This is a genomic window from Rhodococcus qingshengii JCM 15477, assembly GCF_023221595.1.
Lineage (GTDB): Bacteria > Actinomycetota > Actinomycetes > Mycobacteriales > Mycobacteriaceae > Rhodococcus_F > Rhodococcus_F qingshengii.
This window is the reverse complement of record NZ_CP096563.1, coordinates 2,039,996-2,270,681: the sequence shown is the minus strand read 5'-3', so window position 1 is coordinate 2,270,681 and position 230,686 is coordinate 2,039,996. Positions and strand designations below refer to the sequence as shown.

Annotated in this window: 216 protein-coding genes, 1 pseudogene and 2 riboswitches (1 of these 219 only partly in view); of the genes and pseudogenes, 98 read left to right on the top strand and 119 right to left on the bottom strand. The window is 62.8% G+C overall.

Annotated elements, in window-relative coordinates:
- The 3 genes in view from M0639_RS10380 to M0639_RS10370 are tightly spaced (at most 7 nt apart) and all read left to right on the top strand, a layout consistent with a single transcriptional unit that may run on beyond the window.
- Positions 1-592 carry the 3' end of an 8-oxoguanine deaminase gene (locus M0639_RS10380; protein ID WP_231915147.1) on the top strand. 722 nt of this gene lie to the left of the window's left edge, so the window shows 592 of its 1,314 coding nt (coding positions 723-1,314); the start codon falls outside the window, past its left edge; it ends in the stop codon at positions 590-592.
- Between the two features lie 7 nt (positions 593-599).
- Positions 600-1,409: an FAD binding domain-containing protein gene (locus tag M0639_RS10375; RefSeq protein ID WP_030535037.1), complete on the top strand. Its 810-nt coding sequence runs from the start codon at positions 600-602 to the stop codon at positions 1,407-1,409.
- The gene (locus tag M0639_RS10370; RefSeq protein WP_064074933.1) at positions 1,406-4,114 is read left to right on the top strand and encodes a molybdopterin-dependent oxidoreductase; all 2,709 of its coding nucleotides are present in this window, start codon (positions 1,406-1,408) and stop codon (positions 4,112-4,114) included. The genes M0639_RS10375 and M0639_RS10370 overlap by 4 nt, the downstream gene beginning before the upstream one ends.
- Here M0639_RS10370 and lat read toward each other — a convergent pair.
- Together lat and M0639_RS10360 are read right to left on the bottom strand one after the other, a co-directional pair.
- Positions 4,111-5,439, bottom strand: a complete 1,329-nt coding sequence (gene lat / locus M0639_RS10365; protein ID WP_047271731.1) for an L-lysine 6-transaminase — start codon at positions 5,437-5,439, stop codon at positions 4,111-4,113. The genes M0639_RS10370 and lat overlap by 4 nt on opposite strands.
- Before the next feature lie 65 nt (positions 5,440-5,504).
- A complete protein-coding gene (locus tag M0639_RS10360) occupies positions 5,505-5,969 on the bottom strand; it encodes an Lrp/AsnC family transcriptional regulator (protein WP_003940830.1) in 465 nt (154 codons plus the stop codon).
- A gap of 30 nt (positions 5,970-5,999) precedes the next feature.
- Here M0639_RS10360 and hglS point away from each other — a divergent pair, with 30 nt between their 5' ends.
- Together hglS and amaB are read left to right on the top strand one after the other, a co-directional pair.
- Positions 6,000-7,295: a 2-oxoadipate dioxygenase/decarboxylase gene (gene hglS, locus M0639_RS10355; protein ID WP_064074932.1), complete on the top strand. Its 1,296-nt coding sequence runs from the start codon at positions 6,000-6,002 to the stop codon at positions 7,293-7,295.
- Complete coding sequence (gene amaB / locus M0639_RS10350; RefSeq protein WP_042922141.1) at positions 7,282-8,787, top strand: L-piperidine-6-carboxylate dehydrogenase; 1,506 nt, start codon at positions 7,282-7,284, stop codon at positions 8,785-8,787. The genes hglS and amaB overlap by 14 nt, the downstream gene beginning before the upstream one ends.
- Here amaB and M0639_RS10345 read toward each other — a convergent pair.
- From M0639_RS10345 to M0639_RS10335, 3 genes are read right to left on the bottom strand one after another with little or no spacing between them, the layout of a single operon-like run.
- On the bottom strand, positions 8,738-9,523 hold the full coding sequence (locus M0639_RS10345; RefSeq protein WP_064074931.1) for an alpha/beta fold hydrolase: 786 nt from the start codon (positions 9,521-9,523) through the stop codon (positions 8,738-8,740). The genes amaB and M0639_RS10345 overlap by 50 nt on opposite strands.
- The gene (locus M0639_RS10340) at positions 9,520-10,584 is read right to left on the bottom strand and encodes an isopenicillin N synthase family dioxygenase (RefSeq protein WP_042449601.1); all 1,065 of its coding nucleotides are present in this window, start codon (positions 10,582-10,584) and stop codon (positions 9,520-9,522) included. Before M0639_RS10340 ends, M0639_RS10345 begins: the two co-directional genes overlap by 4 nt.
- Positions 10,565-11,956, bottom strand: coding sequence for a uracil-xanthine permease family protein (locus tag M0639_RS10335; protein ID WP_007727244.1), 1,392 nt, complete (start codon positions 11,954-11,956; stop codon positions 10,565-10,567). Before M0639_RS10335 ends, M0639_RS10340 begins: the two co-directional genes overlap by 20 nt.
- Positions 11,957-12,090: 134 nt before the next feature.
- Here M0639_RS10335 and M0639_RS10330 point away from each other — a divergent pair, with 134 nt between their 5' ends.
- The 3 genes from M0639_RS10330 to M0639_RS10320 are packed head-to-tail and all read left to right on the top strand — an operon-like array spanning position 12,091 to position 14,839.
- Complete coding sequence (locus M0639_RS10330; protein ID WP_007727247.1) at positions 12,091-12,654, top strand: helix-turn-helix domain-containing protein; 564 nt, start codon at positions 12,091-12,093, stop codon at positions 12,652-12,654.
- 54 nt (positions 12,655-12,708) lie between these two features.
- Positions 12,709-13,713, top strand: coding sequence for an acyl-CoA dehydrogenase family protein (locus M0639_RS10325; protein WP_039972812.1), 1,005 nt, complete (start codon positions 12,709-12,711; stop codon positions 13,711-13,713).
- A 34-nt stretch (positions 13,714-13,747) separates the two neighbouring features.
- Complete coding sequence (locus tag M0639_RS10320) at positions 13,748-14,839, top strand: N-formylglutamate amidohydrolase (RefSeq protein ID WP_064074930.1); 1,092 nt, start codon at positions 13,748-13,750, stop codon at positions 14,837-14,839.
- A 38-nt stretch (positions 14,840-14,877) separates the two neighbouring features.
- On the opposite strand, the gene M0639_RS10315 is transcribed toward M0639_RS10320, so the two are convergent.
- Positions 14,878-16,209: an anaerobic C4-dicarboxylate transporter family protein gene (locus tag M0639_RS10315; protein ID WP_050654886.1), complete on the bottom strand. Its 1,332-nt coding sequence runs from the start codon at positions 16,207-16,209 to the stop codon at positions 14,878-14,880.
- A gap of 106 nt (positions 16,210-16,315) precedes the next feature.
- Here M0639_RS10315 and M0639_RS10310 point away from each other — a divergent pair, with 106 nt between their 5' ends.
- Both M0639_RS10310 and M0639_RS10305 read left to right on the top strand, forming a co-directional pair.
- On the top strand, positions 16,316-20,863 hold the full coding sequence (locus M0639_RS10310; protein ID WP_042449813.1) for an ATP-dependent helicase: 4,548 nt from the start codon (positions 16,316-16,318) through the stop codon (positions 20,861-20,863).
- A gap of 63 nt (positions 20,864-20,926) precedes the next feature.
- Positions 20,927-21,724, top strand: a complete 798-nt coding sequence (locus M0639_RS10305) for a DNA-formamidopyrimidine glycosylase family protein (protein WP_064074959.1) — start codon at positions 20,927-20,929, stop codon at positions 21,722-21,724.
- On the opposite strand, the gene M0639_RS10300 is transcribed toward M0639_RS10305, so the two are convergent.
- Positions 21,705-22,274: a TetR/AcrR family transcriptional regulator gene (locus tag M0639_RS10300; protein ID WP_064074929.1), complete on the bottom strand. Its 570-nt coding sequence runs from the start codon at positions 22,272-22,274 to the stop codon at positions 21,705-21,707. The two genes, M0639_RS10305 and M0639_RS10300, sit on opposite strands and share 20 nt — an antisense overlap.
- An 87-nt stretch (positions 22,275-22,361) precedes the next feature.
- Between M0639_RS10300 and M0639_RS10295 the strand changes: the two genes are divergently transcribed.
- The 3 genes from M0639_RS10295 to M0639_RS10285 all read left to right on the top strand — a co-directional run bounded on the left by M0639_RS10295 (position 22,362) and on the right by M0639_RS10285 (position 24,844).
- The gene (locus tag M0639_RS10295) at positions 22,362-23,303 is read left to right on the top strand and encodes an oxygenase MpaB family protein (protein WP_042449607.1); all 942 of its coding nucleotides are present in this window, start codon (positions 22,362-22,364) and stop codon (positions 23,301-23,303) included.
- Between the two features lie 17 nt (positions 23,304-23,320).
- Entirely contained in the window at positions 23,321-23,857 is a 537-nt protein-coding gene (locus tag M0639_RS10290; protein ID WP_003940745.1) for a hypothetical protein, read from the top strand.
- Positions 23,858-23,959: 102 nt separating this feature from the next.
- The gene (locus M0639_RS10285; protein ID WP_064074958.1) at positions 23,960-24,844 is read left to right on the top strand and encodes an aldo/keto reductase; all 885 of its coding nucleotides are present in this window, start codon (positions 23,960-23,962) and stop codon (positions 24,842-24,844) included.
- A gap of 36 nt (positions 24,845-24,880) precedes the next feature.
- Here the strand turns inward: M0639_RS10285 and M0639_RS10280 are convergent, their stop codons facing one another.
- Both M0639_RS10280 and M0639_RS10275 read right to left on the bottom strand, forming a co-directional pair.
- Positions 24,881-25,624, bottom strand: coding sequence for a 3-hydroxybutyrate dehydrogenase (locus M0639_RS10280; RefSeq protein ID WP_030535050.1), 744 nt, complete (start codon positions 25,622-25,624; stop codon positions 24,881-24,883).
- Positions 25,621-26,997 carry an MFS transporter gene (locus M0639_RS10275; RefSeq protein WP_003940819.1) on the bottom strand — a complete coding sequence of 459 codons (1,377 nt, stop codon included), beginning with the start codon at positions 26,995-26,997 and terminating at the stop codon, positions 25,621-25,623. Before M0639_RS10275 ends, M0639_RS10280 begins: the two co-directional genes overlap by 4 nt.
- A gap of 153 nt (positions 26,998-27,150) precedes the next feature.
- On the opposite strand from M0639_RS10275, the gene M0639_RS10270 reads away from it, so the two are divergent.
- Positions 27,151-28,098, top strand: a complete 948-nt coding sequence (locus M0639_RS10270) for a LysR family transcriptional regulator (RefSeq protein ID WP_064074928.1) — start codon at positions 27,151-27,153, stop codon at positions 28,096-28,098.
- Here M0639_RS10270 and M0639_RS10265 read toward each other — a convergent pair.
- The 3 genes from M0639_RS10265 to M0639_RS10255 all read right to left on the bottom strand — a co-directional run bounded on the left by M0639_RS10265 (position 28,067) and on the right by M0639_RS10255 (position 31,218).
- A complete protein-coding gene (locus tag M0639_RS10265; RefSeq protein ID WP_003940742.1) occupies positions 28,067-28,783 on the bottom strand; it encodes a GAF and ANTAR domain-containing protein in 717 nt (238 codons plus the stop codon). The genes M0639_RS10270 and M0639_RS10265 overlap by 32 nt on opposite strands.
- Positions 28,784-28,833: 50 nt before the next feature.
- Positions 28,834-29,376, bottom strand: coding sequence for a hypothetical protein (locus M0639_RS10260; protein ID WP_003940921.1), 543 nt, complete (start codon positions 29,374-29,376; stop codon positions 28,834-28,836).
- Between the two features lie 99 nt (positions 29,377-29,475).
- Positions 29,476-31,218 carry a glycerol-3-phosphate dehydrogenase/oxidase gene (locus tag M0639_RS10255; RefSeq protein ID WP_003940825.1) on the bottom strand — a complete coding sequence of 581 codons (1,743 nt, stop codon included), beginning with the start codon at positions 31,216-31,218 and terminating at the stop codon, positions 29,476-29,478.
- Positions 31,219-31,326: 108 nt separating this feature from the next.
- Between M0639_RS10255 and glpK the strand changes: the two genes are divergently transcribed.
- Both glpK and M0639_RS10245 read left to right on the top strand, forming a co-directional pair.
- Entirely contained in the window at positions 31,327-32,817 is a 1,491-nt protein-coding gene (gene glpK / locus M0639_RS10250; RefSeq protein WP_042449616.1) for a glycerol kinase GlpK, read from the top strand.
- A gap of 171 nt (positions 32,818-32,988) precedes the next feature.
- Positions 32,989-34,404: an MFS transporter gene (locus M0639_RS10245; protein WP_042449618.1), complete on the top strand. Its 1,416-nt coding sequence runs from the start codon at positions 32,989-32,991 to the stop codon at positions 34,402-34,404.
- Here the strand turns inward: M0639_RS10245 and M0639_RS10240 are convergent.
- The gene (locus M0639_RS10240; RefSeq protein ID WP_030535055.1) at positions 34,401-35,297 is read right to left on the bottom strand and encodes a LysR substrate-binding domain-containing protein; all 897 of its coding nucleotides are present in this window, start codon (positions 35,295-35,297) and stop codon (positions 34,401-34,403) included. The genes M0639_RS10245 and M0639_RS10240 overlap by 4 nt on opposite strands.
- An 83-nt stretch (positions 35,298-35,380) precedes the next feature.
- On the opposite strand from M0639_RS10240, the gene M0639_RS10235 reads away from it, so the two are divergent.
- Entirely contained in the window at positions 35,381-36,295 is a 915-nt protein-coding gene (locus M0639_RS10235) for a CoA transferase subunit A (RefSeq protein WP_231915041.1), read from the top strand.
- Positions 36,292-37,077 carry a CoA-transferase subunit beta gene (locus M0639_RS10230; protein WP_003940707.1) on the top strand — a complete coding sequence of 262 codons (786 nt, stop codon included), beginning with the start codon at positions 36,292-36,294 and terminating at the stop codon, positions 37,075-37,077. The genes M0639_RS10235 and M0639_RS10230 overlap by 4 nt, the downstream gene beginning before the upstream one ends.
- On the opposite strand, the gene M0639_RS10225 is transcribed toward M0639_RS10230, so the two are convergent.
- Together M0639_RS10225 and M0639_RS10220 are read right to left on the bottom strand one after the other, a co-directional pair.
- A complete protein-coding gene (locus tag M0639_RS10225; protein ID WP_007727308.1) occupies positions 37,058-38,239 on the bottom strand; it encodes an aminotransferase-like domain-containing protein in 1,182 nt (393 codons plus the stop codon). The genes M0639_RS10230 and M0639_RS10225 overlap by 20 nt on opposite strands.
- A gap of 181 nt (positions 38,240-38,420) precedes the next feature.
- The gene (locus M0639_RS10220; protein ID WP_003940987.1) at positions 38,421-39,824 is read right to left on the bottom strand and encodes an NAD(P)H-quinone dehydrogenase; all 1,404 of its coding nucleotides are present in this window, start codon (positions 39,822-39,824) and stop codon (positions 38,421-38,423) included.
- A 154-nt stretch (positions 39,825-39,978) separates the two neighbouring features.
- Here M0639_RS10220 and M0639_RS10215 point away from each other — a divergent pair, with 154 nt between their 5' ends.
- Positions 39,979-40,449: a gamma-glutamylcyclotransferase family protein gene (locus tag M0639_RS10215; RefSeq protein ID WP_003940753.1), complete on the top strand. Its 471-nt coding sequence runs from the start codon at positions 39,979-39,981 to the stop codon at positions 40,447-40,449.
- Between the two features lie 13 nt (positions 40,450-40,462).
- Here the strand turns inward: M0639_RS10215 and M0639_RS10210 are convergent, their stop codons facing one another.
- Genes M0639_RS10210 through M0639_RS10195 form a run of 4 tightly spaced genes read right to left on the bottom strand, consistent with a single transcriptional unit; the run spans position 40,463 to position 44,611 of the window.
- A complete protein-coding gene (locus M0639_RS10210) occupies positions 40,463-41,539 on the bottom strand; it encodes a hypothetical protein (RefSeq protein WP_030535059.1) in 1,077 nt (358 codons plus the stop codon).
- Between the two features lie 55 nt (positions 41,540-41,594).
- On the bottom strand, positions 41,595-42,743 hold the full coding sequence (locus M0639_RS10205; protein WP_003940741.1) for a M20 family metallopeptidase: 1,149 nt from the start codon (positions 42,741-42,743) through the stop codon (positions 41,595-41,597).
- Complete coding sequence (locus M0639_RS10200) at positions 42,740-43,900, bottom strand: M20 family metallopeptidase (RefSeq protein ID WP_003940688.1); 1,161 nt, start codon at positions 43,898-43,900, stop codon at positions 42,740-42,742. Before M0639_RS10200 ends, M0639_RS10205 begins: the two co-directional genes overlap by 4 nt.
- Before the next feature lie 12 nt (positions 43,901-43,912).
- Positions 43,913-44,611, bottom strand: a complete 699-nt coding sequence (locus M0639_RS10195) for an enoyl-CoA hydratase-related protein (protein WP_003940710.1) — start codon at positions 44,609-44,611, stop codon at positions 43,913-43,915.
- A gap of 67 nt (positions 44,612-44,678) precedes the next feature.
- Here M0639_RS10195 and M0639_RS10190 point away from each other — a divergent pair, with 67 nt between their 5' ends.
- The gene (locus M0639_RS10190; RefSeq protein ID WP_007727315.1) at positions 44,679-45,476 is read left to right on the top strand and encodes a purine-nucleoside phosphorylase; all 798 of its coding nucleotides are present in this window, start codon (positions 44,679-44,681) and stop codon (positions 45,474-45,476) included.
- On the top strand, positions 45,473-47,065 hold the full coding sequence (locus M0639_RS10185) for a phospho-sugar mutase (protein ID WP_064074927.1): 1,593 nt from the start codon (positions 45,473-45,475) through the stop codon (positions 47,063-47,065). The genes M0639_RS10190 and M0639_RS10185 overlap by 4 nt, the downstream gene beginning before the upstream one ends.
- Here the strand turns inward: M0639_RS10185 and upp are convergent.
- Entirely contained in the window at positions 47,062-47,685 is a 624-nt protein-coding gene (upp, locus tag M0639_RS10180; RefSeq protein ID WP_007727319.1) for a uracil phosphoribosyltransferase, read from the bottom strand. The two genes, M0639_RS10185 and upp, sit on opposite strands and share 4 nt — an antisense overlap.
- Positions 47,686-47,766: 81 nt before the next feature.
- Here upp and M0639_RS10175 point away from each other — a divergent pair, with 81 nt between their 5' ends.
- The 5 genes from M0639_RS10175 to M0639_RS10155 are packed head-to-tail and all read left to right on the top strand — an operon-like array spanning position 47,767 to position 51,003.
- Positions 47,767-48,081 carry a type VII secretion target gene (locus tag M0639_RS10175; protein WP_054800917.1) on the top strand — a complete coding sequence of 105 codons (315 nt, stop codon included), beginning with the start codon at positions 47,767-47,769 and terminating at the stop codon, positions 48,079-48,081.
- On the top strand, positions 48,078-49,070 hold the full coding sequence (locus tag M0639_RS10170) for a C40 family peptidase (RefSeq protein ID WP_064074926.1): 993 nt from the start codon (positions 48,078-48,080) through the stop codon (positions 49,068-49,070). Before M0639_RS10175 ends, M0639_RS10170 begins: the two co-directional genes overlap by 4 nt.
- A gap of 9 nt (positions 49,071-49,079) precedes the next feature.
- Positions 49,080-49,421 carry a hypothetical protein gene (locus M0639_RS10165; protein WP_050654874.1) on the top strand — a complete coding sequence of 114 codons (342 nt, stop codon included), beginning with the start codon at positions 49,080-49,082 and terminating at the stop codon, positions 49,419-49,421.
- Entirely contained in the window at positions 49,418-49,717 is a 300-nt protein-coding gene (locus M0639_RS10160) for a YbaB/EbfC family nucleoid-associated protein (protein WP_007727324.1), read from the top strand. Before M0639_RS10165 ends, M0639_RS10160 begins: the two co-directional genes overlap by 4 nt.
- A 47-nt stretch (positions 49,718-49,764) precedes the next feature.
- Positions 49,765-51,003: a hypothetical protein gene (locus M0639_RS10155; RefSeq protein WP_003940713.1), complete on the top strand. Its 1,239-nt coding sequence runs from the start codon at positions 49,765-49,767 to the stop codon at positions 51,001-51,003.
- Between the two features lie 15 nt (positions 51,004-51,018).
- On the opposite strand, the gene M0639_RS10150 is transcribed toward M0639_RS10155, so the two are convergent.
- From M0639_RS10150 to M0639_RS10140, 3 genes are read right to left on the bottom strand one after another with little or no spacing between them, the layout of a single operon-like run.
- Positions 51,019-52,104 carry an adenosine deaminase gene (locus M0639_RS10150; RefSeq protein ID WP_050654872.1) on the bottom strand — a complete coding sequence of 362 codons (1,086 nt, stop codon included), beginning with the start codon at positions 52,102-52,104 and terminating at the stop codon, positions 51,019-51,021.
- A gap of 9 nt (positions 52,105-52,113) precedes the next feature.
- Positions 52,114-53,409, bottom strand: coding sequence for a thymidine phosphorylase (locus M0639_RS10145; RefSeq protein WP_064074925.1), 1,296 nt, complete (start codon positions 53,407-53,409; stop codon positions 52,114-52,116).
- Positions 53,402-53,806, bottom strand: coding sequence for a cytidine deaminase (locus tag M0639_RS10140; protein WP_042923516.1), 405 nt, complete (start codon positions 53,804-53,806; stop codon positions 53,402-53,404). Before M0639_RS10140 ends, M0639_RS10145 begins: the two co-directional genes overlap by 8 nt.
- Positions 53,807-54,059: 253 nt before the next feature.
- Between M0639_RS10140 and sdhC the strand changes: the two genes are divergently transcribed.
- The 4 genes from sdhC to M0639_RS10120 are packed head-to-tail and all read left to right on the top strand — an operon-like array spanning position 54,060 to position 57,455.
- Complete coding sequence (sdhC, locus tag M0639_RS10135; RefSeq protein ID WP_020969155.1) at positions 54,060-54,464, top strand: succinate dehydrogenase, cytochrome b556 subunit; 405 nt, start codon at positions 54,060-54,062, stop codon at positions 54,462-54,464.
- A 1-nt stretch (position 54,465) separates the two neighbouring features.
- Entirely contained in the window at positions 54,466-54,921 is a 456-nt protein-coding gene (locus M0639_RS10130; protein ID WP_003940699.1) for a succinate dehydrogenase hydrophobic membrane anchor subunit, read from the top strand.
- Positions 54,922-54,936: 15 nt separating this feature from the next.
- Entirely contained in the window at positions 54,937-56,688 is a 1,752-nt protein-coding gene (gene sdhA / locus M0639_RS10125) for a succinate dehydrogenase flavoprotein subunit (RefSeq protein WP_003941011.1), read from the top strand.
- Positions 56,688-57,455 carry a succinate dehydrogenase iron-sulfur subunit gene (locus tag M0639_RS10120; protein ID WP_003940925.1) on the top strand — a complete coding sequence of 256 codons (768 nt, stop codon included), beginning with the start codon at positions 56,688-56,690 and terminating at the stop codon, positions 57,453-57,455. Before sdhA ends, M0639_RS10120 begins: the two co-directional genes overlap by 1 nt.
- 58 nt (positions 57,456-57,513) lie before the next feature.
- Here the strand turns inward: M0639_RS10120 and M0639_RS10115 are convergent, their stop codons facing one another.
- Positions 57,514-58,536: a LacI family DNA-binding transcriptional regulator gene (locus M0639_RS10115; protein ID WP_037129077.1), complete on the bottom strand. Its 1,023-nt coding sequence runs from the start codon at positions 58,534-58,536 to the stop codon at positions 57,514-57,516.
- A 75-nt stretch (positions 58,537-58,611) separates the two neighbouring features.
- Here M0639_RS10115 and M0639_RS10110 point away from each other — a divergent pair, with 75 nt between their 5' ends.
- Genes M0639_RS10110 through M0639_RS10095 form a run of 4 tightly spaced genes read left to right on the top strand, consistent with a single transcriptional unit; the run spans position 58,612 to position 62,304 of the window.
- Positions 58,612-59,403: an SDR family oxidoreductase gene (locus M0639_RS10110; RefSeq protein ID WP_003940964.1), complete on the top strand. Its 792-nt coding sequence runs from the start codon at positions 58,612-58,614 to the stop codon at positions 59,401-59,403.
- The gene (locus M0639_RS10105) at positions 59,403-60,443 is read left to right on the top strand and encodes a Gfo/Idh/MocA family protein (RefSeq protein WP_042449644.1); all 1,041 of its coding nucleotides are present in this window, start codon (positions 59,403-59,405) and stop codon (positions 60,441-60,443) included. The genes M0639_RS10110 and M0639_RS10105 overlap by 1 nt, the downstream gene beginning before the upstream one ends.
- Positions 60,440-61,306 (top strand): TIM barrel protein, encoded by an 867-nt coding sequence (locus tag M0639_RS10100; protein WP_064074924.1) that lies wholly within the window; start codon positions 60,440-60,442, stop codon positions 61,304-61,306. The genes M0639_RS10105 and M0639_RS10100 overlap by 4 nt, the downstream gene beginning before the upstream one ends.
- The gene (locus M0639_RS10095; protein ID WP_082893249.1) at positions 61,303-62,304 is read left to right on the top strand and encodes a Gfo/Idh/MocA family protein; all 1,002 of its coding nucleotides are present in this window, start codon (positions 61,303-61,305) and stop codon (positions 62,302-62,304) included. Before M0639_RS10100 ends, M0639_RS10095 begins: the two co-directional genes overlap by 4 nt.
- Before the next feature lie 58 nt (positions 62,305-62,362).
- Here the strand turns inward: M0639_RS10095 and M0639_RS10090 are convergent, their stop codons facing one another.
- From M0639_RS10090 to M0639_RS10075, 4 genes are all read right to left on the bottom strand, one after another.
- Positions 62,363-63,175 carry an ATP-binding cassette domain-containing protein gene (locus M0639_RS10090; protein ID WP_007727336.1) on the bottom strand — a complete coding sequence of 271 codons (813 nt, stop codon included), beginning with the start codon at positions 63,173-63,175 and terminating at the stop codon, positions 62,363-62,365.
- 3 nt (positions 63,176-63,178) lie between these two features.
- Positions 63,179-64,237: an ABC transporter permease gene (locus M0639_RS10085; RefSeq protein WP_003940759.1), complete on the bottom strand. Its 1,059-nt coding sequence runs from the start codon at positions 64,235-64,237 to the stop codon at positions 63,179-63,181.
- Positions 64,238-64,300: 63 nt separating this feature from the next.
- Complete coding sequence (locus M0639_RS10080) at positions 64,301-65,302, bottom strand: substrate-binding domain-containing protein (protein WP_007727338.1); 1,002 nt, start codon at positions 65,300-65,302, stop codon at positions 64,301-64,303.
- A gap of 160 nt (positions 65,303-65,462) precedes the next feature.
- On the bottom strand, positions 65,463-66,464 hold the full coding sequence (locus tag M0639_RS10075; RefSeq protein ID WP_064074923.1) for a LacI family DNA-binding transcriptional regulator: 1,002 nt from the start codon (positions 66,462-66,464) through the stop codon (positions 65,463-65,465).
- 116 nt (positions 66,465-66,580) lie between these two features.
- Here M0639_RS10075 and M0639_RS10070 point away from each other — a divergent pair, with 116 nt between their 5' ends.
- The 4 genes from M0639_RS10070 (at position 66,581) to M0639_RS10055 (ending at position 70,117) form a co-directional block, all read left to right on the top strand.
- Positions 66,581-67,606, top strand: a complete 1,026-nt coding sequence (locus tag M0639_RS10070; RefSeq protein WP_007727343.1) for a Gfo/Idh/MocA family oxidoreductase — start codon at positions 66,581-66,583, stop codon at positions 67,604-67,606.
- Positions 67,603-68,379 (top strand): TIM barrel protein, encoded by a 777-nt coding sequence (locus tag M0639_RS10065; protein ID WP_080726629.1) that lies wholly within the window; start codon positions 67,603-67,605, stop codon positions 68,377-68,379. Before M0639_RS10070 ends, M0639_RS10065 begins: the two co-directional genes overlap by 4 nt.
- Positions 68,380-68,552: 173 nt before the next feature.
- Positions 68,553-69,737 carry a phytanoyl-CoA dioxygenase family protein gene (locus M0639_RS10060; protein ID WP_064074922.1) on the top strand — a complete coding sequence of 395 codons (1,185 nt, stop codon included), beginning with the start codon at positions 68,553-68,555 and terminating at the stop codon, positions 69,735-69,737.
- 149 nt (positions 69,738-69,886) lie between these two features.
- On the top strand, positions 69,887-70,117 hold the full coding sequence (locus M0639_RS10055) for a hypothetical protein (protein ID WP_231915040.1): 231 nt from the start codon (positions 69,887-69,889) through the stop codon (positions 70,115-70,117).
- A 39-nt stretch (positions 70,118-70,156) separates the two neighbouring features.
- On the opposite strand, the gene M0639_RS10050 is transcribed toward M0639_RS10055, so the two are convergent.
- The 5 genes from M0639_RS10050 to M0639_RS10030 form a co-directional block, all read right to left on the bottom strand.
- Positions 70,157-70,582 carry a hypothetical protein gene (locus M0639_RS10050; RefSeq protein WP_231915039.1) on the bottom strand — a complete coding sequence of 142 codons (426 nt, stop codon included), beginning with the start codon at positions 70,580-70,582 and terminating at the stop codon, positions 70,157-70,159.
- Positions 70,583-70,587: 5 nt separating this feature from the next.
- Positions 70,588-72,081 (bottom strand): rifampin monooxygenase Iri, encoded by a 1,494-nt coding sequence (iri, locus tag M0639_RS10045; protein WP_064074921.1) that lies wholly within the window; start codon positions 72,079-72,081, stop codon positions 70,588-70,590.
- Positions 72,082-72,202: 121 nt separating this feature from the next.
- The gene (locus M0639_RS10040) at positions 72,203-73,585 is read right to left on the bottom strand and encodes an MFS transporter (protein ID WP_081305327.1); all 1,383 of its coding nucleotides are present in this window, start codon (positions 73,583-73,585) and stop codon (positions 72,203-72,205) included.
- Between the two features lie 30 nt (positions 73,586-73,615).
- Positions 73,616-74,764, bottom strand: a complete 1,149-nt coding sequence (locus M0639_RS10035; protein WP_021332507.1) for a Gfo/Idh/MocA family protein — start codon at positions 74,762-74,764, stop codon at positions 73,616-73,618.
- A gap of 106 nt (positions 74,765-74,870) precedes the next feature.
- On the bottom strand, positions 74,871-75,608 hold the full coding sequence (locus tag M0639_RS10030) for a GntR family transcriptional regulator (RefSeq protein ID WP_003941006.1): 738 nt from the start codon (positions 75,606-75,608) through the stop codon (positions 74,871-74,873).
- A 199-nt stretch (positions 75,609-75,807) separates the two neighbouring features.
- On the opposite strand from M0639_RS10030, the gene iolC reads away from it, so the two are divergent.
- From iolC to M0639_RS09990, 8 genes are read left to right on the top strand one after another with little or no spacing between them, the layout of a single operon-like run.
- Complete coding sequence (gene iolC / locus M0639_RS10025) at positions 75,808-76,812, top strand: 5-dehydro-2-deoxygluconokinase (protein WP_197486200.1); 1,005 nt, start codon at positions 75,808-75,810, stop codon at positions 76,810-76,812.
- Complete coding sequence (locus tag M0639_RS10020) at positions 76,805-77,704, top strand: Cgl0159 family (beta/alpha)8-fold protein (RefSeq protein ID WP_021332504.1); 900 nt, start codon at positions 76,805-76,807, stop codon at positions 77,702-77,704. The genes iolC and M0639_RS10020 overlap by 8 nt, the downstream gene beginning before the upstream one ends.
- 21 nt (positions 77,705-77,725) lie before the next feature.
- On the top strand, positions 77,726-78,598 hold the full coding sequence (gene iolB, locus M0639_RS10015; RefSeq protein WP_030535075.1) for a 5-deoxy-glucuronate isomerase: 873 nt from the start codon (positions 77,726-77,728) through the stop codon (positions 78,596-78,598).
- Between the two features lie 14 nt (positions 78,599-78,612).
- Positions 78,613-80,568, top strand: a complete 1,956-nt coding sequence (gene iolD, locus M0639_RS10010; protein WP_064074955.1) for a 3D-(3,5/4)-trihydroxycyclohexane-1,2-dione acylhydrolase (decyclizing) — start codon at positions 78,613-78,615, stop codon at positions 80,566-80,568.
- Between the two features lie 52 nt (positions 80,569-80,620).
- Positions 80,621-81,526, top strand: a complete 906-nt coding sequence (locus tag M0639_RS10005) for a sugar phosphate isomerase/epimerase family protein (protein WP_007727370.1) — start codon at positions 80,621-80,623, stop codon at positions 81,524-81,526.
- Between the two features lie 26 nt (positions 81,527-81,552).
- Positions 81,553-82,593 (top strand): Gfo/Idh/MocA family protein, encoded by a 1,041-nt coding sequence (locus M0639_RS10000; RefSeq protein WP_007727372.1) that lies wholly within the window; start codon positions 81,553-81,555, stop codon positions 82,591-82,593.
- Between the two features lie 2 nt (positions 82,594-82,595).
- Positions 82,596-83,480: a sugar phosphate isomerase/epimerase family protein gene (locus M0639_RS09995; RefSeq protein ID WP_064074920.1), complete on the top strand. Its 885-nt coding sequence runs from the start codon at positions 82,596-82,598 to the stop codon at positions 83,478-83,480.
- A 24-nt stretch (positions 83,481-83,504) separates the two neighbouring features.
- A complete protein-coding gene (locus M0639_RS09990; protein WP_003941032.1) occupies positions 83,505-85,010 on the top strand; it encodes a CoA-acylating methylmalonate-semialdehyde dehydrogenase in 1,506 nt (501 codons plus the stop codon).
- Positions 85,011-85,072: 62 nt separating this feature from the next.
- Here the strand turns inward: M0639_RS09990 and M0639_RS09985 are convergent, their stop codons facing one another.
- Complete coding sequence (locus M0639_RS09985; RefSeq protein WP_054800914.1) at positions 85,073-85,645, bottom strand: dihydrofolate reductase family protein; 573 nt, start codon at positions 85,643-85,645, stop codon at positions 85,073-85,075.
- A 198-nt stretch (positions 85,646-85,843) separates the two neighbouring features.
- Here M0639_RS09985 and M0639_RS09980 point away from each other — a divergent pair, with 198 nt between their 5' ends.
- Positions 85,844-87,154 (top strand): D-alanyl-D-alanine carboxypeptidase family protein, encoded by a 1,311-nt coding sequence (locus tag M0639_RS09980; protein WP_030535079.1) that lies wholly within the window; start codon positions 85,844-85,846, stop codon positions 87,152-87,154.
- On the opposite strand, the gene yhjD is transcribed toward M0639_RS09980, so the two are convergent.
- The 7 genes from yhjD to M0639_RS09945 form a co-directional block, all read right to left on the bottom strand.
- Entirely contained in the window at positions 87,151-88,185 is a 1,035-nt protein-coding gene (gene yhjD / locus M0639_RS09975; RefSeq protein ID WP_042449663.1) for an inner membrane protein YhjD, read from the bottom strand. The two genes, M0639_RS09980 and yhjD, sit on opposite strands and share 4 nt — an antisense overlap.
- Before the next feature lie 51 nt (positions 88,186-88,236).
- On the bottom strand, positions 88,237-89,271 hold the full coding sequence (trpS, locus tag M0639_RS09970) for a tryptophan--tRNA ligase (RefSeq protein WP_003941025.1): 1,035 nt from the start codon (positions 89,269-89,271) through the stop codon (positions 88,237-88,239).
- Positions 89,272-89,297: 26 nt separating this feature from the next.
- Positions 89,298-89,792 carry a barstar family protein gene (locus M0639_RS09965; protein ID WP_064074919.1) on the bottom strand — a complete coding sequence of 165 codons (495 nt, stop codon included), beginning with the start codon at positions 89,790-89,792 and terminating at the stop codon, positions 89,298-89,300.
- Complete coding sequence (locus M0639_RS09960; protein ID WP_054800923.1) at positions 89,792-90,310, bottom strand: guanyl-specific ribonuclease; 519 nt, start codon at positions 90,308-90,310, stop codon at positions 89,792-89,794. Before M0639_RS09960 ends, M0639_RS09965 begins: the two co-directional genes overlap by 1 nt.
- Before the next feature lie 26 nt (positions 90,311-90,336).
- Positions 90,337-91,182, bottom strand: coding sequence for an exodeoxyribonuclease III (locus tag M0639_RS09955; RefSeq protein WP_080726638.1), 846 nt, complete (start codon positions 91,180-91,182; stop codon positions 90,337-90,339).
- A 36-nt stretch (positions 91,183-91,218) separates the two neighbouring features.
- Positions 91,219-92,427: an MFS transporter gene (locus tag M0639_RS09950; RefSeq protein WP_371714359.1), complete on the bottom strand. Its 1,209-nt coding sequence runs from the start codon at positions 92,425-92,427 to the stop codon at positions 91,219-91,221.
- Between the two features lie 130 nt (positions 92,428-92,557).
- Positions 92,558-93,781, bottom strand: coding sequence for an NADP-dependent isocitrate dehydrogenase (locus tag M0639_RS09945; protein WP_003940772.1), 1,224 nt, complete (start codon positions 93,779-93,781; stop codon positions 92,558-92,560).
- 305 nt (positions 93,782-94,086) lie between these two features.
- Positions 94,087-94,227: riboswitch (SAM riboswitch) on the top strand.
- Between the two features lie 143 nt (positions 94,228-94,370).
- Between M0639_RS09945 and M0639_RS09940 the strand changes: the two genes are divergently transcribed.
- The 4 genes from M0639_RS09940 to M0639_RS09925 all read left to right on the top strand — a co-directional run bounded on the left by M0639_RS09940 (position 94,371) and on the right by M0639_RS09925 (position 99,352).
- The gene (locus M0639_RS09940; protein ID WP_007727392.1) at positions 94,371-95,696 is read left to right on the top strand and encodes a bifunctional o-acetylhomoserine/o-acetylserine sulfhydrylase; all 1,326 of its coding nucleotides are present in this window, start codon (positions 94,371-94,373) and stop codon (positions 95,694-95,696) included.
- Entirely contained in the window at positions 95,693-96,829 is a 1,137-nt protein-coding gene (metX, locus tag M0639_RS09935) for a homoserine O-acetyltransferase MetX (protein WP_007727395.1), read from the top strand. Before M0639_RS09940 ends, metX begins: the two co-directional genes overlap by 4 nt.
- Before the next feature lie 118 nt (positions 96,830-96,947).
- Positions 96,948-98,777, top strand: a complete 1,830-nt coding sequence (locus M0639_RS09930; RefSeq protein WP_231915038.1) for a DEAD/DEAH box helicase — start codon at positions 96,948-96,950, stop codon at positions 98,775-98,777.
- Complete coding sequence (locus tag M0639_RS09925) at positions 98,777-99,352, top strand: SWIM zinc finger family protein (RefSeq protein ID WP_050654857.1); 576 nt, start codon at positions 98,777-98,779, stop codon at positions 99,350-99,352. The genes M0639_RS09930 and M0639_RS09925 overlap by 1 nt, the downstream gene beginning before the upstream one ends.
- Before the next feature lie 5 nt (positions 99,353-99,357).
- Here M0639_RS09925 and M0639_RS09920 read toward each other — a convergent pair whose 3' ends face one another.
- Together M0639_RS09920 and M0639_RS09915 are read right to left on the bottom strand one after the other, a co-directional pair.
- Positions 99,358-99,642, bottom strand: a complete 285-nt coding sequence (locus M0639_RS09920) for a DUF3017 domain-containing protein (protein ID WP_003940740.1) — start codon at positions 99,640-99,642, stop codon at positions 99,358-99,360.
- Positions 99,643-99,647: 5 nt separating this feature from the next.
- Positions 99,648-100,505 (bottom strand): bifunctional methylenetetrahydrofolate dehydrogenase/methenyltetrahydrofolate cyclohydrolase, encoded by an 858-nt coding sequence (locus M0639_RS09915; protein ID WP_007727401.1) that lies wholly within the window; start codon positions 100,503-100,505, stop codon positions 99,648-99,650.
- Positions 100,506-100,536: 31 nt separating this feature from the next.
- Here M0639_RS09915 and M0639_RS09910 point away from each other — a divergent pair, with 31 nt between their 5' ends.
- Positions 100,537-101,049: a GNAT family N-acetyltransferase gene (locus M0639_RS09910; protein ID WP_063836256.1), complete on the top strand. Its 513-nt coding sequence runs from the start codon at positions 100,537-100,539 to the stop codon at positions 101,047-101,049.
- A 32-nt stretch (positions 101,050-101,081) separates the two neighbouring features.
- Complete coding sequence (locus M0639_RS09905) at positions 101,082-101,357, top strand: DUF1905 domain-containing protein (protein ID WP_064074917.1); 276 nt, start codon at positions 101,082-101,084, stop codon at positions 101,355-101,357.
- 6 nt (positions 101,358-101,363) lie between these two features.
- Here M0639_RS09905 and M0639_RS09900 read toward each other — a convergent pair whose 3' ends face one another.
- Both M0639_RS09900 and M0639_RS09895 read right to left on the bottom strand, forming a co-directional pair.
- The gene (locus M0639_RS09900) at positions 101,364-101,984 is read right to left on the bottom strand and encodes a pentapeptide repeat-containing protein (RefSeq protein ID WP_003940770.1); all 621 of its coding nucleotides are present in this window, start codon (positions 101,982-101,984) and stop codon (positions 101,364-101,366) included.
- 33 nt (positions 101,985-102,017) lie between these two features.
- Positions 102,018-102,698: an excalibur calcium-binding domain-containing protein gene (locus tag M0639_RS09895; protein WP_064074916.1), complete on the bottom strand. Its 681-nt coding sequence runs from the start codon at positions 102,696-102,698 to the stop codon at positions 102,018-102,020.
- A 136-nt stretch (positions 102,699-102,834) separates the two neighbouring features.
- On the opposite strand from M0639_RS09895, the gene M0639_RS09890 reads away from it, so the two are divergent.
- On the top strand, positions 102,835-103,299 hold the full coding sequence (locus tag M0639_RS09890) for a tRNA (cytidine(34)-2'-O)-methyltransferase (protein WP_007727408.1): 465 nt from the start codon (positions 102,835-102,837) through the stop codon (positions 103,297-103,299).
- Between the two features lie 6 nt (positions 103,300-103,305).
- On the opposite strand, the pseudogene M0639_RS09885 reads toward M0639_RS09890, so the two are convergent.
- From M0639_RS09885 to M0639_RS09875, 3 genes and pseudogenes are all read right to left on the bottom strand, one after another.
- Positions 103,306-107,495: pseudogene (locus tag M0639_RS09885) on the bottom strand (bifunctional nitrate reductase/sulfite reductase flavoprotein subunit alpha).
- A 180-nt stretch (positions 107,496-107,675) separates the two neighbouring features.
- Positions 107,676-108,509, bottom strand: coding sequence for a DUF3626 domain-containing protein (locus M0639_RS09880; protein ID WP_064074915.1), 834 nt, complete (start codon positions 108,507-108,509; stop codon positions 107,676-107,678).
- A gap of 7 nt (positions 108,510-108,516) precedes the next feature.
- On the bottom strand, positions 108,517-109,653 hold the full coding sequence (locus M0639_RS09875; RefSeq protein WP_007727411.1) for an FAD-dependent oxidoreductase: 1,137 nt from the start codon (positions 109,651-109,653) through the stop codon (positions 108,517-108,519).
- 74 nt (positions 109,654-109,727) lie between these two features.
- Here M0639_RS09875 and M0639_RS09870 point away from each other — a divergent pair, with 74 nt between their 5' ends.
- Positions 109,728-110,408 carry a TetR/AcrR family transcriptional regulator gene (locus M0639_RS09870; protein ID WP_007727412.1) on the top strand — a complete coding sequence of 227 codons (681 nt, stop codon included), beginning with the start codon at positions 109,728-109,730 and terminating at the stop codon, positions 110,406-110,408.
- 12 nt (positions 110,409-110,420) lie between these two features.
- Here M0639_RS09870 and M0639_RS09865 read toward each other — a convergent pair whose 3' ends face one another.
- A complete protein-coding gene (locus M0639_RS09865) occupies positions 110,421-111,332 on the bottom strand; it encodes a LysR family transcriptional regulator (protein WP_030535095.1) in 912 nt (303 codons plus the stop codon).
- Between the two features lie 91 nt (positions 111,333-111,423).
- Here M0639_RS09865 and M0639_RS09860 point away from each other — a divergent pair, with 91 nt between their 5' ends.
- Positions 111,424-112,509 (top strand): TDT family transporter, encoded by a 1,086-nt coding sequence (locus tag M0639_RS09860; protein WP_042449826.1) that lies wholly within the window; start codon positions 111,424-111,426, stop codon positions 112,507-112,509.
- Between the two features lie 74 nt (positions 112,510-112,583).
- Entirely contained in the window at positions 112,584-113,225 is a 642-nt protein-coding gene (locus tag M0639_RS09855; RefSeq protein WP_003940771.1) for a dihydrofolate reductase family protein, read from the top strand.
- 47 nt (positions 113,226-113,272) lie between these two features.
- Here M0639_RS09855 and M0639_RS09850 read toward each other — a convergent pair whose 3' ends face one another.
- Positions 113,273-113,581, bottom strand: coding sequence for a rhodanese-like domain-containing protein (locus M0639_RS09850; protein ID WP_003940684.1), 309 nt, complete (start codon positions 113,579-113,581; stop codon positions 113,273-113,275).
- Positions 113,582-113,666: 85 nt separating this feature from the next.
- On the opposite strand from M0639_RS09850, the gene M0639_RS09845 reads away from it, so the two are divergent.
- Both M0639_RS09845 and M0639_RS09840 read left to right on the top strand, forming a co-directional pair.
- The gene (locus tag M0639_RS09845) at positions 113,667-114,506 is read left to right on the top strand and encodes a CPBP family intramembrane glutamic endopeptidase (protein ID WP_064074953.1); all 840 of its coding nucleotides are present in this window, start codon (positions 113,667-113,669) and stop codon (positions 114,504-114,506) included.
- A 33-nt stretch (positions 114,507-114,539) separates the two neighbouring features.
- Positions 114,540-115,430 (top strand): dienelactone hydrolase family protein, encoded by an 891-nt coding sequence (locus tag M0639_RS09840; protein WP_007727417.1) that lies wholly within the window; start codon positions 114,540-114,542, stop codon positions 115,428-115,430.
- On the opposite strand, the gene M0639_RS09835 is transcribed toward M0639_RS09840, so the two are convergent.
- From M0639_RS09835 to M0639_RS09820, 4 genes are all read right to left on the bottom strand, one after another.
- Positions 115,417-116,424: a zinc-dependent alcohol dehydrogenase family protein gene (locus M0639_RS09835; RefSeq protein ID WP_007727420.1), complete on the bottom strand. Its 1,008-nt coding sequence runs from the start codon at positions 116,422-116,424 to the stop codon at positions 115,417-115,419. The two genes, M0639_RS09840 and M0639_RS09835, sit on opposite strands and share 14 nt — an antisense overlap.
- Positions 116,425-116,480: 56 nt before the next feature.
- Positions 116,481-117,251 carry a glucose 1-dehydrogenase gene (locus M0639_RS09830; RefSeq protein WP_003940866.1) on the bottom strand — a complete coding sequence of 257 codons (771 nt, stop codon included), beginning with the start codon at positions 117,249-117,251 and terminating at the stop codon, positions 116,481-116,483.
- 14 nt (positions 117,252-117,265) lie between these two features.
- Positions 117,266-117,613 carry a hypothetical protein gene (locus M0639_RS09825; RefSeq protein ID WP_007727425.1) on the bottom strand — a complete coding sequence of 116 codons (348 nt, stop codon included), beginning with the start codon at positions 117,611-117,613 and terminating at the stop codon, positions 117,266-117,268.
- Positions 117,614-117,847: 234 nt separating this feature from the next.
- Positions 117,848-121,135 (bottom strand): error-prone DNA polymerase, encoded by a 3,288-nt coding sequence (locus tag M0639_RS09820; RefSeq protein WP_058039040.1) that lies wholly within the window; start codon positions 121,133-121,135, stop codon positions 117,848-117,850.
- Between the two features lie 268 nt (positions 121,136-121,403).
- Between M0639_RS09820 and phoA the strand changes: the two genes are divergently transcribed.
- Positions 121,404-122,936: an alkaline phosphatase gene (phoA, locus tag M0639_RS09815; RefSeq protein ID WP_003940796.1), complete on the top strand. Its 1,533-nt coding sequence runs from the start codon at positions 121,404-121,406 to the stop codon at positions 122,934-122,936.
- Between the two features lie 31 nt (positions 122,937-122,967).
- Here phoA and M0639_RS09810 read toward each other — a convergent pair whose 3' ends face one another.
- The 4 genes from M0639_RS09810 to M0639_RS09795 all read right to left on the bottom strand — a co-directional run bounded on the left by M0639_RS09810 (position 122,968) and on the right by M0639_RS09795 (position 126,633).
- The gene (locus M0639_RS09810; RefSeq protein ID WP_003940787.1) at positions 122,968-123,738 is read right to left on the bottom strand and encodes a (2Fe-2S)-binding protein; all 771 of its coding nucleotides are present in this window, start codon (positions 123,736-123,738) and stop codon (positions 122,968-122,970) included.
- The gene (locus M0639_RS09805; protein WP_081305329.1) at positions 123,735-124,532 is read right to left on the bottom strand and encodes an ABC transporter ATP-binding protein; all 798 of its coding nucleotides are present in this window, start codon (positions 124,530-124,532) and stop codon (positions 123,735-123,737) included. Before M0639_RS09805 ends, M0639_RS09810 begins: the two co-directional genes overlap by 4 nt.
- Positions 124,533-124,600: 68 nt before the next feature.
- Positions 124,601-125,641 (bottom strand): FecCD family ABC transporter permease, encoded by a 1,041-nt coding sequence (locus tag M0639_RS09800; protein ID WP_050654847.1) that lies wholly within the window; start codon positions 125,639-125,641, stop codon positions 124,601-124,603.
- Positions 125,638-126,633, bottom strand: coding sequence for an ABC transporter substrate-binding protein (locus M0639_RS09795; RefSeq protein WP_029254958.1), 996 nt, complete (start codon positions 126,631-126,633; stop codon positions 125,638-125,640). Before M0639_RS09795 ends, M0639_RS09800 begins: the two co-directional genes overlap by 4 nt.
- 116 nt (positions 126,634-126,749) lie before the next feature.
- Positions 126,750-126,895, bottom strand: a riboswitch (cobalamin riboswitch).
- A 71-nt stretch (positions 126,896-126,966) separates the two neighbouring features.
- On the opposite strand from M0639_RS09795, the gene M0639_RS09790 reads away from it, so the two are divergent.
- The 4 genes from M0639_RS09790 (at position 126,967) to M0639_RS09780 (ending at position 132,074) form a co-directional block, all read left to right on the top strand.
- Complete coding sequence (locus M0639_RS09790; RefSeq protein WP_064074914.1) at positions 126,967-129,087, top strand: MMPL family transporter; 2,121 nt, start codon at positions 126,967-126,969, stop codon at positions 129,085-129,087.
- A 67-nt stretch (positions 129,088-129,154) separates the two neighbouring features.
- Positions 129,155-129,622 (top strand): hypothetical protein, encoded by a 468-nt coding sequence (locus tag M0639_RS09785; protein ID WP_231915037.1) that lies wholly within the window; start codon positions 129,155-129,157, stop codon positions 129,620-129,622.
- Positions 129,623-129,906: 284 nt separating this feature from the next.
- Complete coding sequence (locus tag M0639_RS34940; protein WP_003940840.1) at positions 129,907-130,029, top strand: hypothetical protein; 123 nt, start codon at positions 129,907-129,909, stop codon at positions 130,027-130,029.
- Positions 130,030-130,079: 50 nt separating this feature from the next.
- Entirely contained in the window at positions 130,080-132,074 is a 1,995-nt protein-coding gene (locus tag M0639_RS09780; RefSeq protein ID WP_064074913.1) for an SDR family oxidoreductase, read from the top strand.
- A 96-nt stretch (positions 132,075-132,170) separates the two neighbouring features.
- On the opposite strand, the gene M0639_RS09775 is transcribed toward M0639_RS09780, so the two are convergent.
- Both M0639_RS09775 and M0639_RS09770 read right to left on the bottom strand, forming a co-directional pair.
- Positions 132,171-132,899 carry a response regulator transcription factor gene (locus tag M0639_RS09775; protein ID WP_007727444.1) on the bottom strand — a complete coding sequence of 243 codons (729 nt, stop codon included), beginning with the start codon at positions 132,897-132,899 and terminating at the stop codon, positions 132,171-132,173.
- Complete coding sequence (locus M0639_RS09770) at positions 132,896-134,035, bottom strand: sensor histidine kinase (protein WP_082893251.1); 1,140 nt, start codon at positions 134,033-134,035, stop codon at positions 132,896-132,898. The genes M0639_RS09775 and M0639_RS09770 overlap by 4 nt, the downstream gene beginning before the upstream one ends.
- Positions 134,036-134,366: 331 nt before the next feature.
- Here M0639_RS09770 and M0639_RS09765 point away from each other — a divergent pair, with 331 nt between their 5' ends.
- The 4 genes from M0639_RS09765 to M0639_RS09750 all read left to right on the top strand — a co-directional run bounded on the left by M0639_RS09765 (position 134,367) and on the right by M0639_RS09750 (position 139,599).
- Positions 134,367-135,452 (top strand): serine hydrolase domain-containing protein, encoded by a 1,086-nt coding sequence (locus M0639_RS09765; RefSeq protein WP_230359678.1) that lies wholly within the window; start codon positions 134,367-134,369, stop codon positions 135,450-135,452.
- A gap of 228 nt (positions 135,453-135,680) precedes the next feature.
- Positions 135,681-136,865 carry a serine hydrolase domain-containing protein gene (locus tag M0639_RS09760; RefSeq protein WP_064075845.1) on the top strand — a complete coding sequence of 395 codons (1,185 nt, stop codon included), beginning with the start codon at positions 135,681-135,683 and terminating at the stop codon, positions 136,863-136,865.
- Between the two features lie 99 nt (positions 136,866-136,964).
- Positions 136,965-138,161: a serine hydrolase domain-containing protein gene (locus tag M0639_RS09755; RefSeq protein ID WP_230359677.1), complete on the top strand. Its 1,197-nt coding sequence runs from the start codon at positions 136,965-136,967 to the stop codon at positions 138,159-138,161.
- 286 nt (positions 138,162-138,447) lie between these two features.
- Positions 138,448-139,599: an MFS transporter gene (locus M0639_RS09750; protein ID WP_223304655.1), complete on the top strand. Its 1,152-nt coding sequence runs from the start codon at positions 138,448-138,450 to the stop codon at positions 139,597-139,599.
- Positions 139,600-139,692: 93 nt separating this feature from the next.
- On the opposite strand, the gene M0639_RS09745 is transcribed toward M0639_RS09750, so the two are convergent.
- Complete coding sequence (locus tag M0639_RS09745) at positions 139,693-141,318, bottom strand: N-acyl-D-amino-acid deacylase family protein (RefSeq protein ID WP_064073915.1); 1,626 nt, start codon at positions 141,316-141,318, stop codon at positions 139,693-139,695.
- 153 nt (positions 141,319-141,471) lie between these two features.
- Complete coding sequence (locus M0639_RS09740; protein ID WP_007727455.1) at positions 141,472-142,461, bottom strand: threonine ammonia-lyase; 990 nt, start codon at positions 142,459-142,461, stop codon at positions 141,472-141,474.
- An 81-nt stretch (positions 142,462-142,542) separates the two neighbouring features.
- Here M0639_RS09740 and M0639_RS09735 point away from each other — a divergent pair, with 81 nt between their 5' ends.
- On the top strand, positions 142,543-143,466 hold the full coding sequence (locus M0639_RS09735) for a LysR family transcriptional regulator (RefSeq protein WP_064073916.1): 924 nt from the start codon (positions 142,543-142,545) through the stop codon (positions 143,464-143,466).
- 2 nt (positions 143,467-143,468) lie between these two features.
- On the opposite strand, the gene M0639_RS09730 is transcribed toward M0639_RS09735, so the two are convergent.
- Positions 143,469-144,044 carry a TetR/AcrR family transcriptional regulator gene (locus tag M0639_RS09730; protein WP_054828062.1) on the bottom strand — a complete coding sequence of 192 codons (576 nt, stop codon included), beginning with the start codon at positions 144,042-144,044 and terminating at the stop codon, positions 143,469-143,471.
- 76 nt (positions 144,045-144,120) lie between these two features.
- On the opposite strand from M0639_RS09730, the gene M0639_RS09725 reads away from it, so the two are divergent.
- A complete protein-coding gene (locus M0639_RS09725; RefSeq protein ID WP_042923456.1) occupies positions 144,121-144,735 on the top strand; it encodes an NAD(P)H-dependent oxidoreductase in 615 nt (204 codons plus the stop codon).
- A gap of 13 nt (positions 144,736-144,748) precedes the next feature.
- Here the strand turns inward: M0639_RS09725 and M0639_RS09720 are convergent, their stop codons facing one another.
- Entirely contained in the window at positions 144,749-145,330 is a 582-nt protein-coding gene (locus M0639_RS09720; RefSeq protein WP_050656866.1) for a GNAT family N-acetyltransferase, read from the bottom strand.
- A 76-nt stretch (positions 145,331-145,406) separates the two neighbouring features.
- Between M0639_RS09720 and M0639_RS09715 the strand changes: the two genes are divergently transcribed.
- A complete protein-coding gene (locus tag M0639_RS09715) occupies positions 145,407-145,832 on the top strand; it encodes a hypothetical protein (protein WP_231915133.1) in 426 nt (141 codons plus the stop codon).
- 203 nt (positions 145,833-146,035) lie between these two features.
- Positions 146,036-146,389, top strand: coding sequence for a hypothetical protein (locus M0639_RS09710; RefSeq protein ID WP_231915132.1), 354 nt, complete (start codon positions 146,036-146,038; stop codon positions 146,387-146,389).
- A gap of 54 nt (positions 146,390-146,443) precedes the next feature.
- Here the strand turns inward: M0639_RS09710 and M0639_RS09705 are convergent, their stop codons facing one another.
- From M0639_RS09705 to M0639_RS09695, 3 genes are read right to left on the bottom strand one after another with little or no spacing between them, the layout of a single operon-like run.
- Positions 146,444-147,334 carry a ferredoxin family protein gene (locus tag M0639_RS09705; protein WP_003940919.1) on the bottom strand — a complete coding sequence of 297 codons (891 nt, stop codon included), beginning with the start codon at positions 147,332-147,334 and terminating at the stop codon, positions 146,444-146,446.
- Between the two features lie 58 nt (positions 147,335-147,392).
- On the bottom strand, positions 147,393-147,965 hold the full coding sequence (locus M0639_RS09700) for a YdeI/OmpD-associated family protein (protein WP_064073917.1): 573 nt from the start codon (positions 147,963-147,965) through the stop codon (positions 147,393-147,395).
- A 9-nt stretch (positions 147,966-147,974) separates the two neighbouring features.
- On the bottom strand, positions 147,975-148,478 hold the full coding sequence (locus M0639_RS09695) for a hypothetical protein (RefSeq protein WP_064073918.1): 504 nt from the start codon (positions 148,476-148,478) through the stop codon (positions 147,975-147,977).
- Positions 148,479-148,606: 128 nt separating this feature from the next.
- Here M0639_RS09695 and M0639_RS09690 point away from each other — a divergent pair, with 128 nt between their 5' ends.
- Positions 148,607-149,452: an alpha/beta hydrolase gene (locus M0639_RS09690; RefSeq protein ID WP_064073919.1), complete on the top strand. Its 846-nt coding sequence runs from the start codon at positions 148,607-148,609 to the stop codon at positions 149,450-149,452.
- On the opposite strand, the gene M0639_RS09685 is transcribed toward M0639_RS09690, so the two are convergent.
- Positions 149,437-150,393, bottom strand: coding sequence for a GlxA family transcriptional regulator (locus M0639_RS09685; protein ID WP_064073920.1), 957 nt, complete (start codon positions 150,391-150,393; stop codon positions 149,437-149,439). The two genes, M0639_RS09690 and M0639_RS09685, sit on opposite strands and share 16 nt — an antisense overlap.
- A 125-nt stretch (positions 150,394-150,518) precedes the next feature.
- Here M0639_RS09685 and M0639_RS09680 point away from each other — a divergent pair, with 125 nt between their 5' ends.
- A complete protein-coding gene (locus M0639_RS09680; protein ID WP_064073921.1) occupies positions 150,519-151,157 on the top strand; it encodes an HD domain-containing protein in 639 nt (212 codons plus the stop codon).
- 9 nt (positions 151,158-151,166) lie between these two features.
- On the opposite strand, the gene M0639_RS09675 is transcribed toward M0639_RS09680, so the two are convergent.
- The 7 genes from M0639_RS09675 to M0639_RS09645 all read right to left on the bottom strand — a co-directional run bounded on the left by M0639_RS09675 (position 151,167) and on the right by M0639_RS09645 (position 158,463).
- Positions 151,167-152,123, bottom strand: a complete 957-nt coding sequence (locus tag M0639_RS09675) for a R2-like ligand-binding oxidase (RefSeq protein WP_003940790.1) — start codon at positions 152,121-152,123, stop codon at positions 151,167-151,169.
- Between the two features lie 87 nt (positions 152,124-152,210).
- Positions 152,211-153,848 carry a sulfatase family protein gene (locus M0639_RS09670; RefSeq protein WP_064073922.1) on the bottom strand — a complete coding sequence of 546 codons (1,638 nt, stop codon included), beginning with the start codon at positions 153,846-153,848 and terminating at the stop codon, positions 152,211-152,213.
- A gap of 45 nt (positions 153,849-153,893) precedes the next feature.
- A complete protein-coding gene (locus M0639_RS09665; protein ID WP_064073923.1) occupies positions 153,894-154,232 on the bottom strand; it encodes a DUF6292 family protein in 339 nt (112 codons plus the stop codon).
- Between the two features lie 67 nt (positions 154,233-154,299).
- Positions 154,300-155,055 carry an alpha/beta fold hydrolase gene (locus M0639_RS09660; RefSeq protein WP_030535116.1) on the bottom strand — a complete coding sequence of 252 codons (756 nt, stop codon included), beginning with the start codon at positions 155,053-155,055 and terminating at the stop codon, positions 154,300-154,302.
- Entirely contained in the window at positions 155,042-155,887 is an 846-nt protein-coding gene (locus M0639_RS09655) for an alpha/beta hydrolase (protein ID WP_064073942.1), read from the bottom strand. Before M0639_RS09655 ends, M0639_RS09660 begins: the two co-directional genes overlap by 14 nt.
- 165 nt (positions 155,888-156,052) lie before the next feature.
- Positions 156,053-157,606 carry a DNA polymerase Y family protein gene (locus M0639_RS09650; protein ID WP_047270190.1) on the bottom strand — a complete coding sequence of 518 codons (1,554 nt, stop codon included), beginning with the start codon at positions 157,604-157,606 and terminating at the stop codon, positions 156,053-156,055.
- Positions 157,603-158,463, bottom strand: coding sequence for a hypothetical protein (locus M0639_RS09645; RefSeq protein WP_007727491.1), 861 nt, complete (start codon positions 158,461-158,463; stop codon positions 157,603-157,605). The genes M0639_RS09650 and M0639_RS09645 overlap by 4 nt, the downstream gene beginning before the upstream one ends.
- 227 nt (positions 158,464-158,690) lie before the next feature.
- Here M0639_RS09645 and M0639_RS09640 point away from each other — a divergent pair, with 227 nt between their 5' ends.
- Positions 158,691-159,890, top strand: coding sequence for a serine/threonine-protein kinase (locus M0639_RS09640; RefSeq protein ID WP_003940952.1), 1,200 nt, complete (start codon positions 158,691-158,693; stop codon positions 159,888-159,890).
- 9 nt (positions 159,891-159,899) lie between these two features.
- On the opposite strand, the gene M0639_RS09635 is transcribed toward M0639_RS09640, so the two are convergent.
- Positions 159,900-161,291, bottom strand: coding sequence for an FAD-binding oxidoreductase (locus tag M0639_RS09635; RefSeq protein WP_003940869.1), 1,392 nt, complete (start codon positions 161,289-161,291; stop codon positions 159,900-159,902).
- Positions 161,288-162,124, bottom strand: a complete 837-nt coding sequence (locus M0639_RS09630) for a class I SAM-dependent methyltransferase (RefSeq protein ID WP_054827674.1) — start codon at positions 162,122-162,124, stop codon at positions 161,288-161,290. The genes M0639_RS09635 and M0639_RS09630 overlap by 4 nt, the downstream gene beginning before the upstream one ends.
- Positions 162,125-162,259: 135 nt before the next feature.
- On the opposite strand from M0639_RS09630, the gene M0639_RS09625 reads away from it, so the two are divergent.
- From M0639_RS09625 to M0639_RS09600, 6 genes are all read left to right on the top strand, one after another.
- A complete protein-coding gene (locus tag M0639_RS09625) occupies positions 162,260-162,937 on the top strand; it encodes a winged helix-turn-helix transcriptional regulator (RefSeq protein ID WP_003940889.1) in 678 nt (225 codons plus the stop codon).
- 110 nt (positions 162,938-163,047) lie between these two features.
- Positions 163,048-163,632 carry a M15 family metallopeptidase gene (locus M0639_RS09620; RefSeq protein WP_003940687.1) on the top strand — a complete coding sequence of 195 codons (585 nt, stop codon included), beginning with the start codon at positions 163,048-163,050 and terminating at the stop codon, positions 163,630-163,632.
- A 2-nt stretch (positions 163,633-163,634) separates the two neighbouring features.
- Positions 163,635-164,276 carry a phosphatase PAP2 family protein gene (locus M0639_RS09615; RefSeq protein WP_047270193.1) on the top strand — a complete coding sequence of 214 codons (642 nt, stop codon included), beginning with the start codon at positions 163,635-163,637 and terminating at the stop codon, positions 164,274-164,276.
- Positions 164,277-164,351: 75 nt separating this feature from the next.
- Positions 164,352-165,050 carry a response regulator transcription factor gene (locus M0639_RS09610; protein WP_058039028.1) on the top strand — a complete coding sequence of 233 codons (699 nt, stop codon included), beginning with the start codon at positions 164,352-164,354 and terminating at the stop codon, positions 165,048-165,050.
- Complete coding sequence (locus M0639_RS09605) at positions 165,047-166,441, top strand: sensor histidine kinase (protein ID WP_064073924.1); 1,395 nt, start codon at positions 165,047-165,049, stop codon at positions 166,439-166,441. The genes M0639_RS09610 and M0639_RS09605 overlap by 4 nt, the downstream gene beginning before the upstream one ends.
- Positions 166,442-166,629: 188 nt before the next feature.
- Positions 166,630-167,838 (top strand): MFS transporter, encoded by a 1,209-nt coding sequence (locus M0639_RS09600; protein WP_064073925.1) that lies wholly within the window; start codon positions 166,630-166,632, stop codon positions 167,836-167,838.
- On the opposite strand, the gene M0639_RS09595 is transcribed toward M0639_RS09600, so the two are convergent.
- From M0639_RS09595 to M0639_RS09585, 3 genes are read right to left on the bottom strand one after another with little or no spacing between them, the layout of a single operon-like run.
- Entirely contained in the window at positions 167,835-169,289 is a 1,455-nt protein-coding gene (locus M0639_RS09595) for an MFS transporter (protein ID WP_064073926.1), read from the bottom strand. The genes M0639_RS09600 and M0639_RS09595 overlap by 4 nt on opposite strands.
- A 49-nt stretch (positions 169,290-169,338) precedes the next feature.
- A complete protein-coding gene (locus M0639_RS09590; protein ID WP_003940972.1) occupies positions 169,339-169,998 on the bottom strand; it encodes a response regulator in 660 nt (219 codons plus the stop codon).
- Positions 169,995-171,275: an ATP-binding protein gene (locus M0639_RS09585; RefSeq protein WP_037125680.1), complete on the bottom strand. Its 1,281-nt coding sequence runs from the start codon at positions 171,273-171,275 to the stop codon at positions 169,995-169,997. The genes M0639_RS09590 and M0639_RS09585 overlap by 4 nt, the downstream gene beginning before the upstream one ends.
- A 236-nt stretch (positions 171,276-171,511) precedes the next feature.
- Between M0639_RS09585 and M0639_RS09580 the strand changes: the two genes are divergently transcribed.
- Positions 171,512-172,897: a PspC domain-containing protein gene (locus M0639_RS09580; protein WP_064073927.1), complete on the top strand. Its 1,386-nt coding sequence runs from the start codon at positions 171,512-171,514 to the stop codon at positions 172,895-172,897.
- On the top strand, positions 172,894-173,127 hold the full coding sequence (locus M0639_RS09575) for a hypothetical protein (RefSeq protein ID WP_003940832.1): 234 nt from the start codon (positions 172,894-172,896) through the stop codon (positions 173,125-173,127). The genes M0639_RS09580 and M0639_RS09575 overlap by 4 nt, the downstream gene beginning before the upstream one ends.
- A gap of 55 nt (positions 173,128-173,182) precedes the next feature.
- On the opposite strand, the gene guaA is transcribed toward M0639_RS09575, so the two are convergent.
- Positions 173,183-174,754: a glutamine-hydrolyzing GMP synthase gene (gene guaA / locus M0639_RS09570; RefSeq protein WP_007727510.1), complete on the bottom strand. Its 1,572-nt coding sequence runs from the start codon at positions 174,752-174,754 to the stop codon at positions 173,183-173,185.
- Between the two features lie 367 nt (positions 174,755-175,121).
- Between guaA and M0639_RS09565 the strand changes: the two genes are divergently transcribed.
- Together M0639_RS09565 and M0639_RS09560 are read left to right on the top strand one after the other, a co-directional pair.
- Positions 175,122-176,891, top strand: a complete 1,770-nt coding sequence (locus M0639_RS09565; RefSeq protein ID WP_003940887.1) for an Ig-like domain-containing protein — start codon at positions 175,122-175,124, stop codon at positions 176,889-176,891.
- 51 nt (positions 176,892-176,942) lie between these two features.
- Positions 176,943-178,700 (top strand): Ig-like domain-containing protein, encoded by a 1,758-nt coding sequence (locus M0639_RS09560; protein ID WP_003940813.1) that lies wholly within the window; start codon positions 176,943-176,945, stop codon positions 178,698-178,700.
- A 69-nt stretch (positions 178,701-178,769) separates the two neighbouring features.
- Here the strand turns inward: M0639_RS09560 and M0639_RS09555 are convergent, their stop codons facing one another.
- From M0639_RS09555 to guaB, 3 genes are all read right to left on the bottom strand, one after another.
- Positions 178,770-180,524, bottom strand: a complete 1,755-nt coding sequence (locus M0639_RS09555; protein ID WP_003940689.1) for a GMC oxidoreductase — start codon at positions 180,522-180,524, stop codon at positions 178,770-178,772.
- 173 nt (positions 180,525-180,697) lie between these two features.
- A complete protein-coding gene (locus M0639_RS09550; protein WP_003940976.1) occupies positions 180,698-181,837 on the bottom strand; it encodes a GuaB3 family IMP dehydrogenase-related protein in 1,140 nt (379 codons plus the stop codon).
- Positions 181,838-181,864: 27 nt separating this feature from the next.
- Positions 181,865-183,388 carry an IMP dehydrogenase gene (gene guaB, locus M0639_RS09545; RefSeq protein ID WP_003940903.1) on the bottom strand — a complete coding sequence of 508 codons (1,524 nt, stop codon included), beginning with the start codon at positions 183,386-183,388 and terminating at the stop codon, positions 181,865-181,867.
- A gap of 243 nt (positions 183,389-183,631) precedes the next feature.
- On the opposite strand from guaB, the gene M0639_RS09540 reads away from it, so the two are divergent.
- Entirely contained in the window at positions 183,632-184,036 is a 405-nt protein-coding gene (locus M0639_RS09540; RefSeq protein WP_003940777.1) for a DUF5319 domain-containing protein, read from the top strand.
- Between the two features lie 89 nt (positions 184,037-184,125).
- Here the strand turns inward: M0639_RS09540 and M0639_RS09535 are convergent, their stop codons facing one another.
- The 3 genes from M0639_RS09535 to M0639_RS09525 all read right to left on the bottom strand — a co-directional run bounded on the left by M0639_RS09535 (position 184,126) and on the right by M0639_RS09525 (position 186,500).
- Positions 184,126-185,064, bottom strand: a complete 939-nt coding sequence (locus M0639_RS09535) for an anti-sigma-D factor RsdA (RefSeq protein ID WP_228402069.1) — start codon at positions 185,062-185,064, stop codon at positions 184,126-184,128.
- Positions 185,048-185,626: a sigma-70 family RNA polymerase sigma factor gene (locus tag M0639_RS09530; RefSeq protein WP_003940953.1), complete on the bottom strand. Its 579-nt coding sequence runs from the start codon at positions 185,624-185,626 to the stop codon at positions 185,048-185,050. The genes M0639_RS09535 and M0639_RS09530 overlap by 17 nt, the downstream gene beginning before the upstream one ends.
- A 175-nt stretch (positions 185,627-185,801) precedes the next feature.
- Positions 185,802-186,500, bottom strand: coding sequence for a hypothetical protein (locus tag M0639_RS09525; RefSeq protein WP_082893138.1), 699 nt, complete (start codon positions 186,498-186,500; stop codon positions 185,802-185,804).
- Positions 186,501-187,268: 768 nt separating this feature from the next.
- Here M0639_RS09525 and M0639_RS09520 point away from each other — a divergent pair.
- The 4 genes from M0639_RS09520 (at position 187,269) to M0639_RS09505 (ending at position 189,892) form a co-directional block, all read left to right on the top strand.
- A complete protein-coding gene (locus M0639_RS09520; RefSeq protein ID WP_003940939.1) occupies positions 187,269-187,565 on the top strand; it encodes a WhiB family transcriptional regulator in 297 nt (98 codons plus the stop codon).
- Between the two features lie 165 nt (positions 187,566-187,730).
- Entirely contained in the window at positions 187,731-188,396 is a 666-nt protein-coding gene (locus M0639_RS09515; RefSeq protein ID WP_050656361.1) for a fasciclin domain-containing protein, read from the top strand.
- An 88-nt stretch (positions 188,397-188,484) separates the two neighbouring features.
- Positions 188,485-189,153, top strand: coding sequence for a sigma-70 family RNA polymerase sigma factor (locus M0639_RS09510; protein WP_007728615.1), 669 nt, complete (start codon positions 188,485-188,487; stop codon positions 189,151-189,153).
- A gap of 1 nt (position 189,154) precedes the next feature.
- Positions 189,155-189,892 (top strand): anti-sigma factor, encoded by a 738-nt coding sequence (locus M0639_RS09505; RefSeq protein ID WP_054188123.1) that lies wholly within the window; start codon positions 189,155-189,157, stop codon positions 189,890-189,892.
- A 74-nt stretch (positions 189,893-189,966) separates the two neighbouring features.
- Here the strand turns inward: M0639_RS09505 and groL are convergent, their stop codons facing one another.
- Both groL and groES read right to left on the bottom strand, forming a co-directional pair.
- Entirely contained in the window at positions 189,967-191,577 is a 1,611-nt protein-coding gene (gene groL / locus M0639_RS09500) for a chaperonin GroEL (protein WP_003940715.1), read from the bottom strand.
- A gap of 86 nt (positions 191,578-191,663) precedes the next feature.
- Positions 191,664-191,963, bottom strand: coding sequence for a co-chaperone GroES (gene groES, locus M0639_RS09495; protein WP_003940763.1), 300 nt, complete (start codon positions 191,961-191,963; stop codon positions 191,664-191,666).
- 233 nt (positions 191,964-192,196) lie between these two features.
- On the opposite strand from groES, the gene M0639_RS09490 reads away from it, so the two are divergent.
- Positions 192,197-193,912: a TIGR03767 family metallophosphoesterase gene (locus M0639_RS09490; RefSeq protein ID WP_007728613.1), complete on the top strand. Its 1,716-nt coding sequence runs from the start codon at positions 192,197-192,199 to the stop codon at positions 193,910-193,912.
- Positions 193,913-193,931: 19 nt separating this feature from the next.
- Here the strand turns inward: M0639_RS09490 and M0639_RS09485 are convergent, their stop codons facing one another.
- Positions 193,932-194,492, bottom strand: a complete 561-nt coding sequence (locus tag M0639_RS09485) for a potassium channel family protein (protein WP_007728612.1) — start codon at positions 194,490-194,492, stop codon at positions 193,932-193,934.
- 161 nt (positions 194,493-194,653) lie between these two features.
- Between M0639_RS09485 and M0639_RS09480 the strand changes: the two genes are divergently transcribed.
- Positions 194,654-196,243, top strand: a complete 1,590-nt coding sequence (locus tag M0639_RS09480) for an Hsp70 family protein (RefSeq protein WP_064073929.1) — start codon at positions 194,654-194,656, stop codon at positions 196,241-196,243.
- An 18-nt stretch (positions 196,244-196,261) separates the two neighbouring features.
- Here M0639_RS09480 and tsaD read toward each other — a convergent pair whose 3' ends face one another.
- Genes tsaD through M0639_RS09445 form a run of 7 tightly spaced genes read right to left on the bottom strand, consistent with a single transcriptional unit; the run spans position 196,262 to position 202,755 of the window.
- Entirely contained in the window at positions 196,262-197,299 is a 1,038-nt protein-coding gene (tsaD, locus tag M0639_RS09475; RefSeq protein ID WP_007728610.1) for a tRNA (adenosine(37)-N6)-threonylcarbamoyltransferase complex transferase subunit TsaD, read from the bottom strand.
- On the bottom strand, positions 197,296-197,790 hold the full coding sequence (gene rimI / locus M0639_RS09470) for a ribosomal protein S18-alanine N-acetyltransferase (RefSeq protein ID WP_054831463.1): 495 nt from the start codon (positions 197,788-197,790) through the stop codon (positions 197,296-197,298). The genes tsaD and rimI overlap by 4 nt, the downstream gene beginning before the upstream one ends.
- Positions 197,791-197,800: 10 nt before the next feature.
- Entirely contained in the window at positions 197,801-198,484 is a 684-nt protein-coding gene (gene tsaB, locus M0639_RS09465) for a tRNA (adenosine(37)-N6)-threonylcarbamoyltransferase complex dimerization subunit type 1 TsaB (RefSeq protein WP_054188122.1), read from the bottom strand.
- A 49-nt stretch (positions 198,485-198,533) separates the two neighbouring features.
- Complete coding sequence (gene tsaE, locus M0639_RS09460) at positions 198,534-199,025, bottom strand: tRNA (adenosine(37)-N6)-threonylcarbamoyltransferase complex ATPase subunit type 1 TsaE (protein ID WP_064073930.1); 492 nt, start codon at positions 199,023-199,025, stop codon at positions 198,534-198,536.
- Positions 199,015-200,067 carry an alpha/beta fold hydrolase gene (locus M0639_RS09455; protein WP_003940782.1) on the bottom strand — a complete coding sequence of 351 codons (1,053 nt, stop codon included), beginning with the start codon at positions 200,065-200,067 and terminating at the stop codon, positions 199,015-199,017. Before M0639_RS09455 ends, tsaE begins: the two co-directional genes overlap by 11 nt.
- Positions 200,064-201,266 carry an alanine racemase gene (gene alr, locus M0639_RS09450; RefSeq protein ID WP_007728606.1) on the bottom strand — a complete coding sequence of 401 codons (1,203 nt, stop codon included), beginning with the start codon at positions 201,264-201,266 and terminating at the stop codon, positions 200,064-200,066. The genes M0639_RS09455 and alr overlap by 4 nt, the downstream gene beginning before the upstream one ends.
- A gap of 55 nt (positions 201,267-201,321) precedes the next feature.
- Positions 201,322-202,755: an NAD(P)H-hydrate dehydratase gene (locus tag M0639_RS09445; protein WP_042922489.1), complete on the bottom strand. Its 1,434-nt coding sequence runs from the start codon at positions 202,753-202,755 to the stop codon at positions 201,322-201,324.
- 38 nt (positions 202,756-202,793) lie between these two features.
- Here M0639_RS09445 and M0639_RS09440 point away from each other — a divergent pair, with 38 nt between their 5' ends.
- Positions 202,794-203,165: a plastocyanin/azurin family copper-binding protein gene (locus M0639_RS09440; RefSeq protein ID WP_003940908.1), complete on the top strand. Its 372-nt coding sequence runs from the start codon at positions 202,794-202,796 to the stop codon at positions 203,163-203,165.
- Between the two features lie 53 nt (positions 203,166-203,218).
- Here M0639_RS09440 and glmS read toward each other — a convergent pair whose 3' ends face one another.
- Positions 203,219-205,081, bottom strand: coding sequence for a glutamine--fructose-6-phosphate transaminase (isomerizing) (glmS, locus tag M0639_RS09435; protein WP_003940837.1), 1,863 nt, complete (start codon positions 205,079-205,081; stop codon positions 203,219-203,221).
- Between the two features lie 112 nt (positions 205,082-205,193).
- On the opposite strand from glmS, the gene M0639_RS09430 reads away from it, so the two are divergent.
- Positions 205,194-206,033, top strand: coding sequence for a poly(ethylene terephthalate) hydrolase family protein (locus M0639_RS09430; RefSeq protein ID WP_003941000.1), 840 nt, complete (start codon positions 205,194-205,196; stop codon positions 206,031-206,033).
- Here the strand turns inward: M0639_RS09430 and M0639_RS09425 are convergent.
- The 10 genes from M0639_RS09425 to eccCa all read right to left on the bottom strand — a co-directional run bounded on the left by M0639_RS09425 (position 205,994) and on the right by eccCa (position 216,955).
- The gene (locus M0639_RS09425) at positions 205,994-206,278 is read right to left on the bottom strand and encodes a hypothetical protein (RefSeq protein ID WP_042922488.1); all 285 of its coding nucleotides are present in this window, start codon (positions 206,276-206,278) and stop codon (positions 205,994-205,996) included. The two genes, M0639_RS09430 and M0639_RS09425, sit on opposite strands and share 40 nt — an antisense overlap.
- Positions 206,275-207,423 (bottom strand): hypothetical protein, encoded by a 1,149-nt coding sequence (locus tag M0639_RS09420; protein ID WP_064073931.1) that lies wholly within the window; start codon positions 207,421-207,423, stop codon positions 206,275-206,277. Before M0639_RS09420 ends, M0639_RS09425 begins: the two co-directional genes overlap by 4 nt.
- The gene (locus M0639_RS09415; RefSeq protein ID WP_064073932.1) at positions 207,420-207,725 is read right to left on the bottom strand and encodes a hypothetical protein; all 306 of its coding nucleotides are present in this window, start codon (positions 207,723-207,725) and stop codon (positions 207,420-207,422) included. The genes M0639_RS09420 and M0639_RS09415 overlap by 4 nt, the downstream gene beginning before the upstream one ends.
- Before the next feature lie 110 nt (positions 207,726-207,835).
- Positions 207,836-209,173, bottom strand: a complete 1,338-nt coding sequence (gene glmM, locus M0639_RS09410) for a phosphoglucosamine mutase (RefSeq protein WP_064073933.1) — start codon at positions 209,171-209,173, stop codon at positions 207,836-207,838.
- A 154-nt stretch (positions 209,174-209,327) separates the two neighbouring features.
- Entirely contained in the window at positions 209,328-209,837 is a 510-nt protein-coding gene (rpsI, locus tag M0639_RS09405) for a 30S ribosomal protein S9 (protein ID WP_007728596.1), read from the bottom strand.
- Complete coding sequence (gene rplM, locus M0639_RS09400; RefSeq protein WP_003940842.1) at positions 209,834-210,277, bottom strand: 50S ribosomal protein L13; 444 nt, start codon at positions 210,275-210,277, stop codon at positions 209,834-209,836. The genes rpsI and rplM overlap by 4 nt, the downstream gene beginning before the upstream one ends.
- A gap of 290 nt (positions 210,278-210,567) precedes the next feature.
- The gene (locus M0639_RS09395; RefSeq protein ID WP_042449746.1) at positions 210,568-210,861 is read right to left on the bottom strand and encodes a WXG100 family type VII secretion target; all 294 of its coding nucleotides are present in this window, start codon (positions 210,859-210,861) and stop codon (positions 210,568-210,570) included.
- A gap of 100 nt (positions 210,862-210,961) precedes the next feature.
- On the bottom strand, positions 210,962-211,267 hold the full coding sequence (locus M0639_RS09390) for a WXG100 family type VII secretion target (RefSeq protein WP_003940986.1): 306 nt from the start codon (positions 211,265-211,267) through the stop codon (positions 210,962-210,964).
- Between the two features lie 184 nt (positions 211,268-211,451).
- Positions 211,452-212,954 carry a type VII secretion-associated protein gene (locus M0639_RS09385; protein WP_064073944.1) on the bottom strand — a complete coding sequence of 501 codons (1,503 nt, stop codon included), beginning with the start codon at positions 212,952-212,954 and terminating at the stop codon, positions 211,452-211,454.
- The gene (gene eccCa / locus M0639_RS09380; protein WP_064073943.1) at positions 212,951-216,955 is read right to left on the bottom strand and encodes a type VII secretion protein EccCa; all 4,005 of its coding nucleotides are present in this window, start codon (positions 216,953-216,955) and stop codon (positions 212,951-212,953) included. Before eccCa ends, M0639_RS09385 begins: the two co-directional genes overlap by 4 nt.
- A 235-nt stretch (positions 216,956-217,190) precedes the next feature.
- Between eccCa and eccD the strand changes: the two genes are divergently transcribed.
- Positions 217,191-218,657, top strand: coding sequence for a type VII secretion integral membrane protein EccD (gene eccD, locus M0639_RS09375; protein WP_064073945.1), 1,467 nt, complete (start codon positions 217,191-217,193; stop codon positions 218,655-218,657).
- A gap of 14 nt (positions 218,658-218,671) precedes the next feature.
- The gene (gene mycP, locus M0639_RS09370) at positions 218,672-220,084 is read left to right on the top strand and encodes a type VII secretion-associated serine protease mycosin (RefSeq protein WP_064073934.1); all 1,413 of its coding nucleotides are present in this window, start codon (positions 218,672-218,674) and stop codon (positions 220,082-220,084) included.
- 14 nt (positions 220,085-220,098) lie between these two features.
- Here the strand turns inward: mycP and eccB are convergent, their stop codons facing one another.
- Positions 220,099-221,565, bottom strand: coding sequence for a type VII secretion protein EccB (eccB, locus tag M0639_RS09365; protein WP_082893135.1), 1,467 nt, complete (start codon positions 221,563-221,565; stop codon positions 220,099-220,101).
- Positions 221,566-221,662: 97 nt separating this feature from the next.
- On the opposite strand from eccB, the gene eccE reads away from it, so the two are divergent.
- Entirely contained in the window at positions 221,663-223,303 is a 1,641-nt protein-coding gene (eccE, locus tag M0639_RS09360) for a type VII secretion protein EccE (RefSeq protein ID WP_064073935.1), read from the top strand.
- A 16-nt stretch (positions 223,304-223,319) separates the two neighbouring features.
- Here the strand turns inward: eccE and M0639_RS09355 are convergent, their stop codons facing one another.
- Both M0639_RS09355 and M0639_RS09350 read right to left on the bottom strand, forming a co-directional pair.
- Positions 223,320-223,877, bottom strand: coding sequence for an NADPH-dependent FMN reductase (locus tag M0639_RS09355; RefSeq protein WP_003940967.1), 558 nt, complete (start codon positions 223,875-223,877; stop codon positions 223,320-223,322).
- Between the two features lie 22 nt (positions 223,878-223,899).
- Positions 223,900-224,478: a TetR/AcrR family transcriptional regulator gene (locus M0639_RS09350; RefSeq protein ID WP_003940885.1), complete on the bottom strand. Its 579-nt coding sequence runs from the start codon at positions 224,476-224,478 to the stop codon at positions 223,900-223,902.
- 57 nt (positions 224,479-224,535) lie between these two features.
- Between M0639_RS09350 and M0639_RS09345 the strand changes: the two genes are divergently transcribed.
- Positions 224,536-225,678, top strand: coding sequence for an acyl-CoA dehydrogenase family protein (locus M0639_RS09345; RefSeq protein ID WP_019747558.1), 1,143 nt, complete (start codon positions 224,536-224,538; stop codon positions 225,676-225,678).
- Between the two features lie 57 nt (positions 225,679-225,735).
- Here the strand turns inward: M0639_RS09345 and truA are convergent, their stop codons facing one another.
- The 8 genes from truA to infA form a co-directional block, all read right to left on the bottom strand.
- A complete protein-coding gene (truA, locus tag M0639_RS09340) occupies positions 225,736-226,620 on the bottom strand; it encodes a tRNA pseudouridine(38-40) synthase TruA (RefSeq protein WP_064073936.1) in 885 nt (294 codons plus the stop codon).
- A gap of 6 nt (positions 226,621-226,626) precedes the next feature.
- Positions 226,627-227,184 (bottom strand): 50S ribosomal protein L17, encoded by a 558-nt coding sequence (rplQ, locus tag M0639_RS09335; protein WP_003940748.1) that lies wholly within the window; start codon positions 227,182-227,184, stop codon positions 226,627-226,629.
- A gap of 29 nt (positions 227,185-227,213) precedes the next feature.
- Positions 227,214-228,275, bottom strand: coding sequence for a DNA-directed RNA polymerase subunit alpha (locus tag M0639_RS09330; RefSeq protein WP_003941016.1), 1,062 nt, complete (start codon positions 228,273-228,275; stop codon positions 227,214-227,216).
- 120 nt (positions 228,276-228,395) lie between these two features.
- Complete coding sequence (gene rpsD, locus M0639_RS09325; protein WP_003940769.1) at positions 228,396-229,001, bottom strand: 30S ribosomal protein S4; 606 nt, start codon at positions 228,999-229,001, stop codon at positions 228,396-228,398.
- Between the two features lie 22 nt (positions 229,002-229,023).
- Positions 229,024-229,437 carry a 30S ribosomal protein S11 gene (rpsK, locus tag M0639_RS09320; RefSeq protein WP_003940683.1) on the bottom strand — a complete coding sequence of 138 codons (414 nt, stop codon included), beginning with the start codon at positions 229,435-229,437 and terminating at the stop codon, positions 229,024-229,026.
- Positions 229,437-229,811, bottom strand: coding sequence for a 30S ribosomal protein S13 (rpsM, locus tag M0639_RS09315; protein WP_003940834.1), 375 nt, complete (start codon positions 229,809-229,811; stop codon positions 229,437-229,439). The genes rpsK and rpsM overlap by 1 nt, the downstream gene beginning before the upstream one ends.
- 250 nt (positions 229,812-230,061) lie before the next feature.
- Complete coding sequence (rpmJ, locus tag M0639_RS09310) at positions 230,062-230,175, bottom strand: 50S ribosomal protein L36 (protein WP_003938068.1); 114 nt, start codon at positions 230,173-230,175, stop codon at positions 230,062-230,064.
- A 90-nt stretch (positions 230,176-230,265) separates the two neighbouring features.
- Entirely contained in the window at positions 230,266-230,487 is a 222-nt protein-coding gene (infA, locus tag M0639_RS09305) for a translation initiation factor IF-1 (RefSeq protein WP_003418601.1), read from the bottom strand.
- Between the last annotated feature and the right edge of the window lie 199 nt (positions 230,488-230,686).

Genomic DNA, 230,686 nt, shown 5'->3' with positions numbered 1-230,686 from the left:
GGAACGAGTCGGCTGGGTGGGCCCGGACGTCTGGTACGCCCACGCAGTCCATCTCGACGACGCCGGTATCGAGACGATGGCGCGAACCGGAACTGCGGCGGCGCACTGCCCGACCTCCAACGCGCGCCTGGGAGCCGGTATCGCCCGTGCCGCCGATCTGGTGAACGGCGGGGTCACCGTGGGGCTCGGCGTGGACGGCGCGGCGAGCAATGAAGCTTGCAGCCTGATCGAGGAGTCTCGTCATGCACTTCTGTTTGCTCGCGCGAAGGGCGGACCGCAGACGATGACGGTGCGAAAAGCCTTGGAATTGGGAACGATCGCCGGCGCACGAGTTCTGGGCCGCGAGGGCGAAATCGGATCGATCGAGGTCGGAAAACTTGCCGACCTGGCGGTGTGGAAACTCGACACCGTCGCGCATGCCGGCATCACCGATCCGGTGGCGGCGCTCGTACTCGGCTCGACTCCCCCGCTGAAGTTACTGCTCGTCAACGGGCGAATCGTAGTTGCCGACGGACGAGTCACCACCGTCGACGAGGACGTCGTGGCCTCGGATGTCGCACGCGCACACCGCGATCTACTCGGAAAGGCTTGAGGTCGCGATGGACCTGCACAGCGTCGACGAAGTTCTGGTGCCGCGGACCCGCGCCGAACTCCCCTGTGCGTCACCCGGCATCGGGTTCATCGGTGGCGGCACCTGGCTGTACTCGGAACCGCAGCCGCACCTGACCACCCTTGTCGACCTTGCGGGCTTCGACTGGGAAGCTGTGGCGGTCGGTGATCTCGGTCTCGAGATCGCGGCCACCTGCACCATCGAGGAACTGTGCCGCGCCGAACTTCCCGCATCCTGGCGCGCCGCAGCGCTGTTCCAACACTGCGCTGACGCACTACTCGCATCGTGGAAGGTGTTGCGATACGCGACAGTCGGCGGCAACATCGCGCTCTCCTTCCCGGCCGGAGCGATGACGACTCTGTGTACCGCTCTCGATGCCGAACTGACGATCTGGCGTCCGGACGGTACCGAATACTCGTTCCCCGTAGTCGATTTCGTTATCGACGATTCTCGAAACGTACTCAGGTCCGGCGAGATCATCCGCAGTATCCGGATTCCCGTGCATGCATTGACTGCACGTACCGCGATGCGAAAGCTGGCTCAGACGTCACTCGGGCGATCGGCCGTAGCCGTGGCCGGACGCTGCGGCGCCGACGGTTTCACGCTGGCGATCACCGCCGCGACCCGCCGTCCGTACGCTCTGAAATTCGACGAACTCCCCGACGCCACAGCACTTGCGGATGCGTTGCGCAGCAGGATTCCGGAAGACGCCTACTTCACCGATGTCCATGGAACTGCGCCGTGGCGGAAGGCGATGACCGAGCTTCTTGCCGAAGAAATCCGAGGTGAACTGGAATGAAGTACTCGGTGGACGGAGTTCCGCGCGACGACCAGGCCCGCCCAGGACAGTGCCTGCGAACCTTCCTCCGCGAGCACGGAGCGAACTCCGTCAAGAAGGGGTGCGATGCCGGAGACTGCGGCGCCTGCTCGGTGCTGGTCGACGGACACCCCACCCATTCGTGCATATTTCCCGCCCATCGCATCGACGGCCGCGACGTCGTCACCGCCTCCGGTCTCGGAACCCCGGAGAAACTTCACCCCATTCAACAGGCATTCGTGGACGCGGGCGGATTCCAATGTGGTTTCTGTACAGCCGGAATGGTAGTCACCGCATCAGCGTTGTCGGTCGAGCAAAAATCCGATCTCGCGTGCTCGATGAAAGGTAACCTGTGCCGCTGCACCGGTTATCGGTCCATTCGTGACGCTCTCGCCGGTACATCCAATACAGAGACCGCCAAAATAGGCGGGGCACAAGGGCGTTCGATCGCAGCACCGGCGTCCGCGCGCATCGTCACGGGAACCGAGCAGTACACCATGGACTTCTCCCCGGGTGAGAAGCCGGTCGACCTGCTTCACGTCGCAGTACTCGGCAGTCCGCACGCACACGCACACATAAGCCGGATAGACACGGCAGCAGCCGAAGCGGCGCCGGGCGTCACCGCGGTCCTCACTTTTCATGACAGTCCGGACGTGCTGTTCTCGACCGCCCGGCACGAGGACCGCAACGACGATCCGGACGACACGCGTGTGTTCGACAGCACCCTCCGTTTCCGCGGCCAGCGCGTAGCCGCGGTCATCGCCGAAACCCCGACGCAGGCGGAACGTGCACTCTCGCTGATCGAAGTCGACTATGAGGTACGCGACGCGGTATTCGAACCAGATCTGGCGCGTTCCCCCGGCGCTCCACTCCTGCACGGCGACAAGGACGAGAGCTCGCGGATCGCCGAGGCCCCCCGCAACGTGGTTGCCGCGCTTCACGATGGCGTCGGCGATCTGGACCGTGCGCTCGCAGATGCGACTGCAGTCGTCGAAGGTACGTGGAAAACTGCGCGAGTCCAGCACGTGGCCTTGGAAACTCACGGCGCAGTGGGGTGGCTCGACGAGGAGGGCCGTCTCGTCATCAGAAGCAGCACACAGGTGCCGTTTCTGGTTCGGGACGAATTGGCCCACATCTTCGATCTCGATCGCAGCCGAATCCGGGTGTTCGCAAAACGGGTAGGCGGGGGTTTCGGCGGGAAGCAGGAATTACTCACCGAGGATCTGGTCGCACTGGCCGTCTTGAAGACCGGCAAGCCCGTAGCCTACGAGTTCAGCCGAAGCGATCAGTTCACCATCGCACCGTCACGGCATCCGATGCGAGTATCGGTGCGTGCGGGAGCCGACGCCGACGGCACTCTCACTGCGCTCGCTATCGACGTGCTTTCCGACGCGGGGGCGTACGGGAACCATTCGATCGGAGTCATGTTCCATGGGTGCGCCGAATCCATGGCGGTCTATCGCGCTGCGACCAAACGCGTCGACGCCGAAGCGGTCTACACGAACAACGTTCCCTCCGGGGCCTTTCGTGGTTACGGGCTCGGCCAGATCATCTTCGCCGTCGAGTCGGCCATGGATCAGCTCGCGGATCGTCTCGGCATGGACCCCTTCGAGTTTCGGCGGCGCAACGTCGTCGTTCCCGGAGACGATTTTGTCGACTGGCACGTCGAGGACGGTGATCTCGAGTTCGGCAGCTACGGGCTGGACCAGTGCATCGACCTCGTCGACAGTGCACTGTCAAGCGGACGCGGAGAGGCTGCACCGACTGGGTCGCGTTGGCGGATCGGTCGGGGCATGGCAATTGCCATGATCGCGACGATCCCGCCGCGTGGTCACTTCTCCGACACCACCGTCGCGCTCGAGGCCGACGGTCGGTACGTCGTGAACATCGGCACCGCTGAGTTCGGCAACGGAACCACTACGATTCACCAACAGATCGCGGCCACCGAATTGCGGACGACAGTCGATCGCATCACGATTGTTCAATCCGACACCGATGCCGGCGGATACGACACCGGAGCGTTCGGGTCGACGGGAACGGTGGTCGCCGGAAAGGCGCTCCTGATCGCCTGCGAGCGCCTTCGCGAGCGGATACTGACCCGTGCGGTGCGATCGAGCGGTCGCGGCGCGCAGATCGACGACCTTTCGCCGGACGGTGTCGAAACATCCCACGGTTGCCTCGATTTCGCGACGCTACTCGAAGGTGGCCCGCTCGCCGCTGACGGTCGCCACGACGGTACACCGCGCTCGGTCTCGTTCAACGTTCACGGTTTTCGCGTTGCCGTCGACACGAACACCGGCCGGGTGAAGATCCTGCAGTCGGTTCAGGCCGCCGATGCCGGCACCGTCATGAACCCGGCACAACTGCGAGGGCAGGTGGAAGGCGGTGTGGGACAAGCGCTCGGCGCTGCGCTGTCGGAGGAGATCGTCATCGAAGAAGGTCGGGTGATCAATCCGCAGTTGCGCAATTATCACGTTCCCCAGATCGGGGATCTGCCGATCACCGAAGTACTGTTTGCCGACACGTACGACAAGCTCGGGCCTTTCGGCGCGAAATCGATGAGTGAGGCCCCCTTCAATCCTGTAGCACCGGCGTTGGCAAACGCGATTGCCAACGCGTGTGGAGTGCGTATGTACTCCACACCGATGACACCGGATCGAGTGTGGGAACAGCTACAGAGGCCCTAGGTCTCGCGTGCGAGCACGCGCTCGACCGCGTCGACCGCGTCGTCCAGCTCACTGGTGGTCACCGTCAGCGCGGGCCGGAATCTGATTCCCCTCTTCCCGGTGGGCAGTATCATCACGTGCTCGTCTTCACGCAGTCGCTGTACGACGCGATCGCGAAGGTCACTGTCTTCCAGAGTGATCGCGCACATGAGGCCACGACCGCGCGGCTCGGTTGCCGCCGCGTACCGCCCGCAGACTTCGGTCAACCGGGCAAGGAGATGCGCACCCGTGAATCGCACGCGGTCGATCAGTCGGTCCTGCTCGACGACTTCGAGTATCCGCCGGGCACGAACCATGTCGGTGAGGTTGCCACCCCACGTCGAATTGATCCGAGAACTGACGTGAAACACGTTGTCATGCACTTCATCCACGCGCCCGCCGGCCATGATTCCGCACACCTGCGTTTTCTTGCCGAACGCCACCACATCCGGACTCAGACCCAATTGTTGGTAGGCCCAGGCAGTTCCGGTGATTCCGCAACCGGTCTGTACTTCGTCGAGAATGAAGAGGGCGTCGTTTTCGTGGCACAACTCCTGCATCGCCTGCAGAAATTCCGGCCTGAGGTGATGGTCGCCGCCCTCGCCCTGGATCGGCTCGGCGATGAAACAGGCAATGTCGTCGGGGTTGTCGGCGAAAGCTCGGCGCGCTTGATCGAGAGCTTGCCTCTCCGCAGCTTCGACATCGCGGCCGTCTGCCAGGTACGGCGAGTCGATACGTGGCCAGTCGAACTTGGGGAATCGCGCGACCTTGCCCGGTTCGGTGTTGGTGAGCGACATCGTGTAACCACTGCGGCCGTGAAAAGCCTCGGTCAGGTGCAGGACCTTTGTCCCCAGATCTGCTGACAACCCGCGGCTTTCGTTCCACCGACTCTTCCAGTCGAAGGCAACCTTGAGTGCATTTTCCACCGCCAGGGCTCCGCCGTCGACGAAGAACAAGTGTGGGAGTGCCGAATCCCCCAGTACCCGAGCGAAAGCCGCAACGAAGCGCGCCATGGGTTCGGTGTAGATGTCGGAGTTACTCGGCTTGTTGGAGGCCACGACAGCCAACTCCTGTTGAAACTCCTCGTCGCCTGCGATCGCAGGGTGATTCATACCCAGGGCCGAAGAGCCGAAGAAACCGAACATGTCCAGATACTCGGTTCCGTCTCGCAGGTCACGGAGATAGGAACCCCGCGACCCTTCGACGTCGAGAATCAGATCGAATCCGTCGACGAGGATGCTGGCCTTCAACACGTCGTAGACCGGAAAGAGCGCACTGTCACCGAAGTCTCGCATCGCAGTACTCATACGCGAAGGCTATGTCAATTTTCCGGGAGTGTCGATAGAGGACCGTAAAAGTTATTGAACAAGCGTCATTCGTCGTAAAAAGTTTGTAGGATGATGGTGCTTCGTGTGTTGACGTTGGCTGCCGTACGAATCTCCTGCAGCAATCGCTCCAACGCCCGAGGTGACGCCACCCGGACCAGGAGGACGTAGCTTTCGCTCCCGGCTACCGAGTGACACGAGACGACCGCCGGCAGATGACGCAAGCGGGCAGGCGCATCGTCGGGCTGCGAGGGATCGAGAGGAGTGATGGCGACAAATGCGGACAGATTGTGACCGAGTGCCTCCGGATCGATCTTCGCGGAGTACCCACGGATCACCTTGCGAGATTCCAAACGACGCACTCGCGACTGGACTGCGGAGATCGAGAGTCCAGCCTTCTCAGCAAGACTCGCGAGAGTGGCACGGCCGTCCAAGACCAATTCACGCATCAAAAGTCGATCGGTTTCGTCGACCGGAACACCGGCAACGTCACTGGTTTCTGTTTCTCGCACCTGCGCAGGCTAACGCAATCGGACATTCGTATGGTTGAAACCTGGGAGCTACGTGCACGGTTCGCAGCGGCCCTCGCCAAGATGTATGGCGACGAGGTCCCCGCTTACAACACCTTGGTAGATGTAACGATGCAGGTGAACCGTGATTTTGCCGCCGAACATCCGGATTCTGCGGAGCGCCTGGGCAGCCTGGCGAGAGTCAGCGCCGAGCGTCACGGCGCCATCAGACTGGGGACTCTCGACGAACTACGTGACGTAGCCACCGTCTTCGGCGGATTCGGTATGTTTCCGGTCGGCTATTACGACCTCCGGCTCACCGACTCCCCCATTCCCGTTGTCTCGACGGCATTTCGCCCCACCGATCCCGCCGAACTCGCCCGGAACCCGTTCCGCGTTTTCACCTCGGTGCTGACCAGTTCCGATTCCAGGTTCTTCGACACCGACCTCGAGCGTCGGATCACCGGGTTTCTGCGTCGCCGGACCCTGTTCTCTCCCGAACTTCTGCAGTGGGCACGTCAATCGAGTCGCGAGGGCGGCCTGACGGAGCCCGAGGCGACACAGTTCGTCGATGCAGCGACCTCGGCGTTTCGGCTCGGCACCGATCCCATCGACGCGGGCTGGTACCGCGAACTCGCCGCAATCTCGCCTGTCGCTGCAGACATTGCGGGGCAGGGCTCGACCCACGTCAATCACCTCACCCCGCGAGTGCTCGACATCGACGAGTTGTACCGCCGCATGACCGAGCGCGGTATCACCATGATCGACCGCATCCAAGGCCCGCCGAGATGGAGCGGACCACCACTACTTCTGCGGCAGACGTCGTTTCGTGCATTGGCCGAAGACAGACTCTTCCGTCAGCACGACGGATCGGTCACCACTGAGCCCGTCCGCGTCAGATTCGGCGAGGTGGAGGCACGCGGAATCGCGTTGACCCGCAGCGGGCGAGCGATCTACGACCGACTGATCGCCACGCCCGAGGACGCCGACTGGGACAGCGAATTTCCGCACTCCGAAAGCGAACTCGATGCCGCGGGGTTGGCGTACTTCACGTACCGAAACGAAGGAACTGTTGTCGTCCGCGACCCGATCGTCTACGAGGACTTCCTACCTGCCTCCGCGGCCGGGATCTTCGCATCCAATCTCGATTCCGTGACCGGATTCGTTTCCGATGCGCCCGGCGCCGAATACGGGCAGGATCGATTGGAGGGCGCCATCGACCGCACCATCGAAGATCCGTTCGAGCTGTACCGCGCACAACAAGAGGCGTCACGTGCCGTGCTGCCTCCCGCCCACAACAACAGAGGACTCCCCAGTGAACCTGCCTGATTCTTCGAGCCTCGCCGATCGCGCCGAAAGCGCCCTTGCCGCGTGCGGTGTCGAGTGGCCCGCCGGCGACCTGAGCGCACGAACCCCCATCACCGGTACGCAACTGCGTACCGTTCGGCAGCACTCCGGCCGAGAGGTCGACGACGCCGTCGACGCGGCGCATCGCGCGTTCCTCACCTGGCGCACCGTCCCCGCTCCGGCGCGCGGCGCGGTCGTGCGCCGGCTGGGCAGCCTACTGACCGAACACAAGGATGACCTCGCGGAAATCGTGACGTTGGAGGCCGGGAAGGTCACCTCGGAGGCTCTCGGCGAGGTACAGGAGATGATCGACATCTGCGAGTTCGCCGTCGGTCTCTCCCGGCAGCTCTACGGACGCACCATGCCGTCCGAGCGTCCCGGACACCGGTTGACGGAAACGTGGCACCCTCTCGGCGTTGTCGGAGTCATCTCCGCGTTCAACTTTCCCGTCGCGGTGTGGTCGTGGAATACCGCCATTGCTCTCGTGTGCGGCGACGCCGTCGTCTGGAAGCCTTCGGAAACCACTCCGTTGACCGCGCTGGCATGTGACGCGCTCCTGCGACGCGCGCTCGCGGATTGTCAAGCACCGATCGACGTTCACCAGTTGGTCGTCGGCGGACGTGACGTCGGTGAGGCTCTCGTGGACAACCCACTCGTGGCCTTGGTCAGCGCCACCGGTTCCGTGAGGATGGGCCGCGCCGTGGCTCCGCGGGTCGCCGAGCGCTTCGGACGAAGTCTCCTGGAACTGGGTGGAAACAACGCCGCAGTCGTCACGCCGTCGGCGGATCTCGAGCTTGCCGTGCGCGGAATTGTCTTCTCCGCCGCTGGAACTGCCGGGCAGCGCTGCACCTCACTGCGCCGGCTCATCGTTCACGAGTCGATCGCCGACAACGTCGTCGACCGCGTTGCGTCCGCGTACGCGCAACTCCAGGTCGGTAGTCCCTTCGATTCCGGTGTTCTGGTCGGGCCGCTGATCAACGAAGCCGCGTTCGAGACGATGCAGAAATCGCTCTCGGCCGCACGCGCGGACGGCGGAACTGTGGTGTGTGGCGGGGACCGCGTCGGCGATTCCGGGTTCTACGTGACACCTGCCCTCGTTCGTATGCCCGCACAGACCGAGGTGGTGCGGGCGGAGACTTTTGCACCCATCCTCTACGTCTTGACCTACACCGACTTCGACGACGCCATTGCGCTGCACAACGGCGTACCTCAAGGACTTTCGTCCTCGATCTTCACACTCGACCAGCGAGAAGCAGAGCGCTTCCTCGCCGCCGACGGCTCCGATTGCGGCATCGCGAACGTGAACATCGGAACGTCCGGTGCGGAGATCGGCGGCGCATTCGGCGGGGAGAAGGAGACTGGCGGCGGACGCGAATCGGGTTCGGATTCGTGGAAGGCATACATGCGCCGAGCCACCAATACCGTCAATTACTCGGACCAGCTTCCGCTGGCTCAAGGGGTCGAGTTCGGCTGAACACCTGCCGGGCGAAATCGGTGATCGCGTCGATCAACTCCGGGAGCGCCGACAACTGCGGTGCATGGTCGGTGCCCAGGCTGACCACCTGGGCACCGGGGACAAGTCTCTGCATGGCGCGTTGAGCCTCGATCGGCACGGTTCGATCCAGCGTGCATTCGACATACAACCTCGGCACGGTTCCGAATCGCTCTTCCGTCCAGACCGGTGCCATCAGGCGGGCTGACTCCAGTTGTGGAACGAGCATGCGCGCGGCGAAGATCGCATCAGCCACCGGCGCTTCGTGGAAGAACACAGCGGCGCCGGCTTCGGGCGGTATCACCGTCGCATCCCCGTCGTCGGCGGGGACCAACCAACGTGAGATCCCGACCGGACTTTCCAGACCGAGTTCGATGCAGAGCATCCCGAAGTCCGTCTGCGATGGAAGCATCATCCCTGCGACGTACACAAGACCCGTTACCCGCGAAGGCAGCAACTCAGCCACCTGTGAGGCCACGATGCCACCGCCGGAGTGACCAACGAGGGCGCACTGCCCGTCCAAGGACTCGACAACTGCCACAACATGTTCGGCAACGACATCGAGATCGATCACGTCGTCTGAGTTCCAACTTCCCGAGCCGGGAAGCTCCACCACAACAGGATTGAAGCCGGCCGATTTCAGTGGGCCACACACACGATCCCAGACCCAACCGCCGGCCCATGCTCCGTGGATCAGGACGATGTTCCGTGCACTCACTGCTTGACCTCGAGCTCCGCAGCCGAAAGTACCCGAGCCGCCTCACGACCTGCGGCGGCGTTGGACTTCCCCTGCCTCGACCCGGCCAATTTGGCCTTGATGTGATCGCGAACGGTAATGGGTTCGTACTCCAAGCCGGAGTCGTCCTGAAAACTCGGCAAGGTCGCAATCACCGCGTCGACGTTTCCGTCATGGAAGAAGGCCGCCGATCGCCGGCGCTTGATGGTGCCGTTCACCACCGGAGGCGCAACTCGGTGCAGCGTGGACATCCACCTGTCGTTGGTCAGTCGCGCGGTGAGATCCCCGAGGTTGACCAGTAGCGCGCCGTCGTGCGGCCAGACATCGTGCCAGCGTCGGTCGCTCCCGAGTACTTGCAAACCTTCGACCTGATCCGCCCACAGCACGGTGACCAGCCCGAAATCGGTATGTTCGCCCATCCCCTTCAACTCACCGTCCAACGTCACCGTCCCTTCGGGTAACGCGTAGTTGTTCATCCGCAGTACGTCGATGGAGTGGTCGGTGATCGACTCGAAGAATCCTGGGGTCAGCCCGAGCGCGTCTTCGAAAATGGTGGTCAGTGTGCGTGCCACCCGCTCGCCATGGGCGTAGTAATTCTCCACCCGCTCCGTGAAACCAGACACTGCGGGCCACAGGTTGATTCCGTAATCGTCCTCCGACAGTTCGAGTTCGGTGAATGATCGGGCTTCGGTTCCGACGTTGAAGGCCTCGAAAAAGTCGTTCATTCTGGTCGCGGATTCGACGCCGAGGCTCAGGCTCAGCGACTCACTCTTGGGCGGGCTGTACCCACGATTCGCGCCCTCGATTCGGTAGCCCGACTTCGTCTCCATCGGCAGCCCGAAGAAGTCGTCCATCGCTTCGGCGAGGCCGGAAGAAACAGCGGCCGGAACACCGTGGCCCCGAATCTGCATGAAACCTACAGTCCGACAAGCATGGTCGACTTCGGCAGCCACTCGCGCCTTGTCCTGGTCGGCACCACCGAGCACGTAAGGCGAGATGTCGACGACGGGCACTTCGAAGGGATCAGACTGGGACTGTGACACTGGCGTCTCCTGCAGAGCTGGTGGCGGGTTCAGATTTTGCAGTGGCATGGAGGCTCTCTCGCGATCGCCTCGCGAGTTCACCGAGTCGGGTGTGATTGAACAGCAGATTGAGCGAAAAGGCCGAGGCCGCAGCCAAGGTGATGCCGCTACCGAGGAGGATCTGAGCCGAGGAGGGGAATCGCTCGAACATCCCTTCCGCAAATTCCGGAAGAATACCGATCCCCACCGATACAGCGGCGATCGTGGTGTTGATCGGGTCGCTGAGATCGACCTTGCGCAGCGTGTTGATTCCGACCACGGCGACAGTGGAGAACAAGATGATTCCGACGCCGCCGACCACCGGATCAGGCAGGGCTGCAACCACTTCACCCATTCGCGGGATGAGGCCGAGGACGATCAGAATGGCACCGCTGGTAGCGGTCACGTACCGGCTGTACACCCGGGTCGTGGCAACGGCGCCGACATTCTGCGAGAAAACGGTGTCGACAAAGGCATTGAAGATTCCGCCCAGAACTCCCGACATCCCGTCGGCCACCAGCCCTCGTGCGAGATCTGCTTTCTTCAAAGGCTTTCCGGTGATCTCGCTGACCGCCAGCATGCTCGCCGTCGATTCTGCGAAGACGACTGCCATGACGATACTCATCGCCACCACGGCGGTGACGGGAAACTCCGGAGCGCCGAAGTGGAACGGCATCGGGAAGCCCACCCAGGCCGAGCCGCCGACGCCACTCAGATCGATCAGGCCCATCGGGATGGCGATCACGGTGCCGATCACCAGCGCCATCAGTACACCGAGCTGCGTCCACATCCCGCGGCCGAGGCAGATGAAGGCCACCGCGACCACAACGACTGCGGCAGCCAGCGCCAGATTCTTCGGGTCGGCGAACGACGGGGAGGTGGGGTCGTTTCCGACGATCAGTCCTCCTGCGACACCGATCAACGAGATGCCGATGACTGTGAGGACGACGCCGGTAACCAGGGGTGGGAAGTATCGGACGATCTTGGCGAACGGCACGGCCAAGGCAATGCCGACTACGCCACCGACCAGCATGGACCCGTACACCGCCTGCAGGCCGTACTCCTTGGCGATCAGAATCATCGGCGTCAGCCCGGCGAAGGTCGCCCCGCAGACGATCGGCAGCCGGACACCGGCGACCTTCCCGACGCCCAGGCTCTGAATGATCGTGATGATGCCTGCAACGAGCAAGTCCGCGCTGATCAGCATCGCGACTGTGCTGCGGTCCAGCCCTACGGCGGCACCGAAAACCAGCGGAACCGTGATGCAGCCGGTGTACATGATGAGGACGTGCTGAAGAGCAAAAGCAGACTGGCGGGCAAATGGGAGCCGCTGGTCGACAGGATGGATGGCCATGCGCCGATCTCCGTCCGAAGCTGGAAGTGTTTCGTGTACGGGACTATTCAGCACGTCGATAATTTCTTACCGTGGTCGAATTTGTTTCGTCTGTGTAATCAAAACTTTCACCAGAGCACTGCTATCTTCGGCACATGGACGACGACCAGAAGGCGATAGCGACCGCAATCGGGGCTGCCGTGCGGACGGCGCGAAAAGAAGCCGGACTGACGTTGCGCGAGGTTGCCGTGAAGTCGGGCTTGTCGCAGCCCTTCCTGAGCCAGACCGAAAACGGCCACGCAGTACCCAGTGTCATGAACCTTCATCGCCTCGCGCAATCGCTCGGCACCACGGCGCACGCACTCTTGGCACAGGGTGAGCGAACTCCGTCCAGCCTCGTCCGCGCCGGCGAGGGGCGAACCTTCGAACTGGCACACGATTCGGTGATTCGATTCTGCTCCACCGGCTCACGGACCATGGAACCCAACGAGATCACGGCAGCACCTCATTCCGAGGCAGGTGAGCACACCGAGCACGCCGGCGAAGAGTTCATTCATGTTCTCGAAGGATCTGTCGAGGTCGAGGTGGGACTGGACGAGCATCACGTTCTTCACGTAGGCGACACCCTCCTCTACACCTCGACCATCCCGCACCGGTGGTTCAATCGCACCGACGCGGTGGCGAGATTCCTCATCGTGAGTTCGCCGCCCTCGTTCTAGATGCTCGGTTTCGGTTCCACACCACAACCCCCGCTCACGGCTTACCCTGACAGCGTGACCAAGTGGCCGGAACTTGCGCGTGAGATCGCCGATACCGTTCTGTTTCCCGTCGCCGACAGCGTCGACGCCGACGGAGAAATCCCCAGCAGCCATTTCGACGCGCTCGCCGCTGACGGCTTCTACGGCATCGCCGCCCTCGGTGACGGCGGCCCCGGCAGCGAAGAACTGGTCGAGGTCCTCGAAACCTTGTGCGGCGGTTGCCTCGCGACGACGTTCACCTGGATGCAGCATCACGGCGTCGTCGGAGCCCTGGCGGCGAGTCCCAATGCACCTCTGCGCGAGCAATACTGGGACGGTCTGGTTTCCGGCACGATTCGCGGTGGGGTTGCCTATGCCGGCGCCATCCCCCGCCCACCGCTCCTGTGGGCGAAGCGGGTGAACGACGGCTACGTCCTCGACGGGATCGCACCCTTCGTCACCGGTTGGGGCATCGTCGATGTTCTCTTGGTGTCGGCGCGCGACGAGTTCGACAATTCCATCGTTCATTCCGTCGTACCGGTAGGCGAGGCCCCGGGTCTGACGATCGAGGAGCTTCCACTGATCGCGGCGCGCGGGAGCAACACCGTCCGAATCGTGTTCGACGCTTTCGAAATTCCCGATACCGACGTCTGTGCTGTCGTCAGCGACGAACAATTCCAGAGCACCCAGCTCCCCGGCTTGTGGCTCAACGGCGCGATGGCCATGGGCATCACCCGCCGTGCTGTCACCGAACTCGCGGATCTGGGAGTCGACACCGACGCGTTCGAGGAACAAGCCACCCGGGCGCGCGCCGATCTCGATGCAGCACTGCGCGACGGCGGCGACATGTCGGCCGCCCGCGCCCGAGCGTCGGAACTTGCGATACGCGCGTCGGCCGCACTCGTGACTGCGACCGGAAGCCGCGCTCTGGTCGGCAGCAACACCCCCGAGCGGCTCATGCGTGAAGCCACCTTCACTCTTGTCGCGGCTGGTCGCCCGGAGATCAAAACGGCTCTCGTGGAACGACTCACCGGATACTGAGTACGCAAGGTTGTACTCGATTACGCTGGGATTCATGACCAGTGGAGAACCAGTACTCATCCCGGCCGGAACCGTGTTCACGGCGGAGGACCTGACGTTCTATGCCGATCGTGACTCCCGCAGTCTCGACGACGCCATCGCCGACGCCGACCTTCTTGTCAGTTGCCCACACTCGGGTTCCGCGATTCCAGCAGAACTCTCACGTTTTCTCGCACCCGAGTTCACACAGCGGCTGCAATTCGACTTCACCGACATGTCCACCAGTCCCATCGTGCGCCGTTGGGCCGAAATCGATTCGCGCATCGTATACGTGGAGAATCCGCACCCTCGCATGATTCGCGATCCCAACCGTGCGAAGCCCGAAAACCTGGAAGCGTCACTGCGCGAAGCATTCGCCCGCGTCCACAAGGCCGGTGCAGGCAACAAAGCAGACCTCACCGGCGTCGACGCAGTTCGCCCTGTCACCTTCTCGTTCTACCCCTTGCTGCTCGAGCCGACCGACGACGCGGGCTGGAAGAACCTCGCCGAGACCTTCACCGAGACAGCCGAACACGGTTTGGGTGTCTACGAAAGAACTCGCGACACACTGATCGAAGCCATGGTGGAGAAGAGCTTCGAACTCGGTCGATCGTTCACGACGTTGTCGTTCCACGACACGATGAACCACACCACCCGGCGGGACGGCGCCGTCAATGTCGAACGGCCGGAAGCAGATCGACTCCCCGACGTCGTCGCACTCTCCAATCGTGGCGATCACGACGGTAATCGACGCGGCGACAATCCCGTGACGATGGATCCGGAGCTCATTCGCACACTTGCGGTCTCACATCGCAAGGGATTTCAGGTCGACGATCCGGATGCGGTCGCTCTCAATCAGCCGTACCTCGGCAGTTTCGAAATCATCCGAGCCGGAGCGAGATTCGCCGAATTGAGCGCCCGCGCCGCCGAAGCCGGGATCACGTTGAGCGCGGTTCAGGCCGAATTCAAACGAGAATTCCTACTGGGAGACGAACTGGCCGCCTACATCATGGAACCCGGCGTCGACTGGCCTACACCCGACGCCGAACGGGTGGACCAGCTCGCTCACGCGTGCAAGGCGAGCTGGGACCACTACCGCAACAGCTGACTCAGCGCTGTCACTCAGGGCTGACTCAGCCGCAATACTCAACCGAGCACCACTCCGAACAACGCGCCGGCCGCAATCGTCGTGACGGCCAAGATGATGGTCGGCAGGAAGAACGAGTGGTCGACGAGCTTGGAACCGAGCTTCGTGCTGCCCGAGAGGTCGAAGTTCGCAGCCGCGATCTGCGAACCGTTTGTCGGCAACAGATAGACGCCGGCAAACGCTCCGGCCCACATTCCGCTCACCAGACCGGGTGCAATCCCGGCAGCGAGACCGATCGGCACGATGGTCCTCGTAGCGGTCGACTGACTGGTCGTCAGTACACAGACCAGGAAGACACCGAGCGCGAAGATCCACGGCGCGGCGTTGACCCAGTCGCCGACGGTGCTCGTGATCAGCTCGGAATGGGCGCTGATGAACGTGTCCGTCAGCCATGCCAGACCGAACAGCGCGATGGCCGAGACCATACCGGCACGGAACACCGTCGACGACGGCACGTCGGCGACATTCGGGCGGCACACCAGCAGGATCAACGTACCCACGACGAACATCAGCATTTCGATGATCGGTGTCATCCCCATCGGAGTACCGTCGGCAGCTTCGGGACGAATCCCCTTGAACAGGCCGAAGATCACGATAGCCAGGACGCCGGCGAGGAAGATCAGTGCCGCGTTTCGTCCGGTCTTCGTCGAGACGAGTTCGGTCTTGGAGGCTGCACCAGGTCCGGCCAATTCGCCCGACTTCATCTTCGCCTGTATCTCCGGGTCGTCGTCGAGATCTTTGCCGAGTCGGTTGACCGCGATGGAGGAAAGGATGATGCCGACAACAGCAGCCGGGAAGGTGATCTTGATGATGTCGATGAGTTCGAAATCGTAAGGCGGCACGTCGGTCAGCGTGACCATTGCCGCCATTGCCGCGGACACCGGACTACACGCCAGCGCCACACCGGTCGAGACAACTGACAGCGACAGCGGTCGTGACGGCCGCACACCGTTCTTGTACGAGACGTCGTAGATGACGGGGAGCAGTGGGTAGAGGATGTTGGACGTGCCGGCACCGACCGAGAACAGGAATGACACCAACGGCGCGATCAGCGTGATCTGTTTCGGGCGAGATTCGATCAACTTGGCCGCGATGGTGACCATCCAGTCGATACCACCGGCCGCCTGCATCATCGACGACGCGAGGACGACGGACAGGACGATGAGGAGAGCGTCGACCGGCGGACTGCCGACGTCCTCTCCGAAGACGAACACGAGGACGGCAACACCTGCGCCGCCCCACAGACCGAGAGCGACACCGCTCGATCTGGTACCCATGACAATCGCCCCGAGCACTACCGCCAGCTCGAGGACAATCTTGACTGCTTCCATCAGGCACTCGCCTTCTCGATAACAAGAGAATCGCTATAACAGGGCAAATAGTATGCTCTGCGCTTCGGCTGCAGGCACGAACACGCTGTCGGTGGGAAGGGGCAATATGGTGGTCGTGACCAACGTCCTCGGTAGGTTCTCGCCCGCCACACGCGAGTGGTTCGGCGGCGCTTTCAGCGCTCCGACTGCTGCGCAGCTCGGCGCCTGGGAATCCATCGCGAGTGGCTCTCACACACTTGTCGTCGCGCCCACCGGCTCCGGCAAGACATTGTCGGCGTTCCTGTGGGCCCTCGATCAACTCGCCGCCAAGGACGAAGGCGAACGCGCCACCAAAGTCCTCTACATTTCGCCGCTCAAAGCGCTGGGTGTGGACGTCGAGCGGAACCTTCGCGCGCCGCTGGTCGGCATCACGCAGACGGCGAAGCGTCTAGGCCTCACTCCGCCCGAGATCACCGTCGGTGTCCGTTCCGGTGATACGTCCCAGGCCGATCGGCGCTCGTTGATCAAACGACCCCCGGACATCCTGATCACCACGCCTGAGTCGTTGTTCCTGATGCTCACCTCCGCTGCCCGGGAAACACTGGTCGGTGTCGACACCGTGATCGTCGACGAGGTTCACGCGGTGGCGGGCACCAAGCGCGGCTCTCACCTCGCGCTCTCACTGGAACGCCTGGACGGCTTGCTCGAGCGTCCGGCGCAACGCATCGGATTGTCGGCCACTGTCCGTCCGCACGAGGAGATCGGGCGGTTCCTCGCCGGTTCGGCACCGATCCGAATCGTGGCTCCGCCTGCCGCCAAGACCTTCGACCTCACGGTCCGTGTTCCCGTCGAGGACATGACCGAACTGGGGATCGCGACGCCGGACGACGGTTCCGAATCTCCCACCCCGCAAGCCGGTTCGATCTGGCCCCACGTCGAGGAACAGATCGTCGACCTCGTTCTCGACCACCGATCGTCCATCGTGTTCGCCAACTCTCGCCGCCTCGCCGAACGATTGACAGCCAGGCTCAACGAGATTCATGCAGAACGCATCGGTCTGGCCGTCGAGAAAACATCTCGCCCGCCCGCGCAGATCGGGGCTCCCACCGAGGTCAACTACGGCGCAGAACCCCTCCTTGCTCGCGCCCACCACGGATCGGTCAGCAAAGACCAGCGAGCCCTCATCGAAGACGACCTCAAATCGGGTCGATTGCGATGCGTCGTCGCCACCAGCAGTCTCGAACTCGGAATCGACATGGGCGCCGTCGACTTGGTCATCCAGGTGGAGGCACCGCCTTCTGTTGCCAGCGGCCTGCAACGTGTCGGTCGCGCCGGCCACCAGGTCGGCGAGATATCGCGAGGCGTCGTCTTCCCCAAGCATCGCACCGACCTGATTCATTGCGCGGTGACCGTCGAGCGCATGGTCGAAGGCAAGATCGAAGCGATGGCCGTTCCGGCCAATCCCCTCGACATCCTCGCTCAGCAAACTGTTGCGGCCACCGCTCTCGAACCGATCGACGTCGACGACTGGTTCGAGACGGTGCGCCGAAGCGGTTCCTTTGCAACGCTTCCCCGTTCGGCGTACGAATCGACTCTGGACTTGCTGGCGGGGCGGTACCCCTCGGACGAGTTCGCCGAGTTACGTCCTCGCCTTGTCTGGGATCGTGAGTCCAACACGCTCACGGGCCGCCCGGGTTCGCAGCGTTTGGCCGTCACTTCCGGCGGCGCAATCCCCGACCGCGGCCTCTTCACCGTCTACATGGTTGGCGAGAAAGCGTCCCGCGTCGGCGAACTCGACGAGGAAATGGTCTACGAATCCCGGGTCGGCGACGTCTTTGCGCTCGGCGCCACCAGTTGGCGGATCGAGGAGATCACCTTCGATCGGGTTCTGGTCAGCCCCGCCTACGGCATGCCGGGTCGTTTGCCCTTCTGGCACGGCGACGGACTCGGTCGCCCCGCCGAACTCGGACAGGCGTTGGGACAATTCGTTCGAGAGACCGCGCTGGGTAACGAAGCCGACGTCGTCGAGCGTTGTCGCGTGGGCGGGCTCGATCACAACGCCACAACCAATCTGATCCAACTCGTCGGTGAGCAGAAAAATGCCACCGGGCAGGTGCCGTCGGATCGAACCCTGGTGGTCGAACGCTTCCGCGACGAACTCGGCGACTGGCGTCTGGTGCTGCATTCCCCGTACGGCCAACGGGTTCACGCACCGTGGGCCCTCGCCATCGGGGCGCGCCTGCAGGAACGATACGGCGTCGATTCCAGCCCGACGGCCTCCGACGACGGCATCATCATCCGACTCCCCGACACCGAGAACGAACCTCCCGGCGCCGAACTGTTCACCTTCGACGTCGAGGACATCGAAGATCTGGTCACCCAAGAGGTGGGCGGCTCCGCGCTCTTCGCTTCCCGATTCCGCGAATGTGCCGCCCGCGCACTGCTTCTCCCCCGCCGCAATCCCGGAAAACGTGCACCACTGTGGCAGCAGCGTCAGCGGTCGGCGCAACTGCTGGACGTCGCCCGCAAGTTCCCGACCTTCCCGATCCTGCTCGAGACCGTACGCGAGTGCTTGCAGGACGTTTACGACCTGCCTGCACTGAAGGAATTGTTCGGCAAGATCGAGAAAAGGCAGATTCGAATCGTCGAGGTGGAGACGGCCTCTCCGTCTCCGTTCGCCAGTGCGCTCCTGTTCAACTACGTGGGTGCGTTCATGTACGAGGGCGACAGCCCCCTCGCCGAGCGACGCGCCGCCGCTTTGTCCTTGGACTCCACGCTGTTGGCCGAACTCCTCGGCCGCGTCGAACTACGCGAGCTCCTCGACGCCGGAGTGATCGAGCAGGCCGAACGTGAACTGCAACGGCTCGTCCCTGACCGAAAGGCCAAGGACCTCGAGGGTGTTGCCGACCTCCTCCGCATGCTCGGCCCGCTGACCACCGAAGAAGTCACCGAACGCTGTCTCGAGGACCCGGTCTCATGGCTCGAGAAGTTGGTTACGGACAAACGCGCCCTCCACGTCTCGTATGCGGGCGAGAGCTGGTGGACCGTCGTCGAAGATGCAGCGCGGCTTCGCGATGGACTCGGCGTTCCCCTACCCATCGGCGTTCCGGCCGCGTTCATCGAGCCGGTCGATCAACCACTCGACGACCTCTTGAGCCGGTACGCCCGCACCCACGGTCCCTTCACTCTCGCCGACGCGGCTGCACGCTTCGGTCTCGGAGTATCAGTCGCGCGTGACGTTCTCGGTCGGCTCGCGCTCGAAAAGCGGGTCCTGGAAGGTGAATTCCGCCCGTCTGCAACCGGGAGCGAATGGTGCGACGCCGAGGTCCTGCGTCGCTTGCGGCGACGCTCGCTCGCCGCGGCACGGCAGGAGGTCGAGCCGGTCAGCACCGCGACCCTCGGGCGATTCCTTCCCAGTTGGCAGCACGTGGGCGGCACGCTGCGAGGAATCGACGGTGTTGCAACGGTGGTCGATCAACTTGCCGGCGTCCCGATTCCGGCGTCCGCTCTCGAATCGTTGATCCTGCCGAGCCGAGTTGCCGACTACTCTCCCGCGATGTTGGACGAACTCACGTCGACGGGTGAAGTCCTGTGGTCCGGATCGGGAGCTATCTCGGGCAAGGACGGGTGGGTAGTGCTGCACCCCGCCGACCTGGCACCGATCACGCTCAATTCACCCGCCGACACCGACGTCTCGGAACTGCAGAAGCGCATCCTCGACCTGCTGTCCGGCGGCGGTGCCTACTTCTTCCGCCAGTTGGTCGACGCGTTGCGAACTACGGAGTCGGCTGCGGACACGGTCGACAGTGCGGTGACGACGGCGCTGTGGGAGTTGGTGTGGCTCGGACACATCGGTAACGACACCGTTGCACCGCTGCGCGCACTTCTCTCCGACACCACCAGAACAACAACCAGTCACCGATCACCTCGCCGTGTTCCGCGGGCCCGTCCGTACCGCGGAATGGCCCGCGCTTCCACGCCCGCGCGCACGGGACCGGCAACCGCCTCCGGTCGGTGGTTCCAGCTGCCAGGTATCGAACCTGACCCCACTATCCGGGCACACGCCACGGCTGATCTGCTGCTCGAACGATACGGCGTCGTCACCCGCGGTTCGGTGATGAGCGAGAACGTGCCGGGCGGTTTCGCGTTGATCTACAAGGTACTGAGCACGTTCGAGGACAATGGGCGCGCTCGACGCGGATACTTCGTGGACACCCTGGGCGGCGCTCAATTCTCCACGCCTCCCGTGGTGGACCGCTTGCGGACGTTCGGTGATTCCATCGAGGGGCGCCACACCTCCTCGGCTGCAGTCACTCTCGCGGCGTGCGACCCGGCAAACCCGTACGGCGCGGCGCTGCCGTGGCCGGCGTCGGGGGGCGAAGAGTCACCAGGACACCGACCCGGACGAAAAGCCGGCGCACTGGTAGTTCTGGTGGAGGGTGAGTTGGTTCTGTTCGTCGAGCGCGGCGGTCGCACGATCCTGACATTCACCGACGACGGCGGAACGTTGCGCCTGGCAGCACTGTCACTTGCTCAGAAGGTGACTTCTCGCGCCATCGACAAGTTGGTAGTTGAGAAGGTCGACGGAGAGACCATCCACGGCAACGATTTTGCTCCGGTCCTGGTCGAAGCCGGCTTCGCGGCCACCCCTCGCGGATTCCGGTTGCGGTCATGAGGATTGGGGTCATGATGATTGAGATCGTGGAAGTTGAGATCCTGAAGTGTGGGTGCGGCGACCATGCCTGAGGGCGATACCGTGTGGCGGGCCGCCAATGAACTGCGCGCTGCCCTGGCCGAGAAGGTACTCACCACCTGCGACGTCCGCGTTCCTCGTTACGCCACGGTTGATCTGTCGGGCCATCGCGTGGATTCCGTCGCCAGCCGCGGAAAACATCTCCTGATCCGAGTGGGCGAAGCGTCCATTCACACGCATCTGAAGATGGAAGGTCAGTGGCAGATTTATCGCCCCGGCGAGCGCTGGCGCCGACCCGCCCATCAAGCGCGCATCATCTTGGCCACCGAAGACTCTGTAGCAGTTGGCTTTTCACTGGGAATCACCGAGATCCTCGAACTCGGGCAGGAACAGGAGGCCGTCGGACATCTCGGACCGGATCTGCTCGGGACCGATTGGGACAGTTCCGTGGCCGCCCGAAATCTTCGGGCCGCCGACTCCGTACCGATCGGAATCGCGCTCCTGGATCAGCGCGTGATGGCCGGACTGGGCAACGTGTACCGAAACGAGATCTGCTTCCTACGAGGTATTCACCCGAAAACGCCGACACATCTCGCGGGGAATCTCGACGCGATAGTGGATCTGTCTTTTCGCACCATCAACGTCAACAAGTCGCGTCGCATCCGGGTCACGACCGGCGACACCCGTCCAGGTAGGCAGACATGGGTGTACGGCAGGCGCGGAAAACCGTGCCGCCGATGCGGAACCCGCATCAGAGAAGACACCCTCGGACCGGATCAGCTCACCGAGCGAAATATCTTCTTCTGCCCGGCCTGCCAGCCCTTCACGCCTGATTGGCGTTGATCAGCAGCCTGACACAGTGGCGGACAAATCGATCACGGTCCACGACGATCGTGCCGTCCAGATAACCGATGAACAGTGTGAACAACGCCCCGACCAGTCCGACTGCCACCAGTTGCTTGTCCACGGGATCAGCGATCTCGGACAACTGGTCGTACACGAGGTCCACGAACGCCGGCATCGATTCGATACCGCGGCCGCTCAGGACGGGTTCCGAGAGCGGGGCGATCAGGAGCACTCTCCCCATCGCCGGATCGTCGACCATCAGCTTGACGAAAGCGTCGACCGCAGCGGTGGCGACGGCCTCGGATGTCGTCTCCGACTCCACTGCCGACGCAAGCGCCGACTGCGCACGCTCGGCGACAAACGTGTGGACCGCGACAACGTACTGATCGCGATCGGTGAAGCTTTCGTAGAAGTACCGCTCGGTCAAACCGGCGGCCTTGCAGACCGCACGCACATTGACGGACGGACCGTCGACGGCACCGAGCAGTGTCACTCCGACGTCGAACAACGTCGCCTTTCGAGTGGCCCTGCGTTCTTCGATGCTCACAACTTCCCCACTTCGCCGACACTTGTTCTTCAATGCACCCGGTATTCGATCCTTGACTACCGCTGTTGTCGATCCTAATCTGACAACATGCGTAGTCAACTTGACGACAGCAGCACCCCGGTTCCCCTCGGTCCGGATTCCCTGACCTGGAAGTATTTCGGCGACTGGCGCGGGATGCTCCAAGGTGTCTGGGCAGGTTCGATGCAAAACATGCACCCTGGTCTCGGCGCCGGGGTCGAGGAGCACTCGCAGTTCTTCGACGAGCGCTGGGAACGGCTGTACCGCTCGCTGTATCCCATTGCAGGCGTGGTCTTCGACGGCGATCGCGCGCAGCAGACAGCCGAAGAAGTCCGCGGCTATCACACACGAATCAAGGGCGTCGACAAGTTGGGGCGTCGGTATCACGCACTTGATCCCGACACTTTCTACTGGGCGCACGCAACATTCTTCATGGGCACCATCGTCACTGCCGAGAACTTCTCCGGTGGCTTGACCGAGGCCCAGAAACGTCAGCTCTTCACCGAGCACATTCAGTGGTACCGCCTGTACGGGATGAGCATGCGCCCTGTTCCCGAGACCTGGGAAGCATTTCAGGAGTACTGGGACCACATGTGCCGCAACGTACTCGAAGACAACAAGGCGACCCGCGACGTCCTCGACCTGTCGGGACTCGGCAAGCCCCCGTACATGACGTGGCTACCCGATCCGTTGTGGCGGCTCGCCCGAATCCCCCTCGCCCGCGGATTCGTGTGGCTGACGGTCGGAATGTACGACCAACCGGTTCGAGACCTACTCGGCTACTCGTGGACCAGTCGCGATCAGAAAATTCACAACGCTGTCGGCCGCACCGTCAACGCCGTCTTCCGTCTGGTGCCGTGGCGATACCGGTATCAGCCACGTGCTCGCGCGGGATGGGATCGAGCTGACGGCCGAATCCCCGCCGATGCACCACTGGTCCACACACCGGCGCGCAACCTGCCCCCGCTCGAGCAGCGAGATAACCCGATGCACTACAGCCCCAGGGTCTGATCTGCCATGCTCTGAACATGGAGTGGGACCTGCGAACCCTGCTGAACCGTCCGATCACGTCTCACGGTGCGCCGCTGGGACAAGAACGTGTGGCGGCGAGGACCACCGCGTACATCTACGGCAACATTCTTGTCCTCGCCGCACTCATACCGGTGACGAAATCTCAGGAATCGCTCGGCGCCGCGATTGTGGTCGGCACGGCATTGTCGACATACATCGCCCACACATTTGCCGAGGGAGTCGGCGAGAGCATTCGCAACGATCGCCGACTGACGACCGCGGAGAGAATCGACTCTCTTCGCGATTCCGTCCCGATCCTCACCTCTGCGGTTGTTCCTGTCGTCATTCTCGCGACGGCGTGGTTCAACTTCCTGGAACCACGGACGGCGCAGTTGATCGCGGAAATCGTCTTGATCCTGCGGATCGGTTCCACCAGTTACGTGATCAGCCGACTGCACGGCGAGAAAGTCAGTACGAACACCCATCTGGCAGCGTTCGGCCTCGCTGCCGTCGCCACCCTCATAGTCGGGTTGAAGATAGTGCTCACTCATTGACGAGTCCCCCGATCGCGAAGCCCCAGGCCTGAAGGGGTACTGCCGTTACCCGGCTGAGCAGTCACTCCCGCCGAACCCCCGGCCGCCGCTACCGTGGACGACATGAGAATCCCGAGTCTGAAACTGAACAACGGCGTCGACATCCCCGCGCTTGGCTTCGGCGTGTACCAGACGCCGCCGGACGAAACACTCGCCGCCGTCGAGTCCGCGCTGTCGACGGGTTATCGCCATATCGACACTGCCGCGGCCTACGGCAACGAGAAGGGCGTCGGTGAGGCGATCCGGCGATCCGGACTCGATCGCGCGGACATCTTCGTCGAGTCGAAGGTCTGGATCACCGACTACGGATACGACGAGACTCTGCATGCCCTCGACAAGAGCGCAGGCAAACTCGGTGTCGAACAACTCGACCTCCTGATCCTCCATCAGGCGTTGCCGAGCGAGTTCGAGCGCACGATCGACGCGTACAGGGCATTGGAAACGCTTCTGGCCGACGGCAAGGTCCGCGCCATCGGAGTCAGTAACTTCATGCCGGATCACCTCACCCGACTCCTGGACGCAACGTCCGTGGTGCCGGCGGTCAACCAGATCGAGGTTCATCCGTACTTCAGGCAGTCGACTTTGCTCGAGGCCGACGCCGATCACGGGATTCTGTCTCAGGCATGGTCACCGATCGGCGGAATCACGTTCTACCGCGACGGCTCCCACGGCTCGACCCTCGAGGACGCCACCATCGGCGCCATCGCGACCGCTCACGGCAAGTCGCCTGCACAGGTGATGCTGCGCTGGCACCTCCAGCAGGGCCGCCAGGTGATCCCCAAGTCGGTGACTCCCTCGCGGATCGCGGAGAACTTCGACGTGTTCGACTTCGAACTCACCGCCGAAGAACTCTCCGCAATCGACGCACTCGACACCGGAGTTCGCGGCGGTCCCGAACCCGAGGTCATCACCCGCGAGAAGTTCGGAATCGAGATTCCCGAAGCCTGAACCCGGCAGCTTGAACAACACAGCAGCCCCAGTGATCTAGCTGGCGCTCCACCCGCCGTCGATGGTGTACGAAGCCCCCGTCACCATCGACGCCTCGGGCGATGCCAGCCACCCCACCAGCGATGCCACTTCTGCGGGCTCGACCATCCGTTTGATCGCGCTCTCGGTGAGCATCACCTTCTCGACAACCTCGGATTCACTGATTCCGTGAACCTTTGCCTGGTCGGAGATCTGGGATCGCACGAGTGGTGTCAGGACGTAGCCCGGATTGACACAGTTACTGGTGACACCGTGTGGGGCACCTTCGAGCGCAACAACTTTCGACAGCCCTTCGAGTCCGTGCTTTGCCGTGACGTACGCACTCTTGAATGCCGAAGCGCGGAGCCCGTGGACCGAGGAAATGTTGACGATGCGCCCGAATCCTTTGCGGTACATGTACGGCAGGGCCGCTCTGACCAGGAGGAACGGCGCTTCGACCATGAGGCGTTGAATCTTCCGGAAGTCCTCGACGTCGAAATCCTCGATGGGACTGACCCGTTGAATGCCGGCGTTGTTGACAAGTACGTCCGTCTCGAGTGCCAGATCCACGAGTTGGTCGGTGTCGAGGAGATCGACGGCCCACGCAGTGCCGTCGATCTCGTCGGCCAGCGCCTTCGCGGCGACGTCGTCGAGATCAGCGACGGTGACGTGGGCGCCGCGGGCGGCAAGGAGTCGAGCACACGCCTCGCCGATACCGCTGGCACCACCGGTGACCAGTGCCGTTTTGCCGGAGAGCGTCATGCGGAAACACCGGCCCGCTCGTCGGCGAGCACTCGTGCGTCGGCGGCATCGACGGACTCGAGCGAGATTCCCTTGGTCTCCCGCGCGAAAACGACTGCGACGATAGTGACCAGGGATGCCAGCAGGAGATAGATCGCGATGGGGACCGAGGAGTCGAACTTGCTCAGCAGTCCGGTCGCGATGATCGGAGCCAGTGAACCTGCCACGATCGACGTGACCTGATATCCCAGGGAGACACCGGAATAGCGCATCCGGGTCGGGAACATCTCGGCCATGATCGCGGGTTGGCCGGCGTACATGAACGCGTGGAACACAAGCCCGATGATGATTGCCGACAAGATGACTGCATTGTGCCCGCTGTTCATCATCGGAAAGGCGAAGAATCCCCATGTTCCGGCGGTGACGGCGCCGATCATGTACACCGGGCGTCGACCGATCGTGTCGGACAGTTTGCCTACCAACGGAATCACTGCGAAGTGCACGGCATGTGCCATCAGCATCCACCAGAGGATGTGCGCCGTGTCCGCATGAACGACGACCTTGAGGTAGGTGATCGAGAATGTCACCACAAGGTAGTACATGACGTTTTCGGCGAAACGCAGGCCCATCGCGGTCAACACTCCGCGCGGGTAACGCTTGACCACCTCGAAAACGCTGTACGAGGTTGCCTTGACCAGTTCTGCTTCCTTCTGCGCCGCAATGAAAATGGGAGCGTCGGTGACCTTGGTCCGAACGTAGTACCCGACCAGAACGATCACCGCGGAGAGCCAGAAGGCAACGCGCCAGCCCCAACTCATGAAGGATTCGTCCGAGAGCGTCGACGTCAGGATCAACAGCACGACAGTGGCCACCAGGTTGCCCATCGGTACGCCGGCCTGAGGCCAGGACGACCAGAACCCGCGAGATCGATTCGGGCTGTGCTCGGCGACAAGGAGTACCGCCCCACCCCATTCGCCGCCGACAGCAAATCCTTGGATGAAGCGCAGCGTGACCAGCAGTGCCGGCGCCCAGTAGCCGATCTGACCGTATGTCGGTAGACAGCCCATCAGGAAGGTCGCGGCACCGACCAGCAGCAAACTGAACTGCAACAACTGCTTCCGGCCGAACTTGTCTCCGAAATATCCGAAGACGATTCCGCCGAGTGGCCGGGCGGCGAATCCGACGGCGTAGGTGATGAAAGCCGCGATGATCGCATCCAGCTCGTTGCCGCCGCCAGGAAAGAAGACTTTGCTGAAGACCAGCGTGGCCGCCGTGCCGTACAGAAAGAACTCGTACCACTCGACCACGGTGCCCGCCATCGAGGCGCCGACCACCTTCTTCAGCCCCGATGGTGGGGCTTGGCTCTCGGGTTTCGGCATGTTGTCGACGCTCATCGTGGACTCCCTCGTCTTCAGTTCGCGATTCGCCTGATCTTCACGATCAGGAATGTGACCGCTCGCACATTTTTTGTGACTCGATGAGTATCGGTGCAGATTCTTGGCACGACAATGACAAATCTCGCACCATATAGGTGCAAAAATGCAGATATGACACTCGGACTGAGCCCGGACGACCTACTGGTGCTTCTCGCGGTCGGTCGCACCGGCCGCTTCAACACCGCCGCCGACGACCTGGGCCTCAACCACACCACCATTTCGCGCCGCATCGCCTCGCTCGAGAAGAACCTCGGCGGCCGTGTACTGGCCCGCTCGTCCGGCGGCTGGGAGTTGACCGACCTGGGCAGACAAGCTCTCAGCGCGGCCGAGCGCATCGAGGCCGCGGTGAACGAACTGGCGCTCGACTCCACCGGTCAGCAGCAACTCGACGGCGTCGTGCGGGTCTCGGCCACCGACGGCTTCAGCGCATACATCGCGGCCCCCGCCGGCGCAGCGGTTCGCAGACGCCATCCTCGCGTGAGCGTGGAGATAGTCGTCGCGACCAGAAAGGCGTCGCAGATACGCTCGGGGCTCGACATCGAGGTTGTTGTCGGCAAACCTCAAGTTCACCGCGCCGAGGCCGTCCATCTGGCCGACTACGCGCTGGGTTTGTACGCCTCCCGAGAGTATCTACGTCAGAATGCAGTGCCCGAAAGTGCCGAAGAGCTGGCCGAACACTCGCTCGTGTATTTCATCGACTCGATGCTGCAGGTCGACGAACTCGATCTGGCCCGCAAGCTCACGGTTTCCATGCGCGAGGCCGTCACGTCCACCAACGTGTTCGTCCACATCGAGGCAACGCGCGCGGGTGCCGGCATCGGCCTGCTCCCCTGCTTCATGGCCGAGCAGCACGACGATCTGATTCGCGTGCTGCCGGCTCACATCGAAGTCAGACTTTCGTACTGGTTGGTGGCTCGTTCTGAATCCTTGCGCCGACCGGAAGTCGCAGCGGTGGTGACGGCACTTCGAGAGACGGTGGATCGCAAGCGATCTCAACTCCTCGGCTCTCCCGGGGCGAACGAAGCCCTCAGTCCAGAGTCGAACGATGCTGGACGATGACCTTGCGCGCCAACTCGGCGATCTTGACGTTCATGTTCTGCGAGGTTCGCACCAGAATGTCGAAGGCCTCGTCGTCGGACACCCGATGCAATGCCATCAGCAGACCGACGGCCTGACCGATTTCGCGACTGCTCGCCAGGCCTCGCCGCAGCGAGTCGGCATCCTCTCCTCGGTTCAGTGCGGTGACGGCCACGGATGCAAACGATGCCAACATGATCGCGTGGTCGGCAACAGTTTCCGTGAATGCTCCCGGAGTGTCGGAGAAGAGGTTGAGGGCACCGAACTTCTGACGATCGACCATCAGTCGGAACCCCATCGAGCCACGAATGGGTGTCTCTGCCACTACTTTCCGAGCGAACTCGGGCCACTGATTCGGAGTGCGAAGATCTGACTCGAGCTGCGGCGCCTCCGTGTCGAGGGCGTCGATGCACGGCCCCTCACCAGTCGCACGTTCAAGATCGTCTGCATGCTCGGCGATCTCATCGCTTGCCGCTACCGTGACGTTGGTGTTTCCCCGTCGCAGCATCAGGCTTGCGTGATCGCAACCGGGAATCAACTCGACAGCCGCCGAACAGATCGCGGAGTACACCTCGGCGCTGTCTGCGGCGGAGTAGAGGATCTCCGCCAACGCCGCGAACACTGCCGTGGGTTCTGTCAGTGCTTGGTCGCGCTCAGCCATCTCCATACACCTCGGGGTCTACCGTTCATCGAATTCTTCACCGAACGGTACAAACCTTACTTACTCGAGCGGATGGGGTCGCCGCCGCTCGCCGATTCCCGCCCGTCCGTCCCCTGAAAAGCTTCCGTAGCCGCGCGGTGATGCAGAGCCGTGACGGTGGTGATCTGCTTGGACACCAGGTCGTTGAGCTCGCGGTACTGCTCCTCCGTCTCCCCGGCCGGAATGTCTCTCAGGACCTCCCACATCGCACTCTTGCCGCACAGAGCGGTCCGCATGATCTCGAGAGTTGCCAGCTTCACGAGACGGTTGCGCCAGATGGCGTCGACATGGACGAGGCGCCTGATCCGATTGACCGTCGCGTCGATCTTGGAGTACCGCGGCAGAGATATGCCCTGGGTGTCCTCGATCAGTTGCAGCAGCTGCTCGATCTCGTACTCGAGCTCACCCGGCAACGAGTCCAGCTCACCGTCGGCCCACGCGCCGTACGAGTCCGAGAGTGACCGCGAGAGTTGCAGCCCTACCATCGCTCCGCACAGGTGAGTGACCAGATAAGCAGTGGCTATGTGTTCCTCAGCAGATCTCGACCGACTACCGAACATTGGGATCCTCCTGGGCGACGCTCGACCGGTCTGTGCTGACACGGGTGGTGATTCGACATCCGCCTACCCGCGACAGACCGAGAACAAACGACGGGCGACTCAGACCCGATCCGGCACCACGACGACGGGTTCGAGGATCTCGGCCCGAGACTCCGGCGCTGCGGCGCGCAAGGCGTCGGCCGACTCGTCGTCCGGCTGGGTCTGCGACTCGATCTCCGCTTCGACGCGCGCTCGGTACGTGTCGACCTCGCGCTCGACGGTGGCGGCATCCCAACCGAGAATCGGGGCAACCAATCCGGCAACCTGTTGCGCACAGTTGACACCACGATGCGGGTACTCGATTGCGATGCGCATGCGGCGAGCCAGGATGTCGTCGAGGTGCAATGCACCCTCGGCCGCGGCGGCGTACACAGCCTCGACCTGAAGGTAATCGGGGGCATCTGTGATGGGCTGCAACAACTCCGGCGTCTGTCGGCCGAGTTCGAGGACCTCCGTGATGAGTGAACCGTAGCGGTCGAGCAAGTGCTTGACGCGATACGGATGCAAGCCGTACTGCTCGCCCAGTTGCACAGTCTGATTGATCAACGCGAAGTATCCGTCGGCGCCGACGAGCGGCACCTTCTCCGTGATCGACGACGCCACTCGCGCCGGAATGTCTTCTGCTGCGACATCGACGGCGTCTTCCGCCATGACCCGATACGTCGTGTACTTTCCACCGGCGATGGCGACCAGGCCTGGAGCCACACGGGCAACGGCGTGCTCGCGCGAGAGCTTCGACGTCTCGTCGCTCTCACCGGCGAGCAGCGGACGCAGGCCTGCGTACACACCGTCGATGTCGGCGTGCGTCAGCGGCGTGACCAGAACGGAGTTCACGTGGCCGAGGATGTAGTCGATATCTGCTTTGGTTGCCGCTGGGTGAGCGAGATCCAAGTTCCAGTCGGTGTCCGTGGTGCCGATGATCCAGTGACTGCCCCACGGAATGACGAACAGCACCGATTTCTCGGTACGCAGGATGATGGCGGCTTCACTGACGATGCGATCGCGCGGGACGACGATGTGTACGCCCTTCGACGCTCGCACCCGGAACCGTCCGCGCTGACGTGAGAGGGCCTGGATTTCGTCCGTCCAGACACCGGTTGCATTGATGACGACGTGACCCTTGACCTCCGCGGTACGGCCGTCTTCGCAGTCGCGAACACGAACTCCCGAGACCCGGTCCGCTTCACGCAGAAATCCCACGACCTGCGTCGACGTTCGGACAACCGCGCCGTAGTGGGCGGCGGTCCGTGCAACGGTCATGGTGTGCCGAGCGTCGTCGACGACGGTGTCGTAGTACTGGATGCCACCGGTCAGTGAACTGCGCTTGAGGCTCGGCGACATGCGCAGTGCGCCCGCCCGCGTCAAGTGCTTCTGGGAGGGGACCGATTTGGCGCCGCCCATCCGGTCGTAGAGGAAGATTCCCGCGGCCATGTACGGGCGTTCCCACACTCGGTGAGCCAAGGGGAACAGAAACTTCAGCGGCTTGACCAGGTGCGGAGCGAGCGTGGTCAGCGAGAGTTCGCGCTCACGCAACGCCTCACGAACGAGGCCGAATTCTAGTTGCTCGAGATAGCGGAGACCGCCGTGGAACATCTTCGACGAGCGACTGGACGTACCGGATGCGTAGTCACGGGCCTCGACCAACGCAACCTTCAGCCCGCGGGTGGCCGCATCGAGGGCCGCTCCGACACCGACGACACCACCGCCCACCACGACGACGTCGAATTGCTCGGTCTGAAGTTGTTCCCAAGCAGCTTCGCGCTGCTGCGGGCCGAGAAACTGCGCACCTTGCTGCTTACTCAACCCGGTCTCCTGTAAGTCGACGACGAATCCGTTTACAGGCTAGTAGCTTGATCCACATACTGCGACAGCGCACGGATTACTGCGAACACGCCCGAACCTAGGAGCACAGTGAATCAATACATCGCCGCCATCGACCAAGGCACGACGTCGAGCCGCTGCATGATCTTCGATCACGACGGCGCCGTGGTGAGCGTTGCGCAGAAAGAACACGAGCAGATTTTCCCGCGAGCAGGTTGGGTCGAGCACGATCCGGTGGCGCTGTGGATCAACACTCGGGAGGTGGTGGCCGGCGCTCTCGCGAAGGTCGATCTCACGCGGGCCGACATCGCTGCCGTCGGAATCACGAATCAGCGTGAGACGACCGTCGTTTGGGAACGTTCGACGGGTAAGCCGATCTACAACGCGATCGTGTGGCAGGACACGCGCACGGATCAACTGTGTGTCGAACTGGGCGGCGACGAGGGTCCGGACAAGTATCGAGACAAGACCGGACTACCACTCTCGACCTACTTCGCCGGGCCGAAGATCCGCTGGATTCTCGACAACGTCGACGGTGCGAAAGCAAAAGCGGAGGCCGGCGAATTGTGCTTCGGCACTGTCGACACGTGGATCGTGTGGAACCTGACCGAGGGCGTCCACGTGACAGATGTCACCAATGCGTCACGCACGATGCTGATGGATCTCGAGACCCTCCAGTGGGACGAATCGATCTGTGCGGACTTCGGAATCCCGATGTCGATGCTCCCGGAAATCCGTAGTTCCTCAGAGGTCTACGGCACAGGACGTCCACGCGGCAATCTCGCCGGTGTGCCGGTCGCCGGAATCCTCGGTGACCAGCAGGCAGCCACATTCGGCCAGGCCTGCCTCTCCGAGGGTGAAGCCAAGAACACCTACGGCACCGGCAATTTCATGCTTCTCAATACTGGCACGAAGCCGGTGCACAGCAAGCACGGACTACTGACGACCGTCTGCTACAAACTCGGCGAAGCCCCTGCCGTGTACGCACTCGAAGGTTCCGTCGCCGTGACGGGTTCCTTGGTCCAGTGGCTTCGAGACAATCTCGGAATCATTCAGAACGCCAAGGACATCGAGCCGCTCGCCGCAAGTGTCGACGACAACGGCGGCGCCTACTTCGTGCCCGCGTTCTCCGGGCTGTTCGCACCTCGGTGGCGACCGGATGCCCGGGGTGTCATCGTCGGTCTGACGCGCTTCGTCAACAAGGGACACCTGGCCCGCGCAGCGCTCGAGGCGACGGCATACCAGACCCGCGAGGTCATCGACGCCATGCGAGCGGATTCGGGAGTCGAACTGTCCGCACTGAAGGTCGACGGCGGCATGGTGGTCAACGAAACCCTGATGCAGTTCCAGTCGGACATCCTCGGAGTTCCCGTCATCCGCCCGGTGGTCAACGAAACGACAGCTCTCGGTGCTGCATACGCAGCGGGCCTCGCCATCGGTTATTGGGCCGACACCGAAGACATCCGCAACAACTGGGCCGTCGGCCAAACCTGGGAACCGGCGATGGACGAGTCCGAAAGGTCACGGCTGTACGCGGAGTGGAACAAGGCCGTCGAGCGGACGTACAACTGGTCCGAGTAATCACCCCGATCCTTCCATACCGGAAGAGCTGATCATGGTCGCCCATTGATACTCCTGAGGTATCAATAGGCGACCAAGTTGGTATTGGACGTGACCTACACCACTCTGCGAATCTCATTCAGGCACGCCACGTTTCGGCGCCGCGAATGTTGCAGAGAAAGGTCGCCACGCATGAGTTCACCCACTCGCAGTTCCGAGGAGATCAACGCCAAGGCGCGAAGAGCCGGTATCGCTTCGTTCATCGGAACCACTATCGAGTGGTACGACTTCTACATCTACGGCACTGCCGCTGCCCTGGTATTCGGCGACATCTTCTTCTCCGACACTCTCCCGAACGGAGTCGGAACTCTCCTCGCCTTCATCACACTCTGGGCAGGCTTCCTCGCCAGGCCGATCGGCGGGATCATCTTCGGTCACCTCGGCGACCGGATCGGACGCAAGAACACTCTCGTCATCACCTTGATGATGATGGGTGTCGCCACGGTAGGCATCGGACTCCTCCCCACCTACGCACAGGTCGGGATCTGGGCGCCGATCGGTCTGGTCACCCTTCGCGTCATCCAAGGAGTCGCGGTCGGTGGCGAGTGGGGCGGCGCAGTGCTCATTGCCAGCGAGAATGCACCGAAGGGCAAGAGCATCCTCTACTCCGCGTTCGCCCAACAGGGCTCACCCGCCGGAAATCTGTTGGCCACCATCGCGTTCTTCCTTCTGTCCTCGATGCCGACGCCGTCGTTCCTCCTGTACGGATGGCGCATCCCGTTCATCATCTCGGCGGTGCTGGTCATTCTCGGGATGATCATTCGCCTCAAACTCGAAGAGTCGGACGAGATGAAGGCCGTTCTCGCACGCAAGAAGGTCGTCAAGCTTCCGCTCGCCGAAGTCTTGCGCAAGCACTGGGTACTGGTTCTCCTCGGCGCCGGCGCACTCCCCCTCGCCCAGGTCACCTATTTCAAGAACACCTTCGCATTGTCCTGGGCTACAAAAGAACTCGGATACGATCGAGGAACCTTCCTGGCCGCCATCGCGATCGCGCTCGTCGTGCAGTTCATCGTCCAACCTTTCGGTGCCGTCCTGGTCTCCAAGATCGACATGCGAAAAGCCATGTGCCTGATGGTGATACCGGAGTTCGTCCTCATGCCCGCCATGTTCTTCGCGATCCGAACCGGGAACTTCACCATCGCAGTCGTCGCGATGTGTCTGGCCACGATCCCGCACTCGATGTTCTACGGCGCCATCGCCGGCGTTCTCGCTCGGGCCTTCCCCGCCAACATCCGTTACACCGGTCTGTCGACGGCGTACCAATTGTGTTCCCTTGTCGTCGGCGGCGGAACTCCCGTACTGGCGCAGTGGATGCTCAACACGTCAGGCAATATCGTCGGGGTCGCGATCGTATCCGGGCTGTACGCCCTTGTCTCGCTGATCTGCACCCTGCTCCTGCTCCGACGTACCGGCTACAACGCGGGCGAACTCTCGACGGCCGAACAAGCGGACTACGACGAACTCGAACTCGAAAACACTCTTGTCGATATTGCGAACTCGCCGAAGTCCGAAGCGGGTGAGATTCCTACCGGTCGGGCAACCGTCTAGGCCAGGGACGGCAGCGCCTGCTCGGACAATTTCAACACTTCGAGAAGTGCAGGTCTGTCGTCTCCCTCTCGCCAGGCGATACGCAGTTGAAGAGGAGGAGGTGGGTCCATGACCGGAACAAAGACAACATCAGGATTCACGATGCTCTGGGCCACCGAGGAAATGGTCAACGAGCATCCGATTTCCGCGGACACCAGCGCGATCAACGACATCGAATCCGGTGCCGTCTGCACGATGCGAGCCAGGAACCCTGCGTTCTTCGAGGCAGTGAGCAGAGACTCCCGCAGAATCGAACCTGGCTCCGCCGGAAGCGTCACCCAATTCTCGGACTCCAATTCGATCAACCGAACCGAGTCCCTCGACGCCAACGGGTGGTCTTTGGACATGGCCACCAGAAAGTTCTCCTCGGCGATCAATCTCGACGTGATCCCGAGCGGCGGTACGGTCCACCGCACCATCCCGATGTCGAGTCGTCGATCGAGCAGCATCAACAACGCCTCGTTCGCGAAAGCAGAACTGTCGAGCACGAATTCGATACCGGGATTGGTCTTTCTCACCAATTTCGCCCACCGCCCGACGAGCAGATGCGAAGAAGTCCCCGCGAAACCCAGGCGAACGCGACCTGTCGTTCCCTTGCCTGCCGCAGACACCGCGATCTCGGCCATCCGGCACGCGTCCAGAATCTCGCGCGCCGGAAGCAGCAGCGCTTCACCGGCAGCAGTGAGCCGCACAGTTCGAGTGCTCCGATCGAACAACGGCGAACCGAGCTGTTTCTCGAATTGCCTGATCGTTCGACTCAGCGGCGGTTGCGCAATCCGAAGCCGCTGCGCCGCACGGCCGAAATGTAGCTCCTCAGCCACCGCGAGAAAAGCGTTGATCTGATGAATTTCCACCCGACATTGTTGCGCCACACCGGCCGAACATGTCAAGTTCCGAAACCGACCGAGTGCGCGAAAGAACAAGAAGAGGTACACACGTGGACAAGACCCTCTCGATGAAAGAGGCCGTCGGCCGATACGTCGAAGACGGGATGACCGTTGCGCTGGAGGGATTTTCGCATCTCATTCCTTTTGCCGCGGCACACGAGATCATCCGGCAGGGCAGAAGGGACCTCACCCTCTGCCGGATGACGCCGGACATCGTTTCCGATCAACTCGTCGCCGCCGGCTGCGTCCGAAAGCTGGTTGCCTCGTTCTTCGCCAGCGGCTCCGCAGGTTCTCTGTACGAGTTACGCAGACGCATCGAGAACCAGGACCCGCTCCCCCTCGAAGTCGAGGAATACAGCCATTACGGCATGGTGTGCCGGTATCAGGCGGGAGCGGCCAGACTTCCCTTCTTCCCGCTGCGGTCGTACGCAGGTAGTGATCTACCCGCACTCAACCCACAACTGAGACTCGTCGAGGATCCGTACGGAGGCGGGAGCGTCTACGTTGTGCCGCCGTTGAATCCGGATGTGACGATCATCGGCGCACAGCGAGCGGACACGTCCGGGAACGCACAGATCTGGGGCATCGCCGGGGTGCAGCAAGAAGCCGTGTACGCCGCGAAGAAGGCGATCGTCGTTGTGGAAGAGCTTGTCGACGACGAGGTCATCAGGTCAGATCCGAGCCGAACTCTGATTCCCTCGCACGCCGTCGACGCGGTTGTCGTCTGCCCGCGCGGCGCGCACCCGTCGTACGCACAGGGATACTACGACCGCGATTGCGGCTTCTACCGACGCTGGACCGAGATTTCCAAAGACCCTTCGTTGCTGAGAAATTGGCTCGACGAGTGGGTGTACACACTCGGCGATCACGACGAATATCTCGCCAAGCTCGGAGCTGACTACTGGTCGGATCTCGAGGTCGGATCAAAACTCTCCACACCTGTCGACTACGGGAGCAGACTGTGACCACCACGATTGTCAGCGGTAACACCACCTCCACCGAAACGATCGTCGCCGTCGCGGCACGCGAGTTGGCGGGTAAGCGCCGGGTCTTCGCCGGAGTCGGGCTCCCCACGCTCGCAGTCGATCTCGCGCGCCACACGTCGAATCCGGACGTAGAACTGATCTACGAATCCGGAGTGTGCGGCGCGCATCCGTCGGCGATGGCCGAAGGTATCGCCGACTCCGTCGTGGTCTCCGGCGCCGAATCCGTGCTCAGTATGGCCGCACTCTTCGGTTATGTCCTGCAAGGTGGCAACGTCGACGTCGGTTTTCTCGGGGCCGCTCAAATCGATCGAACGGGAAGCCTGAACACAAGTTTCATCGGTGACTGGAAGAACCCGACGGTCAGACTGCCCGGAGCAGGCGGGGCCGTCGAGATCATCGCGAACGCGGCCGAGATCTTCGTCGTGATGCGTCGCCACGACCTCAGTTCCTTTCCGGCCGCGCTCGACTTCTGCACCTCACCCAGCCCCGCCCGCGCCCACGCCAGCGGAAAGGGCATCATGCCGGCAGGTGCAGGAGTGACAAAGGTGTTCACCAACCTCGGTGTCCTGACACACCAGGGCCCCGGCGGCGAGTTGGAGCTGACCAGTGTCCACGAAGGCATCTCGGTCGATCAGGTGCGAGAGGCGACGGGATGGGATCTGGCCGTCGCCGACCACGTCACCGTCACCACCCCGCCGTCCGGTACGGAGATCGATCTGCTCCGCAACACTATCGACAAAGTCAGGCTGTACCTGCGGTGACACTGTCCCGGAGCCTGCCGACGGCGTCGACCAGCACCGCTTCGGGATACGTCGCGAAACACAGTCGAGCGCTTCGACCAAGGTCCGCTTCGACCGCGAAGGCCGAACCTGGGACAAATGCCACGCCATGCGCGAGCGCGGCACCCAGGAGTTCGGTGGTGTCGACGTCGTCGAGGAAATCCATCCAACAGAACATCCCGCCGCGGACCTCGGAAAAGCGTGCACGCCCACTCAATTCCGTCTCGGCGGCCGTGACCAACGCCTTCGCCCTCGCGCCGTACCCCGCTCGAAGCACGTCGAGATGCGCGTCGAACCATTCGACGTCGGAGAAGAGGTCTGCGGCGATCTGCTGTGTGAGCGAAGACCCGCACAGGTCAGCGCCTTGCTTGATCAGTTCGACCGCCTCGCAGACCTTTCGGTCGCCGTGCAGCCAGCCGACGCGCAGCGCCGGTGCCAACACTTTGGACGCACTGGACAGCCGAATCACCCTGTCCGACAACGCCGCCAGCGGTGCGGGCGGTTTCTCGCCGAAGTACAGTTCGCCGTACGGGTCGTCCTCGAGAACCCAGAACCCGTATCGGTCCGCCAGTGCCGCCAAGTGCGCTCGCCGCTGCGCCGAAAGCACCGCGCCGCGCGGGTTGTGGAAATTGCTCACGGTGTGAACAACTTTGGGCCGAAGACCGGCGTCGAGTTTCGCTTCGAGCGCGTCGGTGTCCATTCCGTCCTCGTCGAGCTGGACGGGAACGAGACGGGCCTGCGCCGTTCGAAAGACCTGCAGCGCACCGGTATATGCCGGTTCCTCCACGACCACGACGTCACCGGCGTCGAGGAGGACCTGCGCGAGCAAGCTCAAACCTTGCTGAGAACCGTGGGTGATCACGACTTCGGACACGTCGAGTGTCCGCCCGATCTTGGATGATTCGCGCTCGGCGATCACCTCACGGAGGCGCAGCAGGCCGGAGGTCTCGCCGTACTGAACGGACGAGGGGTCACCGAGTGCGTCGTGGGCTGCCTTCGAGATTCGCTCCCGCGGAATGAAATCGGGATCGGGCAGTCCGCCGGCCAAGCTGATGACGTCGGGCCGGGCAGTCAGGGTGAGCAGATCGCGAATTGCAGAACTACGGAGTCCGTCCATGCGAGCGGACAGCGCGGCGTGTGTCATATGAAGCTCCCAGGCACGCAGAATGAAGGTCAGAGGAAAAACACCCTGAGCCGTCCTGGGTCAACGGGGCGGGAGAGCGCCGAGATACCGACCCTTGATTCGGTCGGTATCTCGACTATCCCACCAATACTTCAGTATGTGAAACAGAGTTCCCACATTGTAAGAAGACTCTGGTCGGTTGTCAGTCCAGGTCGTCGTGACGCATGAGCTGACGAGCAGCCTCGGTGATCGATCCGGTCAGCGACGGGTACACCGAGAACGTCTGCGCCAGGTCGTTGACCGTCAGGTTGTTCTGTACGGCGATCGCGATCGGCAGGATCAATTCCGAAGCAGTGGGTGCGACCACAACACCGCCGATGACCACGCCGGTAGCCGGGCGGCAGAAAATCTTCACGAATCCGCGACGCAAACCGGACATCTTGGCGCGCGGGTTGGTGTTGAGCGGCAACATGACGGTGCGCGCAGGCACCTCTCCGTTGTCGATCGCTGCCTGCGAAACACCCACCGTTGCAATTTCGGGGCGTGTGAAGACGGCCGACGCGACGGTCTTCAACTTGATCGGGCTGACGCCTTCACCCAGTGCGTGGTACATCGCGATACGTCCCTGCATCGCAGCCACCGACGCGAGCGGGAGCAGTCCGGTGCAGTCACCGGCGGCGTAGATACCGGAAACCGTGGTGCGCGAGACCCGGTCGACACGCAGGTATCCACCCTTGTCCAACTCGATGCCGACCCGCTCCAGGCCGAGACCGTTGGTGTTGGGGACGGAACCGACGGTCATCAGAGCGTGGCTTCCTTCGACCGTGCGGCCGTCGGAGAGCTTGACGACGATGCCCTTCTCGGTGCGCTCGACGGCGTCCGCGCGGGCGTGCTTGACGAGGGTGACACCGCGCTCGGCGAGGGCGTCCTCGAGCACGAGCGCCGCATCGGCATCCTCGCCGGGCAGAACACGGTCGCGACTGGACACGAGCGTGACCTTGACGCCCATCTCGGTGTACGCGGAGACGAACTCGGCACCGGTGACACCGGAACCGACCACGACCAGGTGCTCGGGAAGCTCGTCCAAGTCGTAGAGCTGGCGCCACGTCATGATTCGCTCACCGTCGGGCTCGGCTCCCGGGATGATGCGGGGGCTGGCGCCGGTGGCGATCAACACGACGTCTGCGTCGATGGTCTTCTGCTCGCCGCTTCCGAGCGTCGCGCGAACCTGGTGTGCTGCCATACCGAGGAGTGGATCGGTCAGTTCGGCGGTGCCGGAGAGAACCTCGACGCCTACCGTCTGCAACCGTGCGCGAATGTCCGAGGACTGGGACAACGCGAGACTCTTGACTCGGGAGTGGATCTTCGGCAGTGACACCGAAGCCTGCTCCGGATCCAGAGTGATGCCGAGGTCGGATGCACGACGCATGTCGGTGCGGATTCCGGTGGACGCGATGAACGTCTTCGACGGGACACAGTCGAACAGCACACACGCACCGCCGACGCCGTCCGAATCGACCAGGGTGACCGTGGCCCCGTGCTGCGCGGCTACCAGTGCCGCCTCGTAGCCGGCGGGTCCGCCACCGATGATCACGATCCGGGTCATGTGTCCTCCAAGTCCTCGCGTGGCCGGCAGGGGTCTCCCGTCGACCAGTGTCACGCTATTCGAGCACCACGTGTCGCGCAGTGCTTGTACCAGATTACTTGCGTCCGGTGGTCCGCTTCGCCACACCCTCGGACCACGGTTTAGGCTTGCGCCCGTGTCGATTTATGCCGCCTACGGTTCCAACATGCATCCCGAGCAGATGTTGTTGCGCTGCCCACACTCCCCCATGTCCGGGACAGGGTGGCTGCGAGGCTGGCGCCTGACCTTCAGCGGCGAGGACCTCGGCTGGGAGGGTGCTCTCGCCACCGTGGTCGAAGATCCCGATTCCAGTGTTTTCGTGGTGCTCTACGACGTCCCGGAAGAGGACGAAGTGAGTCTGGACCGCTGGGAAGGTGCCGAACTGGGTCTGCACCGCAAGATCCGCGTGCGGGTCGACACCGCCGGCGACGCGGTACTTGCGTGGCTCTACGTCATGGATGCGTACGAAGGCGGGCTGCCGTCGGCCCGCTACATCGGTGTGATGGCCGACGCTGCCGAGATTGCCGGAGCGCCGGCCGAGTACGTACGAGAGTTGCGGACGAGAAACAGCCGCAATGTCGGTCCGGGTAACGGTGTTACCGATTAGATAGCTGTCCTGCTCAAAGCAGCAGGAAATACGCGAGCACTGCCAGTGCTGCGAGCACCACCACAACCGTCACGCCGATGAGCACACGCTTGGAACCGCGCGACTCCGATTCGCCTGCGACAACTGCAGTTTCCGGCTCGGCGGTCGCCACCCCGGCAGCGGTTTCTGCCGCCACCTTCTCGCGTCCCAGGGTGTCGAACACCTCGGTCACGTCGTGTGAAGGCGGCAATCCGATCGGCACGATAGTGTGCGACGTCGAGGTGAATCCGGCAGCCAGAATTGCGGCTCCCAGCGCAGCCGACTGCTCAGGTCCGGGACCGAGTTCACATCTGACACCGAGCTTTTCGGCAATCCCGGCCGCTATGGACATCATGGCCGCTTTGTCTGTCGCCGGTTCGCCGTCACCGGTGACGACTACGGCGTCCAGGTTCTCCGGCATCCAACCGAACGCACCCAGAGCCGTCGCGAGGCGTGAACTCGGCGAACTCCCGTCGCCGGCAAAGCCGAATGCACGGCCGGCCGCGACACCAGAACGCACGAGGGTGACCGCTGCCCCGGTGTCGTCCACGTGATAGATGCCGATGAGCGTGCCGGCGAGTGCCGCGATTTCCGACTCGAACCACGCCGACACGGCCTCGGCATCCGAGACGAGTGTGACTCGTTCGAGGCCCGCGTAGACCAGCGAATCCTGCATGAGGGCCGCTGTCGACGAGTCCCAGCGTGACGGGTAGGTCGCGACGATGTCGGGCGCTCCCCCGCTTCGACCACCACGATCGGGCAGCGGCTCGCATTCCTGCAACAGACAGCGAATCGAGGTCGCCACCAAATCCTCGGCGCGGTAACGAGTATCGGCAGTTCCCGCGACGCCACTCGGGTCCCCGACGCGACCGACAAAGCCCGACCAGCTCTCGGCGAACTCACGGCCGGCCCCCAGTTGCTCGGTGCCACCGAGCACCGTCGTTCCGTCCTTGCGTTGATTGAGGATCGTGTCCCGAACCAATACCACCGGATCGGCCGAACCCGGATCGTTCGACGCAACGACAGCCGTCGACACCAATGTGCCGATTCGCACTCCCACACCTATGGACATGCCCGTACCTTCACTCGAACGACACGAAAAACGGTACCCCCGACGGGAACCGGAACTATCCCAGAACCAGGCTCGTCAGAACCTTCACACCGACGCCGAGTGCTCGCTCGTCGAGATCGAAAGTGGGTTGGTGGATGTCGAGCTGATCGCCCTCACCCGACCACACGCCGAGCCGCGCCATGGCACCCGGCACGGTTTCGAGGTACCACGAAAAGTCTTCGCCACCACCGGATTGCGGGGTGTCCGCCAAAGCATCTTGTCCGACGGTCGCGATGGCGTCCTCGAACATCCGAGTGGACACCTCGTCGTTGACGACCGGAGGCACTCCGCGACGATAGTTGAGTTGGTAGCGAACTCCGGTGGGTGCGAGCAGTCCGTGGACGATTTCTTCCACGAGCGGTTCGAGCAACTCCCAGGTGTCGTGATCGCCGGTACGTACCGTGCCCGTCATCATGCCGGTCTGCGGAATCGCGTTGGGCGCCTGACCTGCGCTGACCGCGCCCCACACCATGACGGTTCCGGTACGCGGATCGATACGACGGCTGAGCATTCCTGGCAGCCCGGTCACGACGGTGCCGAGCGCGTAGATCAGATCCGTGGTCAAATGCGGCCGCGACGTGTGCCCACCCGGAGAGTCGAGGACGACCTCGATCGTGTCGGCAGCAGAGGTGATCGCGCCCAGGCGCATTCCGACCTGGCCTGCCTCGAGTCGCGGATCGCAGTGCAGAGCAAAGATTCTGGACACACCGTCGAGCGCGCCCGCGGCGATGACGTCGAGTGCTCCGCCAGGCATGACTTCCTCGGCGGGCTGGAATATCAGCCGAACCCCGACGGGAAGTTCGGGCAGCGTGGCCAGAGCCAGTCCGGCGCCGAGCAAGATGGTGGTGTGGGCGTCGTGGCCGCACGCATGGGACACACCGGGGACTGTGGACGAGTACGTCGCTCCGGTCGCCTCCTGCATCGGCAAAGCGTCCATGTCGGCGCGCAGTGCGATTCGTGGACCCTCCGGTCCGATATCGCACGTGAGACCGGTGCCACCGGGAAGGATCTTCGGCGACAATCCAGCGGCAGTGAGGCGGGTGGCGACGAATTCGGTGGTCGCGTATTCGCGGCGAGCCAACTCCGGGTTGGCATGGATGTGTCGACGCCACGCGACGAGGTCGTCGGTGTGCGCGTGAATCCACGTGTCGATTGCCGCGTTCACCGGCGATCTACCCCTTCCAACAGACGGGCGCGTTGTTCTGGATCGGACGCTACCCGGACAGCAGTGCGGGCCAACGCAATTGCACCGTCGACTACCGCTCGATCTGCGGAGGTGGTGATACACGCAGCCGCGAACTCCGGCTGATGTGTCACCGCCCCCGATGAATCCAAGCCTATGACCGGGTGAATTCCCGGAATCACATTGGTCACATTACCCATATCCGTACTACCCAGTGGACGGGAGCGCTCCCATTCCGCTGCCAGTGGCACCCGCCCGAGATCGACGATCTGTTCACGGTACGCCGCCGCCAGCCACGGATCGGGGGTCAGCTCGGTGTAAGTAGGCGATACCGTGCGGATTTCGTGGGTGCACCCAGTGCCGAGTGCACCCGAGGCGAAGCACGCGTCGGCACGCTCGGACAGATTGGCCAACGACGCGGCCGTTTCGGCACGCAGGTAGTAGAGCAATTCGGACCGAGCCGGAACGATGTTGGGAGCCGTGCCGCCGTCACTGACGATTCCGTGAATCTGCTGACCTGGCTGCAGGTGCTGACGCAACAGTCCGACCGCCACCTGAGCGAGCGTCGCTGCGTCGGCGGCGTTACGACCGAACTCCGGCGCAGCAGACGCATGCGCCTCGCGACCGTGATAACTCACGGCGATGTCCGCCAAGGCCAGCGAGGTCGCACCGATGATGTCGATCGGCCCTGGATGAACCATCATGGCCGCGCCGACGCCGTCGAATGCACCACGCTCGAGCATCAGAACTTTGCCGCCACCGGTTTCCTCCGCGGGAGTACCGATCACTCGGACGGTGATCCCCAGTTCGTCGGCCACGGTAGCCAACGCGATGCCGGCCCCGACCGCGGCGGCGGCAATGATGTTGTGCCCACAGGCATGACCGATCTCGGGCAGCGCGTCGTACTCGGCGCAGATCGCGATGACCAACTCTCCGCTGCCGTAGGTGGCATCGAAAGCCGTCGGCAGATCGACGATCCCGTGAGTGACCGCGAAACCGTGCTGCGCCAGCAGGTCCGACACTTTGGCAGCGCTGCGGAACTCCTCGAAGGCGAGTTCCGGGTCGCTGTGAATCGAATGCGACAGCGCAATCAGATCGGCCTCTACGGACCTGACTGCGCTGTCGACATTCTGGTTCACGCGATCATTGTCTCACCCGAAGGAGAAGTTGCTCTTGTCAGTCACCTGAGCGAGGTCTGCAAGAGCATCGCGGTGGATGCCTGCCTTGATTCCCGCCAAGTTCTTGCCGTGAGTCGACGTCAGTGCCGACGCCTTGGCCACAGCAGCGGCGAGCACTCCGTCGCCGTCGACCGTTTCCTGCACGATGCCCGCAGCAAGTGCGTCGGCACCGCCGAAGCGACGCCCCGTCGTCATGGCATCGACTGCCGTCTGCTTGGGCAGACGACTGTTCAGCAGTGCAGACATCCCGACAGTGAACGGCATGTTCAGTCCCACCTCGGGCAGGCAGTAGAAGCCGCGGTCCGCGCGCATGATCTGGAAATCGTGCGAGGACGCGAGCATGGCGCCGGCGCCGAACGCGTGCCCCTGCACGGCCGCGACCGTGGCCATCGGGAAGGTCAGCAAACGGCTGTAGATGGTGTGGACCTTGTCCAGGTAGCCGGGCAGACCGTCGAGATTGCCGAAGATCCACGTCGTGTCCAGACCGTTCGTGTAGAACTTGCCCGTCGCGGTGGTCACCAGGGCTGCGGGACCCTCGTGCGCTTCGACCTCGTCCAACTTGCTGTGAACAGCGTCGATCCACTCGGGGCCGAAGCGGTTCTCGTTGTCCGTTTCGCCCTCGTTGCCGAGGTACAGGATGAATACGTCGCCGTCGCGTTCGAGATAAGGCATGGATGGGAGAGTAACGCCCGCCAACTCACCCGGCGAACCGACCCGACTCCTCAGTAGGGTTGCTCACATGGGAACGATCGCCGAGGCCGCCGCCGCTGCTCTGTCCGCCATGACTGGCTCTTCGTCACCGTCAGTCGCCATCGTGCTCGGGTCGGGGTGGACCGATGCCGCAGACGTGTTCGGCGACGCCGGTGCGGACGTGACAGCCGAAGTCTCGATGGCGGATCTTCCTGGCTTCGCCCCACCGTCCGCTCTCGGCCATGCGGGCACCATTCGTTCGGTGCGCGTCGGAAACACCGAAGTCCTGCTGCTGCTCGGGCGCGCGCACGCATACGAGGGCCACGATCTCGGTACCGTCGTCCACCCGGTCCGGACAGCCATTGCTGCCGGCGCCGACACCGTCATCCTCACCAATGCGGCCGGCGGTATCCGCGAGGACTACGCAGTGGGACAACCAGTGCTGATCAGTGACCACCTGAACCTGACGGCCCGCTCTCCCCTCGTCGGCGCAGAGTTCGTCGACCTGGTCGACGCCTACTCGCCGGAACTGCGGGCGCTGGCTCGCTCGATCGACCCGGACCTTGCCGAGGGTGTTTACGCCGGGCTTCCCGGTCCGCATTACGAGACTCCGGCCGAGATTCGAATGCTTCGTACACTCGGCGCCGATCTGGTCGGCATGTCGACAGTTCACGAGACCATCGCGGCCCGCGCGCTCGGCGCCCGCGTTCTCGGCATCTCCATGGTCACCAATCTGGCCGCCGGAATCACGGGCGCCCCACTGGACCATCAGGAGGTGCTGGCGGCAGGCAAAGCTTCGGCGGCCCGGATGGGAGTGCTGCTGCGCCAACTGGTCGAGCAGCTGTGACACCGCTGAACGTCAACGAGTGGATCGACGCCGATCCGGACCCAGTTACCCGCGCAGAATTAGCCGCCCTTTCCGAACATGAACTGGCCGAACGCTTTTCCTCACCGCTGACGTTCGGCACTGCTGGGCTTCGCGGGCCGGTACGCGGCGGACCCAACGGCATGAACCTCGCGGTCGTCATCCGGACCACGGCCGGTCTGGCGGCCTGGCTGACAGCTCGCTGCCAGGGCGGGTCCCGCGTTGTGGTCGGCCGCGACGCCCGGCTCGGTTCAGAGGCATTTGCTCTGGCCGCCGCCGAGGTCATGGCAGCGGCCGGGTTCGAGGTGGCCCTGCTCCCCCGCCCACTGCCGACACCGCTGGTGGCGTTCGCGGTGCGCAGGCTCGGGGCAGCGGCAGGTATCCAGATCACCGCCTCCCACAATCCTGCCGCCGACAACGGTTACAAGGTGTATCTCTCGGGCGGAGCGCAACTCGTCTCCCCCGCCGATCGTGAAATCGAGAGCGAGATCGCTCGCATCGGTAGTGCCGCCGACGTCGCGCGAGCATCGGTGATTCCGGCCGACGATTCTCTGGTCGAGGAGTACATCGCCCGCATCGCGACCCTCCCGCACGGCGACGCCCGCTCGATCCGGATTGCGCTCACGGCAATGCACGGCGTCGGGGGTGAGACTGCGACCGCGGCTCTGCGAGCAGCAGGATTCGAGGACCTGCACGTCGTGGCGGAGCAGTTCGATCCCGACCCCACGTTTCCGACCGTCGAGTTCCCCAATCCCGAAGAGCCCGGCGCCGCAGACCGCCTGCTCGCCCTTGCCCGAAGTGTCGACGCGGATCTGGCGATCGCACTCGACCCGGATGCCGACCGCTGCGCCGTCGGAGTTCGCGACGGTGATCAGTGGCGCATGTTGCGCGGCGACGAAACCGGGGTGCTCCTGGCCGACCACGTACTGAGCACGGCGCCCGAAGATTCGTTGGTGGCGACGACGATCGTCTCCTCGACCCTGCTCTCGAAGTTGGCGAGAGCCCGCGGAGCCAGGTTTGCGCAGACACTCACCGGTTTCAAGTGGCTCACGCGCGCCGGCGACGGACTCGTCTACGCCTACGAGGAAGCGATCGGGCACTGCGTCGATCCGGATGTGGTGCGGGACAAGGACGGAATCTCGGCTGCCGTTCTGGTGGCCGACTTGGCTGCCACCCTCGCGGGCAGCAACAGAACCCTGTTGGACGTTCTGGGCGACTATGCCGTCGAATTCGGACTGCACCGCGGGGACCAAGTATCCCGCCGCGTCGAGGACTCGAGTGACATCGCGGAAATGATGAAACGGCTACGCGCCGATCCGCCTGGCCAACTCGCGGGTGAGCCGGTCACGACCGAGGACTTGTCCCTGGTTCGCGGTGGTATGCGCACTGACGCAGTGATATTCGACGGGCCGTCGATCCGCGTGGTGGTGCGACCGTCCGGAACCGAGCCCAAGCTCAAGTGCTATCTCGAAGTTGTCGTCCCGGTGGCGAACCGCGCCGACCTCGCGAACGCAGTAGAGCAGGCGAAGGCCCGGCTGGCCGAACTCCGAACCTTCGCCCTTTCGCTCTAGCGGGGTCCGAACTGCCGATCGCCGGCGTCACCGAGACCGGGGACGATGAAAGCGTTCTCGTCGAGTCCGTCGTCGATGCTCGCGATGACCAGACGAACCGGGTGGCCGGACGCTGCCAGCGCGTCGACGCCGGCCGGAGCGGCCACGACGCACACTGCCGTGACATCCGTCGCGCCACGCGCAACCAGCAAGTCGATGGTGTGCACCATCGAACCACCGGTGGCGAGCATCGGATCGAGCACGAACACCGGGATCCCGGACAGATCCGCCGGCAGGGATTCGAGGTACGGAACCGGCTGATGAGTCTCTTCGTCACGTGCCATTCCGACAAAGCCGACGCCGGCCGACGGAATCAGCGCACTCGCCTGTTCGACCATGCCCAGACCGGCCCGCAGCACCGGTACCAACAACGGCGGCTTCGCGAGCCGGATGCCCGTCGTCGCTGCTACCGGGGTGTCGACCGGAAATTCCTCGACCTCCGCGTCACGCATGGCCTCGTAGACCAGCATGTGCGTGAGCCTGCGAAGTGCGGAACGAAAAGTCGCGTTCTCACTGCGTGCATCACGCATTGTCGTCAAGAGGGCCGCCGCGAGCGGATGGTCGACTACGTGCGTTTGCATGACCATCAGAATAGTTCCTCGGGAACCGGAGCACCCCGCGCGGCGTCCAAGAGGGAGTAAGCGCAACGGGGGGAAGACAAGTTGACAAATCTGGATCTGGACACTGAAAGCATCGCGGAGTTCGCCACGCAGTTGGGCACTGTTGCCGACAACGTCGCGCAAGCTCGACAGGACGCGGCGGGTGGCGATCACTTGGCTCTGTCCACTGTGCTGGGGCTGATCGGCGGCGACTTCGTCGATGTCGCGAGCCGAGCACAGCAAGCGCACATCGACGACATCGATCGACTGTCCGCTGTGATCTCCAGCGTCCAGTCAGCCACCCGCGACGCTCACGCCGTCTATCTCGACTCCGAGGAATCGGTACGAAGGACTCTCGCTGAAGCCGCACGCTCATGATCGACGTCGACGCACTCGCACGACCGATCATCGACCTGGTCGACACTGTCGGGACTGGTGTCCCCAGCGCAAGTGGACCCGACGTCGGCATCCGAATCGCCACGGACGCCCTCGAGATCGCCTACCAACTGGGAAGCGCGGCACTGAGCGAACTGGCGTCCTCTCAGAGTTCGTCGACTGCTCTCACTGCTGCGGTGACCAAAACCGAGCAGACGCAGACGTCGACGCGAAACCTCGCCGATCGCGGAAACGACATCGCCGGCGTCGTGGACGAAGCGACAACGTCCGTGTACGCGGGAATGACCGAACTCGGTGAGATTCTCCAGTCGTTTCTGACACTCGCGATCAAGGCCGGGCCGACGCTGATGACACCGACGGGCCAATTGATGTTGTTGTCGGCCGCGTTGGAGCACCTCGGACGCGCGGTATCGGTTATCGAGCGGGTACGCGGTGAGCTGGCCGGGTCGACCGACAAGATGTCCGCACTCGTCCCGTCCGTCCCGATACCCGATCCCGCACCTGGGGTCTCCGAGTCGGCGGGTGGTTCCGGTTCCGTCGGTGGTTCCGGTTCCGCAAGTGGTTCCGGTTCCGTCGGTGGCGTTGAGGTCGAACTTCCCGACGGCTCGATTGCCACCGCACCGAACGCCGAGGCCGCTGCTGCCGTACGCAACGCGCTCACTCAACAGGGTGTCCCGTACGCCTGGGGAGGCACGACACCCGGAGTCGGTCTGGACTGCAGTGGTCTGACGCAATGGGCGTACGGCCAGGCCGGAGTCGATATTCCGAGGTTGGCTCAGGAACAGGGAATCGGGAACCAGGTCGATCAGAACAATCTGATGCCGGGCGACCTCGCGGTCTGGGACGGACACGTCGCCATGGTGATCGGCAACGGTCAGATGGTCGAAGCCGGCGATCCTGTCGAGATCAGCGCCATCCGAACCACGAACAGCGGCATGGGCTTTCACGGCTTCTACCGTCCGACGGAATGACAGGGAATCATGCCCGAGAACAAGCGCGAATCACCGCCGATCATCACAGCCGTAGCCGTCAACCGCAACGGAACCATCGCGGTCCGCGCCACGGAGCACGCCGTGCCCGTGGACCTGAGGATCAGCCAGGACGAACTGCGGTACGGCGGGCAGCGGTTGGCGCAGCAGATACTCACGCTGTGCTCACATGCAGCAATCGAAGCCGGCGCCCGCCATCGTGTGGAGCTCGAGGAGACCGGAGTCCCGGCAGCGATCCTCGATCGGCTCGGTCTCCCGACCCGAGACGAACTGGCCGATGTCGACGCCGCCGAGGGCCAGAACCTTCCGTCGAGCTGGATGCGTTCGATATGAGCGAGATTGATCGAATCATGGAGCTGGCGAAACACCGGACGGGACTCTTGCAGGACGCCGTCGACGGGGTCGGCGCTCTTCGGGTAGTCGTCTCGAGCGAGGGTGGGATAGTCACGGCGACTGTCGACGGGCTGGGCGCTCTGGTCGACCTACGGATCACCGACGCAATCACCGCGATGAATTCTCAGACGGTGGCCGCATTGACGGTGGCCACGATTCACCAGGCAGTTCAACAGTCCAACGACGAACGCGAGCGACTGGTCAGTGAGCTCCGAGTAGCCCTAAAACAAACGTGACGAACCCCCGCTATGCCTTTCGCGCTGCGGTGGATAGGCTTCCGCCCATGGCTGGAGACATCGTCCCTATCGAAATCGGACTCACCGACGGAGACCTCGTCACTTTGTGGGCACCTCGCTGGCGCGAGGGCGACGACGAGTGGGAAGCGTTTCTCGGCCATGAGGAAGACCTCTACGGGTTCTCCTCCGTCGCGGAACTCGCGGCCTTCATCCGAACGGACTCCGACAACGACCTGGTCGAGCATCCGGCGTGGGCCGTCGTCTCCGGACTGTCGGCAGCCGAGTTGGAACCGGAAGAGAACTTCACGTTCGACTTCGTCGGCGTGCCGGAACTGGCCGCAGGTGACCCTGAGGCACTGGTGGTCTCGGAACTCGAAGACACCCTGAACATGGCTCGCAACATCGGTGAGGTGTGCGAACTCGACGCGGTCATCCGCTTCTTCAGCGGCCATCCGGTACTCGGCGCGCTTGCCACCGGCGCCGGCACCTTCGAAGGCCGCGAAGGCCTGGAGCTGTGGGACCAGGTCGGCGCTGCGATCGTCAAGGACTGGGACGCCGTTCTCGACGCCATCGACAAGGTGGTCACCTCCCCGAAGGTCGATGCAGCTGCTGTGGCGGTCGCCGAAGCTGAACTGCTCGCTGCCGCCGAGAACACCGTCGACGCCGACGATGTCGCCGAGGAGGGCGAGGACGAGGAATTCGACGAAGACGACCTCGAAGAGGACGAAGACGAAGTCGAGACCTTCTGGGGCGAGGTCGGTGTCGACCCGATCCGCATCATCACCTCGGCCGAGACGTTCTACACTCTGCGCTGCTACATGGGAGATCAGGCGATCTTCCTCGGCAAGGACGGACTGATCACCGTCTTCCGTAGCGAGCGCGCACTCGCTCGCTACCTCGCCGACAACCACGAACACGATCTCTCGCAGGTCAGTACGTACGGCGAAATTCAGAATGCGGCCGTCGACGGTTCACTCGAAATCGAGGTCACGGACGAGAACGTCTACGTTCTGCCCGGTATCGCCGACGACCTCGCCCAGGGCCCGGACGTCGTAGATGCCGAGCAGCTGGAACTCGCCGTCGAATTGTTCACCGATGCAGCAGATTTCGCCGACGACGACTCCACCGAGGAGGCTCTGTCCGCGTCGAACGAGCTGGGTTGGTACGTCTCGTACCTCCTCAACCCCGATCCGTCGCGGATGGCTCCGAGTGCGCCGTTCACCAAGGAATCCGAGGCCTGGCGCGAACTCGAGCGCGAGTTCGAGGCCCGGCTTCGATCTGAGTAGTCGGGCGCACGTCATCTAGCCGATGAGCACGGCGTAGCCCGGCTTGATGACGTCGTCGATCAACGCGAGGCGCTCGTCGAACGGGATGAAGGCCGACTTCATCGCGTTGATGGTGAAGCGTTCGAGATCGGTCCATCCGTAACCGAAGGTCTCGACCAACGCGGCCATTTCCCGGCTCATGGTGGTGTCGCTCATCAGCCTGTTGTCGGTGTTGACGGTCACTCGGAAGCGCAAGTCCGCCAAGAGTCCGAACGGATGGTCCGCCAGGGCGGCTACGGCTCCGGTCTGCACGTTCGAACTCGGGCACAGTTCCAGGGGAATGCGCATGTCACGGACGTAGTTCGCGAGCCGACCCAACTCTGCCCCACCTTGCACTCCTACGTCGATGTCGTCCACGATCCGCACGCCGTGGCCCAACCGATCCGCTCCGCAGAAGGCGATGGCTTCGTGGATCGACGGCAACCCGAAAGCCTCACCCGCGTGGATCGTGAAGTGAGCGTTCGCATCACGCATGTACTCGAACGCGTCGAGGTGCCGGCTCGGTGGGTTTCCGGCCTCGGCGCCGGCGATGTCGAACCCGACCACTCCGCGGTCCCGGAATCGCACCGCGAGTTCGGCGATCTCCCGCGACCGGGCGGCATGCCTCATCGCCGTCAGGAGACAGCCGATGCGGATCTCCCGTCCCGCGACCCTGGCAGCGGATTCGCCGGCCCGGAAACCTTCGAGAACGTGCTCGACGACCTCGTCCAAACTCAGGCCTTGTTCCAGGTGCTGCTCGGGCGCAAAACGGACCTCGGCATAGACGACGTTGTCGTCGGCCAGATCCTCGGCACACTCACGTGCCACCCGTGCAAGCCCTTCGGGGGTCTGCATCACGGCGACTGTGTGCGCGAACGTTTCGAGGTAGAGCTCGAGCGATCCACTGTCAGCGGCAGTTCGGAACCATTGCGCCAGTTCGGATGCCGTATTCGCCGGCAGCTCGTCGTAGCCACATTGCTCGGCCAGTTCGAGAACGGTCTCGGGTCGGAGTCCTCCGTCGAGATGATCGTGGAGAAGAACTTTGGGTGCGCTGCGGATCGTGGTCAACTCCGGTGCGTTCATTCGCCAACGCTAACGCGAATCACCCACAATTCGCTCGATGAGCAACGGTCGCGAAACGGTGTCGGAATCGGTCCCGATCGACCATCCACCGCCGAGGCTTCGTCGCGCTGCATCAAATCTCTCGGGAGTGTCGGTGTGCAATGTCATCAGCGTCTGCCCGGCACGGACCACGTCGCCAGGCTTTGCATGCATCTCGATGCCGGCACCGGCCTGAACGGCTTCGCCCTGCCGTTCGCGTCCGGCTCCCAGTTTCCAGGCCGCGATGCCCACCGCCATGGCGTCGAGTCGGGTCAGTACGCCGTCTCGGTCCGCGGTGACGACGTCGCTGTGCCGGGCCACCGGCAGCGTCGCGTGTGGGTCCCCACCTTGGGCGGCGATCATCGCGCGCCACCGGTCCATGGCTGTGCCGTCGGCCAGTTTGTCGGCGGGGTCGATACCGTCGATCCCGGCCGCTGACAGCATCTCCCGCGCCAGGACCAGGGTCAGCTCGACGACGTCCGACGGCCCGCCGCCTGCCAGCACCTCGACGGATTCACGTACCTCGAGGGCGTTGCCCGCCGTCAATCCGAGCGGGGTGTCCATCCCGGTGATGAGAGCGCTTGTACGCACGCCGGCGTCGTTGCCAAGCTCGACCATCGTGCGTGCCAACTCTCGCGCGTCGCCGAGGTCCTTCATGAACGCTCCGGAACCGACCTTGACGTCGAGCACCAGGGCGCCGGTTCCCTCGGCAATCTTCTTGCTCATGATCGAACTTGCGATCAGCGGAATGGATTCCACCGTTCCGGTCACGTCGCGCAGCGCGTAGAGCTTCTTGTCCGCGGGGGCCAGATTCGCTCCGGCAGCGCAGATCACCGCGCCGATTTTCGGATCCGAGAGAATGTCGACCATCTCCGTCGCCGTGAGCTCGGCTCGCCAACCTGGAATGGCCTCGAGCTTGTCGAGAGTTCCACCGGTGTGGCCGAGTCCGCGGCCCGACAACTGCGGGACTGCAAGACCACAGGCAGCGACGAGGGGTGCGAGCGGAAGGGTGATCTTGTCCCCCACTCCACCGGTCGAATGCTTGTCGACGATGGGCAGCGGCAAGTCCGAAAAGTCCATCCTCCCGCCGGATTCGATCATCGCCTCGGTCCATCGACCCGTCTCTGCTCGCGACATTCCGCGGAAGTAGATCGCCATCGCGAGCGCCGACATCTGCTCGTCGCCGACGATCCCCTGTGTGAACGCCTGAACTATCCAGTCGATCTCGGTTCCCGACAGCTCGCGGCCGTCACGCTTGGCGCCGATGATGGAAACTGCGTCAAACATGGCGGAGCCCCTCTGCTTGTTCCGGCCCGAAAGCATCAGGCAACAGCTCGCTCAGCGGCTTGAACCCACTGCTCGTGTCGACAAGCATCTCACCCCCGCCGTGCTCGAGGAGAAGCTGTCTGCACCGGCCGCACGGCATCAGAATCGAGCCCTTCGCGTCGCAGCACGTGAAGGCAAGCAGCCGGCCACCCCCGGTGGCGGCCAAGTTACCGACGAGTCCACATTCGGCACACAGGCTCAAACCGTATGAGACATTTTCCACATTGCATCCTGAGACGATCCGACCATCGTCTACCAGGGCCGCTGCACCCACCGCGTACCCCGAGTACGGCGCATAGGCGTGCCGCATGACCACTTGCGCGTTGTGCCGCAACAACTTCCAGTCGATGTCACCCATGGTTCGTTATCCAATCACGCCGACTGAATGGATGCAGAAACCACGCCGAAACCGTCTCGGCGAGATTGGAAAGGCAAACCTTACAAAGAGTTTGGTACGCGTACGAATCCCGCATCTGATTAGTTCCCGGTTTCACATAGGTTTAGAGTCTGAGTCAAGTCGGTTCAGGATCCCGTCGAGCCCGGGCTGAGGTACATCGAAGCTCTCTGCAGGCTCGACGCGTCCACCAATGACGTTGGAGGCACAGCACTCGATGAGTACTACGACTGAAGCCGCTCCTCAGAAGGAGCGCACGAGGTCGCTTTACCGGGGCGACCCCGGAATGTGGTCCTGGGTTCTACACCGGATCACAGGCGTCGCTACTTTCTTCTTCCTATTCGTACACGTTCTCGATACGGCACTCGTTCGGGTCAATCCCGATACGTACGACGCCGTCATCGACACGTACAAGAACCCCCTCGTCGGCCTCATGGAGATCGGCCTCGTCGGCGTAGTCCTCTACCACGCCCTCAACGGCGTGCGCGTGATGTTGGTGGACTTCTGGTCGAAGGGCCCGAAGTACCAGCGCGTCATGCTCTGGACCATTCTGACGATCTGGTTCCTGGTGATGATCCCAGGCGCCGGACGCATCCTCATCAACATGTTTGCGGAGCACTGACATGGCGACTACTCACGGACCCGAAGCCAAGAGCCTGGGCACCTCATACGACCGTCCCGCAAGCCTGGACAACCCGCGGTCCCCGCGCGCGAAGGCTCGGAACAATTTCGAGTTGTACGCATGGCTCTTCATGCGCTTCTCCGGCGTCGCCCTGATCGTTCTGGTCCTGGGCCACATGTTCATCATGCTGATGCTCGACGGTGGCGTTCACCGTCTGAACTTCGCGTTCGTCGCAGGTCGCTGGTCCAGCCCGTTCTGGCAGTTCTGGGATCTGACGATGTTGTGGCTGGCACAGCTGCACGGCGGTAACGGTCTGCGCACGGTCATCGCGGACTACTCCCGCAAGGACTCCACGCGCTTCTGGCTGACCACGATCCTCGTTCTCTCGATGATCCTGATCATGGGCCTGGGCACGTACGTCATCTTCACCTTCGACCCCAATATCTCGGCGAGCTAGGGGAGCACAGACTTCATGCAGGAACATCGTTATGACGTGGTCATCGTCGGCGCCGGTGGCGCAGGCATGCGTGCGGCAATCGAAGCTGGCCCCCGTGCCCGCACGGCCGTACTGACCAAGCTCTACCCCACCCGCAGCCACACCGGCGCGGCCCAGGGCGGCATGTGTGCCGCACTGGCGAACGTGGAGGAAGACAACTGGGAGTGGCACACCTTCGACACCGTCAAGGGCGGCGACTACCTCGCCGACCAGGACGCCGTCGAGATCATGGCCAAGGAGGCCATCGATGCGGTGCTCGACCTCGAGAAGATGGGTCTGCCGTTCAACCGCACGCCCGAAGGCAAGATCGACCAGCGTCGATTCGGTGGCCACACACGCGACCACGGCAAGGCACCCGTCCGCCGTGCGTGTTACGCCGCCGACCGCACCGGTCACATGATCCTGCAGACGCTCTACCAGAACTGCGTCAAGCACGACGTCGAGTTCTTCAACGAGTTCTACGCGCTCGACATCGCCATCACCGAGACCGAGGACGGCCCGGTTGCCACCGGTGTCATCTGCTACGAGCTCTCGACCGGCGAGCTGCACATCTTCCACGCCAAGTCGATCGTCTTCGCGACCGGCGGCTCGGGACGCATGTACAAGACGACGTCCAACGCGCACACCCTCACCGGTGACGGCATGGGCATCATCTTCCGCAAGGGCCTGCCCCTCGAGGACATGGAGTTCCACCAGTTCCACCCGACAGGACTCGCCGGTCTCGGCATCCTGATCTCGGAAGCCGTCCGCGGTGAAGGTGGCATTCTCCGTAATGCCGACGGTGAACGCTTCATGGAGCGTTACGCACCCACCATCAAGGACCTCGCTCCGCGTGACATCGTGGCTCGTTCGATGGTCCTCGAGGTTCTCGAAGGCCGCGGCGCCGGCCCGAACAAGGACTACGTCTACATCGACGTGACGCACATCCCCGAGGAAGTTCTCGACGAAAAGCTCCCCGACATCATGGAGTTCTCGCGCACCTACCTCGGCGTGGACCCCGTCAAGGAGCCCGTGCCCGTCTACCCGACGTGCCACTACGTCATGGGCGGTATCCCCACCAAGATCAACGGTGAGGTGCTGCGCAACAACGACGAGATCGTCAAGGGTCTGTACGCGGCCGGCGAATGCGCCTGTGTCTCCGTACACGGTGCAAACCGTCTCGGTACCAACTCGCTCCTCGACATCAACGTGTTCGGCCGTCGCGCCGGCATCGCTGCGGCCGAGTACGCGAACTCCACCGAGTTCGTCGACATGCCGGAAACCCCCGCCGCGATGGTCGAAGACTGGGTCGGCGTCATCCTGTCCGATCACGGCCACGAGCGCGTTGCGGACATCCGCACCGAGCTGCAGCAGTCGATGGACAACAACGCCTCCGTCTTCCGCACCGAAGAGCGCCTCACCCAGGCTCTCAAGGATGTGCGTGCTCTCAAGGAGCGCTACAACCACATCACGGTCCAGGACAAGGGCAAGCGCTACAACAGCGACCTGCTGGAGGCCATCGAGCTGGGCTTCCTCCTCGAAATGGCAGAGGTCACCGTCGTCGGCGCCCTCAACCGCAAGGAATCGCGCGGCGGCCACGCTCGCGAGGACTTCCCGGACCGCAACGACGCCGAGTACATGAAGCACACGATGGCGTACAAGGAGGGTGACGGCCTGCTCTCCGACATCCGTCTGGACTACAAGCCGGTGATCCAGACCCGCTACGAGCCGATGGAGCGTAAGTACTGATGTCTGCGCCTGCTGTAGATGCACCCAAACTCCCCGCTGTCCCCGAGGGGGCCGTCATGGTCACTCTCAAGATCGCGCGGATGAATCCCGAATCGGGCGAGGGCCAGCACTGGGACAGTTTCCAGGTCCCGGCACTGCCCACCGACCGTCTGCTCAACCTGCTGCTGTACGTAAAGGGTTACCTCGACGGCACCCTCACGTTCCGTCGCAGCTGCGCACACGGTGTCTGTGGATCGGACGCCATGCGGATCAACGGTGTGAACCGTCTGGCCTGCAAGCTGCTGATGAAGGACATGCTGCCCAAGGACGGCAAGCCGGTCACCATCACGGTCGAGCCCATCAAGGGCTTGCCCGTCGAGAAGGACCTGGTTGTCGACATGGAGCCCTTCTTCGACGCATTCCGCGCCGTGAAGCCGTTCCTCATCACCAGTGGCAACGAGCCCACTCGTGAGCGCATCCAGAGCCAGCACGACCGTGCTCGTTTCGACGACACCACCAAGTGCATCCTCTGCGCATGCTGCACCACGTCGTGCCCCGTGTACTGGAGCGACGGCAGCTACTTCGGTCCCGCTGCCATCGTGAACGCACACCGGTTCATCTTCGACAGCCGTGACGAGGCCGCTTCCGAGCGTCTCGACATCCTGAACGACAAGGACGGCGTGTGGCGTTGCCGCACCACGTTCAACTGCACCGACGCGTGCCCCCGCGGCATCCAGGTGACAAAGGCTATTCAGGAAGTCAAGCGAGCACTGCTCTTCGCTCGATAGTCAGGCCTTCGGCCCTGTGCGCGGTTAGGGAGTCTCCGGACTCCTTGACCGCGCACAGCTATGTCGGGGGCATGTTGAGCGGTGTCACGACTTGAACCGGTGACGTCGTAAAGCCGAAGTGAGCGCCCATGGCGCCGTGTTCTTTCATGACCACCTGACAGGCAGTGCGAACATCCGCCCGCAGATCGTGGTGGAGCACCGCTGATATTCGCCTCTCCCCCAGCAACTTTCGATTGTCACCGTCGAGATCGTGAGCGATGAAGACACTGCACTCCCGGTTCAGTTCTTCGAACGCGTCGACAGTGGCCAGGTTGCCACCACCGATCGAATACACGGCACGGATCTGCGGATCGGATTCGAGTGCCGCTCGCACCAATTTCCTACTCGTCTGATCCAGACCGTCACTGTTCGGAATGTCGATCAAACGGCGATGCGGAGCCGAGACGCGCATAGCGGAGCGAAATCCCATCTCCCGTTCTTCCTCCCCGCGGAAGAACCCACTGCTCATGCTGACCAGCACGTTGCCTTCCCGATCCCCCAGCCACTGATCTATCAAGTACGCGGCGGTGGCTCCAGCGGCTCGGTTGTCGATGCCGATGTAGGCGGCTCGCCTGCTGCCGGCAACGTCGGTCACCAACGTGACGACCGGAATCCTTGCCGCCACCAACCGGTCGATCGCCGCCACGACTTCCGGAGTGTCGGGAGCCTTGACGATGACTCCGTGGGAGCCACGCCGGCGAATCTTGTCGAGCGTCGACGTCATCGCTTCTACCGAACCGGTCTCACGAAAGTGAAACCTGGAACGAACTACAGCGGGTGCAAGGGTGGGCAGTTCGGCCTCGAGCGCGTCACGGACGGCGTCGGAAAACCTTGCAGGAGTTTGCAACACGACGTCGACGATGAATGTGCGACCGACCAGTTTCAGTTGCGAGCGTTGACGTTCCAGGTCCGTGATCGCCTGGCGAACCTCCGATCGTGTGCCGTCGCGAACTCCAGGACGGTCGTTGAGCACCCGGTCGACGGTGGCCTCACTCAGGCCCGACTGCTGAGCGATCTCCCGTACTTTGAATCGATGCGCCACAACTACCTCACGATGATGGATATTTGATGGTTTTTTGCTGTTGCTCGAGGTCTTCGTCACAGCCAGACTAAACCCATGACTTCTACGCCGGGCGTAACCAGGCCCGCACTCCTGGCCGACACCGTCTTACTGGTCAGTGGCGGCTCGCAAGGCGTCGGCGCCGGAATCGTACGCGCCGCAGTCCGTGAGGGCGCTCAGGTGGCTTTCACCGGCCGACGCCCGGACGTCGGAAAGGCTCTCGAGACAGAACTTCCGGGAACTCACTTCATCGAAGCCGATGTGGCACAAACGGATTCCGCGCTCGACAGCGTGGCCGAGACGATCTCTCACTTCGGCCGCGTGGATGCTCTGGTCAATTCCGCCGGGCTCACTTCACGCGGAACGCTGCTCGACACCACCGAAGAACTCTTCGACCAGCACATCGCGGTGAACCTTCGCGGTCCGTTCTTCACGATGCAGGCAGCAGTCAAAGACATGCGCGAGCGTGCGGTCCCCGGGTCCATCGTCAACATCATCTCCACGTCCGAACTCGGCGGGCAGCCGTATCTCGCGCCGTACGTGGCAGCGAAGGCCGGGCTGGCGGGGCTGACCCGCAACGCCGCCCATGCGCATCGCTGGGATCGTATCCGGATCAACGGTCTCGACATCGGGTGGACACAGACCGAGGGTGAAGACCTCACGCAGAGAGCTTTTCACGACGCTGGTGACGACTGGCAGGAACGCGCGGGCAGCACCCTCCCCATGGGCAAGCTCGGACAGGTCGACGAAATCGCCGACTTCGTCGTCTTCCTGCTCTCCGATCGCAGCGGAGTCGTGACGGGTTCGATCATCGACTGGGACCAGAACGTCTTCGGAGGGCTGGACTGATGGGCGCTCGCATCGGAGTCGTCGGCCTCGGACGAATCGGCAGCTACCACGCCCGAAATCTACTGACGCTAAACGGCGTCGACGCACTGGTTGTCACCGATGTCGACGCACGTCGAACCTCGGACGTGGCAAGCGAACTCGACGTGGAGTCCGCTGCCGATCCCGACGCGCTTCTAGCGTCAGGCATCGACGGCGTTCTGATCGCCGCGCCGTCGAGTTCACATGCCGAATTGATCGAAGCCGCTGTTCGCCTGGACATCCCGACGTTCTGCGAAAAGCCGGTAGCCGACTCCATCGAATCCTCCGTTCGTGTACTCGCGACTGCCGAGCAGACGTCGGTACCAGTCCAGATCGGATTTCAGCGCCGATTCGACCCGTCATTTGTGGCGGCGTACGACGCGGTTCGATCTGGAGAACTCGGTTGGATCCACACTCTCCGATCGACCACCCTCGACCCCGCTCCCCCGCCGATCTCGTACATCGAACACTCAGGCGGCATCTTCCGCGACTGCTCGATCCACGACTTCGACATCGTACGGTGGATCAGCGGCCGCGAAGTCACCACTGTTTTTGCCACCGGCTCGAATCAGGGTGATCGCGGGATCGCCGATGCCGGTGACGTCGACACCGCCGCAACGGTTCTCACTTTCGAAGGCGGAACCATCGCGGTCGTGTCGAATACCCGCTACAACGGCCGCGGCTACGACTGCCGACTCGAGGTACTCGGCTCGGCGGACTCCGTCGTTGCCGGGCTGGACGACCGCTTGCCACTCCGCTCTCTCGACCCCGAAACATCGTTCCCCTCGAAGGAGCCGTACACGTTCTTCATGGACCGCTTCACGTCCGCCTACCGTGCGGAACTCGAAGCATTCCTCGGCGTTGTCGCCGGGCGTCGGGAATCACCGTGCACGCCCGCAGATGCGGTCGAGTCGGCCTGGATCTCCGAAGCTGCAACGCACTCTCTGCGCGAGGGTCGGCCCGTCACGATCACCGAAGTCAAAGATCTGTTCCTTCACGACAAGAATGAGGCACACACATGAGCACTCCTCGCATCGCCGGCGCACCGATCTCCTGGGGCGTGTGCGAAGTCCCGGGCTGGGGCTACCAGCTCGACCCTGCGCAAGTCCTCCGGGAAATGCGCGAAGTCGGTCTGGCGGCAACGGAAATCGGACCGGAGGGCTTTCTGCCGACTGCACCCGCCGAAATGGCCAAGGTGCTCGCGGATCACGATCTGAGCGCAGTCGGCGGGTTCGCACCGGTACTGCTGCATGATCGCGATCATGATCCGGTTCCCGGCATCTCCCCCATCCTCGATGGTTTCGTCGCCTCGGGTGCCGAAGTTTTGGTCCTGGCCGCCGCGACGGGTTCCGACGGCTACGATTCACGTCCGGAACTGGACGAGCAGAGTTGGAAAACCCTGCTACACAATCTCGATCGCCTCACCGACGCCGCGGCCGAGCGCGGAATCAGGGCAGTTGTCCACCCTCACGTCGGAACGATGATCGAGCAGCGCGACGAGGTCCTGCGAGTGCTCGACGGCTCGGCCATCCCCCTGTGCCTGGACACCGGCCACCTGTTGATCGGCGGCACCGATCCGGTCGACCTGGCGCGTCAGGCTCCCGAGCGCATCACCCACGTGCATCTCAAGGACGTCGACGATGCCCTCGCATCACGCGTTCGCAGTGGTGAGCTCACCTACACCGACGGCGTGAAGGCGGGAATGTACCGTCCACTCGGTGGCGGCGACGTCGACATCGCCGGTGTCACAGCCATATTGCAGCGCCACGGTTTCGACGGGTGGTACGTGCTCGAGCAGGACACCATTCTGGCCGAAGCGCCGTCGGACGAGGGACCGGTGCGCGATGTGCGAGCGAGCGTCGAGTATCTGCGGTCGGTTCTGTGACACCTACCCCGCTGCGGATAGGCATTCTGGGAGCCTCACGCATCGCCGAGAACGCGATGATCAAACCTGCAACGGCCACCGGGCACCGCCTGGTGGCCGTTGCCGCACGCGACCCCGAGCGGGCCAGAGCCTATGCGGCCCAGCATGGGATCGAACGGGTGGTCGGTTCGTACGCCGAGCTGATCTCGGATCCGGAGGTGGACGTCGTCTACAACGCGCTGCCCAACAGCCTGCACGGTCCGTGGAATCTCGCCGCCGTTCGGGCCGGCAAGCACGTGCTGACTGAGAAACCGTTTTCGAGCAACGCGGTGGAAGCGCGTGCTGTAGCCGAGGCAGCGCGCGTGAGCGGAGTGACGCTGCTCGAGGGGTTCCACTACCTCTTTCATCCGGTGAACCGGCGCCTGCTGGATGTGGTTCGGAGCGGCACAGTCGGCGCGGTCACTCGGGTGGAAACCGTACTGCGGATGCCCACACCATCCGAGAACGACCCGCGGTGGGAGCTCGCATTGGCAGGCGGGTCACTGATGGACCTGGGCTGCTACGGGTTACATGCTTCCCGGACGCTGAGTGACGTCTGTGGCGGTGCGCCAGTGGTGACCGGGACCCGCCACGAGGAATACGCTCCGGGGGTCGATTCGTGGTTCGACATCGAACTCGAATACCCCAGCGGCGCCACGGCATCCGTGGTGACCACGATGTTGGACGAGCGGTATCACTTCACCTTCCGAGTATTCGGCACTGAAGGAGACGTCCTGGTGCACAACTTCCTGCAGCCGGACATCGACGACCGTGTCTCCGTCACGGCCGGTGGGCGCACGAGCGTCGAGCATCTGGGCACGAAGTCGTCGTACACCTATCAACTCGAAGCGTTCGCCGATCATCTGTCCGGGGTCTCGGCGCTGCCGATCGGGCCGGGCGACGCGGTAGCCAACATGACGATGATCGACGAGGCGTACATGCATTCCGGTCTCGGGGTTCGGCCGACGACCATCCTGTGACGAAACGACTACAGCCTCGGTTCGATTCGAACCGAGGCTGTAGTCGCGAGGTTTTGATCTAGCGGCGAAGCTCGTGGGTCAGCGTCTCGAGCTCGTCACCGCCCGCCATCTCCTTGGTCAGTTCTTCGAGTGAGATGTCGTCGTACTTGGCGTCGAGCTTCTGCCTGCCTCGGTTGAGGAGCACGAAGTGATCGCCGACCATGTACGCGTGGTGCGGATTGTGCGTGATGAAGATGACGCCGAATCCCTGTTCCTTGGCAGCGGTGATGTAGCGCAACACCATTCCCGACTGTTTGACGCCGAGCGCTGCTGTCGGCTCGTCGAGAATCAGCACGCGCGCGCCGAAGAAGATGGCGCGGGCGATGGCAACACACTGACGCTGACCGCCCGAGAGACTACCGATCGGTGCGTCGACGTCAGGTAGTTCGATGCCCATCTTCGACAGTTCCGAAAGAGTCGTCGCGCGCATGGCGTTGGCGTCGAGCGACTTGATCAGACCGCCCTTGCGCAGTTCCTGCCCGAGGAAGAAGTTGCGCCACACCGGCATCAACGCAACGACGGCGAGGTCCTGATAGACCGTCGCGATGCCTTTGCCGAGAGCTTCTTTCGGCGAGTGGAACGTTGTCGGTTCACCGTCGACGAGTAGTTCACCTTCGCTCTGTTGGTGCAGACCGGCGATGATCTTGATCAGCGTGGACTTGCCTGCGCCGTTGTCACCGAGCACGCCTGTTACTTCACCCGCACCGACGCGCAGGTTGATTCCCTTGAGCGCGATGATGTTTCCGTATTGCTTACCGACGTCCTTGAGCTCGATCAGTGGCACGTTGCCGCCCGAGTTCGAGAGAGCGGGAACTTCAGCTGTGGTACTCATGTGTCACCTTTTCGCAGCGTAGTTGCGGAATGCGTTGTTGGCGATGACCGCGAAGAGCAGCATGGCGCCGAGGAAGAACTTGAACCAGTCCGGGTTCCAGCCTGCGTAGACGATGCCCTGGTTGGTCATACCGAAGATGAATGCACCGATCGCAGCGCCGATCGCGGTTCCGTAACCACCGGTGAGCAGGCAACCGCCGATGACTGCGGCGATGATGTACAGGAACTCGTTACCGACACCCTGACCGGACTGAACGGTGTTGAACGAGAACAGCAGATGCATGCCCACGAACCAGGCAGCAAAGCCGACGGTCATGAACAAACCGATCTTGACTGCGGTCACCGGCACACCGATCGCGCGGGCACTGTCCTGATTGCCGCCGACCGCGAAGATCCAGTTGCCGATCTTGGTCTTGAACAAAACAAATGTTGCAATCGCGGTGAACAGCAGCCACCACACGACCGTGATCTTGACGGACACCCCGAAGACCGAGAACGACGACGCGAATACCTTTTTGGCGGAATCGAATCCAGCCATGTCGGAGACGCTGGGTGTGGCCACCTGACCACTCACGAGCTTGGTGACGGCCAGGTTGATACCGGTCAACATCAGGAAAGAACTCAAGGTGATGAGGAAGCTGGGAATCTTCGTCTTCATGACGAGGTAGCCGTTGAAGAATCCGACGGCGAGCGAGACGACCAGCGCCAGAATCGCGCCCACCCACAGGTTGAGGTGCAGGTTGTAGGCGATCATCGACGCGGCGAGCGAGGACGTGGTGACTGCGACGCCGGCGGAGAGGTCGAACTCGCCGCCGATCATGAGCAGGGCGACCGCGCAAGCCATGATGCCGATCGTGGAGCTGGAGTAGAGCACTGTCGCAAGCGCTTCCGGCGTACGGAACGGTGCCGCGACGATACAGAAGAAGATGAAGATGGCGATGGCGCCGACAAGTGAACCCATCTCCGGGCGGAGCAGCAGACGCTGAATGCGCTTTTGCTCCTTCACCCGTTCATCGGTCACGACTTTATGGGCGGCAAGGTCGAGATCTGCCTGAGTGGACATGATTTCCCTTCCGTGCTGGACAGGCGCACGGAGGGCGGACTCTCAGCCCTCCGTGCGCCCGGATCAGCGAGTTCCGTTCTTGGCGTACTCGGCGACCGAGTCGATGTTGGTGTTGTCGATGAACGCGGGTCCGGTCAGGGTGGGCAAGCCACCACCGATCACGTTGCCGTTGTTGAGGTAAAGCCACAGCGAATCGATGGCGAGGTAGCCCTGCAGGAAGGGTTGCTGGTCCACTGCCCACTGCACGTCACCGGATTTGATAGCGTCGACGAGCGCCGCGTTGGTGTCGAAGGTGACGACCTTCGCCTTGCTGCCCGCATTGCCGACCGACGTCACGGACGTCAATGCGAACGGCGCACCGAGCGCGAGAACTCGATCGATTGCCGGGTCCTGTTGAAGTTTCGCGGTGATGGTCGACTCCACCGACGGCATGTCCTTGCCGTTGACGTTGAGAATCTCCGTCGTTCCCTTGAACGACTTCTTCACACCGGCGCACCGTGATTCGAGGCTCACGTTGCCCTGCTCCTGAATCACGCACAGCACCTTGGTGGCACCTTCGGTGTTGAGTCGCTCGCCGGCAGCTTCACCGGCAATCGACTCGTCCTGACCGAAGTACTCCTTGACGCCCATGTCCTTCCAGGTTTCGAGGCCCGAGTTGAGGGCGACCACCGGAATGCCCGCGGCGGTGGCACTTTGGACCGCTGCAACCATGGCGTCGGGCTTCGCGAGCGTGACGGCGATCCCGTCGACCTTGCTGTCGATCGCACTCTGAACCAAGTTGGCCTGGTTCGGTGCCTCGGGATCGGCGGAGTACCGAAGTTCGATGTTGTCCTTGGCCGCTGCGGTTTCGGCGCCCTTGCGCACCAGATCCCAGAACGTGTCACCGGGAACTTCATGGGTGATCATCGCAATGGTGGCGCGGGGCGTGTCCGCCGTACCCGCGCCCATTCCGGATCCGGAAGAATCCGGCTTACCGCCGGTGCTGGAACAGGCGGCCAGACCCAAGACCACGACTGAGGCTCCGGCCAGTACGGCAACGCTCTTGCGTCCCGTGAGAAACGACATGTGAACTCCCTCTCGACATCAACCAACGGCCCGCGAACGGATGGTGCTCGGTTGTATGTGAAAGATGTAATACCCGTCACAGTCGAATGTCAATAGTTTGTTCTGACATTAGGACTGCTTATCAAAGACCGGACAACCTAGTTTAGGTCGAAACGCCAGGTCAACGCCCTACGAGTCCAGTTGAACCTCGAACTACAAGTTGTGGTTGCGCGACTATGTCCCTGCCCAAGAGTCCACTTCCGGCGTCGAGACGTTCGGAGATTCGCTCCACCGCGGCGCCACCCAGAAACGCCGTGTCCTGCCCGACACTGGTCAGATCGATGTGCGCCAAACCTGCCAATGCACTGTTGTCGAATCCGATCACGGAGACGTCGCCGGGCACCGAGACTCCCGCACGCAAGAAGACGTCCAGGACTCCTAGCGCGCAACGATCGTTGAAAGCGAAGACCGCACCGGGAATCCCTTGTTCGACCATCGACCGCGCGGCGTCCGCGCCGAACTCCTCCGTGAGGCCGCCGGGAAGTATCCGCGATTCCAGTCCGGCCGCCCGCATGGCCTTCCGGTAGCCCTGACGCCTCTCCTGGGCGCCCGGACCGCGTCCGCCGTCGACATGGACAATCGAGCGGTGCCCGAGTCCGACGAGATGATTCACGGCCATCACGGCGCCCGCCTCGTCGTCCGTGCGGACAACGTCCACATGTACTGAGGGCATCTTCCGGGCGAGCACGACGACGGGAACCTTGGCCGCCAGGTCGACGATCTCCGATTCCGGCGCCTGCGAACCCAACAGCAAGATCGCCTCGCATCGGTCGTCGAGCAGGGTGCACACGGCGCGCGAGCCGGGCCTGCGGTCCGAGACGGCACTGAGAACGACGTCGTAGCGCAAGCGTTCGGCTGCGTCGTAGATCTCGTCGAGCAGCTCCGCGTGAAAGGTTTGCGCGGCAACATAACTGACACCGATCAGGCGGCTGCGATGCTGGCGCAGCAGTCGCGCCGCGTTGTCGGGTCGATAGCCGAGTTCGTCCGCGGCCGCCTTGACCCGTACCCGCGTCGCATCGCTGGCACCCGGGACATCGCGAATGACGATGGACACCAGTGCGCGTGACACACCGGCCAGGTCTGCTACGTCTTGCAAGGTGGGGCGTCGACTGTTCACCTCCACAGACTAGATCGTTCCAGCGAATACACGCCGAAACGTTGACGCACGAGGCAACCAGCGCTTTACTGGCATGGACTAGAACGATCTAGTTCCTCATCCTCACTCCGAACGGAGCCCCCATGTCTGCCTCTGTTGCAGTCGGTCTGATCGGCGCTGGATGGATCGGCCGTTTCCACGGCGAGTCCGTCGCGCTGCGTATCCCCGGCACCCGTCTCGTCGCCGTCGCCGATCCTGCGCCCGGCGCTGCGGCGTCGTTGATCGAACGTGTCAGTCCCGACGCCCGCGCGTACACCGACGCCCTTGAGCTGATTGCCGATCCGACCGTCGAAGCGGTGCTCATCAGTACGCCCGCATCAACTCACACCGATCTCGTGGTAGCAGCAGCGGAGGCAGGCAAGCATGTCTTCTGCGAAAAGCCGATGGCATTGACGCTCGAGGACGCCGATCGCGCAATCGGCGCATGCGCCGCGAACAATGTTGCGCTGCAGGTCGGTTTCAACCGGCGCTTCGCCGCCGACTTCGCCGCGGCACACGACGTGATCACCTCCGGTGGGATCGGGACACCGCAGCTACTTCGCTCTCTGACTCGCGATCCGGGAATCACCGCCGACGTCGCCTCTCGAGTCAAGCCGTGGACCATCTTCAACGAGACACTGATTCACGACTTCGACGCCCTGCTCTGGCTCAACCCGGGGGCACGCGTCGTCGAGGTGTTCGCGCAGGCCGATGCTCTCGTCCATCCGCAGTACAAGGAGCAGGGGTACCTCGATACGTCGATGGTTCAGTTGCGGTTCGACAACGGCGCCTTCGCGTCGGCCGAGGCCAACTTCCAGGCCACCTACGGTTACGACGTTCGCGGCGAGGTTTTCGGTTCCGGTGGAATGGTGAGTGCAGGCGAGGTCACGCGGACCGCGATGCGTCATTACAGCTCACCGGGCGTTCGGGCCGACACACCTCGGGTGAACATCGAACTGTTTCACGACGCCTATGTTGCCCAGCTGGCGCACTTCGCAGACTGCATCCGCTCCGGCAGCGCGCCGTCGGTCGACGGTCTCGATGCTCGCAACGCCCTGGAAATCGCACTGGCTGCAAAAGAATCCGTGGAAACCGGACTGCCCGTATCGCTGCTGTCGGTGCCGCAGTGAGCCCCTTCGATTTGGCGGTCTCTGCCGAGATGACGTTCACCGAACTCCCTGTCGTCGAACGCATTCGGCGGATCTCGGAGGCGGGGTTCGCAGCCGAGATCTGGAGTTGGCAAGACAAGGACCTCGATGCCCTGGTCGCCACCGGGGCTCGGTTCTCCTCGATGACCGGCTATCTTCACGGCGATTTGTTCGACGAAGCGGGCAGCGCCGAACTCGTACGTACAGCGGCGCTATGCCTCACGCCGGCAGCGAAACTCGGCGTTCCTCGGCTGAACTTCCATACCGGCGAGCTGATCGACGGACAGGCCGCGCGCCCGCAGTATCGAACTACGGGAGCGATGTGGCTGACGGCCCAACGCGCTCTCGAGAAGATCGCGCGACTGGGTGAAGACGCCGGAGTCGTCTTCTGCCTCGAGAATCTCAATACGATCGTCGATCACCCTGGCGTACCGATGGCCCGAGCCAAAGACACTCTGGCACTGGTGGAATCCGTCTCACACCCCAATCTCAAGATGATGCTCGACCTCTACCACGCACAGATCGGCGAAGGAAACCTCATCGAACTCGTGCGGCGTTGTGGTGACAACATCGGGGAGATTCAGGTGGCCGACGTACCCGGCCGATGCGAACCCGGAACCGGCGAGATCAACTACCCAGCCATCGCACGCGTTCTCGCCGAGCAGGGTTACACCGGCACGATCGGATTGGAGGGCTGGGCATCCGGAGACAGTGACACCGCACTCACTGCTTTCCGGAACGCCTTCACTCTCTAACTCTCACCCAGGAACGTGATCCCGTCGTAGCGCGCAGATTTTCCGTCACCGGTCGAGTCCACGGGGAGCGCCTCCTGAGGTCTTTTTGATGGATTTCAGGGGTAGTTTCGATGGCTTTTCCTTGGCAGTCTTTGAGTCACAGCACATCGTGAACTCCGCAGGAAGGCCCCCGAATGACTCCAGCACTGACCGACCACACCGTGCCGTTCGCGGGTAGGTTGCACCGAGAAGATTGCAACATCGAAGACTTCGCCGCTCTGGTCGCACACGAGACAGACCCCGTCGATTACCCGTACGCCCATTCGGTGGCCGACGGCGTTCTTCTCTACCGCTCGGATGCTCTGGTCGACAAATTGTCGAATCCTAAAATCCGGGCGGAGATTCAGGACGAGATCGCCCGCGCGTTACTCACCGGTCCAGGCATCACGGTCTTCCAAGGCGCGTTCGACGCGGAGGTATTGGATCGCGCCAGTGCGGTCTTCCGTGAACTCATTGCGCGCCAACACGAATCCGGCGCGACGTCCGGGGATCACTTCGCCAAACCCGGAGCCAATGACCGGATCTGGGGAGCACAACTGAAGTTGGCGCTCGAAGATCCCAAGGCTTACGTCGACTACTACGCAAACAGCATTGTCGCATTAGCTTCGGAAGCCTGGCTCGGCCCCATGTATCAGGTGACGTCGGACGTCAACGTCGTCAATCCCGGTGGCGCCGCACAGAATCCACATCGCGACTACCACCTCGGTTTCATGTCGAGCGACGTCGCTGCGAAGTTCCGAGCGCACGTTCATCGCTTGACCCCTGCCCTCACCTTGCAAGGTGCAGTCGCCCATGTGGACATGCCGGTCGAGACGGGCCCGACGAAATATCTGCCGTACTCCCAACAATTCGAATCCGGATACCTCGCGTTCGAGCGTCCCGAGTTCAAGGAGTTCTTCGAGGCCAATTACGTCCAATTACCTTTGGAGAAGGGAGATGCCGTCTTCTTCAACCCTGCACTGTTCCACGCCGCCGGCCACAACAAATCCGCCGACGTCCTGCGCATGGCAAATCTTCTTCAGGTGTCGTCAGCCTTCGGTCGCGCCCTCGGAACCATTGACCGGGACGCGCTCGTCAACGCGATCTATCCGGCACTGCTCGCCCTCAGCGAAGCAGGTTCCGACGAGTCCGTTCGCTGTGCCGTCGCCGCCTCGGCCGAGGGCTACGCCTTCCCGACCAATCTGGACCGAGACCAACCGATCGACGGCCTCGCGCCTCAGACGCAGGCCGAACTAGTGATGGAGGCGGTTCGCGAGCGGATCTCGCCTGACCTTCTGGCCGAGTTGCTGAAGGCACAGTCCGAGAGACGAATGGCCTGAGGGACGACAGCGCTGACGAGACTTGGACCGCCCAATGCCGGTCAGTCGGTACGCTCGTGGCATGGGGTGGGACTTGTTAGTGCTGTTCGCCATGATCGGCCCGTTGGCGGTGTTCGGGTGGGCGGCTGTTCGGGCAAGGCGCCGCGGGCTTGGGCGGGTCGTTCGTCGGGCCGTTTCAGGAGATGTTCGATCCCGGTGCGGCGCGAGCACAGACTGTCGTCGAACAGATCGCGGAACTTCCGGATCCTGCGGACTCCGGCGACCCGGACAACGACGACGATGTGCCGTACACAGTCGCCTACGAGGGTGTTCGGCTCCACATCAACCCCGGTAAGGCTCGACAGCGCGGAGGCGACGGGACCACCAAGCGAGCTCAGTGAAAGTCGGACCGGATACAACGCGAGGGAGAACTGGTTCAGTCAGGGCCGGCGAAGTTGATAGGTGACACCGTTCTCCAACTCATCTGAGCTGAAGGACTCCGGAGAGAAGTGGCCCAAGCTCACCTCATAGTTTCTCTGGTTTGCGGGGACGGCATCAAAATGTGCGGAGTAGGAGCAGGTGCTCATTCCGTCGGGAAGTTGATCGATTGCCTCGACCTCGAGTGCCGACCTTGTGGATGCAGCGCCGCTGCCCCCGAAAATCTGAATCTGGTCGTTCGGAGCAACACGAATCATGTCGATCACGCACTCTCCAGAGACCGTCTCGGCCTGCTCTGCCTGACCGGTCACCGTTATCGTGGCGGCAAAGGTTTTCGGTACATCGACATTGGTCGTGCAGCTTGTCAGCATCAGCGCTCCCACAGAGCCCGCTGCCGCAGCCGCAACCTGTGCTGACCTTCGCCTCATAGTCGTCAACGGTAGTGCGTCCGAGTCGCCACGGTGCTCGGTTGCCGAATCCGAAGAGTCACACGGGGCCCGTCGCCGGCCGGCCGGCCGAACCACGTGGACAGCTGAGTATCCAACTCCGCCTGCGAATCCCCGACCCATGCCACATGACCGTCCGGCCGAAGCAGGACAGCCGGAGCGTTCAATTCAGTGCTTGTGTCAACGATGTGGTCGGCGCGATCGCTCCAACCATCGACGGACAGTTGGCCACCCTGGTCGAGAAGAAGTCCGCGGCCGGATCGCATCAGGTCGTACAGGTTGCCGCGCGTCAACGCGATGTTCCGCAGCCGCCGACCGAGTAGGTCGTCACCTTCGCCGAAGTCGTAGCGAATCGAGATCGCAGTGATCTTCTCGGTCAGATAGCGCTTGACGTCTTCGAATTCCATCAGCTCGGAGATCAAGCGCCGCAAGGCTTGTGGACCGGCAGCGGTGGAGATCAGCTCCGCCTGCGCGCGCGTGTTGTCGAGAACGTCGGCAGCCACCGGACGCCGTTCCGATTCGTACGTGTCGAGCAGGCCGTCCGGTGCCCAGCCGTTGAACTCGGCGGCGAGCTTCCAGCCGAGGTTGAAGGCATCTTGGACACCGAGATTGAGGCCTTGTCCGCCCATCGGTGGGTGGATGTGTGCGGCATCGCCGGCGAGGAACACCCGGTCGCGCCGGTAGTGCTCCGCCAGACGGGTGGCGTCACCGAAGCGCGAGAGCCACCGCGGTGAGTGCACACCGAAGTCGGTGCCCGCAATGGCCAGTAGCTGTTGCTTGATGTCGTCGAGGGTGGTGGGAACCGCGCGACCGTCGGCAACTTCGGCCGCAGGTACCACGACGCGAAAAGCACCATTGCCGGTGGGACCAACTCCGAATCGTTTGTGCGTTTCCCGGATTTCGGCGACAACGGCGGCCAGTTCACCAGCCGGCATGGTCACGTCCATTTCGCCGATCAACGTGTCGGCGCTCGACGGCTCGCCGGGAAACCCGACGTCGATCAGCTTCCGAACAGTGCTGCGGCCGCCGTCGCAGCCCACGAGATAACGCGCGTGAAGTGTTGTGCCGTCGGACAATTCCGCTGTGACGCTATCGGTATCTTGACGGATCGCGACGACGCGCTTCCCTCGCTGAATGTCCGCACCGACTTCGGTGGCATGTTCGGCAAGAATCCTGTCGATCTCGGGCTGAGGAATGCCCAGTACGTACCCGTGCGCAGTATCGAGGTGCGCCGGTGCCGGTTTGCTGATCCCCGCGAAGAATCCACCGAGCGGATACTTGCGGCCGTGCGCGAGGAACTTGTCCAGCAACCCGCGCTGCTCCATGATTTCGATGCTGCGCACATGGATGCCGAGGGCACGGACGAACTGAGTCGGCTCCTCGTCCTTGTCCACGACGACGACATCGACGCCCTGCAGCCGGAGCTCACCTGCCAGCATCAATCCAGTTGGTCCAGCACCGACAATGATGACGTCACTCATGCGATCCCCTCCTTCGGGCAAGGCTTTTGCTTGCTCGCAGCAGACGAGTGTGCACCATCACCGGGGCCTTGCCGCAAGCCCCGGGTCCCGCGTTATGATGAAGGTGGCGGAAGACGCTTCATCAGCGCACCAACACCACAGCACCCGTATCGCGTGGGAGCCGCCAACTCTCGATCACCGTCGGCACCAGCATGGCCCCGAGAACACCCAGCGTCAGAGAAAACGGCACTCCGCCGCTCAGATCCTCCGACTCCGCCAACGGTGTACAGAGCGTGATCACCAAAGCGGACAGTGCAATACCCAGACCGGACGCCAACTCTTGCAGCGTTGCATGCAGAGTATTGGCATCGGTCAGCTCACCCGAGTCGACGTCGGCGAACGCCAAGCTGTTGTACGCGGTGAACCCGATGGATCGCAACGCGCCACTGACAAACAGTGCGACAGCGATTACGACGTCCGGTGTCGTCGACGAGATCAGTACCAGCGCACCGAAGCACACCACCGACAGAACTCCGTTTCCCACCAGAACTAGTCTGATCCCGAATCTGCGCATGAGCGGAGTGGTGAGCGGTTTGATCGCGATATTCCCCGCGAACAGGGCCATCACCAGCAGACCGGCCTTGAACGCCGACATTTCGAATCCCACTTGGAACAACAACGGCAGCACAAACGGCACGCCCATGATCACGAGCCGGTACAGCGAGCCGCTCGACGCGACGAGCCGAAACGATCGAAGTCGGAGGACGCCGAGCGCGATGAGCGGATGATCCGACCGGACGAGGTGAATGACGGCCAAGCTCAACAAGATCAGAGCCGCAACGATCCCGAGGCCCACTCGTAGCCAGTCGGTTCCGGCACTGTGCACGTTGTCGAGCGCCACGACAAGCACTGCGACGCCTGCTCCGATCACCACCAATCCCAGCCAGTCGAGGCTCCGTTTCTGCGCCTCCCGAATGTCGGGCACCATGCGCAATGCCAGCAGAAACCCGACGATCCCGATCGGAACGTTGATCAGAAAGATCCAGCGCCACGAAGCGATCGACACGATGGCTCCACCCACAGCGGGCGCAAGAACCGGCGCTGTGAGCGCCGGCCACGTCAAGTAGGCGATAGCCCGTACGAGTTCCGCCTTCGACGTCACCCGCAATACTGCGAGCCGCCCCACCGGCACCATCATGGCGCCGCCTACCCCTTGTAAAGCACGCATTCCCACCAGCATCGGGAGGGAGGTGCTCAGTGCACATCCCACCGACGCCACCGTGAAAACGGCTATGGCAGAGATGAAGACACGTCGCGTTCCGAATCTGTCGGCCATCCATCCGCTCGCCGGGATCAGGACGGCCAACACCAGGAGGTACGAAGAAACGGCGACATTGACGTCGACGGCATCAACTCCGAAAGATTGGGCGATCGACGGCAGTGCCGTTGCGAGAATCGTCGCGTCCAGCATCTCCATGAACAGCGCTGCTGCCACGAGCAGCGCCAGTCCGCGGGGAAATGTCACTGCACCAGAGCCTTTCGGAGGAGCTGTCGATCAGCCGAGAGAAATCCAGCTGCCGGAGGTCACCGAGGCGACCATCGCGTCCAGAGCCTGTGCGGACGCGACTGCATCAGCGATGGTCGCGCCCTGCGGCGCTCCGTCCACGATCGAGGCGATGAAATTGCGGGCCTCGATCACTTTCAGGTCGTCGTAGCCCATCGCGTTGGCCGCGCCAGGCTGGAAGCGGCCGAACTCACCGGACTCGGGGCCGACCAGAACCGTCGTGACGGATTGGTCCTGGTACTTCGAGCCGAGGCTGGTGCCCAGTTCACCCATCCGGCGGTAGTCCCAGAACACGGCACCTTTCGTGCCGTGAATCTCGAATCCGTAATTGTTCTGCTCTCCCACGGCGACGCGGCATGCTTCGAGGGTGCACCGGCCACCCGACCCGAGGCGCAGCAGTGCGCTGACGAAGTCTTCGTTCTCGACAGCCCCCATCTCCCCACCGCTGGCCCGCGCATGTCCACTGGTAGCGGCGGACGGACGCGCACGCTCCGGGATGAAGATCGCAGTATCCGCAACGAGAGCGTCGACGTCACCGAGAAGATGACGAATCAGATCGATGCCGTGCGAAGCCAAGTCGCCCAGGACGCCGGCGCCGCCGCGCTCACGCTCGTATCGCCAACTCAAAGCACCTTCAGGGTGGGCCGCATAGTCGCTGAGGAAACGAAAACGCGAGTGCGTGATCGTGCCCAACTCCCCTGAGTCGATCAGGCTCTTTGCCAGGGCCACAGCCGGCGCGTTTCGGTAGTTGAAGCCGACGGTCGACTGCACACCGGCCTTCGAGACTGCTACGGCAACAGCTTTGGCGTCTTCCGTGGACAAGCCGACGGGCTTCTCGATCCAGATGTGTTTGCCGGCCTCTGCCATTGCGACGCCGATTTCACGGTGCAAGAAGTTCGGGGCCGTGATGCTCACCGCGTCGATGGCCGGATCGGCTGCGATATCGCGCCAATCCTGGGTGAAAGCTTCGAAACCGAACTGGTCCGCTGCTTCCTCCCCTCTGCCAGGCACCTCGTCGGCGACGGCGGCCAGGCGGATCACGGGAAGCTGCGGATAGTGCTGCCGCAGACGCAGATACGCCTGCGTGTGGACGCGGCCCATCCATCCGAATCCGGCAACTGCTACTGAAATGCCTGTCATGAGGCTCCGTTCGGGTCAAATGATCGAAGGATCGCAGAAATGCTGGGATCACAAATCACCCCCACTGACTCGGTCAGGCGGGTACTCGTGTCACCGGGATCGAGATCTAGCGGTCGACCACGGTGGTGTCGAAGTAGTAACGCGACGCTCGGTAGCAGTGGCTGCCGTACTCGACGGCGCTACCTGAATCGTCAAATGCAGTGCGGCTCATGGTCAAGAGGGCAGCACCCACTTTCTCGTCGAGCAATCCTGCTTCTTCGCGAGTCGCCGCCCGAGCGCCGATTCGCTGCCGCGCCACACGGATGTGAACGCCGCGAGTTCGCAAGGTTTGGTACAGCCCCTGCGTCTCCAACTCCTCGGGATCGGGTGCGATGTCCACCGGAATGTAATTGGTCATCACGGCAAGCGGTTCGCCGTTGGTGCTTCGCAGACGCCTGATGGTGGCCACTTCGGCGTCAGGTTCGAGGTTGAGTTCCGCGGCAACGTCCTCGGCGGGAACTCCCACCGTGAACTCGAGCAGCTTGGTCGTCGGCGCCTGGCCGGCCCTCGCAAGGTCGTCGAACAGGCTGGTGAGCTCGACCGGGCGGTGCACCGGACTTTGCACCACCTGAGTTCCGACTCCCCGCTTACGAACAAGTAGTCCCTTGTCCACCAGCTCCTGGATCGCGCGTCGAGTGGTCGGTCGTGAGAGATTGAGCCGTTTGGCCAACGCCAGTTCATTCTCGAAGCGATCACCTGGGGCAAGTTCGCCACCGAGAATAGCGCCCTCGATTGCCTGTGCCAGCTGAAAATACAGCGGCACCGGGCTCGAGCGGTCCAACTCGACGGCGAGTGCTGCGACCACGGCCAACTCCGATCTGTCTTGGGAAGGCGCCGTATCGACGCTACTTCTCTCGGCAGTGTATGCGAACACTAACATTCACTTGACCGCAAGTCATAATGTCCAGACAAACTATTGACAATCGCTGTGTCGCGGCGCACAGTTTCAGTCATACATCGGTGCCCTGCGTGGGCAACCCACCACGAACTCTCGGGAGTCAGTTTTGACAAGCATCAACACTCACCAGAGCGGGTCACACATCCCTGACACACCCTTCGACGTGCTTGCCATCGGCCGATCGGGTGTGGACATCTACCCACTTCAGACCGGTGTCGGACTCGAGGACGTCGAGACGTTCGGCAAGTTCCTCGGCGGCAGCGCAGCCAATGTCTCGGTGGCGGCCGCGCGCCTCGGTCGGCGAGCAGCACTGATCTCCGGCGTAGGCAGCGATCCTTTCGGGAAGTTCGTCACACGCGAGTTGGCACGTCTGGGCGTCGACAACAGGTTTGTCGTCACCAATTCCGAGTACCCGACACCGGTGACGTTCTGCGAGATCTTCCCTCCTGACGACTTTCCGCTGTACTTCTACCGCAAGCCGCATGCGCCCGATCTTCGGATCACCCCGGAAGACATCGACCTCGACGCCGTTCGAACAGCGTCCCTCTACTGGTCGACTGTGACGGGGCTGTCCGAAGAACCGAGTCGCAGTGCACACTTCGCGGCCTGGGAAGCCCGCGAACGACGCCCGCTGACGGTCCTCGATCTGGACTACCGCCCGATGTTCTGGTCGACGCCCCAGGAAGCAACCACTCAGGTGCAGCGCGCTCTGGCGCACGTGACAGTAGCCGTCGGAAACCGCGAAGAGTGCGAGATCGCGGTCGGTGAGACCAATCCGAACAAGGCCGCCGACGCGCTTCTCGACCTCGGCGTCGAACTGGCCATCGTGAAGCAGGGCCCGAAGGGCGTACTCGGCAAAACGCGAAAGCAGTCGATCACCGTGCCGCCCAACGCCGTCGACGTGGTCAACGGGCTGGGAGCAGGCGACAGCTTCGGCGGATCACTGTGCCACGGACTGTTGGCCGGGTGGCCGCTGGAGAAGGTACTGCGGTACGCCAACGCGGCCGGCGCGATAGTCGCAGCTCGGCTCGAATGCTCCACTGCGATGCCGACCGCCGAAGAAGTCCACGATCTCGCCGAAGCCACAGCCACGGAGGCAGTCAATGTCTGACAAGCTCGCCGCCCGCCCCCTCGCCACCACCTACGCCGAAGTGACGGAACTGCGTGCGAGCGATCCGCAGATCATCGAAAAGGCCTGGGCAGCGCGAACTCCTCGCGCCACTGTTCGAGGCAATGGTCGACTGATGATCGTCGCTGCCGATCACCCGGCCCGTGGGGCACTGTCTGTCGGTGGCAAGCCGACAGCGATGAACAGTCGTACAGATCTGCTCGACAGATTACGCACTGCGCTCGACAACCCCGGAGTCGACGGCGTTCTCGGCACCGCGGACATTCTCGACGATCTGCTCCTCCTCGGCGCCCTCGACGACAAGGTCGTCTTCTCGTCGATGAACCGCGGCGGCCTGGCAGGCGCAAGCTTCGAACTCGACGACCGCATGACGGGATACACCGCGGCGGGCACCGCGAAGTTCGGAATGAACGGCGGAAAGATGCTGCTACGCATCGCACTCGACGACGCGGGCACACTGCCCACCATGACGGCATGTGCCGAAGCCGTGGACGAACTGGCCGCGGCCGGACTGATCGCGATGCTCGAGCCGTTTCTCTCCAGTCGCGTAAACGGCAAGGTGGTCAACGATCTCAGCCCTGACGCCGTCATCAAATCCATCCACATCTCCCAAGGTCTCGGCTCCACCTCGGCGTACACGTGGATGAAACTGCCGGTCGTCGACGAGATGGAACGCGTCATGGATGCGACCACCCTCCCGACGCTCCTGTTGGGCGGCGATCCGCAGATCGCGCCGGAAGAAACGTACGCAAAGTGGGACGCTGCACTTCAGCTGCCGTCCGTGCGCGGACTGATCGTCGGACGCGCGCTGCTCTACCCACCCGACGGCGACGTCACCGCGGCCGTCGACACCGCAGTCAAGCTCGTCCACTAGAAGCGACCTGGCAGGAGCAAGATGTTCAGCAAGTACTACGTCCCCGCCGGATCGTCCGCCGACGGTGATTTCACGACAGTGGTCACGCCGGAGTCCGCCGGGTGGACCGAATCCAGCTTGTGGACACTCGAACTCGCCCCTGGCGCTGACGTCCACCTGCAGTCCGGCGATAACGAGATCATCGTCGTTCCACTGGCGGGTTCGGCCGTGGTTGTTGCCGAGGGGACGGAGATTCCCCTCACTGGCCGCGCATCGGTTTTCGACGGCCCGAGCGATTTCGCGTACGTCGGTCGCGACGCCGACTACTCGGTCAGCAGCGCTGACGGGGGCCGCTTCGCTCTGTGCGGAGCACGCGCCGGCGCAAAGCTCCCCCATCGATACGGTCCCGCATCAGGAGTTGCGGTCGAGCTCCGCGGTGCCGGGAACTGCAGCCGACAGGTTCACAACTTCGCCACCGCAGACACCTTCGAGGCCGACTCCATCATCGCGTGTGAGGTCATCACCCCCGGCGGGAACTGGTCGTCGTATCCCAGCCACAAGCACGACGAGAACAGCGACGTCGAATCGGCCCTGGAAGAGATCTACTACTTCGAGATCGACAGAAGCCCCACCGGGACCGAAGGTTTCGGCTACCACCGCGTGTACGGAACCGCCGAGAGACCTATCGAAGTGCTCGAGGAAGTCCGCTCGGGCGACGTCGTTCTCGTGCCGCACGGCTATCACGGCCCGTCCATCGCAGCGCCGGGCCACCACATGTACTACCTCAATGTCATGGCAGGTTCGGGCGAGATCCGGGCGTGGAACATCTGTGACGATCCGCAACACACCTGGCTACGTGGAAGCTGGGATCACCAGGACATCGACCCTCGACTGCCGTTGCAGTCCCACAACTGACGGAAGTGAAAGCTGTGGCACCCACCAATAACGCAACCGGCAATCGTCCACCTCGCGACGAGCCGACCGTATACCTCACCGTTTCTCAAGCTGTCGTCCGCTTCCTCGCCAACCAGTACACCGAACGCGACGGCCAGCGCACCAAGCTGTTCGCCGGCTGCTTCGGAATCTTCGGGCACGGCAACGTCGCCGGACTGGGGCAGGCACTCTTGCAGGCCGAGATCCAGGATCTCGACGCCGGCCGTGAGCCGACACTCCCCTACGTGCTCGGCCGCAATGAACAGGCGATGGTGCACTCGGCTGTCGCGCACGCCCGCATGAAGGACCGCCTGCAGACGTGGGCGGTCTCGTCCAGCGTCGGCCCCGGTGCCACCAATATGATCACCGGCGCGGCACTGGCCACCATCAATCGTCTACCTGTATTACTCCTTCCCGCAGACACTTTCGCGACCCGCGCCAGCGCCCCCGTCTTACAGGAACTCGAACTCCCGTCGAGCGGCGACGTCACAGTCAACGACGCTTTCAAACCGGTCTCACGATACTTCGATCGGGTATGGCGCCCGGAGCAGTTGCCGAGCGCTCTGCTCGCCGGGATGCGCGTTCTCACTGATCCCGTCGAGACCGGCGCAGTCACCATCGCCATCCCGCAGGACGTGCAGGCCGAGGCTTTCGACTGGCCCGAGTCCTTCTTCGCCGAGCGAGTCTGGCACGTGGCCCGCCCGCTCCCCGAACGATCGGTGATCGAACGCGCCGCCGCGATCATCCGCTCGGCTCGCAAGCCACTGATCGTCGCCGGCGGCGGCGTGATCTACAGCCAGGCCAGCGACTCTCTATCAGCGTTCTGTGCGCAAACCGGAATCCCCGTGGGGCAGAGCCAGGCGGGGAAGGGTTCATTGGTCTACGACCATCCACAATCCGTCGGGGCGGTGGGGTCCACCGGCACTACGGCTGCAAACGCACTGGCCACCGAGGCTGACGTCGTCATCGGTATCGGCACGCGGTACAGCGATTTCACGAGCGCGTCCCGCACCGCGTTCACCAATCCCGACGTTCGCTTCGTCAACATCAACGTCGCATCACTGGACTCCGTGAAGCAGGGCGGAGTCAGCGTTGTCGCCGACGCACGTGAGGCACTCGACGCGCTGGCACTTGCACTGAACGACTACCGGGTGGACGACGAATACGCGTCCAGGATCGGTGACCTCGCTCGCGATTGGGATGCGATCGTCGAATCCGTCTACAACCCAGCCGAACCCGCTGCCGACGGGTCACTGAATCAGAATCAGGTGATCGGCCTGGTCAACACACTGTCCGATCCACGTGACGTCGTGGTGTGCGCTGCCGGGTCCATGCCGGGTGACCTCCACAAGCTGTGGCGAACCCGTGATTCCAAGGGGTATCACGTCGAATACGGGTACTCGTGCATGGGATACGAAGTTGCCGGCGGTCTAGGCGTCCGCATGGCGTGCCCCGATCGCGACGTGTTCGTGATGGTCGGAGACGGTTCCTATCTGATGATGGCCACCGAATTGGTCACCGCCGTACAGGAACGCCTCAAGGTCATCGTCGTCCTGGTGCAGAATCACGGATTTGCCTCCATCGGTTCACTGTCCGAGTCGCTGGGTTCCCAGCGCTTCGGCACGCAGTACCGCTACCGCTCGAATGACGGACGTCTCGACGGAGGGGTTCTCCCGGTCGATCTGGCCGCGAACGCTGCCAGCCTCGGTGTCGACGTCATCCGCGCCAACACCGCTGCCGAGTTCGCCGACGCGATCAAGGTTGCCAAAGCAAGCGACACCAGCACCGTCATCCACGTCGAAACCGATCCGCTGATCGGCGCCCCGGACAGCGAATCCTGGTGGGATGTACCGGTATCGGCCACCTCCGAACTGGAGTCCACCAAGAAGGCACGGACAACTTACGAGTCCTGGAAGAAGATCCAGCGACCGTACCTCCGTCCATCCGAATGAAAATTCCGCACAACCACACCCCATAAAGCTTGCCCGCGAAAGGAATCTAGACATGAGCGCAATTCGCGTCGGATCAGCCCCCGACTCCTGGGGCGTGTGGTTTCCGGACGATCCACAGCAGACCCCTTACACACGATTCCTCGACGAGGTATCCGCGTCGGGATACGAATGGATCGAACTCGGCCCGTTCGGATACCTTCCGACCGATCCAGCCAAGTTGACGGACGAACTCGGCGCCCGCGGCCTGAAGCTTTCGGCCGGTACCGTTTTCGAACACCTGCACCAGGACGATTCCTGGGATGCCGTCTGGAATCAGATCAAGGACGTCGCCAAGTTGACCGCAGCCGTCGGCGGCAAGCACGTGGTGGTCATCCCTGAGATGTGGCGCGACCCTTCCACCGGAGCGGTACTCGAAGACCGCAATCTGACGCCCGAGCAGTGGCGTAAGAAAACCGACGGCATGAACGCTCTCGGGAAGGCAATGCTCGAGGAGTACGGCGTCATGGCGCAGTACCATCCTCATGCCGACAGTCACGTCGACATCGAAGACAACGTCTACAAGTTCCTCGAAGGGACCGACGAGCGTTTCGTGAATCTGTGTCTCGACACCGGCCACATCAGCTACTGCGGCGGCGACAATCTCGCAATTATCAACAAACATCCGGAGCGCATCGGGTACCTACACCTCAAACAGGTGGATCCGGCGATAGTCGCCAAGGTTGAGGCGGAGGACCTGCCGTTCGGTGAGGCCGTCAAACTCGGTGCCATGATCGAACCGCCGCGCGGAATCCCCGACATGCCGCCGCTTCTGGAGGCCATCGAGAAGCTCGGCATCGACGTGTTCGCGATCGTCGAGCAGGACATGTATCCCTGCCATCCCGACACACCGCTGCCCATCGCAGCGCGCACTCAGAAATACCTGTCCACCTGTGGCGTCCCCGCCGTCCGTTTCAACTGAGCAACACAATCGAGGAGTACCACCGCATGTCTGACAACCAGGATCTCCGGATCGCAGTGCTCGGCGTCGGCATCATGGGGGCCGATCACGTCGACCGCATCACCAACAAAATCGGCGGTGCCCGCGTCACCGTCGTCAACGACTACTCTCTCGCCCGCGCCGAGGAAATCGCAGCACTGACGCCAGGGGCGCGCGTCGTCGTCGATCCGTTCGATGCCATCGCAGCCGAGGACGTCGACGCCGTTGTTCTCGCAACCCCGGGCCCGACCCATGAGAAGCAGGTTCTTGCCTGCCTCGAAGCGGGCAAGCCTGTTCTCTGCGAAAAGCCGCTGACCACCGACGCGGACAGTTCGCTCACGATCGTCAAAGCCGAAGCAGCGCTGGGAAAAAGACTGATCCAGGTTGGTTTCATGCGCCGGTTCGACCACGAATACACCCAGCTCAAGGATTTGATCGACAGCGGCGATCTCGGTCGCCCTCTCGTTGTGCACTGCGCTCACCGCAATCCTGCGGTTCCGAACGGCTTCGACAGTGCGATGATCGTCAAGGACTCACTCGTCCACGAGGTCGACGTGACACGATTCCTGCTCGACGAAGAGATCACCTCGGTGCAGATCATCCGACCGGCCGCGAATTCGCTTGCTCCCGAGGGCATTCAAGACCCACAGATCGCGATATTCGAGACCGAGTCCGGCAGACACGTCGACGCCGAGGTGTTTGTCACCACCGGAGTTGCCTACGAGGTGCGCACCGAAGTTGTCGGCGAACTCGGAAGCGCGATGATCGGACTCGACGTGGGACTGATCCGAAAGACCAAGCCCGGCAACTGGGGTGGGCAGATCACCCCAGGATTCCGCGAACGCTTCGGGCAGGCCTACGACACCGAGTTCGCCCGGTGGATCAAGGCAGTGAAGACGGGCGCCGGCACCGGCAACTACATCGACGGACCAGGTGCTTGGGACGGGTACGCCGCGGCCGCTGTCTGCGCCGCCGGTGTGAAGTCTCTGGAGACGGGTCAGCGCGTCGTCGTGGACATGGTTGCGCGCGACTCTGTGGCCGGAGCTTAGCGATGAAGGTCGCACTCGACCCCACACCTTTCCATCACGATTACTCACTACTCGAGCTACCCCGAGTTGTTGCCGATCTCGGGTACGAGTACCTGCAGCTCACACCGCACGTCGACATGATCCCGTTCTTCAATCACCCGAAAGCCGACGACGCGCTCGTCACCGAGTTCCGGAAGGCCTGCGCGAGTGCGGGAGTCGGCATCGCGTCGGTGCTCCCGGTCCTTCGGTGGTCCGGCCCGGACGAGGACGCTCGCGAAGCAGCCGTGCGCTACTGGAAGCGGGCCATCCAGATCACGGTCGATCTCGGTGTCAACGTCATGAACACCGAATTCTCCGGCCGCCCCGAAAAGGCCGAAGAGTCCGAGCGTGCGTTCTATCGTTCGATGGAGGAACTGGTTCCGATCATCGAACGCGAGGGAATCGACGTCCTGATCGACCCCCACCCGGACGATTTTGTCGAAGACGGACTAGCCGCGATCCGCACGATCCGTGGTGTGAACTCCAAGAACCTCGGCATGGTGATCGTGGCGTGCCACCAATTCCACATGGGTGGGGACCTTCCCGCCATCATGGAGGCCGCCGGCGACATGGTCCGACTCGTTCACGTGGCGGACACCATGGATCATCACCGTTCCCACGGACTGCGCTACATCACCAACCCGCCAGGCAATGCCGTTCGAGTGCATCAGCATCTCAAAATCGGTGACGGAGACGTCAACTGGGACGAATTCTTCGGCGGTCTCGGCAAACTCGGCTTCCACGAACGTGAGAACACCGTGATGGTGTCGAGCGTCTTCGCCGAGAACGAAAACGCGCACGAGGTTTCCCGGTACCAGCGCGAGACGATGAACGACTACGTCGCCAAGTACACCTCCCCGAACTCCTGAGTCACCAGACCACTAGGAAATACCATGACCAGCACTGATACTCGCGTCATCGCGCACTGGCTGGACGGCAAGCCGTTCGCCGGAACGTCCGAGGACACCGCCACCGTCACCAACCCCGCCACCGGACAGATCACCGGCCGACTGGCCCTGGCGAACCTCGAGGACGCCCGCGCTGTCATCGACGCGGCTGCCGCAGCCTTCCCCGCCTGGCGTGACACCTCACTGGCCCGGCGCACACAGGTACTGTTTAGCTTCCGCGAACTCCTCAATGCTCGAAAAGGTGAACTCGCCGAGATCATCACAGCCGAGCACGGCAAGGTTCTCTCCGACGCCCTCGGCGAAATCAGCCGCGGGCAGGAAGTTGTCGAATTCGCTTGCGGAATACCGCATCTCCTCAAGGGCGGATACACCGAGAATGCATCGACCAAGGTCGACGTCTACTCCATCCGCCAACCCCTCGGCCCCGTCGGCATCATCTCGCCCTTCAACTTTCCCGCGATGGTCCCCATGTGGTTCTTCCCGGTCGCCATCGCCGCCGGGAACACCGTGATTCTCAAGCCCTCGGAGAAGGACCCCACCGCGGCGATCTGGCTCGCCGAACTCTGGGCCGAAGCCGGTCTGCCCCCCGGCGTCTTCAACGTCCTCCAAGGTGACAAGCTCGCCGTCGACGAACTTCTGGAAAACAAAGCAGTCAAAGCGATTTCGTTTGTCGGATCCACCCCCATCGCCCAGTACGTCTATGCCACCGGCACCGCCAACGGCAAACGCGTGCAAGCACTCGGCGGCGCCAAGAACCACGCCATCGTTCTGCCGGACGCCGACCTCGACCTCGCCGCCGACGCAATGGTCAACGCGGGATTCGGCTCCGCGGGCGAACGATGCATGGCGATCTCCGCCCTGGTTGCAGTCGGCGACATCGCCGACGAACTGGTCGCCAAGATCGTCGAACGCACCACTCCCCTCGTCACCGGTGACGGCACCAAGAACTCCGACATGGGTCCGCTCGTCACCAAGGCCCATCGCGACAAGGTCGCGTCCTATGTCGATGCCGGGGAGAAGGACGGCGCCACCATCGTGGTCGACGGACGCACAGTTCAGGCCGACGGTGGACCGGACGGCTTCTGGCTCGGGCCCACCCTCATCGACCACGTCACCACCGACATGTCGATCTACACCGACGAAATCTTCGGACCTGTCCTCTCCGTCGTGCGTGTCGATACCTACGACCAAGCCCTCGAACTGATCAACAACAACCCGTACGGAAACGGCACCGCCATCTTCACCAACGACGGCGGCGCTGCCCGACGCTTCCAGAACGAGGTGGAGGTCGGCATGATCGGCATCAACGTCCCCATCCCGGTTCCCATGGCCTACTACAGCTTCGGCGGCTGGAAGAACAGCCTCTTCGGTGACACCCACGCTCACGGGACAGAAGGTGTTCATTTCTTCACGCGAGGTAAAGCCGTCACCAGTCGCTGGCTCGACCCCAGCCACGGCGGCATCAACCTCGGCTTCCCCGAAAACAGTTAGCCGACAAGACATCCGTGGCCGAGCCTCTCGAAGAGTCTCGGCCACAGATGTTTTCGAGAGGTCTACGCGACCGTGGGGTGGTACGTCAGTACCTGAACTCCGGATTCGTACCGACGATCGTCCTTCAACTCGAGGACGATCTTGTCGGCCGATTCGGGGAACACTCTCCCGCCGGACCCGAGAATGACCGGGAAGACCATCAGACGAAGCTCGTCGACCAGACCGGCCAGCAACAACGCGTGGACGAGCGTCCGACTTCCCGCGACCAAGATCTCGCCGTCGATCTGCTCCTTGAGCTTCGGGACAGATTCCTCGATGGGACCGTCGAGCGCCGTCGAGTTGTTCCATTCGAGCGGTTCGGTCGAACTCGTGACGACGTACTTGGGCATCTCGTTCATCTTGTCCGCAAAGCCTTGGTCGTCCTCGCGCTCGGGCCAGGCACCGGCGAAGCTCTCGTAGGTCCGCCGCCCGAGCAGAAGGACGTCCGCGGCGAGGGTTTCGTCGAGTTTGAACTTCATCTGATCGCCCTCCTGGTACGGAAAGACCCATCCAGTGTGCGCATAACCCGGTTCGCCACCGGGAGCTTCCATCACCATGTCCAAGGACACGAATTCTGTCACCACGATCTTGCCCATACCGATCCCCTGTCGTCAGTGCGTGTGCGCCATTCGAGTAGCCGACTACCCCACTGTTACAGACTCTGCGTGGTGGTGGAACTCATCGGCGGCGATCGTCCACTATGACCGATGTACAAACCGAATCGCCTGTTTTCGATCCCTCTGCTTGCGTGGCGATTCGGACGTTCCCTCAGGTTCGCATACCCTCGTATATCGATGATGTGGCGTCGAAAGTGTGCAGTGGCAGTAGCCGGAACAGTGCTCTCAGGGAGCATTGCGTTTACCGGTGTCGTAGGGACCTCGGGAGTGGCCGGCGCCCAACCGGCCCCGCCGCCGCCCACCACCACCGAAGCGCCGTTCACAACACCCAACACCGACAGCTGCCCTTTCACGAGTAGCCCGGCACCGGCGATCGATCTCTCCGAAGCACCCGCGCCCGGATCTACGGCCCCGACTGCTGTCCCGATTCCGGAAAGCCCTGTCGGTGGAGACAAGCTCGGCGAGTGCGGTGTTGTACTCCCTGACGGCGCTCCCCCGCTCCCGGCGGATATCGCGGCATCCGGATGGGTACTCGCGGACGCCGAAACCGGTGAGGTCCTCGCCGCGAAAGATCCGCACGGTCGCTACCGACCGGCCAGCACCATCAAGATGCTCTTGGCTCTTGTCGCGCTCGACGAACTCGATCTCGACACCGAAATCACCGCAACGGCCGAAGACGCGGACGCTGAAGGTAGCGCTGTCGGCATCGGCAAGGGCGGCAAGTACACCAACCGGCAACTGATGCAGGGCCTGGTCATGGCATCGGGAAATGATGCCGCGCACGCTCTTGCCCGCCAACTCGGCGGTGACGCTGCAGCCGTGTCGAAAATGAACGCGCTCGCGGCCGAACTCGGCGCCCTCGACACCCGCACGGCAACTCCATCCGGACTCGACGGCCCGGGGATGAGCAGCTCGCCGTACGACCTGGCCGTGATTTTCCATACCGCCCTGCAGAATCCGACGTTTGCCGGTCTGATCCATACCGAGACCGTCGAATTTCCCGGCTTCCCCAAAGATCCGACGATTCCCGACGATCAGGACCGCCCCGGATTCACTCTCGCCAACGACAATCAACTGCTCTACAACTACGACGGCGCATTGGGCGGCAAGACCGGCTTCACCGACGACGCCCGCCACACGTATGTGGGTGGCGCGGAGCGTAACGGCCGGAAACTACTGGTGACATTGATGGGCGGCGAAGCCAAGCCGATCCGTCCGTGGGAACAAGCTGCCCGTCTACTCGACTACGGATATGCACTCCCCGCGAGCACAACCGTCGGCTCGTTGACGGACCGATCCACCGACGATGCCTCGCCCGATGTCACTCGCACACCGTCTGCCGCTGCACCAGGCTCGATCTCGGCTGCACCCACCGCTACCGACGCCGAATCCGACACCACTGACCGCATACTCATCGGTGCTGTCGGTGGAGTAGTGGTGATCGCGCTGGTGGCGGGAGCCGTTGCCCTCAACCGTCGGAGGCGCTAGCGCGGCCGACGACGCATGAAGCCCGAAAGACCCAGGCCGGCAACCGCACCCGTGGCGATCAGCGCAGCCACGCGAGACGGTGAAGCACCGTCACTGACAACGATTCGCGGCGAGATCACTGCGGGATCCGGCGGCGGAACGAACGCCAGGGCCATACTTTCCTTGGTCGTCGCCGCCCACGCCGTGCAGAACAGCAGCATCCTTGACGCCGTGAACACGAACACGAGCAAACCGATGATCGGACCGAATGCCACGCCCGCTGGTCCGTTGGTGACGGCAGCGAGGTAGATCGCACCCACCTGCTTGAAGATCTCGAACACAATCGCGGCGATAACCGCTGCCTGCGCAGCGCTACGCAGCGTGACAGGCTCGCGCGGCAGCCGGGCGATCACCCACAGGAACACCGCCCACGTCGCCAGGAGTGAGAGCAACAGTGAAGCAACTCTGAGCCCCACGCCGACACCGGTGATGTTCTCGAGGTTGAGCCATTTCACGATCTGAGTCGCAACCGGCCCACTGCTCAGCGCCGACATTCCCAGTGAGACGACCATGGCGAGAGCCAGACCGACGAGGGCCCCTGCGTCACCAAGTTTGGTACGTACGAAACCCTTCGGCTCGCGCTTGCTCTCCCACATCGCCGTCAGCGCGTCTCGAACGTTTGCCATCCAACCGAGACCCGCGTACGCAGCACCCAGGAGGCCGAAGATTCCGACGCTCGCGCGCGAGTCGATGGCCGAATCGATCAGCGTGTTGATGGTGTCACCCAAGCTGCCCGGAATGCTCTTGGTGATCTGCTCCTGAATCGACTCCAGGTACTCGGGATGCCCGGCCAATACGAAACCGGCCACTGCAAACGCGACCATCATGATCGGAATCAACGCGAGAACGCTGAAGTACGTGATACCAGCAGCGTAATAGTCGCCTTTTTGCTCTTGAAACCGTCCGGCCGCGCGAACCAGATGATCGAGCCAGGGTCGCGCTGCCCGTTGCTTCTCGAGGAAGCTCGGTGCGTCGTCGTCCGTGTCAGCCATTGCCGTCCCCCTCATGTTCGGTCAGGCGTCGTGAGTCCGAATTCGCGTAAGTCAGCCCTTCGGTGCCAGGAATCCGACCTTGTCATAGACAGCGGCGAGAGTGCGTGAAGACACCTCACGGGCGCGGTGCGCTCCAGCCGCGATGATGCGATCCAGCTCTGCCTCGTCGGCAAGGTAACCGTCGACCTTCGCCTTGAGTGGGGTGACGAACTCGGTCAGCACGTCAGCGGTATCGGTCTTGAGGTCGCCGTACCCCTTGCCCTCGTAACCGGCCACCAGAGTCTCGATCGGTACTCCCGAGAGAGCCGACTGAATGGTGAGCAGATTGCTGACGCCCGGCTTGGCCTGCGGGTCGAAACGAATCTCGCGCTCGTTGTCGGTGACGGCCGACTTGATCTTCTTTGCCGACACCTTCGGATCGTCGAGCAGATTGATCAGTCCGGCCGCACTGGCGGCGGACTTGCTCATCTTGGCGGTCGGATCCTGCAGGTCGTAGATCTTTGCCGTGCCCTTGATGATCTGCGGCTCGGGAACGACGAACGCCTTGCCGTAGCGGGTGTTGAACCGGCCGGCCAGATCGCGTGCGAGTTCGAGGTGCTGACGCTGATCCTCACCCACCGGAACTCGCTGCGGGCGGTACAGAAGGATGTCCGCGGCCATCAGAACCGGATACGTGAACAAACCGACACTGGCGTTGTCGCTGCCTTGCTTGGCGGACTTGTCCTTGAACTGCGTCATACGGCTGGCTTCACCGAAACCGGTGATGCAGTTCAGGACCCACGCCAACTGTGCGTGCTCGGGAACCTGACTCTGCACGAACAGCGTCGCCCGATCCGGATCGATCCCCACCGCAAGGAGCTGAGCGACCGCAACCTTGGTGCGACGACGCAATTCCTTCGGGTCCTGCGTCACCGTGATGGCGTGAAGATCCGGAATGAAGTAGAAAGCGTCGAAATCGTCCTGCAACGGAACCCACTGCTGCAGCGCACCCAGGTAGTTGCCGAGGTGGAAAGAATCCGACGTCGGCTGGATTCCGGAAAGCACGCGAGGCTTTGCGGTGGGCTTCTGTTCTGCAGGGGTCGACATGGTTCCGATCTTTTCACGAGTGGAAATCAGTGCAGTGGCGTGGTGCCCGGGTAGTCGAGTTCGACGAGGTCTTCACCGTGGGCGGTGAGGTCCTCCGCACCGAACTGGTAGACGGTCCGGAAAACGACGGGTTCCCATTCTTCGGCGTAGAAGTCCATCGTTTCGCGGAACCACTCCAACTGATCCTGTTGCTCGGACAGTAGAGAACCCGCACCTCGGACCACAACTACATATCCGGCGCCGAGTCCGAGGACGTCGTCGAGATCGCGCATGACATCGTCGAAAGCGTCTTTGTTTCGCCCGAAGTGGGACGGAAACTGGAAGGCTGCCGCAAACTCGTCGAAGACCTGCGCCGTTGTCCGCATGTTCTCGCCGCGAACCACCCGAACGACGAAATTCTCGCCACGGAGTTCACGTGCAAGATCATCTGCGACGGCCGGGTCGCTCTGCAGGGCCACCGAAGCCACATCCGAAGACGGATCCAGCCACTGCGCCACGCTGACCGTAGACGAGTCGGACATCAGCGAATCCTCACAAACGTGTCGTAGTGATCGAGGGTGTACCACGCCGAACCGTCGTTGCCGGTGACGATTCGCTCGGCGTCGCGTCCTTGGCCGTTCTTCTTCGGGTTCACGTCCCATTCCTGATAGACGACACGTCCGCCACCGGCACCGACAGCGGGTAGGCGGCCTTCGCTGTTGCGGAAGGTGATGCCGCCCTTGGTGCCCGGCGCATTGGCGGAATCCGGCCACCTCCCGGCGTCGATCTCGACCAGCGTGGCGAGCACTCGCGCCGGCGCATCGGTGCTTGTCTGCTGCGTTGGCTTGGCAGCGGAATTCGAGGGCGCGGAACTCGACGGCGCAGCCTTGGTGGTGGCGCCGGGCTTGGCTTGAACACTCGAGGACTGAACGCTCGAGGACTTCGTACCCGACGACGCCGAACTGTCGGAGTCACGTGAAGAAAGGGTGACCGCCAGTACGAGCGCAACCACCGCCACCACGACGGTGATGATGGCGTTGCGCGTCTTTGCGCTCGGCATTTTCAGACCTTCAGACATACGCGTCTCTATCGGTACGAGACGGTGACAGGCGCATGATCCGACCAACGGAGGTCGTAGGACTCAGCGCGTTCCACGAGCGCGACCTTGGCCCGCTCGGCGTATCCGCGAGTGGCAACCTGGTAATCGATACGCCAACCCGAATCGTTGTCGAATGCCTTTCCGCGGTACGACCACCACGAGTACGGGCCGTCGACACCCGGATGGAGGGTGCGGAAGACGTCCACCCACGCGGAATCTTCGGCGAACAGCAGATCCATCCAGGCGCGCTCCTCGGGGAGGAATCCCGAAGACTTCTTGTTGGTCTTCCAGTTCTTGAGGTCGAGTTCGGTGTGCGCGATGTTCCAATCGCCGCTGACCACCACGTGACGATCGGCAGCCTCGGCCGCCGCAGCGGTGGTAGCGAGGTGAACTGCGAAGGACGCCATGAACCGCTCCTTCTCCTCCTGCTTCGGCGTGAGCGCCTCACCGGAGGGCAGGTACAGGCTCGCGACGGTCAGATCCGCGAAGTCGGCTTCGATGTATCGACCGGCGTCGAGAAACTCGTCGTCCCCGTGACCGATCCGCACCGCGTCAGGTTCCGTGCGTGAGAGCACCGCGACTCCGTTGCGTCCCTTCGCGGACGGCTCGGCGGAGACGAGGAACCATCCGTTGCCGAGCGCTGGTTCGAGAGTCTCGCGAAGCTGATCGTCCGACGCACGCGTTTCCTGAAGGCAGATGAAATCCGCCGACGTCTTCTCCAGCCAGTCGAGCATGCCCTTGCGGGCAGCTGCTCGAACGCCGTTGACGTTCACGGACGTGATGGTGTGGGGCGCAAGAATGTGGGAGTCAGCAGTTTGTGGCACGGCAAGCACCGTAGCCGATTCCACCGACGCGGATGGGCGCCCAGGTCAGCGCGCGGCCCTACGCTGCAGAATCACCGCTACCGCCAGCACGACGAGACCCGCGACGGCCAGCAACGACCCCACCGCTGCCGGCGCGGTGTACCCGTAACCGGCTGCGATGACGACGCCGCCGATCCACGCTCCGAAGGCGTTGGCGATGTTGAGTGCGGCGTGATTGAGAGACGCGGCCAAGGTCTGAGCATCCTCGGCGACATCCATCAACCGTGTCTGGAGGCCAGGCACCATCGACGACCCGGCGAGCCCGATGAGGAAGACGAAGATCAGTGCCGTGTACGGATTGCGCACGGCGATCACGAAGACCGCGAGGATCACAACGAGGGATCCCATCGACAGGAACAAGCCCTTCATCAGTGCGCGATCCGCGAGGTATCCACCGACGAAGTTGCCGGCCACCATACCCAGTCCGTACAGCATGAGTGCGAGGGGAATGAACGAAGCGCCAAGCCCGGACACGTCGGTGAGAGTCGTACTGATGTAGGTGTAGACGGCAAACATCCCGCCGAATCCGACCATGCCCACGATCAAGGTCATCCACACCTGAACGCGGCCCAGTGCCCCGAGTTCGGTGATCGGATTCGTCACCGGCATACCGTCCAACCGCGGAATCCAGACGAACAGCGAAGCAACCGTTGCCACTCCGATCACCGCAACCAAGGCGAAGGCGCTGCGCCAGCCGAGTGCCTGGCCGATCCAGGCCGCGACCGGCACACCGATCACGTTGGCCACGGAAAGACCCATCATCACCATAGCGACGGCCTTCGCGCGTTTTCCCGGTTCGGCCAGGTGAGCTGCGACCAGTGCGGCGACTCCGAAATACGCGCCGTGCGGCAATCCGGCGACGAAGCGGGCCATCATCAGCGTCGTGTACGAGGGCGCGAAAACCGAGGCGGCATTGCCGACGGTGAACGCGACCATGAGTGCGATCAACAGGGTGCGGCGCGGTACTCGTGCGGTGAGTGCAGCGATCAGCGGAGCGCCGACGACAACCCCGAGCGCGTACGCCGAGATCACGTGACCCGCGACGGGTTCCGAGACGCCGAGTCCGGATGCCATTTCCGGGAGCAACCCCATGGCGACGAACTCGGTGGTGCCGATACCGAAACCGCCGAGAGCGAGAGCGAGCATCGCCGGACCTCTGGCGGAACGAACCCCGGGTGTCGAGGTGTCAGAACGGGAGAGGGTAGACGAAGTCACTGACCAATTGTGGTCTCACACCTGGTTGAACTTCCAAGTGAGAGCGGGTGAGTTCACTCACGTGAGACCGCGAACACAAATGGGACGCCCGGTTTCCCAGACGTCCCATTTGACAGGTGAAGCGGTGAATCTACTTCGCGGCCATGGCCTTCTGCAGGTTCACGTCGAGCGCGCCGAGGAACTCCTCGGTGGTCAGGTAGCCCTGATCGCCGCCGACCAGCATCGAGAGGTCCTTGGTCATCTGGCCGCTTTCGACGGTCTTGATGACAACGTCTTCGAGCGCCTGCGCGAAGCCGATGACCTCAGGGGTGCTGTCGAGCTTGCCACGATGCTCGAGCCCGCGGGTCCACGCGAAGATGGACGCGATCGGGTTGGTCGAGGTGGGCTTGCCCTGCTGGTGCTGACGGTAGTGACGCGTCACGGTGCCGTGAGCAGCCTCTGCCTCACAGGTCTTTCCGTCCGGTGTCAGCAGAACCGACGTCATGAGGCCGAGCGAACCGAAGCCCTGGGCCACGGTGTCGGACTGGACGTCGCCGTCGTAGTTCTTGCATGCCCAGACGTATCCGCCCTCCCACTTGAGTGCGGAAGCGACCATGTCGTCGATGAGGCGGTGCTCGTAGGTCAGACCTGCAGCATCGAACTCAGCCTTGAACTCGGTCTCGTAGACGTGCTGGAAGATGTCCTTGAAGGCACCGTCGTACGCCTTGAGAATGGTGTTCTTGGTGGACAGGTACACCGGGTAGTTCTGCTGCAGTCCGTAGGTGAGCGACGCGCGAGCGAAGTCACGGATGGACGTGGTGAAGTTGTACTGCCCCTGGACGACGCCGCCCTCTTCGGGGAAGTTGACCAGTTCGTGCTCGATCGGTGCGCTGCCGTCCTCAGGCGTGTAGGTGATCATCACCTTGCCGGGGCCGGGGACCTTGAAGTCTGTGGCGCGGTACTGGTCGCCGAATGCGTGACGGCCGATGATGATCGGCTTGGTCCAGCCCGGAACGAGTCGCGGAACGTTGGAGATGATGATCGGTGCGCGGAAGATCGTGCCGCCGAGAATGTTGCGGATCGTTCCGTTCGGGGAACGCCACATCTTCTTGAGACCGAATTCCTCGACACGTGCCTCGTCCGGCGTGATCGTGGCGCATTTGACGCCGACGCCGTGCTTCTGGATCGCGTGCGCTGCGTCGATGGTGACCTGATCGTCGGTCTCGTCGCGGTACTCGATACCGAGGTCGTAGTACTCGAGGTTCACATCGAGATACGGATGGATCAACTTGTCTTTGATGAACTGCCAGATAATGCGCGTCATCTCATCGCCGTCGAGTTCGACGACGGTGCCCTCAACCTTGATTTTGGACATGGGTGCTTCGCGTCCTCCTAGGAAGTTTCCCTGGTTACACGGTTGCGGTCACACTTTGTGAGTGGGTCCGCGAACGGTTCGATTATCAAACCTAGACGGTGTGGACTGATCTCGGGAGATGAGTCCCAAACAAGACAAGCGTACTGCTAACCCGTGAGGCCGCAACCGGCAGGTCCACTCATCGGTCTCTACTCGCGAGTAACTTTTGCCTGCTAGTGGGCTGCGTCGCTCTGCCTCGCGTGCGGTTGCGGCTCACATTTCGCCCCGTGTCAGGACTGCGCTCACTTCCCGGTAGAATCCGACTTGGTCATGAGTGCCAGCGTCAAGCCCCGGCTCGCTGGACGGCAACCCTCCAACCGCGGTGGGGTGCCCCGGGTGATGACCAGGTTTCCCGACGTGGATCTGCTCGCGCAGTTCCACCGCAATTCGGGTGACAAGCGCGGGTCCGACAGGGACGGACCCCAGACCGGGCCGAGCCCCACGGAGGTATTTCAGTATGTGTCGCACTTGTAGATAGACCCCAGCACGGGGCGGCGATCATTCGCCCCCGTCCGACATCTATCCGTCAGACCACTGGAGTGAACAAATCATGACCGACAACACAGCCGACGCCGCAGCAACTTCGGATCCGACCGCGAACTGGTCGTTCGAGACCAAGCAGGTGCACGCCGGACAAACAGCGGACACCGCCACCAATGCGCGCGCTCTGCCGATCTACCAGACCACCAGCTACGTCTTCGACAGCACCGATCACGCTGCGGCACTGTTCGGCCTCGCCGAGCCGGGCAACATCTACACGCGGATCATGAATCCCACACAGGACGCCGTCGAGCAGCGCATCGCTGCCCTCGAAGGCGGAGTCGCCGCACTCCTCCTCTCCTCGGGTCAGGCCGCCGAGACCATCGCGATCCTCAACATCGCCGAGGCCGGCGACCACATCGTCTCCAGCCCGTACCTGTACGGCGGCACGTACAACCTCCTGCACTACACCCTTCGCAAGCTGGGTATCGAAGTCACGTTCGTCGAGGATCCCGACAATCTCGAGCAGTGGCGCGAAGCCATTCGCCCGAATACGAAGGCGTTCTACGGCGAAACGATCGCCAATCCGAAGAACCACATCCTCGACCTACCCGGTATCTCGTCACTGGCCCACGAGAACGGTCTTCCGTTGATCGTGGACAACACAGTCGCGACGCCGTACCTGCTTCGCCCACTCGAACACGGCGCCGACATCGTCGTTCACTCCGCCACCAAATACCTTGGTGGACACGGCACCGCGATCGCCGGCGTCATCGTCGACGGTGGCACTTTCGACTGGACGCAGGGTCGCCACACGAACTTCACGACGCCTGATCCCAGCTACCACGGCGTCACCTTCGCGGACCTCGGCGCGCCGGCGTTCGCACTCAAGGCCCGCGTCCAACTGCTGCGCGATCTCGGCTCCGCCGTGGCGCCGTTCAACGCGTTCCTCATCGCGCAGGGTATCGAAACCTTGAGCCTGCGCATCGAGCGCCACGTATCCAATGCACAGAAGGTCGCCGAATTCCTCGACGGTCACGTCGAGGTGGCCTCCGTTTCCTACGCGGGACTTCCCTCCTCGCCATGGTTCGAACGTGGAAAGCAGCTGACGCCCAAGGGAACCGGCGCCATCGTCACCTTCGAGCTGCCCGGCGGTATCGATGCGGGCAAGACGTTCGTCAACGCCCTGACGCTGCACAGCCACGTCGCCAACATCGGTGACGTTCGCTCACTCGTCATCCACCCCGCGTCGACGACACACTCGCAGCTCACCCCCGAAGAGCAGCTCGCCTCCGGTGTCACACCCGGGCTCGTCCGCCTCGCGGTCGGCATCGAAGGAATCGACGACATCCTCGCCGATCTCACCGTCGGCCTGGCAGCGGTGGCAAACTCGTGACCGTGAACGAATTGGAGCCCAGGATCGACCTCCTGCCCCCACCCGACGGCCAGGTGGGGTTCGTCGACATCGGTGCCTTGGAACTCGAGAGCGGCGCGGTGCTCCCATCGGTTTCGCTCGCCGTTCAGCGGTGGGGTGAGCTTTCCCCGAACCGCGACAACGTCGTACTCGTCGAGCACGCACTGACCGGAGACTCACACGTCACCGGACCGATCTCCGCGAATCAGCCCTCCCCCGGCTGGTGGAACGGGATGGTCGGCCCCGGCGAACCGATCGACACCGGCGAATGGTGCGTCATCGCAACCAATGTCCTCGGTGGTTGTCGCGGCACGACCGGTCCCAGTTCGCCGGCCGACGACGGCAAGCCGTGGGGCAGCAGGTTCCCGGAGATCTCCATCCGGGATCAGATCGCGGCGGAGAAGAAGCTCGTCGATCTCCTCGGGATCGACCAGTTGGCCTCGGTAGTCGGCGGATCCATGGGGGGCATGCGCACCCTCGAATGGGCAGTTACCTACCCGGACGGCATTCGCTCCGCGTTGGTTCTCGCAACCGGTTCACGGGCCACTGCAGATCAGATCGGCACCCAGACGACGCAGATCGCTGCCATCGTCTCCGATCCGGATTGGCAGGGCGGTGACTACCACGGAACGGGGCGGGCACCTCGCACCGGACTCGGCATCGCCCGTCGCATCGCGCACCTGACGTACCGCACCGAGTCCGAACTGGACGCACGCTTCGAGAACTCCGCTCAGAACGACGAAAATCCTTGGAACGGTGGACGATACGCCGTACAGAGTTACCTGGAACATCAGGCAGACAAGCTGGTCGACCGCTTCGACCCGAGCACGTACGTCCTCCTGACCGAGGCCATGAACCGGCACGACATCGGTCGTGGACGCGGCGGTGTTGCGGCGGCGTTGGCATCGATCACGGCACCGGTCGTGGTGGGCGGCGTCGACTCGGATCGGCTGTATCCCCTTCGCTTGCAGGAGGAGATCGCCGACGGAATTTCCACGTGCAGCGGCCTCGAGATTCTCAAGTCCAAGGACGGCCACGACGGCTTCCTGACGGAGGCGGACGCCGTCGCCGGACTGCTTCGCCGAACGATGGAGTTCGCACGTACGGCTCGCTGATTCGGCACAGAGCCACGTTTTCAGGATTCGTCAATGTCGGGAAAACCACAGCTGATCTGCGGGTTTTCCCGACATTCTCATTGGCGAACGTGAGCCGGCGCGGCTAGCATCGGCGAACGTGAATCAGCCATGCTCGACGCGCCTGCAGGCTACGTACATTCCCGAGCACATGTCCTTCGCGTTCTGGGGTGACGCAGACCCGGCAGCGCGGCTGTCGGCACTGGGGATGCCGACCGGGTCGCCGGGCGTGTGCAGGCTTGCGATCCCGGTCGACGAGTCGATCACAGCAACCGACGTCGAAGCGCAACTGCTCGACCTCACCACCGCGATCGACGCCTTCCACAACCTCGATGCTGGTCGCGGCGACCTCGGATCGTCGCTGCTCGCATGGAAGCGCGTCATCGACACCGGCGCACATGACATTCCGACCGCAGCGCATGCCGCGATCGAGCGCGACGACACGAAGATCCGAAGCGCCGCGTCCACGGTGCGGTTGTTCACGGAAGCGCGCGCGGCCATCGAGAGTCTTCGCCGAGCAAAGATTCAGGCGACTCTGCGCCCGTATCAAATGCAGGGAGTTGCCTGGCTGACGGCTCTGTCGGGTTCGGGTGGTGGGATCTTGGCCGACGAGATGGGTTTGGGTAAGACACTGCAAGCGATTTCGATGATCGCGATCCGCGCCGACGACGGTCCGCATCTGGTTGTGTGTCCCACCTCGGTGATAGGAAACTGGCGCCGCGAGATCGAGCGATTCGCTCCGCATCTGCCACTGCACGTTCATCACGGGGCCGCCCGTGCACTTCCCACTCGTATCCCCGCCGGCACTACGGTTCTGACCAGCTACAGCGTCTTGCGTTCCGACGCAGCCCAATTGGCCCCGGTTCATTGGAGTTCAGTGGTCTTCGACGAGGCGCAACAGATCAAGAACCCCGCTTCCCTCGCCGCGAAAGCAGCAATGCAGTTGTCGGCGGACGTCAAGGTAGCGATGACCGGCACGCCGGTGGAGAACCGCCTCGAAGAATTGTGGTCACTCTTTCGCGTCGCCAACCCCGACGTCCTCGGAACTCGCGCACGGTTTCGTCAACGCTTTGCCGTCCCGATCGAATCCGGTCGATCGGCCACCGCGGCGACCAGACTTGCCGCGGTGATCGATCCTTTCATTCTGCGCAGAACCAAAGACATAGTGGCCAAGGATCTTCCGCCCAAACAGTTCTCCACGGTCTCGTGCACTCTGACGTCGGAACAGGCGCGCATCTACCGGTCGGCAGTTGCCGATGCGTTCGACTCCGGATTGGGCGCGGGAATTGCCCGGCGTGGCAACATCCTTGCGCTTCTGACCACTCTCAAGCAGGTATGCAATCACCCGGCGCAGGTCACCGGCGATACGGACGACCTCTACGGAAGATCCGGAAAGCTCGACCGCGCAACGGAAATGATCGCCGAGATCGTCGACGACGGCGATCGCGCGCTGATATTCACGCAGTACCGGACGATGGGCGAGATGCTCTCGCGACACCTGGGAGCCGAACTGGGAATCGGCGCCGTGCCTTTCCTCCACGGCGGCCTGAACACCGACAAACGAGACGCGATGGTCGACGCGTTCCAGAACGAGACGGATTCACCACCGGTTCTGATTCTGAGCTTGCGCGCCGCCGGCTTCGGCCTCAACCTCACGCGCGCAAGTCATGTCGTGCACTACGACCGGTGGTGGAACCCAGCCGTCGAGGATCAAGCAACCGACCGGGCACACCGCATCGGCCAGAAACGCACCGTCAACGTCCACACCTTGGTGACGGGCGGTACCGTGGAGGATCACATAGCAGCGATGCACGAGTCCAAACGAGTTGTGGCCGATGCTGTCTCCGGGAACGTCGAGGCCGCGCTGGCCGATCTCCCCGACACCGAACTGCGTGAACTTCTCGAACTCGACGGCGCGGTGATCATCTGATGGCCAACGAATTCGGCGTCACCGCTTGGGGTCGAGCGTGGCTGCGCACGGTGGAGCGGACCGCGGCGTCCGGTCCGAACCCGTCCCTGCCGACGGCTCGCACCCTGGCACGCAACGGTTCCGTGGAGTTCACCGTCGTCTCGTCGGGGACCGTCGTCGCCGAGGTGAGCACCAAGGCAAAAACTTCGTCAGTGACGATTGGTGTCCCGCTCTGGACCAAATCCGAGATCGCTGCAGTGAAGAGCCTTCTCCGTTCGGCTGGAAAGGCGAACAGATCCGTCTCCACCGGCGAACTGCCGGACAGCATCGTCACCGAACTGCAGGCTCGAAATATCGCAGTAGCCGTTGATCTTTCGGAGTGCACTGCCAGCTGCGACTGCTCAGGTAGACGCTCGCCGTGCGTTCACCATCTCGCCGCGATCTACGCCCTCGCCGGGCGAATCGACGAGGAACCTGCACTTGCGGTGACGTTACGGAGTGCACCGGTCAAGGCTGGAAAGAAGTCGACATCCGCACATTCACCGGAGTGGATCCCTTTGAGTGATATCGATATTCGCTCGTTCTACGGGGGCTGATCTTCTCAGTCGGTACCGAGCGGATCGATGGTCAGGGCGAGCGTCGCGATCAGCACACCCATAACGCCCATCGCCGCGGTGTCGAAGACCCTTCCACGCACCGCGAGCAACCCCACACGGTTCTCGGGAACGAACCACCGAGCGGCAGCTCCGATGATGACGGCAACACCGAAGACGAGGGCGCCGCGGCGCCACCGGTCGGCCAGCACGAGAACCACGGCCGCCGCAATCACGGCGAGGACCGCGAGCATGGGCAGATTCTTCTTCGCGAGGCCGACCAGTGAGGACATCGGACTCAGACTCCGGCCAGAACCCGCTCGGCGCGCTCGACCACGTTGGTGATCAGGAACGCGCGGGTCAGCGGTCCGACACCACCGGGATTGGGTGAGACGAAGCCGGCGACCTCGTTGACGTCGGCTGCGACGTCGCCGCGCAGGCCGTCGTCGGTGCGACTGACGCCGACGTCGAGGACCGCTGCCCCGGGCTTGACCATGTCTGCGGTGATGAGGCCGGGAACGCCTGCGGCAGCGACGATGATGTCGGCGCGGCGAACCTCGGCCGCGAGATCGCGGGTACCGGTGTGGCAGAGCGTGACCGTCGCGTTCTCGCTACGACGAGTCAGCAGCAATCCGATCGGGCGACCGACTGTGACGCCTCGTCCGACTACCACCACGTGTGCGCCTGCAATAGGGACCTCGTAGCGGCGCAGGAGATGCAGGATTCCACGCGGGGTGCACGGCAGCGGGGCTTCCTTGCCCAACACCAGTCGACCGAGGTTGACCGGGTGCAAGCCGTCGGCGTCCTTGTCGGGGTCGATGCGCTCGAGGGCTGCGTTCTCGTCAAGGTGCTTGGGAAGCGGCAACTGCACGATGTAGCCGGTGCACTCGGGATTGGCATTGAGCTCGTCGATCGTCGCGTTGAGCTGCTCCTGCGTGATGTCGGCAGGCAGGTCGCGTCGCAAAGAATTGATACCGACCTTGGCGCAGTCGTTGTGCTTGCCGCGCACGTAAGCCGCGGATCCGGGGTCGTCGCCCACCAGGATGGTGCCCAAGCCGGGTGTGATGCCCTCTGCCTTCAGAGCGCTCACCCGCACCTTCAGGTCTTCGAAGATTTCGTCGCGGGTAGCTTTGCCGTCGAGGATCGTTGCAGTCACGGCGACCATTGTTCCAGGTTAGGGTCGATGAGTGACAACGGCTCCGGAACTACGCGGCCCGAGGGTGCTCCTCTCCCCCGTCGCGCCCGATCATCACGCCCGTCTGCGAGCAATTCACCTGCACCCGGACGTCGTGCACTGGTGGCAAAATCCCGACGACGACTGGCCTGCAGCGCCGGAGGCTGGCACCACGCGCTACAGCATCTTCCACGGCGACCACCTGATCGGCTTCATCCAGTGGTATGAGGCGGAGGACAACCCCGACTTCCGCCACGCCGGGCTCGACTTGTTCCTCGATCCCGACTTCCACGGCCGAGGGTTCGGTCGCGAATCGATTCGCGTGCTGTGTGCCCACCTGATCGACGACCTCGCATTCCACCGTCTGGTCATCGACCCGGAAGTCGACAACTCCGTCGCCATCGCGTGCTACCGATCGGTGGGGTTCAAAGACGTCGGGGTGATGCGCGAGTATTCGCGAGATCGCCATGGTGTGTGGAAGGACGGGCTGCTGATGGATCTGCTCGCACGGGAATTCATCCGCTGATCGACTGGGACGAGTTCGAAAGGACCGACATCATGTTGCTGGACAAGGAATTCACGGCCTCCCTGCAGAAGAGCGACGCCAAGGGCGGGTGGACTTATGTGATCTGGCCGGAGTCCGCCGAGTTCTTCGGCACCCGCGGCCTGGTCAAGGTACGCGGGACGATCGACGGACATCCGTTCCAGAGTTCGTTCATGGCGTTGGGAGACGGTAACCACAAGCTGCCGGTCAAAGCCGATCTTCGCAAAGCCATCGGCAAGGAGACCGGCGAGCTGGTGACGGTGCGCCTCGAGGAGCGCTTGGAGAGCTAGGCGCTGCTACTTCATGTCGACGACAAGACCGTGCGCCGACGCGTACGCCACCGCCTGCATCAACTCGATCTGCGCGTTTCCGACGGACGCGGACGTCCACAGGCTCGGATCGATCCGTGCACCGCGCAGGTCTGCACCTTCGAGTTTGAGTCCACCCGTACGAGCACCGGACAGATCCGCCGACGCCAGCACCGCGCCCCGCATGTCGGCCCGAACCAGGTTCGCTTCACGGAAGCGGCATGAGGTGAAGTCGATCTTTCTCAGGTCCGCCCCGCCGAGTGAGGTCAACGAGAAGTCGACTTCGTCGAGCGTCAACGGCCGGATGCGGCAACCGTCGAACGTCGACCCGAGCAGACTGCAGTTTCGGAACGTGCTGTGCCACAGGCTGGTCCGGGCAAAATTGCACGAGCGGAACGCAGTTCCCGTGTGCACGGACTCCCCCAGATCGGTGCCGGTGAAATCACAATCCGTGAACACCACCGACTCCGTCGTGAGTCCGGTGAGGTCGGCGTCTCGGAAATTGCAGTTGGTGAAAGTGCGCTGACGCCACTTCTGCCCGGCCAGCCGCGCGTCTGAATAGTCTTCGCCGACGACATCGTCGGATTCTTCGGGGAGCATGCCGTCCATACTGCCCCGCCGCACCGACACCGGTTCGATCGCCTAGGTCTCGCAGGCCACGCCGTCACCGTCACGATCAAGCTTGGACGAATAGCCGGGATCGCCGCGGTAGATCGGGGCAGCACCGGCCGCTCGCACGGCTGCACAGTTGGCGTAATACACCCCCGCGTCGGGCACCTTGGCCGGCGGCGGAACGTACGCCGGTTCCGTTGTCTTCGGCGGTGTGTACGCCGGAGCGGGCGGAACATACGGCGTAGTCGTGGTCTCCGGGACCTGCGGAACCAGCGGCACTATTGCCACGGTGGTTGTCGTCGGTGGCGGCACGATCGTTGTCGTCGTCGGCAAGAGGGACGAAGTCGTGGTCTTCGTCGTCGACGGGACCGTGCTTTTGGTTGTCGTCGCCGCCGCTGTCGTAGAAGTGGTCACAGCAGGCGTCGTCGATTCTTCCGACTTGCCCGCGCCCGTCGCCGCGGCGATGGCAACCAGCCCCACGACTGCCGCGCCGGCGATCCACGGCCACTTACGCCGCGTCTTGCCTTCCTCGGCGCTAGTGTCCGGCACCGCCGATCCGGGTGCGCCGAAGACCTGCGTGGGAGTGCCGAAAGCCTGAGTGGGTGCGTCGACGCCCTTGGGCCGTGTCTGCGCGGTCCACTGCTGACCGTCCCAGTAACGGTCGATCGTGGGGTCGAAGGGGTCGGGGTTCCAACCGGCGGGAGGGTTCATCAAAATGTCCGTTCTGCGAAGAGTGCCGGAAATAGATTCGCACGGACTGGCCGGTTTGTTACCAATTCGCCCACACTTCCCGACCGGTCTTCTCACGGACGTGGGCACCGATACGTCGCCCGGTACAGTTCCTCGAGTGTTCCGAGTGATGTTCCACGAGCCCCGCATCCCGCCCAACACCGGAAACGCGATCCGCATGGTCGCGGGCACCGGTTGCGAACTCCACCTGGTCGGCCCTCTCGGGTTCGACTTGTCGGAGCCGAAGCTCAAGCGCGCAGGCTTGGACTACCACGACCTGGCGACTGTCACGGTCCACGAAAACCTGACCGCTGCCTGGGAAGCCGTCACCCCCGCTCGCGTATTCGCCTTCACCGCGCACGCGACCACGTCGTATGCCGATATCGCCTACCAACCCGGCGACGTCCTGCTGTTCGGACCCGAACCCACCGGACTGTCCGAAGAAGTATTGGCGGATGAACACGTCACCGAGCGCCTGCGTATCCCGATGCTGCCCGGACGCCGGTCCCTCAACCTGTCCAACGCTGCCGCCCTCGTGACGTACGAGGCCTGGCGTCAGCACGGGTTCAAGGGCGCTGTCTGATCGACGTCAGTAGACGTCCCGGACATAGCGCTTCTCCGCCGAAAGAGCCTTCACGTATGCCTCGGCACTGCGAGGAGCCAGTTTTCCGTGTTGAGCGACCACCCCGTTGAGGGCACTGTCGACGTCCTTGGCCATCCGGTTGGCATCGCCGCAGACGTAGAAGTGCGCTCCCTTCTGCAACCACTCCCACAGCAGCGCACCCCGCTCACGCATCCGGTCCTGCACGTAGACCTTGTCGGCTTGATCCCGGGAAAACGCGAGGTCGAGTTCGGTGAGGAATCCGTCTTTCCGCAATTCTTCGATTTCTTCGCGGTAGTAGAAGTCGGTCGCGGCGTGCTGTTCTCCGAAGAACAGCCAGTTCGGGCCCGTGTGCCCCAATGCCCGCCGCTCATGCAGGAAGGCACGGAACGGTGCAATGCCGGTCCCCGGACCGACCATGATCATCGGGGTCTCGGGATCGGAAGGTGGCCGGAAGTGGGTCGACTTCTGCACGTAGATACCGATGTCGTCATCGTGAGCGTGGTCGGCGAGGTAAGTCGAGCACACTCCACGCCGTGGGACACCCGCAACGTTGTATCGCACCGCGGACACCGTCAACTGCACTTCGCGTGGGTTCTCCTTCGGACTGGAAGATATCGAATACAGCCGCGGCTGAATCGGTTTGAGCAGCGAGAGCCATTCGTCTGTCGAGGCACGAACGGGCGACTGCGCGAGAATGTCGACGGACTGTCGTCCCCACGACCAGTCTTTGAACGTGGAGACATTCTCCGGCTTCAACAACTCGGCCAGGTCCGAATCGCGGGTTCGTTGATGCACGAATCGAATCATGTCGGTCGAGATTCGAGTGATCTCCAAGCGCTCGGTGAGCGCGGTACGCAGCGAAGCGTCATTTCCCCGTACTGCCCCAGTTCGACGGTCTCGTCACCGTCGAGGCCAGTAAGGGTGAGCCACTCGTCGACAAACGGAGAGCTGTTTCGGGGCCAGACTCCGAGAGCGTCGCCGGCTTCGTAACTGACCGTGTCACCTGGAAGGTGAAAGCCCAACTGCCGCACGTCTTTGGAAGAACCCGGACGGTTGAGCACGACATTGCGCGTCAAGGCTGTGGTCAGTGGCGCCTTCTTGTTGTATCGCAGCGGCGGCGACATCGCCGGTGAAATCGGCTCGGCTGCAACGGTTGTCCCAGAATTCTTCTTTGCAACGAGAACGTCGGTCGTCTCGCCGGCCACCGAGCTCCGAAGCTCAGCCGTGACCGCCTCCAGCCATCCAGCAGCGGTGTCCTCGAAATCGGGCTCGCAGTCGGCGCGATCGACGATACGACTGGCTCCCAGTTCGGCAAGGCGGGCGTCGAGCTTTCGTCCGTGTCCACAGAAGTCGGCATAGTTCGAGTCGCCGAAAGCGATTACTGCATAACGTGTCTCGGACATGCGGGGCGCCGTGTCAGCAGACAACGCATCCCAGAAACCGCTGCCGTTGTCCGGAGATTCGCCGTCACCGGAGGTACTGGTGATCAGCAGGACCTCTCTGGTAGCTGCCAAGTCGGCGGCGGGAAACTCGTCCATCGCGTGCATCACCACGGGCAAGCCGATTCCCCCGAGACGAGTGGCGCACTCAGCAGCGAATTCTTCCGCGTTTCCGGTCTGGGATGCCCAGAGCACCACGATCGGCGCGCGCTCGGATCCAATACTCGGACTCGATGACAACGCAGGCCCGTCGGTGTCAGGAAGTGAGATCCGCGAGTACAGGCCGGCCAGAACACCGTCGACCCACATCCGCTTTTCGGCATCGAACGGTGCCGTCGACGGCAAGGTAGGTACCCCGGCAGTGCGATCGGCGTCCGCACGCAACGCAGCGAGAAGGCCGGCCAGGTAGCTCTGCTGGAGCGCATCGAATACCACTGCAGGTGTTCCTGTTTGACCGAGGACATCTGCGAGGACATCGGTTCGCGACAAAGCCCGATCAGCTGGCGCGGGAGCCACCAGCGCCGCCTCGGCGAGCACTGTTTCAGGTGTGTTCACGGCGACCTTCGTCATAGTGACAGCGCAGGCTTTGAACTCCGGTTGCTGCGAGGCAGGGTCGATGGCGTCGTTGGTGACGGCGTTGATGGACAGATATTCACCGAAGGCGTCGTTCCAGTGAAATGGGGCAAAGCAGTTCCCCGGACGCACTCGGTCGGTGACAACAGCCGGAAGCACAGCGCGACCGCGGCGTGAGGCAACCTCGATCGCATCCTGGTCGACGATGCCGAGCCTGGCGGCGTCGTCGGGATGGATCTCGACGAAGGGACCTGGGTTGAGCTTGTTCAACTTGGCCACCTTGCCGGTCTTGGTCATGGTGTGCCACTGGTGCGCGAGACGACCGGTGTTGAGCAGGAAGGGGTAGTCGTCGTCGGGCATTTCGGCGGGAAGCATGTGCGGCCGTGCGAAGAACATCGCACGGCCAGTGGCGGTGGGAAATGCGAGCCTCGGAGTGCTGCCGTCCTCGCGGATCAGGAGCCCTTGACTGACACCGTCATTGACGTATCGGATGGGATGACGGTCCTGATCACTGTCTGGCGGGCATGGCCACTGGATCGATGTCTTGCGGAGGCGCTCGTAGGTGACGCCGCGTAAGTCGTAGCCGGTCTTCGGATTCCAGAACTGCTTGATCTCTTCGAACACCTCTTCGGCACAGGTGTAGGTGAACGCTTCGGCGTACCCCATCTCGCAGGCGATCCGGGCGATGATCTGCCAATCAGGCAGCGCTTGCCCAACCGGATCCAGTGCCTGCTGAAAGAGCGTCAGGTTGCGTTCGGAATTGATCATCACTCCGTCGGACTCTGTCCACAGCGAAGCAGGCAGCAGAACATCGGCGTATTCGTTGGTCTCGGTGCCCAGGAAAGCATCCTGGGTGATGACGAGGTCGGCCTTCTCCAAGCCGTCGATGACGGTCTTGCGGTTGGCTACCGTCGCAACGGGATTGGTGCAGATGATCCAGCACGCTTTGATGTCGCCCGCCGCCATTCGGGAGAACATGTCAATGGTGCCACCGCCGATGTCGGTGCGCAGCGAGCCCTGCGGGATCCCCCATCGGTCCTCGACGAAGTCGCGATCGGCGTCGACCATCACGGCACGCTGGCCGGGCAAACCTGGCCCCATGTAGCCCATTTCACGCCCACCCATGGCGTTCGGCTGACCGGTCAACGAGAACGGACCGCTGCCGGGCTTGCAGATCGCACCGGTCGCAAGGTGAAGGTTGCAGATGGCGTTGGTGTTCCACGTGCCGTGGGTGCTCTGGTTCAAACCCATTGTCCAACAGCTCATCCAGTTTGCAGCCTCACCGATCCACTGCGCTGCAGTGCGGATGTCGGCCTCGGGGATACCGGTGATCTCGCTGACCTTCGCAGGCGTGTACTCCGCGAGGAAACTGGGCATGACCTCCCAGCCTTCGGTGAAGTCGGCGATGAAGTCCGGATCTGTGTGGCCGTTCACGACGAGCAGGTGGAGTAGTCCGTTGAGTAGCGCGAGATCGGTGCCGGGAGCGATCTGCAGGAACAAGTTCGCCTTGTCGGCGGTGGCGGTGCGTCGAGGATCGACGACGATCAGCTTCGCGCCTGCCTTGATCCGCTCCTGCACCCGCAGAAAAAGGATCGGATGGCAGTCCGCCATGTTCGCGCCGGTCACGAAGAACACGTCGGCGTGTTCGAAGTCCTGATAGGAACCGGGCGGTCCGTCGGCCCCGAGTGACTGCTTGTAGCCGGTGCCGGCACTCGCCATGCACAAACGGGAATTCGATTCGATCTGATTGGTCCCGATGAAGCCCTTGGCCAGTTTGTTCGACAGGTACTGAGCTTCGAGTGACATCTGCCCGGACACGTACAACGCAAACGCGTCGGGACCGTGCTCGTCGATTATTGCCCGCAGGCGCTGGGCGGTGTCAGTGATGACTGCGGCCATGTCCGCCGCTTCGATCGCATCACCTCGGCGCGGACGGCGATATGCAGATTCCATGCGCCCCGGGCCGGCGAGCATGTCTGCGGTCGTGGTGCCTTTGGTGCACAGACGCCCGAAGTTGGTGGGATGTGTCTTCAGACCGGAAGACTTCGCAGCCTTCCGACGACCCGTCTCGGGATCGGTGATGATGTCGAGGACAAGACCACAGCCCACCCCGCAGTATGCGCAGAGTGTGTCGACACTGGTGGTGGTGAGTTGAGCGCCCATCGATTCATGCATCCCTTCGACCGAGGATCAAGGTCGACTTCTATCTTCGGATGCAGTTGTTTCGGGAGTTCATGCTCGATGTTGCGTATCAATCACTCTTTCCTCACCGCGCCCTTCGGACCGATGTGCGGTCCCGGGACCGGCGGTCGTCGACGGGCAGCTGTACGCGAATGCCCAGTTCTACGCTCTGCCGCCGAATCGAGCGATGTAGTGCCAAACCTTCTTGACGTCCTGCGGATCGAAGGATGCACCCCGTGCGAGCCCCAGTACGGCAGGCGTCAGCCGCCTGCCGTGCGCAATTTCTCGGGCAAGGTCGATCACGGCCGCTCCCCGGTATTCGGGATGTTCGGCTATCTCGTCGACATCGACCGCGTATCCCTCGTGCCACAGCACCGGGCACGTGAGCGAGTGGGCGATCTCTTCGATCAGTGTGCCCCGGTAACTCGGATCCAGAACGAGCGCCTCGACGTCCGTTCCGATGTCGACGGCGCCGTGGACGTGCGCCTCGATGTAGTGGTCGAGCGGATCGTCGAGCTCGGCAGCCCGTGCGGCGTCGACCAAGCTCATCGCTTCGGCCGTTCCGAAGAGATCAGGCTCGAAGACGCTGTCCGGAAAGCAGAAGGTGGTGCGGTCGAGTGTGTGCTCGGCAAGCCGGAAGTAGGACGAGCCGAACCGAGGGGATGCCCCGTAGGGATCGGCGGAGAAGTTCAACGATCCGTACTTCGGCCGTTCCGAGGGCTCTCGCTCGTCGTAGGCTCCGCCGAATATCCGACTCTCCCAACGCCAACGATCGCCGCCGTGATGCGCCGTCAGTCCGCCGTTGCTCGTTCGAGTCTCGAACTGGGTCACATAGGTGCCTTGACGTGCGATCGAGGCCAGTGTCAGACCACGTTCAGACGGGAGGTCCGGATGAAAGTGCAACGTCACCCGGCGATTTCGATCCAACGGGCCGCCCTTCGAGAGACCGCTCACGTGCGCAATCGCGGCAGACCAAGGAGTGGAATCAACAGGCATTCGCCCATTATCCGGATATGGAAGCAGCGCCGGTGAAGAAATCGACCAGTGAATACGGTGTGCCTTCACCGAGGCAGAGATCAAGGATCACGTGCGAGTCCGCGGCCTCGGATGCGCTGCGCACGAACATCGCTTCTTCGTACTCGGCGAGTGCCCCTTCGATGTCGTCGGGGTGCGTGGCGATCGCCTTTCCCAGTTCGGCGCCGTCGAACATCGCCAAGTTCGCACCCTCACCGGACGGGGACATCAGGTGCGCCGCGTCACCGAGGAGCGTCACCCCAGGCACGCGATCCCATCGGTGCTCGTCGGGAAGTGCATGGATCGCGCGCGGAATCGGAGCGGTTTCGCCATCGGTGATCAGCGCCGTGAGTTCCGGTGCCCAACCGTCGAACTCGGCCGCGACCCGCGCTGTCGCAGCGGCGGCGTCGGTGAAATCGATACCGGCAAACCACTCCGCCGGACGGTTCAGCTGAACGTAGGTGTGCACGATGTCTCCCGCCTCTCGATGCGCGGCGATCGCTTTTCCTGGTGCGGGCGCGTACATCGCCCCGTCCCCGACGGCTTCGGCTGCAGCCGAATGCTTCTCGTCGACGTCGTAGAGGTAGGTCTCGACGAACGTGGTGCCGACGTATTCCGGCTTCGCATCGGAGAGCAGCGGCCGGACCTTCGACCAGGCACCGTCTGCACCGACGAGAAAGTCGGTGGTCACTGTCGAACCGTCGACGAAGGTCAACTCGTGGCGATCATCTCCGAGCGAGCGCACAGTGTCGACTTTGCGTCCCCATTCGATCGTGTAGTCCGGAAGGGAATCAATCAGGATTCGACGGAGGTCGCCGCGCAGCACCTCGGGACGTGCTCCCGTGCCGTCGTCGGGTTCGTCGAGGAGCACGGCGGCGTGTTGATCGAGTACGCGCGACGCGGCGCCGCCCGCGTGGATGATCGCGCGGAACTCGTCGGTAAGGCCGGCAGCGTCGAGCGCGGCCTGACCGTTGTGTTCGTGGATGTCGAGTTGACCGCCCTGCGTGCGAGCTTCTGCCGACAGTTCCGCCTCGTAGATCTTCGACCGAATTCCATGAACGTGAAGGACACGCGCGAGGGTCAGACCGCCGAGGCCCGCCCCGATGATCGTTATCGAGTTGCTCATGTTTGTTCCCTTTCAGGCTTCGATTGGAACGTCGTTCCAATGACATCTTGGAACGGCGTTCCAGATATGTCAAGATGGTTCGCATGGCGACCAGGAATCAGCGGACCGAACGACGTACGGATGCGCTCTCGAAGGAGCGAATCGTCGAGGCTGCGATCGAGATCCTCGACGACGAGGGCGAAGCCGCGCTGACATTTCGCGCACTCTCCGCACGCCTGGCAACAGGTAGCGGGGCGATTTACTGGCACGTTGCCAACAAGAGCGAACTGCTCGCCGCGGCGACCGACGACGTCATCGCCCGCGTGACAACCGGTGCAACCGAAGGCGCAGCCCCACGGGAGGCGATCCGGACCATCACCCTCGGCGTGTTCGACGCGATCGACGCCCACCCCTGGGTCGGCACCCAACTCTCACGTGAACCGTGGCAATCAGCGGTGATGCAGATCTTCGAAAGTCTCGGCGAGCAACTCCAGGCGCTCGGCGTTCCCGAATCGGCACAGTTCGACTGCGCGTCCGCGCTCCTGAACTACGTGCTCGGTCTCGCCGGACAGTACGCCGCGGGCGCCCGTCTGCTCCCCCGTGAGACAGATCGGTCCGCTTTCCTCGCGGGCGTCGCCACGCGATGGGAAGAACTCGACTCTGCGAAGTACCCGTTCCTCAATCAGGTGACGGCGCAGTTGCGCGACCACGACGACCGAGAACAGTTTCTGGCAGGCATCGAGCTCATCCTCGCGGGGATCGACACCGTCCGATAGCGGCCGTAGCCGTCAGCGTGAATGAACAGCGGTGTTGGATCCGAGCGCTATATCGAGGAAATCTCTTGCCGCACCGCGCAATCCGCGATCGGGATCCCAGACGGCTTGGAGTCGACGCGGCATCCGCAAGCCGTCGACGTTGACCGCGACCAGTCGGCCGTCCGTCAGGTCGGCGGCAACTGCCAGCGACGACAGAACAGCCGGGGCGTTGCCTGCCACCACCGCAGCCTTGACAGCGGTACACGAGGTGAGCTCGAGCAGCGGCGGCACACAATCGGGAACAGCATTCTCGAGCGTCAGGCGCGTACCGGACCCTGACTCGCGCTGAATCAGCGGTGTGCGTGCGAGTTCCTCGACCGGAACGGGCACACCATTCGCCCAGTCGTGTCCCGGCGGCACAACCACGACGAGGTGATCACGCGCTACTTCGCACGACGCGAGCGCCGACGGCACATCCGGCCCTTCGACAAATCCGATATCGGCCTGGCCGGCCTGAACTTGAGCAGAGACGTCCGAGGAATTGTGCAAGCTCACCGACGCCACGACGTTGGGGAACTTGTGCCGCATCGCGACCGTCCATCCGGGAACCAGATACTCGGCGATGGTCATGCTGGCGGCAACCGTGACGGCAGCATCACGTTCACCGCGAAGTGCGGCAACTCCCGATGCCATTTCCTCGGCACTGACGAGGATGTGACTTGCCCACTCGAGAATCAGACCGCCCTCGGCGGTGGGACGAACACCGGTCGCCGCTCGATCGAACACCTTGATTCCGAGTTGGCGTTCGACCGAACGCACCCGGGCGCTGACCGCCTGCTGACTGAGTCCGTGCTCCCGGCCGGCAGCACCCATGCTGCCCAGACGCCCTACGGAAAGGAGGACGTCGAGGGCACTGAGTTCCGGCACCCGAGGAGACAACGACATAGTCCCAAGATTAGACCCACAAGGCGAGTTTGTGGGCATTCAAGAACAACCGGTCTACCGGTACGGACCGGATGAGACGACAGTGAAATACATGACCACCACAACGAGTTCCACCTTCGCCCACATCACTCCGAACTGGTTCGCGGCAGCGATGGGAACGGGAATCGTGTCGGTGGCCGCCGCTTCGCTCGAACCGGAGATCGAGGGCTTGAAACTGGTCTCCGAGATCTTCTGGGTTCTGGCGGTTCTCGTACTGTGCGCCTTGATCGGAGCATTTGCCACCCATTGGTCACAACATCGATGTCAGGCCCTCGCCTACCTGCACAGCCCCGCGATGTTCCCCTTCTACGGCGCCGTCGCAATGGCACTCCTGACCGTGGGATCCGCAACCGGCATCACCGGCCCGGACTTCCTCGGCCACGACGTGGCGATCACCGTGTCGCTGACACTGTGGACACTCGGCACGGCACTCGGCCTGGTCACCTACGTCGTGATGATGATTCGACTCGTTCGAGATGCCGGGATGGCGACGGCAATGCCGTTCTGGCTCATGCCCGTCGTACCTCCGATGGTCTCGGCCACCACCGGCGCAGCGGTCAGCACCCACATGCCCGAAGGCGCTCCACGCATCGCGGTACTGGTTTTCTGCTACATCCTGTTCGCTCTGGCGCTGACCGCCGCCATCGGCATTCTGGTAGCCGTCGCCAGGCAGTTCGCACGCAACCGTTCGGCCGGCGTCGACGTGATCCCGTTCAATGCCATTCCCTCACTGTGGATTCCGTTGGGCGTGATCGGACAGTCGATCGCGGCATCCAACCTGTTGGCCGCCGCCTCACGGCATGCACTCAGCCCCGAGCATGCCGACACCCTGCACGAATTCGGGATCGCCTACGGAACCGTCGTCGGAATCATCGGCGTGATCGCGTTTGTCACCGTCACCGTCGTCACCATCCACGCACTGCGCCGCGGCTTGGACTTCTCGCTCGGCTGGTGGAGCTTCACCTTCCCCATCGGAGCATGTGCCGTCGGAGCGAATGCCTTCGGAGTCGCCACCGGTTCCACCCTGATCCTGGGAATCGCACTTGCCCTGCTGACCGTACTGATCCCCATCTGGGCAACCGTCGCGGTCAGGACCGTCCGGTCGATCCGCAGTGGAGTTCTACCGGCGGCTGCATGAATTCGCACCGATGAGTTTTGGCTCGCCGTACGGTCTGTACTCACGTAGACCATTGTCGAGAGCAGGAGTACACGGTGAGTCAGTTATTGCGAGTGCAGAATTTCGGCGTTTCGAGTGACGGAATAGCCTGCGGTCCGGACCAGAGCTTCGAGAGCCCGTTCGGCCTGGACCACGGTGAAATGTTTGCGTGGGCAGGAGCTACGGCCAGCTGGCCCAATCGCACCGATCCCGGCGGCAGCCGAGGCCTCGACGACTATTTCACGCGGGACTTCTCCAACAACATCGGCGCCGAAATCATGGGCCGCAACAAATTCTCACCCTACCGCGGCCCTTGGGAGAATCTCGAGTGGCAGGGCTGGTGGGGCGACGAGCCACCGTTCCACACCCCGGTTTTTGTCTTGACCCACCACGTGCGGCCGTCGTTCACGCTATCGGACACGACATTCCACTTCGTCGACGCCGACCCCGCGACGGCCCTCGCGCAGGCACGTGAGGCAGCGCAGGGCAAGGACGTTCGACTCGGCGGCGGAGTCAGCACTATCCGTGAATTCCTCGACGCCGATCTGGTCGACACGATGCACATCGCTGTCTCCCCGATCGAATTCGGATCCGGTCTACGACTGTGGGAGACACCTGACGAGTTACTCGACCGCTTCAACCTCGACGTTGTGCCGAGCCCGAGCGGCGTGACGCACCACCTGTTCTGGCGGAAGTGACGTGTTGGGGCAGCTCCGTAAACGGGAGCTGCCCCAACAGTTACGCACTATTCGCCGGTCTCGACCTGGCGCCCCGACTGGTACCACGCCATCGTTCCACCGGCCACCGAAACGGCATTGATGCCGCGAGCCTGCAGATACTCAGCGGCTTGCAAGCTCCGACCACCGACGGCGCAGATGATGTACACCGTTTCCGCGTCCGGAATTTCACCCACGCGAGAGACGAATTCGCTGAGCGGAATGAGCGTCGCACCGGGAACTCGGACCTGAGCGAACTCGTCGGCCTCACGGACGTCGATCAACGGCTCACCCGCTGCCAAAGCCGTGTCCAGTGCATTCAAATCGACTTCCAACATTTCTTCTGCGCCTGCCTTCGTGTTCGCCGCTGTCCGAATAGACGGTACCCGCGCGTTTTCGTGCAGCTCCCTTTACGATCTGACAATGACCAATACGGTTCCCGAAGAGTCCGGTTTTTGGAGTCGCCCCACCGTATGGAAAGTGCTCCTGCTGATCGTCGTCTACCTGGCGTTCTATCTTGCTGTCGGGCAGGTTACCTCCAGGGTTTTTGCAGACCAGATCGACACGGACAATGTCGTGGCAAGCGCCTCCAGCATCCTCCTCGGCGTCGCATTGCCCATCGCGATCGGCGGGATCGCCCTGCTGGTTTTCACGACAAAGGTCGGCTGGCTGCGCGGCGTCTTCGGCCCACAACCCATTCGTGGGCGCGGTTGGATGTGGATCGGTCCGATCATCGTGGTCGCCGCCATTGTTGCGCATCTGGCGGGAACCGATTGGAGCGCTTGGACCACCGGCGAGGTAATCGCCCTGCTGGTGCTCGGTGCGGGCGTCGGCCTGACCGAGGAATTGGCCACCCGTGGCCTGGCAGTGAAGATGTTGCGCGACGCCGGCCACCGGGAACGCTTTGTCGCCGTCGTGTCGTCCCTGGTGTTTGCACTCATGCACACCGTCAACCTCATCGCCGGGATGAAGGCGTCAACCGTTCTGGTCACCGTGGTCTACACCTTCGGTTTCGGTATGTGCATGTACCTGACAATGCGTGTGACGGGCACGATCTGGGCCGCAATCGTGTTACACGGCCTCACCGACCCCACCACAATTCTCTCGACCGGCGGGCTGGACACTTCGGTGACCACGGAAGTGAGCGGCGCCGCCGCCATCACCTCTCTACTGACGGTCCTCTTGGTCGTCTTCGGGGTGATCGCCGTCTTCCTCATCCGAGATCGAATCGGCGAAGAACGGCACACACCCGTCTCGGCCTGACCGACCGCGACCGTACAAGACATACTTGTGCCCATGCCTTCTCGAACCACGTACTCGTTCGCCGTCGTGACTGCATCGTGTCTGCTGGCACTCTCCGGTGCCGTCACTCATGCCACCGCGGGGGTTCCGACAACTCCCGAAGTCGCGACCACCGAATCCATCGCGTCGGAATCGATCAGCGATCTGTATGCAGCCAAGGGTGCGCATGAAGTGGCTGCCGATTCAGTTCCCGGGTACCAACTGTTCTACCCAGCCGGCTTGTCGTCTGATGGCAATCGGCATCCCGTCGTCACCTTCGGCAACGGCAGCTATGCGACTTACGAAGAGTACGAAGCGCTCCTGCAGCATCTCGCTTCTTGGGGTTTTGTCGTTGTGGTGGCCGACAGCAGCGTCACCGGCGACGGGACGGAGATCTTGGGGGCTGCCCAGTACGTCGTCGATCAGAACACCAACGCTGAGAGCATTTTTCACCAGCGGATCGACACCGACAACATTGCCTCGGTCGGACACTCCCAGGGCGCCGGTGGCGCGATCAACGCGGCAACCCAGTCCGCGAATCTGATCACCGCCACGGCGGTACTCGATTTGCCTGACCCGTGGTGGGCCTCGCGACCTGTCGACGTGATCGACGTGGCCCAGTTGACCGGACCGACGTTCTTCATGACCGGCGCCGACGACCCGGTCTCCACCGCCGATCCGCAAGCTGAGTACTTCGACAAAACCGCCGGGCCGGCGGTCCGCGGCAGACTGCTTGGCGTCGGCCACAATTGGGCCGCAGATGGCGAAGGATTCCGGGGCTACCTCACCGCGTGGCTGAGATTCACCCTGAGCGGCGACCAGACTGCCGCACGTGCATTTGTCGGCGACTCGGCGGAAATCCTCACCGATCCCCGTTGGGACCGGCAAGCGATCAAGGGTTTGTGATGACGATCTTGCCGTAGGCCTGCCCGGATTTCTGCTGCTCGAAAGCGTCAGCGAGGCGGTCGAGGCTGTAGGAAGAATCTATGACGGGACGAAGCGCCAGGCTCTCCAGCCCGGCGACCATCTCCTCCTGATGTGCACGACTGCCCACCAGAACACCTTCGATGGTGACCTGTTTGGTCAGTAGCGAAGTCAGGTCGATCGACGACGAGGGGCCGTTCATGATGCCAAGCGCGCAGATTCGCCCGCCTGGTCGGACTGCCGCCAGAGATTGGCCGAGGGTGGACGGCCCGCCGACGTCGAGGACGAGGTCGATCCCGCCGCTGAGCCGCATCGCTTCCGAACCCCAGTCCGGGCGCTCACGGTAGTTGACCACGTGATCGGCACCGAGCTCGACCAATCGTGCCATCTTGTCGGGGGCCGACGACGTTGCGATCACCTGAGCTCCAACAGCTTTGGCCAGCTGGACGGCAAACAGCGCCACCGTGCTGGTCCCAGGGATCAACACCGACGACCCTGGGATGATCGGGACTCCGGCAAATAGTGCGCGCCACGCTGACAATCCCGCGGTGGGCAAGGTAGCGGCTTCCTCGTAGGTGTAGTTTCGCGGCATCACTGTCACAGCAGATACCGGCACGGTGACGGTGTCGCGGGCGAACCCGTCGACACCGTCACCCGGCGAATTTCCGAATCCGTCGAAATCCGGTGTGCCGCTCCGCCAATGCGGCAAATAGGTGCTCATCACGCGATCTCCGACGCTGAACTGCGTTACGCCGTCTCCGACCGCAACGACCTCCCCGGCAGCATCGGACAACAGGATCCGCGGACCGTCGGTTGCTATCTCTCCGGTCGCCACGAGGTAGTCATGGTGGTTGAGCGAATTCGCGTGGATCGCGATCGTCACCTCACCCGCACCCGGGCCCGGGGTCTCGATCGTCCTCGATTCGAGGTTGTTCAATCCTCCAGGCGGGAGTACGTACACGGCGCGGTTGGTCATGGTGTGGATCCTCGCACGAATGGTGATCGGGTGACGTTCGGAAAGGGTTCTGCTGCTCAGAGGAGGGAAGCGGTGAACCCTCCGTCGAGAACCAGGCTGCTGCCGTTGCACCACGACGACTGGTCGCTCGCAAAGAACACTGCGGCGGCGGCAACTTCCTCGGTCCGGCCGTAGCGCGTCTGCTTCGTGACCATCAGGTCGTCGAATCCCCCGGACTCGAGGCCGAGGGCATTCTCGAAATCCTGCTGGTGACTCTTGACCAGGTCGGTATCGATGAATCCGGGCAGCAATGCATTCGCGCGGATTCCGTGGAAGCGAAGTTCGGCTGACAGGGTTTCGGTGAGATTGCGAACTGCTGCTTTGGCTGCGGCATAGCTGCCGATCAAAGGCGAGCCGGTGGTCGACGAGATCGACGAGATGTTCACGATCGAACCGCCACCGGATGCGACGAGAGCGGGCAGCGAATGACGCACTGTCAAGAACACTCCATCGAGGTTGACCGACATCACTTTCCGCCAGTCCTCGAACGAGGTCTCGATCAGCGGGGTCGTGGTGGCGATACCGGCGTTGGGTACTACGACGTTCAGTCCGCCGAACTCTTCGACCGCTCTGGCGACGAGATCCTTGACCTGCTGTTCGTCGGTGACATCAGTGGTGACAGCGATAGCTCCGTCGATCGAGTCCGCCACTGCCTGTGCTGCGCCACCGTTGATGTCGGAGACCACGACCCTCGCGCCCTCCGCCCCGAACGCCCGGGCAATGGCGGCGCCGATTCCGGCACCTGCGCCGGTGACAATTGCAACTTTGTTCGCGAGAAGATCGGACATGTCAGCGTTCCCCTTCAATTCTCGGTCGGGACGTAGAAAAGCAATTCGGGTCCGGTGTCGCCGGTGGTCGCGATGGCCTCGGACATGTCGAGAGTTCCGTCGCCCAAAGCACTTCCCAACGCCTGCGCGGTGCCCGCGAGATCTTCCGTGTCGAGTTGATAGATGCTCAGGTAGCGGCGCGCGGGCAATGCATCCTCGGGCAGCAACTGCACATCCGCCAGGAAGAATCTGGAGGCGGAGACAACTCCGGGCACTCGTTCGACGACCTGCGGAATATGCACGTCGTCGTACCAGCGGTTGAACGCATCCTCCGAAGACGGATCGGCGGGGTGTACGTGTGCGACGAGAATCGCTGTGCTCATGAAGTTCCTCTTCGACTCGAAGTGCTTTTGGTTCAGCGCGTTTGGAAGGCGACGATATTCACGCGCAAGGCAACTGACCGCGGCTGCGTGTGGTGAATCGATCGCGCTCAAGCGACAACCCTAGGGAGCAAATGTGACCCGCACCATATGCTCGGAGGTCAGAGTTGAGCTCCACATTTGTCCTCTCGGCACAAAACTGTCTCTCGGCACTAACATGGTGGCCAGAATCAGGCGTTAACGGAAGTCTCGCGATTTGGCCGTAACTCGCAGATCCATCAGCTGCATCCGGTCTGCCACGACGGTGACAGCGCCTTCTGCATTCTGCACCTTCCCTCGAATAAGCAACGCCGGCGCCGTATTTGCCAATTTTCGGTACTTTGCCCACAACCCCACCGAACACACGACGTTGACCATGCCGGTTTCGTCCTCGAGGTTGATGAACGTGACGCCCGCAGCTGTGGCCGGACGCTGCCGGTGTGTGACTGCTCCCCCCACCAGCACACGGTCACCGTCCGGGATGTCGAGAAGTCTCGACGCCGGCACCACGCCGAGCGCGTCGAGCTGTGGGCGGAGGAATTGTGTCGGGTACGTGTCGGGAGATACTCCTGTCGCCCAGACATCCGCCGCCGCCAATTCGACGTCGCTCATGCCGGGCAAGGTGGGAGCTGTGACCGACGCACCGATACCGGGCAAGCGGTCGGGGCGCTCCCCCGCCGCAGCGCCCGCTGCCCACAGCGCTTCTCTACGCGAGATACCGAAGCTGGCTAGCGCACCGGCGGTCGCCAGCGATTCAGCTTGTGCGGTAGTCAGTTCCACCCGCCCCGTCAGATCGAGAAACGACGTGAATGGTCCACCGAGGTCGCGCTGTTCGACAATTTTCTCGGCGAGTGCATCGCCGATGTTGCGCACTTCCCCCAGCCCCAGCCGAACCTCGAATCCACCTGCCTCGACGGTGGCATGCGCGAGGCTGACATTGATGTCTGCACCGTGTACCTGCACTCCGTGCCGGCGCGCATCGGCAACCAAGGACTGCGGCGAGTAGAAACCCATGGGCTGCGCGCGCAGAAGTCCGGCGCAGAACGCAGCGGGATGATGAAGTTTGAACCACGAGGAGTAGAAGACCAGCGCGGCAAAACTCTGTGAATGGCTTTCCGGGAAACCGAAATTAGCGAATGCATAAAGCTTTTCGTAGATCCGGTCGGCAACCTCGTCACCGATGCCGTGTAGGTCTCGCATGCCCTGATAGAACCTCGCGCGCAGTTGTTCCATCTTCTCGGTGGAGCGTTTCGATCCCATTGCCCGACGCAATTGATCGGCCTCGGACGGCGTGAAGCCCGCAACGTCGACGGCCATCTGCATCAACTGTTCCTGGAACAGCGGAACCCCCAACGTGCGTTCGAGTGCCTTCTCGAGCGACGGATGGTCGTAGGACACAGGTTCGAGTTTGTTGCGCCGACGAATGTACGGATGCACTGATCCGCCTTGGATCGGCCCCGGACGGATGAGCGCGACCTCGACTACCAGGTCGTAGAAGTTTCGAGGCTTCAGACGCGGCAGTGTCGCCATCTGCGCACGTGATTCCACTTGGAACACACCCACCGAATCTGCCCGCTGCAACATCTCGTACACCGCTGTTTCCGACAGATCGAGTTGCGCCAAATCGACTGTGATGCCTTTGTGTTCGGCTACCAGGTCCATCATGTAGTGCAAAGCTGAGAGCATGCCGAGGCCGAGCAGATCGAACTTGACCAGCCCAGCGGCAGCGCAATCGTCCTTGTCCCATTGCAGGACACTGCGATTGGCCATCCGCGCCCACTCCACCGGGCAGACGTCGGCGATGGGACGATCGCAGATGACCATGCCGCCCGAGTGGATACCGAGGTGCCGCGGATAGCCTTCGATCTGCGCCGCCAGTTCGAGTACCGGACGCGGAATATCGGTATCCGCATTCTTGTCGATACCACCCCACCGGCCGACCTGCTTACTCCACGCATCTTGCTGTCCCTGCGAAAAGCCCAGCGCCCGAGCCATGTCCCGCACCGACGACTTTCCTCGATAGGTGATGACATTGGCGACCTGCGCGGCATACGTACGCCCGTACTTCGCGTACACGTGCTGGATCGCCTCTTCCCGGCGGTCGGACTCGATGTCCACGTCGATGTCCGGCGGGCCGTCACGTTCAGGCGCAAGAAACCTCTCGAACAGCAGTTTGTTGCGAACCGGATCGACATTGGTGATGCCGATCGCGTAACACACCGCCGAGTTCGCAGCGGAACCTCTTCCCTGACAGAGGATGTCGTTGTTCTTGCAGAACGACACGATGTCATGCACCACCAGGAAATATCCGGGAAAGTTCAATCCCTCGATGATGGCAAGTTCATGTTCGAGCTGTTCGTATGCCTTCGGTGCACCTTCCGGCGGTCCGTAACGTTCCAGCGCCCCCACCATGGTGAGCTCACGCAACCACGACGCCTCGGTATGCCCGGCTGGCACGTCGAACGGTGGCAATTTGGGCGCGATGAGCTTGAGATCGAAAGCGCACTCACGACCAAGATCGGCGGCACCACTGACAGCCTCGGGATAGAGCGAGAACAGTGCCGCCATCTCCGCGCCGGACCGCAGGTGCGCTCCGCCGGTAGGGGCCAACCATCCTGCTGCCTCGTCCAAGCTTTGACGCGACCGCACAGCCGCCATTGCCATGGCGAGGCGTCGACGCGGAGGAGCGGCGAAGTGCGCGGCGGTGGTCGCCACCGTACGTAGTCCATGCTCTCTCGCCAATTCGGCCAGAACGGCATTGCGCTCGTCGTCCTCCGCCAACCCATGATGAGTGAGTTCCACCGACACTCGCTCCGCCCCGAAACGCTCGACCAGATCCCCCAAGGCATCCGCCGCTGCTTCGCGACCACCCGACGTCAAGGCTTGCCGCACATGACCTTTCCGGCACCCGGTCAGGATCTGCCAGTGGCCACCGGCCGCTTCGGTCAGCACGTCGTAGTCGTACTGCAGTTTGCCCTTCTCGCCGCCCGCCAGATGCGCGGCAGCGATCTCCCGCGAGAGCCGGCGATACCCTTCCTGCCCACGGGCAAGTACCAGGAGGTGCGTTCCACCGGGATCTGCCGTGCCGGTTCTGGGTACCGAATCCAGAGACAACTCGGCCCCGAACACGGTGCGCATTCCCCATTCACGTGCGGCTTCCGCAAACCTCACCACGCCGTAGAAGCCGTCGTGATCGGTGACGGCGATAGCTTCGAGCCCGAGACGCACTGCTTCCTCGACCAGCTCTTCCGGCGGTGATGCACCGTCGAGGAAACTGAAGGCCGAGTGAGCGTGCAGTTCTGCGTAAGGAACTACACCGGCACCACGGGTGAGCTCGCCCGCGTGGTACTCGCCGCGCTTTCTTGACCAGGCGGGGCTGTCGCTTCCATCGCCCGGAAACAAATCCTCATGTTCCACACGGCCGGGTCGTCCGGAAAGCACCCGTTCCATCTCGGACCACGTCGGCGGCCCATTTCCCCAACCCACACTGACCTCGCACCTGATCGAGTCGGCCGTCAGGGACGACCGACTGCTCGAGGATGCCGAAAGGGAAGACGCACCACATGCATCGAACTGATGTTCGATGCAGATTCAGTCTGACAGGTCACTCACCCACAGTCAACAGAGCGAATCTCAACCCTCACCGTCTCGTCACATTCAGATGTACGCATGTCTGCACTCCGTTCACTTTCGCCCCAGATCATTAGCGGCGTTCATAATCTCCATCCATACTGTTTCCAGGAGTACTACTCGTATGTCGTTCTCGCGCAACACACGTAGGTTGACGGCCGTCGCCGGCGCCGTCGCCGTTCTGGCCGCTGCCGGCTGCAGCAGCAGCGCCGACGAGGCCACCGGCTCGAACGGCGCGACCGTCGATCGCGCCGCGACCGGCGAACTGTCCTCGAACGGTGGCGCTCGTCGCATCGACGGTGATCAGTCGGCCGCAGTGCGCGACGCCGTCAATGCCTCCGGCGCGAAGAACGTCATCCTCCTGATCGGGGACGGCATGGGCGACTCGGAGATCACCGCCGCACGCAACTACGCCGAAGGCGCTGCGGGCAGCTTCCCCGGCCTCGACGCCCTGCCGATCACCGGCCAGTACACGCACTACGCACTGACCAAGGACGGCAAGCCCGACTACGTCACCGACTCCGCAGCCAGCGGATCGGCATGGTCCACCGGCACCAAGACCTACAACGGCGCGATTTCCGTCGACATCAAGGGGCAGGCCCAGTCGACCGTCCTCGAGATCGCCAAGGCGAACGGCAAGGCCACCGGCAACGTCTCCACCGCCGAGGTGCAGGACGCCACCCCCGCAGTGCAGGTCGCGCACGTCAGTGGCCGCAAGTGCTACGGACCGGAGGCGACGTCCAAGTCCTGCCCGGAGAACGCCCTCGAGAACGGCGGCAAGGGATCGATCAGCGAACAGCTCCTCGACACCCGCGCCGACGTCACCTTTGCCGGCGGCGCCAAGTCCTTCGCCGAGACTGCGAAAGCCGGTGACTGGCAGGGCAAGACACTCAATGAGCAGGCCGCCGCCCGTGGCTACCAGCTGGTGAAGAACGCCGCCGAGATGAACGAGGTCGGCAAGGCCGATCAGGATGCACCCGTGCTCGGCTTGTTCGCCGACGGCAACATGCCCGTCCGCTGGGAAGGCTCCGTCGCCACCCGTGACGGTTACCTGCAACCCGCCGAAACCTGCGTCGACAACCCCAAGCGAACCTCCGACGTGCCCAAGCTCGCGGACATGACTCAGAAGGCCATCGACCTACTGAAGGTCAACGACAACGGATTCTTCCTCCAGGTCGAAGGTGCCTCGATCGACAAGCAGGATCACGCAGCCAACGCATGCGGTCAGATCGGTGAAACCGTCGACCTCGACGAAGCTGTGCAGAAGGCACTCGAATTCGCGAAGACCGACGGAGAAACCCTGGTCATCGTCACAGCCGACCACGCTCACACCAGCCAGATCGTCACCAATGTCAGCGCCGACGACATCGCCACCATCGCCAAGGACCAGAACATCCCGGTCGAGCGCGCCCAGGAAATCGTCTACCCCGGCCTGACCCGCAAGCTGACCACCAAGGACGGCTCGGAGATGACGATCAGCTACGGAACGTCCGAGGATCCGGCCGTCGAGTCCGAAGGACACACCGGAACTCAGTTGCGCGTAGCAGCTTTCGGCCCGCATGCGGCCAACGTCAGCGGTCTCACGGACCAGACCGACCTGTTCTTCACGATGACCGACGCGCTGGGACTCGACCGTTCCAAGGTCGCAGCTCACTGATCCGATAACACCTGAATCCGCCCACCCACAGTCACACCAGAGCAGCCAAGGCGCGCACCCGATCTTCGGGTGCGCGCTTCGGGCAACTGGTGCATTTGCCTTCACCGGGTACCTCGTAGATCAGGCAGCACGACGCCCGCTGCGTGAATCTGCGTCGCCCGAATGCCACCGGCGTCAATGGATTACTTACGCGCACAGCAGATTCTCTGCGATCCACGTCCACGAAACGCGGGACCGGAATGCCCGGGTTCTCACCGCGGAGAACTTCGATCAGACCGGCCGCAAATGCACTTCCGCGCTCCCGCGCATTACCGGCGGCATCGAGGCTGCGATTGGCGATGGAGTCCGTCGTGATCGCCCACAGCGCCTGCTGCCGAACGCCGGACACCTCGGCGAGTACCTCGATCACGGGATTGAGCGAGCGGAACATCGCGTGGCCCAACTCCGCCACACTCCGCGAGATCGGGATGACCGATCCGGCAGCAAAACCGCCCAGATAGCCGTTGTCACGCAAGAAGATCCGCCCACCGTCCAACGATGGATCGGCCGCGAACCCGGTGACCATCCCGGTTCCGATCGGAATGCCGGTCAGCGTCGAGCTGGCCGAGTACCACCACAACGTGCCGTTCACTCGACTGTCCGCACTCCCCCATCGCTCTGCCGTATCGGCGACACGTGCTGCCAACCACTGGGGGTCGGTCATCAACACCGCGGGCACCGTATCCGGATACGCGCTCAGGTTGTCGAAGAACGGCACAGCTACTGCCATACGGGCGTAGATCCCGGCCACCGATTCCGTCATGCCAGCCCCAATATCTCCATCCGCGGACGTACTCCGCGTTCGACTCGCGCCCTGATGCCGAAAACCTCGGCCAACAACGGCTCGTCCAACACCTCGACCGTAGACCCACACGCGCGGAGTTCACCTTCGGTGAGCACGGCAAGGTTGTCGCAGTACTCGACTGCCAACCGTAGATCGTGCATCGTGACCACAACTGCGAGCCCCGCCGACGCAAGTTCGGTAAGCAGTTCCATCACGATCAACTGGTGACGAAGATCGAGATGATTGGTCGGCTCGTCCAACAACAGAACCTTGGGCTCCTGAGCCAATGCGCGAGCTATCGAGACACGTTGCCGCTCACCACCCGACAGGGTCGATACGTCTCGTCCGGCAAGCTCGACCAAACCGACCTGCTCGATGCACCGGTCCACGATGGTGGTATCGCGCTCCGTACTTCGGTCCAACCAGCTGCGGTGCGGAGTTCGTCCGAGCGCGATCGATTCACGAACCGACAGTCCTGCCGAGACAGTGGGTTCTTGAACACTTGCCGAGACAGTTCGGGCGATGTCCTTACGCGAGAGCGTCGTCGAGTCGACTTGATCGATCAGAACTGCGCCACCTGTCGGCGTCAAAGCGTTGTAGCAGCAGCGCAGCGCCGTCGTCTTGCCACTGCCGTTCGGCCCGACCAAGCCCAATATTTCACCGGACTTGACTGCGAAAGTGATGCCGCGCAACACTTCGCGATTTCCGAGCCGCGCCCGGGTCTCGACGAGTTCGAGCAGGGGCGCAGTTTCGGAGTCTTTCGGGAGTGTCACTGTTCTGGTCTGTGTCACTGTTCTGGCCTGTGTCACTGTTCTGGCCTGTGTCACTGTTCTGGCCTGTGTCACTGTTCGAGCCTCCGATACTGCCGGTAGAGCATCCAGACGAAGATCGGTGCACCCACGAGGGCCGTGATCACTCCGACCGGAACTTCAGTGGATTGTGCCACCGAGCGCGCAGCGGTATCCGCGGCAACCATCGCGACGGCGCCCAGCAGGGCTGCAGCAGGGAGCAGTCGAATTGCTCTGGTGCCGACGATGAAGCCGGCCAGATGCGGGATCAGCAGACCGATGAAACCGATTCCACCGGCAACGCTGACTGCTGCGCCCGCCAGTACGGAGACCGCGAGCAAGGACAAGACACGGAACCGTCGGACGTTCATACCGAGTGCAGCAGCCCCGTCGTCACCGGTCTGCAAAACGTCCATCCATCGCGAACTGAACAGAAGGGCTGTGCCGACGACGGCCAGTGTGATCGTCGGGAAGATCAGCGTCGACCATCGTGCATCACCGAATCCGCCGGCAATCCAGTGCATCACCGACGTCACGTGCCGATCATCGGCCAATACCAGGATGCAAAAGGTGATGAGCGCCGAGAATATCTGGGCGAGCGCGACACCCACCAAAATGATCGCGGTCGGCTGCGGATACCGGCCGCCGATCAGCAGTGCGAGAAACAACGGGATCATCGCCCCGACGAATGCTGCGACCGGAATCGTGAAAACCCCGAGGAGGCCGGCGCCGAAACCCAGCACCGACACGAGCACCACCATGAATCCCGCACCCGACGAAACTCCGAGCAGATACGGGTCGGCAAGAGGATTCCGTGTGACAGCCTGAGCAACAGCGCCCGACATCGCCAACGAAGCACCCACCACCGCGGCAGTGAGTGCACGTGGCAGGCGGGAGTCGATCACGATCGACTCCCGCGCCGCGGTCCACCACGTCTCGAAAGTCCCTGGCGCCAAACGGGCTCCGACTATCGCCCAGACGTCACCGACGGGAATGCGAACCGATCCCAAGGAGACGGCCAACCCCAGGACGATCGCCAAGGCGACCGCCAAGCCGACAAGCAGGGCGCCGTACCCGTAACGCGTGCGGGTCACTTCGCCGCGTCAGCGCCTGGATGGAAGGCTGTTGCGATGGTCTGTGCCGAACGCACCAACCGTGAACTCTCGAACAGGTCAGCGAGAGGAACCACGACGAACCGGTTCTGCTGCACAGCAGGGGTGGTCGCCATCAACGGCTGGGCACGGAGGAAGTCGATCTTCTGCTCGGCTGTCTTGTCGCCGTAGTCGATGACCACGATCGCCTGGGGTGCACGCTCGGCAACAGCTTCCCACGATGCGTCGATGTAGGGCTTTGTCCCTTCGGCGAAGATGTTCGAGACGCCGGAGTATTCCGCGACCAATTGACCGACGCCGACTCCGCCGATGGTCGTCGGAACCTGGTCACCGCTGTCGTAGAAGAAGGTCGGTACCGGCGCCGCGTCTCCGACCGAAGCGCGGACGGAATCGAGACCATCGCTGATCTCCTCTGCGACCTCGCGGGCGGAATCTTCGACGCCCAGGACTCGACCGAGTTGCGTGTAGTCGTTCTCGAGCAATCCGATGTCGGGGAACCCGGTGCCACAGTATTCCGAGAAGAGGAAGGTGTTGATTCCGCGCTCGCCGAAAGCGTCTCGGGAACGGCCTTGCTTCTCGTTGAAGGCACTGGTCATTCCTCCGACCACGAAGTCCGGATCGACGTCGAGAACCTGCTCCATGCTGGGGAACGTATCGGAGAGGCTGGGAATCTTGTTGAATACATCGGCGGTCTCGGCAGTTGGCGGGTTGTCGCTGTACGCCCGCCCGACAATCCGATCACCCGCGCCGATCTCGATGAGGGCTTCGGTGACGTGTCCGTTCAAAGACACGATGCGCTGCGGCGGCGAATCGAAGGTCATCTCGCGATCGCAGTTGGTCACGGACACCGGCTGTGCGAAGGATTCCGCAGCAGACGCCGACTCTGATTCCTGACCTTTGGAACAACCTGCCGAAACCAAGGCGACCGCGATGAGAACAGCGGCGGCGCGGGACGGGGAGAACTGAAGTGACACGGGGACCTCGTAAGGGCTCTGAGCCACGAATGAGAATCCGACAGACAACTCCGCCCGCACGCTGATCCTCGGCCAGAGCTCCTGCTGGACTTCCTTTTCGTAGACCACGACGAATGGATGTCGCACACCGCGCGGCGGGTAATCGGGCTTGCCGACACTCGGTGACTACCGAGAATCGACCTACCGTTGCGGGTCAGCGCCGGATTCGGACCGGCTTCCCCCACACACGTGGCTTGCAAGTGCTTCGAGCAGTATGCATGACGTTTCCGATTCAAGACCAAACGCCCACTACAGTCGATCTGGCCAGACGCCCCCACACACCGGAGTTGATACATGACACGCTGGGCCCAAACCGTCGTCGCCCGGAAATGGTGGGTACTGAGCCTCGCGGTTCTGATAGTTCTCATCAGTGGGGTGTGGGGACTCGGAGTGTTCGGCAAGCTCAGCCAGGGCGGCTTCATCGATCCGGGCAGCGACTCCGCGAAGGTCGCCGACATCATCGAAGACAATCTCGGACCGCAGACCCCGGACATCATCGCGATCTACTCGCCCACGGACGGCAAGACTCTGGACGACATCGGGCCGGCAGTGACAGCCGCCGTCGACCAATTCAAAACCGAAGTGCCGACCGCTTCGGTGAAATCGTATTGGGGAACAGACGCCGCAGCGAAGGCCAGCCTGCTCTCGAACGACGGATCCATGGCGGCCGTTGCGATCACGTTGGCACCGGACTCGGGCGTCACGCCCGCCACTTTCGCCGATCTCTTGCCGAAGCTCGAAGTCGAAGGTGCCGAGGCACAATTCGCGGGTAACACCGTCGTCGGCGTCGCATTCAACACCAAGCTCGAGAAGGACCTGGTGGTCGCCGAAGCCATCGCCATTCCGATCACTCTGGTGCTGTTGGTCTTCATCTTCGGCGGCATCGTCGCTGCTGCCGTGCCCGTGTTCGTGGGTGTACTCAGTGTCCTGAGTGCTTTGGCGGTTCTGCGAATCCTCACGCTGATCACCGATGTGTCCTCGTTCTCGATCAACGTCGCTTCTCTTCTCGGGTTGGGACTGGCCATCGACTACGGACTGTTCGTGGTCGGTCGGTTCCGTGAAGAACTGAATTCGGGCTCGGACCCGGGAGCGGCTGCTCAGCGGACAGTTCTGACGGCGGGTCGCACCGTCATGTTCTCGGGTCTACTGCTGATCTGTGCGTTCAGCGGCATGCTCGTATTCCCCCAGGCCGTCATCCGGTCTCTGGGCTTCGGCGCGATCGCTGCGGTATTGAGCGCGGCCGTCCTGTCGCTGACCGCTGTGCCTGCGCTACTTGCCATTCTGGGGCATCGCATCAACGCCCTGACATGGCGCAAGGATGCGGCGCAACGCGGCGAGGAACGCTCGCGCAAGTTCTGGGGCCGCGTCGTCACGTGGGTGATGAAGCGTCCGGTCGCAGTCTCGGTGACGATCGTGGCCGTGCTGCTCGTGATGGCCTCGCCGCTGCTCGGCGCCCGGCTGGGAGAACTCTCGTACACCGCACTACCGGACAACGACCCCGCTCGCGTCGCAATGGACACGTTGGTCAACGACTTCCCGCAAACCGGAAACGGCGCAACGATGATCCTTCAGGCCGAGGACGGGAACACTCTCACCCCGGCCGAAGGTGCAGCGATCGCCGAGTCCGCCGGTCAAGTCGAGGGCATCGGTCAGGCGACCGTCGTCGCGAGCACCAATCAACTCGTCGCGGTTCAGGCTCTCTACAGCGAGGGCTCTACACCCCAATCACAGAGCGCCGCAGTGACAGATCTGCGTGCGATCTCCGCTCCCGACGGAACGGTGCTGCTTGTCGGCGGCGGTCAAGCCATGGTCGACGACGGCAACAACGCCGTCCTGCACTGGCTACCGGTGATGATCCTCATCATGGTCGGATCCACCCTGATCCTGTTGTTCCTCGCGTTCGGTTCGGTGGTGCTGCCGATCAAGGCGGTGCTGATGGCAGCCCTGAGTCTCGCGACCACCTTCGGTGTCCTCACCTTCGTCTTCCAGGACGGACACGGCGTCGAACTCCTCGGGGTCAGTCAAACTCCGCTGGAGGCGACGTTTGTCGTGCTCATCCTGGCGGTGGTCTTCGGATTGTCCACGGACTACGAGGTTTTCCTGATGTCACGGATGGTCGAGGCCAAGAACGCGGGAGCGACGACAGAGGAAGCGGTCAAGTTCGGAACCGAGCGCACCGGCCGCATCGTGACGGCTGCCGCCTTACTCCTGATAGTGGTGACGGGGGCCTTCGCAATGTCAGGGCTGTCAGTGATGAAGTTCCTGGGCGTCGGCATGATCGTCGCGCTGATCGTCGACGCGACCATCATCCGCATGTTGCTCGTGCCCTCGCTCGTGAAGTTGATGGGCGAAGCGAACTGGTGGGCTCCTGTGTGGCTGAAAAAGGTTCACGCGAAGGTCGGCATCGGCCACTGATCGCGACTGGATCATGTCACTGAAGAGTGCCTGGGATCCTGCGGAGAGCCGTGTTTGACTAGGGGTCGTGGATGACTTACCTGAGAGTGTTGTGGTCGGCTCAGCAGTGTTTTCGCGTGTCGACTCGGACGATTCGTTGGCGTGCTGGACATCGATCATCGATGTCCAGGGGGTCGGTGACTCCAGGCCGGTGAGTCTGGTTATCGAGCCGGCCACCGTGCCGGAGTCTGCGGTGTGTGAGCTCGCTGCGACCGTGATGGCCCGGTTCGGTGAGTTTGCCGAAGTCGCCGCCGATTACCTGCGTCAACAGCTGCGTGGGCCACAGTTCGGCCTCCGCCACTCCGAACTCGTGGAGTTGGACGCCACGGAGTCACTGTTCGGCGAACCTGAGGCGGTGATCTGGGCTGACGGAACCTGGCTGCTGCGGTTCGCTGAGTCAAGGCTCGAGATGGCCGATCCTTTCGGGATCGGTGTTCTGTTCGAAGGAACGACCCCGTATGCGGTCGAGGACTTGTCGGGCGCTGAACCGGCCTAGGGTTTGCCGGCCTGGCCACTCCATCGCCTCGACGATGGTGCGCCGGTCTACTGGCGGACGGAGCATGGCCTTCACACCCTCGGAACAACGGCCGCCCACATCTCATCCGAAATCACGTCACGCGACGCAAGGACGAGCGCGCACCCCACTGCGCCCGAAACTCTTCAGCAACAGACCTAGTGGATTTCCCTGATCGGGCAGTCGTCCTCGAGGATGACTGCCCGATCGTCTAAATCGCTCCGCAGGGCGATGTTCTCCGAAGCTGATTTCGTCAGACTTGGAGCATGACAATTTTCGAATGGATCCTTGCAATCCCCGCTCTTGCGCTTGCCGTCGCGTTCTTGTTCTCCGGAATCATCTCCGCGGGCATCGACTTCGACGCCGAGGACGGGGTCATGACGCATTGATGTTCGTTTCCCTCTAGCCGCTGATCTTACTTTGGAGTAAGTTACCGACTATGGCCACATACATCGTCACTGGCGGTACCGGATTTCTCGGACGAGCTGCACTGCCACTCCTGCTCGAGCGTGATCAAACTGCTCAGATCCATGTGCTGGTCAGAGCCGGTTCTGTCGCCAAACTCGAAGAACAGGTGTCGGCAATTCCCGGCGGCGATCGCGTGCATCCGCTCATTGGAGATCTGACCGAGCCTGGGCTGGGCATCGATTCTCCCCCACCTGCCGACCACGTCCTTCACCTCGGCGCGATCTACGACATCACCGCCGGAGACGAGCAGGCTTCGACGAATGTCGAGGGCACACGCTCCGTGGTCGAACTTGCTGCGAAACTGGGAGCCACCCTTCATCACGTGTCATCGGTCGCAGTCGCAGGCGACTATCCGGGCACGTTCAGCGAGACCGATTTCGATTGCGGCCAAGGCTTTCCGACGCCCTACCACCGAACCAAGTTCGAGGCCGAGAAGCTCGTTCGAGAACGAGAAGGCCTCACCTGGCGTGTTTATCGGCCGTCTGCCGTGGTCGGCAACTCCGTCACCGGGGAGATGGACAAGATCGACGGTCCGTACTACTTGTTTCCAGGACTGGCGCTACTCGCGAAACTACCTGCAGCACTCCCCGTCCCGATCCCCAACCTCGGCGCAACCAATATGGTGCCCGTCGATTACGTAGCCGCCGCCCTCGTCGAATTGATGCACGCGCCCGGCCACGACGGCGAAGCATTCCATCTCGTGAATCCGAAACCTCAACCGGTACGCGAAATCTATGCCGGACTCGCCAAGGCCGCCGGAGCACCCCGGCCCGCACTCAGCCTTCCGGGCGTGATCGCCAAACCCTTTGTCTCGCCCTTGCCGATGGACTCGGCAGAATCGGCACGGAAGGTCTTCCTCGATCGCATCGGCATGCCTGCAGCATTGCTCGACAACATGACGATGGCGCCGACCTTCACCTCGGAGAGAACCGTTGCCGCCCTGGCCGGATCGGGACTGGCGGTCCCCGAGTTCGGGTCGTACTCCACTGTGTTGTGGAAGTACTGGCGCGCAAACCTCGATCCCAATCGCGCACGACGTAACAGTCCCGAAGGACCACTCGTGGGTCGGATCGTTCTGATCACCGGAGGCTCTTCCGGAATCGGCAAGGCATCGGCCATTGCCGCCGCTCAGAAGGGCGCCACCGTTCTCCTGATCGCACGCCGCACCGACGAACTCGATGCCGCAGTACAGGAGATTCGATCAGCCGGAGGCAAGGCGTTCGGTTACCCCTGCGACATCACCGACCACGAGTCGGTCCAGCACACGATCAAAAGCATTCTGACAGAACACGATCACGTAGACATGTTGGTAAACAACGCCGGCCGATCCATCCGGCGCGGCATTTACCACTCCACTGATCGTTTCCACGACTACGAACGAACGATGGCCGTGAACTACTTCGGCGCTGTGCGATTGGTGCTCGCCTTGTTACCGACCATGCGTTCTCGCCGCTTCGGCCACATCGTGAACATCAGCAGCGCGGGAGTCCAGGCGGCAACGCCTAGATTCTCGGCCTACGTGGCGAGCAAGGCCGCCCTCGACGGTTTCTCGGACGTAGCCGCCTCTGAAACCCTGGCGGACGGAATCACTTTCACGACCATCCACATGCCGCTGGTCGAAACACCGATGATCGCTCCGACCGGCGAATACAACAACGGCCCGATCACCAGCCCGGAAAAGGCTGCGGCAATGGTGATCCGCGCGCTGATCGACCGTCCCAAACGCATCGACGTACCACTCGGAACCCTGGGCGATCTGGGAACCCTGTTCGCACCGCACACCAAGGACCGAATTCTCAACCAGATGTACCAGGCATTCCCCGACTCTCCGGCGGCAAAGGGTCAGGTAGACAAGGAAACTCCGGCAGACGCTCCGGCAACACCGACGCGACAGCACCACTCGCGCTCGCGCATCCGCAAACTCGGCCGTCGTGCCGCCCGACTCGTGCCCGGTACGCACTGGTGACCGGTGGTGTGACTTCGCCTCGGAGCGTTTCGGCAAGAGGAACGGATCTGTAGGTTCAGTCGGCGAATCCTCACCGGGTCACGCTGACAAAAGCAATCAACCGCCAGTTGCACAGGGTTCCGTATCGGTGCCTGACCCCGGGACCACCAGACCAGACTCGTAGGCGATGACGACAGCGTGCGTCCGATTCTGAGCACCGAGCTTTGCCAGCACGTTCCCGACATGCGTTTTCACTGTCTCCAGGCTCACAACCAGAACCTGAGCAATATCCGAGTTGCACAGCCCGGTGGCCATCAACCGCAATACCTCTTCCTCCTTTGCTGTCAGCGCTGCATTCGGGAACGCCTCAGCGGAGACCAACGGGCGGGGCGTAACCATCCGGCGTAGCGCGGCAGGGAACAGGATCACTTCGCCCGCCGCCACCACACGTACTGCCGCTGCGATCTGCGGGACTGGGAGCCGCTTCAGCACGAAGCCACTCGCGCCCGCACTGAGTGCGGCCGTGACGTAGCCATCGTTTTCGAAAGTGGTGATTACCAAGACTTTCGGCGGTTCGGTGCACTCGGCCTGGAGGTGCCGAGTTGCCTCTATTCCGTTGCGCAGCGGCATCCGCACGTCCATCAGCACCACATCCGGACGAAGTTGCCGCGAAAGCTCCACTGCTTCGATACCGTCGGAAGCCTCGCCGACGACCACAATCCCGGGCTGAGCTGCGAGCAGCATACGCAGGCCGCTGCGGGTAACGTCGTCGTCATCCGCAATCAGCAGGGTGACTGGCATGCTTGCAGGTTTGGCGGCGTCCTCACTCCAATTGGCTTCGGTCATCGTGCCACCCGTACCGGCAACTGAACACTCAATCGCCAGCCCTGGGCTCCGTCCGGTCCAGCCTTGAACTCACCGTTCAAGAGTCGCACGCGCTCGGCCAAACCTGCCAGGCCGCGCCCTGATCTTCGAACTACGTCTGCCTTTCCCCCGGTCACTGCCCCGATGCTGTTGACCACTCTGAGCTCGACGCTCTCCGAGCCGACTGCCACCGTGATTTCGATCGGCCCGCTGTCCCCGTGCCGCAGAGCATTGGTCGTCCCCTCTTGCAGGATCCGGTACGCCGCGCGAGAGAGTGTCCCCTGGATCTGTGAAAGGTCACCCGACAGGTTCACCTCCACAACCGCCCCCGCATGCCGCAACCGATCAATTAACGCAGGCAAGTCCGACAGCGTCCGAGAAGGTACAGCCCCAGGCCTCTCCTCGCGAAGTACACCCAGTACGTAGTCCAGGTCCTCGAGCGCTGCCCGTGTCGACTCCTCGATGCTACGCATGGCGGCCCTCGCCGCGGCAGGATCGGAGGCAAGCACCTCGCCGGCCACCGCCGCCTGGATCGTGGCGGCGGTGAGCGTGTGTCCGATCGAGTCGTGCAACTCGTGAGCGACCCGATTACGTTCGGCCAGTTGCAGTTCACGTTCTTCCGCCAGCGCGAGCCGTTCAGCCGTGGACGGCCCCAACAGTCGTGGCGCCAGCCATCTCAGCAGTGTTGCCACCAGGACACAAATTCCTACCGCAAGCAGGAGGCAGCCGGCCGCCACGATCCAGGTCCATCCACCCGTCACGTCAACCGACGTATCGAACAGACTGATTCGCGCCGTGCCGCCGAACCAGTTCCCCGGGAGCGAAATCCCCATGATGAAAAGGACGCTGGTCGCGAGCGCCGCCAGCCAACCCACCATGACATGCAGGACAATCCAGAGCGGGGCCCGCCAGCGATCAATGTCCGAGAGGTTAGGAGTACGGTGTCCGAGCGCTGGACTCGGCAGCGACACCTGCAGCAGTCGGCGGGCAGTAACGATGAGCGCGCGTCGCACAGGATGCACCAGGCCGAGTGCTCCTACCAAAGTCACCCATATGAGCAGGACCGAAAGCACCCGGACGAACTCGGGTGCGGATTGCCACGCGAGAGCAGGCAACATCGCAACCACCAGAAGTGGCAGGCTTGCCAACACACCACAAAAGGCGAAAAGTACAGCTGAGTATGTAGAGCCCCGCATCAGCGGTCGTAGTCCTGTGATCATGATTCGACAAGTATGACTGGGCCGCTCGGCGATGGCCTCCCCCGATCGAGGGAGATGGTTTTCCCGCGTCGGAGCGATGCGCGACCAATCCTCCAGCAGACAGGATCGTGTCCAGACCGATCAATCTCTCCAAGGAGTTCTACTGATGCGCCGCCACAGTCGACAGGGCCAGCCTCCCTCACCCCAAAGACAAAGCCGGAAACGGCACCGCGCCCTCTGTTCCGTCGCAATGACTCTCAGCGTGGTCACCCTCGGTGCGTGCTCGTCGTCCGCCGATACCGTCGCTGCGCGGCACGATGCGGTTCAACACTCACTCGACGCACTGGTGAGCGAGGACGGACTACCCGCCGCCCTCGCAAGCATCCAAGACCGAAACGGCAACTCCCACAACTACACCGCAGGAGTCGGTGACCTGACCACCGGATCAGAGGTACCCCCCAACGGCCAGATACGAATCGGCAGCAACACCAAAACCTTCACCGCAGTAGTGGTCCTGCAACTGGTCGCCGAAGGAAAGATCGAACTCGACACCCCCATCGAGACCTACCTACCCGGACTCGTCCGCGGAGACGGGATCGACGGCCACAACATCACCATCCGCCAACTCCTCCAACACACCAGCGGACTCCCCAACTACAGCAACTACCTGGAAGACGAAGTCCGATATTACGACCCACGCGAACTTCTCGACATCGCGCTCGAACATCCTGCCGACTTCGCCCCCGGAACGAGTTGGAAGTACAGCAACACCAACTACGTCCTCGCTGGCCTACTCGTACAGAAGATCACTGAAAAACCCCTCGCCGAGGAGATGAACCGGCGAATCTTCGCGCCGATCGATCTGCAGCACACATACTTTCCTGAACCATACGACGAGAAGATCTCGGAACTTCACCCCCGCGGCTACTACCGGGAGTCATCGGACGCGCCTCCCGTCGACATCACAGAGATAGACCCCTCGTGGGGATGGGCCGCAGGGCAATTGATCTCCACCACCTCGGACCTCAACCAGTTTCTCCACGCACTCCTCGACGGACGACTGCTCCCCGCAGCCCAACTCGACCAGATGCGCACTACCGTCCCCGCGGAGGAAACCTTCGGACCCGATGCCCGCTACGGACTTGGATTGGTCAGCCGCCCGCTACCGTGTGGCGGCCTGTCCTGGAGCCACGGCGGCAGTTTCCCTGGATACGAGACACGCGGGGGCGCTACCGACGACGGACGCGAAGCGAACATCGCGGTCAGCATGCAAGTAGTCGACGACGCCACCCGGAGAAAACTCGAACACGCGGTGGATATCGCCCTTTGTCGCTGAGGCCTCCTGTCAATCACCAAAGGCCGCCTACTCCGAAATAGCTCGTCAAACCGACAGTATCGGCCGCGAGACGCCGGACTCCGAGGTGCAGCCAGCTACACCCCGTACGCTCCGGCACGCACCACCGAGAGACTGCACTTCGCACCATGGAGGACGCGTACGCACGTCAATACTGTTCTCTGCATGTGGAACTCACCACGAGATTCGACGAACAGGAGACCACAACCAATGACCACCCTTCGACGTCGCCCCCTGCTCACCGTGCTTCCGGCAGTCACCGCTGCAGCCCTCATATTGGGCGTGAGCGGATGTGGTGACACCACTGACTCCACTGATTCCACTCGGCAAAGCGACGCTGCCGTGCAACAGGCGCTCGACGGCGTCATCGAGCAGGGGATCCCCGGCGCACAACTCGTGATCTCCGACCCGTCGCGGGGCACTCGCATCATTCGTGCAGGAATGGGAAACACCGCCACCGGCGAGCCTATCCCCGATGATGCGCGGGTCCGAATCGGCAGCAACACAAAGGCCTTCGTCTCGACCGTCGTCATGCAACTCGTCGACGACGGACTGCTCGACCTCGATATGAGCATCGAGCACTACCTGCCCGGAACGGTCGTAGGCAACGGGAACGACGGCAACCGAGTCACCATTCGAGATCTCTTGCAGCACACCAGTGGACTGACGGACTACCTCGCCGCCGGCGGAGCACGGCCGGAAGACATCAAGCCCGGCCAGCTGCTGGTGGGGACAAGCGCACAACCACCGGAGCACTTCTCCCCCACTGAACTGGTCGATATCGCGATGTCTCTTCCACCCGGCCCGGCAGCCAAAGACAAGGCTGTCTATTCGAACACGAACTACATTCTGCTCGGGATGCTCATCGAGAAGGTCACAGGACGCCCTGCCGCGCAGGAGATCACCACCCGCATAATCGATCCGCTCGGACTGATGGACACCTATTTTCCCGCCTCCCGCGAGACACAGATCCGCGGTTCTCATGCACAGGGCTATCACCCGATTGACGGCATTCAGGTCGATGTCACCGATGGCGACGTGTCGTGGGCCGACACCGCAGGTGCGATGGTCGCAACGGGCGCCGACCTCAACACTTTCTTCACGGCTTTGCTACGCGGCGATCTCGTCTCGAATGACAGGCTCGCCGAGATGAGACACACCGTGCCGTTCGACAGGAGCCCGCAGGACAGCTACGGACTCGGACTAGTCCGCGTGAACAGCTCCTGCGGGAAGGAGATCTGGGGTCACGGCGGCGGAATTCCCGGCTTCGGCACCTCGGGCGGAGTCGATACCACAGGACGCGCTGTGACTCTCACCCTCAATCACATCCCGATGAGCGAGGACGCCTTCGTAGCAGCACAGCGAGTTGTCGACGCAGCGATGTGCGAGAAGTGAAGGAAACATGTTCGTGCACGACTTCGCACGCAACATCGAACAACAATTCTTCCCGAGCGAACGATGTCCCGAACCTACCAATCCTCAGGAGTTCTACTGATGCGTAACAATATTCGAAAGGGCTTCCCTTCCTCAGATCGCCGGCAGGACCGCAAACGGCACCGGACCTTTTCGGTCGTTGCCGCGGCGGCCCTCGGTGCCATGACGCTGGCGTCCTGCTCGCCGTCATCCGCCCTCAGTCCCGATACCGTCGGTTCTTCCTCCACCGAGTCCGACGCGGTTCAACGCTCCCTCGACGCGCTGGTGAGCGAGGACGGACTACCCGCCGCCCTCGCAAGCATCCAAGACCGAAACGGCAACTCCCACAACTACACCGCAGGAGTCGGTGACCTGACCACCGGATCAGAGGTACCCCCCAACGGCCAGATACGAATCGGCAGCAACACCAAAACCTTCACCGCAGTAGTGGTCCTGCAACTGGTCGCCGAAGGAAAGATCGAACTCGACACCCCCATCGAGACCTACCTACCCGGACTCGTCCGCGGAGACGGGATCGACGGCCACAACATCACCATCCGCCAACTCCTCCAACACACCAGCGGACTCCCCGATTACGGAATACACGTCAATGACGAAGAGATCAGATACCGCTACGCCGACCCCCACGATTTGCTCGACGTCGCGTTCCAACACCCCGCCGACGCACCGCCCGGAACGAGTTGGGGGTACAGCAACACCAACTACATTCTGGCCGGCCTACTCGTACAGAAGGTTACCGGCCGCCCCCTCGCCGAGGAGATGAATCGACGTATCTTCGCGCCGATCGGCCTGCGCGACACCTACTTCCCATCCCCGGGAGACATGACCATCCGGGGTCCCCATCCCAAGGGATACCACCGCACCGCACCAGACAGCCCACTGAGTGACGTCACAGAGATGGACCCGTCGTGGGGATGGGCCGCAGGGCAGCTGATCTCCACCACCTCGGACCTCAACCAGTTCCTCTACGCGCTACTCGACGGACGACTGCTCCCCGCAGCCGAACTCGACCAGATGCGTACCACCGTCCACGTCGGCGGGCCCACCGGACTCGAGTACGGCCTCGGCCTCACCAGCAGGACTCTCTCGTGCGGCGGGGTCTACTGGGGCCATGGCGGCGACATAGTCGGTTACGAGACCCGCGGCGGCATCACCGACAACGGGCGCGCCGTAAACCTTGCGGTGACTGCTCTTCCCACGACTGCGTCCGCCACGCAACACGTCGTAGACACCGTGGACAGAGCTTTGTGCAGTTAAAGCTCTGGTGACAGCGTCACCCGGAATCTCACCCGAGTGACGCTGTACCGCCCGACGAAACATTCGGTCGGTTATTGGCCGAACGGACCAATGCGGCCTACGTGTCCGCTGCCACACTTCATCAGTCCATGCGGCACAACGCAATTCAGGAGGCATGATGAAGTCGGAACGCGCCACAGTTGAGGAACCCTCGCATAGCGGCGGCAAGTCGATACAAAACATATTGGACAACAAGTCAATTCGTCGAACAACGACTATGACTGTTGGGCTGCTCAGTACGATCTGGATGATCGACATGATAGATCGCGTGATGATCGGGCTTGCACTGCCGATGATCGGAGACGAATTCTCCCTCAGTAATACGCAATTGGGCGGAGTCGTGTCGATCTTCGCCATCTTTTACATGCTCGGGCAGGTCCCCGGCGGCATGCTGGCCGACCGATTCGGACCCCGGCCACTGTTGATCGTTGCGTTGATCCTGTGGTCGGTGTTCACCGCACTGACAGGATTCGCCTGGGGACTCGTCTCGCTGATGGTCATGCGTGCGATGTTCGGGCTCAGCCAGGGTCTCTTCCCAGCAGCGTCGTTCAAAGCTCTGGCTGAGCGAACCCGTCCGAAAACTCGCGCCACGGCCATGGGCTTCATGATCGGTGCAAACAACCTGGGCCCCGGCATCGCACCATTGATCATCGCCCCAGTTCTCATGGCCGTCGGTTGGCGGGACGCATTTTGGCTGGTGGCCATAGTCGGCGCCGTGATCGGCACAGTCGTCTGGTTGGTGCTCCCGGCGCCGTTGGACACAGAGATCACGGAAGATCCGGAGGCCGCACTGCAACCGCTCGCCAGTGAACACTCACGCGCCGCGGTATTCAAGTCCGTTTCGGTCTGGAAGTTCGCACTTCTGTTCTGCCTGGCTAACATGGCCGGATATGGGCTGTTGACCTGGGTGCCGAGCTACCTCCTCAACGAAAAGGGGCTCTCGCTGATCGATACGGGAATCTTCGCGGCGATCCCGTTCATCGTCACGGCATTGGCCATCGTCGTCGGTGGACGTCTGGTGGACAAGTACTTTCACGACAGCGCGCGCATTCTGCTCGTTCCGTGCATGGCCACCTCCGCCATTCTGCTGTTCTTGATGACTACCACCGATACCGTCGCGATGTTCACGTTCTATCAAACCCTCGCGATGGGCGTCAGCGGACTGTGCTCGATGTCGATCTTCGCCCTCCCGTTGCGGGCATTGCCTGCCGAATTCCTCGGTTCCGGAATGGGTTTGATCAACGGTTGTGGACAGCTCGCCGGTTTCATCACCCCCCTCGTGATGGGATGGATGGTGGACCAGTTCTCGTACATGGCCGCGTTCGGAGTCCTGGTCGGCGCGACGGCTGCGGCGGCTCTGGTGGCCATGATCGTTCCGCAAACCCCGGCGAAATTCTGAGGGCTCTCACGTGGTCCGGCGAAGTGGCCGCTGAAGGGTCGTTCCCGGCAGTGGCCGCTTCGCCGATCCGGAGCTGACCCCGGTGCCAGCTCGTCACCTCACTGCATCGAACCCGTTGCGCGAGCGCCGAAGTGCGCGCCCTGCAAGCATCCCCGTCGGCACCCCGTCCGACAGTGCCGGTTGCCCATTGACCACAACGTGCCGCATTCCGGTCGCATACACTCTTGGGTTGTCGTATGTCGCGAGATCCTCTACCTGCGAGGGGTCGAAGATCGCCAGATCGGCGTATCCCCCTGGCGCAATGTAGCCCCGCTTCGCCAAACCGAAGTTTTCAGCAGGAAGGCTGGTCATTCGGCGAACGCATTCCTCGACTGATTGCCCGCCAATGCCGCGGGTGTAGCGGCTCAGAATACGGGCGAAAGTTCCGAATGAACGGGGGTGGACGGGTTGCCCCGCGAAAAGGGTCTCCGTGCTTTGAGCATCGGCATCGGAACCAACCGAAACCCAGGGACGCTCGAAGGCAGTTCGCGTGTTGTCCTCCGACGCAATGAAATAGGCAGCCTCGGCTGTGGGGAGAGCGTCGAGAACAGCCAGTATGGTGTCTACCGGGTCGTGATGCCCCATCCTCCGAGCAATAGATCCCAGAGCTTCCCCCGCTCGGATCCCGAGTGCCGGTACCTCGGACAAGATCGTCACCCCATCGGCGCCTCCGGACGCAGCGTAGAGATTCTCCCAGTCCTCGTCCTCACGATGGATCCTCTCGCGGATCTGCTCTCGGACACCGGTCGAGTTCAGGTGCGTGCGCCCGACCGTCGTGTCACGACACCGAAACTCCGGTGGCAACGCGGCACTGAGCAGCGTGTTCCCCGCCTCGTACGGATATACGTCCGCGGTGATTCGCACACCGTCCTCGCGAGCCGACTCAACCAATTGCAAGGCCTCGGACATTTTGTGCCAGTGCGACTTACCAGCAACCTTGAGGTGGTAGATCTCCCCGCGCGCTCCTGTCGTTCGAGCGATATCGACCAGTTCCTCGATGCTTTCGAGAAACCTCTGCCCTTCGCTTCGGAGATGGCAGATATGGACGGCATCGTGTCTGGCGAGCACCTGCGAAAATGCTCGCAACTCGCCGGAATCCGCATAGCTTCCGGGTGGATAGATCAGAGCCGAACCCACTCCGAGAGCTCCATTTTCAAGCTCCTCGTCGAGCAGGGCACACGCTTCGGCCAGCTCTTGTTCACTCAACAGGCGATTGTCCACACCCGCAACCACCATGCGCAGATTCGCCGCGCCGACGAAGCTCGCCACGTTGAAACCGACGCCGTTCGTCTCCAAGGATTCGAGAAAATCATGCAACCTCGGCCAATGTGATTGCACCCCAGTTGGAATCGCGCCCAATCCGAGCATCGCCGGAGTCATCGAACCCGTGACCGGTCCGAGAGACACGCCTTCACCGAAGACCTGGGTTGTGACCCCCTGATACAAGTCCGACAATCCTCGTGGGTCTTGCTGCAGCGTGAGGTAACTATGGCTGAGCACATTCACAAAACCGGGAGCCACCATGCAACCGCGAGCATCGATGTCGATCGCCCCCGGCACAGCACCGATCGTTCCGACTTCCACGATCGTGTCACCGGAGATCGCAACATCCGCTTTCCTGGGCGGGCTCCCTCTACCATCGAGCACAGTCCCGTCCCGAACGACGATTGTCGGCAGCATCACGTCTCCTCCACGGTGGCCTTGCTGTCGCGAGATGCGACCCTGTTCACTTTGCTGAATCGTGGAAGCGAAATCTTGTTCCAGACACACATACGCGATGCAAAATTGGTGCCGCCCTACCAAACTGGCCCATGGTTCCGATCATGCCATCGGTCAGCCGACGACCCCGCGGATCTCATTCTCGGAGGCATTGGCGCCCGTGCAGACAACAGCAACGCGCTTGCCAGCGAAGGTGTTCGGATGCGCATAGACCGCAGCAAGTGCGGCCGCACCGGCGCCTTCGCTCAAAGTGTGAGCGTCGTAGAGCAACGCCCGCTGCGCGAGGGTGATGTCATCGTCCGTGACGAGCAGGAATCCCCCGAGGCGTTCACGCAAGACACGTTGAGTGAGTGCGAACCCGGCACCGGTCGCAAGCCCTTCGACACGGGTGGTGTTCGAGCGCTCGACGCACGTGCCGGAACTCCACGAGTCATGTGCGGCTCGTGCGGCCTCAGACTGCACTGCGAACACCTCGAGGTGCGGTGCAAGCGCACTGGCGACGAGACACGCCGCCGCCGCACCGCTGCCGCCACCGACTGGGACCACCACCGCGTCCAGATCAGGTTGTTGTTCGAGGAGTTCGACGTAGGCCGTTGCAACACCGGCGAGGATTGCCGGCTCATTGGCGGCGCTCACGAGACGCAGGCCGTCACGTTCGCTGATGAAATCGGCATGAGCACGTGCCTCGTCGAAGTTCACACCGTGCTCGATGAGCTCGGCTCCGAGCATGCGGACAGCGTGAGCCTTGACTGGATTTGCCCCAACCGGCATGACGATCACACACCGCACGCCCGCACCCGCCGCGGCATACGCCAAGGATTGAGCATGGTTTCCGGTCGAGTAGCCGACAATCCCCCGCGCCCGCGTCGCCTCATCCAGTCCTGCCACCAGGTTCAGTCCGCCGCGAACCTTGAACGCACCCGTGGGGTGCACGTTCTCGTGTTTGACGAACAATTGGCTGCACGAGCCCGCACCCAAGGTCGGGTGCGATATCAGGGGCGTGACCGGTAGATGCCGACGGACGACCTGACTGGCACGCTCGATGTCTGCCCATACGGGTGGATGTAGCTGGTTTGATGCCGTGAGATCAGATGCCGGTGCCATGTGATTCACCCTGCCAAACACCGATTCATAGATCCAAAACGTGTTTTCGTCCAAAGCATCGAAATCTTCTATGATTTTGGCATGCTCGATCTAATTCGGCTGAGGGTCCTGGTCGCTGTTGCACAGGAAGGGTCGGTGACAGCCGCCGCCGATTCTCTCGGTTACGCGCAGCCCTCCATCAGTCACCACCTTCGACAGCTCGAATCGGAAGTCGGGGTTCCACTGTTCCAGAGAGCGGGTCGTGGACTGCGCCTGACGGACGCCGGCGCAGTGCTGGTTCGGCGAGCCACCGAGATCCTCGGCCACGTCGACGCAGCGGTAGCCGAAGTCCAGACGTACGCAGGACTGAGGGCCGGGCGGGTACGACTGGCCGCATTCCCGTCAGCCCTGGCGAGTTTGATTCCGCAGGCGATGGCAGCGTTCACGTCCCAGTACCCCGATGTGTCCATCAGCCTCGTTGATGCAGAACCACCCAAAGCACTTGCACTGCTTCGTAACAACGATGTCGACGTAGCTGTTGTCTTCGCGCACGAGGACACCCCTGAAGTCGGGCTCAAGCATGTCGCGCAGACGACTTTGCTGGAAGATCCGTTGTACCTGATCACCTCTACGCGGAATGCAGATGCCGCCAACGAGATCACGGACTACGCCGGTGAGACCTGGATTGCCGGTTGCCCGAGCTGCCGAGCCCACCTCCTCACCGCTTGCAATCGAGCTGGATTCAATCCGCGGATCGAGTTCGAGACCGACGACTACGTCGCCGTCCAAGCCCTGGTCGCCTCCGGAAGCGGGGTAAGCACCCTTCCGGCCCTCGCCCTCCAGGCACATCAGAACCCGAGTATCCGCGCACACCGCATTCCCGGCGAGCGACGCACTGTCTCCGTCGCAACCTACGGCAAACCTCCACTTGCTCCCGCGATCGACGCGTTCGTCAGAACTCTGACAGCGATATCCGAATCCATGCGTGAGCGCGTCGAATTGGATGGGCACCAAGATAACCGGTGACCTCAGGTCCGGCCGACCACCGCGACTATCAGTGCGGCAAGTTCGCTTCGAGCATCGTCGGGCGAGAGCGCTCCCGCTACCGCCGCATGCGAGAGTGCCTCTGCAGCACCGAATATTGCGGTCATCGAAGGTTGCGCAAGTCCTCCGCCCGCACCAAAGGGAGTCAGCACCTCCCGACATCGTTCGGAATAGGCGTGTTCCGATTCACGCTTGACCCGCTCCAGCTCGGGCGAACCCTCTAGCGCTGCAAGCACACCCGACAGTTCACGCCCCTGCGCCAGCGAACATCCGACGTAGGAGTCGGCGATGGCATTCGCGCGTCCGTTCAGAGACTCATCCGCGGCATCGAGATACTCCTCGAGCATCACCGTCTGACGATCGTCGAATTCCTTGAAGAGGGCTGCCAACAACGCGGCGCGAGAGGCGAAATGGCTGTATACAACTGGCTTTGCAACGCCGGCACGTTCAGCCAACCGACCAAGGGTCAGCGCGTCCGCACCCTCATCTCGCACCAACGCCCACGACACCTCCACGAGTTGTTCGTACCTGCCGGCTCGCGACAGTCTCGTACGTGCCATCGGACACCTCCTTGCGCTATATACCAATAGTAACCTACTCTTAGTACATAAGCGCACCATCTACCGAAGGACGCTCATGACCACACTCGTCGTAGTCTCCCACCCCGATCCCCAGTCACTTACCCAGCATGTCGCCCGTTCTACCGCCGACGCGATCCGCGACCTGGGCGGCGACGTCGACTTCGCGGACCTACATGCCGAGAGTTTCGATCCCCGATTCGCCGAAGCCGATGTGAACCTGTTCCGCGGCAAAGGGACTCCCCCGGCCGACGTTGTAGCCGAGCAGGACCGAATCGATCGTGCAGACGATCTGATTCTCGTGTTTCCGATGTACTGGTGGTCGATGCCCGCACTACTCAAAGGTTGGATCGATCGAGTCTTCGTCAGCGGATGGGCGTACGAATTCACCCCGGGAAGCGAATTCGTGAAGAAACTGGACCGACTCACCGTCCACCTGATTCCAGTCGCAGGTGACGACGCCGAGAGTTTCGACCGACACGGCGTGTACGAGGCCTTCCGGACACAGATCGAACGCGGAATCATCGAATATTGCGGTGCCACACTGGGATCGACAACCTTCGTTCACGAGTCGGACACGAAGAGCCGAGACGTCCTCGCCGCAGAAATCCACGACCTCAGCGAAAGCATCGCGTCCCGTGTCGCCTACCCTGCGACCGCGACTTCCCGTTGACGGTCAAAAACGGTCAACTGGCGCTTGACCGGCCCGTGGCCGCCCAGTAGCGAAGCGTGTCTCCCGAATGGCCGAGGTTGCGCGACAACTGATCAGCTGGGCGCACGCTATCGAGAAGTCCCCCACACCCTTCGATAACATTACGCGAACCCGCGTTCGTTTCGTCGCAGGTAATCAGGACGCGACTGAGCCCCACCGGGTCGCCGGCATACGTGAGCACTTCCCCCAGAGCAGCCGACGCTATCCCTTTCCGGCGTTCCGACGGCCTGACCCCATAGCCGATATGACCACCGACATCGGCCAAGAACTCATTCAAGCTGTGCCGCAACTGGATAGCACCGAGATACCTGCCGTCTCGAACGATCCACCAGTTGGTTGCCGGGACAATGTCGGGCCCCGGCAACGCCTCGGGCTGCGCCAACAACTCCTGCACCCAGTGCCCGAACCCATCGCGGGAGGCAAGGTCGAGATCCAGACGTTGCGCAACTCCCAAGGCCGAGCCGGGCTGATCCGCCTGCGGTCCACCCCACTCGTCACGCGACTCCAACCAGGACACCCACAAGGCCTCGTCAGGCGCAACCAAATCGACTGTCATAGCAGCGATGCTACGTCGCACCCGCAATGGTCGAGACTTCGCCTCAATCCATCGCAAAAGCACATAGTGTCGATGTATGAGTGGACGATTCACAGCTGGGGTCTTTATCGTCGTCGTCAGTGTCGTCGCCGTTGCGTTGGTTTGGACCGGCGTTCGAGACTATGAATCTTTCACTCCACCGGTCGCGACGGCGGTCGATCGGGCAGACTGCCTCGCCCCCGATATCACCGCCGCGCTCGTAGCCCCCGAGGCACGCGACAGCAGCATCGCACTTCGCCCCGAGGGAAGTGGTTACCCGCCTCCTGATTTCAGCCCCGTTGCCGTTGTTCGATGCGAACGCGGAGAAACGTCCGACGGTGGGTTGACCATCGACTCCATACGCCTCGAGGGGGACATCCACGCGGTGGACGATGCATTCCGCGAACAGTCTCGTCGATTCCTGCCAACGTCTGGGCCGACTGCGCGTACCGTCTCGTCCCGCCAGCCGGTTTGTGGCTGGTAGACGAAGCAGGAGCAGCCATACGCCCTACCTGGCCGACCGCGCCCTGCGGACTGCAAGAGAAACCACACGCAGCCCTGAGCCAACTACATGAGATCAGCCGCGCGCAGCATCCGGTCGACGGCATCTCCTCCGATGACGCCGGAACCTGCGCGGAGTCGATCGGACAACCGTTCGCGACGACCACTGAAGCTGACATGAGTCGCATGGCAGAACACGAAGACACTCACGCGCGCCCACTGACGGAAACAGCTTTGGCTACACCGATTTCCGACGTCGGCAGACTACTGGTGTGCCGCTATTCCACCGAACCGCCGCTGCCCGAGTCCCGAATCCGCTTGTCACGCCAGCAGAGTACTGATCTGATGGAGGTTGCATCCACCGCGCCACCTGCAGGCCCATGCGATCTCGTCGCCCATCACATCGCTTCGATCGACGTACTTCGTCCCGACGGATCGGGCGGCACGCGGATGGCAGTCGAACTCGACGGATGCCAACGCGTAAACCTCCTCGGACAACGTCAATTACCGCCCGCAGTCATTGCGCTCCTGTTGCAGTAGCGATGACCCACACCCGAGTTCATCGAGACTGATCGTAGAAAACCGACGATGAAATCACAGGTCTCGAATCGACGTGACGACAACCGGCCTGACCGGCTTGGGCGCCGCGCCGCAACTCGGTGGACGCGGCGCGAGTTCGGAGACTGCAGTCTCCACGGCCCATTGCCGGCCGTCCACATGTGCGACGACGCATGTCCCGTCACTCGCCTGCTCGATGACAGCCAAGTCGTCGATTCCGCAGGTTATTTGCTGTCGCACAGCAATTTCCGAAGCCTGCCCCGCAGGAGACCAACAACTCCGTCCACGCAGGCCTGGCAAATGGACCTGATCTCGGGAAGCCACCTCCACGGCCGTGACACTCTCACTTGCCGACAGACGGCCGTACGTATTGCCGCTCGGCAACAGGATCATCGACGGCGCGAATCGGTGCCCGCCGGTATGCGAACACTCCCACACCTGGGGTCCGAAGGACGACATCAGCGCTGCGGCGATCGGCCTGCCGAATACAGCGCAGCACTGGTCGCGCTTGCCGTGTGCGCAAACCAATACGACTGGCTCGGTCACTTGCTCGCCCAGTCCTGGTGGCGGCCCATCCAACAAGAAGAAATCGACGTCGAGTAATTCCATCGGCGAATCGATGTGCAACCTTTCACACCATGAGTCGCTCGGATCGGAGCGCGCAAGCAGGACGGTGTGTCCATCAGTCATCGGATCGGTACGCCCGGGTCGCCGAACGAACATGATTCGTACGTTCGCTGCATCGGCTCGGCGGCTCAGCTCGGCGGCAAGCTCCTCCCCCAAGGCCGTACCGTCCAACACGTCACGACCCCACGCGGCATTGAATTCGAGGCATACCCAGCCCTGCACGACGGCAGCGCTGCCTGCCAGCGGCTCATCGACAGCAGACAGTGCGGAACAGGTTTCGGCTTCGATCACGAGGCCCATTGTGTCAGCCTCGCTGGGTGTCGATTCGCAAGTCCCTGTGGCCCAGTGACGCGGCAGCTCAATAGAACTTCTTGCCCTCCGTAAGCTGGTTCACGAACTTCTCGATCCGCCTGGCTCGCGTCTCCGGACGCTTTGCCTCCTGCAGTCGGTACGCGATGGTGAATCGGTTGGTGGAATTGAGCGTCGCGTAGAACTCACGAGCCTTCGGGTTTTCCGCGAGCGCATCGAGAAAGTCTTTGGGGACCTCGGCCTTGGCTGATCCCTCGTACGCGCGATCCCATCGACCGTCGGCCTTGGCCTTCTCGATCTCGGCGATGCCGGAAGGCTCGAGAAGTCCCGCAGCGTCGAGGCGGGCGACTATCTCGACGTTGCGTTTGGACCACGGACTCCGCGCGGTGCGTCGCGAAAACTTCTGTACGAAGAAATCGTCGTCGATTCGCCGTGCGAGGCTGTCGATCCAGCCGAAGCACAGGGCAACGTCCAACGCTTGGTCGTAGTCGATCGAACTGTGCGACGAGGTCTTCTTGGCCATTTTCAGCCAAAGGCCGGGGACCAACTCGTGGTTCTCGGACAGCCATCGACGGAACTCTGCTCCGTCAGCGAAGTATTCGGTGCCGAGTTCGACTGCCATCAGTGCTCCTCATTTTCGCGATACCCATACTCTGACAAAACCCTGCGACAAATATCCGAGAGTTCCGAGTGCGAGCACCCATTTGGCAATACTGACGGTCGAAGCGGCGCGAACCCTCGAGTCGGTGATCCTGTCGCGATGATCGAGGAAATGGAGTCCGACCACGTTCTCGACGTAGTCGCCGGCCGCCGACAGTACGGGCACTACGGCAAGGGCGCGCCGAGTTGCCGGGGAAAGGGGAACCCACTCCCCGAGCCTCGTGCCCGCTGACCGCAAAGCCATCGCGTAGATCGCGGGATGTACGAAGTCGGGGTAGTAGTGACTACGAAATCGTGCCGTGGCCTCTGCGTCCATGGAGTCCAATATTTCGACGTACCGGCGAGCAGAGAAGGCCGTCTGCACTTCCAATACTTTGGGAGCCACCGGCCCGAGTAGGCGAGCAATATTCGCTTGTGAGACAACAAAAGCGGTAGTCCACAGTGCCATCGCCTTCGCAGATCCAGTTGGTGCCATGCCACGATCGTGCCATCTTCGCACAACAGAACGGAACGGCCCGACGGAAGAGCTCGCCGAAAATGTGAATGAGGTTGTGAAAAACGGGCATTCCGTATCGATCATCGGTCCGATAGCGGGGAGCGCGCATGTCGCCCAAGTCCAACCCGACTGTTCTGTTCATCCACGGACTTTGGATGCACCCGACCACGTGGGACCCCTGGGCGCAGGTTTTCAACGCGCAGGGATACCCCACGATGGCGCCGGGGTGGCCAGGGGACGCGTCGACCGTGGGTGAGACGCGTGAACACCCGGAAGACATCGCGGGACACGGCATCGAGGACGTGACGGATCACTACGCCAAGGTGATAGCCGATCTCGACGAACCACCGATCGTGGTGGGGCATTCGTTCGGAGGTTTGATCGCGCAGAAACTGCTGGGCCAGAAGTTGGCGACCGCGGCAATTGCCATCGACTCGGCTCAGCCCAAAGGGGTGTTGAAACTTCCCCTCGTTCAACTGGGCAGTGTTTTCCCGGTCCTGTCCAACCCCGGGAACTACCGGAAGGCGTACTCACACAACAGAGAGTCGTTCCACAAGTCCTTCGCCAGTGCCGTGTCCAAGGACGAGTCCGACGCATTGTTCGAGCAGTATGCGATTCCCGCCCCTGGTCGGCCGTTGTTCGAGGCAGCACTCGCCAACTTCGCGCCCCACAGCCCCGCTGCAGTAGATTTCAACGCTCGCCGCGGGCCACTCCTGATGATCGGCGGCGGCAAGGATCGCACAGTCCCGAAAGCCAGTTCGGACAGCTCGTTCAAGAAGTACGCCAAGGCCCCGACGATCAACGAATACAAGGTCTTCGGCGATCGAGGTCACTCGCTGACCATCGACCACGGCTGGCGTGAGATCGCGGACTACAGCCTTGCCTGGCTCGACAAGCAGGGCATGAGCCCGCCGCAAGGCAAGCACGAAAGTCAGTCTCAGCCGAAAGCTTGAAAACGACGGCGGTACACCTGCGGCGAGATTCCGAGATGCGTCGAAAATGCTCGTCGTAGGGATTCGGAACTGCCGAATCCCGCCAATTGCGCGGCTTCGGTCACCGAGTGGCCGGCATCGAGGAGCGCTTTCGCGGAGTCGAAACGGATCAACTCGACGTATTTGGCCGGCGTCGTACCGAGTTCTTCCCGAAAGAGCCTCGTCAGATGCCGTGGGCTCAGGTGCGCCAGGGCAGCCAGTTCGTCGACTGAGTACTCCCCCGCCGGATCGGCGGCCATCGCCTCGACCACTGCGCGAAGCGCGGGCACCCGGGGCCGCGGCCCGCTCAACGACGGCGAGAACTGTGACTGCCCACCTGGACGTTGGAGAAATACCACCAGAAGCTGTGCGACACGTCGGGCCATTTCTGCACCATGATCTCGCTCGAGCAATGCGAGCGCGAGGTCGATCCCGGCGGTCACACCCGCAGACGAGAACACCGTGCCGTCCTGGATGAAAATGGCGTCGGGAACTACCGTGATCTGCGGATAGGCGCGCGCCAGCGTTGCCGTGTGTTGCCAATGCGTCGTTGCGCGGCGTCCGTCGAGCAGTCCACTCGCCGCCAGGATGAATGTCCCGGTACAGATCGAGGCAACCCGACCCGAACGTCTCGCCAGATCGCTCGCTGCCTCACGCAGTTCCGGACTCACCGGCATCGACGGGAACACGTCGCCACCCATGACCAGCAACGTGTCGAAGGAACCGGAATCTGCGACGTCACAGTCGACCGGAATGCGCATGCCGGTCGACGAGTCGACATCGTGTCCACCCACCGAGCAGATCACCAACTCGTAGTTCGCTCCGCCGCGATTGGCCTCTGCGAACACCTCGCTCGGACCTGCGACGTCGAGCAGTTTGACGCCGTCGAATACCAGGACGGCAACTCGATGCACTGCGGTCACGATCGCTCCCCTTCGTCCTGATCTGTGGACAGTATGGCCGAGATCAGGGTGCGCCCGCGTGCGTGTTCGACCGACACTGGGACAGACCGAGAAATTCGCAGCAGCGACGAGCAGAGCAGGTACCGATGAACACGATCATTGCCGGTGTGAAAATCCCCGATTCGAAGATGGCTGCCGACGCCACCGAACTCGTCCGAGATACGGCGTCCGAGTTACTGTTTCACCACTCGCGACGCGTCTTCCTCTTCGGATCGCTGCAAGGCGCGCGTTTGGGACTGCACGCCGACCCTGAATTGCTATACGTCGGCGCCATGTTTCACGACCTGGGGCTCACCGAGAAATTCCGGGACAGTACGGCGCGATTCGAATTGGACAGCGCGGACGAAGCGCGGCGATTCCTCACCGGCTACGAAGTCGACGAAACCGACATCCGCAAAGTGTGGGAAGGCATCGCTCTACATACGACGCCCGCGGTCCCCTCGCGGCTGGAGCCCGAAATCGCCTTGGTGACAGCGGGTGTGGAGACCGATGTACTGGGAATCGGATACAGCGAACTCGACCGGGCCGACATCGACGCCGTCACCGCGGCCCACCCCCGTCCGGATTTCAAGAATCAGATCTTGAAGGCCTTCACCGACGGCTTCAAGCACCGTCCCGAAAGTACGTTCGGGACGGTGAACGCTGACGTACTCGAACATTTTGTGCCGGGATTTCGGCACATCGATTTTGTCGAGGTCATCCAGAACTCGGCTTGGCCCCAATAGAATTCGCAGTCATTTGGCCGCCTCACTCATCGCAGCGGCATCTTCTGCCCCGAACTTTTCCTCGAGGGTCTCCGGCGAATAGTCGAGGTCGATCTCGGCGACGTCGCGCCCGCGTGCAGACTCGATCGCCGAAAGTCGGCGCTGTGCGCGGTCTGCGGCATACTCGAGGAACTCCTGATTGTCCAAACCGAACGGCTGCACCTCGAATTGATCGTTGACCCAGTTGATCATTCCGAGGGCCATGGGCATGAGTTCACCCATCCGCTGCTGGACGACGTCCCAGTTGTGATCGTCGGCGGCGACGTGCCTTCGGCAGGTGAACGTCCCCCAAGCCATGTGCCGTCGTTCGTCGTCACCGATCTTTCGCACCAATTGCTGCATGCCAGGGAGGATTCCGCGCGTCGCACAAACTTTCTGCCAGGCGTAGTAACCCGTCAACGCCAGACTGCCCTCGATGACGTGGTTGTACGTGACGCTGGCACGCACCTGGTTGACCGGGCTGGGGTCTGTCTCGAGAATGCGTAGCGACGACGGCAGCTCCTCGTAGAACAGTTGCCGGTAGTACGGATTGTCAGCGACGTAGGAATGCAGGTCACTGGTCAATCCCACTTCGTCCATCCACAGCCGAAACACCTGGGTGTGCTTGGCTTCCTCGAAACAGAACTGCGTCAAGTACATCTCGTCGCCGAATCGTCCCTCGGTCGACATTGCTTTCATGAACGGTTGAATGTCTTCGGTGACGGCTTCTTCACCGGCGATGAACTGCGCACACAGGAAGGTGGCGCTGCGCTGTTGTTCGCTGGTCAGCTCCTGCCAGTCACGGGCATCCTGCGAAAAATCGAGGTCGGTTGGGTTCCAGAATTTGGCGTTTCCCTTGGTGAACAATCGGAGTGGGAACGAATCCCAGTTCAACCCTCCAGACCGAAGAGAACTGAAACCTTCTCGCCCCGGCGAGGTGACAGTCATGACATTCCTTCTTCCCGAACCGAAGACAGATGCCCCACCAGCATGCCCGCAGAACTGAAACGTGAATCAGTTTTGACGAAATTCGATCTATTCCTTCAGGGAAACACCCTTGGTCTCCATCACTGCGAAGAGCTTGGCGTTCATCTGGGCTGCCAGATCCGGCCGATACGAACCGATGTTGAGCGGATTGGCGAGATTGTTCAGTTCCAAGGGGTCGGCTTGTAAGTCGTACAGTTCGTATTGCGGCGCAGCAACTCCCGCAGGATCGAAGTACATCGTGTACTTCCAGCGGCTCTCGCGTATGCACCGAATGTGGTTGGGCTGCGTGACGATGTTCTGACCGTCGGGCGTCGCACAGTTCTGATCGTCGTAGGTGAACAGAATCGTGTCCTGAACCTGCGCGCTGGGACTTTTCGGATACGCCGCAGCGTCGACGATGACCGGTGTCAGATCGGTACCCAGGAAGTTCCACGATTGACGCGCAGGCGCTTGGGCGAGTGTGGCGAGAGTGGGCATCACGTCGATCAACGACGCCAGGGCGTCGGTGCGAACGGGTTCGGGAAACAGCAAGGGGTTGCTGATGACCAGTGGAACGCGCAGTGTTTCCTCGTAGGCGTTGAACACTTTCTGCCGCAAACCTCCGTGGCTCATCCCCATCTCCCCGTGATCGGACATCCGAACGATCACCGTGTCGTCGAGCATCTGTGGAGTGGCTTCGATCGCGTCGAGCACGCTGCCGATGTGTTCGTCGACCACCTTGTGCATATAGGCGTAGAAGTTGATGTAGTTACGCGCCTGATCGGGTCCGAGCAGCGGCCCGAGCCCGGCTGCCAACAGCAGTTCCGACTGAACCTGGGCTGTCGGTTTGTGATTGAGCGCCAAGATCTCGTCGAAGGTGGGCGGCAAGTCGATACCCTGCTCGAAGGCGCCTGGCGCGTCCGATCCGTAGTTGTCGCACGTGCCGTTCATCGCGTTCCACGTCTGGGGGTACGCGAGGACATCGTGCGGGTTCACGAACGAGACGATCAGCGCCCAAGGCTGTCCGGATTCGACTGCGGGTCCGGAGAGAAACTCGACAGCTTCCTCGGCGACACGGCGATCATGGTCTGCGCACCCGCCACCGAAATGATCCGGATTGGTGTCCTGGCCCGCGTCCGGCGGAATCCACCCCTCGAAGCCGAATCCTGCCACGTCCTCGCTTGTCGGATCACCACCCTCGACGCCTTTGCTCAGATGCCATTTCCCCCGGTACTGGACGTTGTAGCCGGCCGACGCCAGCAGCTTTGCCATGTTCTGTTCGGAGACCTGCAACTGTGGCTCGGTGGGTGAGACAGTGCCACCTTCGGTGAGCGTTCTGGTGACCCCGTGCTGCGCGGGGTAGAGGCCGGTGAAGAACGTACTGCGACTGGGCGAGCACATCGCGGTGTTGCACACTGCCTGGTCGAAACTCAGCCCGTGATCGGCAATCCTCTTGCGGTTGGGCAGATTCTGTTCAGCCCAGCCTTGGGGCCAGTACATCGGCCGGCGTTCCTGATCGGTGATGATGACAACGATGTTGGGTTTCTGTGGAAACCGATCGGCGGGCGCTGCTTGTACCGGCGCCGCGCTCACCGCGCCGGTTGCGACGTCTGCCACTCCGGCGAGGACAAGAGCACCGACGCCACCGAGGAACGTCCGGCGCGGCAATGAATGACAATGCGAGGCTGGAACGTTCTCTGGGTTCACGTGCGTCGTCCTCTCGGAGGCGTTGTCGCCCCAGAGTTGACCGAATCAGTGTTCGCTACACATGCTCGAGCAAACCGCCTGACTGATCAGCTCGATTACCCGATCCGCACAGCGCAGCGGATCCGGTGTCCGGCCGATGCCGAGAGTGTCGACTATCGAAATCGTCCTTCGCACATCAGCCTCCTCGACGCCCCACGACCAACCGAAGTCGTGATTCCAGAGCAGAACTGCGTTCTTCCCCGGATGGTTTCGGGCATGAACGGGGAGAACAATCACCGCATCCGTGCTCGGGCCCTGCGGCCATCGAACTGTCTCACCGTGAACGGATCGTGCTACCGCGTCGACGTATTCGTGTGCGGACCAGTCGTTGCCGTTGGTATGCATGGAAGTACATTCGGTGCCACACACGTTTCGGATGGGTTCGTGGCATCACCGATCGAGTATTGCGCTTTCAGGAAATGAACGGCAACACAACGGATTCGAATTGGCGATGACCGTCGCGGTGGACACTGTGGCCGGTACGGAAAGAGACCAATTCGCAGCGTGCGACGGTGGCTGCAACAGCGTCGAGGCGAACAGGATCCACCATCCCGCCCAGACCTCCACGCAGGAACAACATGTCAGCCTCGATGAGCGGCAACCGATCCCACCACTGCGGATCCGGTCGGCGGAACTGCTCGAGCGCGGACCGCGTCATCGAGCGATCGAACGTCAACGCGGCTCGCGGATGCCGCACCAAACTTGTTGTGGCGTGCCACAGTTCTGGGACACTCGGCAATTTCCTCGCGAACACCTGTTCCGGGTCACCCGCACGTAGTGGTAACGGCGCTTCCTCGATGACCAACTTCCGCACCGCAGTGGGACGTTTCTGCGCGATCAACGACGCCGCGTGCCCGCCGAGCGAGTGGCCGACCAGATCCACCTGCTCGAGTTCGAGATGATCACACACGTCCATGACGTCGTCCGCGAACTCCTCGAACAGATACGACGACGCACGAGCGCTCCGGCCGTGGCCGCGAAGGTCGACCGAGACAACTCGCCGGTTGCGTGATCGCAAGGTCCGCGCGAACTTGTCCCAGGTACCGCTGTCGCCGCCCATCCCGTGCACGAGGACTACCGGAGGCAGATCGGCCACACTGGGATGCGAGCCGGAATCGCGGTAGCTGATCTGGACCCCGCCGGCACTTCGTACGTTAGCGACACTCACGAGTTCCCAGGATAGACCCGTCCTCACGGATTGCTGACGCGGTCAGCCGAGGCCGCAACTCCCCTGGTCGCGTGACCTCGTCGTAGCGACCGAGTCCGATCCTCGCGATGTTTCGCAGCGACTCGCTTGCATCGGCGAAGTAGCCGCAATGCCCTCGAACGGCACCGGTACCGAAAACAATGGCTCCGTGCTGCGCCCGAACTGGAGACGGGCCGTGCCCGATGTGGCCGATCTTCACGCGTGAGAAGTAGCGGATCCAGTCCGACGGACCAAGCGCAGCCCAGAGATTTCCGGCAAAGCACAGGTCTTCGCGCGAACTGGTCCCCATCCCCGGACTACCCAGCACCACGCAATCGTCCACTCGCGCCGACGGGAGAGCGAGTCCGCACACCACGGCCCCGTAGCTGTGCCCGACGAGCGTCACATGCGCCGATCGCGGCAGGATACGAGTCAACCGCGCCAGATCTATCGCACCAAGTTCTGCAAGTGTCCGGGAGAACGACTCGAGAAATCCCCACGGCGTCCGATAACCGACCCACACGATCACCGCGACGCGGTCGTTCGGCCCGAGCGTTCGGAGCATCCTTCCCAGTGTCCATCCGCTCGCCCGTGGTCCTGTCGGACGGTTCTCGTCGAAGTAGTTTCCCAGTCCGTTGTCGTTGCCCGGCACGAAGATCATGATGTGCTCGGCTGTGGCGACATCGCCGAACACCTCCACGATCCGGCCTTCGCCGGACTCGTCGTATGCCAGAAGTTGTGCGTCGCGTAGCTCCATCGGCTCGTAGTGAAGTCGATCGGTTCCGGAAACGTCAGCTCGACCCGCCGTTTTCATGACACTCCTCGCGAAGAGTTGCAACGACGAGAACCATTGCAACAGTGAGTTTTTGAATGTCATCAACGCTAGGCGCCCGATGGCGTCGGTGCGATGGCGCCAGCGCCCCTACTGTTCGTACAGTCGACTCGACCATGTCCGGTACAGCTGGCTGTACCTACGAGCTCATTCGTACACGCCCTCCACCGACCATCCACCGCCTTCACAGATCATCAGCAACGCCCGCGATTCCTCCAACAGCACCTGAGCCCGCGCGGCCGTGCGCGCCGAGGCTGCGTCCCACCATCGCTCGTCCACCGGCCAGGGCCCGGCCCATCCCTGCACTGCCCATTCCTTGCTCCCCCACTTCAGCCTTCCCGGCTGCGAGCTGAAGACACCGCGCTCAGTGACGTACACGGCGTTGCCGGCCACATCCTCCAGCCATACCTTGGGATTGTCGACGAAGATCGACCCCGGAGACGGCTGCGGCAGACGACCAGGCCACGGGGCTGTCGGATCATGAGCAGCTACCCGCTCGTCACCCAAGGGCAACAGGGTAATTCGCTCCGAGGGCCCTCGACCACCGCTCAGGACACCGACCTGAACCGATTCGCCGCCCAGAAGACCTTGCACGCGCACCAATGCTCGCCTGGCCCGCTCCTCCTCGTCGCCGACACCGCCCCACAGCCCCAACTGCAAAGCGCCGGCACTGACCACCTCCACCGGTTCCAGACGCAACACCGCTATGCCTGCGGTCGGCCGGGTCCCACTGCGCCCGGTGAGCCAGCCGTCCAGTTGCCATCGCACTCGATCGGCCGTTCCCTCCGGTGTCAGAGGTTCGGCGCAACGCCAAGTCCGAGAAAGATTTTCACCGTTGCCCGTGCTGGCCGAAATCGACAGGCGGGTACACGCCACTGCGGCAGCCGACAATTTGTCGTGCAGGAGACTCGCCAAGGCGCGCCCGGCAAACGCTGCGGCATCCACCCGCTCGATCGACGGATCGTAATGCTGCTCCACTTCCAGATCCGGCGGAAGCGTCCGCGCCGACGGTGGCCGCTCGGGTTCACCGCGCGCCGCACGATGCGCGAGCACCGCATCGGCCCCGAAACGCGAAGCGACGTCCACTGCCGGTAAATCCGCGAAAGCACCGATGGTTCTGATCCCGAGCCTGCGCAGCAGATCCACCAACTCCCCGCGATGCGGCGCAGACAGACTGGGCTCGGCCGCCAACTCCGGCATGGGTAGCGGCGCCAGAAACCGTGCCCCCTCCCCCGGCGGCACCAGCGCTGCCCGGCGCGCGGCAATGACCGCTGTGGACAGTTGATCCGCCACACCCACCTGACTCTCGACGCCCGCAGCAGATGCCTGATCCACCAATCGTTCCGCCGCGGCTTCCTCCGAACCGAAGTACCGACTGACACCTCGCGCACTGAGCACCAACAAACCAGGACGAAGTACCTCGACGCCCGGTGCCACCGCATCGATGGCCGCGGCGACCGGCTCGAACAATCTGGCGTCGCGTTCCGGATCTGCCATCGCCACATACAGTTCCGGGCAGCGGGCCTGCGACTCGCGTCGGCGCAGGCCTCGTCGCACTCCCTCCGCGCGGGCCGTCGCCGAACATGCGATCACCCGATTACCCGAGGTGACCGCGACAGGATGCGTGGCAGGAAGATCGGCAAGCGCTGCCGCTGCCACCGCCGGCCAGTCCGGGCACCACAACGCTAGAACTCTGCTCACAGTGACACCACCCGCGACGACACCACCTGCTCCGACACGGCCTCGACCGGCCGGGAAGGTACCCACTCGACCCGCCCGGCTGCACTGCAGATGTCCAGACGCGTGGTCCGGGGCTGGAACGAGCGCCCCCGAGCACGAACCGCGAGGCTCAGGGAACTGAGCCGACCACGCCCCAACTCACGGCCCTGACCGAACCCACCGTAACCATGAACCCGAGCGTCCAACCGAACTTCGGCCCCGTCCCAGTGACCTTCGGTGACAACAAGAGTCGAGCCCTTGCTCCGGGCGCGCGCCACCACCGCTCGCGCACGCGACGGGGATACCGACGCACCCGCCAATCCCAGAATCACCAGATCCATACCGTCGAGCAGCACAGCAGCGATCTCGACCGGATCCGGCCCAGGCGCCGGAATGAGCGCCAGACGTTCCAGTTGCGCACCCATCTCGTACGCCGCCAGCAATCCCAGTCGAGGTTGCCCGATGACTGCCACATGCCCCCCGGACGCCGTCACGGACGCGACCAATCCCAAGAGCAAGGAAGCAGCGCCCTCGACGGACACCACGGTTCCGCGCACCAAACCGCCCTGCGGTAGCAATGCCCCGATACCTTCCGGCACTGGGAGAACACCAGCCTTGTGCGCGCGGTCCACGACCGGCATTTCCCGGTCGGCAACACTCTCGAAGGCTGCTGCACTTGTCCCGGAAACACCAGCCACGGAAACACTCGGTCCCGAAAACGACGTATCGCCGCGAGAGGGAATGGACGCGATCTGTCGGCGGAGCTGTGCCAGCCGATCCTGACGGGACAACCCCGCCGCATCTGCCGACAGCTCCACCAACTCGGTCACCTCGGTCATCCCCATCCTCCGGAACACCGGAAAAACTCACTCGGCAGCAATCCATAACCAGCCGGCAAACCGCGGGGAAGTCGGGTCTGACATGCATCCAACGAACAGCAATTTCGAACATATTTTCGAACCGTTTTCAGTAAACCGTGTCACCCCCGACACGTCAAGCAGAGCAAAAAACCCAGTTCACAGGAGCCTCGAGCGTCACAGTGGCATCAATCCATTAACCTTGAGATGTGACAGCTCAGGAGCAGACCGGGAGGGGCATCGGGCCCGAATACCTGCTGGCGGGGCGGTACCGACTCCGCTCCAAGATCGGCGACGGAGGCATGGGCGCCGTCTGGCTGGCCCGCGACACCCTCCTCAGCCGTGACGTCGCGGTGAAACAGGTCACAAGCACGGAAGGCCTCGACACCGAAACGGCCGAAGAGGTCCGTGAACGTACATTGCGCGAAGGCAGGAACGCCGCAAAGCTCACCCACCCCCACTCCATCGCCATGTACGACGTCGCGATCGAGTCCGGTGAACCGTGGTTGGTCATGGAGTACTTCCCCGCCCGCAGCCTCGCCCAGGCGATGAACCTGGCCGACACGTTGCCACCGCTGGAGGTCGCGCAGATCGGCGCGCAGATCGCTGCGGCACTCACCGAGGCGCACGCCGCCGGCATCGTCCACCGCGACATCAAGCCCGGCAACATCCTGATCGCCGACCGAGGCAAGTCTCTCGGCACCGTCAAGATCAGTGACTTCGGCATCGCCCGCGCAAAGAGCGACGTATCCGACACCCAGGACGAGGTCATCACCGGCACTCCCGCGTACTTTGCACCCGAAGTTGCCCGCGGCGACGATCCCACCGAGGCCAGTGACGTCTTCTCACTCGGGTCGACGCTCTACACGGTGATCGAGGGTCAACCGCCCTTCGGCATCGACTCGGACGCCATCGCTCTACTGCATCGTGTCGCCAAGGCCGAGATCTACCGACCCACCAAGTCCGGACCGCTCACCGACGTTCTCCTTCAGCTCCTCGAGCCGGACCCCACCCGTCGGCCGACGATGGCTCAGGCACGCGACGCGCTCGCTGCAGCCGCGACGGGCGGTGGCACGATCGAGCAGTTGATCGACGCTCCCGTCTACTCGTCCGAAGGCGCCGTGCCGGCGTGGGCTCACCGCACCACACAACTCGCCGACCCACACCGCCGCAATCGCCTGACCGGCTCCACGATCACCGGACTGCCTGCAGTGCAACAGAACACGCCACTGCGGAACGTTCCCAGCCCCATGGACATGTTCTCCTGGCCGCCGCGGATACCGACCGGCCCCGCCGATGCCAGCACCCGCGACAAGGTAGTGGCTTGGGCTCCCCTCGCCATGACAGGCATGGTTGCCGTCATCATCTTGGCCGCACTGATCGTCGTCATCCTGGTGTTCACGGCCTGACCGGACGCTCTACGCGGGCAGAATGTTTGCGTTGAGGTGAAACACGTTGTCCGGGTCGTACTTCGCCTTGACGGCGGACAATCGCGCGTACTTCGCCGCACCGTAGGACGCTCGCACTCGGTCCTCGTCGACATCGGTCATGAAGTTGACGTACCCGCCTTGATTGGACGAGAACGGACGCAAGGCTTCCCAGGTCTCACGCACCCACGATCGATCCAATTCCAGTGTCCCGGCATCGGTGGCCGTAGCCGTCATGTTGCACACGTAATGTGGTGTGCGAGAACCACCGAACGCAGTGTCGTCCTCGCCGACGGAGGTGAAAGCTCCCTGCAGCGGAAAGATCGGCATGAAGGACATCGGCGACGATTTCTTGCCCGCTTGCTCGGTCAGAACATCGATCACGTCGTCGGAGAAATCCACCAGGTCCAAGGCCTTCTCATAGGCGTATGCACCCCATGGTTCCGATTCGTCGAGCATCGACTGTAAACCGATGTACGGGAGCGGGGTGACGAACTCGAACAGCGTCGGCACGCCCTCTCGAATCGGCGCAATCGCGTTCGAGTGTTCCTCTTCCGATCCGAAACCGGCTACCAGCAACGCGTATCCGGGCAGCAGGTGAAACTGATCCGGAACAAACGGTGCCGGAGGCGCGGACAAACCGACGGCAACCATCGCTCCGGCATTTCTCGGCAGGGCAGGCACCACTTCGCGGCACAGACGAAGCGCTGCGGGTCCGTCCTCCATCCCCCAGAAGAACAGTCCCAGATGCACTTCCGGACCGATCTCGCTCAGACGGTACTCGAACTCGGTGACCACTCCGAAGTTTCCGCCGCCGCCGCGCAGCGCCCAGAACAAGTCGCTGTGATCGTTCTCGGAGGCCCGCACGATCGAACCGTCGGCGAGCACCACCTCTGCCGACACCAGATTGTCGATCGCCAGGCCGAGCGTGCGCGTCAACCACCCCATGCCGCCGCCGAGGGTCAGGCCACCGACGCCGGTATCACTGATCACTCCACCGGTCACTGCCAATCCGTGTTCCTGTGTCGCGGCGTCGAGGTCGGCAATCGTCGCACCACCACCGACCCTGGCTCGCTTCGCGGACGGGGCGACACTGACTACGTTGATCGCACTGAGATCGATCATCACACCGCCTTCACACACCGATGTACCTCGGTAGGAATGCCCACCGCCTCTGACCGAAACCTCCAACGAATGGGCTCTGGCAAATGCAAGTGCCACAGACACATCCGACGCCGACCGGCACCTGGCGATCACCGCCGGACGATGATCGATCTGCCCGTTCCAGATCGACCTGGCGTCGTCGTACTCCGGATCTCTGGGGCTGAACACAGAACCCGTGATCGCCGATTTCAGTGGCGCGAACTCGACCGTCGTCATCATGCACCGCCCTCATCGGGTGTCGCGGTGAGAAGCAGGTACTCCCACTCCATCACGAACGGCTCGCTTCCGCTGCCGTACTTCTTTGCCAACTCGAGCAGATCGCGATCGAGCGCCTGTGTGCGGTCAGGATCGTCGGCGATGTTCCGGTACACCGCGATGGTCGGGCCGTAATTCTTCTTGAAGAAATCGCGGAAATCTTCCGGCCCGCTGAATGTGTCCACACGAAGTACGTCTTTCCTTGCGGCAACATCGCCGAGCAGATCACGAACATGGTTCTCGTCGCCCCACAAAGGCGCCGGCTGCGAACCAGGAGGCGGGGGCGGTGCATACGGCTTCATCGTTTTGAACATCTCGCCGATGAACCCCGTCGGAGTCCAACTCAGCACTCCGATCTTTCCGCCGGGTCGGCATACTCGCAAAAGTTCGTCCGCGGCGCGCTGATGATGCGGGGCAAACATCACACCGACGCAAGAGAGCACTACGTCGAACTCGTTGTCGCCGAACGGAAGAGCCTCGGCATCGGCCTCCTGCCAATCGAGTTCGACACCCGCGAGCGCCGCGGCCTCCCGTCCTGCCACGAACAGTTCGGGAGCCAGGTCGGTGGCGATCACCTGCGCACCCAGCGCAGCCGCCGGAATGGCGGCGTTGCCGGACCCCGCCGCGACGTCGAGCACCCGATCTCCTTTCTGCACGCCGCATTCACGCACCAATACAGGTCCGAGTTCCGCGATGACCTGCGTCGCCACCGCCGGATAGTTACCGAGCCCCCACATTGCCCGGTGCTTGGCCTTCAGCTCCCGGTCCAACCCGAGAGTCCCCGTTGATTCACTCATTACCGTTCTCCTTCAATAATTTTCGTACTCGGAGCCCGACAGCGTTCATGCCGTTACTCCGACGCTACGACGACGGTTCGCTCCTCTCCAGTACGAAATCTGTACCGGAGCACCCCGGAGGCCTACGATCGAGAGATGGGGTCCTCGTACCACCAGTTCTGCCCCGTCGCCAAGGCGATGGAGCTACTCGACGAGCGGTGGACACTGCTTCTCCTCCGCGAACTGATCATGGGAAGCGAACATTTCAACGATCTCCGCCGCGGGCTCCCGCGAATGTCACCGACTCTGCTCTCGACCCGGCTTCACCAACTCGCGGTCGCCGGCATCGTGGAGCGAGAAGAAACCGACTGTGTCGTCAGCTATCGTCTGACCGACGCCGGCCGTGAACTGCGCCCTGTGGTCGAAGCTCTCGGCATCTGGGGTACCAGGTGGATCGGTGAACTGGGCGACGAAGATCTGGATCCGAAACTGCTGCTGTGGGACATGCATCGCCGCGTGGATCATTCCGTGGTGCCTGAAGGCAAGACCGTGGTGCACTTCGCATTCTCCGGAGTACGTGGACATTCGCGGAACTGGTGGCTCGTCATCAATTCCGGGGAAGTGGACATGTGCGATATCGATCCGGGTTTCGACGTTGCAGTGTCGGTCTCTGCGGGCTTGCGACAGATGACCGAGATCTGGCGAGGTAACCTGACCTGGTCGGACGCCATACGGTCCGGTGACGTCACCATCTCTGGGCCTACTGCGTTGCGTCGTAGCTTGCCTTCGTGGTTCGAGCTGTCGACTTTCGCGTCGATCCCGCGCCCCGCGTAGCGCGCGCTCACCAGCCCCGTTCCGTCCTGTTACAGAGCTGTTGCAGACCGTGACACCGTCGACGAACGGTGACCACCTGCCGGTGACACTGACCGAGAAGTCTCTGTTGTATGCCCAGCCACCGCGGAATCATCCGCTTCGTCGCACTCGGTGCAGTCGTGCTCGGTGCGGTCGCGCTCAGCTCCTGCTCGTACACAGAAGAAGCACAGCCGAAGAGCGGTAACTACCTTGCCACTCAGCCTGATTCAGGACCCTCAGGCGGCGAGATCGAGGACGGCATCAGCTTGCAGGACACTCATGTGCCCGCGCTTGCCCGTCTCGATTCCGCACTGCTCGCGGCGCTCCAGTCGGCAGCGGCCGACGCACAGGCATCCGGCGTGGACATGCACGTCACGTCGGGTTGGCGGTCCGCGGCATACCAACAGCGACTGTTCGACGAAGCCGTCGTCAAGTACGGCAGCGTGGACGAAGCGTCCAAGTGGGTGCACTCGCCGAGCCTGTCCAAGCATGTCAGTGGACAGGCCGTCGACATCGGACCGACCGACGCCGACGACTGGCTCATTCAGCACGGCAGCGATTACGGCCTCTGCCAGACCTACGCCAACGAGATGTGGCATTTCGAATTGGCAACCACTCCAGGCGGGGAATGCCCGCCACAACTGAGCAACCCCTCGGACGAGAGAGCGGAAGGCTGATCATGACACGAGTCAAACCAGCGAGACTGATTGCCGCACTGGCACTCTTGATCCTCGGAGTCGTCGAATTCGAATTGGCGGTCAACACCACCGGTGGTCAGATCGTCGACCAACAACTCATGGTGGGCGCGGCCACCTCCGAACGCCTCAGCGTGTTCTCCGCCGAGTTCATCGGCCTCGTCACCCCGATACTGATAGTGGGAGGAGTGCTCGTGGCGCTCATGATCACATTGCGCAACAACCCGATTGCGCTAGCTTTACGCGTCGTCGTCGTGACCCTCGGCCCCATCACGACGGCCTGGGTTCTCAAACAATCGCTGGATCGACCGGACCTGAACGGTCTGGTGATGCACAATTCCTTCCCCAGCGGCACTTTGACGGCCATAGCTGCTCTGGTCTGCGCGATCGTGATCGTCACGCCCTCGAGGTGGCGGGCGGTCGTTGCGGTCAACGGTGCGCTGATCACCATCGGAACCGCGATCTCGGTAGTCGTGCTGCAATGGCACCGCCCGAGCGACGTGATCGGTGCACTACTGCTCGTCGGCTGCTACACCCTCGCTGTGTCGGCATTTCCGTTGAACACCAGCGTCGCCCGGCATGCGGTGCTGGCAGACTCAGGCAACGAGCGACTCTCGCGAGTGTGACCCCTGTACCCTTGGCTGACCGAGATTTCTCCGACCGCAGAAGGCCCCTGATCATGGCGAGTCCAAGGTGAGCTCATGGTGAGCATTCTTTTCATAGAAGACGATCCAGCCGTGGCCGAGGCAATCACGTTGGGACTGAACCGACTCGGGCACGACGTCAGCCATCGCCCCGACGGTAACGGTGATTTCGACGACGCCCTGGGTGCCACGGACCTCGTCCTACTCGACCTCGGGCTGCCGGGTGCCGACGGTTACGAGATCTGCCGACGTATCCGCACCCGAAGTTCGATCCCGATCATCATTCTGACCGCTCGGTCCGACGACATCGACACCGTCGCCGGCCTGGAAGCCGGTGCCGACGACTACGTCGTCAAACCGGCCAGTCCGCGCGTCCTCGACGCTCGTATCAAAGCCGTCGTGCGGCGCTCGGCACCGGCAACGACGCGCCCGGATGCGACGCCGGGTGCAGAGACGTTCGGCGACCTGGAATTGGATCGGTCGTCGCTGCAGGTCCGCAAGGCCGGGATGCTGCTGACCCTCACCCCGACCGAACTCCGACTGATCCTGGCGCTGACCGAGAACCCCGGACAGGTCCTGAGCCGCCGACAGTTGTTGTCCGCAGCCTGGGACCAGGAGTATCTGGGTGATTCCAGAATCGTCGATGCAGCAGTGCAGCGGCTGCGCGGAAAGATCGAGGACGACCCGGCCGCACCGACCGTCATCGAAACGGTGCGCGGGTTCGGGTATCGCTTCAACACCAGCCCAGCCCGATGAGACCGACCTGGCTTCAGGTCGACGGTCTGCGAACCAGGCTCGTGCTCGTGTTCATCGCAATCGTCGTGATCATCGCCGGGGCAACCGCGGGTGTCGTCTCGTTCATGGCACGGTCGTGGATCTATTCCAACGCTCAGGATGTCGCGACCGCACAATTTCGCGACGAACTGCAATACGTCAACGGAACACCGGTAGACGAGTTGACGCCTGCCAACCTCCAACAGATCTTCCAGTCCGACATGACGCTGATCGTCGACGGCGAAGTCATCCGTCAAGGATCCGTGGATGCGGCGACCATTCCGCCCAGCTTCGACGAAGGTTTGGACAGTCCGAAGCTGATCCGTTTCGAGAGGCTCGACTCCCAGCGCATCATGTTGGGAATGTCCGTCAATGTCGTGGACATGAGCGCGGACGACAGCTACGACAACGAGACATTGGTCAAAGCCGTCACCATCCGGCCGCTGGTAGGAGTGCAGGACAAGTTCGACGACCTGCTTCGAGCTGTCGGCCTCACCCTCGCCGCCGGTGTGTTGGTGAGCGGACTACTCGGGCTGTGGATCGCGTCGACGCTTGTCCGTCCGCTCAAACGCCTGGACAAGGCGGCCGCCCGCGCTGCCGACGGCGACCTCAGCGTCCGACTCCCCGAAGACGGAGTAGCCGAACTCGCCCAGGTCACAACAACGTTCAACAACATGGTCGCTCGCAACGAAGCGGTCATCCGAGGTCTGGAAGAATCGGAAGAGCAGTCGAGAAGGTTTGTCGCCGACGTCTCCCACGAGCTCCGGACGCCGCTCGCAGCACTGGTGCCGGTCAGTGAGATCCTCCGTGAAGAGATCCCCAATCTTCCGCCCGACGCCGCCGCTGCCGCGCGCATCGTGAGCAGTGAGATCGGCAAGCTCACTCGACTTGTCGAAGTCCTCATCGAAATGTCTCGCCACGACTCTCAGCAAGCGCACCTCGTCCTCGACGACGTCGACCTCGTCGAATTGACCGAGCGCACACTCGAGAGCCGCGGATGGACAGACACCGTCGAACTGCGCGCACCCGAAAGTGTCAGCGCCAGAGTCGATTCGCGTCGGATCGACATTGTCGTCGCCAACCTCGTCGGCAATGCACTGCGCCACGGAGCACCCCCGGTTCGCGTCGAGTTGAGCGTCGAATCCGGTTTCTCCGTCATCACCGTCGTCGACCACGGCCCCGGCATCTCACCCGAAGACCGGCAGGCGATCTTTCGGCGGTTCTACAAGGTCGACACCGCGCGCGGACGCAGCGAGGGCAGCGGACTCGGACTCTCGCTCGCCGTCGAGAACGTGCACCTGCACGGCGGCACCATCGGCGTCGACCAGGTGGATGGTCGCACGGTCTTCACGGTTCGTCTGCCCCGTCGCTGACCCCTTCCCGAGCGAACGTACCTTTCGGCGCACCCAAGGCGATCGTCGTACCGTTCGCTCGAAAAGGGGTGGGCACTTCGCACCCTGAACCGTCCGCGTTCGACCAAATAGTGGGATTCTGGTTTCAACATGTGAAACCACGCGAGTAGCGTCGGCATCGTCGAACAGCGTAGAGATCGGAGGGCACCATGACGCAGGCGTCGCGGCTGGAAAAGACGGCCGTCTCCCCGAAGGCGTGGACGATGCTCGGAATCGGCGTCGCAGCCCAGGCCGCAGGCACCGTCTTCGTCAGTACCCCCGCCTTTTTGATCCCGCTGCTGCATTCCGAGCACGGCCTCTCGTTGACGCAGGCCGGAACTCTGGCCGCTGCACCCACTTTCGGCATGGTTCTCACGCTGGTGGCGTGGGGAGCGATGGCTGACAGATTCGGCGAGAAATGGGTCATCTCCATCGGGCTCGGCCTGACGGCGATCGCCGCGCTGGCCGCGACCCCCACCGACAACTACACCCTCCTCGGGATCGCATTTCTGCTGGGCGGAATGGCTGCGGCGAGCACCAACGCTGCCAGTGGACGTGTTGTGGTCGGCTGGTTTCCCAAGGATCGGCGCGGCCTCGCGATGGGAATCCGGCAGATGTCACAGCCCCTGGGCGTGACCATCGCGTCGCTGACCATCCCGACTCTCGCTGCGAACGTAGGAATCGGTTCGGCCGTCGGACTGTCGGTAGCTCTCAACGGCGTTCTCGCCCTGATCTGCGCCGTCGCATTGATCAATCCCCCGCGGCCGGCGGCGCGGCCCACAGACATCCCGGTCGAAACGGTAAATCCTTATCGCTCGAACTGGTTCCTGTGGCGCATTCACGTCGTCTCTGCACTGCTGGTGTTTCCGCAGTTCACCCTCTCGACATTCGGTCTGGTCTGGCTGATCAGCGAGCAAGGATGGGACGCTGCGCCCGCTGGGCTCCTGATCGGGATCTCCCAGTTCGTGGGTGCACTCGGACGCATCGTTGTCGGCATCTGGAGTGATCGCGCCGGAAGCAGAGTAGGCCCGCTGCGGTTGGTTGCCGTCTCCGCGTCTGCGGTCATGTTGGCAATGGCGGCAGCCGGCGCAGCGCCTTGGGGCGTTCCCGCCTTGATCCTGCTGCTGGCAACCACTATCAGCGTCGCCGACAACGGTTTGGCATTCACTTCCGTGGCCGAAGCTGCCGGGCCGAAATGGCAAGGAAAAGCATTGGGCGCACAGAACACCGGGCAGTTCATTGCCGCGTCAGCAGTGGGCCCGGTGGTCGGTGCGCTGATCGGCGCGGTCGGCTACCCGCTCGCCTTCGCGATAGTCGCGGCATTTCCCGCCGCAGCAACTCCCTTGGTGCCCAGCCGCGATCGCGACATCAGCGTCTAGTCCCTCATCGGATTCGGTTGCACTGCAGGTCCCGTCAGATCACAATGCGGCTTGCAGGCAACCGAATCCGCTTCCTGAACAGGCTCTACTGTCGGAGTTCGGATCAGCGTCGCGGCGATCGCTGCACCGACCAACAGCAGTGCCACACAGATGTACATCGCGTACCGGAACCCGTCGGAGAAACTCGTCGGATCGACCAGACTTTCGGCGTCGATACCCACGAGGGCAGGCAAGGCCGCGACGGCAAGAAGTTGGCTCGTGCGAGCAACGGCATTGTTCACACCGGATGCGATTCCGGACTGCTCCACCGGTACCGAACCAAGCACCGCGGCGGTCAACGGCGCGACCATCACCGCCAGGCCGAGCCCGAACACCAGAACTCCCGGCAGCACGACGGTCAGGTACGACGCATCCGGGCCGATCCGCGTCATCAACACCAACCCCACCGCGGCAACGGCGGGCCCGACCGTCATCGGCAACCGCGGTCCGTGCGTCTGCGCGTAACTGCCCGCGCGCGAAGACAACAGCAGCAATGCCAAGGTGATCGGTACCGTTGCGACGCCGGCAGCCACCGGCGAGTACCCGGCAACCAATTGCAGTTGCAGCACGAGCAGGAAGAACACACCGCCCAGCGCCGCATAGACCGCAAGGGTCACCAGATTGGCCGCGACGAACATCCGCGAGCGGAACAGGGACGGCGGCACAAGGGCACTCGGTGAGCGTCGTTCCACCACGACGAACAGGCAGAGCACGATCACTCCGATCAGCCCGACTATCGGGTTGACCTCGATCAGCCCGTACGTCAGTGCGCCGAGACCGACTACTGCGCAGGCAGATCCGACCACGTCCAGGTGCTCGGGCGGATGCGGGTCGCGGCTCTCCGGTACATGGCGCACCGCTGCCCACACCACGACGATCGCCAGCGGGATATTGAGCAGGAATACCGATCGCCATCCCGCCACTTCCACCAGCCAACCACCGAAAAGCGGTCCGATGGCGCCGGCAACACCACCTAAACCCGACCACAATCCGATTGCCGCGCCGCGGTCCTCCTCACGAAGTGACGCGGAGATGATGGCAAGGCTGCCAGGTGTCAAGAGCGCAGCTCCCACTCCCTGCAGGATTCGTGCAATCACCAGAAACGTGATGTCCGGTGCAATTCCGCACAGCAACGACGCGACCGCGAACCAGACCGTCCCCCACACGAATACCCGTCGCCGACCCCAACGATCACCGAGCGCTCCCCCGAGCAGAATCAGCGACGCCAAGGCCAAGGTGTAACCGCTGAGCGTCCACTGCAGTCCGGCGACACCGGAACCCAGTTCTTCACCGATGTGAGGAAGAGCAATGTTGACGACAGTGCCGTCGAGGAGAGCCATGCTCGAGCCGAGAACGGTGGCGGCGACAACCCAACGCCCACGCTTCGACGCGAGCGCCAGTGGTTCCGTCATCGGTCCATGGTGCGCCTTCACACGCAATCGCGAAAGAGCGCGCGGGAATTCAGTCGATCTGGCGACGATGTGCCCAACGCGTCAACGCATTGCGATTGGACTGCTGAGTCTTTCGCAGGACGTTCGATGCGTGAGTCTCGACCGTCTTCACGGAAATCACCAGGTCCTCGGCGATTTCACGGTAGGTGTACCCACGTGCCAGCAATCTGAGCACTTCGAGTTCTCGCGGAGTCAGCGAGTCGAGTTCCGGATCGAGTTGCGGCTCGGGTGCATTGGAACGCCCGGTGAAGGAGTCCAGTACGAAGCCTGCCAGGCGAGGCCCGAACACTGCGTCACCACCGGCAACGCGTCGTACACCCTCGGCCAGTTCGGATCCCGAGATCGTCTTGGTCACATACCCGCGCGCGCCGCCGCGGATCACCGCGATCACGTCCTCGGCCGCATCGGAAACGCTGAGCGCCAAGCACACCGGGCCGGAATCGATTCCGCGCAGAACTGCCACTCCACCACCGTCAGGCATGTGGACATCGAGCAGAACGACATGCGGTTTCGTCGAGTTGATACCCGCGATCGCCTCAGCGACGCCACCGGCTTCACCGACTACGTCCATGTCTGCCTCGCGCGAGAGTTCCGCCCTCACCCCGGAGCGGAACACTGCATGATCGTCGACAAGAAATACGCGGTACGGGGGCGGCGCAAGCGAAGTCACTGGGGCTGTTCCTCGGGGTTGTCGACACGGTCAGCAGTCTGGTCCCACTTTAGAGCAGAGTCACCGAGCGGCATGTGCACGCGGATCTCGGTGCCCTTTCCGATGTCGGATCGAACCACGACGCGGCCACCCCGTCGCTCGATGCGACCACGAATCGACTTGGCCAAACCCTGACGGTCCTCCGGCACCGCATTGACGTCGAATCCGACTCCGCGATCACGAACGAACACACTGACCTGGTCGCCCTCGACCTCGGCGAACAGATTGATTTCCTTCTCCCCCGAGTGCTTTGCCGAGTTCACGAGAGCTTCACGCGTCGCACCGAGGAGCGCGGTGAACGCTTCCTTGGGCAGACCGTTCTCGACGCCTTCGCCTTCGAGTTGTACGTCGCCGACCGTGACGGGGCGGACCGTGACGCCATGCTGGTCCTCCACTTCACCGGCGATGATCTTCAGACCTTCCGTCAGGCTCGTGTGGTCGATATCCCCGCCGCTGAACAACCACTTGCGCAGCTCACGTTCCTGACCACGGGCCAGGCGCGCCACCTCTTGCGGATTGTCGGACTGCTTCTGAATCAGCGCCAACGTCTGAAGTACGGAGTCGTGCAGATGCGAGGCGATCTCTTCACGTTCGTCGTTGCGAATTCGGGCCGCACGCTCGGCGCCGAGAGCCCGCCACATCCGCAGCCACAGCGGCACCGTCAACAAACCGACACCGATCAGCGTCACCACCACGGCCAGCAGGGACGAGCGCAGTGCTTCGAGGTCGACCTGAGCGAGGACGACGACGCCGAGACCCAAGATGATCAAGGTCGCTCCCCCGACCACCCGCGCCCACGTGAGAACGGTAGGCCGCTGCGGCAAGCCGATGACGGTCCGGGGACCGTCGGAGTCGAACTCGCGCCACACCAAAGCGGCACCGATCGCGACGACGAAGAACGGTGCGAGCACCGAACCCGCCGTGCCGCTGAACAGCCAGGACAACGCGGCTGCGCCGCCCAATCCGAGTGCGATCAAGCCGTACGCCCGCTGCCGCTCGGCCGCGGACGGCTTCTGGGTGTCCGTGCCGGCTGAGGTGAAGATCCAGAGGGCGCCGTAAATCACGATGCCGGATCCGGCCATCGCCGCCAGAATCGCGAAGGCGACTCGAACCTTCAGGACGTCGATCCCGAGATGATCGGCGATACCGCCTGCAACACCGGCGACGATGCGACCGCCGGAGCGCCGCTCCAGCTTTCGCAATGGAACACCGCCCGGAATGGGCACACCCTTCTTCATGGGTACGGCATGCACCGGTACCCCGTTGACGGGCGGGCCTCCCGTGAACCCGGGAGCGGGACCGCTCACAAACGGCGGATCTGACAGATATTGCACATAGTCGATACTGGCACGAACCACTCGCAGTCACATCAGGGTCCAACCCTGAATCAGGGCGGCGCCCCTGGCCCCGATCGTCACAAAGATCAGGGTTGGCCCTGATGCGCGGAGGCCGCCCCGGAAGCCAGGATTGATTCATGAACAATCCGACTTTCCAAGAACAGATCCAGGATCTGTGGCGGACCCGCCCCGTGCGTCTGCCGGCACAAGGTCACGTGGCCGGGGTATGCGCCGGAATCGGATACCGGTACGGCATCGACCCCATTCTGGTACGTGTCGCGTTTGTGGCCTCCACTATTTTCGGCGGCTCAGGCATCCTTCTCTACCTCGCCGGGTGGTTGGTGCTCGCCCGCGCCGGTGACGGATCGTCCCCCGCACAGTCGTTGATGGGCCGCGGACACAGCTCCGATTCCAGTACCAAGACCATCGTCTTGTTGGTGGCTCTCGCCATCGCGGCTACGACCGTCGGGCCTGTCGGCGTCGGTCTGGGTGGTTCCGGTCTGATCGGGCTGATTCTGATGGTCGGAGGCCTGTGGCTGCTCTACCAACGAGCGCCGGTCCCGCCTGCACTGCCACAGAGCACGTCACCGTACGTCGGCGCGGGTACCGCGTATCCAGGCACGGGATTCACGCCCGGGCCGTTCACTCCCGGATACTTCGCACCCAATCAGCCGCCCGTGTACACGCCGTACACAAAACTCCCCGACAGCTACGTGCCCGAGGAACGGCCGGCCGAACAGTCACCGCAATCTCAGGCCGATCATCCGACGATCAACCTGTCGAAGGACCCGAGCGCTTCAGCCGCCGCCAATCCGACCGAGGTGATCGGCGAGGCCGCCATCACACCGCCCTCCTGGGATCCGCTCGGTGTCGCTCCGTTCGCCTGGGATCTCCCGGACCCGGCAGTCAAAGCCACGCCGCTGCTGCCTTTGCCACCACGTAAGCGTCGCTCGCGATGGACGCTGACGGTGCTCGGACTCGCGATCATCGTCGCCGCCGTCACCGGGGCAGCGGGCGCGGCAACCGGCAACGAGTGGTTCACTCCCGGCCGAGTCGGTGCTGTCGGACTCGCCGTCATCGCGCTCGGCCTGATCCTCGGGGCATTCTTCCGCAAGGGGTACGGCCTGCTGGTCGTCACCGGACCGCTCGTGGGTTTCGTGCTTCTCGCCTCGTTGGTCTACCCGATCGATTTCGACGCCTCGGGTGAGCAAAGATGGACTCCGGCAACCGCTTCCGAGTTGGAGCCGTCGTACTCGGGAGCCTTCGGAAGCTTCACTCTCGACCTCAACGGGGTCAAGTTCACCGAGGACAAGACCATCGACGTCGCGGCGTCGTTCGGTGAGTTCGTCGTCATGGTGCCACCAACCGTCAACGTCAAGAACAGCTGCACCGTCGTCATGGGTGACGGATCCGGTTGCCTCGACGGCGGAGTACACCGGGGCCGCGAGGCGACACCGGATTCGCCCACACTGACCATCAACGCCAAAGCAACGTTCGGCAGTCTGAAGGTGACGCAATCATGAGCGAATACGACGAGACCACAGAGCACGACGAGACCCGAGAATCCAAGCGCCCCTCGGCACTTCTGCTGATCGCCGGACTGGCCGCACTTCTGGTCAGTGTGTGGGCGTTGGTCGGGCCATTCTCCCTGGCGCCGGCAGCGAACATTCAATTCCGTTGGCTGTTCGTCGGTGCCGCCGTCGTGGCAGGACTACTGCTGGTGATTCTGCCGAATCGGCGCAACCGGAAGTAAAACTGCTGTGCGCCTTTATTAACCGCGGGGGGTTAATAAAGGCGCACAGTTGTTTTTACTCCCACTCGATAGTTCCCGGCGGCTTGCTCGTCACGTCGAGGACTACACGGTTCACGTCCGCAACCTCGTTGGTGATTCGAGTCGAGATGCGCTCGAGGGTCTCGTACGGCAGACGCGTCCAGTCCGCGGTCATCGCGTCTTCACTCGAGACCGGACGCAGCACGATCGGATGACCGTACGTCCGGCCGTCACCCTGCACGCCCACGCTTCGGACGTCGGCAAGGAGAACGACCGGGCACTGCCAGATGGTTCCGTCCAAGCCTGCAGACGTAAGCTCTTCGCGCGCAATGGAATCTGCCTGACGCAGGATCTCGAGGCGATCGCGGGTGACCTCACCGATGATGCGGATACCGAGTCCGGGACCGGGGAACGGCTGGCGTCCGACGATCTCTTCGGGCAGGCCGAGTTCGCGGCCCACTGCACGGACCTCGTCCTTGAACAGCAGACGCAACGGTTCGACCAACTTGAACTGCAGGTCTTCCGGCAGCCCGCCGACATTGTGGTGGCTCTTGATGTTTGCAGTTCCCGTGCCGCCGCCCGACTCCACGACGTCCGGGTAGAGCGTGCCCTGGACGAGGAAGTCGACGGTCGCACCATGAGATGCGTTCTCGCCCAGAACATCACTGACTGCGCCTTCGAAGCTGCGGATGAACTCGCGGCCGATGATCTTGCGCTTGGTCTCGGGATCGGTGACGCCTGCCAGCTCACCGATGAAGGTGTCCGCGGCATCCACGGTGATCAGACGAGCGCCGGTTGCCGCGACAAAATCCTGCTCGACCTGCGTGCGCTCACCGGCTCGCATCAAACCGTGATCAACGAAGACGCATGTCAACCGGTCGCCGATTGCGCGCTGAACCAAAGCCGCAGCGACAGCGGAGTCGACGCCACCGGACAGACCGCAGATGGCGTGTCCGTCTCCGACCTGCTCGCGAACCTGCTCGATCAGCGCATCGGCGATGTTCGACGCCGTCCACGCTGCCGGAATACCGGCAATCTCGTGCAGGAAGCGGCTCAGGACCTGCTGACCGTGCGGGGAATGCAGAACCTCAGGGTGGTACTGCACACCGGCGAGCTTGCGGGCGCGGTCCTCGAACGCCGCGACGGGAGCACCGTCGCTGGTCGCGGTCACCTCGAAGCCGGAAGGCGCTTCGGTGACGGCGTCACCGTGGCTCATCCATACCGGCTGCGTCGAGGGAAGACCGTCGTGGAGCAATCCGCCGGATACCGCGATGTCGGTTCGGCCGTATTCGCGGGTACCGGTCTCGGCGACGGTGCCGCCCAGGGCGCCTGCCATTGCCTGGAATCCGTAGCAGATTCCGAAAACCGGAATGTCGTGATCGAACAGTGCGGGATCAAGCTTGGGAGCACCGTCTGCGTAGACACTCGAGGGCCCACCCGAGAGCACAACAGCCAAGGGGTTCTTGGCCACGATCTCCTCGACGGTCGTGGTGTGCGGAATCACCTCCGAGTAGACCTTGGCTTCGCGAACTCGCCGTGCGATCAACTGCGCGTACTGCGCCCCGAAGTCGACGACAAGAACTGGTCTCTGCTGCTCGATATCTGCCACAGGTGCAGTCTAATCGCCGCAGCCAGCGCTTCTGCGCATGCATGGACTCAGCCCGCTACTCGACCGAGCGAGCGCGAGGTACGTCACTACAAAGGCCGCCCCTCAGAACTGCGCAGCGACCTCGCGCGGATCTAGACCACCGTCCAGGTCAACGGCGCCCCGATCACCCGCATCTTAGCTTCGGCAATCAATTCGGCAGCATCATCGCAGGCCAGAGCCCGAAATGGACGAAGGGTGAATTTTCTGGACGTTTGACCGATTCGCCTGAACCAAACGTCCAGTAAAGGTAATCTCGCCCGTCAAGTGATCAGGATCACGATCGCAAACGGCCGGCGCCGCCGAACGGCGCTCACCTCGAGGAGGACCTGTGCGTCGATTCATACGACGACTCGCCATACCTGTCGCGGCTGTGACGGCTGCCGCCGGACTTCTAGTCCTCGGCACGCCGGCCACTGCTGACGAAGCCCCGCCGACCACTTTCACCGGCACGACCGACAACCTGATCTTCACGAAGAGTGTCATCGGGAACGCGGCAGTTCACCCAGGCGACACCGTCACGTACAAGACCGAGATCAAGCACAACGAAAGCGGCATCGAACGGTCGATCGCAAAGATCCGTGACATCCCGCCCGCAGGATTCGTCCTCGTGCCGGGCAGCGCCAAGGCCACCTACCTGGGTGTGACCAACCGGGCCACGATCAGCAACGAATCAGATGGCGGAGTCTCCGCGAAGTGCTCGAGCGGCTGCACCTTCCTGGTCGGTGGATTCGTCGTCAAGAAGAACCAACCCGTCACGCTGGAAGCGACCTACACGGTCCCCGTCGGCACAGCATTCGGGACGTACGACAGCGGCATGCTCTTCGACGTCAACGCCTTCAGCACACAGCAGGGCCTCAACCCCATCAACGTCAACGTCCAGGTAGTCGACCCGTCTGTCGCCACCGGAACCACACTGGTTGCCCCGGCAACGGCGAAGGTCGGCACGCCGGTCGACCTGACCGCGACAGTTGCGCCGTCCGACGCGAGCGGCACCGTCCAGTTCAAGGACGGCGGCAACGACATCGGCTCACCGGTCCCGGTCTCGGGCGGTAGCGCCACCCTCTCCCACACCTTCGACAGCGTCGGCGCCCACGACATCACCGCCGCGTACAACGCCGGTCCGGGATTCCACAGCTCGACCTCCGGAGTCCAGACCGTCGACGTCTCCGCGGACACCACCACCACGATCTCGGCCCCGAACGCCGCGCTGGTAGGTGACAGCATCACCGTGAGCGCTGTCGTCACACCGGCAAACGCCGTGGGCACGGTGCAGTTCAAAGACGGCGAGACCAACCTCGGCGCACCGGTGGCTGTAGTCAACGGAACGGCTTCCCTGACCCGCAGCTACGACGCTTCGGGTACCCACAGCTTCACCGCAGTGTTCACCGGCGAGGCCGGTTACGGCGATTCCGTCTCCACCGCAACCCAACTCGACGTCAGCGATCCCGACTGGGGAACCACGACCACCGTTGTCGAACCACTCACCGCTGTTGTCGGTGAACCGACCAACCTCTCGGCCACCGTCTCCCCCATCCCGAGCAGCGGAACCGTGACGTTCAAGGTCGACGGCGCCGAGGTCGGTACCGCACCGGTCGGCACGGGTGACGGCGTCGCGATCCTCCCGCACACCTTCGCATCAGCGGGCGCTGCAGCCGTGACGGCAGAGTTCTCCGGCGGAACCGGATTCATCGGCTCCACGTCCACGTCGTTCACGGTGAACGTCACCGATCCCGAACCCGCCCGCGCCGACACCACGACGTCTCTGACCGTCAGCGGCTCGGCTCAGGTCGGAAAGGCATTGCAGCTCAAGGCCACCGTCGCACCCGGAACAGCAAACGGAATGATCCAGTTCAAGTCCGGCACGACGCCCATCGGCGCACCCGTTGCCGTCGTCAACGGCGTCGCGACACTCACGCACACCTTCGACGACGAGGGAACGTTCGGCCTCACTGCCAACTTCGTCGGCGACGCCGGTTGGAAGAACTCCGTCTCCGGCCCGACGGTCGTGCAGGTCGGCACCGCACCGACCGACGGCGGCGGCACCGGAAGCGTGGACACCGGTTCGCTCAGCGGCCTCATCCCGCTCTTCGGAAGCTAGTCCCCCACATCAGCTTTGGACACCACTCCCGTACCCAGCTCAGGAGAATCCATGTTCGTGTACTCCAGACGTCGCATCGCGGCGCCGATCGCCGCCACGGCACTCGCCAGTGGCGTCATCCTCGCGGGAATCCCCGCATCAGCGGCCCCCGTGACAACAACCTTCGGCACGAGTTGCCTGGCAACCCCGTCCGCTGTCGCCGGTCCGACCACGCAGTCACAGTCCGGCTCGGTCATCGTCGACGCACCGGAATCCATCGGCGCCGGTGAGACCTTCGAGGTCACCATCCAACCCGGCCCCATCGCCTTTCCCGGCTCCGCTTCCGGGGCGACCGTCCAGAACGTCTCCCGCATCAAGGTCGACGTCGACGTTCCTGCGAACGCCACCCTGGTGGAAGCCACCATCGTCCCCGGCACCTCGGCTGGGCTCAGCGGTGTCGCGCCGAACATCCTGCGCGTCAACGAGAACGGCAACGTCGATCCCAACGGAACGATTCTGCGCCTCTCCGGAAACAACCAGGTCATCGGAAACAGCCCCAGCTCGAGCATCAACTCCGAGGGCGGCATCGTCGTCAAGGCGACCGGCAAGAACGTCGATGGTTCCAACAATGCCGACGGCTACACGCAGTTCCAGCTCCCCCAGGTCAAGGCAGTTCTCAAGGCCGGCGATTCAGGGGACGTCGCGATGAAGGTACGCACCGGCGGCAGCGCGGGAGCGTGGAACAACGATCGCAACTTCCTCACGTTCCTCCCCAAGGCCACCCTGGTCATCACCGCCTGGGCACCCACGCGATGCACCCCGCGTGACGCCGAGAACGGTCCGCTCAACAGCGGCGCAGGCCCCCTCGCCACGACGCGGATCATCGAGGCGGACAAGGCAACCACCACCACAGTCGTCGGACCGGCCAACGCCAAGAACGGAACTCCCGTCACCCTGTCAGCCAACGTGAGCGGCGGCGCAAACGGTGGAACCGTCCAGTTCTTCGACGGCGACAACCCACTCGAGGACGCCGTGCCGGTAACCGGAGGGTCGGCCAGCATCTCCCCGACCTTCACCGAGGACGGACCGCACTCCATCACCGCGAGCTACAGCGGAGCCCCCGGGTTCCTGGCGTCGACGTCGGCGTCGGCCAAGATCGTGACCGTCACGACCGATGCACCGCCGGACGCCGTGACCACTACCGCCACGGTGTCGCCGTCGACCGCGAAGGTCGGACAGGACGTCAACCTGACTGCCAAGGTCGATCCGCAGGGTACCGGCGGCACCGTCGATTTCATCGTCGACGGCACCGAAACGGTCAGTGCTCCGGTCGGAACCGACGGAGTTGCCGTCGCTCCGTACACCTTCACCTCGACCGGAACGCACAAGGTTGTCGCGAAGTTCACGGGCTCACCAGGATTCGCCCCGTCCGCTGCCCCGGCATTCCCGGTCAGTGTGACGACGCCGGCTCCGGCTGACGTCGAGACGACCACGGTTCTCGACGCTGTCGGAACTGTTCAGAAGAACACCCCGGTGACGCTCAAGGCAACGGTCGATCCGTCCGGCGCCACGGGCAAGGTCCAGTTCAAGGTCGGTGACACCCTCATCGGTGGACCGGTCGACGTGGTCAACGGTGTCGCAACGGTACCGGCGACGTTCTACAACTCCGGGACCTACAGTGTCACCGCCGAATTCGTGGGCGCTTCGGGCTACACGGCCTCCGCATCCGCGCCGCAGACCCTGACCGTCCCCGGCGATACGGACGGCGGGCCCGGAGGCGGGACCGGCAGCCTCGACCTCGGCACTCTGTTCGGGTCGCTAGGAGGCTGACACTCTGAAACAGAGATGGGGCGTATCGTCGAATCCTCGACGACACGCCCCATCTTCGTTCGCGGCGAACTATCCGGCTGCCGGCTCCGCCGGAACAGCGGTAGCTGTCTTGCCGCCGGTGATCTTCACGATCGGCAGGACCAGCGCGGCCGGAGCCGACGCCGGCACCACAGGCGACTTGGGTGCAATCGGAGCCAAACGCTCGTAGCCGCTGCCCTGGGCGGGACGCAGGTCGGTCTCCCCCTTGTTCGGCCACAGCGAGGCCGAACGCTCGGCCTGAGCGGCAATGGTCAGCGACGGATTCACGCCGAGGTTGGCCGAGACCGCTGCGCCGTCGACGACGCTGAGCGTCGGGTAGCCGTACACGCGGTGGTACGGATCGATGACGCCGTGATCGGAATCCGACGCGATAGCGCAACCGCCGAGGAAGTGCGCCGTCAGTGGAACGTTGAAGATCTCGCCCCACGTGCCGCCCGCGACACCGTCGATCTTCTCGGCAACTCGACGCGTCGCCTCGTTGCCCTCCGGGATCCACGTCGGGTTCGGCTGACCGTGGCCCTGCTTACTGGTGACCTTGCGTCGACCGAACAGGCCCTTCTTCGTGTACGTGGTGATGGAGTTGTCGAGGTTCTGCATGACCAACGCGATGATCGTGCGCTCACTCCAGTCCTTGACCGTCAACATGCGCAACATCTGGTACGGATTCTTCGCAACCACACCGAGGAACTTGATCCATCGGGGCGTCTTGCCGCCGCCGTCCGTCATCAAGGTCTGCAACAGGCCCATCGCGTTCGATCCCTTGCCGTAGCGGACCGGCTCGATGTGGGTGTCGCTGCTCGGGTGGAACGACGAGGTGATCGCCACTCCGCGGGTCAGGTCGAGTGCGGGATCGACCTTGTACTTGCCTGCGCCGACAATGGATTCGGAGTTCGTTCGAGTCAGCTCGCCGAGCTTGTCGGAGAGCTTGGGCAGCGCTCCGGTGTCCTTCATGTCGAAGAGCAGATGCTGAGTGCCCCACGTTCCGGCCGCGAGAATTACGTTCGCAGCCGTGTAGGTGCGGCGGTTCTTTCGTCCGAATGCACCGGTTCGCTCGGTGAACACGTCCCACGAACCGTCGCGAGCCTCACGAAGCCCGGACACGGTGGTCATCGGAATGATCTCGGCGCCGGCTGTCTCGGCAAGGCCCAGATAGTTCTTGAGGAGCGTGTTCTTCGCTCCGTGACGGCAGCCCGTCATGCACTCGCCACACTCGATGCAACCTGTGCGCTCGGGTCCGACGCCGCCGAAGTACGGGTCCTTCGCCTTCTTGCCAGGTTCACCGAAGTAGACGCCGACGGGCGTCTGGATGAACGTGTCGCCGACACCCATGTCGTCGGCGACCGACTTCATGATCTCGTCGGCGGGCGTCATGTGCGGATTCTGGACGACGCCGAGCATCTTCTGAGCCTGCTCGTAGTACGGCGTGAGCTCGCTGCGCCAGTCGGTGATGTGCGCCCACTGCTTGTCCTGGAAGAACGGCTCCGGCGGCTGGTACAGCGTGTTGGCGTAGTTCAACGACCCGCCGCCGACGCCTGCGCCCGCGAGAATGAGGCAGTCGCGCAACAGGTGCACGCGCTGAATGCCGAAGCACCCCAGCTTCGGAGCCCAGAGGAACTTCTTGAGATCCCAACTGGTCTTCGCGAAATCTTCGTCGGCATACCGTCGGCCGGCTTCGATGACGCCGACCTTGTAGCCCTTCTCCACGAGACGAAGCGCGCTCACGCTTCCGCCGAACCCGGATCCGACGATCAGTACGTCGTAGTCCGTTGCCCGTTGCTTGCCCATCAGGACACCTCCACCGTGAACCGTAGTTACCCGCCAGTATGCACCTATCCCTTGTGACTACCACCACAAGGGGCCCCATAAGCGTAACCGCAAGTATCAGGAACGGAAGAAAGTCCTGCACAACGAACTGTGGCCCCAGTTCACGAAGAACCGGGGCCACAGAAAGGTACAAACTACGCGCGGACTGTCAGCCCGACCTTCTGGAACTCCTTGAGATCGGAGTATCCGGCCTTCGCCATCGACCGACGGAGACCACCGACGAAGTTCAGCGAACCGTACGGATCGTCCGAAGGGCCGCTCAGAACCTGGTCCAGACTCGGACGCTCACCATAGGAAACCGGAAGAAGTGCTCCACGCGGAACCGAAGGATGAGCCGCAGCGGACGGCCAGTACCAGCCACCACCCGGCGCCTCGGCGGACACGGCCAGCGGCGTGCCCAGAACGGCAGCGTCGGCACCGCAGGCGATGGCCTTCGCCAGATCACCCGAAGTTGCGATGTCACCGTCGGCGATGACGTGGACGTAGCGTCCACCCGTCTCGTCGAGGTAGTCGCGCCTGGCTGCTGCAGCATCGGCAATGGCCGTGGCCATCGGAACGCCGATGCCCAGGACCTCACCGGTGGTGGTTGCACCCTCGGTAGACCCGTACCCGACGATGACACCGGCAGCGCCGGTACGCATCAGGTGCAGCGCGGTGCGGTGGTCACTGACCCCACCCGCGACAACCGGAACGTCGAGTTCCGAGATGAACGTCTTGAGGTTGAGCGGTTCCTGCTCGGTGTGCACGACGTGCTCGGCCGAGATGATCGTGCCGTGGACGACCAGGAGGTCGATTCCCGCCTTGATCAGCTCCGGCGTCAGTGCGCGCGCATTCTGCGGGCTGACGCGAACGGCAGTGGTGACCCCCGAATCACGGACCTGCGCCACCGCAGCTGCCAGAAGACCGGCCTGCAGCGGAGCCGCATGCAGCTCCTGCAGGTAGCGGATGGCCGCGTCGACGCCACCGTCCTTCTCGGCGATCTCGACGAGACGCCGGAGCTTCTCCTCGACATCGGGGTGACGGCCCCACAGGCCTTCACCGTTGATGACACCGAGGCCGCCGCGCTTACCCAACTCGATCGCGAAAGTCGGCGAGACCAACGCGTCGGTGGGATGTGCGAGGACAGGAATGTCGAACCTGTAAGCGTCGAGCTGCCAAGCAGTCGACACCTCCTTCGACGAACGAGTTCGCCGGGAGGGAACGATGTTCACATCGTCCAACTCGTAGGTACGTCGGGCCGTTCGACCCATGCCGATCTCAACGAGGTCGCGCACGCGCGCCCCTTTCTCGTGTACTGGTTGCTAACGAGCGGTGTAGTTGGGTGCTTCGACAGTCATCGTGATGTCGTGCGGATGGCTTTCCTTCAAACCGGCCGCCGTGATCTGGACGAACTGAGCGTTCTGCAGGTGCTCGATCGTCGCCGACCCCGTGTATCCCATGGCAGCGCGCAGACCACCGGTGAGCTGGTGCGTCACCTGCGAGAGCGGGCCACGGAACGGAACACGTCCTTCGATGCCTTCCGGAACCAACTTGTCCTCGGAAAGCACGTCGTCCTGGAAGTACCGATCCTTGGAGTACGACTTGGCCTCGCCACGCGACTGCATCGCGCCGAGCGAACCCATTCCGCGGTAGCTCTTGAACTGCTTGCCGCCGACCAGAATCAGTTCGCCGGGCGATTCAGCGGTACCGGCCAGGAGTGAACCCAGCATGGCCGTCGACGCACCTGCGGCAAGAGCCTTCGCAATGTCACCGGAGAACTGGAGTCCACCGTCGGCGATGACGGGCACACCCAGAGGCTTGCACGCGGCAACCGCTTCCAGAATGGCCGTGACCTGAGGGGCACCGACACCGGCGATGACGCGGGTGGTGCAGATGGAACCAGGGCCGACTCCGACCTTGACGGCATCGACGCCGGCTTCGACCAGTGCCAGAGCACCCGCGCGCGTAGCGACGTTGCCACCGATGATCTGAACCCGCTCGCCCAGTTCACGCTTGAGCTTGGCGATCATGTCGAGAACATTGGACGAATGCCCGTGCGCACTGTCCACCACGAGTACGTCCACACCGGCATCGGTGAGCGCCATCGCGCGCTGGAAGGCGTCATCGCCGGCACCGACTGCAGCGCCGACGAGCAGTCGACCGTCACGGTCCTTGGTGGCGTCGGGATGCTGCTCGGTCTTGACGAAGTCCTTGACCGTGATCAGACCGGTGAGCTTGCCGTTGCCGTCGACGATCGGCAGCTTCTCGATCTTGTGCCGACGAAGAAGGCCCAGTGCCACGTCAGCGGTGACGCCTTCCTGAGCGGTGATCAGGGGCATCTTGGTCATGATCTCCGCGACCGGGCGATTCTGGTCGACCTCGAAACGCATGTCCCGGTTGGTGACGATGCCAACCAGCTGGCCGGCGTCGTCGGTGACAGGCAGACCCGAGATGCGGAAACGAGCGCACTTCGCATCGACCTCACCCATCGTGTCGGTCGGCTTACACGTGACGGGATCGGTCACCATGCCGGCCTCGGAACGCTTGACCGTCTCGACCTGTCCTGCCTGGACCTCAACCGACGAGTTGCGGTGCAGGACACCCATGCCGCCGGCGCGTGCCATCGCAATTGCCATGCGCGACTCGGTGACGGTGTCCATCGCAGAACTGACCAACGGAATCCGCAGACGGATGTCGCGGGTCAGTTGACTGGACGTGTCGACCTGGCTCGGGATGACGTCGGACGCAGCCGGCAACAGCAGCACGTCGTCGTATGTCAGTCCCAGCATCGCGACCTTGTTGGGGTCGTCTCCTCCGGTGTGTACATGTCCTGCAGAACTACTCATGCGGTCAGGACCCTCCATGGACCTAGATTCGCCCAGGGCGACCGCTGTAGCAGCCGCCTCGAAACGGATTACGAAAGCTGGATATCGGATAGAAGGCGCCTGCACGGAAAGAAATTCCTGGCACCTTTTCCCGGCGTTGCACACCATGGTATCGGCTCACTCAAAGGTCCGAACCATCCCACCCACGCTGCGGGTACGCGTAACAAGTGGCGCTGACCCCCCTGACCTGCGTACCGTGGTGCTGTGCGTGATCAACTGCCCCCCGGTCTGCCGCCAGATCCCTTCGCCGGCGACCCAGCTGACCCCTCCGCGGCTCTCGATGCCATCGAGCCGGGCCAACCACTCGACCCCCACGAACGCCAAGCGGTCGAGGAGGATCTCGCTGACCTCGCTGTATACGAGGCACTCCTCGCTCACCGCGGTATCCGCGGTCTCGTAGTCTGCTGCGAGGACTGCCAACAGGATCACTACCACGACTGGGACATGCTGCGCGCAAACCTGCTGCAGCTGCTCGTGGACGGAACCGTCCGCCCCCACGAGCCTGCCTACGACCCGATGCCTGAGGCATATGTCACGTGGGACTACTGCCGTGGATACGCCGACGCGTCGATGAACGAGGCGATGCACGGCGACGGTTTCGACAGCTGAGCGAAACCTCACCCAAGCTCATACGAAAGTGGCCGACAAGCAATTGCTTGTCGGCCACTTTCGTTTGAATTCAGATCGGAACGGTGCGATCAGGGCGGGGGTGAAGAAGAATCACCCGACGGAGACGAGGCCGGCGCCAGAGGCGTCGTTGTCGTGGTTGTCGTCGTTGTTGTCGTGGTCGTTGCCGTGGGCGACGATGACGGTGTCGACGACGCCGCGCTTGGACCAGGCGCCTGCATGATTCCAGGATTGGGCGTTGTCGTCGTGGTCACACCCCCAGGCAGCTGAGGGTTCGCCGGATTGACGGAGATCCCCGGAATCGCCGTGGGAGAGGTGGCAATCGAGGACTGCTGGTCGGTCGTCGACGGCGGCACTGCGGGTGACGTGGTCTCCTGGACCTGCGTCATCAACTTGCCCCAACGCTCGACGAGGTCGGTCTTGTCCTGCGAGTCCTTGACCGCATCGGCACGGTGAGCTGCGTTGTCCAGCACCATCTTTGCCGCAGGAATGTCTCCGGCAGCCAACAGCCGCTCGGCCTTTTCCAGCTCGGAAGTCGTGTCGATCTTCGCAACTGTCGAGTTGGCCTCGTCGGCGAAGACGACCTGCTTGACGCCCCACAGGGCATCGCCGGGCTGGGCGTCGTACGCCATCGCCGTGGCGCCACCGAAGACCACTGCTGCAACTGCTGCAGCGGCGGCGATCGGACGAACCACACGCAATCGAGAACGGGAACGTGAACGCTGACGATCGGAGAAGCCGGACGGCGTCGCTGTGATTGCAGCGATGACATCGTCCAACAACGGACCCTCGGGCATCGGAGTCGCAACGACATCGTCACGCCATTGCGAGAGGATCAACGCAAGTTCGTACTGTTCGGTGCTATCGGTTGCTACCGGCCCACCATTCGAAATGGATTCGATCAGCGCATCGTCACGCCGAACCGCAGCCAAATCCACTGGCGTACCGTCGTCGGCGAGATCACCGAGATTCGAAGCGTCATGCCCCTCGTCTCTAGCCAAAGCTCTCACCTGCTTTCGTCACTTCTTTTTTCAGTTTCGCGATCGCTCTGTGCTGAGCGACTCGTACAGCTCCGGCGGTACTACCGACGGCGACGGCCGTTTCCTCGGCCGACATCCCGACCACCAGGCGAAGTATCAAGATTTCTCGATGCTTCTCCGGAAGTGTGCCGAGAAGTTCGTGCATCTGTCTGCTGGACTCCGAATCGAGAGCTCGCTGTTCGGGACCATCATCCAGTGCTATTACATCCGGTACTTCGGAAACGGGCTCCGACTTGTTACGGGCGGAGCTTCGATGTGCGTCCGCAACCTTGTGCGCGGCAATTCCGTACACAAAGGCCATGAACGGGCGTCCCTGGTCCTGATAACGCGGCAGCGCGGTCATCACGGCCAGACAGACTTCCTGTGCGACGTCGTCAGCGGACAGGTGTCCTCTCTCGGCCGCACCCACTCGACCGCGGCAGTAGCGCACCACCATCGGTCGGATGTTCTCCAGAACCAAAGCTAGAGCTGTACGGTCGCCCTGCGCAGCAGCAGCGACCGCGGTGTCCAACTCATCGCTCGTATTTGTCATCGTCAGCGAAAATCCTGGCGTTACAGTGGCACCTCCCGAGCGGGTGTGCTCCCGCTCTCAGCGGAACCCTCTAAGAGTAACCATCCGGACCGACTGGTCTCCGCATACCTGCCCAGCAGTCGCGATATCGATACAGCTCCTTCTGGAATGTTCTCCGGAGACTTCGGTGGAGTGGTTACGACAAAGGTAGGAGTGATCCACCACGCATCGCAATCAGATCGCCGATCTCCCGGGCACTCGGTGAGGTTCTCTCACCGCTGACACCTTCGATCAACAGAGACGACGCCCAGGCCAGGGGCAGCAGGCCGTATTGCCGGCACCGCGCGAACACATCTGCTGCCATCTTCACGGCTGCGCTCGCGTCGGTTCCGGTCAGCGCGGCGCTACGCAGCAGATCCGACTTCACGCGGTGCCGCACAGACTCCGATTCCGCTGACAATTCGACGGCGCGTTCTGCGTGTCTGCGGGCACGAGCGAAGTCGCCCCCCGCCAACGCCAATTCTGCGGAGACCCATTCGATCCGAATTTCCTGCCGCCACAGCCCGCCCTCGGCATCCAGACGCGCCCGACATTGCGCCAGCAGGCGCCAGCCGAGCGGGAGCCTGCCACAGCCGAGGGCGTCTGCGGCCAGACCGGTCAGAGCGTCACAGGCAGCCTCTGGATCACCTGGCAGGCCGCCGACGATCGCCAGTGCGCGCCCGTCCCACGTGGACGCGAGTGCATGGCGTCCGCTCTGGCGAAGAAACGACGCCCTCGTGCTGGTAGACAGAGAGGCAAGAACTCGATCCGAGTGCGTCGAGAAACCGGCCGTGAGCCGATCGAGGACATCCAATGCAGCCCGCGCTCTTGCGTAGCGGCCCTGACCACCCAGCACTACTGCCGTTGTCCACCAATCTCGGGTAGAGCAAGGCGCCGGGAGGCGGACGAGATCCGGATCCGCACCGAACGCGGCAGACTCGAGGGACCCTGGAAGTGCAGTTGTTTCGTTGGGCACAGGTGATTGAGGGCGCGCAGGTGTCGACACAGGTTGATCATCGCAGCAGCACGAGCAGACATTCGCACGACCGGCGTCACACCAACGATGCCAAAAGTCGCACGAAACACGAAAAGGCAAGTTTGTCGGAGTTAATCAGATATTCAACTGAGATTTGCCAAATGTACTCGTAATGATATTTAACGGGCATATATCCGTGACGTTAACTGCGCATTACTTATTGGACGGATGTCCTAGTTGAAACTTGGGCACTAAGTCCCGAAATGGAGTGCAACCACGCCCACGCAATATCGGACAAATGACGCAAACCGAGCCGAATGACTGAGTGATTTCGCCGGGCGATCAGCCTCGAACATATCCCTGATCTGTGGGTTTCGCATCTCGAGCAGCCAGGCTTGCCGGCCGCCACCTCGATCGACCCAATTTCGACATCGGCGCAGAACAACGCACGAGGAGCCCGAAATGTAAATATATACTTCGTTAACTCTCGCATTTCGATATATGCCGATCGCCACTGAACGAGCCTATTGACGCGATTTACTCAGCACCCTTACGGTTAGCAAGCGTGAACGATTCAGAAGGCCCGGATAACCTCCGGGCAACTTGGTCCGCTCGTTGATCAACGCGAGCTTGCAGTAAGGAGTCAACATGCCTGCACCGAATCACCTTCCAGGCCCCAACGCAGACATCTGGGACTGGCAGATGCACGGTCTGTGCCGCGGAGTCGACTCCTCCATGTTCTTCCATCCCGATGGCGAACGCGGTAGAGCACGTGCCCAGCGCGAAACCCGCGCAAAAGAGATGTGCCGTCAGTGCCCGGTCCTGATGCAGTGCCGCAGCCACGCGCTGACCGTCGCCGAGCCGTACGGCATCTGGGGAGGAATGTCGGAAACCGAACGTGAACTACACGCGCGCCACCGTCGCACCACCCGCATAGCTTCCTGATACATGTAGGTAGAGCGCACTAGGCCCCCGAGAGTTTTCGGGGGCTTTTGCGTGTGGACGGGACACCGTCGAAAAGAATTTCCGACACGACCCATCCGACCGACGCCCGCCTCCGAATGCCTTCTGACAGTGCACCTCAGCACATCCCTTCAGGAAGGCAGACCCATGAACACCTCTACTCGAGTTCTGGCAGTCACCGCAGCAGCCTCTTTCGCCGTCTTCGGCGTGGTCGGTTGCTCCTCGGACGACAACGATTCGTCGACCGACACGTCCAGCGCCGCCATGACGTCTTCTGCCATGGGATCGAGCATGTCTCCCAGCAGCGCGATGGCAGAGCCCGCTTCTGATCTGGTCGGTGCAGGTTGTGCCGACTACGCAGCTGCAGTGCCGAGCGGCGCCGGATCGGTCAGCGGAATGGCCCAGGATCCGGTTGCCACAGCGGCATCCAACAATCCGTTGCTCACCACCTTGACCGCGGCAGTCTCCGGCCAGCTCAACCCGGACGTCAACCTGGTCGACACCCTCAACGGCGGCGAGTTCACCGTCTTCGCACCGATCGACTCGGCATTCGCCAAGATCGACCCCGCCACGATCGACAGCCTCAAGACGGACAGCGCCATGCTGACCAAGATCCTCACCTACCACGTGGTTCCCGGCCAGATCGCCCCTGACGCGATCGACGGAACTCACCCCACCGCCGAGGGCGGAACGGTCACCGTCACCGGATCCGGTGACAACATCAAGGTCAACGACGCAACTGTCGTCTGCGGTGGAGTCAAGACCGCAAACGCCACCGTCTACCTCATCGATTCGGTGCTGATGCCGCAGTAGTCCCCACCTGCTGTGCGCCTTTATCAACCCCCCGCGGTTAATAAAGGCGCACAGCGGCCAACGGCGGGCCAAGAGAAAAGAACCGGACATGCACGCTACGGTTGTACGCGATGAAGCGAGACAACTCTTCGTGAGCGAGCCAGACCATGCGTCGGATGCGGCCGACGCATGCCCGACGGACAATTCTGCGGCCCGCACCGCGCGCATCGCGGAATCACGCGAGCTGGCAGTGATCCTCGCGAACGTCGCCGGTGGCGACCAGAGCGCCTTCGCCGAGTTCTACGACCGAACCAGCTCCCGTGTGTACGGCATGGTTCTTCGTGTACTCCGTGATCCAGGTTTCTCCGAGGAAGCGGTCCAAGAGGTCTACCTCCAAGCCTGGAAATCAGCCGACAGCTTCGACCCCGCCAAGGGGTCCGCGCTCTCCTGGCTCCTGACACTTGCCCACCGGCGCGCAGTGGATCGCGTGCGCTCAGAACAGTCGAGTTCGGATCGACAGGCTCTCTACGACACCACCAATGCCACTCCCGAGTTCGACGTCGTCAGCGACGAAGTGACACGAAGAGACGAGCATCGTGCTGTCACCGACTGTCTCGAAACGCTGACGGACACTCAGCGCCAATCGGTGACTCTCGCCTATTACGGCGGCCGAACGTACCGCGAGGTGGCCGAAGATCTCGGCGTGGCGATTCCCACGATCAAGTCGCGAATTCGCGACGGACTACTGCGCCTACGTGGATGTTTGGGGGTGATGTGAGATGGACGAAGAGCTGATCGACTACGCGTACGCCTACGCGATCGATGCGTTGGACCTCGACGAGCGCCGTGAGGTCGACAAACGACTTGCCGCTTCGGACTCCGCGACCCACGCCGAATTCGACGCCCAGGTCCGGCTCACCGCCGAAACCATGGCCGCGATGACCGTCGTCGACGCCGTCGAGCCCCCGCCGTCGCTGCGCAGCAGCGTCCTTGCCTCGATCGCAGAGCAGGCCGCTGCTCCCAATGCCCCCGTTTCGCTGGCCGAGCGCCGTAACCGTCGACGCCCGTGGACCGTGGCTCTTGCGGCGGCCGCCGCAGTCGCAATCCTGGTCGGCGGCATCGGAATCGGGCGCACGCTGTCCGACAACACGCCGCCGCAGAACCCCGCGTCCGAAATCATGGCAGCACCCGACGTTCATGCCACGACGCGTGAAATCCCGGGCGGCGGTAGTGCCACGACGCTGTTCTCGCCCTCCGAAGACGCCGCAGTCCTCGTGATGAACGATGTGACTCCCCCGAGTCCGGATACCGTCTACCAGATGTGGCTGGTGCCGGGCGACACCGACGACACCACGATGATCCCGATGGGGACGATGGCTCCGGGCGACGTCAAACCCACTACCCAGGTGGTGCTCGACGGCATCGGTCCGAATACGAAGTTGGCGTTCACTGTCGAACCGCCCGGCGGATCGCAGCAGCCGACGAGCGAGCCGTTCGCAACGATCCCGCTCATCTGATCGCCAGACGAAAAAAGATCCCCCACCGGAATCCGGTGGGGGATCTCTTCTTTGTCGAAACTACGAGCAGCGAGTCAGTGGCTGTGACCGTGTCCGGTGTCGGCAACTTCCTCGGTCGGCTTCTCGACGACGGCGCTCTCGGTCGTGAGGATCATGCGCGCGACGGAAGCGGCGTTGACCACTGCCGAGCGAGTGACCTTGACCGGGTCGACGACGCCGTCGGCAAGCAGGTTGCCGTAGGTGAGGGTGGCAGCGTTGAAGCCTTCGCCCTTGGTCATCTCGGCGACCTTGCTGACAACGACGGAACCGTCGATGCCTGCGTTGCTGGAGATCCAGAACAACGGAGCGTTGAGGGCTTCGCGGACCACGGCAACGCCGGTGGCCTCGTCACCCGTCAAGCCGAGGTTCCCGATCAGAGCCGTACCGGCCTGAACGAGAGCCGATCCGCCACCGGGGACGATGCCCTCGGAAACTGCTGCCTTGGCTGCGTTGACCGCATCCTCGACGCGGAACTTGCGTTCCTTCAGATCGGTTTCGGTGGCTGCGCCGACCTTGATGACGGCCACGCCGCCGGACAGCTTCGCCAGACGCTCTTCGAGCTTCTCGCGGTCCCAATCCGAATCGGTGTTCTCGATCTCGCGACGCAGCTGCGCAACGCGGGTCGCGATGTCGTCAGCGGTGCCTGCACCGTCGACGATGACCGTCTCGTCCTTGGTGACGACAACGCGGCGAGCGCTGCCGAGCAGCTCGAGGCCGGCTTCCTTGAGCGAGAGGCCGACGTCGGTGTTGATGACGGTGCCTGCCGTGACGACTGCGAGGTCGTCGAGGAATGCCTTGCGACGATCACCGAAGAACGGCGCCTTGACGGCGACGGCCTTGATGGTCTTGCGGATGGAGTTGACCACGAGGGTGGAGAGAACTTCACCCTCGACGTCCTCGGCGATGATCAAGAGCGGCTTGCCGGATTCGGCAACCTTCTCGAGCAGCGGAAGGAAGTCGGGAAGTGAGCTGATCTTCTCGCGGAAGAGCAGGATCAGCGCGTCTTCGTAGACGGCCTTCTGCGCATCGATGTCGGTGACGAAGTAGGGCGAGAGGTAGCCCTTGTCGAACTGAACACCTTCGGTGACAACGAGTTCGGTTGCAACGGTGGAGGATTCCTCGACCGTCACGACGCCGTCGGTTCCGACACGGGTGAGTGCCTCGCCGACGAGCTTGCCGATCTCTTCGTCACGCGAGGAGACGGTGGCGACCTGAGCGATCGACTTCTCGCCCTCGACGGGGGTGGCTGCGGCGAGCAGTTCCTCGACGACCTTGTCGGCTGCGGCGTTGATGCCGACGCCGAGAGCCATCGGGTTCGCGCCCGCTGCGATGTTCTTGAGTCCGCCGCGGACGATGGCCTGGGCCAGAACGGTCGCGGTGGTGGTGCCGTCGCCGGCAACATCGTTGGTCTTGGTGGCGACGCTCTTGACGAGCTGTGCGCCGAGGTTCTCGAAGGGATCTTCGAGCTCGATCTCACGGGCGATGCTCACACCGTCGTTGGTGACGGTGGGGCCGCCGAATGCCTTGGCGAGCACGACGTGGCGTCCACGCGGGCCCAAGGTCACCTTGACGGCGTCGGCAAGCTTGTCGACTCCGGCTTCGAGAGCGCGGCGTGCGGTCTCGTTGAACGCAATTTGCTTGGACATCTGTTCTGTCAGCTCCTGAATCTTCGGGGCGTGAACGCATTCCGCCCCGGGATCCTGTGTGGACTCCGGGGCGGATCACGTGTGTCTTACTTGGAGACGACAGCCAGCACGTCGCGTGCCGACAGGATCAGGTATTCCTGGCCGGCGTACTTGATCTCGGTTCCGCCGTACTTGGAGTAGATGACCGTGTCACCCTCCTTGACGTCGACCGGGATGCGGTTGCCCTGCTCGTTGACGCGGCCTTCGCCGACTGCAACGACGGTGCCCTCCTGGGGCTTTTCCTTGGCTGTGTCAGGAATGACCAGGCCGGAAGCCGTCGTCGTTTCAGCCTCGTTGGCCTGGACGAGGATCTTGTCCTCGAGCGGCTTGATGTTGACGCTCGCCACGATGAGCCCTCCACTTTGGGGTATGTGCGTCCGAGGCGATCCTCGGACAGCTGTTTGGGTATGCCGTTTACGGCGCGTCACTGCAGTCCCGTCGTCGCGGGTGCCGGAACTCGATCAGCGCCAATTGGCACTCTATACGTGAGAGTGCCAACCCTCAAGGACTGGGCGCATTTTTCTCTTCGTCCAGAGCGAAACAGGACAGCCGTCCACCACGTTCACCTATTGTTCACTTCGTGACGAACATCAATCGCCGTAGTTTTCTGACCTTCGCCGGACTCGGCGCCGTCGGCGCGGTCAGCCTTGGCAAGCCGTGGGGCCTGCAATATGCAGGCGCGTCGACCATTCCGACGTCAGGTCCTGGCACCACTCTCGAGTCCGTGTCCACCCCCGTCAGCAGTAGCGGCTACACCAAGCTCACCGCCGGACCCGGTTGGGCGAACATCGTGCGCAGCGAGTTGGCCGAGCCGAAGTCGGGACGCGAGGACCGACGCACCGCGCTCGCCTCACTCGTGCAGTTGACCGACGTCCACATCGTCGACGCCCAGTCCCCCATGCGATTTGAGTACGTCCACCAGATCACCGGCTCGGCGTTCCGTCCCCAGGAGACCCTGACAGCACACGGGCTGATTTCACTTGTCCGCCGGGTCAATTCGATCGGCAGTGGCCCGCACACGTCGCGACCCTTCGATGCCGTCGTCACCACCGGCGACAACACGGACAACAAGGAATTCGCCGAACTCGACTGGTTCCTCACCTCACTCAACGGCGGAACCGTCGTCGCCAACACCGGTGCCAAGGACCGCTACGAGGGTGTACAGAACTCGGGTGCCGATCTCTACTGGAACCCCGAGTCACCGATGCTCGACATGTACAAGAAGGCCGGATTCCCGGAGATCCCCGATTTCTTCGGTGCCGCTTTCACGCCCGTGTCGAGCCCCGGCCTGAACACCCCTTGGTACTGCGTGTTCGGCAACCACGACGACTCGGTGTCCGGCACGGTGCCCAGCGGCATCCCGCCGCTCGAAGCGATGTACACGGGATCTCTCAAATTCGAGGTGCCCGGTTCACCGGAGCAGGCCAAGCAGATCGACGTCGCCACCAAGTTCGATCCCAGTGCGATACCCGGAATCCTGTCCGCCTTCACGACGCCGCCGCGCCAGGTCACCCCCGACCCGTCGCGCGCGCCGTTCACACCGCGACAGTTCATCGCCGCACATCTTGATCCCGCGCACACCGGTCCCGGCCCCGTCGGACACGGTTTCGCCCCCGACGCCGGCGAAACCGGTATCGGTTACTACTCGTTCGAGATCGCACCGGGCGTCGTCGGCATCAGCATGGACTCCACCAACCGCGCGGGCCTCGTCGACGGTTCGCTGGGCGCCGCTCAGTTCCAGTGGATCGAGAACACCCTGCGCGCCGGCAGCAGCACCTACTACGACGCCGCGGGCTCTCGCGTCACCGAGTCGCGAGGTGACACGTATTTCGTGCTGTTCAGTCACCACACGAGCGACACGATGGACAATCTCATTCCCGACCCCGAGAACGTCCTCGAGCCACGCCTGCGCGGTTCACAGCTTCTCGACTTGCTGCATCGTTTCCCGAACGTACTTGCCTGGGTCAACGGACACACCCACGAGAACAAGATCACCCCGTGGCCCGGCGCGACCCCCGAGCAGGGCTTCTGGGAGATCAACACCGCCTCGCACATCGACTACCCGCAACTCGGACGCATCATCGAGATCGCGGACAACCATGACGGAACGGTGTCGTTGCTTGCGACGCTCTTCGAGGCGGAGAGTCCCAATTCCGTCGACTACAGCGACAAGTCGGCAGCCGGGCTCGCCTCGCTGTACCGCGAACTGTCGTTCAACGACATCCACCGCGACCCGAAGCTGACGGGTACCGGCGTCGACCAGAACGTCGAATTGTTGGTCCACACCGGACGATGACTCCGATTGCCGCAGTGTCCTAGGTGATTTCAGGTCCGCTCGAAGGCGAGCGGTGCGCTTTCGCCCACGACACTGCGGCAACGACGAATCGAACGCCGAATCCGATCAACACCAGATTGCAGACGATCTGGAGGCTCACGAGCCCCCGGGCAAGGTCCGTCTGCGCGGCGATGTCACCGAATCCGACTGTCGAGAAGACGGACAACGAAAAGTACAGCGCCGCCATACGCGACAGCGGTTCGGTGAAACTGCCAGGGCTTGCATGCTCGACCGAAAAATAAGTGATGGACACCAACAACAAGTACGTCGGCATCACCACCGCCACAGCTTCGACCGCCTGCAGAGATGGCACATCGGAACGCAGAATTCGCCACACCTGCCAGGTGGTCACGGCAAGTACCGCGGCGCCTCCACCGATCAAGAGGAAGATTGCACTGGCGGTATGTACATCGATCCACGGCAGAAAGAAATACGCGCATCCGAAGGCGATCACCGTCAGCGTGGGTCGAAGCACTGCACCACGGATCAGCGCGCGTCGTCGTTCCCGGTCGATGTGGGGAGAATCGCCTTTTTTCCGCATGAATCAATGATCGACAATTTCGCAGGTAAAACCACCCTTTCGGTCCGAAAAGGACGTCACGGAGACGAAAAGCACTGAGCAATCCTCACGAACCTTCTGTAACGTTCATATAACGGCGGTCGATTGAACATTGACCGGTATTGACTGTGAGGAGGTGTGCGATGAGTTGTTCACTGGGAATTTCCACTGGATCTTCCGGTGTCTATTCAGCACTCGTCGACACCGATACCAGCACAAACGCGCCAGGCGCCGTGCCTGCCGAGACTCGCTTCGTCTCGGCGGATCAGGCCAATTCCAACGTCGGTGACCTTGTCAGAGCATCCATCAAGCTGATGACGACGCAGGTAACGGACGGATCTGAAGCGCCGCGCTCGATCGGTGTCAGCTATCGCACGGACGATCAACTCGCGAGCATCAGGTCATCTCTTTCGCGCTCGCCGAAGCAGGTCCGTGCAATCCCCGAACCTGCCGCCGTACACGCGTATCTCGCCGAGACAGGGAAAACCGAGCGGTACGACACGACAGCTCAGGTGGACGTCGGCGATCAAGGTCTGACGGTGTCCGTCGTCGACCACACCGGTGAAGTTCTGCACTCCGACCGTATAGACGCCCTCGCAGGGGCCGGAATCGACCGGGCATTGGTCGACTTCGTGACGGAGAAGGCGCCAGGGCACTTGCGCCGGTACACCGACGCGGAACTTCTTGCCGCCCGGTGCCATGTCGCCAAAGAGCAACTGTCCACGTCCACCAAGGTGACCATCGACCTTCCGATCGACGCGATGGCGATCACGCGCGACGAGTTCGAGGCCATCATCGCCCCGGATATCGAGCGCGCCGTCACCTTCATCCGTGAAGTCGTGAAGGGCTCACCGCGGCCCGTCGGTGCCGTTGTACTCATCGGAGGTGGCGCACATATTCCGGCCGTGCGGTCCGCCGTCGCCGCTGCCGTCGACGTCCCCATGGTCGAGATCGTCGAGCCCGAGACTGCGGCAACCAAAGGTGCTGCACTCCTAGCAGATTCGATCACCGCAATTCGTTTCCCGCTGCTGGGCTCCGGAAGTGACCAGCGCTCGGGATCCACCGCCAAGGTATCGGGAGCGTTGATCGGTGCGCTCGTGGTCGGCGGACTGGTACTCGGTTACGGCGCAAAGGAATTGGTGCCGACCGACGACACCGCGGTCTCGCCCGTCGGAACCGGGTCGACCACGACGACGGTGAGCCCCGAAGCGACACCGAGCACCGGATCGACGATCATTCCGTCTCATGATCCTCTGCCTTCGGTAGCCGGCAGCACGTATCCTCGGTACGGGTATCCCACCACCCCGTTCGACTCGCAGCCTTACGACACGCACTCGTACACAACGCATCAGTACACACTTCCGCCTGCGCCGATCCCGGACACCTCGACGACAACCACGCCGCCGACCACGACAACGACCACTCCGAATTGGCCGACCATTCCCGGAATCACGCTGCCCGATCCACCGGCGTGGTGGCCGACGCTACCGGACACCGAGGCGACGCCCCCGGTCGATCCGACCGAGGCAAACCCCGGCGGCGGTCTCGGCCCGGGTGAGAGCGGCGGCGAGAACCCGACGACGCCGGAGACTCCTGGATCCGGTTCCACCGAAACCGAAATCACTACCCCTGGTGGTGGTGATCCGACGACGAAGCCCGGTGAACCGAATACCTCGCTGCCCGAAAACGGTCCCGCGACCACACCGGATCGGGAACCGGCCCCGGTCGGCTGATTCTCAGTCGGCCGATTTTCAGTGCATCAACTGGCTGACGGAGACCGACAGCCCCGGGTCCGTCGCAACACTCAATTCCGAAGGGCCTGCGCCGTTTCCGATCAGGTGAGCGGCCAACGATGCGATCATCACGCCGTTGTCCGTGCACAGTCGAGGTTTCGGAATGCGCAACGTGATGCCCGCTTCGGCGCAGCGCTGCTCGGCGAGTGAGCGGATACGCGAATTGGCCGTGGCGCCGCCGCCGAGAACCAACGTGTCGACCCCGACGTCCTTGGCTGCACGCACTGCCTTCATCGTCAGGACGTCTGCAACCGCTTCCTGGAACGAGGCAGCGATGTCCGGGATCGAAAAGGTCTCGCCTGCGCGCTCTTTCGATTCGACATAGCGCGCGACGGACGTCTTGAGTCCCGAGAACGAGAAGTCGTGCCGCGAATCGCGCGGCCCCGTCATGCCGCGAGGGAAGGCGATTGCGTTCCGATCTCCCTCTTGCGCAGCAGCATCGAGTGCCGGTCCACCGGGAAAGCCGAGTCCGAGCAGTCTGGCCACCTTGTCGAAGGCCTCACCGGCGGCGTCGTCGACAGTCGTGCCCAGTTCGACAATGGGCTTGCCCAGATCTTCGACGTGAAGCAGGTGTGTGTGACCGCCGGAGACCAACAATGCGACGCACGAGGGCAACGGACCGTGCTCGAGAGTGTCCACCGAGACGTGACCGCCGAGATGATTGACCGCATAGAACGGGATGTTCCATGCTGCCGCATAGGCTTTCGCTGCGGCTACACCGACCAGCAGCGCGCCGGCCAGGCCGGGTCCGATGGTGACGGCCAGCGCGTCGGGCTTCTCGATACCGGCGGCAGCAAGGGCACGGCGCATCGTCGGCACGATCGCCTCGAGGTGAGCCCGCGAGGCCACTTCGGGAACCACTCCCCCGTACCTGGCGTGCTGATCCACGCTCGATGCCACCTCGTCGGCCAACAATTCGCAGGTTCCGTCACCGTTCCAGCGGACGATACCGACACCTGTTTCGTCGCAAGAACTTTCGACACCCATGACGATCATGCTTGCTGCTCCTCAATTTCGCGGACACCGAGCACGGCAGGCCGTCTCATCGTGTACGCATCTGCCCCACTGGGCTGGTAGTACTTCTTTCGTGTTCCGACGATCTCGAATCCTTCCCGCCGGTACAGCGCGATGGCAGGTTCGTTGTCGGTGCGCACTTCCAGGAACACCGGGCACTGCCGTGAATCCGCCAGAGCCAGAAGCGCATCGAGCAACGCGCCGCCGATTCCGAGCCGCTGAGCCGAGGGATCTGTACCGATGGTGTGAACCTCGGCCTCCATGTTCGGCGACGCCCCCAACAATGCGACTCCGGCGTAGCCGAGGACGTGACCGTCAGGCTCCCGGGCAACGAAGTAATGATTATGTGCGCCTGCAAGTTCCGAGACGAACGCTTGTGCGCTCCAGGGTCCGTCGCCCGCGAACAACGCGCGCTCCAACTCCGCGCACCGTTCGGCGTCATCGACGTTCATCGGCTCGATGCTGTACTTCATCTGCTCTGTCTCACTTGCCACGTTCTGCAAGGGTCTTCGCGTCCGGGCGTCGGAGGTACAGCGGCTCCAGCGGGGCCGGAACCGAGCCGGACAGGATCTCGCGAGCAGCGACTGTCACCAACCCGGCCGGTGAAGGTGTCTCCGCCGGGTCGACGGGTAGATCGAAGAAGTCCACGTGCGAAGCGGATCCGGCAATCAGCGTCGAAGGCGAAGGATCGACGTCGCCGGCGGAATTCACAGCCGGTCCTTCGACGCGCACTCCGCCGTCATAACGCGCCCAGTAGATCTCGCGACGCCTCGCGTCAGTCACGACGAGCAGGCTCGGTGTGGTCGGTACCGCAGCCGCGATCGCATCGAGGCTGCACACGCCGTACACGGGAACACCGAGTGCGTCACCGAAGGCAGCGCCCGTCGCCATGCCGACACGCAGTCCGGTGTACGGCCCTGGCCCGACACCCACGACGACGGCGTTCAAGTCGGCCGGTGTGAGCCCTGCCTCTGCGAGGCATTCGAGGACGTGAGGGGTCAAGACCTCGGCGTGCGCACGAGGATTGACCGTGACACGCACGGCAAGCGTCTCCACTGTGTCCGGTGACTCTGCGTCCGGTGACACTGGGTCCGGTGACGAAGCCGACAGGGAGACGACTCCGGCAGTGACTGCCGGAGTGGAGGTGTCAATTGCGAGAACAAGCACGATTTCTCAGGGTACCCGCACGTGAAGAACTACTTCCGGCCCGGGAGGGTCACGACGTCCAGGACCAACTCGCAGTCCGCACATCCGATTCGGGTTCCCGATGAAGCTGCACTCGCAGGTGCCGTTCGACGAGCCTTTCCGCGACGTCACCACCCCATTCGACCACCACCACTGCATCGGTGAGGTCGGTGTCGAGGTCGAGGGCATCGAGTTCGTCGAGCGCATGCGGTCCGCTGTCTCCCAGCCGGTATGCGTCGACGTGGATCATGCCGACGGGAACTCCGCCGCCAGGGCGGATGCCCGGACGATGCTCACGAGCGATGACGAACGTCGGGGACGTCACCCGGCCCTGCACCCCGAGCCCGGCGCCGATTCCGCGCGTCAACGCGGTCTTGCCTGCCCCGAGTGGACCGTCCAGCACCACCAGGTCGCCGGCAACAAGTCCCGCCGCCAAGCGTCGGCCGAAAGCCTCGGTATCCTCGGCCGTTTCCAACGTGATCTGTCCGGACACGGGAAGTCCCGTGGAGTTCTCAGCCGACATCGGACCGCTCTTCTACCTGCGCTCGCTGCACCAACTTGTCGATTGCGTCCGTCACGATCGCCGGGAACTCGAGCTGCACCAGATGGCCGGCCCCGTGAACTCGCACGAGTTCGGATTCGGGGAGATCGGCGGCGAGACGCTTGGAGCTGATGAACGGAATCATCATGTCTTGATCGCCGCAGATCACGACTGCCGGTGTGTGCGCGAGGACCTCGAGAGAAGCGGACTCGTCGTGCAGTTCCAACGTCCGCAGGAAATTGACGATGGTCACAACCGAGGTGCGGTCGAGCATGCCGTCCGAGAGTTCATGCAGCCGTGGGCTGACATCGGTGCCGTACGAGGCCGCACGCAGGATCGGCGTGATCAATACTCGCGCAGCGCCCCGGGCATGCTGAACTACTCCTGGTGAGGTGCGCACTGCCAACCGGAATCCGTCGATGATCGGATTCTGCAGATTGCGGGTCAGGCCGGTCTCCGCCAGGCCTGCCGCCGTCGTCGCGACCAGCCCCACGCCGATGACTCGGCCCTCGAACCATTCGGGTCGCTGACCGGCGAGCGCGAGTACCGTCATGCCGCCCATCGAGTGACCGACCAGAACTATCGGCCCCTTGGGTACCTTGGCCTCGACGACGGTCGCGAGGTCGCGGCCGAGCTGAGAAACCGTACAACTCTTCGAACGCGGCATGCCCGAGTCTCCGTGTCCGCGCTGGTCGTAGAACACCATGCGAACCTTGTTGCCCCATCGCTCTTCGAGCTGGCGGCGCTGGAAATGCCAGGACAGCGCACTCAGGCAGTATCCGTGCACGAAAACGACTGTCAGCGGAGCGTCGTCCGGTCCCACTTCGCGAACTGCCAGCTCGACACCGTCCTCGGTGCGCACCGTGCTCTTGCGGTCGCGCGTCATGAGGTCGAAGTCCTCGTCCGCGTAGATTTCCCGGCCCGGACGCGTCGCGGTCTTGAATGCGTTCACGCCGGCCATCGAGCCGAGCGCCACGGCGCTGAGCAGGCCACCGAGAATGCTCATCTTTCCTGCAGTCTTCATGACGTCTCTCCCCCGATGTACGTACGCACAGTGCGTCCACGTATCCCGGTCACGACCTCGTAGTGAATGGTGTCGAGTACGTCGGCCCAGGCCTGCGCGTTGGGTTCGCCGTGATCGCCGTTGCCGAAGAAGATCGCGGTGTCGCCTTCGCGAACTCCGTCACCGTCCGGACCCAGGTCCACCAATACCTGGTCCATGCAGATTCGCCCGACAGCCTGGCGACGCTTACCGCCCAACTGCACTTCGAACTTGCCACTCAGTGAGCGAGACAAACCGTCGGCGTAGCCGACGGGAAGCAGCGCAAGAGTGGTGTCGTGCGGTGCGACCCACTGATGCCCGTAGGAGACGCCCTCTCCGGCGGCTACCTTCTTCACCAGAATCACCTTCGCTCGCAGCGTCATCGCCGGTCGTAAACCGAAATCTCCGAGTTCGGGCACCGGAGACAATCCATATATCGCGATTCCGGGCCGAACCATGTCAAACCGCAGGTCAGGACGGGTGACTGTAGCAGCGGAGTTGGAAAGATGAACGACTTCGGGGTCGAATCCGCGAGCGCGGACGTCGGCAACCGCGTCGATCAAACGCTGCTTCTGCATGTCGATGACGTCGTGATGCGGTTCGTCCGAGTGCGCGAGGTGAGAGAACACTCCGCGCAGCCTGATCGTGCCCTCGTCCCGCGCAGTGGCGAGGTCGTCGAGCATCTGCGGCCACTCGGTTCTCGATACGCCGTTGCGATTGAGACCGGTGTCCACCTTGAGCGTCACCATCGCCTTTTGTCCCAGAACCCGTGCCGCGTCGACGACAGCGGCCAGGTGTCGCGGGGAGGACACGCCGATCTCGACGTCCGATCGGATCGCCGAGGCGAAATCGGCGTCGACGCCGTGCAGCCAGGCAAGAACGGGAGCGGTGATGCCTGCCTCGCGAAGGACCAGTGCCTCCGCGATGGTGGTGACGCCGAGTTCCCGGGCTCCCGCCGAGAGCGCCGTCCGCGCCACCGCAACTGCGCCGTGGTTGTATCCGTCCGCCTTGATGACCGCCATCAACGCTGCATCCCCGGCAAATTCACGCAGAACACGCACGTTGTGCGCGATCGCGTCCAGATCGACGACTGCCTCCGTCTGCGGCCCTACTGCGTCGTCGAGTCGGCTCGCCTTCCCCTCCGCAGGCTCCTTCGGTGCTCTTCCCTGGGCAAGCGTCATGGCGACAATCCTGCCACCCACGCAGAATCGGACACGTGTTCGGGTTTGAACACCCTCAATCGAGGGCAAAAGAGCGAAGCACACGCACCGATTCCCGCAGACCTCCCAGCAGGGGTGAAGCCGAAATCGGTGCTCCGGCGACATCCCTCTGACCGCCGGCAGCGGCGATGTTCGCAGCCAACGCGTGAGCCCGCGCCCCGACGGCCCCGGCTTCGAGAGGGCTCAGACCCGACGCCAGCAACGCACCGATCACACCGGAGAGGATGTCACCCGAGCCTGCCGTCGATGCCCAGGAGCCGCCGGCGTCGTTGACCAGCACCTCACCGCCGGGATCCGAGATCACCGTCGTATGGCCCTTCAACAGGACCGTGACTCCGAGGCGTGCGGCAAGAGCACGCGTGGCCGCGATCCTGTCGTCGCCAAGAGTTGTGAATCGAGCGAACTCGCCGGCGTGGGGCGTCAACAGTGTCGGCGCGGTCCGGGCTGCGACAAGTTCGGGACGCTGAGCGAGGAGGGTAAGTCCGTCCGCATCGACAACAACGGGTACATCAGTAGCCAGCACCGACGCCAGAAGTCGCGCGGCGTCGTCGTCGGTACCCATACCGGGGCCGACCACCCACGCCTGAACTCGCCCGGCGGCTTGGAAGGTCTCACTCGCAATCACCTCCGGGAACCGGGCGAGCACCTCGGTGGCGCCGTGCCCGGCGTAGCGGACCAGGCCGGCGGTCGCGGTCACCGCGGCACCGGTACAGAGCACGCCCGCGCCGGGATACTGCTCACTTCCCGCAACGATGCCCACCACACCCTGCGAATACTTGTCGTCCTCCGGACCGGGCACCGGCCACAGCGCACCGACCTCCGCCGGATCGAGCGAACCGAATTCGGGTTCGCCGACGCTCAATCCGATGTCCACGAGTTCGACACGACCACACAGCGGAGCCGCGAGTACGTGTACCGGCTTGAGCGCACCGAATGTGACCGTCACATCAGCGGTCACCGACGGGCCGTCCACTGCGCCGGTGTTCGCGTCGACGCCGCTCGGAAGATCGACCGCCACGATCGGTGCATCCACCTGGCCGACGAGATCGGCCGCGTCAGGCCGTAGACCGCCGTGCCCGGAAATCCCGACGATGCCGTCGATCACCAGATCCGGCGACCCGACTTCGGCGGCGACTCGGCCGCCGGCCTTCAAGAGAGCATCGAGGCCCGCCCGATGAGCGCGCGCCGGATCGAGCAACACGGCCCGCACGCTCACACCTCGTTTGCGGAGCAACGCACCGGCCCACAGGGCATCACCGCCGTTGTCGCCCGTACCGACCAGCAGCGTCACCGACCGATGCGCGACCGACCCTGTACGGGAACGCAATTCGTCCGCGACTACTCGCGCAAGACCGTACGCCGCTCGACGCATCAGCACCCCGTCGGGCAGCTTGTCGAGCAGCGGCGCCTCAGCTGCTCGCACCTGATCGGCTGTGTAGTACCCACGCATGTCGGAACCCTTCAGTTGCCGTCGCTACCCTCGAAACCATGAAATCACGTCTTCGCCCGGCAATCGCGGGTCTCGTGCTCGCTCTCGGTCTGGTCGGGTGCAGTTCCGGCACCGACTCCACACCACCGGCTCCGGAAACGACGGCCAGCGGACCCGTGGTGACCATCTCCGGGATGGCGTACTCCCCCGCGTCCATCACCGTGAATGTCGGCGAGACGGTCACGTGGGTGTTCGACGACAACGGAATGGCCCACGACGTCAACGGCCTCGGGGACGCCAAGGGCAAACTCCGCAGTCCGCTCAAGAAATCGGGAACCTACACCTACACGTTCACCGAACCCGGAACCTACGACTACACCTGCACACCGCATCCCGAGATGCGCGGAACCGTCGTCGTCGAGACGCCGTAACGCGCTCGGACCCCACAGTCTTGCGACTGCGGGGCCCGATTTTCTAGCGAAAGCTACTCGACCGTAACCGATTTCGCCAGGTTACGCGGCTTGTCGACGTCGTAGCCACGCGCCGCGGCAACCTCGGCCGCAAAGATCTGCAACGGAACCGTGGACAGCAACGGCTGCAGCAGAGTCGGTGACGCCGGAATCTCGATCAGGTGATCCGCGTGCGCCGCGGCGACGGTGTCGCCTTCCTCAGCGATGACGATAGTCGTCGCCCCGCGCGCCTTGATCTCCTGAATGTTGGACACCAACTTCGAGTGCAGGACAGCGCGGCCCTGCGGCGACGGCATGACGATGATGACCGGAAGGTCCTCCTCGATCAAGGCGATCGGGCCGTGCTTGAGCTCACCGGCGGCAAAGCCCTCGGCGTGCATGTACGCGAGTTCCTTGAGCTTGAGCGCACCCTCGAGCGCCACCGGGTAGCCGACGTGACGCCCCAGGAACAGCACGGTCGACGCGTGCGCGAACTGGCGCGCCAACGCGCGCACCGGTTCTGCCGTCTCGAGTACCTTGCTGACCAATGCGGGCATCGCTTCGAGGTCGGCGTACTCGCGGGCGACCTCGTCCGGATACTTGGTTCCGCGAGCCTGCGCCAAAGCCAAACCGACGAGGTAGTTCGCGGTCACCTGCGCCAGGAACGCCTTGGTGGACGCGACCGCGATTTCCGGTCCTGCCCGGGTGTAGAGGACTGCGTCGGCTTCACGCGGGATCTGTGCACCGTTGGTGTTGCAGATCGCCAGGACGCGTGCCTTCTGGTCCTTGGCATGCTTGACAGCCTCGAGCGTATCGGCCGTTTCCCCCGACTGCGAGATTGCGACAACAAGCGTCGAGCGATCGAGAACCGGGTCGCGGTAACGGAATTCGCTGGCGAGTTCGACCTCGACAGGTAGACGCGTCCAATGCTCGATCGCGTACTTCGCCAACAGACCGGAGTGGTAAGCGCTACCGCAAGCGACAACGAACACCTTGTCGACGTCGCGCAGTTCCTGATCGGACAACCGCTGCTCGTCGAGGACGATCTTCCCGTTCTCGAAGTGGCCGAGGAGCGTGTCGGCGACAGCGGTCGGCTGCTCTTCGATCTCCTTGAGCATGAAGTAATCGTGACCACCCTTTTCGGCGGCCGCGAGATCCCAGTCGATGCGGAACGGGCGTCCTTCTGCCTCGTTACCCGCGAAGTCGGAGATCCGGTAGCTGTCGGCAGTGATCACCACTGCCTGATCCTGTCCGAGTTCAACCGCATCGCGTGTGTGCTCGATGAATGCAGCGACGTCGGAGCCGAGGAACATCTCGCCCTCACCGACACCGACTACGAGCGGTGTCGAGCGGCGCGCGGCGACAATCGTGTCCGCATGATCAGCGTGCGTGAAGACGAGCGTGAACGCACCTTCCAACCGACGAACCACCGACAGCGCACTCTCGATGAAATCACCTGCCGTCGGCCCCTGGGCGTACGCCCGGGCGACGAGGTGAACCGCGACCTCGGAATCCGTGTCGCTCTGCAGTTCGACGCCTGCAGCCTCGAGCTCCGCACGCAGCGGGGCAAAATTCTCGATGATTCCGTTGTGAACGACAGCCAGCTTGCCCGAGGCATCACGATGCGGGTGCGCATTGCGGTCCGTCGGACGCCCATGCGTCGCCCAACGGGTATGGCCCATACCGGACGTACCGACGAAGTGATCCGCACCGTACTCGCCGAGCTCCGCCTCGAGGTTGGCCAACTTACCGGCCTTACGCTCGATCTCGACCCCACCGGTTCCGTCGAGAATCGCGATTCCCGACGAGTCGTACCCGCGATACTCCATTCGTCGCAAAGCCTCCACCACAACGCCCAGAGCTGGGCGGTGGCCGACGTATCCCACGATTCCGCACATGGTGACTCAGGGTACTTGGACATCGGCGGTGGGCGCATTTTGCGGTTCCCGCACCTGGTTGCGGCGTCCGCTCCGCATACACGAGGCGGCTCATCGGATAACGTCTTCAACCGTGGCACCGAAACTGAAGACACTGACCCGTGAGCTGTCCAAGCGCGGCCCGCACCGAGTTCTCCGCGGCAACCTCGCCCTGGCCGGACAGCCGGGTGTCGTGTACACGCCGGAAACCGGTTTCAATCTCCCCGCCGTTGCCTTCGCGCACGGGTGGATGGTCGGGTCCCACAAGTACGAGCAGACACTCCAGCACCTCGCTTCCTGGGGAATTGTCGCAGCGGCGCCCGACAGCGAACGCGGTCCGGTCCCGTCACATCTCGGATTGGCTGCAGATCTTCGAGCGACGCTCGACATCTGCGTCGGCGTGCGACTCGGCCCCGGCCAGATCAGCGTCCAACCCGATCGGGTCGCCTTTGCCGGTCACGGCATGGGCGCGGGCGCGGCGGTACTGGCCGCAGCGCAGCGCGGGGATGTCGGTGCGGTAGCCGCACTGTTCCCGGCCCCGACAGCACCCAAGGCGGAGAACTACGCGTCGAAGATCACAGCGCCCGGATTGATCCTCGCCGGCGAAGACGACGTCGATTCCTTGACCAGCAATGCCCGGCCGCTGAGCGTGGAGTGGGGCGGTCCTGTCATCGCACGTACCGTGAACGACGCCCAAGACGCCGGACTGATCGAAGGCCGCCGACTCCTCGGCGCCCTGGGCCTCGGTGGATCCGAGCGCAAGACACAGGCCGCCACACGGTGCCTGCTCACGGGCTTCCTGTTGTTCCATCTGACCGGCGACAAGAAGTACAAGGATTTTGCTGATCCCGACGTCGAGATTCCGCACACGGCGCCGTTGCTGCCGGTCGAACCTCACTCCGACGCGCGGGCCAGCCAGCTGTTGCGTAAGTAGGAGTCCGTACTCGCCACCGACTCCGGCGGCGAGCACGGCGGCGTCGGCGTCGGCTCTGACGCGGATCGCAGATACGGGCCGGCTCTCACGGTCCCATCCGTGTCATTCTCGGCGGATGTCGTTTCGGACGGCGGCTCCTGGCGCGATTCCGCGCTCGCTGCGGCCACTCTGCGCTCACGGAAGTCGTCGAGTTGAGAGTCGAGGGTTCGACGGATCGCTTCGAACGGCGCGTGAACGGACTTCACAGCGGACCAGCTCCGGCCAACTCAGCGCCCGTCTCTCCGTCGGGAGCCACGATCGACTCGTCGGGGACTGTGGAAGGCGGCTCCGGGTCCGGCGCGGGCGAGACTTCGGCGGTGGTTTCGACCGGCACCTCGTGCTCGCGAATCTCAGGGTCGGGAGTTTCGGGCTGGAGTGTCGCAGGCTGGGACGCTTCTTGCGGGCGCGCCTCGTGCAGCGACATCTCCGGATCGGCATCGAGCACTATTCTCGGCCAACCATTTTCGCTCAACTCCAGGGTGGCCGACACAGAGTTCCCGTCAGCACCTGCAACATCCAGACTCACCCCACGACCGTCGGACGCAATCGAGAAGCCCCAAGTGTTGCCGCCGATCGAGAAAGAGACAGGAGCGGCGGCGACACCGGATGCACTCGGCTCGGCGATCGGAAAGGTTGACGTGAACGCGTCTGTCACCCACTGGGTCGCGGCGTCAAAAGCATGACCAACCGCGCTCGCGCACTCCGCACACGCCCTGTCGAATTCATCGCGAGTATCGAGATACGCCGAACGAAAAACCGTGTCCAGCCATGGCGCCGCACCACGACCGGTGGAAGCGACGTGAGTCAGCTGGTCGATCTCCCCCGCACCCAGACCGCCGATCGTCGCCCGGTCGAGGCTTGCCACCTTGAAAGCCTTGTCTGCCAAAGCCGTTCGAACCGTCCGCGCGAACTCGTCGGCCAGCGTGATCAACAGTGGCGCCGAATCCGCATCGGACCGAGCTTCACGCCGCGCCGCGAAGGCCTGATCTACGACCGCACCCACGCCGGAAACATTCCACATTGCAGGAAGATTCTCCGCCAGGGTCGTCAGCATCGCGATCTCGGCGACCGAACCGTCCACCGCTGCGGCCATGTCCGACGCATCTCGCATTAGTGCCTCGAAATCGATACCAGCCTCTGCGCGATACGCATCCTCGTAGGACGAAAGCATCCGTTCTTCGAAGCCCAACCGAGAGGCCAGGTCGTGAAATCGATCGAAGAACTGCAGTCCCCTCGCACCAGCATCCAGGATTTCGTCAGGACGCACGCGTGAATCACGCAGTGCAAGAATATCTTCGACGCAATAGTAGCTGTTTGGTACTGCCTGTGCGGTACCGCTCGTCGGTCTCATGAGACCGACCCGCTGGAGTCTCGCAATCGCCGCGCACCCTGACCGTCCACCTCAGCGATCACCTCAGCCGAAGAGGACAGCCGAGGCGCCAACGTATCGAGAAGATCGGCACGCCCCGTCAAGCGTGAATTCAGGACCGCCAATGCCGATGCCAACGCGGCTCCATGCTCGGCGTAATCACGGCCCGAAACGGCACCGCTGAATCGCAGACGCCTGATCGGGTCCGCAGAATCGCGCAGAGCCTGGGCCACCGACACCGCTTGGCGTGCCAATTCATCTGTTCCAGCGCGGTCGACATCCACGAGCGCCCCCAAGTTTCAGCGGAACCACTCGCACGTCGAGCGGCCTTTGACTCCTTGGACGCAGCAGGGCGCAATTACGTTCCCTCAAAACGCGAACGCGTAATGAGGGGCTAAACCGAACCGACGATCTCGGCCAACTCGTCGGCCAGCTTCTGCGCGAGCGGAAGTTCGGTGGCCTCGACCATGACGCGGACCAGTTGTTCTGTCCCGGACGGGCGCAGGAGCACGCGACCACTGTCACCGAGGACGCGCTCTGCGTCCGCGACTGCTGCGAGTACCGACGGCGATGCTGCGACTGTCGCCTTGTCCCCGACCTTCACGTTGATCAGAACCTGCGGAAGGGTTGTCATCGTTGCGGCCAGTGCGGATGCCGACTTACCCGTGCGAGCCATTCGTCCGAGCAGCCGGAGGCCGGTGAGAATCCCATCGCCCGTGGTGCCGAACGCCGGCAACACGACATGGCCTGACTGCTCGCCGCCGAGGCTGTATCCGCCCGCGCGCAGTTCCTCCAAAACGTAGCGGTCGCCTACGGCAGCAGTCACGATGTTGATACCGGCCTCGCGCATCGCGATGTGCAAACCGAGATTGCTCATGACAGTCGCGACGAGAGTGTTCTCGACCAACTCGCCGGCGTCGTTCATCGCGATCGCCAGAACTGCCATGATCGCGTCACCGTCGACCACCGCTCCGGTCTCGTCGACGGCCAGGCAACGGTCGGCGTCGCCGTCGTGCGCGAGGCCTAGGTCCGCCCCGTGATCGACTACGGCTTTCTGAAGATTCTCCAGGTGCGTCGATCCGCAGCCGTCGTTGATGTTGAGGCCGTCGGGCTCGGCGCTGATCGCGATGACGCGAGCGCCCGCTGCCGCGTAGGCAACCGGTGCGAGCGCGGAAGCAGCGCCGTTGGCGCAGTCGACCACAACGGTGAGTCCAGCGAGTGGCTCGCTCGCCGCGCTCGCCAGATGCGCAAGGTACAGCTGAGCGGCGTCGTCGACCGTACGGACGCGGCCGATCCCGGCACCTGTCGGTAGGACGGGCGGTGCAGTGCCCTCGAGTGCATCCTCGATCGCCACCTCGACAGCATCATCGAGCTTGTGTCCACCGGCTGCGAAAATCTTGATTCCGTTGTCCGGCATGGGATTATGCGATGCAGAGATCATGACGCCGAGACTGGCGTCGAGCTTTGCCGTCAAGTATGCAACTGCCGGAGTCGGAAGAATACCCACGTCGAGCACGTCGACACCCGCGGAACTCAATCCTGCGGTCACCGCGGCTTGAAGCATCTCACCGCTGGCGCGAGGATCGCGGCCGATCACGGCGGTCGGACGTGCGTCCGAGGTGTCGGCTGTCAGTACGCTCGCCGCGGCAACTGCCAATCTCAATGCAAGATCTGCAGTCAGATCCGAATTGGCAAGTCCACGAACACCGTCAGTACCGAACAACCGACCCATAGAACGACTCCTGAATCCTGTGAACCTCGAGAAGGGAACTCGAGAAGGGAATTTCTCCGAGAAACACAAGAGCGAGCGTCCGGTAACGATGGACGCCCGCTCTTGTGGTGAACAGGTGCCGAAGCAGACCCGTCGGGTCAACCTCGGCAAAGCATCAGCGCTTGGAGTACTGCGATGCCTTACGGGCCTTCTTCAGGCCGTACTTCTTACGCTCGACCGCGCGGGCGTCACGCGTCAGGAAGCCTGCACGCTTGAGGGCCGGACGATCATCAGGGGTTACCTCGATGAGTGCGCGCGCGATAGCCAGACGCAGTGCGCCTGCCTGACCGGACGGGCCGCCACCGTGCAGCAGTGCAATGATGTCGAAAGACTCGGGACGCTCGACGAGCACCAGCGGAGCCTTGATCAGCTGCTGGTGAACCTTGTTGGGGAAGTAGTCCTCCAACGTACGACCGTTGAGCTTGAACTGACCGGTACCGGGAGCCATCCGGACGCGAACGACAGCCTCCTTGCGGCGACCGACGGTCTGGACCGGGCGATCGAGGACGATCGGTGCGAGCGTAGCTGCAGCAACCTCTTCGACGACCTCGACTGCGTCAGAGACAAGCTCTTCCACTGCTTCGATGTTCTCTTCGGACACGTTCTGCTCTTCCGGCGATGTCACTGTGCGACCTGCTTGATCTCGAACGGCACCGGCTGCTGCGCGGTGTGGGGGTGATTCGGGCCCGCGTAAACCTTGAGCTTGCTGCTCATTGCGCGGCCGAGCTTCGTCTTGGGGAGCATGCCGACAATGGCCTTCTCGACGAGACGATCGGGAGTCCTGTCGAGGACCTCACCGACAGTGCGGGACTTCAGGCCACCCGGGAATCCGGAGTGGTGGTAAACATTCTTGCCCTGCAGCTTGTTGCCGCTGATGGCAACCTTCTCTGCGTTGATGATGACAACGAAGTCACCACCGTCGATGTGCGGCGCGTAGGTGGGCTTGTGCTTGCCACGCAGCAAGTTCGCTGCCTGAACGGCAAGACGGCCGAGCACCACGTCAGTGGCGTCGATGACGTGCCACGTGTGGGTCACATCTCCGGCCTTCGGGGTGTACGTAGACACAGATCTTCCTCGTCTTAATTCATTCCACTGCTGACCATGTGCGTATCGCGTAAACGATCCTCGGCGGCCAGTTGAGACCCGAGAACCGCCGGTCTCCACGCATTTCTGCCGGAGCCCTACGGCACGCCACCGATAGACGATACCGGTCTACCCGCTGCCAGGTCAAAGCGCAGCCATTCCTGCCAACAGCATCATCGTCCAGCACAGCGACGCGAGCGATCGACATGCGCCTGCCCCGGCAACCTGACGGTACCGGGGCAGGCGGGGTGTCATCACGGCATGGGATGTTGTCAGCGACCGAACCCGTTTGCGGCGATCCGATCAGCTTCCTGCATCTTCTCCGAGCCGCTCGCCGTCGCTCCGGCGATCTGCGCGAGAACCATGTTCAGTTCTTCGGAAGCCTGGGCCCAGCGACGCTGTGCGTCGTTCCACGCTTCGGAACCTGCCCCTTCCCAGCCTGCTTGCAGCTTGTCCACGACAACCTTGATGTCGCCCTGTTTGTCGTTGATCGCTTTGGCCTGCTGTTTCATCTGATCGGACAGCATTGCGAGGCCGCTGAAGTCGTACTTGATCCTGTCGGACATAACTGCTCCCGGTTCGGTGTGACTGGAGAGAACTTGTGAGAACTAACTTGTGAGAACTACTGGCTGAGGATTGCTTGACCGGACGATGAAGTGCTGGCGGTCAGGACATGTTCACCGTCGCGCCGCGAAGCGAGCTGACGTTGTCGTCTTCGGTCGAGTCGAAGGTTCCCGCGGCCTGTTTGATCTGCTCGCAGATGTCGGTCAGAGCTGTGTCCAACTTCAGGGCCGCGCTGTTGTATCGCTCCATGATTCCTGCGTATTCGACCTGCGCCGCACCGTTCCACGAATTGTGCGAAGCGTCGGCCTCCGACCGAACAGCGTTGACCAGCCCCCTGATGTCACCGAGATGTCCGTCGATGGTCCCCGCCGAATCGATCAATTCAGCGGTAGTTGCGGTAAAGCCCATGTCGTCCCCCTGGATTCGGTGAGTACCGTTCGGTATCGGCGATCACACACAACGGGCTTTGTCCGTCGGATGTGCACCGGGGTCGAGCGGAACTCCCTGATGTGCGCTACACATACTTTGACGCGACCTTCGTACCAACGGTTCCGGCCCGACCGAAGAATATTTTCAGAACCGACAGATCCGGTCACGGTGTGAATTCGACCGACTGCCACATCCGCAGGCAGTCCGCTTCGAGACTGCCCCACTCACCGACCAGATACTGGCAGCCGATACTCACTTGCCGTCCGTTGTCGACGTATACGTGCCAACGCACCTCGGAGAAATCGTCCGGAAACTCGACGTACACCACTGCCCGTTTTCCTGCGGCATCGTCGAGCACAGCAAACTCTGCGAACCGCAAGGGGTCCTCGAACGTCGAAAACTGCTGACGCAAAACAGCTTCGACGGAATCGAATCCCACACCTTCCGCAAGATGTTTCTCGATGACCACGATCTTGCGATCCGCACCCGAACCGGGTACCAAATCGGTACGCCCGCTCGAGGTCCCTCGCGGCAGAAGCTTCCAATCGGAAGGCATTTCTGCCGCAACGCTTCCCACGTCCACACGAGTAAGTTCCGGCGTGGCCCCGGACTCGATCGACGAGATCGAAGTCTTCGGCGCAGGCGTTTCCTGCTCTTTCGACGCCTCCACGATCTCTACTTCGTCTTCCGCCGTGGCTGCGCCCGACCCCGTCAACCGAGAGTCGTTTCGATCGCGAGTGGACACCACGACCGTTCCTGCGACCGCACCGGCGACGGCGACCACCGCAAGCGCCGCCGCGAACCATCGACGGCCTCCGCGCCGCCCGCCGACGCGACTCGGCGAAGAGGCATTCGAGTCCGCGCCAGGAATCGACTTCGCGCCATCCGTATCGCCTACCCACCCGGCGCCAAAAGCCGAATTGTCGACGATTCGTCCCGAACTGTCCCGCGCGGTTGTCTGGCGAACGAGCGTCTGAGGATCCACCAGAGACGCAGCCACCCGGCTCTCGTCCAGAATTCGGATGCTCGCGTGGCCGTGAACATTCGTCGACCCCCGTTCGAGCGAAGCCGCAACAGCATGAGAGCTCGGCCCGACCAACACCACAGCGTCCCGAACCGATAGATCCCCGATTGCGGAAAACAACCCCGCAACGTCTGCGATCTCCGAACTTTGTGTTCCGTCGATTCGGAGTTCACCGTCGACCTCAGCGACAACAGAAGCGACCACCGTTCCGCCGCGCAGTTCGAGGACGACACACCGCGATCGCCAAGCCGTATGAGCCGACCTCGCCGCCGCGATCGACGTCGGAACGAGTACGACGTCGTGCGCCACTCGACGTGCGGCATCGAGCAATCGCCGCCTGCGTGGGGCACCCCAATCCGAGGGATGACTGAGATGAAGAATGTCTGCGTCGACGATTCCGCACCCGTCCATCGCACTGGAGATCAGCCTGGCCACCTCCAAGACTGTCGGGACAACCCGACCATCCACGTCGACATAATCGTCGTCGATGTAATCGATCGCATTCTTACCGGCCGCACCGGGGCCCGACGTCGGTTCGCGTCTGAGGTCTGCACTGCAACAGAATTCGCGTTGACCCGATACGACCCAGATATTCGATGCACCCCAATGTAACGAGACCGACACTGCGGACGGAGCGGTCACAGCGGTGGCATCCACGGAACTTGGACAAGTTGGGTTTGCGAGCGGGAAACGTAAACCCCACGGCCTTCCGGCATCGCCGACGCGCGGACAGTGCCGACGAGATTTCCCTCGTCACGACTTCCGCTCATGATCAATCCGGCCGGCGCCATGTCGCGAATTCTCGCAATGACCGGCTCGTACAGTGCTCTGGCCGCACCACCAGAACGGCGGGCAATAACCAGGTGCAAACCGATGTCCTTGGAGTGCGGAATGTATTCGAGCAACGGCGCCACCGGATTTCCACTCGGTGTGGCCACAAGGTCGTAGTCGTCGATCAGTACGTAAATCTCCGGCCCACTCCACCACGACCGTTCCCGCAATTGCTGCTGCGTTGTTTCGGCGTTCGGCATTCTGGCAGCGACGATCCGAGCCAAGTCGACCATCAACTCACCGAAGGTCGTCGACGACGCCGAGTACCCGCCGAGGTGATTCCCTTCGACCACGCCCAGCAGGGAATGCCTATAGTCACCGATAATCAGCTTGGCCTGGGCCGGTGTGTTCGACGCGATGATCCCTTCGGCTATTCCACGCAAGAGAGATGTCTTCCCACACGCGGTGTCGCCGAATATCAACAGGTGCGGGTGTTCCCGGAAGTCCATGTACACCGGGGCGAGGTCGGTCTCACCGAGCCCGATCGGCACGGTGAGGCACCGACCGTCGGCCGCACTCGGTGAGGGCCACCGGGTCCCGACAGCTTCGAGAAGTTCCGCCCGCAAGTAGGAATCCGGGAGCATCCGCACGGTGGGTGCCGGACGCGAATTCGACATGGCTGCAATACGTTCGACCGTCGCCACCACAGCCGTACTCGAGTTCTCACTACCCGGTAGGCCGTCGATTCGAGGTAGTCCGGTGAGAAGGTGGAGTCCGTCGCGAGTGATGCCACGACCCGGTCGACCTTCCGGCACCAGGCCGGCTTTCCGGCGACCCGCATCCGAATCTCCCGGATCACCCAATCGAAGTTCGATGCGAGTACCCAGTTGATCCTTGAGCGCCGGCCGGATCTCGGCCCACCTCGACGTCGTGACGATCACGTGTACACCGAAGGACAAACCTTGACCGGCGAGCGTGTTGATCTGGGGCTCGAGTGATTCGAAATCCGAACGAACGCTTGGCCAACCGTCGACGACGAGGAAGACGTCACCGTACGGGTCCTCTCGGAGTCCCGCAGCCTCACCTTCCCCGGCGGGATCAACTGTTCGCAATCTACGGAAATCGGCCATCGATTCGATGCCGAGGTCACGAAACAGTCGCTCCCGTTTGGCGACCACACCGAGTACCTCGGCAACTGTGCGCCGGACGCGGTCGGAATCCAAACGGTTTGCCACCGATCCGACGTGCGGCAGATCTTTCAATCCGAGGAGCGTTCCACCGCCGAAGTCGAGGCAGTAGAACTGAATCTGTTCCGGCGTGTGCGTCATGCTCAGAGACAAGATCAACGTGCGCAACGCCGTCGACTTTCCCGACTGCGGGCCGCCGACAATCGCGAGGTTGCCAGTCGATCCGTTGAGATCGGCGACGAGTAGATCGCGGCGCTGATCGAACGGCCTGTCGACTATGCCGAAGGGTGCGCTCAGATTTCCGCGAGGTTGATCACCGGTCGCCCACCGCGGCAACAACTGGTCAAGCGTCGGAGATGACTCGAGCGGCGGGAGCCACACTTCATGCGCACGTGGACCGTGACCGCGCATGCGGTCTACGAGGACTCCCATGAGAGTACGTGCATCGTCACCGATTTCACCCATGTCGACGACGTCGGGCTCGACGGGAACGACAACGGCCTCTGGTCCGATCACGGGCTTCGCGGTAAACGGCAGCGGCGCCAGTTCGACGGGGGAATCGACCGAGAATCGAGTGGGCACGATCCGCTCGCCCTCGTACGGGCCTGACACGTACGCACCTTGGAAGCGAACGATCTCAGCAGAATCGGACTTCAGGTATCCCGCACCGGGTGTACCCGGAAGGTGATAAGCATCGGGAACGCCGAGGACGGAACGAGACTCGTTCGCCGAGAACGTTTTCAACCCGACGCGATACGAAAGATGGCTGTCGAGACCCCGAAGCTTTCCTTCGTCGAGTCGCTGACTGGCCAGCAGCAGGTGAATGTGAAGTGACCTGCCCAATCGCCCGATGGCCACGAACAATTCGGCAAATTCCGGCTGTTGACTGAGCAGTTCGGAAAACTCGTCGACGACCACGAAGAGTGCCGGTAACGGATCGAGTGCAGCGCCGGCCAGCCTCGCCCTCTCGTAATCGGACACGTTTGCGAAGTTTCCTGCCGCACGCAACAGTTCTTGTCGACGATTCATTTCGCCGGCGAGCGCGTCCTTCATACGATCGACCATCGCCAATTCCTCGGCAAGGTTGGTGATGATCGCAGCAACATGCGGTGCCTCCTCGAGGCCGAGAAAGGTTGCACCACCTTTGAAGTCGATCAGGACGAGGTTCAGTGCGTCGGGAGAGTGGGTCGCGATCAGGCCGAGCACCAAGGTTCGCAGGAACTCCGACTTGCCAGAACCGGTGGCTCCGATACACAGCCCGTGCGGACCCATACCGTTCTCGGCCGACTCCTTCAGATCCAGTTCGACGGGGTTTCCGTCTTGTCCGACACCGATCGGCACGCGGAGTCGGTCGCGCCCCTGACGTGGAAGCCAGCCATGCTCAGGATTGAACCTCGCAACGTTTCCTATCCCCAACATCTGGCTCCACGTCCGAAGGGATCGGTCGTCGTCAGCTGCGTCGACGGCATTCTGCGATGCCGCACGGAACGGTGCGATGCGACGCCCGAACGCCTGCGCCAGGCTCGTCGTCGCAGCGTCAGGCCTCGCAAAGTTCTCAACTCCTGCGCTGCTCACCGCGCCGATCTGATCGCTACCGACGACCAGTCGCAACCCACGCGTCGCCACCAGCCGCGGGCAGAACCCGCAGAGGTCGAGGACAGTCACCGAGTCGAGCCCGAATTCGGACAACAGGCCGGTGTCACCTTCGAGTAAGCCACCGTCCACGACCAGCACGAGATGCGGAACGCCCGCACTGGCTGGAGTGTTGCGAGCGAATCGAGCACGCATCGAAAGCGGTTCCCCGAGGGAACTTTCGAATTCGAGATACGAACCGAACACCATGCGTGCAGTGCCGGTGCCGTCCTGAGACTGCGGGTGTTGCACGTGTGGGAGCCACTTGACCCACTCCCACTCGGATTCGGTATCGGGACCGCACACCACCGCAACTTGGAGCGTGTCCGGACCGTGGAATGTGCACAGCTGCATCAACATCGAGCGGACAAGCGCACGAGCGGAATCTCTCTGCCCCTCGATGGACATCGCAGCAAATCCGCGAAGCGAGACGGCGGTCGGCAGGTCCTGCACAACCGAATGTGCACGGACGAATCGCCGAAGTGAGACAGCAGCGACGGGTTCGAGATCCTCGACCGGCCCGGTCTCCGGAGACACGAGTCTGGTGGCCAATCGCTGTGTACCCAGACCTACCCGAACGTGGCAGTAGTCCGAGTCGGTGATCTGACGCTCCCACATCCGCACAGTCCCGGCCAGTGTCCAGAGCAGCGACGGCTCGGGATTGCTCCACTCGAGAGCAGCACGCTGCGCACCAGACGTCGCAGCAACATCACTACGCATCTGATCCAGGTACCGGAGGTAGTCCTTGCGGTCCTCGTTCGCTTCGGACGCTCTTGCTCCACCGCTACGACCGCCCCCGGCGAGCATTCCGAGCATCGACACCATCATCATGACCGGAAACAGCAGGGACATCGGATTGCGCGCCATGCCGGAAGAGAACATCAGCGCCACCATGCCGATCATGGCAACCACCATGATCACCGGAAGTAGTTTGGTCAGTAGGTTTCCCGGCGTGACGCGAGGTATCTCCGGTGGGGCCTGAAGCGTCACCTCGCCGCCCGGTGTGCGCGGCGATTCACGTCGTGCTCGACGCGCAAATCTGACAGTGCTCAATTCACCCACCCCCATCGGTGCTGCAGCTGTTGCCGCCAGGCGCCTCGTCCGACTACCGCCGGCCCCCCAAGGCGTACTCGCGCAATTGCAAGAGAGTAGATCACAACACCGACACTCGGGTCGGTGCCACCTGTTGTCGGCGCTGTCTCCGATACAGGCGCGCAGTTCATGTCGTATTGTTCGGGTGAACTGGGGTGACGCGAAGGGGGAATCGCGTCATGGGAGGGGACAGATCTTGACCAGCACCACTACAACCAGCGCTGCGAACACCGGAAACGGACGAGGCGCGAGTCATTCTGCCGAACTGTGCAGGTTGACGGTACTTTCAGCCCATTCGCAGGTGGATCTTGCGGTGCCGCTTCGTGTTCCACTCACCGTGGTCATTCCGGGCATTGTGGACACAATTGTCAACCACAGCAATTTCAACGAGTTCGACCACACCACCGAACAATTCGAGCCCGTCGACTGGACTCTGTCGAAAGTCGGCAGGGCACCGCTGGCACCGACGCTGTCGCTGCACGAGCACGGAATCCGCGATGGAGAATTGCTCGTACTCGAGGCCTCGGACACCGCTGCCCCGCCCCCACTCTTCGACGACATCATGTACACCGTCGCGGCCACGGATGCGGACGTCTACCGACGCTGGACTCCGGTCACCGCGCGCATTGTCGGCTCGACCGCCGCCCTCGTCGCTGCGCTCGTCGCGGCCCTCGCCCTGGTCCTCGGCGACACGGGACTGATCGGCGCCGTCTGCGGCGGAGTGACGTCTTTGGTGCTCACCGTCGCCGCCGTCGTGGCAGCGCGGGTGTACGGAGACTCTGGAAGTTCCGTCACGCTCGGATGCGCTTCGGTGCCACTGGCGTTCGTCTCCGGCGCACTCTGCGTGCCCGGCACTGTTCTTTCGGCTCATCTGCTTCTCGGTTCGGCATTTGCCGCTGCGGTAACTCTGATCTGCTTCCGCTTGTGCGGCGCCGGATTAGCTGTCTTCACAGCACTTCTCGTCGTCCTTCTCGCGGCGGTGGGCACCTTTGCCGTCACTACCACGCTTCCCGAGGCGCGCACCGCGACCGTCAGCGGCGCGGTGATTGCCGCCGCATTGATCGTTCTCACGTTCACCGCTCGACTGTCGATGTTGTTCGCGCGACTACCGCTTCCCCCTGTTCCGACGCCGAGTAATCCCCTCGACGACGACCGCGACGGACTGCCCGAACCCGAACTACCCGGGCTGACCGAGTTGGCGGAAAGGGCAGGGCGGGCGCGTAGCTATCTGACCGGGCTGATCGTGGCCACGTCAGTGGTCGCGCTCGTCGCTGCCGTCGCACTCGCGTGGTCCTGGCCTGGTCAGGGGATCGTCTGGCCGAATCTTGCTCTCGCATTCGCGACGGCCGTCGTGCTGATGTTTCGCGGGCGCACCTACGCGGGCGCACAGCAGGCTGTGCCACTCATCGCGGCAGGCATCTCGGTGATTCTCGTTCTCCTGGGCGACATGGCATGGACCCATCGCGACCATGCATTGGTCGTCTTCGCCATCACGATGACCGTTCTCCTCCTGGCACTGATTCTGGGAATCCTCGCCCCCCAGAACACATTCAGCCCCGTGATGCGACGCGCTGCCGAGCTGTTGGACCTCGCTGCGATTGCAGCAATCGTTCCGCTGATCTGCTGGGTCAGTGGCCTCTTCGCGCTCATGCGTGGCCTCTGAGCGATCGGTGATCGATGGTGATTCGACGTGCAACAAACATCTGCGCCAGTCTCGTGATCGTTGCCTTCAGCGTTCTCGCCGGGGCAGGTGGCGCATCGAGCGCGGTTCCCTCCCCCATCGATCCTGCAATGCTGCCCGAGGACGGTCCGCCTGCACCTCCACAACCCACCGAACAACGAACCCTGTGCGTCCCAGCCGTGGCAGGTGGTGACGGTGCGGACATTCCACGTTCTCAACGAGATCTGGGATTCGATTCTGTGTGGCCGATCACCAGAGGGGCAGGACAGCGAATTGCTGTCATCGACACCGGTGTCAGCAGACATCCCCGGCTGCCGTCGCTCGACGGCGGCGGTGATTACGTCGGTACCTCCGACGGCACCGACGATTGTGACGCACACGGAACTGTCGTGGCCGGTCTCATCGCCGCCCAGCAAGTCGAGGGTTCCGGATTCTCCGGAGCTGCGCCGGACGCACAGATAATTTCGATCAGGCAGTCCAGTGCCGCCTTCTCGGTGGCCGGCCAACGCGAAGACCCTGCTGTAGCCGAGAACTCATCCGGGTACGGAAACGTCGACACCATGGCATCGGCCGTCCGTCACGCTGCGGACATGGGTGCAAGCGTCATCAACATCTCCGAAGTCGCCTGTAAGCCTGCCGGGGACGGGATCAGCGACCAACGACTCGGCGCTGCAATCGAATACGCCACGATCGCGAAGAACGTCGTAGTCGTCGCAGCTGCAGGGAACGTCGGATCCGGAGGTTGCAAGAACCAGAATCCGCCGCCGGATCCCCTCAATCCCCTGGCCGATCCATGGAAGTCGGTTGTGACGATTGCCAGTCCGGCTTGGTACGACGACTATGTCCTCACAGTGGGGTCGGTAGACCCCAATGGCGCCGCCAGTTCCTTCAGCCTCGGCGGTCCATGGGTCGACGTGGCGGCGCCCGGCACCGGAATCACCTCACTTCACCCAACGGCGCCCGGTCTGACCAACGGGGTCTACGGTTCCGACGGCGCCGTGCAGTCGTTCAACGGGACCAGTTTCGCTGCGCCCTTTGTCGCGGCAACCGCCGCACTGGTCCGGTCGGTTCACCCGGAACTGACTGCGCTTCAGGTCATGCAACGTATCGAAGCCACCGCCCACGCTCCGGCGCAGGGTTGGAATCCCTACGTCGGTCACGGCGTCATCGATCCACTTGCGGCAGTGACGGGCGAATTGGCCCCAGGAGAACGCGTCAAGGTCAACCATCAGTCGGTGTCGATCGATCCCCTACCCACGCCGCCGACCCCCGACAACCGATCTCGCGACACGGCACTCGTCGGAGCCGGAACGGTCGGCACCCTCGCTCTACTGACGCTGTTGGCATCGATGCCTCTTCGTCGAGTAATTCGTCGGCATCTTCCCGAACGCCAGAAAATCGATCCCTGAACCGTCAGCAGTGTTCAGTTCACCGGAGCGGCCGGCGCTGTATCGGGGGCGATTCCGTCGTGAGCTATCAGTGCATTGCTCTTCTCGAGCGCGGGGCCTGATGCAAGTAGGTCGAGCATCTGCCAAGGCGCGCGATCAGGCGTTCGCGTCAATCCGAGCGCGCGAGCGGAGGTTTCGTCCGGTACGCCGTACTTCACACCGGTATCGGCTACGTAGAACACTCCGTCGTGCCTGGTGCTGTTCGTCTCGATTCCGGTCGCTTGAACAAATCCGCCGAATCCCTGTTCGACATGGACGTTGTCGAGATTGTCACCCGATCCGTCCGCCTGCGCCAAGGACACCAACTTGCCACCCTCCGGGATCGGAACCTGCAATCCAGCGACAAGTTTCAGCGTTGCAGAACTACTTTCGCCGCCCTCGACTGCAGGTGCGGGAGCCCATTCCAGACAGCCGACAGGTGCGCCGTGATCATCGACGATCTCCGGAACCACCCGCGGCAACAAGTCGACGGCCAGCTCACTCACCGAGGGAATACGACTGATGGCATCAGGGGCGACGCTCGCGATCCCGGTGGCGCCCTGCGAATCCGAAAAGTAGATCAGTTGGGCGAGCGCCGCACCGATCTTCTGGATCCCGTTCTCGAGTACCACGTAGTACTGCGGGTCCGCACCCACCGAAACCTGGACGACGGAGCCGACAGTCTTGTTCTGCAGAGGAAACCGGGGCGCCGATCCCAGTTGGCGGATTCGCGGAGCCTCGATGCGCGGAACTTCGGGAATCGAATTGAGGAATCCGATACTGATCGGTCGCGCCTGTGCTCCTTCCAGGCCCAAAGCCCGCATGATCGCCGGATCGTCCACATCGATTTCCGCTCGCTTCCCGTCGTAGACGAGAAAGTGATCGGAACCCGACTTCACCAGGAATGCACGGTCATTCGTCAGATATGTCGTGTTTTCGCCGACATTGGACGAGCCGACCAGGACCGAAGTCGTCAACGATTTTCTCCCGTCGGATCCGACGGAATCGCACACCGTCCACGCGGCGTTGGTAGGGTCGGCCGATTCCGGCAGCGCGGACGGTGCGCCGGGAATGCCGACGAGCGCGCCCCGGGGTTTCGCCTCGACCTCGGATGCCTTGACTATTGCCGGTTTTCCTGGCGAACCCAGAATCAGTCGTGCGGAGGCCAAGTTCAGCACAGGGCGAAACGTACCCTCCATGGCGACGAACATCGCGCCCGATTCCTTTGCAACGACGATCTCTGCATCGCCGATTCTGTCCTGTGGCCGAAACAGAGCGAGTACAGCGCAACCCGCCAATCCCAGTGCAGCGAGGACTATTCCGACGGTGAACGCGCGCGACTGTGATCGCATCGGATCGTGAAGCATCCGCACGTCTCGTCTGACCAGCGCATGTTCCATCCGCCTGACCAAGAATCGGTACCCGTTGACCTGCCAGCGCGTGGTAGGTGTCGCAGCCATCATTCCCCCCGTGCCTTACATCCCCTTGCGAAGACACAGTACAGTTCCGCTGGGGCGGAAATTTTCGGGTAGTTCGCAGGTCAGGTATCGGGGAGGAACCGTGGACCGATCGCGGTTGAAGCATTGGCCGTCGTCACACAGGATTTCGACGCGCGAGTTCGTGCCGGCACAGCTTTTCGGAATCGGTGCGGGCGGAATCGCGATGGCCAGTGGGCTCGATTGGTTCTGGGCGCTGGCTATCGGTTGTGTGGTTGCCGGATCAATGCTGCTTCATGTGGGCGGTTGGTCGGTAATGTCCTGGATTGTCAGGTACTTTCGCTATCTGCACCGCAAGGACGTCGACCGCAGCACGATCGTCAGTTTTCACACTCCCTCCGAGCAGTCCATCGGGCTCCGAGTGGACGGATCTTCGCTCGTCGCTGTCGTCGAGATCGCTCCCCCACGCGACTACCTGACCAGGATCGGCCGTCATTCGTTCGACGCTTCCCACCTTCTGCCCACGGCAGCCCTCGCCAATTGTCTCTATCAGCACGACATCTCACTCACCGGCATCGACATCGTCAGTCACGGATACCGCGCCGCGTCGGGAACGCCTGCCACCGAAGTCTACGAACGTCTCATCGGACCACTACCAGCCACCGCCACCAGAAGTGTTTGGCTTGCACTACGTTTCGACGCGCTGGAGGGTGGTGCAGCAGTCGAACGCCGGGGCGGGGGCGAACAGGGCGCCGGCCGCGCGATAGCTGTTGCCGCCAATCGTGTCATCCGGGTGCTCGATTCAGCGGGGTGCAAGGCGCGGATCCTGACCGCACCGGAGATCGCGTCGTCCACTGCCCAGGTGACAAGAGGAGTGGCCGGCCACGAGGTCACCGAAACGTGGCGAAGTACCCCCTTGCCTGGCGTGTCCAACGTCGGATTTGGGATCGAACCCCGTTTCATCACCACTGCGACCCTGACCCGAGTGTGGGCAGTGGCAACGGTCGGGACGTCCGTGACAATTCGGTTACGACCCACCGGACAACGCGGAGAGGCGAAGGTCAGTGCGACATGTCGCTTCACCACGCGCAATCCACCTGAGAACGCACCGCTGGCCGGTTTGGTCTCGCTACGTGGGCGCCAGCGCGACGGATTGCTGACCAATTTGCCAACCGCATTGGCCGCGCTGGACGGCATCACGCCGGGCGTTCGCATGGACGGGGGCACACTCGACTCACTCGCTCTACCCCTTGCCGGGTGCGGCCAACTCGTCGGCTCGGACCGAAACGGGCACGGTGTCGCGGCCAGAATTTCGGGGCCGGGCGTCAACACCGTTCTTGTCGCCGGCGAACTCTATCTGGCTCAGCAGTTGATCTTTCGAGCCATCGCGACCGGCGCACTGGTACTCGTCCACACCGATCGACCGCAAGCGTGGACCGCGCTCACCGACTCGATGGGAGTGCCTGACCGACTCCGCGTGTCCGGGCAGGGCGGTGGGCCTGAGGGCGCCTTCAACACTGTCGTGTTCGACGGCGTCGAGGGGTTATCTCCGCGTGCCGGCGTGACCGCAATCTATGTGTACGGACATCCACGCCAATGGCCTCGGGTCGACCCTGAAATCTCGATAGTCCAGCCATTCGCACTCGGTGACAAGATCACGGTCGAAACCGGCCGTACACGCGTCGACCTGACTCTGGTGACCATCGCTTCCGAGACATCGTTCATCGGCCGTCCACGAGCCGGCGACGCTCACCAGATGGCGTGATCGCGTATGTCCAAGATCAGCCGGGATAGGGATCACTTGCACGTTGCATCCGCAATCCGCTTCCCCACCAATCCAATTCACGAATCATCTTCTCGCTTGCATCGATCGCAATCGAATCGACGCCGTACGGCTCGTGTCCGAATTGCTTACGCACCCGGTGGATGGTCACGCTTTGACGCACCGAGACCATGTGCAACTCCGCCACCACTTGCCTCAGTTGCTCGACGGCCCGAACACCACCTGAAATCCCGCCGTAGGACACGAATCCGATCGGCTTGGCACGCCACTCGTGTTTCACCGAATCGAATGCGGTCTTGAGAGCAGCCGGATACCCGTGGTTGTATTCGGAGGTCACGGCGACAACAGCGTCGGCGCGCCCGATTCGCCGGCGGAAAACCTCCGTGGCAGGTGAATCCGAGAAATCCTGGGGCAACGACAGCTCTCTGAGGTCGATCACCGATACGTTCCACGACGGGTTCGCGGTTGCGCGCTCGACAAACCAGTCCGCCACTGCTCGTCCCATTCGCCCCTCGCGGACCGAACCTACGATGACTTCGACGTTCAAAGGTGCCATGAACGTCGATGCTAGCGACTGATCACGCAGTGATCCCGTCCGTGATGAGTGCTGCCAGTTCCCGATAAGCGCTGGCATCGTCCAGACCAGTTGCCCGGTAGACCGCGCGTTGCTGGATCCGAACCATCGTCGCCGCAGCGGCATCGGCGACAAATGATGCGTGTACCTGCCGGAAGGCGCCCGAATCGACTCCCTCGACGATGAGCGATCGCACACGATCAGCAGCGATCGACGTGTTCTTCTCGTAGACCTGGCTCGCCGACACCGATTCGGCCAGGTCTTCCATGAACTGACTGGACGCCGCGGACAGCCGATCACCCACTGCTTCGAGATACACCGCGACTCGACGAGTCGGGGCCGTTTCGGCGGCGACTGCACTCTCCACTGCATCGGTCGCCGCCCGGAAGAAGTGCACTGTCACAGCCCGCACCAGATCCTCTTTGCCGGCCGCCACGGTGTACAAGGTGCTCTTGGAGCAGTGCAGACGAGCTGAGATCTCGTCGAGCGTGAGGTGGGCGAAACCCTCACTCAAGAACAGTTCGACCAATTGATCGAACAACTCTGCCCTGCGCGCAGTCGTCTTGTGAACCAGCCTTGCCATACCTAGAACAGTACTGCAGTATCGTTCTCAGTACTATTACCTAGCTAGGAGCCGACCGTGCCCGTCGAACGCCTGATGCCCAGCCAAGAAGCTCGCGATCTCATCGAACTGACGCGTGATGTCGCGGACAAGGTACTCGCGCCCAAGGTCAACGAATACGAGAAGGCCGAGAAGTATCCAGACGGAGTGTTCCCCGCACTCGGACAGGCGGGTCTGCTGAGCCTTCCGTATCCCGAGGAGTTCGGCGGCGGCGATCAGCCGTACGAGGTGTACCTCCAAGTGCTCGAAGAGATCGCCTCACGCTGGGCAGCGGTTGCAGTGGCGGTGAGCGTGCACAGCCTGTCGTGCTTCCCGCTGTTCACCTTCGGCACCGACGAACAGAAGAAGCGCTGGCTACCGGACATGCTGGGCGGCAACACCATCGGCGCGTACAGCCTTTCCGAAGCGCAGGCCGGATCCGACGCCGCCGCGTTGTCGTGCAAGGCGACGCCCACCGACGGCGGCTACCGCGTCAACGGCTCGAAAGCCTGGATCACCAACGGCGGCAAGGCGGACTTCTACAATCTCTTCGCACGCACCAGTGACGACGGTTCACGCGGCGTCTCCTGCCTCCTGGTGGACAAGGACACCGAAGGCCTCAGCTTCGGAAAACCCGAAGAGAAGATGGGGCTACGCGCGGTCCCCACTGCCTCCGCGAATTACGACGACGCCTTCATTCCTGAGGAGCGATTGATCGGTCAGCGCGGCCAGGGGCTGCCGATCGCCTTCAGCGCTCTCGACTCCGGCCGACTCGGAATCGCCGCCGTTGCCGTCGGAATCGCTCAAGGCGCGCTCGACGACGCGGTCGCTTACGCGAAGGAGCGCAAGGCATTCGGCAAGCGGATCATCGATCACCAGGGACTCGGTTTCGTGCTCGCGGACATGGCTGCCGCAGTCGACTCCGCGCGAGCCACCTACCTCGATGCAGCCCGCCGCCGCGACGCCGGAGTTCCGTATTCACGCAACGCGAGCGTCGCCAAGCTCGTGGCCACCGACGCGGCAATGAAGGTCACCACCGACGCCGTTCAGGTATTCGGCGGGTACGGATACACCCAGGACTTCCCCGTCGAGCGCTACATGCGCGAGGCCAAGATCACGCAGATCTTCGAGGGCACCAACCAGATTCAGCGATTGGTCATCGCGCGCCAACTGGCGGGATAGCCCCCCGGTACGAATGCCCTCCCACACAGAGTGGGAGGGCATTTTGCATGGTGATGTTCAGTCACCGCAGCATCCACCCGAAGACGGAATCTCGCGGGTCTCACGGGTAATCGCGTTGCGGGCAGCCAGTTCCGAGTAGTCGGGGTAGTCCACGCGGACCAACGAAAGTCCGTGCGCCGGAGCAACGAGGATGGAACTGGATCGCGACGTTTCGTCGAGCAACCCTGCCACCCAGTCGGCGGTGCGCCGTCCCTCACCGACGGAGAGGACTGCGCCGACAAGACTGCGAACCATCGACCAGCAGAACGCATCGGCATTCACGTACGCCGTGAACACCGTGCCCTCTTGGGTCCAGTCGAAACGCTGCAGCTCCCGCACCGTCGTAGCGCCTTCTCGACGCTTGCAGAATGCCGCGAAGTTGTGCAGACCCAGCAGCCGATTCGACGCATCCTGCATCGCTCCGAGATCGAGTGGTTTGGGATACGAGACGGTGTCGCGTGCGCGTAGTGGTTCCACTCCGAACGCCGCGTTGGTCACCCGGTACTCGTAATAACGTCGCATCGCGGAGAAGCGCGCATCGAAGTCACCCGGAACCACCGATATCTGTTTGACCCGAACGTCCTTGGGCAGAAATCGTGCAAGTCTGCGCACGAGTCGAGACGGATCGTCCGGGAGCAACTCTCCCGGAACGTCGACGTGCGCTACCTGACCGGTGGCGTGGACACCGGCGTCGGTTCGACCGGCAACGGTCAACTGAACCGGGCGTCGAAGCACCGTTCCCAACTTGTCTTCGATCTCACCGCACACGGTGCGCAGATCGGTCTGGCGGGCCCAACCCGAGAAGTCGGTGCCGTCGTAGGAGATGTCGAGCCGCAATCGAACGAGCCCGCCGTCCCCGATGGGGGCGGCGGGCTCGTTCGATTCAGCGTGTGCCGAAACCAAGGGAGACTAGTCCTTCTTGGCCTCTTCGGCCTCGGGAGCGTCGGCCGCAGTTGCGGTCTCGTTCTCGATGGCCTCGACGACTGCGTCAGCGTTCTCGACCTCAGCCTCGGTCGCGTCGGCCTCTACGGCCTCGACGACGTTCTCTGCGGCGGGAGCTTCCTGCGAGGACTTGACGCGACGAGCGCGGTCAGCCTCGGAGGTGACGGTCTTTTCCTTGACGAGCTCGATGATTGCCATCGGAGCGTTATCACCCTTGCGGGGGATCGTCTTGATGATGCGGGTGTATCCACCGTTACGGTCCGCGTAGAACGGGCCGATCTCGGCGAACAGGGTGTGAACGACATCCTTGTTGCGGATGACCTTCAGCACCTCACGACGGTGAGCCAGCGTGCCGGCCTTTGCGTGCGTGACGAGCTTCTCGGCGTAGGGGCGCAATGCCTTGGCCTTGGACTCGGTGGTGGTGATGCGACCGTGCTCGAAGAGCGCGGTAGCCAGATTGGCGAAAATCGCCTTCTGGTGGGAAGCCGACCCGCCGAAGCGGGCACCCTTCTTGGGCTTGGGCATGATGATCTCCTAGTAAAGGACCTGAGCTGCTACAGCTGTTCGGTCTCGGCGTAGTCCTCGGTACCTTCGGCATCGCCGAAGGAACCGGCATCAGTGTCACTCCACGTTCCGGTGGCGGCGTCGTAGCCGGCAACGGTGGTGGGATCGAAGGATGCGGGGCTGTCCTTGAGGGACAGGCCGAGCGAATGCAGCTTGACCTTGACCTCGTCGATGGACTTCTGTCCGAAGTTGCGGATGTCGAGCAGATCGGACTCGGTACGGCCGACAAGCTCACCGACGGTGTGAACACCTTCGCGCTTGAGGCAGTTGTAGGAGCGGACCGTGAGGTCCAGATCCTCGATGGGGAGTCCGAAGGAAGCGATGTGATCGGCCTCGGCAGGCGAGGGTCCGATCTCGATTCCTTCTGCTTCGACGTTCAGCTCACGGGCCAGGCCGAAGAGCTCAACCAGGGTCTTGCCCGCCGAAGCGAGCGCGTCCCGTGCGGTGATGGAGTTCTTCGTTTCCACGTCGAGAACGAGCCGATCGAAGTCGGTGCGCTGTTCGACGCGAGTGGCCTCCACCTTGTAGGTGACCTTGAGCACCGGCGAGTAGATCGAGTCGACCGGGATACGGCCGATCTCTGCGCCGGACGCCTTGTTCTGAACGGCGGGGACATAGCCACGACCGCGCTCGACTACGAGCTCGATCTCCAGCTTTCCCTTGTCGTTCAGGGTGGCGATGTGCAGATCAGGGTTGTTCACGGTGACGCCTGCCGGGGGCACGATGTCGCCCGCAGTAACAGCGCCGGGGCCCTGCTTGCGGACGTACATGGTGACCGGCTCGTCCTCTTCGGAGTTCACGACGAGGCCCTTGAGGTTCAGGATGATGTCGGTGACATCTTCCTTCACGCCCGGGACGGTGGTGAACTCGTGGAGAACGCCGTCGATACGGATGCTGGTGACAGCAGCGCCGGGGATCGACGAGAGCAGCGTGCGGCGCAGCGAATTGCCGAGCGTGTACCCGAAACCTGGCTCCAGGGGCTCGATGACGAACTTCGAGCGGTTATCAGCGATGACCTCTTCGGTCAGCGTGGGTCGCTGAGAAATGAGCATTGGTATTTCCTCCTGTACGGACGTCCACTATTTGACGCCCACGATGGGAAAGGGCCTGCGGCCCTGTGAGTGGTTGAGGAGTCCGGAGACTCCTCAACCACTCACGGGGTGCGAAGCGCCTTACTTCGAGTAGTACTCGACGATGAGCTGTTCCTGCAGAGCGATGTCGATCTGCGCGCGCTCGGGAAGCTGGTGAACCAGGATCCGCAGACGCGAGCCGACAACCTGCAGCCACCCGGGAACCGGGCGATCGCCGACGGTCTCACGCGCAACCTGGAACGGAAGCGTGGAGAGCGACTTCTCCTTGACATCGATGATGTCGTACTGCGAGACGCGGTAGCTCGGGATGTCGACCTTCTTGTTGTTCACGAGAAGGTGACCGTGCGTGACCAGCTGACGTGCCTGACGGCGCGTGCGAGCGAGGCCTGCGCGGTACACGACGTTGTCGAGACGCGACTCGAGGATGCGAAGCAGGTTCTCGCCGGTCTTGCCGGGGCGGTTGTTCGCCTCCTTGTAGTACAGGCGGAACTGCTTCTCCATGACGCCGTAGGTGAAGCGAGCCTTCTGCTTCTCCTGCAGCTGGAGCAGGTACTCGCTCTCCTTGATACGCGCGCGGCCGTGCTGTCCGGGCGGGTACGGGCGACGCTCGAATGCCTGGTCGCCTCCAACGAGGTCGACGCGCAGACGACGCGACTTGCGGGTGATGGGTCCGGTATAACGTGCCATTTTCTTCTACCTATCCTTCCCGCTATACCCGACGCCGCTTGGGCGGACGGCAGCCGTTGTGCGGCTGGGGGGTTACATCGGAAATGGTGCCGACCTCGAGGCCAGCGGCCTGGAGGGAACGGATTGCGGTCTCGCGACCGGATCCCGGTCCCTTGACGAAGACGTCAACCTTCTTGACACCGTGCTCCTGCGCCTTACGGGCAGCGCTCTCAGCAGCAAGCTGAGCGGCGAAGGGAGTCGACTTACGCGAACCCTTGAAGCCGACGTGTCCCGAAGACGCCCAGGAAATGACATTTCCGGCGGGGTCCGTGATGGACACGATGGTGTTGTTGAAGGTGCTCTTGATGTGAGCGGCGCCGTGCGGGATGTTCTTCTTATCCCTGCGACGCGTCTTCTGGGTCTTCTTCGGACCGGTGCTACGTGACTTCGGGGGCATTACTTCGCCTTCTTCTTGCCGGCAATGGTGCGCTTCGGACCCTTACGGGTACGGGCGTTGGTCTTGGTGCGCTGACCACGCACGGGCAGACCACGACGGTGGCGCAGGCCCTGGTAGCAGCCGATCTCGATCTTGCGACGGATGTCGGCCTGAACCTCGCGGCGAAGGTCACCCTCGACCTTGAGCGACTCCTCGATGTACTCGCGGAGCTTTGCCAGGTCCTCGTCCGAGAGGTCCTTGCTCCGGAGATCCGGGCTGACGCCGGTGGCGTCAAGGATTTCCTTGGAGCGGGTACGGCCGATGCCGTAGATGTATGTCAGTGCGATCTCCATGCGCTTTTCGCGAGGAAGATCAACACCAGAGAGACGTGCCATGGTGGCATTTCCTTATCGGTGTGCGGAGGTCTGCTCCCAGCCCTTCCCCTGTGCCTCTTGCCGAGTACCGACGCCCGAAGGCGCAGATGATCTCATCAACTAACTCAGTGGGGCCCCGGCCTCCGTGCCGGGGGTGAACCATTGTCCGACCTTGGCGATCGGTGAACGATCGCGTGGGGTCTCGTCAACAATGGCTGGTACTGGGAGGTCTTCTTTGCTTGTTGCCAAGCAGATCTTCGAAAAGCTAGATCTAGCCCTGACGCTGCTTGTGACGCAGGTTCTCGCAGATCACCATGACTCGACCGTTACGGCGAATCACTTTGCACTTCTCGCAGATCTTCTTGACGCTCGGCTGAACCTTCACGTCTTCTGATCTCCTGTTTTGTCGCAGCCCGCCGCGATGAACCGCGGCAGACATACTTCTCCCTGACCCAGGTCAGGTCCGGGAAGTTCGTTACTTGTAGCGGTAAACGATGCGTCCGCGCGACAAATCGTAGGGCGAGAGCTCTACGACAACGCGATCTTCCGGGAGGATGCGAATGTAGTGCTGACGCATCTTTCCGCTGATGTGGGCGAGGACCTTGTGGCCATTCTCGAGCTCAATGCGGAACATCGCATTGGGCAGCGGCTCGACTACTCGTCCTTCGACCTCGATGGCCCCGTCTTTCTTAGCCATATCCTCCGCGATCCGTTTGGTTTGGCATGCTTCGTGCATCGGCTTCCGTTACATTGGCACGCAATGGAAAGATCGTCGGCAGTTCGAAAGGCCTATCCCGGAGCGATCCAGGCGTAGGCACACGAACTATCGACGCGCATAGCGCACCGCCTAGCCATGTTACGCGATGTAAACGACCAGGCCAAATGCGCCTCCGGTC

What these genes read in the sequence shown, in the direction of transcription:
- M0639_RS10375 (WP_030535037.1), top strand. Translation starts at nt 600, where the DNA reads ATGGACCTGCACAGCGTCGACGAAGTTCTGGTGCCGCGGACCCGCGCC.
- M0639_RS10370 (WP_064074933.1), top strand. Translation starts at nt 1,406, where the DNA reads ATGAAGTACTCGGTGGACGGAGTTCCGCGCGACGACCAGGCCCGCCCA.
- lat (WP_047271731.1), bottom strand. Translation starts at nt 5,439, where the DNA reads ATGAGTACTGCGATGCGAGACTTCGGTGACAGTGCGCTCTTTCCGGTC.
- hglS (WP_064074932.1), top strand. Translation starts at nt 6,000, where the DNA reads ATGGTTGAAACCTGGGAGCTACGTGCACGGTTCGCAGCGGCCCTCGCC.
- M0639_RS10335 (WP_007727244.1), bottom strand. Translation starts at nt 11,956, where the DNA reads ATGGCCATCCATCCTGTCGACCAGCGGCTCCCATTTGCCCGCCAGTCT.
- M0639_RS10330 (WP_007727247.1), top strand. Translation starts at nt 12,091, where the DNA reads ATGGACGACGACCAGAAGGCGATAGCGACCGCAATCGGGGCTGCCGTG.
- M0639_RS10320 (WP_064074930.1), top strand. Translation starts at nt 13,748, where the DNA reads ATGACCAGTGGAGAACCAGTACTCATCCCGGCCGGAACCGTGTTCACG.
- M0639_RS10315 (WP_050654886.1), bottom strand. Translation starts at nt 16,209, where the DNA reads ATGGAAGCAGTCAAGATTGTCCTCGAGCTGGCGGTAGTGCTCGGGGCG.
- M0639_RS10310 (WP_042449813.1), top strand. Translation starts at nt 16,316, where the DNA reads ATGGTGGTCGTGACCAACGTCCTCGGTAGGTTCTCGCCCGCCACACGC.
- M0639_RS10305 (WP_064074959.1), top strand. Translation starts at nt 20,927, where the DNA reads ATGCCTGAGGGCGATACCGTGTGGCGGGCCGCCAATGAACTGCGCGCT.
- M0639_RS10295 (WP_042449607.1), top strand. Translation starts at nt 22,362, where the DNA reads ATGCGTAGTCAACTTGACGACAGCAGCACCCCGGTTCCCCTCGGTCCG.
- M0639_RS10290 (WP_003940745.1), top strand. Translation starts at nt 23,321, where the DNA reads ATGGAGTGGGACCTGCGAACCCTGCTGAACCGTCCGATCACGTCTCAC.
- M0639_RS10285 (WP_064074958.1), top strand. Translation starts at nt 23,960, where the DNA reads ATGAGAATCCCGAGTCTGAAACTGAACAACGGCGTCGACATCCCCGCG.
- M0639_RS10280 (WP_030535050.1), bottom strand. Translation starts at nt 25,624, where the DNA reads ATGACGCTCTCCGGCAAAACGGCACTGGTCACCGGTGGTGCCAGCGGT.
- M0639_RS10275 (WP_003940819.1), bottom strand. Translation starts at nt 26,997, where the DNA reads ATGAGCGTCGACAACATGCCGAAACCCGAGAGCCAAGCCCCACCATCG.
- M0639_RS10270 (WP_064074928.1), top strand. Translation starts at nt 27,151, where the DNA reads ATGACACTCGGACTGAGCCCGGACGACCTACTGGTGCTTCTCGCGGTC.
- M0639_RS10265 (WP_003940742.1), bottom strand. Translation starts at nt 28,783, where the DNA reads ATGGAGATGGCTGAGCGCGACCAAGCACTGACAGAACCCACGGCAGTG.
- M0639_RS10260 (WP_003940921.1), bottom strand. Translation starts at nt 29,376, where the DNA reads ATGTTCGGTAGTCGGTCGAGATCTGCTGAGGAACACATAGCCACTGCT.
- M0639_RS10245 (WP_042449618.1), top strand. Translation starts at nt 32,989, where the DNA reads ATGAGTTCACCCACTCGCAGTTCCGAGGAGATCAACGCCAAGGCGCGA.
- M0639_RS10225 (WP_007727308.1), bottom strand. Translation starts at nt 38,239, where the DNA reads ATGACACACGCCGCGCTGTCCGCTCGCATGGACGGACTCCGTAGTTCT.
- M0639_RS10220 (WP_003940987.1), bottom strand. Translation starts at nt 39,824, where the DNA reads ATGACCCGGATCGTGATCATCGGTGGCGGACCCGCCGGCTACGAGGCG.
- M0639_RS10210 (WP_030535059.1), bottom strand. Translation starts at nt 41,539, where the DNA reads ATGTCCATAGGTGTGGGAGTGCGAATCGGCACATTGGTGTCGACGGCT.
- M0639_RS10195 (WP_003940710.1), bottom strand. Translation starts at nt 44,611, where the DNA reads ATGCCTTATCTCGAACGCGACGGCGACGTATTCATCCTGTACCTCGGC.
- M0639_RS10190 (WP_007727315.1), top strand. Translation starts at nt 44,679, where the DNA reads ATGGGAACGATCGCCGAGGCCGCCGCCGCTGCTCTGTCCGCCATGACT.
- upp (WP_007727319.1), bottom strand. Translation starts at nt 47,685, where the DNA reads ATGCAAACGCACGTAGTCGACCATCCGCTCGCGGCGGCCCTCTTGACG.
- M0639_RS10170 (WP_064074926.1), top strand. Translation starts at nt 48,078, where the DNA reads ATGATCGACGTCGACGCACTCGCACGACCGATCATCGACCTGGTCGAC.
- M0639_RS10165 (WP_050654874.1), top strand. Translation starts at nt 49,080, where the DNA reads ATGCCCGAGAACAAGCGCGAATCACCGCCGATCATCACAGCCGTAGCC.
- M0639_RS10160 (WP_007727324.1), top strand. Translation starts at nt 49,418, where the DNA reads ATGAGCGAGATTGATCGAATCATGGAGCTGGCGAAACACCGGACGGGA.
- M0639_RS10155 (WP_003940713.1), top strand. Translation starts at nt 49,765, where the DNA reads ATGGCTGGAGACATCGTCCCTATCGAAATCGGACTCACCGACGGAGAC.
- M0639_RS10150 (WP_050654872.1), bottom strand. Translation starts at nt 52,104, where the DNA reads ATGAACGCACCGGAGTTGACCACGATCCGCAGCGCACCCAAAGTTCTT.
- M0639_RS10145 (WP_064074925.1), bottom strand. Translation starts at nt 53,409, where the DNA reads ATGTTTGACGCAGTTTCCATCATCGGCGCCAAGCGTGACGGCCGCGAG.
- M0639_RS10140 (WP_042923516.1), bottom strand. Translation starts at nt 53,806, where the DNA reads ATGGGTGACATCGACTGGAAGTTGTTGCGGCACAACGCGCAAGTGGTC.
- sdhC (WP_020969155.1), top strand. Translation starts at nt 54,060, where the DNA reads ATGAGTACTACGACTGAAGCCGCTCCTCAGAAGGAGCGCACGAGGTCG.
- M0639_RS10130 (WP_003940699.1), top strand. Translation starts at nt 54,466, where the DNA reads ATGGCGACTACTCACGGACCCGAAGCCAAGAGCCTGGGCACCTCATAC.
- sdhA (WP_003941011.1), top strand. Translation starts at nt 54,937, where the DNA reads ATGCAGGAACATCGTTATGACGTGGTCATCGTCGGCGCCGGTGGCGCA.
- M0639_RS10120 (WP_003940925.1), top strand. Translation starts at nt 56,688, where the DNA reads ATGTCTGCGCCTGCTGTAGATGCACCCAAACTCCCCGCTGTCCCCGAG.
- M0639_RS10110 (WP_003940964.1), top strand. Translation starts at nt 58,612, where the DNA reads ATGACTTCTACGCCGGGCGTAACCAGGCCCGCACTCCTGGCCGACACC.
- M0639_RS10105 (WP_042449644.1), top strand. Translation starts at nt 59,403, where the DNA reads ATGGGCGCTCGCATCGGAGTCGTCGGCCTCGGACGAATCGGCAGCTAC.
- M0639_RS10100 (WP_064074924.1), top strand. Translation starts at nt 60,440, where the DNA reads ATGAGCACTCCTCGCATCGCCGGCGCACCGATCTCCTGGGGCGTGTGC.
- M0639_RS10090 (WP_007727336.1), bottom strand. Translation starts at nt 63,175, where the DNA reads ATGAGTACCACAGCTGAAGTTCCCGCTCTCTCGAACTCGGGCGGCAAC.
- M0639_RS10085 (WP_003940759.1), bottom strand. Translation starts at nt 64,237, where the DNA reads ATGTCCACTCAGGCAGATCTCGACCTTGCCGCCCATAAAGTCGTGACC.
- M0639_RS10080 (WP_007727338.1), bottom strand. Translation starts at nt 65,302, where the DNA reads ATGTCGTTTCTCACGGGACGCAAGAGCGTTGCCGTACTGGCCGGAGCC.
- M0639_RS10070 (WP_007727343.1), top strand. Translation starts at nt 66,581, where the DNA reads ATGTCTGCCTCTGTTGCAGTCGGTCTGATCGGCGCTGGATGGATCGGC.
- M0639_RS10060 (WP_064074922.1), top strand. Translation starts at nt 68,553, where the DNA reads ATGACTCCAGCACTGACCGACCACACCGTGCCGTTCGCGGGTAGGTTG.
- M0639_RS10050 (WP_231915039.1), bottom strand. Translation starts at nt 70,582, where the DNA reads ATGAGGCGAAGGTCAGCACAGGTTGCGGCTGCGGCAGCGGGCTCTGTG.
- iri (WP_064074921.1), bottom strand. Translation starts at nt 72,081, where the DNA reads ATGAGTGACGTCATCATTGTCGGTGCTGGACCAACTGGATTGATGCTG.
- M0639_RS10035 (WP_021332507.1), bottom strand. Translation starts at nt 74,764, where the DNA reads ATGACAGGCATTTCAGTAGCAGTTGCCGGATTCGGATGGATGGGCCGC.
- M0639_RS10020 (WP_021332504.1), top strand. Translation starts at nt 76,805, where the DNA reads ATGTCTGACAAGCTCGCCGCCCGCCCCCTCGCCACCACCTACGCCGAA.
- iolB (WP_030535075.1), top strand. Translation starts at nt 77,726, where the DNA reads ATGTTCAGCAAGTACTACGTCCCCGCCGGATCGTCCGCCGACGGTGAT.
- M0639_RS10005 (WP_007727370.1), top strand. Translation starts at nt 80,621, where the DNA reads ATGAGCGCAATTCGCGTCGGATCAGCCCCCGACTCCTGGGGCGTGTGG.
- M0639_RS10000 (WP_007727372.1), top strand. Translation starts at nt 81,553, where the DNA reads ATGTCTGACAACCAGGATCTCCGGATCGCAGTGCTCGGCGTCGGCATC.
- M0639_RS09995 (WP_064074920.1), top strand. Translation starts at nt 82,596, where the DNA reads ATGAAGGTCGCACTCGACCCCACACCTTTCCATCACGATTACTCACTA.
- M0639_RS09990 (WP_003941032.1), top strand. Translation starts at nt 83,505, where the DNA reads ATGACCAGCACTGATACTCGCGTCATCGCGCACTGGCTGGACGGCAAG.
- M0639_RS09985 (WP_054800914.1), bottom strand. Translation starts at nt 85,645, where the DNA reads ATGGGCAAGATCGTGGTGACAGAATTCGTGTCCTTGGACATGGTGATG.
- M0639_RS09980 (WP_030535079.1), top strand. Translation starts at nt 85,844, where the DNA reads ATGATGTGGCGTCGAAAGTGTGCAGTGGCAGTAGCCGGAACAGTGCTC.
- yhjD (WP_042449663.1), bottom strand. Translation starts at nt 88,185, where the DNA reads ATGGCTGACACGGACGACGACGCACCGAGCTTCCTCGAGAAGCAACGG.
- trpS (WP_003941025.1), bottom strand. Translation starts at nt 89,271, where the DNA reads ATGTCGACCCCTGCAGAACAGAAGCCCACCGCAAAGCCTCGCGTGCTT.
- M0639_RS09965 (WP_064074919.1), bottom strand. Translation starts at nt 89,792, where the DNA reads ATGTCCGACTCGTCTACGGTCAGCGTGGCGCAGTGGCTGGATCCGTCT.
- M0639_RS09960 (WP_054800923.1), bottom strand. Translation starts at nt 90,310, where the DNA reads ATGCCGAGCGCAAAGACGCGCAACGCCATCATCACCGTCGTGGTGGCG.
- M0639_RS09945 (WP_003940772.1), bottom strand. Translation starts at nt 93,781, where the DNA reads ATGTCCAAAATCAAGGTTGAGGGCACCGTCGTCGAACTCGACGGCGAT.
- M0639_RS09940 (WP_007727392.1), top strand. Translation starts at nt 94,371, where the DNA reads ATGACCGACAACACAGCCGACGCCGCAGCAACTTCGGATCCGACCGCG.
- M0639_RS09925 (WP_050654857.1), top strand. Translation starts at nt 98,777, where the DNA reads ATGGCCAACGAATTCGGCGTCACCGCTTGGGGTCGAGCGTGGCTGCGC.
- M0639_RS09920 (WP_003940740.1), bottom strand. Translation starts at nt 99,642, where the DNA reads ATGTCCTCACTGGTCGGCCTCGCGAAGAAGAATCTGCCCATGCTCGCG.
- M0639_RS09905 (WP_064074917.1), top strand. Translation starts at nt 101,082, where the DNA reads ATGTTGCTGGACAAGGAATTCACGGCCTCCCTGCAGAAGAGCGACGCC.
- M0639_RS09900 (WP_003940770.1), bottom strand. Translation starts at nt 101,984, where the DNA reads ATGGACGGCATGCTCCCCGAAGAATCCGACGATGTCGTCGGCGAAGAC.
- M0639_RS09895 (WP_064074916.1), bottom strand. Translation starts at nt 102,698, where the DNA reads ATGAACCCTCCCGCCGGTTGGAACCCCGACCCCTTCGACCCCACGATC.
- M0639_RS09880 (WP_064074915.1), bottom strand. Translation starts at nt 108,509, where the DNA reads ATGCCTGTTGATTCCACTCCTTGGTCTGCCGCGATTGCGCACGTGAGC.
- M0639_RS09875 (WP_007727411.1), bottom strand. Translation starts at nt 109,653, where the DNA reads ATGAGCAACTCGATAACGATCATCGGGGCGGGCCTCGGCGGTCTGACC.
- M0639_RS09870 (WP_007727412.1), top strand. Translation starts at nt 109,728, where the DNA reads ATGGTTCGCATGGCGACCAGGAATCAGCGGACCGAACGACGTACGGAT.
- M0639_RS09865 (WP_030535095.1), bottom strand. Translation starts at nt 111,332, where the DNA reads ATGTCGTTGTCTCCTCGGGTGCCGGAACTCAGTGCCCTCGACGTCCTC.
- M0639_RS09860 (WP_042449826.1), top strand. Translation starts at nt 111,424, where the DNA reads ATGACCACCACAACGAGTTCCACCTTCGCCCACATCACTCCGAACTGG.
- M0639_RS09850 (WP_003940684.1), bottom strand. Translation starts at nt 113,581, where the DNA reads ATGTTGGAAGTCGATTTGAATGCACTGGACACGGCTTTGGCAGCGGGT.
- M0639_RS09845 (WP_064074953.1), top strand. Translation starts at nt 113,667, where the DNA reads ATGACCAATACGGTTCCCGAAGAGTCCGGTTTTTGGAGTCGCCCCACC.
- M0639_RS09840 (WP_007727417.1), top strand. Translation starts at nt 114,540, where the DNA reads ATGCCTTCTCGAACCACGTACTCGTTCGCCGTCGTGACTGCATCGTGT.
- M0639_RS09835 (WP_007727420.1), bottom strand. Translation starts at nt 116,424, where the DNA reads ATGACCAACCGCGCCGTGTACGTACTCCCGCCTGGAGGATTGAACAAC.
- M0639_RS09830 (WP_003940866.1), bottom strand. Translation starts at nt 117,251, where the DNA reads ATGTCCGATCTTCTCGCGAACAAAGTTGCAATTGTCACCGGCGCAGGT.
- M0639_RS09825 (WP_007727425.1), bottom strand. Translation starts at nt 117,613, where the DNA reads ATGAGCACAGCGATTCTCGTCGCACACGTACACCCCGCCGATCCGTCT.
- phoA (WP_003940796.1), top strand. Translation starts at nt 121,404, where the DNA reads ATGTCGTTCTCGCGCAACACACGTAGGTTGACGGCCGTCGCCGGCGCC.
- M0639_RS09810 (WP_003940787.1), bottom strand. Translation starts at nt 123,738, where the DNA reads ATGACGGAATCGGTGGCCGGGATCTACGCCCGTATGGCAGTAGCTGTG.
- M0639_RS09790 (WP_064074914.1), top strand. Translation starts at nt 126,967, where the DNA reads ATGACACGCTGGGCCCAAACCGTCGTCGCCCGGAAATGGTGGGTACTG.
- M0639_RS34940 (WP_003940840.1), top strand. Translation starts at nt 129,907, where the DNA reads ATGACAATTTTCGAATGGATCCTTGCAATCCCCGCTCTTGCGCTTGCC.
- M0639_RS09780 (WP_064074913.1), top strand. Translation starts at nt 130,080, where the DNA reads ATGGCCACATACATCGTCACTGGCGGTACCGGATTTCTCGGACGAGCT.
- M0639_RS09775 (WP_007727444.1), bottom strand. Translation starts at nt 132,899, where the DNA reads ATGACCGAAGCCAATTGGAGTGAGGACGCCGCCAAACCTGCAAGCATG.
- M0639_RS09770 (WP_082893251.1), bottom strand. Translation starts at nt 134,035, where the DNA reads ATGTTGCCTGCTCTCGCGTGGCAATCCGCACCCGAGTTCGTCCGGGTG.
- M0639_RS09765 (WP_230359678.1), top strand. Translation starts at nt 134,367, where the DNA reads ATGACTCTCAGCGTGGTCACCCTCGGTGCGTGCTCGTCGTCCGCCGAT.
- M0639_RS09760 (WP_064075845.1), top strand. Translation starts at nt 135,681, where the DNA reads ATGACCACCCTTCGACGTCGCCCCCTGCTCACCGTGCTTCCGGCAGTC.
- M0639_RS09755 (WP_230359677.1), top strand. Translation starts at nt 136,965, where the DNA reads ATGCGTAACAATATTCGAAAGGGCTTCCCTTCCTCAGATCGCCGGCAG.
- M0639_RS09750 (WP_223304655.1), top strand. Translation starts at nt 138,448, where the DNA reads ATGATCGACATGATAGATCGCGTGATGATCGGGCTTGCACTGCCGATG.
- M0639_RS09745 (WP_064073915.1), bottom strand. Translation starts at nt 141,318, where the DNA reads ATGCTGCCGACAATCGTCGTTCGGGACGGGACTGTGCTCGATGGTAGA.
- M0639_RS09740 (WP_007727455.1), bottom strand. Translation starts at nt 142,461, where the DNA reads ATGGCACCGGCATCTGATCTCACGGCATCAAACCAGCTACATCCACCC.
- M0639_RS09735 (WP_064073916.1), top strand. Translation starts at nt 142,543, where the DNA reads ATGCTCGATCTAATTCGGCTGAGGGTCCTGGTCGCTGTTGCACAGGAA.
- M0639_RS09730 (WP_054828062.1), bottom strand. Translation starts at nt 144,044, where the DNA reads ATGGCACGTACGAGACTGTCGCGAGCCGGCAGGTACGAACAACTCGTG.
- M0639_RS09725 (WP_042923456.1), top strand. Translation starts at nt 144,121, where the DNA reads ATGACCACACTCGTCGTAGTCTCCCACCCCGATCCCCAGTCACTTACC.
- M0639_RS09720 (WP_050656866.1), bottom strand. Translation starts at nt 145,330, where the DNA reads ATGACAGTCGATTTGGTTGCGCCTGACGAGGCCTTGTGGGTGTCCTGG.
- M0639_RS09715 (WP_231915133.1), top strand. Translation starts at nt 145,407, where the DNA reads ATGAGTGGACGATTCACAGCTGGGGTCTTTATCGTCGTCGTCAGTGTC.
- M0639_RS09710 (WP_231915132.1), top strand. Translation starts at nt 146,036, where the DNA reads ATGGCAGAACACGAAGACACTCACGCGCGCCCACTGACGGAAACAGCT.
- M0639_RS09705 (WP_003940919.1), bottom strand. Translation starts at nt 147,334, where the DNA reads ATGGGCCTCGTGATCGAAGCCGAAACCTGTTCCGCACTGTCTGCTGTC.
- M0639_RS09700 (WP_064073917.1), bottom strand. Translation starts at nt 147,965, where the DNA reads ATGGCAGTCGAACTCGGCACCGAATACTTCGCTGACGGAGCAGAGTTC.
- M0639_RS09695 (WP_064073918.1), bottom strand. Translation starts at nt 148,478, where the DNA reads ATGGCACCAACTGGATCTGCGAAGGCGATGGCACTGTGGACTACCGCT.
- M0639_RS09690 (WP_064073919.1), top strand. Translation starts at nt 148,607, where the DNA reads ATGTCGCCCAAGTCCAACCCGACTGTTCTGTTCATCCACGGACTTTGG.
- M0639_RS09680 (WP_064073921.1), top strand. Translation starts at nt 150,519, where the DNA reads ATGAACACGATCATTGCCGGTGTGAAAATCCCCGATTCGAAGATGGCT.
- M0639_RS09675 (WP_003940790.1), bottom strand. Translation starts at nt 152,123, where the DNA reads ATGACTGTCACCTCGCCGGGGCGAGAAGGTTTCAGTTCTCTTCGGTCT.
- M0639_RS09665 (WP_064073923.1), bottom strand. Translation starts at nt 154,232, where the DNA reads ATGCATACCAACGGCAACGACTGGTCCGCACACGAATACGTCGACGCG.
- M0639_RS09655 (WP_064073942.1), bottom strand. Translation starts at nt 155,887, where the DNA reads ATGAAAACGGCGGGTCGAGCTGACGTTTCCGGAACCGATCGACTTCAC.
- M0639_RS09645 (WP_007727491.1), bottom strand. Translation starts at nt 158,463, where the DNA reads ATGACCGAGGTGACCGAGTTGGTGGAGCTGTCGGCAGATGCGGCGGGG.
- M0639_RS09635 (WP_003940869.1), bottom strand. Translation starts at nt 161,291, where the DNA reads ATGATGACGACGGTCGAGTTCGCGCCACTGAAATCGGCGATCACGGGT.
- M0639_RS09630 (WP_054827674.1), bottom strand. Translation starts at nt 162,124, where the DNA reads ATGAGTGAATCAACGGGGACTCTCGGGTTGGACCGGGAGCTGAAGGCC.
- M0639_RS09625 (WP_003940889.1), top strand. Translation starts at nt 162,260, where the DNA reads ATGGGGTCCTCGTACCACCAGTTCTGCCCCGTCGCCAAGGCGATGGAG.
- M0639_RS09620 (WP_003940687.1), top strand. Translation starts at nt 163,048, where the DNA reads ATGCCCAGCCACCGCGGAATCATCCGCTTCGTCGCACTCGGTGCAGTC.
- M0639_RS09615 (WP_047270193.1), top strand. Translation starts at nt 163,635, where the DNA reads ATGACACGAGTCAAACCAGCGAGACTGATTGCCGCACTGGCACTCTTG.
- M0639_RS09610 (WP_058039028.1), top strand. Translation starts at nt 164,352, where the DNA reads ATGGTGAGCATTCTTTTCATAGAAGACGATCCAGCCGTGGCCGAGGCA.
- M0639_RS09605 (WP_064073924.1), top strand. Translation starts at nt 165,047, where the DNA reads ATGAGACCGACCTGGCTTCAGGTCGACGGTCTGCGAACCAGGCTCGTG.
- M0639_RS09600 (WP_064073925.1), top strand. Translation starts at nt 166,630, where the DNA reads ATGACGCAGGCGTCGCGGCTGGAAAAGACGGCCGTCTCCCCGAAGGCG.
- M0639_RS09595 (WP_064073926.1), bottom strand. Translation starts at nt 169,289, where the DNA reads ATGACGGAACCACTGGCGCTCGCGTCGAAGCGTGGGCGTTGGGTTGTC.
- M0639_RS09585 (WP_037125680.1), bottom strand. Translation starts at nt 171,275, where the DNA reads ATGAAGAAGGGTGTGCCCATTCCGGGCGGTGTTCCATTGCGAAAGCTG.
- M0639_RS09580 (WP_064073927.1), top strand. Translation starts at nt 171,512, where the DNA reads ATGAACAATCCGACTTTCCAAGAACAGATCCAGGATCTGTGGCGGACC.
- M0639_RS09575 (WP_003940832.1), top strand. Translation starts at nt 172,894, where the DNA reads ATGAGCGAATACGACGAGACCACAGAGCACGACGAGACCCGAGAATCC.
- M0639_RS09560 (WP_003940813.1), top strand. Translation starts at nt 176,943, where the DNA reads ATGTTCGTGTACTCCAGACGTCGCATCGCGGCGCCGATCGCCGCCACG.
- M0639_RS09555 (WP_003940689.1), bottom strand. Translation starts at nt 180,524, where the DNA reads ATGGGCAAGCAACGGGCAACGGACTACGACGTACTGATCGTCGGATCC.
- guaB (WP_003940903.1), bottom strand. Translation starts at nt 183,388, where the DNA reads ATGAGTAGTTCTGCAGGACATGTACACACCGGAGGAGACGACCCCAAC.
- M0639_RS09530 (WP_003940953.1), bottom strand. Translation starts at nt 185,626, where the DNA reads ATGACAAATACGAGCGATGAGTTGGACACCGCGGTCGCTGCTGCTGCG.
- M0639_RS09520 (WP_003940939.1), top strand. Translation starts at nt 187,269, where the DNA reads ATGCCTGCACCGAATCACCTTCCAGGCCCCAACGCAGACATCTGGGAC.
- M0639_RS09515 (WP_050656361.1), top strand. Translation starts at nt 187,731, where the DNA reads ATGAACACCTCTACTCGAGTTCTGGCAGTCACCGCAGCAGCCTCTTTC.
- M0639_RS09510 (WP_007728615.1), top strand. Translation starts at nt 188,485, where the DNA reads ATGCACGCTACGGTTGTACGCGATGAAGCGAGACAACTCTTCGTGAGC.
- M0639_RS09505 (WP_054188123.1), top strand. Translation starts at nt 189,155, where the DNA reads ATGGACGAAGAGCTGATCGACTACGCGTACGCCTACGCGATCGATGCG.
- groL (WP_003940715.1), bottom strand. Translation starts at nt 191,577, where the DNA reads ATGTCCAAGCAAATTGCGTTCAACGAGACCGCACGCCGCGCTCTCGAA.
- M0639_RS09485 (WP_007728612.1), bottom strand. Translation starts at nt 194,492, where the DNA reads ATGCGGAAAAAAGGCGATTCTCCCCACATCGACCGGGAACGACGACGC.
- M0639_RS09480 (WP_064073929.1), top strand. Translation starts at nt 194,654, where the DNA reads ATGAGTTGTTCACTGGGAATTTCCACTGGATCTTCCGGTGTCTATTCA.
- tsaD (WP_007728610.1), bottom strand. Translation starts at nt 197,299, where the DNA reads ATGATCGTCATGGGTGTCGAAAGTTCTTGCGACGAAACAGGTGTCGGT.
- rimI (WP_054831463.1), bottom strand. Translation starts at nt 197,790, where the DNA reads ATGAAGTACAGCATCGAGCCGATGAACGTCGATGACGCCGAACGGTGC.
- tsaE (WP_064073930.1), bottom strand. Translation starts at nt 199,025, where the DNA reads ATGTCGGCTGAGAACTCCACGGGACTTCCCGTGTCCGGACAGATCACG.
- M0639_RS09455 (WP_003940782.1), bottom strand. Translation starts at nt 200,067, where the DNA reads ATGAAGACTGCAGGAAAGATGAGCATTCTCGGTGGCCTGCTCAGCGCC.
- alr (WP_007728606.1), bottom strand. Translation starts at nt 201,266, where the DNA reads ATGACGCTTGCCCAGGGAAGAGCACCGAAGGAGCCTGCGGAGGGGAAG.
- M0639_RS09445 (WP_042922489.1), bottom strand. Translation starts at nt 202,755, where the DNA reads ATGCGTGGGTACTACACAGCCGATCAGGTGCGAGCAGCTGAGGCGCCG.
- M0639_RS09440 (WP_003940908.1), top strand. Translation starts at nt 202,794, where the DNA reads ATGAAATCACGTCTTCGCCCGGCAATCGCGGGTCTCGTGCTCGCTCTC.
- glmS (WP_003940837.1), bottom strand. Translation starts at nt 205,081, where the DNA reads ATGTGCGGAATCGTGGGATACGTCGGCCACCGCCCAGCTCTGGGCGTT.
- M0639_RS09420 (WP_064073931.1), bottom strand. Translation starts at nt 207,423, where the DNA reads ATGAGACCGACGAGCGGTACCGCACAGGCAGTACCAAACAGCTACTAT.
- glmM (WP_064073933.1), bottom strand. Translation starts at nt 209,173, where the DNA reads ATGGGTCGGTTGTTCGGTACTGACGGTGTTCGTGGACTTGCCAATTCG.
- M0639_RS09395 (WP_042449746.1), bottom strand. Translation starts at nt 210,861, where the DNA reads ATGTCCGACAGGATCAAGTACGACTTCAGCGGCCTCGCAATGCTGTCC.
- M0639_RS09390 (WP_003940986.1), bottom strand. Translation starts at nt 211,267, where the DNA reads ATGGGCTTTACCGCAACTACCGCTGAATTGATCGATTCGGCGGGGACC.
- mycP (WP_064073934.1), top strand. Translation starts at nt 218,672, where the DNA reads ATGGTGATTCGACGTGCAACAAACATCTGCGCCAGTCTCGTGATCGTT.
- eccB (WP_082893135.1), bottom strand. Translation starts at nt 221,565, where the DNA reads ATGATGGCTGCGACACCTACCACGCGCTGGCAGGTCAACGGGTACCGA.
- M0639_RS09355 (WP_003940967.1), bottom strand. Translation starts at nt 223,877, where the DNA reads ATGGCACCTTTGAACGTCGAAGTCATCGTAGGTTCGGTCCGCGAGGGG.
- M0639_RS09350 (WP_003940885.1), bottom strand. Translation starts at nt 224,478, where the DNA reads ATGGCAAGGCTGGTTCACAAGACGACTGCGCGCAGGGCAGAGTTGTTC.
- rplQ (WP_003940748.1), bottom strand. Translation starts at nt 227,184, where the DNA reads ATGCCCAAGCCCAAGAAGGGTGCCCGCTTCGGCGGGTCGGCTTCCCAC.
- M0639_RS09330 (WP_003941016.1), bottom strand. Translation starts at nt 228,275, where the DNA reads ATGCTCATTTCTCAGCGACCCACGCTGACCGAAGAGGTCATCGCTGAT.
- rpsD (WP_003940769.1), bottom strand. Translation starts at nt 229,001, where the DNA reads ATGGCACGTTATACCGGACCCATCACCCGCAAGTCGCGTCGTCTGCGC.
- rpsK (WP_003940683.1), bottom strand. Translation starts at nt 229,437, where the DNA reads ATGCCCCCGAAGTCACGTAGCACCGGTCCGAAGAAGACCCAGAAGACG.
- rpsM (WP_003940834.1), bottom strand. Translation starts at nt 229,811, where the DNA reads ATGGCACGTCTCTCTGGTGTTGATCTTCCTCGCGAAAAGCGCATGGAG.
- infA (WP_003418601.1), bottom strand. Translation starts at nt 230,487, where the DNA reads ATGGCTAAGAAAGACGGGGCCATCGAGGTCGAAGGACGAGTAGTCGAG.